General features: G+C 47.8%; 174 protein-coding genes (1 of these 174 running past the window's edge). 87 read left to right on the top strand and 87 right to left on the bottom strand.

The window, feature by feature from the left end; all coding sequences use genetic code 11:
• Positions 1 to 847 carry the 3' portion of a lysylphosphatidylglycerol synthase transmembrane domain-containing protein gene (locus LZG74_RS22520; RefSeq protein WP_233798744.1) on the top strand. The gene continues 137 nt to the left of window position 1, outside the view, so 847 of the gene's 984 nt are visible here — the last part of the coding sequence; its start codon lies beyond the left edge, outside the window; it ends in the stop codon at positions 845 to 847.
• 50 nt (positions 848 to 897) lie between these two features.
• Positions 898 to 2,004, top strand: coding sequence for a glycosyltransferase family 4 protein (locus LZG74_RS22515; protein WP_233798743.1), 1,107 nt, complete (start codon positions 898 to 900; stop codon positions 2,002 to 2,004).
• Here the strand turns inward: LZG74_RS22515 and LZG74_RS22510 are convergent.
• A complete protein-coding gene (locus LZG74_RS22510) occupies positions 1,983 to 2,984 on the bottom strand; it encodes an endonuclease (protein ID WP_233798742.1) in 1,002 nt (333 codons plus the stop codon). The genes LZG74_RS22515 and LZG74_RS22510 overlap by 22 nt on opposite strands.
• 203 nt (positions 2,985 to 3,187) lie before the next feature.
• Between LZG74_RS22510 and LZG74_RS22505 the strand changes: the two genes are divergently transcribed.
• From LZG74_RS22505 to LZG74_RS22490, 4 genes are all read left to right on the top strand, one after another.
• On the top strand, positions 3,188 to 4,831 hold the full coding sequence (locus LZG74_RS22505; RefSeq protein WP_233798741.1) for a tetratricopeptide repeat protein: 1,644 nt from the start codon (positions 3,188 to 3,190) through the stop codon (positions 4,829 to 4,831).
• A 259-nt stretch (positions 4,832 to 5,090) separates the two neighbouring features.
• The gene (locus tag LZG74_RS22500) at positions 5,091 to 7,850 is read left to right on the top strand and encodes a TonB-dependent receptor (protein ID WP_233798740.1); all 2,760 of its coding nucleotides are present in this window, start codon (positions 5,091 to 5,093) and stop codon (positions 7,848 to 7,850) included.
• Between the two features lie 39 nt (positions 7,851 to 7,889).
• Positions 7,890 to 9,149, top strand: a complete 1,260-nt coding sequence (locus LZG74_RS22495; RefSeq protein ID WP_233798739.1) for a right-handed parallel beta-helix repeat-containing protein — start codon at positions 7,890 to 7,892, stop codon at positions 9,147 to 9,149.
• Positions 9,150 to 9,220: 71 nt separating this feature from the next.
• Complete coding sequence (locus LZG74_RS22490) at positions 9,221 to 10,315, top strand: phytase (protein ID WP_233798738.1); 1,095 nt, start codon at positions 9,221 to 9,223, stop codon at positions 10,313 to 10,315.
• Between the two features lie 130 nt (positions 10,316 to 10,445).
• Here LZG74_RS22490 and LZG74_RS22485 read toward each other — a convergent pair whose 3' ends face one another.
• The 8 genes from LZG74_RS22485 to LZG74_RS22450 form a co-directional block, all read right to left on the bottom strand.
• On the bottom strand, positions 10,446 to 11,984 hold the full coding sequence (locus LZG74_RS22485) for a RagB/SusD family nutrient uptake outer membrane protein (RefSeq protein WP_233798737.1): 1,539 nt from the start codon (positions 11,982 to 11,984) through the stop codon (positions 10,446 to 10,448).
• A 10-nt stretch (positions 11,985 to 11,994) separates the two neighbouring features.
• Positions 11,995 to 15,354 carry a TonB-dependent receptor gene (locus tag LZG74_RS22480; RefSeq protein WP_233798736.1) on the bottom strand — a complete coding sequence of 1,120 codons (3,360 nt, stop codon included), beginning with the start codon at positions 15,352 to 15,354 and terminating at the stop codon, positions 11,995 to 11,997.
• A gap of 153 nt (positions 15,355 to 15,507) precedes the next feature.
• Entirely contained in the window at positions 15,508 to 16,902 is a 1,395-nt protein-coding gene (locus tag LZG74_RS22475; protein ID WP_233798735.1) for an alkaline phosphatase, read from the bottom strand.
• 98 nt (positions 16,903 to 17,000) lie between these two features.
• Positions 17,001 to 18,557, bottom strand: coding sequence for an alkaline phosphatase family protein (locus LZG74_RS22470; RefSeq protein WP_233798734.1), 1,557 nt, complete (start codon positions 18,555 to 18,557; stop codon positions 17,001 to 17,003).
• A 30-nt stretch (positions 18,558 to 18,587) separates the two neighbouring features.
• Positions 18,588 to 20,066, bottom strand: coding sequence for a SusD/RagB family nutrient-binding outer membrane lipoprotein (locus LZG74_RS22465; protein ID WP_233798733.1), 1,479 nt, complete (start codon positions 20,064 to 20,066; stop codon positions 18,588 to 18,590).
• A gap of 12 nt (positions 20,067 to 20,078) precedes the next feature.
• Positions 20,079 to 23,234 (bottom strand): SusC/RagA family TonB-linked outer membrane protein, encoded by a 3,156-nt coding sequence (locus LZG74_RS22460; RefSeq protein ID WP_233798732.1) that lies wholly within the window; start codon positions 23,232 to 23,234, stop codon positions 20,079 to 20,081.
• Between the two features lie 190 nt (positions 23,235 to 23,424).
• Positions 23,425 to 24,498 (bottom strand): hypothetical protein, encoded by a 1,074-nt coding sequence (locus LZG74_RS22455; RefSeq protein WP_233798731.1) that lies wholly within the window; start codon positions 24,496 to 24,498, stop codon positions 23,425 to 23,427.
• Positions 24,495 to 25,133 (bottom strand): ATP-binding cassette domain-containing protein, encoded by a 639-nt coding sequence (locus LZG74_RS22450; protein ID WP_233798730.1) that lies wholly within the window; start codon positions 25,131 to 25,133, stop codon positions 24,495 to 24,497. The genes LZG74_RS22455 and LZG74_RS22450 overlap by 4 nt, the downstream gene beginning before the upstream one ends.
• Positions 25,134 to 25,271: 138 nt before the next feature.
• Between LZG74_RS22450 and LZG74_RS22445 the strand changes: the two genes are divergently transcribed.
• From LZG74_RS22445 to kdpB, 4 genes are all read left to right on the top strand, one after another.
• Entirely contained in the window at positions 25,272 to 26,621 is a 1,350-nt protein-coding gene (locus LZG74_RS22445; RefSeq protein WP_233798729.1) for a sigma-54 dependent transcriptional regulator, read from the top strand.
• Between the two features lie 304 nt (positions 26,622 to 26,925).
• Positions 26,926 to 27,003: a K(+)-transporting ATPase subunit F gene (gene kdpF, locus LZG74_RS26610; protein WP_084439444.1), complete on the top strand. Its 78-nt coding sequence runs from the start codon at positions 26,926 to 26,928 to the stop codon at positions 27,001 to 27,003.
• A gap of 27 nt (positions 27,004 to 27,030) precedes the next feature.
• Positions 27,031 to 28,716, top strand: a complete 1,686-nt coding sequence (gene kdpA, locus LZG74_RS22440) for a potassium-transporting ATPase subunit KdpA (protein WP_233798728.1) — start codon at positions 27,031 to 27,033, stop codon at positions 28,714 to 28,716.
• A 68-nt stretch (positions 28,717 to 28,784) separates the two neighbouring features.
• A complete protein-coding gene (gene kdpB / locus LZG74_RS22435; protein WP_233798727.1) occupies positions 28,785 to 30,824 on the top strand; it encodes a potassium-transporting ATPase subunit KdpB in 2,040 nt (679 codons plus the stop codon).
• Between the two features lies 1 nt (position 30,825).
• Here kdpB and LZG74_RS22430 read toward each other — a convergent pair whose 3' ends face one another.
• Together LZG74_RS22430 and LZG74_RS22425 are read right to left on the bottom strand one after the other, a co-directional pair.
• Positions 30,826 to 31,092, bottom strand: a complete 267-nt coding sequence (locus LZG74_RS22430) for a Txe/YoeB family addiction module toxin (protein ID WP_233798726.1) — start codon at positions 31,090 to 31,092, stop codon at positions 30,826 to 30,828.
• On the bottom strand, positions 31,089 to 31,352 hold the full coding sequence (locus LZG74_RS22425) for a hypothetical protein (protein ID WP_233798725.1): 264 nt from the start codon (positions 31,350 to 31,352) through the stop codon (positions 31,089 to 31,091). Before LZG74_RS22425 ends, LZG74_RS22430 begins: the two co-directional genes overlap by 4 nt.
• Positions 31,353 to 31,389: 37 nt before the next feature.
• Here LZG74_RS22425 and LZG74_RS22420 point away from each other — a divergent pair, with 37 nt between their 5' ends.
• The 4 genes from LZG74_RS22420 to LZG74_RS22405 all read left to right on the top strand — a co-directional run bounded on the left by LZG74_RS22420 (position 31,390) and on the right by LZG74_RS22405 (position 36,221).
• Positions 31,390 to 31,947 carry a K(+)-transporting ATPase subunit C gene (locus LZG74_RS22420; protein WP_233798724.1) on the top strand — a complete coding sequence of 186 codons (558 nt, stop codon included), beginning with the start codon at positions 31,390 to 31,392 and terminating at the stop codon, positions 31,945 to 31,947.
• Between the two features lie 84 nt (positions 31,948 to 32,031).
• A complete protein-coding gene (locus LZG74_RS22415) occupies positions 32,032 to 33,132 on the top strand; it encodes a porin (RefSeq protein ID WP_233798723.1) in 1,101 nt (366 codons plus the stop codon).
• A gap of 208 nt (positions 33,133 to 33,340) precedes the next feature.
• Positions 33,341 to 34,465 carry a universal stress protein gene (locus LZG74_RS22410; protein WP_233798722.1) on the top strand — a complete coding sequence of 375 codons (1,125 nt, stop codon included), beginning with the start codon at positions 33,341 to 33,343 and terminating at the stop codon, positions 34,463 to 34,465.
• Between the two features lie 22 nt (positions 34,466 to 34,487).
• Positions 34,488 to 36,221: an ATP-binding protein gene (locus tag LZG74_RS22405; protein ID WP_233798721.1), complete on the top strand. Its 1,734-nt coding sequence runs from the start codon at positions 34,488 to 34,490 to the stop codon at positions 36,219 to 36,221.
• Between the two features lie 18 nt (positions 36,222 to 36,239).
• Here the strand turns inward: LZG74_RS22405 and LZG74_RS22400 are convergent, their stop codons facing one another.
• Both LZG74_RS22400 and LZG74_RS22395 read right to left on the bottom strand, forming a co-directional pair.
• Positions 36,240 to 36,920 carry a VTT domain-containing protein gene (locus LZG74_RS22400; protein WP_233798720.1) on the bottom strand — a complete coding sequence of 227 codons (681 nt, stop codon included), beginning with the start codon at positions 36,918 to 36,920 and terminating at the stop codon, positions 36,240 to 36,242.
• A 158-nt stretch (positions 36,921 to 37,078) separates the two neighbouring features.
• Positions 37,079 to 37,813 carry a FadR/GntR family transcriptional regulator gene (locus LZG74_RS22395; RefSeq protein ID WP_233798719.1) on the bottom strand — a complete coding sequence of 245 codons (735 nt, stop codon included), beginning with the start codon at positions 37,811 to 37,813 and terminating at the stop codon, positions 37,079 to 37,081.
• A gap of 153 nt (positions 37,814 to 37,966) precedes the next feature.
• Here LZG74_RS22395 and LZG74_RS22390 point away from each other — a divergent pair, with 153 nt between their 5' ends.
• The 7 genes from LZG74_RS22390 to LZG74_RS22360 are packed head-to-tail and all read left to right on the top strand — an operon-like array spanning position 37,967 to position 50,477.
• Positions 37,967 to 41,353, top strand: a complete 3,387-nt coding sequence (locus LZG74_RS22390) for a SusC/RagA family TonB-linked outer membrane protein (RefSeq protein WP_233798718.1) — start codon at positions 37,967 to 37,969, stop codon at positions 41,351 to 41,353.
• A gap of 1 nt (position 41,354) precedes the next feature.
• On the top strand, positions 41,355 to 42,935 hold the full coding sequence (locus LZG74_RS22385) for a RagB/SusD family nutrient uptake outer membrane protein (protein WP_233798717.1): 1,581 nt from the start codon (positions 41,355 to 41,357) through the stop codon (positions 42,933 to 42,935).
• Positions 42,936 to 42,959: 24 nt separating this feature from the next.
• Positions 42,960 to 43,901 (top strand): dihydrodipicolinate synthase family protein, encoded by a 942-nt coding sequence (locus LZG74_RS22380; RefSeq protein ID WP_233798716.1) that lies wholly within the window; start codon positions 42,960 to 42,962, stop codon positions 43,899 to 43,901.
• Between the two features lie 47 nt (positions 43,902 to 43,948).
• Positions 43,949 to 46,552 (top strand): sodium:solute symporter family transporter, encoded by a 2,604-nt coding sequence (locus tag LZG74_RS22375; protein WP_233798715.1) that lies wholly within the window; start codon positions 43,949 to 43,951, stop codon positions 46,550 to 46,552.
• Positions 46,549 to 48,081, top strand: a complete 1,533-nt coding sequence (locus tag LZG74_RS22370) for a sialate O-acetylesterase (RefSeq protein WP_233798714.1) — start codon at positions 46,549 to 46,551, stop codon at positions 48,079 to 48,081. The genes LZG74_RS22375 and LZG74_RS22370 overlap by 4 nt, the downstream gene beginning before the upstream one ends.
• 6 nt (positions 48,082 to 48,087) lie before the next feature.
• The gene (locus tag LZG74_RS22365; RefSeq protein ID WP_233798713.1) at positions 48,088 to 49,314 is read left to right on the top strand and encodes an AGE family epimerase/isomerase; all 1,227 of its coding nucleotides are present in this window, start codon (positions 48,088 to 48,090) and stop codon (positions 49,312 to 49,314) included.
• Between the two features lie 2 nt (positions 49,315 to 49,316).
• Positions 49,317 to 50,477 carry an exo-alpha-sialidase gene (locus LZG74_RS22360; RefSeq protein WP_233798712.1) on the top strand — a complete coding sequence of 387 codons (1,161 nt, stop codon included), beginning with the start codon at positions 49,317 to 49,319 and terminating at the stop codon, positions 50,475 to 50,477.
• A 125-nt stretch (positions 50,478 to 50,602) separates the two neighbouring features.
• Here LZG74_RS22360 and LZG74_RS22355 read toward each other — a convergent pair whose 3' ends face one another.
• Entirely contained in the window at positions 50,603 to 51,121 is a 519-nt protein-coding gene (locus LZG74_RS22355; RefSeq protein WP_233798711.1) for a DUF4142 domain-containing protein, read from the bottom strand.
• A 265-nt stretch (positions 51,122 to 51,386) separates the two neighbouring features.
• Between LZG74_RS22355 and LZG74_RS22350 the strand changes: the two genes are divergently transcribed.
• The 6 genes from LZG74_RS22350 (at position 51,387) to LZG74_RS22325 (ending at position 62,688) form a co-directional block, all read left to right on the top strand.
• Positions 51,387 to 52,064, top strand: coding sequence for a response regulator transcription factor (locus LZG74_RS22350; protein WP_233798710.1), 678 nt, complete (start codon positions 51,387 to 51,389; stop codon positions 52,062 to 52,064).
• Entirely contained in the window at positions 52,064 to 53,416 is a 1,353-nt protein-coding gene (locus LZG74_RS22345) for a HAMP domain-containing sensor histidine kinase (protein ID WP_233798709.1), read from the top strand. Before LZG74_RS22350 ends, LZG74_RS22345 begins: the two co-directional genes overlap by 1 nt.
• Before the next feature lie 109 nt (positions 53,417 to 53,525).
• Positions 53,526 to 54,824: a TolC family protein gene (locus LZG74_RS22340; RefSeq protein ID WP_233798708.1), complete on the top strand. Its 1,299-nt coding sequence runs from the start codon at positions 53,526 to 53,528 to the stop codon at positions 54,822 to 54,824.
• A 38-nt stretch (positions 54,825 to 54,862) separates the two neighbouring features.
• Positions 54,863 to 55,963: an efflux RND transporter periplasmic adaptor subunit gene (locus tag LZG74_RS22335; RefSeq protein ID WP_233798707.1), complete on the top strand. Its 1,101-nt coding sequence runs from the start codon at positions 54,863 to 54,865 to the stop codon at positions 55,961 to 55,963.
• A gap of 9 nt (positions 55,964 to 55,972) precedes the next feature.
• A complete protein-coding gene (locus LZG74_RS22330; protein ID WP_233798706.1) occupies positions 55,973 to 59,065 on the top strand; it encodes an efflux RND transporter permease subunit in 3,093 nt (1,030 codons plus the stop codon).
• 77 nt (positions 59,066 to 59,142) lie between these two features.
• A complete protein-coding gene (locus tag LZG74_RS22325) occupies positions 59,143 to 62,688 on the top strand; it encodes a carboxypeptidase-like regulatory domain-containing protein (RefSeq protein ID WP_233798705.1) in 3,546 nt (1,181 codons plus the stop codon).
• Positions 62,689 to 62,726: 38 nt separating this feature from the next.
• Here the strand turns inward: LZG74_RS22325 and LZG74_RS22320 are convergent, their stop codons facing one another.
• The 10 genes from LZG74_RS22320 to LZG74_RS22275 form a co-directional block, all read right to left on the bottom strand.
• Positions 62,727 to 65,075: a protein kinase domain-containing protein gene (locus LZG74_RS22320; RefSeq protein WP_233798704.1), complete on the bottom strand. Its 2,349-nt coding sequence runs from the start codon at positions 65,073 to 65,075 to the stop codon at positions 62,727 to 62,729.
• A 12-nt stretch (positions 65,076 to 65,087) separates the two neighbouring features.
• On the bottom strand, positions 65,088 to 66,245 hold the full coding sequence (locus tag LZG74_RS22315) for a hypothetical protein (protein WP_233798703.1): 1,158 nt from the start codon (positions 66,243 to 66,245) through the stop codon (positions 65,088 to 65,090).
• Positions 66,246 to 66,257: 12 nt separating this feature from the next.
• A complete protein-coding gene (locus tag LZG74_RS22310) occupies positions 66,258 to 66,689 on the bottom strand; it encodes a hypothetical protein (RefSeq protein ID WP_233798702.1) in 432 nt (143 codons plus the stop codon).
• Positions 66,690 to 67,126: 437 nt separating this feature from the next.
• A complete protein-coding gene (locus LZG74_RS22305) occupies positions 67,127 to 67,438 on the bottom strand; it encodes a helix-turn-helix domain-containing protein (RefSeq protein WP_233798701.1) in 312 nt (103 codons plus the stop codon).
• On the bottom strand, positions 67,416 to 67,772 hold the full coding sequence (locus LZG74_RS22300) for a type II toxin-antitoxin system RelE/ParE family toxin (protein ID WP_233798700.1): 357 nt from the start codon (positions 67,770 to 67,772) through the stop codon (positions 67,416 to 67,418). The genes LZG74_RS22305 and LZG74_RS22300 overlap by 23 nt, the downstream gene beginning before the upstream one ends.
• Positions 67,773 to 67,928: 156 nt before the next feature.
• On the bottom strand, positions 67,929 to 68,318 hold the full coding sequence (locus LZG74_RS22295) for a RidA family protein (RefSeq protein ID WP_233798699.1): 390 nt from the start codon (positions 68,316 to 68,318) through the stop codon (positions 67,929 to 67,931).
• 93 nt (positions 68,319 to 68,411) lie between these two features.
• Positions 68,412 to 68,981, bottom strand: a complete 570-nt coding sequence (locus LZG74_RS22290) for a Crp/Fnr family transcriptional regulator (protein ID WP_233798698.1) — start codon at positions 68,979 to 68,981, stop codon at positions 68,412 to 68,414.
• Positions 68,982 to 69,014: 33 nt separating this feature from the next.
• A complete protein-coding gene (locus LZG74_RS22285) occupies positions 69,015 to 69,932 on the bottom strand; it encodes an AraC family transcriptional regulator (RefSeq protein WP_233798697.1) in 918 nt (305 codons plus the stop codon).
• Positions 69,933 to 70,904: an aldo/keto reductase gene (locus LZG74_RS22280; RefSeq protein ID WP_233798696.1), complete on the bottom strand. Its 972-nt coding sequence runs from the start codon at positions 70,902 to 70,904 to the stop codon at positions 69,933 to 69,935.
• Positions 70,905 to 71,061: 157 nt separating this feature from the next.
• Positions 71,062 to 72,552 (bottom strand): choice-of-anchor I family protein, encoded by a 1,491-nt coding sequence (locus LZG74_RS22275; RefSeq protein WP_233798695.1) that lies wholly within the window; start codon positions 72,550 to 72,552, stop codon positions 71,062 to 71,064.
• Between the two features lie 207 nt (positions 72,553 to 72,759).
• On the opposite strand from LZG74_RS22275, the gene LZG74_RS22270 reads away from it, so the two are divergent.
• From LZG74_RS22270 to LZG74_RS22245, 6 genes are all read left to right on the top strand, one after another.
• Positions 72,760 to 72,939 carry a hypothetical protein gene (locus LZG74_RS22270; protein ID WP_233798694.1) on the top strand — a complete coding sequence of 60 codons (180 nt, stop codon included), beginning with the start codon at positions 72,760 to 72,762 and terminating at the stop codon, positions 72,937 to 72,939.
• 28 nt (positions 72,940 to 72,967) lie between these two features.
• Complete coding sequence (locus LZG74_RS22265) at positions 72,968 to 73,117, top strand: hypothetical protein (RefSeq protein WP_233798693.1); 150 nt, start codon at positions 72,968 to 72,970, stop codon at positions 73,115 to 73,117.
• Positions 73,118 to 73,287: 170 nt separating this feature from the next.
• Positions 73,288 to 73,872, top strand: coding sequence for a DUF4142 domain-containing protein (locus tag LZG74_RS22260; RefSeq protein ID WP_233798692.1), 585 nt, complete (start codon positions 73,288 to 73,290; stop codon positions 73,870 to 73,872).
• A gap of 129 nt (positions 73,873 to 74,001) precedes the next feature.
• Positions 74,002 to 74,379 carry an SPW repeat protein gene (locus tag LZG74_RS22255; RefSeq protein ID WP_233798691.1) on the top strand — a complete coding sequence of 126 codons (378 nt, stop codon included), beginning with the start codon at positions 74,002 to 74,004 and terminating at the stop codon, positions 74,377 to 74,379.
• 18 nt (positions 74,380 to 74,397) lie between these two features.
• Positions 74,398 to 74,805 carry a DUF4345 domain-containing protein gene (locus tag LZG74_RS22250; RefSeq protein ID WP_233798690.1) on the top strand — a complete coding sequence of 136 codons (408 nt, stop codon included), beginning with the start codon at positions 74,398 to 74,400 and terminating at the stop codon, positions 74,803 to 74,805.
• A gap of 34 nt (positions 74,806 to 74,839) precedes the next feature.
• Positions 74,840 to 75,589 (top strand): OBAP family protein, encoded by a 750-nt coding sequence (locus LZG74_RS22245; RefSeq protein ID WP_233798689.1) that lies wholly within the window; start codon positions 74,840 to 74,842, stop codon positions 75,587 to 75,589.
• A gap of 86 nt (positions 75,590 to 75,675) precedes the next feature.
• Here LZG74_RS22245 and LZG74_RS22240 read toward each other — a convergent pair whose 3' ends face one another.
• From LZG74_RS22240 to LZG74_RS22195, 10 genes are all read right to left on the bottom strand, one after another.
• Complete coding sequence (locus LZG74_RS22240; protein WP_233798688.1) at positions 75,676 to 76,032, bottom strand: hypothetical protein; 357 nt, start codon at positions 76,030 to 76,032, stop codon at positions 75,676 to 75,678.
• Positions 76,033 to 76,311: 279 nt separating this feature from the next.
• On the bottom strand, positions 76,312 to 81,264 hold the full coding sequence (locus LZG74_RS22235; protein WP_233798687.1) for an Ig-like domain-containing protein: 4,953 nt from the start codon (positions 81,262 to 81,264) through the stop codon (positions 76,312 to 76,314).
• 58 nt (positions 81,265 to 81,322) lie between these two features.
• Positions 81,323 to 81,631, bottom strand: a complete 309-nt coding sequence (locus LZG74_RS22230) for a DUF6916 family protein (protein ID WP_233798686.1) — start codon at positions 81,629 to 81,631, stop codon at positions 81,323 to 81,325.
• A complete protein-coding gene (locus LZG74_RS22225) occupies positions 81,613 to 82,116 on the bottom strand; it encodes a GNAT family N-acetyltransferase (RefSeq protein WP_233798685.1) in 504 nt (167 codons plus the stop codon). The genes LZG74_RS22230 and LZG74_RS22225 overlap by 19 nt, the downstream gene beginning before the upstream one ends.
• Positions 82,117 to 82,164: 48 nt before the next feature.
• Positions 82,165 to 82,683, bottom strand: coding sequence for a phage tail protein (locus LZG74_RS22220; RefSeq protein WP_233798684.1), 519 nt, complete (start codon positions 82,681 to 82,683; stop codon positions 82,165 to 82,167).
• A gap of 43 nt (positions 82,684 to 82,726) precedes the next feature.
• On the bottom strand, positions 82,727 to 83,233 hold the full coding sequence (locus tag LZG74_RS22215) for a phage tail protein (protein ID WP_233798683.1): 507 nt from the start codon (positions 83,231 to 83,233) through the stop codon (positions 82,727 to 82,729).
• Between the two features lie 43 nt (positions 83,234 to 83,276).
• Positions 83,277 to 83,792, bottom strand: coding sequence for a phage tail protein (locus LZG74_RS22210; RefSeq protein WP_233798682.1), 516 nt, complete (start codon positions 83,790 to 83,792; stop codon positions 83,277 to 83,279).
• A 213-nt stretch (positions 83,793 to 84,005) separates the two neighbouring features.
• On the bottom strand, positions 84,006 to 84,761 hold the full coding sequence (locus LZG74_RS22205) for a class I SAM-dependent methyltransferase (RefSeq protein WP_233798681.1): 756 nt from the start codon (positions 84,759 to 84,761) through the stop codon (positions 84,006 to 84,008).
• A 233-nt stretch (positions 84,762 to 84,994) separates the two neighbouring features.
• Positions 84,995 to 85,897, bottom strand: a complete 903-nt coding sequence (locus LZG74_RS22200) for an AraC family transcriptional regulator (protein ID WP_233798680.1) — start codon at positions 85,895 to 85,897, stop codon at positions 84,995 to 84,997.
• An 11-nt stretch (positions 85,898 to 85,908) separates the two neighbouring features.
• Complete coding sequence (locus tag LZG74_RS22195) at positions 85,909 to 86,604, bottom strand: siderophore-interacting protein (RefSeq protein WP_233798679.1); 696 nt, start codon at positions 86,602 to 86,604, stop codon at positions 85,909 to 85,911.
• A 273-nt stretch (positions 86,605 to 86,877) separates the two neighbouring features.
• Between LZG74_RS22195 and LZG74_RS22190 the strand changes: the two genes are divergently transcribed.
• The gene (locus LZG74_RS22190; protein WP_233798678.1) at positions 86,878 to 89,382 is read left to right on the top strand and encodes a phosphocholine-specific phospholipase C; all 2,505 of its coding nucleotides are present in this window, start codon (positions 86,878 to 86,880) and stop codon (positions 89,380 to 89,382) included.
• Positions 89,383 to 89,413: 31 nt separating this feature from the next.
• Here LZG74_RS22190 and LZG74_RS22185 read toward each other — a convergent pair whose 3' ends face one another.
• Entirely contained in the window at positions 89,414 to 90,643 is a 1,230-nt protein-coding gene (locus LZG74_RS22185; RefSeq protein ID WP_233798677.1) for an exo-beta-N-acetylmuramidase NamZ domain-containing protein, read from the bottom strand.
• A 183-nt stretch (positions 90,644 to 90,826) separates the two neighbouring features.
• On the opposite strand from LZG74_RS22185, the gene LZG74_RS22180 reads away from it, so the two are divergent.
• The 4 genes from LZG74_RS22180 (at position 90,827) to LZG74_RS22165 (ending at position 93,795) form a co-directional block, all read left to right on the top strand.
• On the top strand, positions 90,827 to 91,186 hold the full coding sequence (locus tag LZG74_RS22180; protein WP_233798676.1) for a DUF4174 domain-containing protein: 360 nt from the start codon (positions 90,827 to 90,829) through the stop codon (positions 91,184 to 91,186).
• 119 nt (positions 91,187 to 91,305) lie between these two features.
• Positions 91,306 to 91,740: an antitoxin Xre-like helix-turn-helix domain-containing protein gene (locus tag LZG74_RS22175; protein ID WP_035360399.1), complete on the top strand. Its 435-nt coding sequence runs from the start codon at positions 91,306 to 91,308 to the stop codon at positions 91,738 to 91,740.
• A 2-nt stretch (positions 91,741 to 91,742) separates the two neighbouring features.
• Complete coding sequence (locus tag LZG74_RS22170; protein ID WP_233798675.1) at positions 91,743 to 92,210, top strand: RES family NAD+ phosphorylase; 468 nt, start codon at positions 91,743 to 91,745, stop codon at positions 92,208 to 92,210.
• A gap of 13 nt (positions 92,211 to 92,223) precedes the next feature.
• A complete protein-coding gene (locus LZG74_RS22165) occupies positions 92,224 to 93,795 on the top strand; it encodes a hypothetical protein (protein WP_233798674.1) in 1,572 nt (523 codons plus the stop codon).
• Between the two features lie 29 nt (positions 93,796 to 93,824).
• Here LZG74_RS22165 and LZG74_RS22160 read toward each other — a convergent pair whose 3' ends face one another.
• The 3 genes from LZG74_RS22160 to LZG74_RS22150 all read right to left on the bottom strand — a co-directional run bounded on the left by LZG74_RS22160 (position 93,825) and on the right by LZG74_RS22150 (position 97,115).
• Complete coding sequence (locus tag LZG74_RS22160) at positions 93,825 to 94,673, bottom strand: helix-turn-helix domain-containing protein (RefSeq protein ID WP_233798673.1); 849 nt, start codon at positions 94,671 to 94,673, stop codon at positions 93,825 to 93,827.
• A gap of 97 nt (positions 94,674 to 94,770) precedes the next feature.
• Positions 94,771 to 95,676, bottom strand: coding sequence for an alpha/beta fold hydrolase (locus tag LZG74_RS22155; RefSeq protein ID WP_233798672.1), 906 nt, complete (start codon positions 95,674 to 95,676; stop codon positions 94,771 to 94,773).
• Between the two features lie 194 nt (positions 95,677 to 95,870).
• A complete protein-coding gene (locus LZG74_RS22150; protein WP_233798671.1) occupies positions 95,871 to 97,115 on the bottom strand; it encodes a phthiocerol/phthiodiolone dimycocerosyl transferase family protein in 1,245 nt (414 codons plus the stop codon).
• Between the two features lie 265 nt (positions 97,116 to 97,380).
• Here LZG74_RS22150 and LZG74_RS22145 point away from each other — a divergent pair, with 265 nt between their 5' ends.
• Positions 97,381 to 98,313: a D-2-hydroxyacid dehydrogenase gene (locus tag LZG74_RS22145; RefSeq protein WP_233798670.1), complete on the top strand. Its 933-nt coding sequence runs from the start codon at positions 97,381 to 97,383 to the stop codon at positions 98,311 to 98,313.
• A gap of 110 nt (positions 98,314 to 98,423) precedes the next feature.
• Positions 98,424 to 102,158: a DUF4347 domain-containing protein gene (locus LZG74_RS22140; RefSeq protein ID WP_233798669.1), complete on the top strand. Its 3,735-nt coding sequence runs from the start codon at positions 98,424 to 98,426 to the stop codon at positions 102,156 to 102,158.
• A gap of 88 nt (positions 102,159 to 102,246) precedes the next feature.
• Here LZG74_RS22140 and LZG74_RS22135 read toward each other — a convergent pair whose 3' ends face one another.
• Genes LZG74_RS22135 through LZG74_RS22125 form a run of 3 tightly spaced genes read right to left on the bottom strand, consistent with a single transcriptional unit; the run spans position 102,247 to position 110,051 of the window.
• On the bottom strand, positions 102,247 to 105,276 hold the full coding sequence (locus LZG74_RS22135) for a PA14 domain-containing protein (protein ID WP_233798668.1): 3,030 nt from the start codon (positions 105,274 to 105,276) through the stop codon (positions 102,247 to 102,249).
• 11 nt (positions 105,277 to 105,287) lie between these two features.
• Positions 105,288 to 107,015 (bottom strand): RagB/SusD family nutrient uptake outer membrane protein, encoded by a 1,728-nt coding sequence (locus LZG74_RS22130; RefSeq protein ID WP_035360396.1) that lies wholly within the window; start codon positions 107,013 to 107,015, stop codon positions 105,288 to 105,290.
• Between the two features lie 21 nt (positions 107,016 to 107,036).
• Positions 107,037 to 110,051, bottom strand: a complete 3,015-nt coding sequence (locus LZG74_RS22125; RefSeq protein WP_233798667.1) for a SusC/RagA family TonB-linked outer membrane protein — start codon at positions 110,049 to 110,051, stop codon at positions 107,037 to 107,039.
• A 251-nt stretch (positions 110,052 to 110,302) separates the two neighbouring features.
• Between LZG74_RS22125 and LZG74_RS22120 the strand changes: the two genes are divergently transcribed.
• Positions 110,303 to 114,274 (top strand): two-component regulator propeller domain-containing protein, encoded by a 3,972-nt coding sequence (locus LZG74_RS22120; protein ID WP_233798666.1) that lies wholly within the window; start codon positions 110,303 to 110,305, stop codon positions 114,272 to 114,274.
• Positions 114,275 to 114,302: 28 nt separating this feature from the next.
• On the opposite strand, the gene LZG74_RS22115 is transcribed toward LZG74_RS22120, so the two are convergent.
• Genes LZG74_RS22115 through LZG74_RS22105 form a run of 3 tightly spaced genes read right to left on the bottom strand, consistent with a single transcriptional unit; the run spans position 114,303 to position 117,537 of the window.
• Positions 114,303 to 114,893 carry an HD family hydrolase gene (locus tag LZG74_RS22115; protein ID WP_233798665.1) on the bottom strand — a complete coding sequence of 197 codons (591 nt, stop codon included), beginning with the start codon at positions 114,891 to 114,893 and terminating at the stop codon, positions 114,303 to 114,305.
• 41 nt (positions 114,894 to 114,934) lie between these two features.
• Complete coding sequence (locus LZG74_RS22110; protein WP_233798664.1) at positions 114,935 to 116,176, bottom strand: dipeptidase; 1,242 nt, start codon at positions 116,174 to 116,176, stop codon at positions 114,935 to 114,937.
• 56 nt (positions 116,177 to 116,232) lie between these two features.
• Positions 116,233 to 117,537 carry a hypothetical protein gene (locus tag LZG74_RS22105; RefSeq protein WP_233798663.1) on the bottom strand — a complete coding sequence of 435 codons (1,305 nt, stop codon included), beginning with the start codon at positions 117,535 to 117,537 and terminating at the stop codon, positions 116,233 to 116,235.
• Positions 117,538 to 118,034: 497 nt separating this feature from the next.
• On the opposite strand from LZG74_RS22105, the gene LZG74_RS22100 reads away from it, so the two are divergent.
• The 6 genes from LZG74_RS22100 to soxC are packed head-to-tail and all read left to right on the top strand — an operon-like array spanning position 118,035 to position 127,296.
• Complete coding sequence (locus tag LZG74_RS22100; protein ID WP_409014522.1) at positions 118,035 to 121,013, top strand: SusC/RagA family TonB-linked outer membrane protein; 2,979 nt, start codon at positions 118,035 to 118,037, stop codon at positions 121,011 to 121,013.
• Between the two features lie 11 nt (positions 121,014 to 121,024).
• Entirely contained in the window at positions 121,025 to 122,359 is a 1,335-nt protein-coding gene (locus LZG74_RS22095; RefSeq protein ID WP_233798661.1) for a RagB/SusD family nutrient uptake outer membrane protein, read from the top strand.
• A 17-nt stretch (positions 122,360 to 122,376) separates the two neighbouring features.
• Complete coding sequence (locus LZG74_RS22090) at positions 122,377 to 123,753, top strand: DoxX family protein (RefSeq protein WP_233798660.1); 1,377 nt, start codon at positions 122,377 to 122,379, stop codon at positions 123,751 to 123,753.
• A 24-nt stretch (positions 123,754 to 123,777) separates the two neighbouring features.
• Entirely contained in the window at positions 123,778 to 125,430 is a 1,653-nt protein-coding gene (locus tag LZG74_RS22085; protein WP_233798659.1) for a hypothetical protein, read from the top strand.
• Positions 125,411 to 126,049, top strand: coding sequence for a c-type cytochrome (locus tag LZG74_RS22080; protein ID WP_233798658.1), 639 nt, complete (start codon positions 125,411 to 125,413; stop codon positions 126,047 to 126,049). Before LZG74_RS22085 ends, LZG74_RS22080 begins: the two co-directional genes overlap by 20 nt.
• Positions 126,050 to 126,051: 2 nt before the next feature.
• A complete protein-coding gene (gene soxC, locus LZG74_RS22075) occupies positions 126,052 to 127,296 on the top strand; it encodes a sulfite dehydrogenase (protein ID WP_233798657.1) in 1,245 nt (414 codons plus the stop codon).
• A 47-nt stretch (positions 127,297 to 127,343) separates the two neighbouring features.
• On the opposite strand, the gene LZG74_RS22070 is transcribed toward soxC, so the two are convergent.
• The 3 genes from LZG74_RS22070 to nhaA form a co-directional block, all read right to left on the bottom strand.
• On the bottom strand, positions 127,344 to 128,813 hold the full coding sequence (locus tag LZG74_RS22070; protein ID WP_233798656.1) for a serine hydrolase: 1,470 nt from the start codon (positions 128,811 to 128,813) through the stop codon (positions 127,344 to 127,346).
• Between the two features lie 126 nt (positions 128,814 to 128,939).
• Positions 128,940 to 129,332, bottom strand: coding sequence for a response regulator (locus tag LZG74_RS22065; RefSeq protein ID WP_026629030.1), 393 nt, complete (start codon positions 129,330 to 129,332; stop codon positions 128,940 to 128,942).
• 75 nt (positions 129,333 to 129,407) lie between these two features.
• On the bottom strand, positions 129,408 to 130,613 hold the full coding sequence (nhaA, locus tag LZG74_RS22060; protein WP_233798655.1) for a Na+/H+ antiporter NhaA: 1,206 nt from the start codon (positions 130,611 to 130,613) through the stop codon (positions 129,408 to 129,410).
• A gap of 267 nt (positions 130,614 to 130,880) precedes the next feature.
• Here nhaA and gdhA point away from each other — a divergent pair, with 267 nt between their 5' ends.
• Positions 130,881 to 132,218, top strand: coding sequence for an NADP-specific glutamate dehydrogenase (gdhA, locus tag LZG74_RS22055; RefSeq protein ID WP_409014521.1), 1,338 nt, complete (start codon positions 130,881 to 130,883; stop codon positions 132,216 to 132,218).
• Between the two features lie 81 nt (positions 132,219 to 132,299).
• On the opposite strand, the gene LZG74_RS22050 is transcribed toward gdhA, so the two are convergent.
• Positions 132,300 to 132,746 (bottom strand): SRPBCC domain-containing protein, encoded by a 447-nt coding sequence (locus LZG74_RS22050; RefSeq protein ID WP_233798654.1) that lies wholly within the window; start codon positions 132,744 to 132,746, stop codon positions 132,300 to 132,302.
• Between the two features lie 150 nt (positions 132,747 to 132,896).
• On the opposite strand from LZG74_RS22050, the gene LZG74_RS22045 reads away from it, so the two are divergent.
• The 3 genes from LZG74_RS22045 to LZG74_RS22035 all read left to right on the top strand — a co-directional run bounded on the left by LZG74_RS22045 (position 132,897) and on the right by LZG74_RS22035 (position 137,008).
• The gene (locus tag LZG74_RS22045) at positions 132,897 to 133,904 is read left to right on the top strand and encodes a GlxA family transcriptional regulator (protein ID WP_233798653.1); all 1,008 of its coding nucleotides are present in this window, start codon (positions 132,897 to 132,899) and stop codon (positions 133,902 to 133,904) included.
• Positions 133,901 to 135,019, top strand: coding sequence for a helix-turn-helix domain-containing protein (locus LZG74_RS22040; RefSeq protein WP_233798652.1), 1,119 nt, complete (start codon positions 133,901 to 133,903; stop codon positions 135,017 to 135,019). The genes LZG74_RS22045 and LZG74_RS22040 overlap by 4 nt, the downstream gene beginning before the upstream one ends.
• 120 nt (positions 135,020 to 135,139) lie before the next feature.
• The gene (locus LZG74_RS22035) at positions 135,140 to 137,008 is read left to right on the top strand and encodes a serine hydrolase (RefSeq protein WP_233798651.1); all 1,869 of its coding nucleotides are present in this window, start codon (positions 135,140 to 135,142) and stop codon (positions 137,006 to 137,008) included.
• Between the two features lie 83 nt (positions 137,009 to 137,091).
• On the opposite strand, the gene LZG74_RS22030 is transcribed toward LZG74_RS22035, so the two are convergent.
• A complete protein-coding gene (locus LZG74_RS22030) occupies positions 137,092 to 137,781 on the bottom strand; it encodes a hypothetical protein (protein WP_233798650.1) in 690 nt (229 codons plus the stop codon).
• 217 nt (positions 137,782 to 137,998) lie between these two features.
• Here LZG74_RS22030 and LZG74_RS22025 point away from each other — a divergent pair, with 217 nt between their 5' ends.
• The 3 genes from LZG74_RS22025 to LZG74_RS22015 all read left to right on the top strand — a co-directional run bounded on the left by LZG74_RS22025 (position 137,999) and on the right by LZG74_RS22015 (position 140,934).
• A complete protein-coding gene (locus tag LZG74_RS22025) occupies positions 137,999 to 138,811 on the top strand; it encodes a class I SAM-dependent methyltransferase (protein WP_233798649.1) in 813 nt (270 codons plus the stop codon).
• A 100-nt stretch (positions 138,812 to 138,911) separates the two neighbouring features.
• Positions 138,912 to 139,706 (top strand): alpha/beta fold hydrolase, encoded by a 795-nt coding sequence (locus LZG74_RS22020; RefSeq protein WP_233798648.1) that lies wholly within the window; start codon positions 138,912 to 138,914, stop codon positions 139,704 to 139,706.
• Between the two features lie 10 nt (positions 139,707 to 139,716).
• Entirely contained in the window at positions 139,717 to 140,934 is a 1,218-nt protein-coding gene (locus LZG74_RS22015) for an ATP-binding protein (RefSeq protein ID WP_233798647.1), read from the top strand.
• An 81-nt stretch (positions 140,935 to 141,015) separates the two neighbouring features.
• Here LZG74_RS22015 and LZG74_RS22010 read toward each other — a convergent pair whose 3' ends face one another.
• The 6 genes from LZG74_RS22010 to LZG74_RS21985 all read right to left on the bottom strand — a co-directional run bounded on the left by LZG74_RS22010 (position 141,016) and on the right by LZG74_RS21985 (position 150,812).
• A complete protein-coding gene (locus LZG74_RS22010; protein ID WP_233798646.1) occupies positions 141,016 to 142,524 on the bottom strand; it encodes a PQQ-dependent sugar dehydrogenase in 1,509 nt (502 codons plus the stop codon).
• A 4-nt stretch (positions 142,525 to 142,528) separates the two neighbouring features.
• Complete coding sequence (locus tag LZG74_RS22005; RefSeq protein WP_233798645.1) at positions 142,529 to 143,764, bottom strand: M14-type cytosolic carboxypeptidase; 1,236 nt, start codon at positions 143,762 to 143,764, stop codon at positions 142,529 to 142,531.
• Positions 143,765 to 143,775: 11 nt separating this feature from the next.
• Positions 143,776 to 145,218: a RagB/SusD family nutrient uptake outer membrane protein gene (locus LZG74_RS22000; protein WP_233798644.1), complete on the bottom strand. Its 1,443-nt coding sequence runs from the start codon at positions 145,216 to 145,218 to the stop codon at positions 143,776 to 143,778.
• Between the two features lie 26 nt (positions 145,219 to 145,244).
• Positions 145,245 to 148,781: a TonB-dependent receptor gene (locus LZG74_RS21995; RefSeq protein WP_233798643.1), complete on the bottom strand. Its 3,537-nt coding sequence runs from the start codon at positions 148,779 to 148,781 to the stop codon at positions 145,245 to 145,247.
• A gap of 198 nt (positions 148,782 to 148,979) precedes the next feature.
• Complete coding sequence (locus tag LZG74_RS21990; protein WP_233798642.1) at positions 148,980 to 150,164, bottom strand: FecR family protein; 1,185 nt, start codon at positions 150,162 to 150,164, stop codon at positions 148,980 to 148,982.
• Between the two features lie 78 nt (positions 150,165 to 150,242).
• Complete coding sequence (locus LZG74_RS21985; RefSeq protein WP_233798641.1) at positions 150,243 to 150,812, bottom strand: RNA polymerase sigma factor; 570 nt, start codon at positions 150,810 to 150,812, stop codon at positions 150,243 to 150,245.
• A 285-nt stretch (positions 150,813 to 151,097) separates the two neighbouring features.
• On the opposite strand from LZG74_RS21985, the gene LZG74_RS21980 reads away from it, so the two are divergent.
• The 7 genes from LZG74_RS21980 to LZG74_RS21950 all read left to right on the top strand — a co-directional run bounded on the left by LZG74_RS21980 (position 151,098) and on the right by LZG74_RS21950 (position 159,439).
• A complete protein-coding gene (locus LZG74_RS21980; protein ID WP_233798640.1) occupies positions 151,098 to 152,120 on the top strand; it encodes a hypothetical protein in 1,023 nt (340 codons plus the stop codon).
• On the top strand, positions 152,120 to 153,070 hold the full coding sequence (locus LZG74_RS21975) for a hypothetical protein (protein WP_233798639.1): 951 nt from the start codon (positions 152,120 to 152,122) through the stop codon (positions 153,068 to 153,070). The genes LZG74_RS21980 and LZG74_RS21975 overlap by 1 nt, the downstream gene beginning before the upstream one ends.
• A gap of 27 nt (positions 153,071 to 153,097) precedes the next feature.
• The gene (locus LZG74_RS21970) at positions 153,098 to 154,561 is read left to right on the top strand and encodes an MBOAT family protein (RefSeq protein ID WP_233798638.1); all 1,464 of its coding nucleotides are present in this window, start codon (positions 153,098 to 153,100) and stop codon (positions 154,559 to 154,561) included.
• A gap of 10 nt (positions 154,562 to 154,571) precedes the next feature.
• A complete protein-coding gene (locus tag LZG74_RS21965) occupies positions 154,572 to 156,227 on the top strand; it encodes a hypothetical protein (protein ID WP_233798637.1) in 1,656 nt (551 codons plus the stop codon).
• 55 nt (positions 156,228 to 156,282) lie between these two features.
• Positions 156,283 to 158,052 carry a TrkH family potassium uptake protein gene (locus LZG74_RS21960; protein WP_233798636.1) on the top strand — a complete coding sequence of 590 codons (1,770 nt, stop codon included), beginning with the start codon at positions 156,283 to 156,285 and terminating at the stop codon, positions 158,050 to 158,052.
• Positions 158,053 to 158,063: 11 nt separating this feature from the next.
• A complete protein-coding gene (locus tag LZG74_RS21955) occupies positions 158,064 to 158,741 on the top strand; it encodes a TrkA family potassium uptake protein (RefSeq protein WP_233798635.1) in 678 nt (225 codons plus the stop codon).
• Between the two features lie 143 nt (positions 158,742 to 158,884).
• Complete coding sequence (locus LZG74_RS21950) at positions 158,885 to 159,439, top strand: YceI family protein (protein WP_233798634.1); 555 nt, start codon at positions 158,885 to 158,887, stop codon at positions 159,437 to 159,439.
• Positions 159,440 to 159,614: 175 nt separating this feature from the next.
• Here LZG74_RS21950 and LZG74_RS21945 read toward each other — a convergent pair whose 3' ends face one another.
• Positions 159,615 to 159,926 (bottom strand): hypothetical protein, encoded by a 312-nt coding sequence (locus LZG74_RS21945; protein ID WP_233798633.1) that lies wholly within the window; start codon positions 159,924 to 159,926, stop codon positions 159,615 to 159,617.
• Between the two features lie 128 nt (positions 159,927 to 160,054).
• On the opposite strand from LZG74_RS21945, the gene LZG74_RS21940 reads away from it, so the two are divergent.
• Positions 160,055 to 160,579 (top strand): DUF4142 domain-containing protein, encoded by a 525-nt coding sequence (locus tag LZG74_RS21940; protein ID WP_233798632.1) that lies wholly within the window; start codon positions 160,055 to 160,057, stop codon positions 160,577 to 160,579.
• A gap of 73 nt (positions 160,580 to 160,652) precedes the next feature.
• On the opposite strand, the gene LZG74_RS21935 is transcribed toward LZG74_RS21940, so the two are convergent.
• Entirely contained in the window at positions 160,653 to 161,441 is a 789-nt protein-coding gene (locus LZG74_RS21935; protein WP_233798631.1) for a hypothetical protein, read from the bottom strand.
• A gap of 150 nt (positions 161,442 to 161,591) precedes the next feature.
• On the opposite strand from LZG74_RS21935, the gene LZG74_RS21930 reads away from it, so the two are divergent.
• The gene (locus LZG74_RS21930; RefSeq protein ID WP_233798630.1) at positions 161,592 to 163,100 is read left to right on the top strand and encodes a hypothetical protein; all 1,509 of its coding nucleotides are present in this window, start codon (positions 161,592 to 161,594) and stop codon (positions 163,098 to 163,100) included.
• Positions 163,097 to 164,479 carry a bifunctional class I SAM-dependent methyltransferase/glycosyltransferase family 2 protein gene (locus LZG74_RS21925; RefSeq protein ID WP_233798629.1) on the top strand — a complete coding sequence of 461 codons (1,383 nt, stop codon included), beginning with the start codon at positions 163,097 to 163,099 and terminating at the stop codon, positions 164,477 to 164,479. Before LZG74_RS21930 ends, LZG74_RS21925 begins: the two co-directional genes overlap by 4 nt.
• A 14-nt stretch (positions 164,480 to 164,493) precedes the next feature.
• On the opposite strand, the gene LZG74_RS21920 is transcribed toward LZG74_RS21925, so the two are convergent.
• A complete protein-coding gene (locus LZG74_RS21920) occupies positions 164,494 to 165,330 on the bottom strand; it encodes an AraC family transcriptional regulator (RefSeq protein WP_233798628.1) in 837 nt (278 codons plus the stop codon).
• Positions 165,331 to 165,449: 119 nt separating this feature from the next.
• Here LZG74_RS21920 and LZG74_RS21915 point away from each other — a divergent pair, with 119 nt between their 5' ends.
• On the top strand, positions 165,450 to 166,319 hold the full coding sequence (locus LZG74_RS21915) for a DUF1080 domain-containing protein (RefSeq protein WP_233798627.1): 870 nt from the start codon (positions 165,450 to 165,452) through the stop codon (positions 166,317 to 166,319).
• 72 nt (positions 166,320 to 166,391) lie between these two features.
• Here LZG74_RS21915 and LZG74_RS21910 read toward each other — a convergent pair whose 3' ends face one another.
• Genes LZG74_RS21910 through LZG74_RS21900 form a run of 3 tightly spaced genes read right to left on the bottom strand, consistent with a single transcriptional unit; the run spans position 166,392 to position 169,953 of the window.
• Positions 166,392 to 166,592, bottom strand: a complete 201-nt coding sequence (locus tag LZG74_RS21910; RefSeq protein WP_233798626.1) for a hypothetical protein — start codon at positions 166,590 to 166,592, stop codon at positions 166,392 to 166,394.
• A gap of 18 nt (positions 166,593 to 166,610) precedes the next feature.
• Positions 166,611 to 167,786: a PepSY domain-containing protein gene (locus tag LZG74_RS21905; RefSeq protein WP_233798625.1), complete on the bottom strand. Its 1,176-nt coding sequence runs from the start codon at positions 167,784 to 167,786 to the stop codon at positions 166,611 to 166,613.
• A gap of 28 nt (positions 167,787 to 167,814) precedes the next feature.
• A complete protein-coding gene (locus LZG74_RS21900; RefSeq protein ID WP_233798624.1) occupies positions 167,815 to 169,953 on the bottom strand; it encodes a carboxypeptidase-like regulatory domain-containing protein in 2,139 nt (712 codons plus the stop codon).
• Positions 169,954 to 170,121: 168 nt separating this feature from the next.
• Between LZG74_RS21900 and LZG74_RS21895 the strand changes: the two genes are divergently transcribed.
• Together LZG74_RS21895 and LZG74_RS26300 are read left to right on the top strand one after the other, a co-directional pair.
• Positions 170,122 to 170,883 (top strand): AraC family transcriptional regulator, encoded by a 762-nt coding sequence (locus LZG74_RS21895; protein WP_233798623.1) that lies wholly within the window; start codon positions 170,122 to 170,124, stop codon positions 170,881 to 170,883.
• Positions 170,884 to 170,997: 114 nt separating this feature from the next.
• Positions 170,998 to 171,132: a hypothetical protein gene (locus LZG74_RS26300; RefSeq protein ID WP_255699512.1), complete on the top strand. Its 135-nt coding sequence runs from the start codon at positions 170,998 to 171,000 to the stop codon at positions 171,130 to 171,132.
• A 32-nt stretch (positions 171,133 to 171,164) separates the two neighbouring features.
• On the opposite strand, the gene LZG74_RS21890 is transcribed toward LZG74_RS26300, so the two are convergent.
• From LZG74_RS21890 to LZG74_RS21880, 3 genes are all read right to left on the bottom strand, one after another.
• Positions 171,165 to 171,626, bottom strand: a complete 462-nt coding sequence (locus tag LZG74_RS21890) for a hypothetical protein (protein ID WP_233798622.1) — start codon at positions 171,624 to 171,626, stop codon at positions 171,165 to 171,167.
• 84 nt (positions 171,627 to 171,710) lie between these two features.
• Positions 171,711 to 172,133, bottom strand: a complete 423-nt coding sequence (locus LZG74_RS21885) for an SRPBCC family protein (protein WP_233798621.1) — start codon at positions 172,131 to 172,133, stop codon at positions 171,711 to 171,713.
• Between the two features lie 128 nt (positions 172,134 to 172,261).
• Positions 172,262 to 173,092, bottom strand: a complete 831-nt coding sequence (locus LZG74_RS21880) for a carcinine hydrolase/isopenicillin-N N-acyltransferase family protein (RefSeq protein WP_233798620.1) — start codon at positions 173,090 to 173,092, stop codon at positions 172,262 to 172,264.
• A gap of 37 nt (positions 173,093 to 173,129) precedes the next feature.
• On the opposite strand from LZG74_RS21880, the gene LZG74_RS21875 reads away from it, so the two are divergent.
• The 6 genes from LZG74_RS21875 (at position 173,130) to LZG74_RS21850 (ending at position 179,897) form a co-directional block, all read left to right on the top strand.
• Complete coding sequence (locus tag LZG74_RS21875; protein WP_233798619.1) at positions 173,130 to 174,098, top strand: sensor histidine kinase; 969 nt, start codon at positions 173,130 to 173,132, stop codon at positions 174,096 to 174,098.
• 27 nt (positions 174,099 to 174,125) lie between these two features.
• A complete protein-coding gene (locus LZG74_RS26450) occupies positions 174,126 to 174,857 on the top strand; it encodes a LytTR family DNA-binding domain-containing protein (protein WP_233798618.1) in 732 nt (243 codons plus the stop codon).
• Positions 174,858 to 175,033: 176 nt separating this feature from the next.
• Positions 175,034 to 175,372, top strand: coding sequence for a PadR family transcriptional regulator (locus tag LZG74_RS21865; RefSeq protein WP_233798617.1), 339 nt, complete (start codon positions 175,034 to 175,036; stop codon positions 175,370 to 175,372).
• Positions 175,369 to 177,987: an ABC transporter permease gene (locus LZG74_RS21860; RefSeq protein ID WP_233798616.1), complete on the top strand. Its 2,619-nt coding sequence runs from the start codon at positions 175,369 to 175,371 to the stop codon at positions 177,985 to 177,987. The genes LZG74_RS21865 and LZG74_RS21860 overlap by 4 nt, the downstream gene beginning before the upstream one ends.
• A gap of 127 nt (positions 177,988 to 178,114) precedes the next feature.
• Positions 178,115 to 179,353 (top strand): sorbosone dehydrogenase family protein, encoded by a 1,239-nt coding sequence (locus tag LZG74_RS21855; RefSeq protein WP_233798615.1) that lies wholly within the window; start codon positions 178,115 to 178,117, stop codon positions 179,351 to 179,353.
• A 70-nt stretch (positions 179,354 to 179,423) separates the two neighbouring features.
• Positions 179,424 to 179,897 carry a hypothetical protein gene (locus LZG74_RS21850; protein WP_233798614.1) on the top strand — a complete coding sequence of 158 codons (474 nt, stop codon included), beginning with the start codon at positions 179,424 to 179,426 and terminating at the stop codon, positions 179,895 to 179,897.
• A gap of 79 nt (positions 179,898 to 179,976) precedes the next feature.
• On the opposite strand, the gene msrA is transcribed toward LZG74_RS21850, so the two are convergent.
• The 3 genes from msrA to LZG74_RS21835 form a co-directional block, all read right to left on the bottom strand.
• Positions 179,977 to 180,468: a peptide-methionine (S)-S-oxide reductase MsrA gene (msrA, locus tag LZG74_RS21845; RefSeq protein WP_233798613.1), complete on the bottom strand. Its 492-nt coding sequence runs from the start codon at positions 180,466 to 180,468 to the stop codon at positions 179,977 to 179,979.
• Positions 180,469 to 180,548: 80 nt separating this feature from the next.
• Positions 180,549 to 181,166, bottom strand: coding sequence for an SRPBCC domain-containing protein (locus LZG74_RS21840; protein ID WP_233798612.1), 618 nt, complete (start codon positions 181,164 to 181,166; stop codon positions 180,549 to 180,551).
• An 89-nt stretch (positions 181,167 to 181,255) separates the two neighbouring features.
• A complete protein-coding gene (locus LZG74_RS21835; protein ID WP_233798611.1) occupies positions 181,256 to 183,703 on the bottom strand; it encodes a PAS domain S-box protein in 2,448 nt (815 codons plus the stop codon).
• Positions 183,704 to 183,935: 232 nt separating this feature from the next.
• Here LZG74_RS21835 and LZG74_RS21830 point away from each other — a divergent pair, with 232 nt between their 5' ends.
• Positions 183,936 to 185,180, top strand: coding sequence for a hypothetical protein (locus LZG74_RS21830; RefSeq protein WP_233798610.1), 1,245 nt, complete (start codon positions 183,936 to 183,938; stop codon positions 185,178 to 185,180).
• A gap of 78 nt (positions 185,181 to 185,258) precedes the next feature.
• Here LZG74_RS21830 and LZG74_RS21825 read toward each other — a convergent pair whose 3' ends face one another.
• Positions 185,259 to 185,873: a pentapeptide repeat-containing protein gene (locus LZG74_RS21825; protein ID WP_233798609.1), complete on the bottom strand. Its 615-nt coding sequence runs from the start codon at positions 185,871 to 185,873 to the stop codon at positions 185,259 to 185,261.
• A 78-nt stretch (positions 185,874 to 185,951) separates the two neighbouring features.
• Positions 185,952 to 187,205, bottom strand: a complete 1,254-nt coding sequence (locus LZG74_RS21820) for a sodium:proton antiporter (RefSeq protein WP_233798608.1) — start codon at positions 187,203 to 187,205, stop codon at positions 185,952 to 185,954.
• 178 nt (positions 187,206 to 187,383) lie between these two features.
• On the opposite strand from LZG74_RS21820, the gene LZG74_RS21815 reads away from it, so the two are divergent.
• Positions 187,384 to 188,868, top strand: a complete 1,485-nt coding sequence (locus tag LZG74_RS21815) for a VCBS repeat-containing protein (protein ID WP_233798607.1) — start codon at positions 187,384 to 187,386, stop codon at positions 188,866 to 188,868.
• Between the two features lie 31 nt (positions 188,869 to 188,899).
• Here LZG74_RS21815 and LZG74_RS21810 read toward each other — a convergent pair whose 3' ends face one another.
• From LZG74_RS21810 to LZG74_RS21800, 3 genes are all read right to left on the bottom strand, one after another.
• Positions 188,900 to 190,276, bottom strand: coding sequence for a sulfatase (locus tag LZG74_RS21810; RefSeq protein ID WP_233798831.1), 1,377 nt, complete (start codon positions 190,274 to 190,276; stop codon positions 188,900 to 188,902).
• A gap of 76 nt (positions 190,277 to 190,352) precedes the next feature.
• Positions 190,353 to 191,945 (bottom strand): RagB/SusD family nutrient uptake outer membrane protein, encoded by a 1,593-nt coding sequence (locus tag LZG74_RS21805; protein WP_233798606.1) that lies wholly within the window; start codon positions 191,943 to 191,945, stop codon positions 190,353 to 190,355.
• Positions 191,946 to 191,965: 20 nt separating this feature from the next.
• The gene (locus tag LZG74_RS21800) at positions 191,966 to 195,073 is read right to left on the bottom strand and encodes a TonB-dependent receptor (protein WP_233798605.1); all 3,108 of its coding nucleotides are present in this window, start codon (positions 195,071 to 195,073) and stop codon (positions 191,966 to 191,968) included.
• A 165-nt stretch (positions 195,074 to 195,238) separates the two neighbouring features.
• Here LZG74_RS21800 and LZG74_RS21795 point away from each other — a divergent pair, with 165 nt between their 5' ends.
• From LZG74_RS21795 to LZG74_RS21775, 5 genes are all read left to right on the top strand, one after another.
• Positions 195,239 to 195,595, top strand: coding sequence for a VOC family protein (locus LZG74_RS21795; protein ID WP_026628982.1), 357 nt, complete (start codon positions 195,239 to 195,241; stop codon positions 195,593 to 195,595).
• 215 nt (positions 195,596 to 195,810) lie between these two features.
• Entirely contained in the window at positions 195,811 to 198,180 is a 2,370-nt protein-coding gene (locus LZG74_RS21790; protein WP_233798604.1) for a TonB-dependent receptor, read from the top strand.
• Positions 198,181 to 198,215: 35 nt separating this feature from the next.
• Positions 198,216 to 199,463 carry a DUF4374 domain-containing protein gene (locus LZG74_RS21785; RefSeq protein ID WP_233798603.1) on the top strand — a complete coding sequence of 416 codons (1,248 nt, stop codon included), beginning with the start codon at positions 198,216 to 198,218 and terminating at the stop codon, positions 199,461 to 199,463.
• A gap of 46 nt (positions 199,464 to 199,509) precedes the next feature.
• Positions 199,510 to 200,772, top strand: coding sequence for a PepSY domain-containing protein (locus LZG74_RS21780; protein WP_233798602.1), 1,263 nt, complete (start codon positions 199,510 to 199,512; stop codon positions 200,770 to 200,772).
• A 33-nt stretch (positions 200,773 to 200,805) separates the two neighbouring features.
• Complete coding sequence (locus tag LZG74_RS21775) at positions 200,806 to 201,522, top strand: DUF4198 domain-containing protein (protein WP_233798601.1); 717 nt, start codon at positions 200,806 to 200,808, stop codon at positions 201,520 to 201,522.
• Positions 201,523 to 202,235: 713 nt separating this feature from the next.
• Here LZG74_RS21775 and LZG74_RS21770 read toward each other — a convergent pair.
• The 5 genes from LZG74_RS21770 to LZG74_RS21750 all read right to left on the bottom strand — a co-directional run bounded on the left by LZG74_RS21770 (position 202,236) and on the right by LZG74_RS21750 (position 210,839).
• On the bottom strand, positions 202,236 to 203,675 hold the full coding sequence (locus LZG74_RS21770) for a TolC family protein (protein ID WP_233798830.1): 1,440 nt from the start codon (positions 203,673 to 203,675) through the stop codon (positions 202,236 to 202,238).
• Complete coding sequence (locus LZG74_RS21765) at positions 203,665 to 206,871, bottom strand: efflux RND transporter permease subunit (RefSeq protein ID WP_233792103.1); 3,207 nt, start codon at positions 206,869 to 206,871, stop codon at positions 203,665 to 203,667. Before LZG74_RS21765 ends, LZG74_RS21770 begins: the two co-directional genes overlap by 11 nt.
• 28 nt (positions 206,872 to 206,899) lie before the next feature.
• Positions 206,900 to 207,982, bottom strand: coding sequence for an efflux RND transporter periplasmic adaptor subunit (locus LZG74_RS21760; protein WP_233798600.1), 1,083 nt, complete (start codon positions 207,980 to 207,982; stop codon positions 206,900 to 206,902).
• Positions 207,983 to 208,299: 317 nt separating this feature from the next.
• The gene (locus tag LZG74_RS21755) at positions 208,300 to 209,427 is read right to left on the bottom strand and encodes an AI-2E family transporter (protein WP_233798599.1); all 1,128 of its coding nucleotides are present in this window, start codon (positions 209,425 to 209,427) and stop codon (positions 208,300 to 208,302) included.
• Between the two features lie 170 nt (positions 209,428 to 209,597).
• Positions 209,598 to 210,839, bottom strand: coding sequence for a PQQ-dependent sugar dehydrogenase (locus LZG74_RS21750; protein ID WP_233798598.1), 1,242 nt, complete (start codon positions 210,837 to 210,839; stop codon positions 209,598 to 209,600).
• 131 nt (positions 210,840 to 210,970) lie between these two features.
• Here LZG74_RS21750 and LZG74_RS21745 point away from each other — a divergent pair, with 131 nt between their 5' ends.
• On the top strand, positions 210,971 to 211,945 hold the full coding sequence (locus LZG74_RS21745; RefSeq protein ID WP_233798597.1) for a tyrosine-protein phosphatase: 975 nt from the start codon (positions 210,971 to 210,973) through the stop codon (positions 211,943 to 211,945).
• Between the two features lie 105 nt (positions 211,946 to 212,050).
• The gene (locus LZG74_RS21740; RefSeq protein WP_233798596.1) at positions 212,051 to 212,674 is read left to right on the top strand and encodes a DUF4468 domain-containing protein; all 624 of its coding nucleotides are present in this window, start codon (positions 212,051 to 212,053) and stop codon (positions 212,672 to 212,674) included.
• A 381-nt stretch (positions 212,675 to 213,055) separates the two neighbouring features.
• Here LZG74_RS21740 and LZG74_RS21735 read toward each other — a convergent pair whose 3' ends face one another.
• A complete protein-coding gene (locus LZG74_RS21735) occupies positions 213,056 to 214,138 on the bottom strand; it encodes a calcium:proton antiporter (protein WP_233798595.1) in 1,083 nt (360 codons plus the stop codon).
• 331 nt (positions 214,139 to 214,469) lie between these two features.
• Between LZG74_RS21735 and LZG74_RS21730 the strand changes: the two genes are divergently transcribed.
• Positions 214,470 to 215,993, top strand: coding sequence for an FAD/NAD(P)-binding protein (locus tag LZG74_RS21730; RefSeq protein WP_233798594.1), 1,524 nt, complete (start codon positions 214,470 to 214,472; stop codon positions 215,991 to 215,993).
• Positions 215,994 to 216,018: 25 nt separating this feature from the next.
• Positions 216,019 to 216,891, top strand: coding sequence for an AEC family transporter (locus tag LZG74_RS21725; RefSeq protein ID WP_233798593.1), 873 nt, complete (start codon positions 216,019 to 216,021; stop codon positions 216,889 to 216,891).
• A gap of 130 nt (positions 216,892 to 217,021) precedes the next feature.
• On the opposite strand, the gene LZG74_RS21720 is transcribed toward LZG74_RS21725, so the two are convergent.
• The 3 genes from LZG74_RS21720 to LZG74_RS21710 all read right to left on the bottom strand — a co-directional run bounded on the left by LZG74_RS21720 (position 217,022) and on the right by LZG74_RS21710 (position 220,004).
• Complete coding sequence (locus LZG74_RS21720; RefSeq protein WP_233798592.1) at positions 217,022 to 218,302, bottom strand: HAMP domain-containing sensor histidine kinase; 1,281 nt, start codon at positions 218,300 to 218,302, stop codon at positions 217,022 to 217,024.
• Positions 218,303 to 218,612: 310 nt separating this feature from the next.
• Positions 218,613 to 218,999, bottom strand: a complete 387-nt coding sequence (locus tag LZG74_RS21715; protein WP_233798591.1) for a GreA/GreB family elongation factor — start codon at positions 218,997 to 218,999, stop codon at positions 218,613 to 218,615.
• 54 nt (positions 219,000 to 219,053) lie between these two features.
• A complete protein-coding gene (locus tag LZG74_RS21710) occupies positions 219,054 to 220,004 on the bottom strand; it encodes a hypothetical protein (RefSeq protein ID WP_233798590.1) in 951 nt (316 codons plus the stop codon).
• Positions 220,005 to 220,288: 284 nt separating this feature from the next.
• Here LZG74_RS21710 and LZG74_RS21705 point away from each other — a divergent pair, with 284 nt between their 5' ends.
• The 3 genes from LZG74_RS21705 (at position 220,289) to LZG74_RS21695 (ending at position 225,194) form a co-directional block, all read left to right on the top strand.
• Positions 220,289 to 221,776 carry an alpha-amylase gene (locus LZG74_RS21705; protein WP_233798589.1) on the top strand — a complete coding sequence of 496 codons (1,488 nt, stop codon included), beginning with the start codon at positions 220,289 to 220,291 and terminating at the stop codon, positions 221,774 to 221,776.
• A gap of 105 nt (positions 221,777 to 221,881) precedes the next feature.
• The gene (locus LZG74_RS21700; RefSeq protein WP_233798588.1) at positions 221,882 to 224,242 is read left to right on the top strand and encodes an ABC transporter permease; all 2,361 of its coding nucleotides are present in this window, start codon (positions 221,882 to 221,884) and stop codon (positions 224,240 to 224,242) included.
• 367 nt (positions 224,243 to 224,609) lie between these two features.
• Complete coding sequence (locus LZG74_RS21695) at positions 224,610 to 225,194, top strand: hypothetical protein (RefSeq protein WP_233798587.1); 585 nt, start codon at positions 224,610 to 224,612, stop codon at positions 225,192 to 225,194.
• A gap of 88 nt (positions 225,195 to 225,282) precedes the next feature.
• Here LZG74_RS21695 and LZG74_RS21690 read toward each other — a convergent pair whose 3' ends face one another.
• The 6 genes from LZG74_RS21690 to LZG74_RS21665 all read right to left on the bottom strand — a co-directional run bounded on the left by LZG74_RS21690 (position 225,283) and on the right by LZG74_RS21665 (position 230,193).
• Positions 225,283 to 225,534 carry a hypothetical protein gene (locus tag LZG74_RS21690; RefSeq protein ID WP_233798586.1) on the bottom strand — a complete coding sequence of 84 codons (252 nt, stop codon included), beginning with the start codon at positions 225,532 to 225,534 and terminating at the stop codon, positions 225,283 to 225,285.
• Positions 225,535 to 225,662: 128 nt separating this feature from the next.
• Positions 225,663 to 225,965: a DUF1330 domain-containing protein gene (locus LZG74_RS21685; protein WP_233798585.1), complete on the bottom strand. Its 303-nt coding sequence runs from the start codon at positions 225,963 to 225,965 to the stop codon at positions 225,663 to 225,665.
• A gap of 26 nt (positions 225,966 to 225,991) precedes the next feature.
• Entirely contained in the window at positions 225,992 to 226,879 is an 888-nt protein-coding gene (locus tag LZG74_RS21680) for a dienelactone hydrolase family protein (protein ID WP_233798584.1), read from the bottom strand.
• Positions 226,880 to 227,032: 153 nt separating this feature from the next.
• A complete protein-coding gene (locus LZG74_RS21675) occupies positions 227,033 to 227,524 on the bottom strand; it encodes an ankyrin repeat domain-containing protein (RefSeq protein WP_233798583.1) in 492 nt (163 codons plus the stop codon).
• Positions 227,525 to 227,716: a hypothetical protein gene (locus tag LZG74_RS21670; protein WP_233798582.1), complete on the bottom strand. Its 192-nt coding sequence runs from the start codon at positions 227,714 to 227,716 to the stop codon at positions 227,525 to 227,527.
• A 71-nt stretch (positions 227,717 to 227,787) separates the two neighbouring features.
• Positions 227,788 to 230,193, bottom strand: a complete 2,406-nt coding sequence (locus LZG74_RS21665; RefSeq protein WP_233798581.1) for an outer membrane beta-barrel family protein — start codon at positions 230,191 to 230,193, stop codon at positions 227,788 to 227,790.
• Positions 230,194 to 230,686 lie beyond the last annotated feature (493 nt).

The raw sequence follows: 230,686 nt of genomic DNA, 5'->3' as shown, positions 1-230,686 counted from the left end.
TGGCTGGGTCTTACTCAGCACCTCAGTGGCTTATGCGCTGGGGACATTGGGCTGGTGGTATTGCCTCGGCAACGCGAAAGGATCCATCCCGAAAACCGATCTTTTCATGATCCGGCACGTTTGTGAAACCGTCGGCCTGTTCAACCCTGCAAGCTTTGCGGGAGGCGATATGCTCAAAATTGTGCTACTAAGGCCTTACCCGGTGAGCGAAACCAAAGTTTTAACATCCGTAGTCATTTCCCGGTTGTTGATGGTTGCAAGCCAGATATGCCTTCTGATTTTAGCATTAGTATGGTTCTCGCTTAAAAACCCATTACCGATGGCCGCGTGGTTACCATATAAATCTGTCCTGCTGGTGCTTATCATCTGCCTGCTGCTGGTTTTTATTTTGTATAAAATTTATGGTTTTAATTTAAATGCTGACAAAAATCCAAAGTTGGCACGCATAAAATCCCGGCTCGCCAACCTACGCGCAGAGCTGGCTGATTTTTATCATTCATATCCCAGGCAACTCGCATTTGCATTTGTCCTGTTCACGCTGCATTGGGTAGTCGGTTCGCTGGAATTTTATATTGTGTTAAAGCTCTTCGGCTACAATGTCACGATCGCCGACAGCCTTTTGCTGGATATGGGCGTTATCTTGGTCAAAGCAGCCGGTGCTTTTGTGCCTGGGCAGGTGGGGGTAGAAGAATTTGGTAATAAGATCATGTTGTCACTATTGGGAATCAGCAGTATTCCGCTTTGGCTGTCCGTTTCGGCTTTGCGCAGGGCTCGTCAGCTGTTCTGGATCCTGGTAGGGGCCATTTTCTATTCGTTTTTTATATACAAAAAGCGCCTCTACTCCTGACTATGGAAATTCTGTTTGTCAGCCACAAATTCCCCCCAGCGGTTGGCGGAATGGAAAAGCAAAGTTTCGAGCTGGTTACCGGGATGGAGCGTTACTGCCGCGTCCACCGCCTTATATACGAAGGAAAAGGGAGCCGGTTTATGTTCTTCCTAACGCTGCGGCGCAATATTCTGCGAATCTGCAAAGCGCACCCCGGGATCACCGTTATCCACTTCAATGATGCCCTTCTGGCAACATGCTGCCTGCATCACAAAGGTTACGAGCATCTGAAACGCACAGTAACATTGCACGGGCTCGATGTCGTATTTCCAAGTGAAATATACAGTAAGCGCGTCCTCCCGAAATTCAACCGGTTCGACCTTTTCATCGCAGTAAGCCGGGCCACCGCAAATCAGGCGATTGCATTGGGAATTGATCCTCGTAGGATCATCGTTATCAATAATGGTGTGGATGAAGAGCGCGGAGAGGGAATTCAGCATTCAAAAACCAGTCAGCAAGTGCTGGAACGATACGCCATTCCCGCAGATCGGCATTTGCTGGTTGCGGTAGGCAGGGCGGTGAAGCGCAAGGGTTTCTCCTGGTTTATCAGGGAAGTCGTTCCCAGGCTGGATCCCCGCTTTTTTGTGTTACTCATCGGTCCATTTGATAACCGTCCGGGCTTTTTTGAACGCATATTATCGCTCGTTCCCGGCAAGCTGCGGGAACGGATCATGCTTTTCCTGGGCTTCGGGTCCGATGCGGCAATGATCAGGTCTTTACTGAACAATCCGGATTTCACGACATCCGTAAGGCATCTGGGCCGCCTGCCTTCCGGGGATAAAAAAGTGATATTACAAGCGTCGGAAGCATTTATTATGCCGAATATCCATATTGATGGTGATATGGAAGGTTTCGGGTTGGTGTGCATTGAAGCAGCCCTGGCGGGAGCACTGGTCTTTGCAGCGGACATGGACGGCATTCCTGATGCCATCCAGCATGGTAAAAATGGCTTTTTGCTTCCAAGTCAGGACGCAAATGCCTGGGCAACAAAGCTCAATGAAATCCTCACGGATAGGGGAAAGTTCGAGGGGAACAGGCAAGCTTTCCGGGAGTTTACAGCCGCAAATTACAGTTGGGATAAAATGGTTAGGGCGTATTATAGCGCTTTTGCCAAATGATCGGAACCATATTTTACACCGGTTTTGACTTGCCAGGAGAATTGTGCGCTTACGGGATGGTGGTCGGATAGGGGCAGGCCTTCTTCATTAATGAAATCATTGTTCAAAAAAGAATAGCTGGTCGCCTGGAGTTCTAACGTTTCGCTGCTGCGGAAAAATATTTTGTCAATGGTTTCACTGCTGTCGCTCAGGTTCAGGATGTTGGCTAAGGGGATTACTTTGGATGCATCCGGCATTTTCCCGCTGTTCTTATGGTTGATCCACGCATCTTGCAGGCCGTTTTCCTTTGTCAGTATCTGAATGTTGTCATAGAAAAAACCATAACGTCCGTTTAAGTCACCCATCAGAACAACCGCATTACCAGCCGAATGTTCGCGGATAAATTTTGAAAGCTGTTTGATATTTTCACGACGTGCCGCAGCGGCAGGCTGCGTATTGTAAGCATTGGAATGAACATTATAAAAATCAATGAAAACATTCAGCGCTACTTGTATACTGGTGTAGGAAAATCCCTTGGGAGTCAGGCAATCGGCCCCGGTGCAGTCATCCCAGTTCACGCGGACAACATTGCTCAAAGGGAATTTCGACAACGTGTTCAGGCCATCGCCAAACGGGACAGCCCCTTTGGTTTCGGTACGGTAGTTGTGGACATCATCGCCGTCATACAATTGGGTATGATAATTAAAATCTTCCTGAACATGCACAATGTCAAAAGCCTGTAATTTCTTGCCAATGGCTTCAATGCTGGAAGCCCTGGGCGTTTTTGCGCTGGAAATGATTGCCGGCAGACCGGCAATGTTGTAGCTGATGGCTGAGAACTGTCCCCTGGTTTCATTTTTCATAAAACTGTTCTTTCCCATCTGCAAGTCAATCACGGTCGACCCGTTGGTGCGTTCGGTGCTGTTGCATGTCAATACAAGCACGAAAAGTCCCCACACGCTCAAAAATCTTTTGTTTCTGCAATTAGCTGGCATCGTCATTGAATTAGTTGATGCCAAATTACACTTGCAGTATGACCTCAATGAAGAGCAGGTGTTATTGAATCGTTAAATCTGTGACAAGCAGAAAAACAAATTGTATTTTTGAAAAAATGTTGATGGCGATCTGTAACGACTGTATGAAGGTCAAGCAAGAATTTAAAGCCGGACTAAGGCATGGATAAGCCCGAAATAGAATCTCTCAAATGAAGGTCTGGTTAGGTTGGGCGTGTTGCCTTTGTTTTATTTTTATATCCGCGTATGGTCACGCGCAATCCCGCAATCCTTTCGCAGATGCGGAAAGCAGCCGTGAAAGGATCATCAGCGAATACACCAGGCCCGACTCACTGCTTGTTGTCACAAAAGAAAAGTATAACCAGGCGATTGCTGAAAATAATGATCTCACAGCGGCGGGTTACCTGCAGCAGATCGGCCGCATTCTTTTTCTCTCCGGTCACTATCCGCAATCGCTGGAATATCTGCTCAAAGCAGATAAAATTTACCGGGCCAAAGGCGAGAAGAAACGGCTCGCAGAAAACCTCGCTATGCTCGGCGAGCTTTACTACCGGAACAGGCAAGCTCCCACTGCCCGAAAGCAATACGACGAAGCGCTTGGCCATTATAAAGAACTGAGAAGTGGGGCAGGCAGGGCGGACATTTTCGGCCGGATAGGGCATTTATATGAAAAGAAGCAGGATTATGACAGTGCTTTTTACTTTCAGAACAAAGCCCTGGAAGCATATCAGCAGGAAAATATGCGGGAGGGAGTCGCCAAGATCTATGAAAACCTGGGAAGCATTTATGAAGATCAGGAACGTTATGATTCGGCTTATGCCAATTTTGACCGGGCTTACAAGATCAACCGGCAGCAGGGACATGAGCAGGCGCAGATTGAAGTGCTGAATAACCTGGGTGATGTTTTGCGCAAAACGGGCCAGTATCGGAAAGGGCTTCATTTCAGCTTTCAGGCGATGGAGCTGGCGCGCAGGAAGGATGATTTTTACCAGCTTTCGGGCGCATACAATGATATCGCAAAGGGATACAACTTCCTGAACAAAAATGACAGCGCCTTTTATTACCTGGCATTAAGCCGTGAGTATTTAACCAAAATCTATTCGCAGGAAAGCAACAAGCAGCTCGCACTGCTGCAAACACTCTACGACATTGAGCAAAAAGATAATGAGATTGAACAACTAACACAGGCCAGAAAAGCCGATCTGATGGTCTCCGTCGCTATTGGTGTTGTGGTGGTGCTGGTTATTCTCATTGCAGGGCTGGTCATCAGCAGGCAGCGGCTCAAATTCAGGAACGAGCAAAAACTCCATGCACAGCATAAGCAATTCCTTGAAGCCCGAAACCAGCTGATGGAAGTGGATTTGCAAAACAAAAAGTTACAGGAAGAAAACCTGACACAGCAACTGGAGATCAGGACAAAGGAACTCAGCAGCTATACATTGCACGTCATCCGCAAAAACCAGCTGCTGGAAGATCTGCAAACAAAACTCGACGAGCTGGGCAAAGAAGACAAGCGCGACCAGAAAAAGCAGATTCGGCAACTCGCCGAACAGATCCGCCTTGGCCTGAGCGACGACCAGCATTGGGAAGAATTCAGGACGATATTCGAGCAGGTGCACCAGTCATTTTTCGACCGCTTGCAACAGCAATCGGACTCGCTCACCTCCAACGACCTGCGCGTGCTCGCATTGATGAAGATGAACCACACTTCCGCCGACATTGCAACACTCCTCGGCGTTTCCCAGGACAGCCTCCGCGTCATGCGGCACCGCCTGCGCAAAAAGTTGAACATCCAGCAGGGCGACAACATTTCAACCTTCATTCAGTCGATTTAGGGACTTCACATTAAGATAACATTGTGGTAACAGAATGTTAATGGTGGAAAATTCATTTGTACTTGCCTTAAAATCAGTGTTTTGTGTATTTTAAATGCGCTGTGTTTCCTTTTTGTAACGCCCGTCAGGGCAGCGTTGCTTTTTTGTAACGCCGTGCATTTGGCCAGCTCTTCATTCTTTTATCACCTTCGCATTGTCATCGCCGGACATTTCATTGGCCGCGCCGACAGGATTTAAAAAGTCGAATGCGAATTGATATATGCTGATAAAGATTTACACATCCCTGTTGCTTGCAATGCTCTCCTCGTCACTCTTGCAGGCAGGAACTGTTAAAGGAAAATTACTGGAAGCCGCAACCGGCGAACCCGCATTGGGCGTGGTGGTGATGATTGAAGGAACAGACTTTCATGATGTTTCCGGCCTGGACGGATCTTTTATAATTCCAAACCTGCAAAGCGGTTCCTACCGGCTCATTGTCCGGCATATTTCCTATGCCTTAACCCAGAAGGAATTTACAATTGATGCCAATGAAGTCGTGCAGCTGAACCTGTTACTGCAAACGGCGAGCGATCACGAGCTGCACGAAATTGAGGTTTATGGAAAGAAAGACGGGACAAGCGATCAGTCGGCCAGGTCGCTGGAACGCAATGCAGGGCAAGTAATGAACATTGTCTCCGGTAAGACGATCGAGATTTCGCCGGATCTGACAGTGGCCAATGTGATCCAGCGGATTTCAGGGGTTACCATTGAGCGCAACAGCAATGGTGACGGCCAGCATGCGATCCTGAGAGGCATGGATAAACGTTACAATTATACACTGGTAAACGGGGTGAAAATCCCGAGCCCGGATAACAAATACCGTTATGTGCCGTTGGACATTTTCCCGTCGGATCTGCTGGACAGACTGGAAGTGTACAAAGCATTGACGCCATCGATGGAGGGTGATGCCGTAGGCGGGGCCATTAATATGGTCATGAAAGATGCGCCCGACCATTTCACTGTTTCCGGCACCATTTCCACGGGTTACAATGAGCTTTTTCTGAGACGTGACTTTATGGGTTACGATTTCAAAAATACTCAATCCAAATCGCCTTACGAGCGGGGTGGAAACCAGTATAATGCCACGCCACAGGATTTTACGAAAGCTCCGGTTGATTATTCTTCTAAATCTCCGCTTCCGAATCTGCTCGGCAGCCTGGCAATCGGAAACCGTTTTTTGAACAATAAGCTGGGGATTTTGCTGGCGGGCAGCTATCAGAATACATTCCGCGGAAGCAACAGCCTTTTCTTTAATTCCGAAAGTGTGGATACGCTTCGTGGCGAAACGCTTACTAATATGAGCGAGCGGCAATATTCGGAGCAGCAAACGCGCTATGGCCTGCATTCCAAGATCGATTACCGCATCAGTGACAAACACAAGATCCAGTTTTACAATGCATGGATGAGCCTTACCAATGTGCAGGTCCGGGATGTGAAATCGACGCAGCTGACCATTGGCGGTTACGATCCTGTGCTGGGCAATGCGACGCTTGGTTACAACACCCGATCGAGGCTGACCAGGCAGCGGATTCTGAACAGTACACTGCAAGGCAAGCATCAGCTCACAGGCCGTTTTGCCGTGCAATGGTCGGCGGTTTATTCCAAGGCAACCAATGAAGTGCCCGATAATGCCAATGTGCCTTTGCTGGGAATTCGTGAGAATTATATTGAAAAACGGACGACAGTAGGAGACGCCACGAGGCGGTGGGAACACAACACGGATCGCGACTGGTCAGGATATCTGAATTTCACTTACGCATGGCCCGTAGGCAATGTCCGGACCGAATGGTCGGCCGGCGGACTATATCGTGATAAAGCCAGAAGCAATTTTTACAACAATTACCAACTGCGCCCATCGCGCCCATTTGACCAGTTCGGAACCGATTTTACGGATTATACGCAGATCGGATGGGTTGTACAAAACCCGAGAGGGTCCGTTGCGTCCGCATTGAACTATGATGCAAGCGAGCAGATCAAGGCGGGTTATCTCCAATTTAAAGCAGGCACGGAGACACTGGAAGTGCTTGGCGGCGTCAGGGTGGAAGCAACGGACCAGGGTTATAAGATGCTTTTCCCGATCGGGGAGGAGCGCCCGGAAGGTAAGCAGGTTTACACCGACGTGTTGCCGAGCATTCATTTTAAATACAAAACCCTGCAAAATGTAAATCTCAGGGCCTCCTATTTCAGGTCGCTCAACCGGCCCGGCTTTTTCGAAATCGTTCCATACCGCATTGTGCAGGAAGAATATCAGGAACGCGGAAATGCAGATCTGAAAAGGGCAATAGCCGACAACATTGACCTGCGATACGAGCTTTTTCCAAAGCCTGCGGAGCAACTGATGGTTGGGTTGTTTTACAAACACATTAAGGACCCGATTGAGTACACCTTACAACGCGATGCAAACAGGGGCCAGGACATTTACTATGCGCCCGGAAACTTTGGAAATGCCACCAATTACGGTCTGGAAGTGGATTATATCAAATATTTCAGGCTCATAGGGATCAAGGCGAACTACACTTATACGCATTCACAGATCACCACCCCGAAATCGAAACGCATCAGGGATGCCAAAGGCGATCTGGCAACGATCAGCGTAGACCAGACCCGCCCGCTCTATGGCCAGTCTGCGCATGTAGGAAACCTCTCGGTGCTTTTAAAGGATGCCGACCGTGGCTTGGATGCGCAACTCGCAGGATCGTATACGGGTGACCGTATCAATACAGTAGCGCAGTTTCTGGACAATGATCTTTGGCAAAAAGGCTTTGTACAATTGGATGCTTCTCTGGAAAAAACCTTTAAAAACGGTTTAGGGATATTTATAAAAGCCAATAATCTGCTGAATACACCCATGGAAGTATACATGAAAACGCGGAGTCCGAAGAATGAAGGTGCGCCGGGCCAGGACCTGGGCGAGGGTACATTAATCAGAAGGGATTTTTACCAAAGATCCTATTTGCTGGGAGCAAGAATCAAATTTTAAACAATTCATACAAAACAAAAAAACATGTACACGTTGAAAATGAAAAACACAATTCTGGCGGCGGGTTTAGCCATTTTCGCGCTGGCCAGCTGCAGTGATGATGATACGGAGCCTACGCCCGTTGTTCCGCCGGTTGTTGAAGAATCGGTTTCGGGTGAAGTTTCCGGTGTCTGGACCAAGGGCGGCACATATAAAATAACCGGGCACATTCAGGTCCCCGCGGGTAAGTCGCTGACCATTGAGGAAGGCGTCACGGTGTTGTTCAGCGACTCGGTTGTGAAACCGGAAGTAGTTGTGCTGGGTAACCTGTATAGCCTGGGTACGGCGGCGGCGCCCGTCAAATTTACGGTTCCCGATGCCTGGAAAACCCCGGGTAATCAATTCGGAAATCTTTGGGGCGGACTGGTTGCCGGACCCAACACGACCGAGCTGGTCCTGAGTAACACAATTCTCGAATACGGCGGTGCGGTAACGACAGAAGAGTCTCCATCCGTAAAAGCAGGACTTTACAAAGCCGAAGCGGGCGAGCACGTTCCGGTGGCTTATTTTATGAATATCAATGGTAAATTCATTGTTGTTAACAGCACGATCCGCAATTTCAACGAGGACGGATTTTACATTGAAGGCGGAAAAGTGATCATTGCCAACAACATGTTCTATACCACGGGCGTATCGGGCGGTGATGCGATCAATATCAAGTCCGGGGTGCAGGCAGATGTTGCTTTCAATGTCGTGTATAGTCCTAATACCAATGCATTGAAACTTTCAAACTCTGGTGAGCGCACGCCGCAGGCTTATGTTGTGGGCTATAACAACACGATTGTGAATGCAGGCTGGAGAAGGCCTACGACCAAAGGCGGGTCGATCTGGGTGGAATCGGGTGTTCGGGCGGATTTGTACAATAACCTGCTTGCCAATGACCGCTACGGCATCAAACGCGACGCGGGCGATCCGGAAGATGCGCGTTCGGTAATTGCCAACACATTCTACTACGGTGCAGACCAGACTACAACCAATCAGTTTCAGCCGTCGGCCGAGATCGTGAAGGGAGCGAATGACCTTATCTCCGCAAAAGCCGGTGAGAATGATCCTAAGTTTGTGAACTATCCACTGACCACAGCCATGAACAACGCGGCGTTCAACACGCAGTGGGACTTTCATTTGCAGGCAGGTTCGCCTGCATTGGGCAAAGGAAAAACGGATTTTACCCGCTTGTACGCAGAGGGGCTGCTTGTGAACGGTGTTACTTACAAATCTCCCGCGCCAGCGAGCTTTGCCGGTGCATTTGGAACAAAATAATTTCAAACCCTCCCGGTGTGCACATGGCAGCATCGGGAGGGCTTTTTTTTGCTTTTTTAACTGGAATTTTTGTGAAAGGATTTATCATTTTACTTTTTGGCTGCGGCTGCGTACTAACTTCCTGCGGTGAAAAAAAACAGCTTCATGCCGATCAGGCAGCAGCTGCGGAGGACACGCTTGCCGTCATCAAGCCGCGCTATATAACAGACACCGTTGCGCATGACACCGACGATCCGGCTGTATGGATCAACCCGGCAGATCCCGCGGCGAGCCTCATCATTGGAACAGATAAAGACCAGAATGGCGGCTTGTATGTGTTTGACCTGAAAGGCAAAATGCTGAAAGACAAGACTGTACACGGCTTGCAGCGCCCCGATAATGTGGACATAGAGTATGGATTGATGCTCAACGGCAAGAAAGCCGACATCGCTGTCACCACCGAACGTTTCACCCATAAGCTCCGGATTTATGCTTTACCAGATATGAAACCCTTGGATGGAGGCGGCATAGCAGTCTTTGAGGGACAGCAGGGTGAAAACCATCGCGACCTGATGGGGATTGCGCTTTACAAGAATGTTTCTGGAAAGATTTATGCAATCGTTGGCCGGAAAACCGGCCCTACGGACGGCACTTATTTGTGGCAATATTTGCTGGAAGACAATGGTAAGGGTAACGTTAAGGCGACATTGGTCCGGAAATTCGGTGCTTACAGCGGGCTGAAAGAAATCGAGGCCATAGCGGTGGATGATAAATTGGGCTATGTATATTATTCCGATGAAGGCAAAGGCGTGCGGAAATACTACGCCGATCCCGAAAAGGGCAATGCAGAGCTGGCGTTGTTTGCAACAACCGGGTTTACTGAAGACCATGAAGGCATATCCATTTATGCGCTTACGGACAGCACCGGCTACATTCTCGTTTCGGACCAGGGAGCCAATAGTTTCCAGATCTTCCCGCGTGAAGGAAATGCCGATGATGCTAACAAGCACAATCTTTTGAAAAAAATCACTGTTCTCGCAAACAAAAGCGATGGTTCTGAAACAGTTTCCGTTCCATTGAATGCCGATTTCCCAAAAGGACTCTTCGTTGCCATGAGCGATGATAAGACCTTCCACCTGTATCGCTGGGAAGATATTGCCGGCAGCACGCTTCTGAAAATAAAATGACTTTTTTCTAAAAGAAGGGGCATAGCGGATTCGGAAATTAAATTGTTCTGTATTAGAAAAAAAGAATAAAGCCGGACATTACTGTCCGGCTTTATTCTTGTGTCTAAAATTGAGATTTCATTTAACAGGATCAATACCCCGGGTTCTGGTACATTTTGGTTGGGTCCAGTTTGTATTCGTCAAATGGGATCGGGTAGTAGCGGTCTTTGGGCCCGAAGTTCGATAGTTTGGCAAGACCAAAATTATCCTGGCTTTTGGCCTTGAAATACGCAACCAGCTCATCGGTTGAGAAGAAACGCAGCAGGTCAAACCAGCGGTGGTTTTCAAATGCCAGCTCCGCACGGCGCTCGTGAAGGATTGCCAGTTTCAATGTCGGGTATTTGGCACGGTAAGCAGTGTTACGGATCGATGCCGCGTACAATGGCAGCCCGGCGCGTTCCCTTACCTGATCCAGAAAGCCGATGGCGGCAGGTTCATTGCCGAGATACATATTGACTTCCGCCAGCATTAAAATCACATCAGCATAACGAATCAAAATCCAGTCATTTCCTCCAAAACCCTGGTTGGTTGCAGCCGGACTGGCATCCCGGAATTTGGTAATGAAATAATCGCGTACGATGGGGTCGTTGGCAAATTTGATGTTGAAATCCTTTCTAACATCCGCTTCCTCATAATCCAACACAAGATCAGGCGTAACATTGCCACCAGCCCCGGTTGAGTTGATCAATGAGTTGATCGTTTCGCCTTTTGCCTGATTATTCCGCGCAATGGCAGAAGAAAAGTTAATGTCGCCCTGCTTGTTAACCACCTGGAAAATGATTTCGGGCACCGTGGATTTTTTGGATACATCGAAAACATCGGCATAAGGGATCTCTTTCAATGTCCCGAATGTGCGCAGCTCATAGCATGCGGTCAGATGGTTTTTTGCTTTGTTCAGGTTCTCGGTCCGGTTTGCCGGGGCCAGTGTGGTCGCCATGGTCAGATAAACCTGTCCGAGTAATGCATTCGCCGCAGCTTTGGTCACTTTTCCTTTGGTAGCAGTTGTCTGGACATTAGGTAATGTGCTGTTGACGGCGTCGGTTAAGTCTGTGACAATCTGTTGGTACACTATATCCTGCTTCTCCCGGAACGTGCTTGCCTGCACTTCGGCAAATGTCAATGGGCGGGTGATCAATGGCACGTCGCCCCATCTCCGCACCAGGTGGAAGTAGATGAGCGCACGCATGAATTTGGCTTCTGCCTTGTATTTTTCTTTCAGGTCATTGTCCGTGAAATTCACTTTTTCAATCCCCTCCAAAACCTGGTTCGAGCGCGTGATGGTCTGGTATAATGCCAGCCAGTGGCTTTTTAGGTAAGTGTTGCTGGGCAAAAGTGAAAAATCATTGAACTGGAACGGCTCACCCGCGTTGGACTGGTTGTCATTCCGGCCTGTGTTGTCCGATCGTTCTTCGCTGTAAAGTGCGCTCGTTTCGCCGATTCCGTTCCCATTGCGCAACGACTGATAAATGCCATTCACGGCCGCTTCCACTTCGCCGGGCGACTGGTAGAATGATGCATTGGAAACCGCATTAGGATTTTCAAGGTCAATAAAATCAGTGGAGCAGGAGGTTAGCACGCAAAGTGCGAGCGCGGTAAGGATATGGGAAAATTTATATTTTGTGTCAAACATAGCTGCTGAATTAAAATGTGATACGGGCACCAATGTTATAGGCGCGGGCAAGTGGATATTTACCATAATCGACACCCGGCGTCAGGTTCGAACCATTATTGTAATCAACTTCCGGGTTATAGCCGAGATATTTGGTCAGGGTAAATGCATTGTCTACTCCAACGTAAATCCGCAGGTTACTGATCGCATTTTTGCTGATCTGGGCAATCTGAGGGAAATTGTAGGCCAATGTCAGGTTTGTACATCTCAGGAAAGAACCGTCCTGCAGGTAGAATGTCGATAACCGCGTGCTGTTGCTTTGCGTGCCTCCGCGTGCAGCGCGATATATTTTTCCATCCCCCGGCTGAGCTTCGGAACGGTAACGGTTCAGCACTTTAGAATACTGGTTACCCGAACCTTCCATATTGAAAATGTAATAATCCTGTCCATCCAGCACCTGGTTGCCGTAGATCCCGTTGAACGACGAGCTGAAATCGAAATTTTTGTAGCTGGCCGAAATAGCAAATCCGTAAGTGAATTTCGGATGCGGTGTGCCGATCACCTGCTTATCCGCATCATTCACAACCCCGTCACCATTGATATCTTCGAAATAAAGATCACCCGGACGCAGCGGGTTTGTAGAAGCCGTTGAACGCGCAGGGCCTTTCAACACATAACCGGCTGGGAATTTCTGGGTGGATGCATTGTAAGCCGCATTATCCGCTTCCAGGTTCTCCATATCCGCTTCGCGAACCATGCCTTTCACTTTGAACCCATAAAACATACCGATGGGTTGTCCCTGCTGTGTAATGTGCGTTATGTACGAACGCTCAGCGCCTGTCGACAGGATCGTATTAGCACCTCCCATATCAAGGACCTTGTTGCGGTTTACCGAAAAGTTACCGCTGATGTTCAGGTTAAAATCACGTTTCGAAATCACGCGTGCGTCGGCCTGGATATCAAACCCGGTGTTCTGCACTTTCGAGTTTTTCAGGTTTGTCAGAATGGTCGACGAGCCCGAAATCGCTGACAGCGGCTGGTTGAAAAGCAGGTTGTAAGAGCGGCTTAGATAGTAGTTGGCAATGATGGAAAGCCTGTCTTCAAACAATCCCAGGTCCAGCCCCACATTGTATTGCGAAGTAGATTCCCAGCCCAGATCCTGGTCCTTGATTCCCTCCGCCCACAATGCAGTATTCACCGATCCGTTCCCGAAAACCACGCCGCCCGGAGCGGCCATTGTTTGCAGGAAGTTATAGTTACCAATGTTGTTATTCCCGCTCAGTCCCCAGCTTGCGCGCAATTTCATAGTGGAGGCTTTGCCCAGCAGATCGTTGTAAAACGGCTCATTCGAAATGTTCCAGCCTGCCGAAACAGATGGGAAGCTTCCCCAGCGGTTATTAGGACCGAAACGCGACGATCCGTCAGTGCGGAATGATGCCGTCAGGTAATATTTGTTGTCAAAATTGTAAACGGCACGGGCCAGATAGGAGAGCAGCGTCCAGTCGGTTTTACCGGTGCCATCGCCTTCGGGGTTACCCGTGTTGAGGCCAAAGTAAATGGCATCTGCGCCTTTCCCGGTAATCTCCTCGATCCGGTCATTCTGGAATCCGCGTGCTGTAACCGAAATCACATCACGGTTGTTCTGCTGCGCAGTATAACCTACCAGTCCGTCGAAGCTGTGCTTGCCCCATGCTTTTTTGTAATTAAGGGTAAATTCGGCAAGCTTATCCATGAAGTTTACCGTGCGCGCCACAGCATTTGCGGCCGCAATGGCCTGTGGCGACCCCGGCGGGTTGGCACCCTCGCTCAGGCTGGTGGGGCGGTAGAATTCGTATTTTTCGCTGTAAGTCTGCAAGCCCAGGTTAACCTTGAAATTCAGGTCCTTTACGATCTCAAACGTTGCAAAACCATTGTACGTCCCACGCTGACCGGTTCTGTTAATGTGCGTTTCGGTGGCCAGTGCCACGGGGTTTTCAATGGATTGCAAACCAAACCCCGAGCTCAGTGACGCCGCCTCGTTCTTAGCCAGAGAGCCGTCTTCATTATAAGCTTTGAAAATCGGCATATAAACCAGCGCGCCCAGGATTGGTCCCTGGTTGAAGCGCCCTTCCTGCACTTCGCGGTTGGTATTATAGGTAAATGCCAGGTTAGCGCCGACTTTCACCTTCTTGTTGACATCGGCATCAATGTTCGCCCGGAAATTGGTACGTTCCTGCTTGGTGCTCAGGATAATGCCTTGCTGGGTAAGGTGCCCGCCGCTAAGCGCATAGCGAAGTCCTTTCTGCCCACCGCTGAAACTGATGTTATGACGGCTTACCGGCGCATTGCGGTAAAGTTCATCCTGCCAGTCGGTGTTATATTTAGGTGTGATCACCCGCTGGTTTGCAAAATCATAAATGTCGTTTGGGATACTTACCGACCCTGCACTGCCGCCCAGGTTCTTGATCCGGGTTGCATTGTCGTCCGAAAACATCCCATCGTTCCATTGCTTGCCTCCGCTCACCATCAGGTCACGGTAAGTGTTGTTACGACCGTCGATCAGCAATTGGGCGAAATCCGACGAATTGAGCATATCCACTTTCTTGGCCAGCTGATGCACCCCGAACTGGTAGTCATATTCCAGCTTCCCTTTGCCTTCTTTCCCGCGCTTGGTTGTGATCAGAACAACGCCGCCTGCTGCACGCGAGCCGTAAATGGCTGCGGACGCAGCATCTTTCAAAATATCAATCGATTCAATGTCATTGGGATTGATAAATACATCATTACCAGCAGGATAGCCATCAACAACATAAAGCGGATCTGAACTCGCATTGATAGAGCCGACGCCCCGTACACGGATTTTAGTGCCGACATAGGGCGCACCGCTCACTTGCGAAATCTGCACACCTGCCACTTTCCCTACCAGGGCCTGGCCTATGGTAGGCGTAGTCAGGTTCAATTCTTTTGCTTTTACACTCGAAACTGCACCTGTGAGATCGCTTTTTCTGAGCGTCTGGTAACCCACCGCCACAACCTCGTCGAGCATCATCGCATCTTGCTTCAATTGAATATTGAGTGGTTTTTCGTCTGATATCACCACTTCATGCGCAAGGAACCCGACGAACGAAAACACCAGGGTAGCACCCGCAGCGGCCTCTATTACAAATTCTCCGTTCACATCCGTAACCGCACCGCGGCTGCTGTTTCCCTTTTCAATCACGGTCACACCCAGCAAAGGATCTCCGTTGTCGTCAAGCACACGGCCAGTCACCCGGATTTTCGGGGCCTGGGTCCCGGCTTCCATGTTGGAGTCATGGCGCTTTGCTCCGGCCGCCCCTGCGGGGCTGAATGCACTGAAAACCAGAGAACCAGCAATTACCACATGGACAATGGGTAAAAGTAGTTTTTTCATAAAATGATTATAAATTTAATTTTAACAAGAAGACACTTTTGTTTCTTTGCTGTTTGAAACAAAAAAAGCGCCCTATAAGGGCGCAAAAGTAACTTTCCCGTGTTAAGCCACGAGGCGATAAATGTTAAGGTAATGTGAATTTTACAAGACAACCTAAGCCCTGGCGACTCCGGTCATATCAAGCATAAAATGGTGCAGCTCGGTGTTTTTGACAAAAGGTTTAAGGGTTTCGCTTCCCGGTCCGAACATCGCCAGTTCCACGTAATCCGCAGAATGATCCATTCCGGCCCAGCCTATTCCGGTATAATGTGTCTGGATTCCAGCCAACTCCCGGAAGAGCGGTTTGTTGGCAATGTAAAGGCCCGACTCATTTTTGTTTCCGAACCGCGCCAGGATCTTTTCGGCTTCGGATTGCTTGATGGCATAACCCTGTGCAAATTCGATTCGCTCGATGAGCTGCGCCGCGGTGGGCACTTTATCGAGCTCACCCAGGATCCAGTTGTTGGTATGCTTAAACTTTTGCAGCAGATCAAACTGCTTGTCGCTGCCGAAAAGACCCGGGTTTGCATTGCCATGATCCGTCGTAATAATCACAAGCGTCTCTTTGTCCTTTGTGGCAAAATCCAATGCAACCTGGACCGCCTGGTCAAAGGCGATCTGGTCATACAGCAAACCGCCCGCATCATTCGAATGTGCCGCCCAGTCCACTTTTCCTCCTTCGATCTGGACCGCAAATCCCTTTGGGTTTTTTGATAAAAGATCAAGCGTTTTTTGCGTCATTTCGGCCAATGTCGGAACAGCTTTTTGCAGCCGTTCATCCTGGAATGTATCCAGCGAGTAGGGAAGCGCACCTTCGCAGTACACACCCATGATCGGTTTTTGTGTATTGTTGAGGCCTAGCATTGCATCGCGGCTGCGCGCTACCGTGTAACCGGCTTGTTCGTAGGCCGCAAAAAGGTCCGTTTTATCCTTGCGTTTTTCAGCAGAAAAAAACTCCGCGCCGCCACCCATCATCACGTCGAATTTCAGGTCCAGATATTGATCTGCAATTTCCGACTCATCACCGCGGGACTTATTATTGATGCAAAATCCGGCAGGGGTGGCATGCGTGATCGTCACCGATGTGACGCAGCCAACAGATTTTCCGGCCTCTTTGAATTTTTGTAAAATTGGTTTGTTAAAACTCCCGTCCGCATTCACGTTCAGGTTTCCGTTCGGGACTTTTCTGCCGCCTCCCCACGCCGAGCTTCCGGCCGCTGAATCGGTAACGAGTGCATTGGAAGAAGAGGTTTCCATGAACGCCCGGCGACCGGTTTGTTCGGCATACAACTTCATCCAGCTGCTCATGCGCCCTTCTTTCCGGTTGAGTAACAGGTCCGCCATATTCAGCGTCCCCGTGCTCATGCCGTCACTGACCATGAAAATGATATTCTTTGCACCCTGCTTTCCCCTGGAAAATGTTTTGGCGTCGCTTCGCTCGCCAAAAAGCGTCATGTGCCCGGCAAGGAGCCCGGCAGAACCGTTTGTAAAAAAGTCCCTTCTGTTCATTTGAGGCTCGGTATATTCAGTTTTAGCTTACCGCAAAACTAGTCGAGCGCGTATTATCGTCAGGTTAAGATGTGGGTCCGGATATGAAGAAAGTGTTATCAGTTGGACTTGTTTCTTTCTGTTTTTGTAAAATCAAAATACTTGTAGTTGCCTAATACGGACATTTCAAGCTGTAACTTGTAAGTGCCCCAATCATACTTCGCCTCGGCTGTTATCACTTGTTTTTTTGCATTGTTGTCAGCTGCTTTCTGGTTTTGCAGAAACTCCGATAATGCGCGGCCGTCCATTTGTGACGGGGCTTTGAGACCATAAAGGGCGAGCACTGTCGGTGCTATGTCAATGTTTGAAGTCGGGAGCTCGCTGGTAAATGCATTTTTGAAGTCCGGGCCATCAGCAAAAAAAGCAATGTTGATCTCATAAGGGCTCGATCCGCCGTGCCCGGCAACGCCTCCCGAAAAGTCGGTTCCGGCAAAGCCTTTGTCATTTTTATCGTCGTTCCAGTTGGGTGCCACGAGGATATCGCCTGAACGCGTCGGGTGATTGTAGTGAATCGCGTCAAAGGACAATGTTCCCTTGACCGAGCCGGCCATATCACCTTTCTTTTTGGGTTTGGTAAAGACCGCGCCGATCCAGTCCGTTTTATGCATTAAGGCTACAATTTTTTCGATCTGGTTTTTATCATGGTTTTTTACATAAATAGCGCCCTCTGCAATCACCACGTCATCAGATTCTTTATCCTTTTTCAAACCCTCCGCAATGAGCAGGTCTGTTATGTCCTGCTTGCCGGTGTGGGTCACAAAACCATGATCGGTTGAGATCAGCAGATTGAACTTCTCCTTTAATTCCCTGCTGGACAGCGAATCCAAGATGCGGCCAAACTGCGCGTCCACATACTTGATCGCCGCCACTGCCTGGTCTGAGCCTATGCCGTAACGGTGCGCAGCGCCATCGGGATCTGAGAACCAGATGGCACTCACGAGCGGGCCGTCATTTTTCAAGCCATAATGCAGCAATGCGTCTGCGATCCATTTGTGTTTGATAAAAACGTCGCCGGTTCCTTTCGGCATAGGGCCAATGTCGGCCATCACCTGCGCCTTAAACGATTCCGGCAGTATCAATTCCTGATTGATAATCGCGCCCTTACCGACTTTATGGTTTTGCAAAAATGCCTGTCCTGTGGTTCCTGAGCTGAAAACCATCATTTTACCGCCAGCCGCTTCCAGCACTTCACCCAGTGAAACAGCCGTTAGCAGACGACCATTCTCCGAATCTTGCGCTCTCATAAGATCAGGGTAAGTCGTGCCGATCGCTTTGTTAGGACTCACTTTCGGAAAGTAAACGGCGTTGCCGAGAAGTCCGTGCGTGCCAGGATAAGACCCTGTTGCGTAGGACGATGAATTCACCCGCGTTACCGTCGGAAATACGCTGTGATGGTTTTTTCCGTAGGAAGCTTTTTGTTTAAATGCATATAAATTGGGCATTTGCTCCTCCGTAATGTAGTCCGGACGAAGCCCATCGAAGAACACAATGAGCGTTTTGTTCTTGCCGTCCAAAGACTTTTCCGCGGCGGGATTTTGCGCTTGCGCGATAGGGGCAGCGAAGGCAGTCCAAATGATCAGGACTGCCCGGGCGGTGGTTATATTTCTGAAAATCATATAGTAATGAAAATAAACGGATTTGAAAAACTACTTATCCCACCACACTTTAATGTTGCTGTCGTCACCACCCATGGAAGCAACGGCTCCGGCCAGGGCCTCGGGGTTAAGCGATTGCAGATAAGTAGGATAGGGGACGCGCGAAGGGAATGTGTTTTCCGCCGGGATGCCCGCTCCACGCGGCAGCACAGGATATCCGGTTCTTCGTTTCTCGAACCACGATTGATAATCCACAAAAAAGAACGCATAATACTTTTGCAGCATAATTTGCTCCAATTGCTTTTCTGCGGAGGCCGCTGCGTTGAAGGCAATGCCAGGCTGATCAGCAAAACCTGCCGGAACGGTCACACCCCACTGCGCCATAGAAGCGGCGATGCCCGATTCATAATGCTGTCTGGCCGTGGAGCCGGTTTTGAAACCTTTCAATGCGAGTTCGGCTTTGATGAATTCAACTTCGGCCCAGGTCATCATTACGCCCAGCTGCGGCAAGGTTTTCAATGCATCCGAATAACTGGAATTGCTTCCCACGGCATATTCCAAAGTGGTAGGATAACCGCTTTCAATGCCCCGAAACACATTGTCACTCGCGGACTTCACCTGGGTTGCCCATGCGGCCCGACGCGGATCGCCGAGGTCGTTCATGCGGTCCATGAAAAATTTGGTATAATAATTCCCGTCACGCCAGTCCACCTGGCGGGCGTTGTAAAATGGATTGAAGAATGGAAATGTGCCTGGATAGCGGAAAATAGCTTCCTCCGAATTGGCCGTAAATACAGGGTTTGCAGCCGGATCAGCCAGAATAGCAGTAAGCTGTTCCTTTACATTCACTTCGCCCTCACGCTTTGAAATGCGGAGCAGTAACCTTAATCTGAGCGAGTTGCAGAACTTCTTCCATTTAAGAATCCCTGGATTTTTTCCGCCCGACAATGCATTGGCATTATAAAGCATATCACCACCGTAAGTAAGCGCTTTCGTGTCGTCCAGCAGCGTGTTGGCCGTTTCCAGGTTCTTTAAAAGCTGAATGTAAATGTCCTTTTGCTTATCAAAGGTCGGCTTAAAATTGCCTTCAATGGCTTTGGTGGCCTGCGAATAAGGCACGTCGCCGTAAAGATCGGTTAGAATGGAATAGGCCCAACTTTTGTAAATCAGCGAAATGGCCTTGTAATTATTTTCATTCAAACGATCCGCGATCAGGTAAATGTCTTCAATATCATTCAGATAGGTGTAAAAGTTGTTCCAAACGCCGCTTCCGGGATTTACAATGTAGCGGTGCAAACCACCTCCTCCGGCACTGGCCCGCGGCGCGTCCACCTGCATGAGCTCATGCGTAAAATTGCGGCTGGCATTCACTGTGCTGTTCACGATCTGGTATTGCAATTGTCCCAGCATCACGCCCGGGGTTATTTCTTTGGGGCGGTTGGGGTCCGTATTGAGCTCTTCGAAATTGTTGGTGCAGGATCCAAGTAGCGTTAGGATTAGCAAAAAGGGAATATATGCTTTTTTAAACATGGTTTCTTTGGATTAGAATTTCAGGGTAAGGTTCATTCCCATGGTCCGGGTGGAAGGGAATTGGGCCAGTTCTACACCCGGCGTCAGGGTGCCGTTGTTCAGGTTTCCGCCCTCCGGATCGAAGCCGGGAAATTTGGTAAAATTGAAAAGGTCCCTCCCGAAAACAGCCAGACTGGTCTGACGTACGCCGATTTTAGAAAGCAATGCCTGCGGCAGATTGAACTCAACCCTTAGCTCGCGGATTTTCAGGAAAGAAGCGTCGAAAATGTTGGTTTCGGCATTTGCGATCTGGTAATAGTTGTCGTAATAGGAGCTGGCGGGCACTTTTACGGTGTTAGGCGTAAAACTTCCGTCCGGCTGTTTCACCACACCCTGGCCAATGATCCCGTCTTCGCGGCCCGGTAATGTGACCTTTGTTTTGCCTAGTGTATTGTTTTTGTGGGAAGTTTGCGAGAACATGTCTCCGCCCATTTGTCCGTCTAGCAGCAGGCTTACACGCACATTGCGGATCGTAAATTCATTGGAAAAACTCGCTTTCCAGTCTGCAAATGCATTCCCCCATTTTTTGGCCGTTGGGTCCAGGGCGGCGGGAAGCCCTACCGAAGAATAAATGATCTGGCCATCCGGTGCGCGCTGAAAGCCGCGGCCATACATATCGCCCATCAAACCGCCCACGCGCGCTTCAATGCTCACATTGGTGTTATGCGCGTAAATGACCTGATTGGTAATGCCCGAAGCAAGCTCTTTTACATAACTTCTGTTTCTTGACCAAAGTAATGTTGTGTTCCAGCTGAAATTCCGGGATGTAACTGGTTTGCCCGTCAGCTTGATCTCCACGCCGCGGCTGTTGATAAGCCCTGCATTGATCAATGCATTGTTATATCCTGAAACCGGGTCCAACGGAATGGCCAGGATCTGGTTGCGGCTGTTGTTATTATAGTAAGCCACATCCAGGCCCACCAGGTTTTTAAGCAGGCGGATATCCAGGCCAAACTCATAACTGGCCGTGATCTCAGGTTTCAGGTCAGCATTGAAAAGGGTGTTGGAATTGGTAAAGCTGTTTCCGTAGATCCGGTCGTAATAGCGGGCCGTCTGATACGGACGCGTATCATTTCCAACCTGTGCCCATGAAGCCCGGAACTTGGCAAAGGAGATCGCACGCGGCAAGGCAAAAAGCTCGTTCAGCAAAAAGCTGGAACTCACGGAAGGATAAAAGAACGAGTTGTTGCCATAAGGCAATGTGCTTGACCAGTCATTGCGGCCAGTTACGTCCAAAAAGATTTTTTCGTCCCACGAAAACTGTGTCGCGGCGTAAATGCTGTTGATGGCTTTTTTGGTTTTCAAAGGATCGGCCACCGCCTGGTCCAAGCTGTTGGATATCTGGTAAATGCCGGGCTGTGCAAGCTGGTCGGCATACATGCCGGCAAAGTCGTACGACTGCCGCATGGCGTTACCTCCCGCCGAAGCCGTAACGTCGATCAGATTGGCTATTTTGTCTTTATAATTTAATAAAAAGTCCGTGTTGGACTCGTAGGTAAATACATTCTGCTCGCGATACATGCCACGCGGGTAGCGCGTCATGCTGAACGGGCGCTGCTGTGAACGGAATTCAAAGGCCATATCCAAGCCCGTGCGCACCATAAGGTCCAGTTTTGGAGAGATCTCGTAATTGGCCGACACATTGCCGATGAACCCGTGTTTGTTCATCTTGTTCAGCATTTCATACATGCCCAGGTAAGGGTTATCAGGCGTAGGGTTGAACGGGCTTCTTTGTTTTACATTTTCCAAACCTGGCTCCCAGTAAGGCTTAAACCATTCGGGCTTAATGTTCGGCGTCGTTCCCAGGATCAGGAAATACATGAGCGACTGGTTGTTATAGCCGGCCATAGGCAGATTGCCGCTTTTCTTGTTGGTGTAGTTTGCCTTCCCGTTAATTTTCAGCCTGTTCGAAACTTTCTGATTGACAGAAAGTGCCGCATTAATCCTCTCAAAGCCTGTGTTGGGGATAATCCATTTATTTTTCAAATGCGTCAAAGACAAGCGCGCAGAGCCGTTTTCTCCACCGCCTTCAACAGAAATACTGTTTGAAAATGTAGTCCCTGTCTGGAAAAATCCGGAAATGTAGTCTTTGTTGGCAACCCACGGCGTGCGGACCGTCGGGCGGCCGTCCGGTGCATCGGGGTTATACTGGTAATACATCTGGCCGTTGAACTTGGGGCCCCAGGCCCGCCCGGCTGCCACTGTGGTTGCGGTGTTAGGGCCGTCTTCGCTGTCGAGATAGGAAAAATAAGCGCCGCTTCTTCCTTCTCCATATTCAAACTGGTAGTCGGGATAGCGATTGATTTGTTCAAAACTGAAATTGGAATTCACCGTTACCCCAATGCCCCTGTCCTGACGAACGCCGGACTTGGTGGTGATAATGATGGCCCCGCCAGCGGCGCGGCTTCCGTACAATGCTGTAGCGCCCGGGCCTTTCAGCACGGTTACTTTTTCGATATCATCAGGATTAATGTCCGACAAGCTCGACCCGTAATCCACCGGACTGTCGGCAGAAAGGTGCGAATTAAAGCCTGTTCCTGTAATGCGGCTGCTGACCGGCACACCATCCACAACGATCAAAGCCTGGTTGTTGTCCAGGTTGAGCGAGGATTCTCCCCGCAATGTTATGCGTGCAGAGCCCATAGGTCCCGCGCCTGCACCCTGAATGTTCAGCCCGGCCACTTTTCCAGACAATGTATTGACCCAGTTGTTGGATTTGGCATCTTTCACTGCATTTTCATTGATAGTCTGCGCGGCAAAACCGAGTGATTTTTCTTCACGTTTGATGCCCAAAGCCGTAACAACCACCTCATTAAGCAGTTTGTTGTCCTCTTTCAATATAATGTTCAGCACGCTCCGGTTGCCGATTGTATGTTCCTCCGAAAGAAAACCAATGGCAGAAAAAATAAAAGTGGCGCTGGTCGAAGGCGCTGAGAGCGTATAGGCACCATTGCCATCAGTTGTCGTTCCCGAATTGCTGCCTTTGATAAGAATGCTTACACCTGGAAGAGCTTCACCCGTAGCGGCGGTTACCTTACCGGTGACGGTTACAGCCTGTGCGGATGTTTGCAGCGACATGCCGCAGCCGACCAGCAATGCAAAGATTGCGTGTAGTAAATGTTGTTTCATTCGTAATAGGGGTTAAGTGAGCGCCGGAAGCGTGGTTTGCGCCGGTCGTTTTTTAAAACCCCAAAGGTATTTCTGTCAGGTGCAGCAGGTTGTTAAGCGCAGGTTATGGATTTGTTATGAAAAAGTTGGCTGGTGATCTCGTTTCCAAACTTTTACATCATGTCTCTGTATAACCCGGCATCGCAGAACATCATATTTTATACCTCTTGCGGAAAGCCAGGAGCGAGAACAGCAAACCGCAGGCGGAGATCAGCAGGAGAGGTATTTTGTATAAAACCAATAAGGTAAGCGCTATAAATCCAAAGAGAAACACCTGGAATGCGTTTTCAGGCAATCCGGATCTTTTGTAAATATATAAATGCGAAACGATGACGATAGCAGCACCCAGCATGTACAACTGCAACACCGCTGAAAAGCCAAGGCCTCCGTGGCGGAGCATGACGATCGTCTCCGGCAAGACCAGCACCAAATGCGGAATGACTATACTGACCCAGCGTTTTGAGAGCGAAGCGGGCAACGATCTTCCCCAAAGCCAGATTTCACTTTCCCATTTATACAATTCCAGCGAAATGCCCAGATTGAGCAGGTAGGCAAGCGACATGCCCACAGCCGGCATTCGGATGTCGTATTCACCCGAGCTGTAATAAAGCATCGTTCCCGCGGCTACCAGCATTGCTCCCAGTTTACCCACCAGGAGGGTGATGCCACGCTCCCGCAAAAGCCACTCCATGGACCAATATAGCGAGGATGCAGGCCTTGGGAAAGGCCATTGTATGATTTGCTTTCCTTTGACCGGCACATATAAAACCGGCTTTCTGATGCGCCACTCCGCTGCGATAACCAGCATGACTATCAGAACAATGAAAAACGGAATTACCGGCCAAAGTCGGGTTGTCAGCTTGTCCTGAATGGCAATGACGAGCAGGTAAACACCGTAGTAAAGAACGGGTTGCAGTAAGCCCAAAGCCTGTATGGTGAACCTGCGCGTGCGAACGAAGGCCGGCCACGTGCGGACGTGATAAATGAACTTGTACTCAGGTAATTTCCAGGTGCTGATCAAAAATTGAATGCATATCAGGCTATAAATGAGCCAGATCGTAAAAAGTGCGAGCATTCCGTATGTGCCGCCGGTCAGGAAGAAAACGGCGAAAGCGTGGTGTTCATTGGCACTCAAAAACCCAAATAGCACGCCTAACAGCACCAGGAACGTTCCGGCGCGCTGCCTGAAAAATACTGAGACCGTGGAGACCAGCAGCATTTTCATAATGCAGTGGTCGCAATGAGTGTTTTGTCTTTTAACCGAAAACTTTGGGAAACATGCAAGCCTTCCTGCTCGAACAGCTGATGCGATGACAGCAGGAAAGTGACGCCGTTGCGATCATATTCCTTAATCAGTTCAAAAAGCACTTTCCGTGCTTCCCGGTCGATGGTGATCAGCGGCTCGTCGAGAATGATAACGGCGGGGTTTCCCAGAAATGCGAGCAGTAAGGACACCTTTTTCGCCATCCCGCTGGAACAGCTCCCGAATGGATTTTGCAGGTAATTAATCCCGAATGCTTCAATGAGCTTTTCACTTTGCCCCCGCGGAGCTCGCTGCGCTTCGGCAACGAAAGCGATCAGGTCTGCGGGTGTAAGAAACGAAGGATAAAGCGGCTCTGCTTCACCGAGATTCAGGCGGAGTCGGTATTCTACGGGATCTTTTTTTTGATCGTAAGTGCCGTCGAGTATGATGCTTCCGTCAAACGGCAACATACCGGCCAGCGTCCTGAAAAGCGTTGACTTTCCTGCGCCGTTCTCACCTTGTATCCAATAAATTCCCTTTTCAATTGAAAATGACGGGATCGAAAGAATTTCGCGCTCGCCATAACGCTGCCTGAGCTGCCTGATTTCTAAAACCATTGTAAAACAAATTTAAGGAATTCTAACTTTGCATTGCTCAAATGGTTGTTTTGGGCAGGCAAATTAAGAAAGGATCCTTTTGTAGTCCATCATCAGCGGAGCATCCGGCTGGAAATAAAGAATATTAAATTGACAAATGTGAAGACGGTACTGATTATTGATGATGAAGAAAAGCTCCGTTCACTGCTGGCCAGGATCATCCGGGCGGAAGGCTTTGAAGTGTTGGAAGCAGGCGATTGTAAATCAGGGCTGGCGAAGATAGATAACCCTTTGATTGATGCCGTGCTCTGCGACGTAAGGCTGCCCGATGGCAATGGCGTTGAACTCGTTCCCATTTTAAAAAGCCGTAACCCGCAGGCCGAGATTATTTTGCTGACCGCCAACGGCAACATTGCCGACGGAGTTCAGGCCATGAAAAACGGGGCGATGGATTACATTGTGAAAGGCGATGATAATGACAAGATCCTGCCGCTGCTGGACAAAGCAATTGAAAAGGCGCAGCTTAAAAAGAAAGTGAAAACGCTGGAAGCGATTGTTTCCAATAAATTTTCATTTGACAAAGTCATAGGAACGTCGCAGCCCATCAATGACGCGATCAGCCTGGCTAAAAAAGTGGCCGCAACCGACACGGCGGTGCTGCTCACCGGGGAGACGGGTACGGGAAAGGAAGTGTTCGCGCAAGCCATCCATTACAACAGCCCGCGTGCCGATAAAAACTTCGTTGCACTCAATTGCAGCGCTTTTGGAAGGGATATGATCGAAAGCGAGCTTTTCGGTTACAGGCAAGGCGCATTTACCGGCGCGCAAAAAGACAAACGCGGACTTTTGGAAGAAGCCCATAACGGGACGTTATTCCTGGATGAGATCGGGGAGCTGCCGCTTGAATTGCAGGCCAAATTATTGCGCGTGCTGGAAACGCACGAGTTCATTAAATTGGGTGATACTAAAACAATTAAATCAAATTTCAGATTGATCGCCGCCACCAACCGTGATTTGAAGACCGAGTCGGAGCAACACAGGTTCAGGGCAGACCTTTATTTCAGATTAAATGTATTTCAGATCCAGCTGCCGCCACTCAGGGACCGGGTAAAGGATATCCCTTTGCTGCTGGATTTTTTTCTTGATTATTTCTGCAAACAGTCCAATAAGCCGAACCTGGGCTATTCGAAAGATTTTCTTAAACACCTGGAAAGCTACGAATGGAATGGCAATATCCGGGAACTGAAAAATGTGGTTGAAAGGGCAGTGATCATCAGCGACGGTGAACTGGAAATTGCCAGCCTGCCATCCAATGTCCAGGAGTCGGTGCCATTGAAGAGTCAGCAGCTCTCCGCTTTTTCGATGGCAAGCATTGAAAAATTACACATTCAGAAAGTACTTAATTACTGCAAAGGCAACAAGGCAGAAACGGCCCGTTTGCTCGAAATTGGAATTGCTACGCTGTATCGCAAAATCGAAGAGTACGGCCTTCAAAGTTCCGGTCAATAGCCGGGCCAGCTGCTAAGGCACCCTATATTTTTGATAGGGTGCCCTATCAAAATGATAAGGTTCCAGAATATTAAAAATTCCCCCAAAAAGCATTAAATGGCTGATATATAGCTATTTAAATACGCAATGAAAAGTTTGGTATGCCTTTGGAATGTTTGGTATCAATGATCGCTCTTTCGGGCATCAGCGAACAGGCATTCACTTAAACATTACATATCATGCTTACAATCCTCTTAGTTGCCGCAGGCTGTTTATGCTTCGCGCTTTTTTACCAATCCGTCCACTTTTTTGAAAAGATCTGATCATGGCAGCATTACTTGTTGTATCCATCGGTGTGTTTGTCTACATGTGCTATGTGCTCATCAAACCAGAGAAATTTTAACGGGCCCGCTATCAATTTTTAAATAAAATGAACTCAGAAATTTTAGGCGTCATTGCCATGTATGGAGTTACTATCCTGATGGCCATCCCATTCGGAAAGTACATTGCCAAAGTCTACGCAGGAGAAAAGACGCTGCTCGATCCCGTATTCAATCCCCTGGAAAATATTTTCTTCCGCATCAGCGGCATCGACCGCAAAGCAGAAATGAACTGGAAACAACACCTCGTGGCCATGCTGACCATCAATTTTGTATGGTTCCTGCTCGGCATGTTTGTTTTGATGAACCAGGGCTGGCTGCCGCTGAACCCGGACGGAAATCCCGGACAAACGGCGGATCTGGCATTCAACACCAGCATATCCTTTGTGGTCAACTGCAACCTGCAGCATTACTCGGGCGAAAGCGGGGTAAGTTATCTTTCGCAGCTCTTTTTAATGTTTTTACAATTTGTAAGTGCAGCCACGGGGATGGCCGCAGCGGTTGTTTTATTTATTGCATTAAAACAAAAAGCGACCGACAAGCTTGGTAACTTTTACAATCTAATGCTGATCTCCTGCACGAGAATTTTATTGCCCGCGTCGATTGTCGTAGCCAGCATCCTCGCATTCAACGGCACGCCGATGACCTTTGAAGGAAAAGACAGCATGATCGGCATGCAGGGCGACACGGTGGCGGTCTCCACAGGCCCGGTGGCGGCTTTTGTGGCAATCAAACATTTGGGAACAAACGGCGGCGGGTTTTACGGGACCAACTCGGCCCATCCGCTCGAAAACCCAAATTACTTCACTAACATGATTGAAATGTTCTCGCAAATGATTATTCCGCTGGCCATGATTTTTGCGCTGGGATTCTTTTTGAAAAGAAAGAAAATGGCCTGGATGATCTTCGGCGTCATGACCATTGGGTTCTTGCTGCTTTGCTTGCCAACGATGATGTGGGAAGCAAAAGGTAACCCGGCCATTGCGCAAATGGGCATAGACATGAGCTCCGGCGCGATGGAAGGTAAGGAATCCAGGATCGGCAGTGCGGCTTCGGGATTTTGGAGTATAGCCACCACCGTTATATCCACAGGCTCGGTGAACTCCATGCACGACAGTGCCATGCCGCTATCCGGGATGATGCAGCTCCTGGCGATGATGACCAATGCATTTTACGGCGGCTGCGGGGTCGGGATCCTGAATTTCTTCATCTTCATCATTCTGGCTGTATTTATCAGCGGACTTATGGTAGGGCGTACGCCTGAGTTTTTAGGTAAAAAAATTGAAGGACGTGAAATGAAGATCGCCATGATCGTAGCCCTTCTGCACCCATTATTGATATTGGCCGGGACGGCGCTGGCAGCAGCATTCCCCGCAATCACCTCCGCCAATCTGAACAATCCCGGTTTTCACGGATTCAGCGAGATGCTGTATGAATACACTTCTTCGGCAGCCAATAATGGGAGCGGGTTTGAAGGGCTGGGCGATAATAATCCGTGGTGGAACATTACAACAGGCTTTATACTGATCCTTTCGCGCTTCATCCCCATCATCGGGCCCGTCGCGATTGCAGGACTTTTAGCCAATAAAAAATATATCCCCGAAAGTGCAGGCACGCTGCGGACGGATTCAGCCACATTCGGGATGATGGTCATGGCCGTCATCGCTATTATCACGGCCCTTTCATTCTTCCCAGCATTAACCCTAGGCCCAATCGCCGAGTATTTCAGCCTGTAATCAGCAAAAGTTAACTGACTAACAACATCAAACGGGCACCGGAATTGAAGCCGCGCTCCTAACATCCAATGAAAAATCAAAATGCATCCTTGTTCCAAAAGGATCTGGTGAATCAGGCTTTAAGACAGTCTTTTACCAAATTGAACCCCAAAATCATGTTTCGTAATCCGGTCATGTTTACCGTTGAAATAGGCACATTCGTCATGTTTGTGGTGTGTTTGTGGATCTTAACGGGAAACACTTCCCAGGGCAGTTTTGGCTATAATTTTGTGATCTTTCTGATCCTGCTGCTCACATTATTGTTTGCCAATTTCGCCGAAGCCATCGCCGAAGCACGGGGAAAGGCACAAGCCGACAGCTTACGTAAGACACGCGAAGAAACACCCGCCAAACTAGTCGTCGACAACAAACCCGGCTTCTCTGTATCGACCCAAAGTGTGATGTCGGCTCAGATGAAAAAAGGGGATATTTTTATCTGTGAAGCCGGCGACAACATTGCCACCGACGGCGAGATCATCGAAGGGCTCGCCACCATCGACGAGAGTGCCATTACAGGTGAATCTGCGCCAGTGATCCGCGAAGCAGGCGGCGACAAAAGCAGCGTCACGGGTGGCACGAAAGTGCTTTCCGACAAGATAAAAGTCATGGTAACGACTGCGCCGGGCGAGAGTTTTCTGGATAAAATGATTGCCTTGGTAGAAGGTGCCAGCCGCCAGAAAACGCCCAACGAAATCGCATTGACTATCCTGCTGGCCGGGTTTACACTGGTGTTTGTGATCGTGTGTGTGACGCTGAAACCCTTCGCCGATTATTCGAATACGCCCATTACTATTGCGGCATTCATCTCCCTTTTCGTATGCCTGATCCCGACTACGATCGGCGGGTTGCTTTCAGCGATCGGCATTGCGGGCATGGACCGTGCGTTGCGTGCCAATGTGATTACTAAGTCGGGTAAAGCCGTGGAAACAGCCGGCGACATAGATGTGCTTTTGCTGGACAAAACGGGAACGATCACCATTGGAAACAGAAAGGCCACGCACTTTCACGCTGCAAAAGGCATTGCCGACAATCACTTCATCAAAGCCGCCGTACTCAGCTCAATCGCCGATGAAACGCCGGAAGGAAAATCCATCCTGGAACTGGCCAATGCTACGCCGACATCTTACCAGATTTTCAATCCCACATTCATCAAGTTTACCGCCGAAACACGCAGCTCCGGCGTCGACTTCGAAGGCACACGAATCCGCAAAGGCGCATTTGACTCGATCCGCAACCTGGTTACCAGCGCTGGAAATGCGTTTCCTGCCGAAATTGAAGAAAGTGTAAAAGCGATTTCCAACAATGGCGGCACACCGCTCGTGGTTTCGGAAAATGAGCGTGTGCTGGGGGTGGTTGAGTTGCAGGACATTATCAAGCCAGGCATCAGCGAACGTTTTGAAAGGCTTCGTAAAATGGGTGTCAAAACGGTGATGGTAACCGGCGATAACCCGCTTACCGCCAAGTTTATTGCCGAAAAAGCGGGTGTGGACGATTTCATCGCCGAAGCCAAGCCCGAGGACAAGATGAACTACATCAAAAAAGAGCAGGAAGGCGGTAAGCTCGTGGCCATGATGGGAGACGGAACCAATGACGCACCCGCCCTCGCACAAGCTGATGTAGGCGTGGCCATGAACAGCGGCACGCAGGCAGCCAAGGAGGCCGGTAACATGGTGGATCTGGACAATGATCCGACAAAACTGATCGAAATCGTCGAAATTGGAAAGCAGCTGTTAATGACGCGCGGAACGCTGACCACATTCTCGATTGCAAATGACGTCGCTAAATATTTCGCCATCATTCCAGCCCTTTTCATCGCCAGCATCCCAGCCTTGCAAGGCCTGAATATCATGCGCCTCAACAGTCCCGAAAGCGCCATCCTGTCCGCCGTAATTTTCAACGCCGTCATCATCCTGTTCCTCATCCCGCTGGCACTAAAAGGCGTGGCCTACAAACCCATAGGCGCCAGCGCCCTGCTAAGAAGAAACCTCTTCATCTACGGCCTGGGAGGCATATTGGTGCCATTCGCAGGCATAAAGGTCATTGACCTGGTAGTAAGTATCTGGATTTAAATTATTGATCGTAATGACCATAAACACTCAAGACAAAAATGTCACCGTCGGAAAGGACCTTATAGATCAGCCGATGTTCATCCGTAATGCGCCTGCTCCAGCATCCCTTATACTGATGTTTAAGACCCTCGGGTTTTCCGATTCCGTCGAAGGGATGCTTTTGAATGTCGGTGATGAGTTCGAAGACTTTTTTTACAAGCCGGGGTTCGCTTTTAGACCATTGGGTCAGGTCTTCAATGGCGTTAATATCAAAGATAATCCGGCTCACGAATTTCCCAGATGTTTCGCAAACTGGTCAAACGCATCTCCGTTAAAGGTGATGACATTGCCCTTCTCGAAATTTTCAAGTGACTTATCCAGCCGTGAGAAATACTCTTCCCGGGTTTCAAGGCGAAGTGTGCCTGATGAAGGCTTCTCCGTAATGCTGATCGTGATTTCAGAGTCTTGAGAACCACTTAATAATGTTCTGATTTTGTCAATCAGTTCGTCCGTGAATTCAGAGGATCGAACGCGCAGCAATGCTTCCATAGATTCCAATTTTTTTTAAAGTTAAAAATTTAAGCAAATGAAAACGAACATATTTCCCGCAATCAGATTAACCATTGTAACGCTGCTGTTTTTCTGTGTGGTTTACCCGGCTGTGGTTTGGGCAATTGCGCAAATGACGCCCGACGGTGGTCGGGGTGAGACGGTTACTGCTGATGGTAAACGTTACTATGCCAACATTGGTCAGAAATTTACAGCAGACCGGTTTTTCAACAGTCGCCCTTCCGCTGTGGAGTATAATGCGGCTGGAAGCGGCGGGAGCAATAAGGGACCTTCCAATCCGGAATATCTCGCTGTGGTGCAGGCCAGGATCGATACATTTTTGATGCATAATCCGGGCGTTGACAAGAAAGATATTCCCGTCGAGCTGGTGACTGCTAGCGGCTCCGGACTTGATCCGGATATTTCGCCTAAGGCTGCGTTGATCCAGGTAAAAAGGGTGGCTGCTGCTCGGAAAGTTTCCGAAGAAAGAGTCGCACAGCTTGTCAGCGAGCACACGGAAAAACCATTATTAGGCATGTTTGGACCTGAAAAAGTGAATGTGCTGAGCCTAAATATAGCTTTGGAAAAATTATAAAAACATGCCCTGATCCTTACCGGCAGCGACGCGGGGAGCGAGGTTTTCAACAGCGCCGCTACATTCATTTACAGTACATTTTCAATGAAAAGTTTATTATTGGCTGCATTCGGTTTAGTAATTCTAAAATCGGCTATGGCGCAGGATTCCACGAAAACTACGAACCCTTTGACAATCAGCGGATATGCAGAGGCTTATTACAATTACGATTTCAACAGGCCGCTCAACAACACGGCTCCGGGCTTTCTTTACAATTTCAACCGCATTGGCGAAGTGAATCTGAACCTCGGCTTTATCAAAGCAAACTACACAACCGACCGCGTGAGAGGTAACCTGGCCCTGGCAGCCGGAACCTACGTGAATGCGAACTATGCGGCCGAGCCGGGCGTACTCAAAAATGTCTTTGAAGCCAACATTGGTCTGAAAATTTCAAAAAATGCGAACCTATGGCTGGATGCCGGGATCATGCCCTCGCACATTGGTTTCGAGAGTGCTGTCGGCAAGGATAACTGGGCATTGACCAGGAGTTTGGTGGCTGAAAATACGCCCTACTTTGAGTCGGGCTTGAAGCTGGGTTTTACAACACAAGATGAAAAGCTTTATGTGTCCGCCATGTATCTCAATGGTTGGCAACGCATTCAGCGCGTGGATGGAAACACTACGCCCGCCTTCGGGACGCAGGCTACCTATAAGCCGGCCGCTAATGTCACATTGAATTACAGCACACTCATAGGATCAGACAAGCCGGATAGTGCCAGGCTCATGCGTTATTATCACAACTTTTATGGTGTTTTTCAGCTTGCCAAAAAGTTCGGGATCTCGGCCGGTTTCGACTACGGAACGGAGCAAAAAGCAAAGGGAAGCAGCGAATACAACAACTGGGTGGTGCCCACATTAATCGTACGCTATTCCCCATCTTCAAAGGTCAACATAGCAGCGAGAGGTGAATATTTTCAGGATCAAAACGGCGTTATCATTGCGACGGGCACGGAGAATGGTTTCAAAACTTTCGGCCTGTCCGCCAACATTGACTATGCCATTTTCCCGGCCGTGCTCTGGCGCGTGGAAGCCAGAAACCTGAGCAGCAAAGACCGGATATTCCTTGAAAGAAATCAGGCAGGAGCGGAAGCAATGTCCAGAAAGAATAACTTTTTTCTGACCACTTCAATTTCAGTTGCTTTTTAATATTTAGTCAAGTCAGTTAGATAACATATTTATTGATATTGTCTCTCATAAGGACAGTTGTCAGCCTGAGCGGAGTCGAAGGCACGTTACCAAGAAGTAGCGCGCCTTCGACTGCCCGGCGGACCGGTCCGCTCAGGCTGACAATAACACTGGCATCATTCACTGAATATTCAATTTCAAAACAAAATCAACCCTACACCTAAACCCAATGTCCGAAACCAACCCCAGCGCGCAGCATTTTCTCGATCTGATCAAAAAATCGAGGCGTGGAAAATTCAAGATTTACATTGGCATGAGTGCTGGTGTTGGCAAGACATTCAGGATGTTGCAGGAAGCGCACGCCCTGCTGCGCAATGGCATCGATGTCAAAATCGGCTATATTGAAACGCATAACCGGAAAGAAACGCACGATCTGCTCGACGGACTGCCGGTGATCCCGCGCCGCAAACTTTTTTACAAAGGAAAAGAACTCGACGAGCTCGATGTGCAAGCCGTGATTGGCCTCAGGCCGGAGGTTGTGGTGGTGGACGAGCTGGCGCATACCAACATTGAAGGCAGCAAAAATGACAAGCGCTGGCAGGACGTGCTCGAAATCCTCGAAGCAGGCATCAATGTCATCAGCGCAGTGAACATTCAACACATTGAATCGTTGAATGAAGAAGTAAAAGGCATTACGGGCGTGGAGGTGAAAGAGCGGATTCCGGACAGCGTGCTTGGCGCAGCGGACGAGGTTGTCAACATTGATTTAACCGCCGACGAGCTCATTACGCGACTGAAAGAGGGTAAAATTTACAAGCCTGAAAAAATCCAGACAGCACTTAATAACTTTTTCAAACCCGACCATATCCTGCAACTCCGCGAGCTTGCATTGAAAGAAGTGGCGAGCCAGGTGGAGCGTAAGGTGGAAACGGAAATTCCCAAGCTGGTTGCCTCGAAAAGGGAGAAATTTCTGGCCTGTATCAGCAGCAACGAAAGCACGGCCCGGCATGTGATCCGCAAAACGGCGCGGCTGGCCAGCTATTATAACAGCAAATGGTTTGTCCTTTACGTGCAGACCCCGAACGAAAGCCAGGACAAGATTGCATTGGACAAGCAGCGGCATTTGATCAATAATTTCAAACTGGCCACCGAAATGGGCGCGGAGATCATCCGGGTCCAGGATACCAATGTGTCTGAGGCAATTATACAGGTTGCCGAGCAGCGTGAAATTACTACGATTTGTCTGGGTAAGCCGCATATAAACCTGCTGCGGGTGATCCTGGCAACCAACGTTTTTAATAATCTTTTGAAAAAACTTTCATCTTCTGATATCGACCTGGTTATCTTGTCTTAGCGTAACCACTTCGCCTTTTTCTATGAAAATAAAAACCAAACTGCGACTCGGACTGGGCGTGCTGTTTCTGATGATCCTGGCATTGTCCGTGATTGCCGCGGGCTACATTTATACGCTCAAAGAAGACACTGAAAACATCTTGCAGGACAACTATAAGACGCTGGATTACAGTCGCAGCATGTTCCTGGCCCTCGATCAGATCCACCAGGGCCCCGAAGCAGGAGCCAGATTTGAGCAAAACCTGAAAGAACAGCGGTCGAATGTGACCGAGCCGGGAGAAGGGGAGGTGACCAATAAAATTGCGGGTCATTATGATTCTCTGAAAAAAGATTTGAATAACCCACAAATGCCGGTCCTGATCAGAAATGATCTGGCTGAGCTGACGCGCATTAACATGGAAGCGATCCGGGCGAAGAGTGACAAGGCGCTGGATACGGTGCATTCGGCGTTTATCTGGATCGCGCTGACGGGAACCGTTTGCTTTCTGATCGCTTTGACCCTGCTGGTCAATTTGCCGGGTAATGTTGGCAACCCGATCCGCGAGCTGACGGAAAGTATCCGCGCAATTGCGGCGAAGAATTATGCCGAGCGGCTGCATTTTTCGGGTAAGGATGAGTTTGGAGAGCTGGCGAGTTCATTTAATACGATGGCCGAGAAACTCGAAGAATATGATAACAGCAATCTTTCGCAGATCCTGGTGGAAAAGAAGCGCATTGAAGCCCTTATCAACAATATGCACGAGCCGGTTATCGGTCTGGATGAAAACAAAAAGGTGCTGTTTGCCAATGAAGAAGCCGTCAAGATTACCGGCATTGCCGTGAGTGATTTATTGGGAAAATCGGCCATTGAGCTGGCAGAGCAGAATGATCTGATCCGTGCGTTGATCGAGGAAAAAGAAGGGCTGCATGCCAATAGCGCGAACGCCGCAATGCCGTCGCTGAAAATTTATGCAGACAACAAAGAAAGTTATTTTGAAAAAGAAATCGTCGATATCACGATTGTTCCGACGGGTGAGCGACTGAAAAAATTCATCGGTCAGGTGATCCTATTGAAGAACATTACGCCTTTCAAAGAGCTTGATTTTGCCAAAACCAATTTCATCGCCACCGTTTCCCACGAACTGAAAACACCCATCGCTTCCATCAAAATGAGCCTGCAACTGCTGGAAAGCCAGCATACCGGGGATCTGAACGAGGAGCAAAAACAATTGATGTCCAGCATTAAAGAAGACAGCAACCGGCTGCTGAAAATCACCGGCGAGCTGCTGAATATGTCGCAGGTTGAAACGGGGAATATTCAGTTGAACATCCAGTCGAGCAGCCCGTATGCAATCCTGAAATACGCCATGGATGCTGTCAAAACACCGATTGAGCAAAAACGCATCGAGCTCGTGGTGCAGGCAGAACATCAGCTCGCCGACGTAAAGGCGGATATGGAAAAAACGGCCTGGGTACTAATCAATTTCTTGACTAACGCAGTCCGTTATTCACAGGAAGACAGCAAAATTCACATCCAACTCACACCCACACAGCAAGGCGTCAAATTCCTGGTTCGGGATGAGGGTAAAGGCATCGACAGCCGTTACCGGACCAAAATTTTCGACCGCTATTTTCAAGTTCCCGGCAGCTCAAAAAGCGGCAGCGGCCTCGGGCTGGCGATCAGTAAAGAGTTCATCGAGGCGCAGGGCGGCAGCATTGGCGTAACAAGCGAAATCGGGATGGGCAGCAGTTTTTACTTTGAGCTTGCCAGCGCCTGATTGCTTAGATGCGACCTGTTAAATAGATTCAGACGCTTTTGGCACCTCGGAGGAAACGAATTTTGCCTTAACGAACTGCCATACGATCGGCAACACCGATAATGCAATGATGGCTAAAACCACTTTTTCAAAATTGTCTCTCACCATCGGGATATTTCCAAGAAAGTAGCCACCGATCGTTAGACTTACTACCCATAGGATGGCTCCGATAATGTTGAATTTGAAAAACACGCTATAATTCATTGTGGCAATACCCGCTACAAACGGGGCCAGCGTCCTGACTATGGGCACAAACCGGGCAATGATGATCGTTGAAGGGCCATATTTCTCATAAAATCCCTGCGTTCGCGCAAGATGCTCGGGTTTGATCAGCGTGGTTCCCATGAATTTGATTCCCAGTACTTTATGTCCAAAATATCTGCCAAACAGATAATTGCAGGTGTCTCCCAGTATTGCTGCTATCAGGAGCAAAATCACAACCAGCCATATATTCAGGGATTCCGGATACTTGGCCGCCATCATGCCAGCTGCAAAAAGCAACGAGTCACCCGGCAAAAAAGGCATGAAAACAACACCGGTTTCAATAAAAATAATCATAAAAAGAATGACATAGGCCCATGCCCCGTAGTCCTGAATGATTTGTCCGAGATGCTTGTCCAGGTGAACAAACAGGTCGATGAATTGGTCAAAAACCTCCACTGTGAATGTAATTTAAACTTGACTTCAAAAACCAAAATAGATGCTGGCATCATCAAAACGCCGCATTTTTATTTTTGCAGTTGTAAAATTACAGGTATAATGGTGATTAACCTAATGTTGGATCAAATGATTAGCCATGTTCGCATTGTTAATGAGCCTTACTTCATAAAAAGCCGTGCAAAATGATTTTCCAAATGGCTCCGCATGGCGTTGCGCAACTGCTCGGAATTCCCGTTTTCAATGATTTCCACCAATCCTTTGTGCGAGACGAAATTTGCATTCGATGAATATTTGCGCAGCAAACCGCTTTTGTGCACATAATCGAACACGGGTAAAAGCAACCGCTGGAATTTTTTCATGGTCTCATTGCGCGTGATCTCATAGAGTTTTCCATGAAATGCGATCTCATGCTCGATCTGGAAAAGCATCCGGTCGGAGGATGAGGGCTCGTTTTCCACTAGAACTTTCAAAGCAGCGATATCATCGGGCGTAACGCGCTCCATAATAAAGTCAGCCATCCCGATTTCCAGCGACAGGCGCATTTCAAAGATCTCTTTCAATGTATTGCCATCCAGGATCTTCGGGTTCATGCTTTTTTCCAAAATCGAAACCAGGTCGGGGCTGGTGATCACAGCGCCGCGGTGCTTTTTGGATTCCACCAATCCCATCAGCCGCAAGCGCAGCATGGCCTCCCGCACCACCGTCCGGCTTACCCCGAGCGACTGCGCCAATTCCAATTCTTTGGGGATGGAGTCGCCCACTTTGAAATTCTTTTCAATAAATAAAGCAATCAGGTTACTCTCAACTTTGTCTACCAGCGAGCTGGTGTCAATGCTCTTGATGTTGTGAAAAATGTCGTCCATTTGAAGCGTAAGGCGTATTATGTATGACAAATGTGCGGGTTTTCTTCCAATCCGCAAGTGGATTTTTTTATTATCAATTTACCATCATAAAAAATAATTTTCACAAGATGCTTGGAATCAACACCGTTAACCCTCTACCTTTATTATGTCATACATAATACAAATCCTAAAACTTAATCTTTTATGAAATTCAACATTACGCGCCTAAAAGTGCTTTTGAGCCTTGCCGGGGTTTGCCTGGCAATGGCTCTGCAAGCGCAGTCGGGAAGGTTACTCACCGGCAAGGTAATTTCCGAGGACGACAAGCAACCGCTTCCGAACGTCACGGTTTTGCTCAAAGGAAAAAGCGTTGCCACAGAAACTTCGGTGGACGGCGACTATTCGATCCAGGTGAGCGGCGGCGATGTGGTGCAGTTCAGAATGGTGGGTTACGTGATCCAGGAAGTGCCCGCTGGCGCGGCTCCAACGCTGGATATAGTTCTTAAACCGGATGTTTCCTCGTTGAATGAAGTCGTGGTAACCGGTTATGGATCAGCCAGTCGGACCAAGATCACTTCGTCCATTGCCAAGCTGGACGCCAAGGTTTTGGAAACGGGTATGCGGTCCAATCCGGCCCAGGCGCTTGCCGGGACCATTGCCGGTGTGCGCGTATCGACGGCAACGGGCCGACCCGGCTCAGTAGCAACCATCACGTTGCGCGGCGGGACCAATTTCGACGGCAGCGGAAGTCCGCTTATCGTAGTGGATGGACAGGTGCGCGGCTCGCTGAGCGACATTAACCCGGATGACATTGAGAGCATGGAAGTGTTGAAAGATGCTTCTGCCACAGCTATTTACGGAGCGCGCGCCAGCAACGGTGTTGTGCTGATCACTTCCAAAAGAGGGAAGGCCGGTTCTTCTTCTATTACATTTAAATCCAAAACCGGGATCAACTTCCTGAATGTGCCTTACGACTATCTCAACGCGGAAGATTACATTAAATGGACGCGGATGGGCGTGGTGGAAGCCATTAAGAACGGCGTTACCACTTCATCACTGCTCAGCGGCGTTGGTCCGCGCGGCACAGGCAACTTATATAAAGATGCAAATGGCAACATTCTGGACGGAAACTACGATTCCCGCGCGATATGGAGCACGATGCGTCTCACCGACCAGAACCGCGAATTGCTGAGTGCAAACGACGGCTGGAAAACGATGAAAGACCCTATTAAAACCAGTGAAGCAGGCGCTTACGATCCCAACGGGACGAATGCGGATCTGATCTATAAAGGCTTCAATTACGGTGATTATGCATTCAAATCGCCCGCTATTTCTCAGGATTATAACGTTGGGATGAATGGAGGAAATGAAAAAGGCGGTTACTATGCCAATTTGGGATATTACAATGAAGACGGACTTTCGCTGGGCACATTCTATCGCCGGTTAACCTTTACATTGAATGGTGATTACAAGATCAAAAGCTGGCTGAAATCGGAGAGTAGTCTGGCATTTGCACGTGCTAACTGGCGGGACCAGTCGCTGCAAAACGGCGAGGCAAACTACTGGGGCAGAATGCTTTCCGCGCCACCTACGATGCGCGGGACGAATGCTAACGGAGAGCTGATCCTCGGTCGCGATGCCAACGACGGCAATCCCAGCCTGAACCTGGACAAGTACAAAAGAAGAAACCAGTCCGACAAATTCACGCTCGGGCAAGCATTTAAAGTTGATTTCAGCGATGACTTGTTTTTGCGTGTGGGCGGGATATTAATGTACGACGAGGCCGAAGCCGAATCCTTCAACCGCGACTTCCGGATCGGGATCATGAGCGCGACTAATCCGAACACAGGCTGGAACAGGGACAGGGCTTCATCCGCAGGCTTCGACCGCACCATCCGTCAGACTTACAATGCCATTTTGAACTATAAGAAATCATTCCTCGGCAAAAGCTACATCGACGCCATGGCCGGATTTGAATATTACGACGAAGCCACGCGAGGTTTCTCTGCAGCAGGCAGACTGGCGCCCACAGACGATTTTCAGGATCTCGGCCTGACGATCAACGACGCCAACACGCGCAGCATCGATTCCTACCATACCCAGGAACGCATTATCTCGGGTTTTGCCAGATTGAATTATGATTACGACGGCAAATATCTGGCTTCGTTTACAGTTAGACGTGATGGTTATTCGAGGCTGATTGGCGATAATCAATTTGGCACGTTCCCGGCATTCTCCGCGGGGTGGCTTGTGCATAAGGAGGAATTTATGGCCTCTACCCAGCAATGGCTTTCTTTCCTGAAACTGCGTGCGAGTTATGGAAAAAATGGCAACATCGGCATTGGTACCAACAACGGAATCGGCGTTTATGAGTTGCAGGGTGCTTATAGTTCGCAAATTCCCTATAATGGCAGCATTGGATTTTTGCAAACCGGCGTAGCCAATCCGAACCTGAAATGGGAGAAGAGCAATACGGTGGAAGCGGGCGTGGAAATGGGATTTTTCAATAACCGCATTACAACCAACCTTGCCGTTTACAACCGCGTGACTACGGACAAAATTGCCAGCGTATTGCTGCCGACATCCGCAGGCGTGACGAGCATTCGTACCAATAACGGAAGCATGCGCAACCGCGGCGTGGAGCTGGAAGGAATTTTCAAGGCGGTCCAAAAACAGGATTTCACTGTGCAGATCGGAGCGAATGCGGCTTATAACAAGAATCTGGTGCTGAAATTGCCTTTCAATGGCAATGCCAATAACCGCCAGGGCGGGCAGCGCATTTACGATCCGCGGTCAGGCAATGTGATCTGGGCGGGCGGCTTGCAGGAAGGGCAGGAGCCGGGTGAAATCTTTGGTTACTTGAGCGACGGCATCATCCGCACGGGCGAAGATCTTGACAAATACAACAAAATAGACATCGCCGCCGGCGAAGTGCAATATGGCGCGTCGGCCGGAAAACGGGTGGCAAGCAATGCATTGATCAATTCTAAAAATCTGAACAGGGCCACTTACATTTCGACGCAATTGGGCGATATGATGTGGAAAGATCTGGATCAGAACGACACGATTGATACGCGGGACATGGTTTCACTGGGCCGGACGATTCCAAGATGGACGGGCGGTTTCAACACGACGATCCGCTGGAAAAACCTCTCGCTTTTCGCGCGGATGGACTTTGCACTGGGACACAAACAAATGGATTTCCAGCAAATGTGGTCGCTGGGCAGCTTCCAGGGCGAATTCAATGCAACCGAAATGGTAAAAGAAACCTGGACGCCCGACAACCCGGATGCAAAATATCCGCGCTACACCTGGGCTGATCAGCTGAATTCCAAGAATTTCGACCGGCCGAGCAGCATGTTCTGGGTGAACTCGTCTTACCTCGCATTCCGCGAAGTTTCCCTGAGCTACACTGTTCCCTCATCGCTGTTGCAGCGGGCTAAAATTGCTGGGTTAACATTCACCGCGACGGGCCAGAACCTGGGCTATGTGACCAACAAAATGCTGAGCCTGCCCGAGCGCACCGGCTCGCAAAACAGCGCTTATACTATTCCTACAACCCTTATTCTCGGAGCCAACTTCACTTTTTGACATGATGAAAAAAATCAGAATTTACATCTGCTGGGCACTGCTTTCGGTGCTGGGCAGCTCCTGCCAGGATGCGCTTGAACTCGTTCCGCAGGATTATTTCGGGGACAGCAACTTTTGGCAGAACGAGTCGCAGGTAAGCAATTTTATGGTGGGTTTGCACAAGCAATTCCGTGATAATCAGTTTCAGTTTCTGCGCCTGGGCGAAATGCGCGGTGGAAATTACAGCACGGTCGACCGCCAGGCGACGTCCCTGAACGAGTTGCCCGTGATCGAACAGCGGCTTGAAGAAACGTCCTCAGGCGTGAACAACTGGGCCGGATTCTACGGGCCTATTTTGCAGCTCAACTTATTTATACAAAAAGTAGAAGCCATCACATTCCTGTCCGAAACGCGCAAAAGTTACCTGTTGGGCCAGGCTTATGCCATGCGCGCTTACTATTACTTCCACTTGCTTAGAACTTACGGCGGCGTGCCGCTTGTGCTGGAAGCGGATGTTTTGAATGGGACCACCGATGCGGTGATTTTACGGAAAGCACGCGCAGCCGAGGCGGATGTGCTGGCGGCGGTGAAGGCGGATGTGAACAAGTCGATCTCGCTTTTTGGCGTGCAGGCTGCGGTTACTGATAAAAGTCAATGGTCGCCCAATGCAGCTTTGATGCTGAAAGGAGAGGTTTTTCTGTGGTCTGCCAAAGTGTATGGCGCAACGGCCGATCTGGCGGAAGCCAAAACAGCATTGAATGCAGTGACCGGCGCGGCATTACTTCCAAATTTTGCCAATGTATTCGCCTATAATCAAAAAAATAACAACGAGATCATCTTCGCGATCCGTTTCCGGGTGGGCGAGGCTGAAATGAGCGGCGTAGCGGCTTACACTTACTCGACTTTCAACTTCAACGGGCTGCATTATAAAGACTCGACGGTGAGCGCAGGCGTAGGAAATTTCCTCGTGGACCCGCTCGTACTCGCCGCGCCTAATTCGCAGCAGGTGATCCAGCGGTATGCTTACACGTTCGAGCTTTTCCAATCTTATGATGTGGCCGACAGCAGGCGCAACGCGACTTTTTACGATTATTACAAAGTAAATACAGACGTGAAACCCAATGTGACCACGATCAAAAATACAGCATTGGTCAAATTCCTGGGAACAATTGATGCCAACAAGCGCTATTTTTCCGACGACTGGCCCGTTTACCGCGAAGCAGATCGTCTCCTAATGCTGGCCGAAATCACGAATGCAGAGGGCGGCGATCCCACACAATTCATTCAGCCCGTGCGTGACCGCGCGTTTGCGCCTGCGAAAGATCCGAAGCCATTTAAGAATGCAGGGAAAGATGCCAACGAGCTGGCAATTTTCGAGGAGCGTACCAAAGAATTTGTACACGAAGGAAAGCGCTGGTACGACCTGCGCCGGATGAAGTATGGCGCTGAACCTCTTATATTTAAGAGCACAAACCAACCTTACGGAGTCTTGGACAAAACCACCCAGGCGTACCGGATTTTGTGGCCTATCGAGGCGGCCATCTGGACCAACGATCCGCTTGTGGCGCAGACGCCGGGTTACACCACTGCAAGACCTAATTAAGCATCAGATTTTCACTAATATATTATGAATTTACATTTGAAAGGCCTCATTGCCGCTCCGTTTACACCCATGCGCGCCGACGGCAGCCTTAACCTGGATTTGATCCAGGCTTATTATCAATTTTTAAAACAAAACGGCATCAAAGGCGCATTCATCTGCGGCTCCACGGGTGAAGGCGTTTCCATGACCGTTTCCGAGAAAAAGCAGGTGGCCGAGGCGTGGGCAGATTGCGCCGGTGACGACAATGATTTCACCATTATGCCGCTGCTGGGCGGAACCTGCCTTGCCGATTGCATTGAGCTGGCCAAACATGCCCAGGAAATTGGATTGGACGCGGTTTCATTCACGAGCCCGTTTTATTTCAAACCCGCCAATGTGGAAATGCTGGCGGAATGCATTATCGCCATTGCCGAGCGCGTGCCGGACATGCCCTTCTACTATTACCACATTCCGGTGCTGACCGGCGTCGGTTTTGCCATGTTCGATTTGCTGAAAGCCATTGACGGGCGAATTCCGAATTTTGCGGGCATCAAGTATACGCATGAAGATTTTATGGATTTTCAATCTTGCCTGAATTTTCAGAACGGCAAATATGATATGCTCTGGGGACGTGATGAAAATATGCTTTCTGCGCTGGCTGTCGGCGCGAAAGGTGCAGTAGGGAGCACATTCAACTATGCCGCGCCACTGTATCATGCGCTGATCGAGGCATTTGAACAAAATGATATGGCCAAAGCGGGCGCGTTGCAGCAGCAGTCGATTGATATGATCCGCCTTTTGGGCAAATACGGTGGGATTTCCGTTGGTAAGGCTTATATGAAGGTTGTTGGGATGGATTGTGGTACATTTCGCCTGCCGGTAAAAAACATGAGCGAGGCGCAGTTTGACGCATTCCAATCGGACGTTGCCGCGCTGGATTTTGATACATTTAAATCAGGCCAGGCGATGGCCAAAACCACTCATTGATGCAGCGCCAGATTCCTTTTCTCTGTTTTCTACTTTGCTTACATTTTATGTGGTCACCAACCCTGCATGCCCAGGATCAAAAGGCGAATGAGATCGTGTGGACGGAATTAACCAACCTGCCGCCCGCATCCGACGGCCAAAAACAGCTGGGCGTAGCCGGTGCATTCACTGGCGTGCACAATGGTGTGCTCATCGTGGGCGGCGGCGCTAATTTTCCCAATGGTATGCCCTGGGAAGGCGGCAAAAAGGTGTACCGTGATGAGATTTATGTCTTGCAGAAAAAGCAGGATGTATACGAATGGATCGCTGCCAACACAGCTCATTTGCCCGTTAAAACGGCTTACGGAGCTAGCGTTTCTGTCGCGGACGGCATTGTTTGTCTCGGCGGAGAGCAGGAGAATGACGTGAGCAACAAGGCATTTTTAATGCAGTGGAATGCTGTAAAAAAAGAAATAATTTCTAAACCCTTACCGGATATGCCGGTTGCGCTGGCCAATGCCGGCGCGACCAGCATTGGTAACGTCATTTATGTGGCAGGCGGGGAAAATAATGGCAAGCCGTCCAGCCAGTTTTTTGCATTAAACCTCTCGGATGCTGCGCCGAAGTGGGAAATCCTGCCTGCATTGCCGGTTGCCATGTCGCATTCGGTGGTGGTGACGCAGCACAATGGCAAGCAGCCGCAAGTGTATGTGCTGGGCGGAAGAAGCGCGACGGCGAGTGGGATCAGTGATTTGCATAGCAGCAATTTTACGTATGATCCGGCCAAAAAAACGTGGCGGAAACTGGCCGATATCAGTGATGGAAAGCAGGTTGCCACCTGGTCGGCGGGGACGGGCGTGGCCAGCGGCGCTTCCTACATCCTGCTCATCGGCGGGGACAAAGGCAATGTGTTTCACCAGATCGAAACATTCAATGCACAGATTGCAAAAGCGGAAACCGCAGCATTGAAACAAAAACTGCAAACTGAAAAAGTAGCGCTGCTGACTTCCCATGCAGGTTTCAGCAAAGACATTTATTTATACAACACCATTACCAACGCCTGGACAACCCTCGACGCGCTGCCCGGCCCGGCGCATGTCACGACCACTGCCGGGAAATGGGACAACGACATTTTCATCCCCAGCGGCGAAATCCGCCCCGGCACGCGCACACCCATCATTACCAAAGGCAGCATTCAGCATAAGCCATTCTTTTCCTGGATCGACTCGGCCGTTTTGGGCATTTGTTTCCTGTTGATGACGGCCGGACGATTCCTTTTTACCGGCAAGACCAGCAACACCGACGACTATTTCAAAGGCGGCGAGCGCATTCCGCAATGGGCTGCGGGCATCAGCATTTTCGGGGCGAAACTCAGTGCGATCACATTCATGGGCATTCCAGCGAAAACGTACGGGACCGACTGGACGTACTTTTTCCTGCTTATGACGATCATTATGGTGATGCCGCTGGTGGCCCGTTATTTCATCCCTTTTTACAGAAGGCTGCACGTGACGTCGGCATATGAATACCTGGGTAAGCGCTTCAATTACGGTTCGCGCGTGATGGCGTCCTCACTTTACGTGCTGCTCCAAATCGGCCGGATGGGCATCGTGGTGCTGCTTCCGAGCATTGCGCTCACGTTGGTAACAGGCATCGACATCAACATCTGCATTATCATGATCGGGGCGATCAGCATTTTCTTTACCGTCAAAGGCGGCATCGAAGCCGTGATATGGGTGGAAGTGATCCAGGTTCTGATCCTGGCGACCGGTGCGTTGTTTTGTCTGTTTTACCTGCCGTTTCACATCACCGACTGGAATGCAGGCTTCAAGGCATTGGACAACGCCGATAAATTAAAGGTCTTCGATTTCCGTTTCGATTTCACCGAACCCACATTCTGGGTGGTGGTTATCGGCGGGCTGGCTATCAACTTACTGACTTACGGGACAGACCAAACCACCGTACAACGTTACCTGACGACCAAATCCGAAAAAGAATCGATCAAAAGTCTGAAACTCGGCGCGTGGCTCACATTGCCTTCGACATTGGTTTTCTTCTCGATCGGGACTTTGCTGTTTTTGTTTTTCCGCGAGCATCCGCAGGAGGTTAATATGGCTTTGAGTGATCAGGACAACATATTTCCGTGGTATATCGTGAGCCAGCTTCCGGCAGGATTGTCGGGGTTGCTCATTGCAGGCATTTTTGCCGCAGCGATGAGCAGCACAGAGGCGAGCATGAACTCCACGGCCACATTGCTGACCACCGATTTTTACCAAAAAGTCAAACCTGAAGTCACACCGAAACAAACGCTGTTCTTTGCCAGAACCACAACATTGTTACTCGGCATTTTCGTAACCTGCATCGCGCTCTACATGGCGCATAAGGGCGTTTCTTCGCTTTGGGATAAGTTTAACACCATTCTTGGCTTGTTCACAGGCTGTATCGGAGGCGCATTTATTCTCGGCATTTTCACCAAAAAAGCCAGTGGAAACGGTGTGATGATCGGTATGGCGATCAGCTGCTTCACGCAGATCCTGATCCAGCATTACACCAGCGTTCATTTGCTGATGTACGCCTTCACAGGCCTGGTAAGCTGCGTCGTTTTCGGTTATTTATTTAGTTTAATGATGCCCGCAGATCGTGATTTAAAGGGGTTAACAATGTACGAATGATGGTCAGATTCCTGTTTTTGCTGCTGCTGAATGTGCTCGCTTTTGATTTTTCCAAAGCCCAAAATGGCGTGAATAGCAAGCTTACATTGGCCCCGGTTTTCTCGGATCACATGGTTTTGCAAAGAAATAAGCCTGTTAAAATCTATGGAAAGGCGGCAAGCGGGAGCAATGTTACAGTTCAGTTTCTGGATCAGACAATGCGGGCAAAAGCAGATCAATCCGGGAAATGGGATGTGGTTTTTCCGGCTGCGAAAGAGGGTGGTCCGTATGTAATTTCCGTTGCGGCTAATGAGCAGAAAATCAATGTTAATGATGTGCTGATCGGGGATGTGTGGCTGTGTTCTGGACAGTCGAACATGGACTTTGCATTGCGGGATGCGCAAACCGGACCCGACGAATTGCAGGCGGGTCCGTTAGATCCGGATATGCGATTGCTGAAAATGGCGCGCGCTGTTTCGACGGGTGACGTAGCCTGGGATTCCGCATCATTGAAGAAGGTAAATAGATATGAATTTTTCTCAGGCAAATGGAAATCGCCCGATAAAGCGTCCGCGGCCTCGTTTTCAGCGATCGCTTATTATTTTGGTAAACAAATAAAAAAGGAAACCAATGTGCCCATCGGCCTCATCCAGGTCGCATTGGGCGGCTCTCCGACGGAATCCTGGATCGACCGCGCACTTTTGGAAAAAGATCCGCAATTCGCCGGCATGTTCGGTGACTGGTCGCATTCCGACCTGGTTATGGACTGGTGCCGCGAACGCGCTGCCAAAAACATTACTAATGCCCGATCCAAAGATCAAAAGCACCCTTACCAGCCCGGTTACAGTTTCCAGGCAGGCATCGCGCCGCTCACCGGTTTCCCGATTACGGGCGTGATCTGGTATCAGGGCGAAAGCAATGTGTTCAATGTGCCGCTGCACGAGCAGCTTTTTACGATGCTGGTGAAAAGCTGGCGCGAAAAGTGGAATGATGCATTTCCATTTTATTATGTCCAATTATCCAGCATAGAACGGCCTGACTGGCCCGAATTCCGGGATTCGCAACGAAGGCTGCTGACTAAAATTCCAAATTCCGGCATGGCGGTCAGCTACGACTTTGGTGACTCATTAAATGTGCATCCGACCCGTAAAAAGGAAGTAGGGGAGCGGCTGGCATTGCTGGCGCTTCGGGATCATTATCAAAAGTCAGTTATGGCCAATGGTCCGGTTCCTGAAAAAGCCAGTTTAAAGAACGGAGCGATCCGGATTCAGTTTTTAATTGAAAAAACAACATTAGATCATAACAAAGCTCTTCCAAGACAGAAGCTTTTATCCAAAAAAAATGCACCGCTGACCGGCTTTGAATTGGTAACCGAGAGCGGCAAACGACTCGTGGCCAATGCCAGAATTGAAGGTGACGAAGTGATCATTCATGTTCCTGCTGGCGAGCGGATCAGGACTGTTTTATACGCCTATCAGCCATTTACACGTGCAAATCTTTATAATGAGGCGGGTTTGCCTGCTTCGACTTTTTCAATAGCAGTAAAATAAAAAGCAATGCATTACACAAAATCAGAACTGGAAAACCTGGGGGATTTTTACAAAAATCAGCTGCTGAACGACACGTTGCCGTTCTGGTTCCCGAGGTCGCTGGATGAGGAGTTTGGCGGATATCTCTTAATGCGTGATCACGACGGAACATTGATCGACGACGACAAGGCCGTCTGGATCCAGGGCCGCACGGCATGGCTGTTGGCGACTCTATATAACACCGTGGAGCCGAGGCAGGAATGGCTGGAAGGTGCGAAATCGGGCATTGATTTTTTAAATAAACATTGTTTTGACACCGACGGACGCATGTTTTTCCACATGACGCGCAACGGTGAGCCCATCCGCAAACGCCGCTATTTCTTCTCCGAAACATTCGCCGTCATTGCCCATGCAGCCTACGCAAAAGCCAGCGGCGACCAGGAAGCTGCTGAAAAAGCGCGCATTCTCTTTGGCAAATGCATTGAATATGCGACCACCCCGGGACTGCTCGAACCGAAGTTCACATCCAGGCGCCCGGCCAAGGGAATCGGTGTGCCGATGATCCTGATGAACACTGCCCAGCAACTCCGCGAAACCATTGGCGATCCGCGTTGTGATGCCTTGATCGACCAGTTTATTGAAGAAATAGAAAGGGATTTTGTCAAAGACGACATTCAATGTGTGATGGAGCAAGTGGCGCCGGATGGCAGCATTATCGACCATATCGATGGCCGCACGCTCAATCCTGGCCACGCGATCGAAGGAGCATGGTTTATTTTACACGAAGCCAAATACCGCAATAATGATCCGCGCCTGATCGCGCTGGGCTGTAAAATGCTCGATTATATGTGGGAGCGGGGATGGGATAAGGAGTTTGGAGGCATCTATTATTTCAGGGATGTGTATGGCAGGCCGGTGCAGGAATACTGGCAGGATATGAAGTTCTGGTGGCCTCATAATGAAGTAATTATCGCCACGCTGCTGGCTTATACGCTTACACAGGATAAAAAATACGCGAAATGGCACACCTTGGTGCACGATTGGGCCTACACCCATTTCCACGACCAGGAGCAAGGCGAATGGTTTGGTTACCTGCACCGCGACGGAAGCGTAGCGCAGACGGCCAAAGGTAATTTGTTCAAAGGCCCGTTCCACCTGCCGCGACAGGAATGGTATTGCGCGCAGCTAACGCAGCAATTGGTTGGACAGAGCGCGGAGACAAACATTTTGGAAACAGAAAAACAGAACTTTTGAAAATGAAAATCATAAAACTTACCCTCATTGCATTATTGATTTGTCAACTTGCCGTTCACGCGCAGACGCCCGTTTTCGTGTCGGGTGCAGAAGGTTACAAGTCATTCAGGATTCCCGCCATTGTTCGTGCGCCGAATGGTGACTTGCTCGCATTTGCCGAAGGCCGCGTGGCCGGAAGTGGCGATTTTGGTGACATCGACATTGTGATGAAACGCAGCAAAGACAAAGGCAAAACCTGGTCACTTTCACAAGTGGTGGCGGGTTATGACAAGCTGCAAGCCGGAAATCCGGCTCCGGTGTTCGATCTGAGCGATCCGGTTTTTCCGAAAGGGCGGCTGTTTTTATTTTTCAATACAGGCAATAACCACGAAGGCGAAGTCCGCAAGGGCAAAGGACTGCGTGAAGTCTGGTATATAACTTCCACAGACGCGGGCGCAACCTGGACCGAACCTGTGAATATTACTACGCAGGTTCACAAACCTAAAATGCCGGATTTGAATGCGGCTTATAATTTCAGTGAAGACTGGAGAAGCTACGCCAACACGCCCGGTCACGGCATGCAACTTACCGAAGGCCCATATAAGGGAAGGATTTACATTGCCGCCAACCATTCAGCGGGCGATCCAAAGCCAAAAAGTGCAGATTATCAGGCGCATGGCTTTTACAGCGATGATCACGGCAAGACATTCAAGCTCAGCGAAACCATTTCTTTTGAAGGCTCCAACGAAGCTACGGCGGCAGAAATTTCGGGTGGAAGGGTGATGTTCAATGCAAGAAATCAGCAGGGCGATGTGCGTGCGCGCATTGTGGCGATCAGCAGCGATGGCGGCGTGAAATGGGATACCACCTATTTTGACCACAAACTGCCCGATCCCGTTTGCGAAGGAAGCATTCTCACCATTGGCAAAAACAAAAAACAAAACATCCTCGCATTCTCCAACGCAGCCGACACCAAAAACCGTGACAATCTCACATTAAGGATCAGTTTTGACGATGGAAAAACCTGGACGAAGCAATATCTGGTAGACAAAAGCAAAAACGGCGAAAGGGATTACACCGCCTATTCGGATCTGGTGCAGACGGGGAAGAAAAGTGTAGGGGTCCTATATGAACTCGATGGCTACAAGTCCATTGTTTTCAAAGACATTAAACTGGAATATTAAAATCCTTGCAGTTCTGATAACCATCATTAATGCTGTTAACCCTGGCAGGAAATACAGCATCAATGATGGTGAATTTTTTATTTTGCAAACAAATGGCTGTCAAGACCTTACATTAGCATTGATTTTTACCAAAGCCAGTCTTTAAGCTTTTCTGCTTTTTCAAGATGGTGGTGAAGCGTGGGCAGCTTGCCGCTCGCGAAGGATTTTGTCTCCTCATCCTGGCCTAAAATAATCTCTGTTTTGAAGAGATCGATTGTTTCTACGTGGGAAACAACCATCATCATCATGTAGGTGGAATCAAAAGCCATTCCGTTCAGGGAAGCCAGGCTATCCAATTTCTTCTGTTTTGCCTCTGAAAGCATCATGGGCAGATCCACCATTTTTTTGGCAGCAAGCGCTTTTAATTCGTCGCTGGCCTTACCGTGGTCCATGACCATATGATGGCCATATTCTCTCACAGAATCGACAACTGCTTTCATTGAAGCCATTTCACCGGCTTTGATTTCAAACATATTCCCATCGGCAGCCTTGATCATGAACTGTCTGTCGGCTTCGGCAACCATACCAACCCCTTCGTGGTCTGTACAAGAAATGACTGCGGACCCAAGAGCCGCCATTAAACAAAAAAGTACGCGCTTTTTCATACGTAGTTTTGATGAATTGATAAATAATAAATGAACGTTAGTTAACATCGCATATGTAGCATTGCGATTTCGCGCCCCGGCTTTAAAAAACTGTTCCAGAAGCGCGTATCCCAGCAAACATGCAGCCATTTATTTTTTCGCAGCGTGTAGTCCGGGCCCTGATTAGAATCTTATTATAATGCGGCGTTTCGCGGTTGAATCAGAACCAAACCTGTTTTCCTGACATTCTTTTGTTGGGAATGCCCGTGGTTTTGAAACAATAGCGATGAAAATACTCATAGTAGAAGACGATGTCAGGATTAGCCACTTCTTGCAAAAAGGTTTGCAGGAAGAAGGAAACCATGTGCAGGTTGCAAGCGATGGTTACGAGGCCCGGGACATGATCCAGGCCGATCCCTGGGATCTGTTTATTTTGGATGTAATGTTGCCCGATATCGATGGATTACAGCTTACCCAGTTCATTCGTTACAAAAAAATTGATACACCGGTTTTGATGCTCAGCGCACTTGGCCAAGCCGAGGATAAGATCAAGGCACTGGATATCGGCGCGGACGACTATCTCGTAAAGCCGCTGCACTTTCCCGAACTCTTATCCCGAATCAAAGCGCTCAGGCGACGTTATGAGCTGCACTATTCCAAAGACAGAGTGATCGAATGCGGTGGTTTGTCCGTCAATGTGGATGCTAACACGATTGAGCGTGGAAAACTGGAAATCGTGCTTTCGGCGAAAGAATTTAAGCTGCTCGTTTTTTTGCTTGAAAACAAAAACCGCATTGTGACGCGCACGCAGATATTGAATGTTGTTTGGAATACGAATACAGACACATTCACAAATGTTGTGGATGTTTACATTTCCTATTTGCGGACCAAAATCGATAATCCGTTTCCTGAAAAGCTCATTAAGACCGTGAAAGGCCGCGGCTACATGATTTCCTGCCATTGATGAAAATACAGCACAAGCTTACCCTCAATTCCTCACTCGTCTTCGGGCTCGTTTTCACGGTTGCCTCGGCGCTCATTTATATTAGTTTTACAAAATCAGCAGAGAATATTTTCTTCGCTGAACTCGCGCGGACGGCGAATCTGACGGCTTCATTTTACCTTGAAGAAGACGAATTAAGCACGCGGGAATATCAGCGGATTGAAGAAAAATTCCTGAATGCAAGCGCCAATCAGGAGATCCGTCTGTATGACAAGACCGGCAAGATCCATTACGGCAAAGCCGATCCCGACACCAACATTACGATTAAAATCCTGAAAACGATCCGATCCAACAGCCGCTACAACTTCAAAGTGGGCGATGCTTTTTACTATGCCATTTACTACAGGGATAATCAGGGTTCATTCAGCATCATTATCAAGGCCCATAATCCCACATTGCAGGCGCAGGAATGGGAACTGATTAACATTCTCGGGATTGCATTGGTGATTGGTCTGGTGGTGATCGTTGCAGTGAGTTATACGCTTTCGAGGCTGGCATATGAGCCTGTTCGGCACATTATAGGACAGGTCAAAACGATTGATATGACCAGAAAACGGCATCAGCTTACCTATCCCGATACAAAAGATGAGCTCGAAGATCTTTTCAAGGAATTCAATTCCATGCTCGAAAAGGTTTACCAAAGTGTGCAGATTCAGAAGAATTTCATCAGCCATGCCTCCCATGAATTGAAAAGTCCGCTCGCTTCCATTGTCGGGAACCTGGAAGTGCTTTTGCATAAGGACAGAAAAATTATAGAGTATAAAGACGTGAACCAGCAAGTGCTGAAAGATGCCGAACGGCTCGAAAAAATCCTTCAAAATCTGCTCGTACTCGCTGGTTTGGAACAATCCGGACCGATGAAAAACAGCCGGGAACGTATGGACGAGATCCTATGGGAAGTCCTCGACCAGCTTGCGAAGGAATATCCATCCACCAGGATTAATCTGCAATGGAACCTTTCCGAGGACAAGCAGGAATTGCTCCTTTTTAACTGTGTCCACACGCAGCTTTACATTGCTTTGTATAACCTGATTGAAAATGCTGCCAAGTTTTCGGATGGCAAGCCGGTTGAGATAACTGTCAGTGAAAGAAATGCAAAGCTGCATTTGCAAATCCGGGATAGGGGCATAGGGATCAGTAAGGAGGACCTTTTGCACATTGCCGAGCCATTTTTCCGGGGTCAGAATGTAAGTAAAACCAGTGGTAGCGGGCTTGGAATGGCCATCTCGAAGAAAATTCTGGACATTCATCACATTGATATGGATATTCGGTCGGAGCGAGAAGAGGGAACGGTTATCAGTCTGCTTTTCTAAGAAATTTTCTCATTTAGATTTAATGTTGGCCTCATGCAGGTTTAATGTTGCTCAAAGAAGCGTCTAATGTTGCGCGGGTAATTTTGTGCTTTTAACAAACCCGTTCGTAGTGAAGGCACACATTGCATTGGTAATCCTCCTTTTTATCACCATTATTTTTCCGAAAGCGTCCTATGCTGCCGAGGACACATTGCGCGTTTCGCAAAAGCAGGCAGAAGCCTTGTTTCTGAACAATAACCTGGATTTGGTTGCGCAAAAGCTTAGCATTCAGCAAGCCGAGGCGCAGATCATCCAGGCGAAACTCTGGCCTAATCCCGAATTCAGTTTGGACGAAGTTAATCTTTGGGCGACGCAGAACCAGCTTTCGTCAGGTGAGACGATCCCGCCGCTGATCGGGAATTTTGGCAAAAATCGCGAGTTCACTGCCGAGCTCAGCCAGCTTATCGAAACGGGTGGAAAACGTAGAAAACGCATTGCATTAGAAACCGTTTCGCGTGACATTTCAATCGAATATTTCAGCGAGCTGCTGCGGGAACTGCGAACGCAGCTGCGCAAAAACTTTTACGAGCTTTCATTCCAACAATCCTATTTATCCGTCCTGAATGGTCAGTTAAGCGCACTGGATCAGCTGCTGGCGTCATTTGAAAGACAATATGCGCAGGGAAATCTGGGCAAGCAGGAGCTGTTCCGGCTCAAAGCATTGCGGCTTGAACTGAACCAGCAAATGCTCGAATCGCAGCGGGAAGTGCATGCCGCGCAAAAGGACCTGGGCATCCTGCTGAACATTCCTGCGAGCAAATATCTGGTCGCCGGTGCGGATCCGAATCAAACATTTGATTCGCTGAACAAATTATCACTCGAACAACTCATCACAACCGCACTTTCCAACCGTCCCGACGGCAAGATCAGCATTCTTGAACAGAAATGGTCTGAAAAAAAATATGATTATGAATACGCCCGGCGCAAGCCTGATCTCACATTGGGCTTGAATTATGACCGTGGCGGCAATTTTCTGCTCAATTTCTTCGGGTTTGGATTAAAAGTCGATGTGCCTGTTTTCAACCGGAACCAGGGAGCCATACTGGATAGCAAGATTGGCATCGACAAAGCCAGGATCGCAGCCGGGCAGAAGAACAAAATAATCGAGGCGGAAGTGACAGGCACATTCCGTGACCTGCAAAAAAGCCTGCAAGCATTCCGCAGCCTGGAAAGCTCCTACGACGCCGATCTCGATCAGGTTTTCCGGACTTATACCCAATATTTCCTCAAAAGACAGATCAATATGGTCGAATATCTCGACTTTTTCGACGCCTACATTGCCAATAAACGCACCATTCTGGTCACCCGCAAGCAGTTGCTCGACAAACGGGAAGAGCTCTCATTCATGACCGCCAGCGACATCGATTAAGCATTCCGCGAACATTCAATTTCAGAACAAACTTCCTCATGCTACACAATTCAAAAATCTTTCTGGTACTCACTATGCTTACCTTAACATTGGCCGGTTGCAACGAAAAGCAGGAAACGGTTTTGGAGAAAAATCCTAAAACCAATGCGGCTCCTGTGAGAGCTGTTGAAACTTACGCCGTGCAAATAGAACCCGTGACGCAATCGATCCGGCTTAATGGGCAGATCGAATACAATCCCAATCAGGTTGTGCACTATGCGAGCCTGGTGAACGGGATTGTGACCAAAACTTATTTTTCGCTGGGCGATAAAGTAGCAAAAGGACAAGTGCTTGCCGAGCTTCGCAGCAACGAACTGACCGGGCTGAGTGCGCAAAACAAAACGTTGAAATCACAACTGAATGTTGCGGAAAGAAAGCTCTCTGTTGTAGAATCCATGTTTTCGGATCGCATAGGTTCGGAAAAGGATTTACTGGAAGCGCAAAGCGAGGTCGCGATTTTAAAAGCGGAGATCGATAAGGTGCAGTCTAGTTTATCATTTTACAATGCGAGCTCTGAAAAAGGGATCTTTCAGATCAAAGCCCCGATCGGCGGTTATGTCGTTGAAAATAACATTTCAGCAGGCACCCAGATCAGCGGTAATGACTCCGATCTGTTCACGATATCTAACTTGTCGGACGTCTGGGTAACGACGAATGTCTATGCCGTCGATCTGCCTTTTGTACAAAAAGGAATGAAAGCCGTTATCAAGTCCAAAGCCTATCCCGACGAAGCTTTCGATGGCGTGGTTTCGGAGATTTCGCAGGTTTTTGATCCCAATGAAAGAGTGCTCAAAGCCCGCATTCTGATGCCTAATAAGGAAATGAAATTTAAGCCGGGACTGACAATAGAAGCCGTCATTAAGAAACACCTCAATGATAAAGCCATCGGCCTGCCCGCCAATGCGCTCATTTTCCATAACAACGAAAATTACCTGCTGATCCAAAAGCCCGACCAGACATTGGAACCGCGTAAAGTGACCGTGGATGTGAAAGATAACGACCGCGTATTTATCAAAAACGGAATTGCCGCCGGTGAAAAAGTGGTCATAGGCAACCAACTTCTCCTCTTTTCCGAAGCGATGAATGCTTCGAGAAAATAATCCGATATCATGCAAAAATTAACACAAAGCATCGTCGCATTTTCGCTGAAAAATACGATGATCATATTCTTTATGACAGCCGTTCTGGCCGTGGTGGGCGTGGTCAGTTACATCCACACGCCCATCGAAGCATTTCCCGACGTCACCAACACGCGGGCTCGGATCATTGTGCAATGGCCCGGACGCAGCGCTGAGGAAATTGAAAAATTCGTAACGCTGCCCGTGATGAAAGAAATGAACACGATCCCGAAAAAAACGGACGTGCGTTCCATTTCGCTCTTCGGATTATCGGTGGTAACCGTGCTTTTTGAGGATAATGTGGAGGATTTTTACGCGCAGCAATATGCCTCTACGCGGCTGAGGAACATTAACTTGCCCACAGGCGCGGAGGCTGAAATTGAGCCGCCCTATGGTGCCACGGGCGAAATTTTCCGCTATGTTTTAAAAAGCGACCGTCCGATTAAGGAGCTTACGGCCTTGCAGGAATGGGTGATCGAGCGTGAAATGGTGGCCGTGCCGGGCGTGGCGACGGTTGCGAGTTTTGGAGGGGAAGAAAAAATCTATGAAGTGCGCGTGAACCCTGCATTGCTGGCGCAATACAATCTGACGCCGCTGGACGTGTACGAGGCCGTCGAAAAAAGCAATATCAATGTAGGCGGCGATGTGATCCAGAAGGGAAACCAGGCTTATGTGGTGCGCGGAATGGGGCTGCTGGAAAGTACACAGGACATTGAGAATATCCTGATCAATGTGAAGGGCTCCACGCCGGTGCTCGTGAAGCAAGTTGCGGAAGTGGAAATCACGGCTAAGCCGCGGCTCGGGCAGGTGGCGATGGGAGAGGATAAAGATCTGGTGGAAGGCATTGTGGTGATGCTGCGGGGCGAAAACCCGAGCGAGGTGATCGGCAAATTGCAGAAAACCATCGACGAGCTGAACAACCGCATTCTGCCATCGGACGTGCAGATCGTGCCCGTTATCGACCGGACCGCACTGGTGGATGCAACTGTAAACACGGTGACGCATAATCTCGCGGAAGGCATTGTGCTGGTGTCGCTGATTGTGTTTGTGTTCTTGTTCAACTGGCGCACCACCGTTACTGTGGCGCTTGTTATCCCGCTTTCTTTCCTTTTTGCGATCACGATGCTGCGCATTCAGGGCTTGCCTGCTAACCTGATCTCACTCGGTGCCATTGACTTTGGATTGCTGCTCGAAGGGACGATGGTGATTGTAGAGAAAATCTATGTGGATCTCGAAAAATCGTCGCTCAGGCTGGGGGTGGAGCGGTTTAATAAAATGTCCAAACTCGGGCTTATCAAGCGCAGCGTGAAGAACGTTGCGTCGCATATTTTCTTTGCCCAGATCATCCTCATCGTCGCATTGCTGCCGATTTTTTCATTCCAGAAAGTGGAAGGTAAAATGTTCACACCGCTCGCATTTACCCTCGGTTATGCCTTGATCGGCTCGCTGATTCTGAGTCTTACATTCGTTCCGGCCATGTGTAAAGTGTTGTTGAAGAGGAATGTGAAGGAAGTGAGCAACCCGGTTGTCAATTTTTTCAGAAACAACATTTTCCGCCTTTACCAATGGAGCGAGCGCAACAAGCGGCTGGTTATGGGCGCATTTGTGATTTTATTTATGGTTTGCGTAGGCCGTTTCATGACTTATGGGACGGAGTTTATTCCAAAATTAAATGAAGGCGCGATCTACGTACGAGCCACATTGCCCAACAGCATTAACCTCAACGAATCCGTCAAAACTGGTCAGACGTTGCGCGACACATTGCGCTCATTTGATGAAGTAAAGTTTGTATTGAGCCAAACCGGCCGGCCCAACGACGGCACCGATCCGACTGGATTTTTTAACAATGAATTTCACATTCAGTTGAAGCCGGAAAGTGAATGGAAACGTGCTGTGAATAAGGAAGATCTGCTGCGTGAAATGAAGGAGGTGCTGGCATCATTCCCGGGCGTATCGCTCGGTTTCAGTCAGCCGATCCAGGATAATGTGGAGGAATATGTGGCGGGTGTTAAAAGCTCGCTGGTTGTCAAAATTTTCGGCGAGGATCTGGGTAACATGGAAAATCTGGCCGATCAGGTGGCTGAAAACCTGAACAAGGTGCAGGGTGTAACCGACGTGCTCGTTTACCGCAACATTGGCATTCCCGAGCTGGCTATCAAACTCGACGAAGCCCGCATGGCGCGTCATGGCGTGTCTATGGCCGACGCCCAGGCCGTGATCGAAATGACGATCGGAGGAAAAGCCGCTTCCGTTTTTTACGAAAGTGACCGCATGTTTGACATCACCATTCGTTACCAGGAAAAATACCGGAATACCGAGGAAGAAATTGGCAACATTCTCATCCCATCGCTCGATGATCATCAGGTTCCGCTCAAAGAAATCGCCAGCATTACAACCAAAACCGGCCCCGCATTCATTTACCGCGAAGGCAGCAGCCGTTACATTGGCATCGGTTTCAGCATCGACGGCCGCGACCTGGGCAGCACCATTGCAGAGGCACAGCAGGTGGTGAAGGAAAATGTGAATTTTGCCAAGAACACAAAGGTCGTCTGGGCGGGTGAATTTGAAAGTAAGGAACGTGCCACGCAGCAGCTCACGGTCATCATCCCGGCCGCTTTGGTGCTGATTATCTTCTTGTTATACATGGATTTTGGCAATGTGAAGGACACCATGATCTCGCTCATTACCATTCCGTTTGCATTCGTAGGAGGTTTTCTGTCACTCTGGATGACCGGGACCATTTTCGGGATTTCGGCGGGCATTGGTTTCATCATTCTCTTCGGCGTCTGCACCATTGACGGCATTATCCTGGTGCACGTCATGAAGGAAAACCTGCTCCACCGGCTGCCATTGAAACAGGCCATTTCCGAAGGCATTTATGGAAGGATTCGCCCCGTGATCATGATCGCCTTAATGGGCTCACTCGGACTTTTGCCAGCAGCGTTATCCAACGGAATGGGCTCCGAAATTCAGAAACCCCTGGCGATTATGATTGTAGGTGGACTGCTGATCTGCATGTTCTTGTCTTTCACCGTTTTACCGCAAGTTTTCTACTGGGCTTATCGAAAAAGTGAGGAGGGTTAGAAGAATCGTTAGCGCAATGCTCATATCATAGGTATGAATGTATCAGCTTGTTCTTTTGAGAGGGTAAATTTATAACTATGCGCTGCTCATTCCTCACTGTCTGGATAACATTCATTTTACTCACAGGCTCCTGCCTGCTGGCTAACGGACAAGCCACAGCCCGACTAACCGGCTATGTGACAGATGCCACGACCGGAAAACCAATGCAGTTTGCCAATGTATATGTCAATGGCAGCACCCAGGGGGCCGTTACCGACGAAAAAGGAGCATATGCGCTTGCCGTAAGCGCACTTGGCACGGTTGAGATTGTGGCATCTTTTGTGGGATATCAATCTGCTGCGCAAAAAATCCGGTTTGAAAATACATCTCCGCAAAAAGCCGATTTCCAGCTCAAAATAAGCGAACAAATGCTGGATGCGATAACAGTAAAAGGCAATACGAAGCGGTCGGAACGAAATTTGCGTCAGTTTAAAAAGCAACTTTTTGGTGAGCCGTTTGGCGGGCAATGCGTGCTTGTAAACAGTGACGTTCTTAATTTTAAAGAGGAAAATAATCACTTATATGCCACAGCCGATGCGCCGCTAATCGTTGATAATCAAGCATTAGGTTATAGGTTGATCTATGATTTGCAGCATTTCGATGCTACGCCTTCCGGGAAGCTATACTCGGCCGGAACGGCGCGGTTCGAAGAGCTGAAACCTGAGAACGAACGTCAGGCTGACCGGTTCCGGCGCAATCGGCTGACCGCATACGGGGGATCTATCCGGCATTTGATGGCCACCCTGGTCGATAGTACTTTTGAGCAAGCGGGCTTTCTTGTTTATCAGGAGGACGCCACCAAGCCAATCTCCGTCGAACGCAAAACCATTACGCTTACTGCTGCCATTGGCGAATACAAGCGTCTGGTGCCGATCCAGCGTTCCAAAGTGATCCGGCCCGGCCGTTTACCGACCGAGCGCCGGTTGGTTTCGCCCATGAAACTGATCGTGTTTTATACCAAAGCGGTCTCCAATTTCTCACCGTATCCCGATGCCCGTTACGCCTACACAGCACTGCAATTACCGACCGGACAGCTGCAAATGACCGTGGATGGGCTCATTACAATGCCCGAGGGCCTGGAAGTGGAAGGCTCCATGGGTGGCGACAGGCTATCCACCATGTTGCCCGCGGACTGGAAGCCCAATGCAAGTGAAATGGAATCCGTTTCAACCGGCGCACTGGCCACCAAGGGGAAATTCGCGCCGTCTGACACCGCCCTGGGAAGTATCCGTGCAAATTTTGACAATCGATATAAGCTGTTGGCACCCAGCTTGTTTGTGCACATAGATAAGCCGTTTTATGTCACCGGCGACCGCCTCTGGATGAGCGCATACTTACTCGACGCAACGAATTACCGTCGGGCCGGTGGTGAAACCGCCATGCACGTCGACCTGCTTACCTCGACAGGTAAACTGGTTGAGCATCAGTGGGTACGCATTGCAGATGGGCGCGGCCAGGGAAATCTCCGACTGTCCGATACGCTCACGACAGGAACGTATCGCCTGCGGGCCTATACCGATGAGGATGATGGCCAGCGGCGCCCTGCATTCGAGCGGTCTGTGTCGGTTTATAATTTGGTGAAAAACGGTCAGCCCGTTAAAAGTGATTCTGTTACTCAGCCATTGGATGTTCAGATTTTGCCGGAAGGCGGGCGCTGGGTTTCCGGTTTACCGGCGCGTTTGGGTATGAAAATCATACAGCCCAACGGTTATGGATTCCAGGCGGAAGGACGCATTGTGGACGATGCAGGCATTGAAGTGGTTCGGTTTAAAACCAATCGCGAGGGGATGACGAGCGTGCTGATGGAACCCAAGCCGCAGCTAACTTACTTCGCAGAAATAACCTATAATAAGGAGTTGCTGCGCATTGCTTTACCCAAACCTGAAAACCAAGGATTATTGCTTTCCGCCGACGCACTGAGTGATTCAACCAGGCTGGCGTTGACCATCATGAGTTCCAATCGGGATGCACCGGACTCGGTGTATGTGCTGATACAGCAACGCGGTGTGATAGTGGATCAGCGAAAAATCATTTTGCAAAATGGGTCAGCCAAAATAAGCCTGCCTATGCTGGAATGGTTGCCAGGCCTTGGGCAGGTTACGCTTTACGATGCCAAAGCCACGCCGCAATGCGAGCGCTTGTTTTTTGTGCCCGAATCCGTGCCGCCCGTTCTGGTAACATTGAAACTAAACAAGACGAACTATCAGCCGCGGGAACAAGTCGCGGTGAGCCTTAACCTGAAAGATAACGGAGCGCCCACGTCAGCAGCCTTGTCGGCATCGATCACCGATGCCAGCAAAGTGCCGGGCGACACCGCCGATGCCCATGTGCAAGCACACTTACTGCTGACCGGAGAACTGCGCGGGCGTGTTGAAAATCCCAATAAATACTTCGCTAATCCATCAGCGGAGATGCGCAAAGAGCTGGATGACATGCTGTTAACACAGGGCTGGCGGCGGGTAAGCGGCACGCCGGAAGCTGATTCACTCGGGGGAGTGTCGTTCAGCGGCCGCATTCTGAATCCGAAACAGCAACCTATTCCCGGCGCACAGGTTACCGTGGCGTCCACAAAGCCCGGGCAATCGTTCGAAAGATCCGCAGGCACCGACGAGCAGGGACGCTTTCGGCTACCTGGATTATCCGTTGCAGATACGGCAACATTGATGGTGCAGATTGCCGGGCGTAATTTCCGGAAAATATCTTCCAAAGAAGCCGTTCTGGTTCAGGAATGGCCTGGTAAAAGTTGGGAATTTGGTAAAATAATTGCTCCGCCAAACTGGTCCGACCTTGAAGCAGAACTGAAAGCTGCCCGCGGCCGTCAGGAAGCAAATACTGAATTATACCGTGATAAAGCAGCTAAACAGCTAGACGAAGTAACAGTTCGTGCGCAAAAATACAGTGAGAGGCCTGACGACATTCAAATGCGTAGTCTGCATAATAATGCGGACGCCACCGTCATTTTTAGTGACAAATCACCAAATTATCCGAATTTGTATGAAATGATCCAAGGGCGCTTTGCGGGCGTGACTGTATTCCGCACGGTCGCAGCAGAAGGTATAACAGCGCCCCCTGGATACCTTGTGTCTGTCCGCAGCGGTGGACAGCCCTTGTTTTTAATAGACGGTTTACCGATCGACGACCCTGACGGAAATGCGCTGATGAACTTCAATCCGAGAGATATTGAACGTGTTGAACTGTTGAAAAATGCTGGCTCGACGGGTATATACGGCGTTAGGGGTGGTAACGGGGTTATTGCATTCTACTCCAAAAGTGCGCGTTCCATGCAGGCAGGCACAAAACCGAAAGAGGGAATGACCCCGATCCAGTTCATCGGCTACCCATCGGTGCAGCGGGAATTTTATGTGCCGCGCTACGATATAGAAACAACCGACACCACCATTTCCGGCCGCGTGGACGACCGGGATGTGCTATATTGGAAACCCATGATTCAAACTGATAGCCAGGGCAACAGCCAGCTGCGCTTTCCCCTGTCAGACACCGTGCGGACATTAAGGATTGTTATACAAGGAATTACGGCAAATGGCCGCCCGGTGTACGGTGTTCAGCTGGTGCGGGTTCAGTAAAGACATTAATCAATCCTGAGTGGAGCATGCAAATCCCGTTATTCAAATAATGGCATGCGGGCGAACTCAGGGTGTTCAAGCTCCTCGAAAAGAACTGCTGCGCCGATGTTGCCTTTATACAGACTATGGTTTCTCATTTGCCCTGAATAAATGTGGGGAAGCATTTGTTTAGCGATGCGCTTGGCCTCAGTCAGGTAAAAATCGTTTTTTGTAGCATTATACACACTCAAAAGTGCATAACATTCGCCTGATCTGCCGCAGCATAAGCTGCCATTCATGCCGGGCTGGGCTGCATTCAAAAAGTGGTTGGCCGTTTTCGTCGCCAGATCCAGGTAATGTTCGTGGGAGGTGAAGTGGAATAAAGCTGTCCATAAAAAGGTGTATCCTGCCGATCCGTGACACCAGCCGGTCCATGAGACGGGTTCGGTATTGGAGATTTCCCAGCGTAAATGCCCGTCTTCTGCAATGCCCAGACTGACCAGTTGCTCAACCCTTTCGAAAAAGCGAACCGGTAAATGTTGCCCGGAAGTTTTACACCATTTCAAAGTAGCATACAAAATTCCCGCCCAGCCGTGCGCAATTCCCCTATAATTAATCGGGTTTTTCTCGCTAATGGCGGCATAGGCATCGATAGCGGACCATATTTCTTCCATCGTATTTTTGCCAAAAGCCAGCAGATCATTTTTTGTGAACCTGTCATAGGAAGGCATATTTTCCAAAATAAGCGAACTGCCAATCAACGCCGCTGACTTACCCAGCGTAAGATCCAGGTTCTCGCACGGCTGCGAGGCGTGCACTAAAAAATTGCGGGCAGCATTATAGTAACTCCCGTAATCCCCTGCGGCCTGACTAATCAGCGCCTGAACGAGATCTACTCCGCTGGGCGTATGGTAAATAGAGGAAAGCCCGACAATGGATGGAGTGAGATCCATATCTTTTGAGTAAAATCCATTCTCGGGATCGTGCGTGTAACCGGCTGCCCGATCGCTCCACACGTCCGCAAGTGCCAGTGTTTCGGCGCCGGAATTGACCAACGCTTTTCGGAAGAGCATGTACGCAATGCCTGCCGCGCCAAAATTGACCGAGCTCTTCGGCGCCAGTTGCAGTCCGGTTTTTACGAGATTTCCAGTAAATCCATAATCTTTCAGAATTGAATCCCGGAAGACCTGCACCGACATTTTCTTGTCTTCGGCAAATCGATCCGGGAAACTTTCCTGCACTTTCATCATGGCTAAATAGAAATCTTCAATGCGTTCATAACGGTCCTTTTTACGCTTGGAAAGTGCTTTGAAGATCGTTTTCTCAATGTTATCGTTTATAATAATGTCCAGGCTGCTGAAAGGAACGGGGGTTTCGCTCACAATTTGCGTAAACAATGTTTTTTTGTCATAGGAAAAATTGAGATACTGCTTGCCCGTAAATATCTGGTATAGCAAGGCCCCCAAAGCATATTGCTCACCGGCAAGTGTCGAAGGTGGGGCAGGTTTGGCGTCAAGAACAGCCTGTGCATATTCGGGTTCAAAAAAGAAACCCAGGCCGCCCCGAGCGGGAACTTGGTCGTTTGCAACCATCCTGGAAAGCCCAAAATCAATAATTTTTAATTCACCCGATGCGGCAACGATAATGTTGGCCGGATGCACATCCGAATGGATAATGCCCTGACTGTGAAGGTTTGTGTAAGCATGGAGAATTCGGCAGCAAATGTCGAGCAATGCAAGCACATTGGATTGGTCATGAAGATTATGATATTTCTCGGCAGCTTGCAAACATGTTTCGCCATCAACCCATTCCATGATCAGATAATGGTCAGTCCCATGTTCTCCGTGTTCCGCCAGAGCCGGATTGATAGCACCGTCAAGTGTGTTCAATATGTCAATTTCATTGTAAAAATTGGCCAGTAACTGGGGTGTTTTCTTACTCGTTTTGAGCAGTTTAAGCGCATAATACTGACCATTTCTTTTGATCTTATAAATTTCAGTATCCGCAACGCCGTCGAGTTTTGATACGATTTCATAGTCTTTAAACCGGTCGTCTGCCTTTAAAAATTGGTTGCCTGCTCCAAACGTATCGTCGTAAGAAACCAAAAAGCCTTCATTGCGGAGTTTCGCCAGGAAAGTATAGGAGCCTTCCAGGATCTTTTGCGCGTCCAGGTTGTTCATCAGCGCATATGTGAGGACACCTTCCGGCAGGGATTTTGGCTTGCGAAATTCCTGCAAAAGAGAGGCAGAAGATGCATCGATGATTTTGCTTGTATTTCTGGCCTGTTTATAGGTGACGATAAAGTCGTCCGCTTCGTATTCGAATTTGGCTAGCGCCTGCTCCGGCAATGCTTCTACGGGCAGCACCTGGACATCCTCCGGTAATATGTATAGTTGATTGGAAGCCATAGTTTTGGATTTTTAAGCTGCCGTCCAGGTCATCGTATCGACTCCTTCCAGCATCATTTTTTTTAGAACAAAATCAACACTTTCAGCGGGGGGCAACCTTTCGGTTTTGGACAAGGTGATGGATGCGGCCAATTTTTCGGTTACTATGGCCCGCCAGCTTCCTCCCTCACGATTCTTGGTAGTTTCGTCCGTAGTGCTGTCCATTCCCCAGGACAACATTCCCGTTTCATCCAGCGAAGCGGTAAAGGGAACGCCCTGGGCTTTGTGTTTTTTCAAAACAGGCGCGAGCATTTCGGCGGCTGCTAACAGTTGGTCCAGTTCCGTGAAGTAGGACACAAATTTGTCAGGCCGGAGCAGTCCCTCGCGGTTCATGCCAATTTTGAAACTGAATGCCTGGGATTTGGTCAGGACAGAAATCGTTTTCTCAAAAACCTCCGGCAGCTCTTCTAAAACGGGACTAATGTAAATTTTATAGATGGAATGTGGCCTCGTATCGCGACGCCTGGAATGCTTGCGGCTCCATGAGATCCAGCGGTAATCCGGATTCGGTTCGTGCTTGTTCCAGTTTCCCAGCAGCTCCGGGTTCATCCGGTTATTTTTTCCAATTCTTAAAAATTCCTCTACTTCTTCCCATGTTCCCAGCGCATTGGCTGGCACAAGGAAGAGAGGCATTGTGTTGTATGCGTAAAGTTTGCTTGCGAGCGAAGCCTGATCCGCTTCTTTCAGCAACACCCCGTACTGGATCGCCGCAGTTGATATTTCCAGCAATGGATGCCAACGATCCATACTTGCTTCCTGAGCTTTATATAGGAATTCGTGCGCTGCAAAACCCGAATAAAAATGCTGACCAGCCTGGATTTCGAAAATGCCTTCCAGCACGAGTTTGGCCATCGTCAGGTTCACATCATCATCATACCCGGATTTAAAATAATGTGGCAATTCACCCGCATGCTGCAAAAAATAGAACAGCAATGCCACTTCTTTATAGGCCAGCTTGGCACTGCCGGCGGCATCGATATGCTTCCGACGGAACAGGCCGAAGAACTCAGGATCTGTGTTTAAATCCGCAAGAGCACGAAGCTCCTGCGGATTTAAATTTCCCTGCTCAACCAATTCAAATGCCGGATTTGACCGGAATGTTGCGTGCAAAAGAAATTTGACTTTGATCATCAGGCTGTTGTTTTATCGGTTTCCCCGCTGCGCACGCACTTCCTCAATGGCTTCCTGCAACTTCTTTTCAAGCATATCCAGCTGGTTCGGCGCATCCTGAATTTTTACATCGACATACCTTTGAAGCTCGGCCAGATTGGTCTTGAATTCATTGAGTTCCGTTTCCTCCAATTCATCAACCACTTGCTGATAAGGTGTTCCGGTTTTCCAGATTGTGAAGTCGGTAGGTATGAATGAAGGCAAATGGCTGCACGCAATAACGCTGCAACCGCCGCAGGTAAATGCAGGACAGATTGTAGGCCAGTGACAAAATGAGTGGCCGGGGCAGTTGAAGACCGTCGGATTCGGACAGAGGAGCGAAGGACTTGTGATCCTGCAAAGGGTTATCTTATTGGGATCAAAATTTACTGTAACGGCAAGGTCTTTGAATTTGAAAGTTTTCATGTCTCTTATTTTTATGTATGGCTAAATAGTCATGGTCCCGACTTTTTATCCGGAAAATATCGGGTGAAAACGTCATCACTAAATCATTAAACTACCCCATAGCGCACCTCCTTTCATCAAAAAAAATGACGTATTTTCAACATTAAGCAGGGCAGGAAGAGGCAAAGCCGCGCGATCCTGATCCGCTGGTAATGTTTATTTTGTTATTTTTTATCTAGCCAAAATTATATTCAAACGCATCCGTTTTTAAGCGTCAGATTACCCTATTTACAAATCAGGTAATCTGGCGCAAGCAGGTAAAAACACGTTTTACGGAATGGGTATTTTGCAGTTGTGTGGGGGGAAAGCTGCGAGGGAGAGGGGTTGGAGGGGAGTAATGGGCAGTGTTGACAAAGGGAAGTCTTGATGGAAAGGAAGTTAGAGCTTTATCGCAGCAACTAACTCGTCACACTCAGTTTCAAGTTGCCCCCTAAACCTTCTCTGACAATCCGCATCAAAGTTGAAAGTCGGATATCACTGGCGTTATTTTCAATGCGGGAAATATATGTTTTCGTTGTACCACACCTGTCAGCAAGTTGTTCCTGGGTTAAACCTTGTTTTTTTCGCAATTCCTGAATCATAGCGCCTAATTTGAAAGCTTCAAATTCCTCTTCATATTCCTCTCTTCCTGCCGTTCCATGCTGTCCGTACTGATCGTCCAGATGCTCGGAGAAAGATGTAAGTTTCTTATCTAGAGTCCCGTTGTTCATCGAAGTATTGTTTTTTTAGTTTTTCTGCCAAAACCAGTTCATTCTTAGGTGTCTTTTGTGACTTTTTTTGAAAGCCGTTGAGCAGTATAATCAGGTTTCCTTTGTCAAAAAAGCTGAAAACACGAAAAATGTCCGACCCCACCTCGACTCTGATTTCATAAATTCCAGTCGAGTTGGACATGTGCTTGAAATACTTGTCAGGCACTTTGTCAATGGTCGCAATGAGCTGCAATGTCCAGTTAAATTTTTTACGAACATCGGGTTTCAGCTCCTCAAAGAAGTCCAGATAATATCTTTCGTAATAGAAGATATCCCTAATAAAGTGTGTGCTCATTCAACAATGTTAAACAGGACACAAAGTTAGCTAATTAGGTAACATTTCTTGAAGTTGCGCTTACCTTTTTTTAATTTAACAATAATTTGCAGGGCATTATAAAATACAAAAAGGCGACTTAACAGCCGCCTTTCTACTTGGTAACCATAAATACCCCTACTTCACAAGTGTAGCTTCAAGTTCCACGCATAGTGTTTCATAGAGGGTCTTTACCTCGACGACTGTTGAAACTTGTTTTATTTCGTTTTTGGTGACCCATTCGGTGAATGTGTCGAAAGCCGCGAAGAATTCGGGGTGGTTGGTTGTATATATGTTCAGGCGCGCGATGTTTTTTAGTTCATATCCTGCCTGACTTACAACTTGTTCGAGATTATGAATGGCCAGCAGCAGCTGGGTGCGCATATCGGCGTCACTTGATGTTCCGTCGGGATGTACAGCTGCCTGGCCGGCGCAGTATAATGTGCTTTCGATATGCTTCACTTCAACGCCCTGATTGTAAGAGCGATCATCCTGCCATTTCCAGGGATTAATGATTTTCTTTTCCATTTTAAGCTGATTTGATTTCCAGTGCAAACCTAATACTCGCATCTGAAATCAGCCTGTGACCTGCGTCACGACTTTGGTGTGCGGTAGGTCACACTACAAGTCGAGCCGGCTGAGCGTTTCGCGGGAAACACCCAGATAAGCAGCGAGTTGTGTCTTGGGAAGCCGTTGCAGCAGCGTCGGGTGCTGGGCAACGAACTGTTTATAGCGCTCCTGGGCGCTGGATGTCATCAGAGATAGGATCCGGCGTTGACCTGCAAGAAAGCCCGCCATTACTTTTTCCAAAAAGAAATGATCGATCTTAGGCAGCCCGGTGCGTAATGCATTGAAATTGTCGAGCGACAAACATAAGGCCTCAGTATCTTCCAGGCATTCCATGGAGAGTGTGGCCTTTGTGCGGGTGTAGTAGGCTTCGAAGTCATTGTCCCACCAGTCTTCCATAGCGAAGGCCAGGATGTGCTGTTTTTCCGTTTCTTCGTCTGTATAGACGAGTTTGGTTAGCCCCGACAACAGGAAATAGTTATAGGGCACGAGCTCTCCGGGTTGCACCATGAACTGGTGTTTTTTGAACTTCCGGCAAACAAAATGCTGCTCAACGAATGCAAATTCTTCGTCCGTTAAGAGCACCAGCTTTTCGATATGTTGCCGTAATTTAGGATACGTCATCTCACTGCATATTTGGAAAGGCAAAGATTGAATTTACTTTGGAGAAAAGCGATAATTCAGTGCGGTTGGTGCTATGCCAAACTTTTTCTTGAAGGAATGGGAGAAATGGGAAAGGCTTTCGAATCCCAGATCCAGGTAAATGGCTGAGGGTTTTTCGTGTTTGGTTTCGATCAAATGTTTGGCTTCGTTCAGCCTTTTGTCTTGCAGCCACTGCCGAGGCGGAGCTCCGAATGTTTTCAGGAAATCGCGCTTGAATGCTGCCAGGCTACGGCCGGTCAGCTGTGCGAACTTTTCAACAGGGACATTGAAATGAAAGTTATTGAGCATGAACCGTTCCAGGTCGATCTTACCCGGGCTTGAAAAGTCAAATAAAAAGTTGCGTAGTGTAGGAACCGCAAGAAGTAGCAATTTGATTCCTTCCTTTATTTTCAGGATACCCATTTCGTCCGTCATAGCCGCTCCCGAGTTTCGGGCGTAGGGAACAATGGATTGAAAATATCCCTGCAGGAATTCATTTAACGGGATGAGCATATTGGGCGGACCCACATATTTGTGATCCGCCTCAATTTTTTCTTCCAGCACAATCCGCCGGAGCAGTTCTTCCTGCAGGGATATTACAATGGTTTCATAATGAGCGCCAGGCACTGAACCTTCGGGTCCGGAATATGCTTGTCCTGGACTTGCCAGTCCGGGACTTGCCAGTCCGGGACTTGCCAGTCCGGGAGTTGCCAGTCGGGGAGTTTTGGTGAGCGTGCCCAGCTGGTTTCTGCCGATCAGTAGCAATTCTCCTCCGGTCATTGAGATCTTCTGGGAAGACGTTTCCAACACGAATTGTCCTGAAACCTGCAATACCAATGTATGGTGGTTCCAGAAACAGACCTTCTCTCTCCGTTCCGTAGAAAGGTAGGAGTAAAAGATAACACCGGGGAGAATTTCTGCTGGACTGGTCATTTAGCGTTGTAAATAGGTGCCGCCAAGGATAGCACCGATTGCAAAAGTAGTGTTTAAGGTGTTCATTTCTTCCGACGAAAACACAATATCCATGGCAGCCATATTCTCCGGCAAACGCGACCTGCGGCTCATGCTTACCAATGGCATCATATGATCACCCTGCCCATTCACCCAGGCAATGGCAAGCTGTGTGGGTGTACAGCCTTTATCAGACGCCAGTTGCTTTAATACTTCGACTTTTTCCAGATTATGGATGAGATTCTCGCCTTGAAAACGGGAAAAATGGTTGCGGTAATCGTCAGCGGCAAGCGGTGCTTTCAGGTCACCAGTCAGTAACCCTTCCGCAGTGCTGGCAAATGCCACAACGCCAATACCCAGCTCTTTTGCAGTCGGGAGCAGCTCAGTCTCGATCTGACGCTCGGCCAGTGAATAGCCAATTTCCAGCGCGCTTATCGGGTGGGTGTTATTGGCTTTACGGAGTTGATCAGCAGAGATCTCCGACACGCCAATGTGACGAACCTTGCCTTCCTTAACCAGATCGGCGACTGTGCCGATAATGTCTTCCACAGGCACGCTGTCGTCCATCCGGCTTGGCTGGTAGAGGTCAATGGTCTCAATGCCCAGGCGGGTCAAAGAGTAATTGATGAAATTCTTGATCGCGATGGGACGCAGATCCATTCCGAGCCACTGGCCATTGTGAAAAATGGCACCGAATTTTACGCTGATAAAAGCGTCGTCCCGCCTTCCTTTGACGGCTTTGCCTATCAGCATTTCATTATGCCCGGCGCCATAGAAGTCTCCGGTGTTCAGAAAGTTAATGCCGCTATCCAAAGCTTCATGGATCGTTGCGATACTTTCTGTTTCGTCAGGTGTAGGTCCGCCCCACACGGAAGACATACGCATACAGCCCAAACCAAGTTTGGACACAAACGGGCCGTTCTGGCCCAACTGAATTTTTTTGATGTTTTTCATGATGCAAAGTTCAGCTTTCACACCACATGACGAGTTGCCTGCACGGCTCAAATGTTTTGTCTGTACGGCTCATTCTAACAGAGCCGTACAGACAAAAACTTAAAGGGAATTTATCCAAAAAAACAGGAGCATTGCGCAGAATAGAACCTTACGCTAATCAGATCTGATAGAACTTCACTGTTCCATCGCCTTCATTGCTTGTTACCAGCACGCCTTTGCCATTCGGGCTCTTTGCCGGTGCAATGTAGAGAACGCCTTCGGGAGCATCCCCGGTTTTGATCATCTGAAGGAATTTGGGAGCCATGGGATTGCTCAGGTCATAGGCCGCAACAGCATCCACACGTTCAAGTGCAATGAAAGCAACGGGCTTATTATCGATCATGCCAATTGTGACACCTTCCGGCTCAACGCCTTTGTCATCCGAGCGGTCATCATCATAAATACCAGCCTGAATTGCCTCCTGTTCCAGCATGCTTCCGGAGTCAAAAACCAATTGACCGCTGGCAGCATTAAAAATACTGAATCCACGACCGCCAAAGCCATATAGCACATCGTAATCACCATCATTGTCGATATCACCACGCGTGCTGGTTACACGCAGACGGCCAAGATTTTCAGGTTTTTGCAGGTTAACTGCGTCCGGGAATGCAGTAGCGTCAAGTTTAAGTGCGCTAACGCGCTTCTGCTCGTCAAAGGCAGTGTACTCGCGGGCATCGCCCTCGTTGGCTGTAATCAGATAGTCCGAGCCGTTCACGCTGAATGGCGCGATCGCATCTGGCAGGTAGAATGATCTTACGGGCCAGGTAGCCAATGCAACTTTGCTGTCCTTATCGCTCGCATCCATTGCGTTCACCAGTTTGCTGATGTCCTTTGTGCCGAGCGGGTGCAGCTTCAAAATTGTTCCGGAAGTCAGATCCAGTTCAGCGATACCATTGTTTTCTTGTAGTGTTACAAAAGCTTTTTTAGAATCACCCGAAATCGCCACGTATTCGGGCTCAATGTCTTGTGCAAAGCTGGCACCCGGACCGAAAACACGGAAGCCGTCAGCAGCCAGCTGGTTGTAAGACGAAGCAAATGAGCCAAACGACAAAGTTTTTACGCTATAATTCTCATTAACATTAATAATAGAAACAGAACCTTCAGGATCAACCGTGTAATCTGCATTTGGCTCACCTTCGTTGGCCGTTACAATGTATTTTCCGTCCGGACTAAAAGTAACCATATCAGGCAACGCGCCAACAGTAACTTGCTTGATCGTTGCCAGCGTAGCCGTATTCATCACAATTACGCTTCCGTTTGCCTGCTTATTGGTTGCTTCCAACGCAATCGCCAGTTTCCCGTCGGACACGGCAACGCTGTTGGCAACGCCACCCAGTGAGGAAATATCGATGGATTGCAACCTGGATACGACCGGAAATGCGGAAAGGTCCATTACATCTACTTTTGCAGCAGACTCATTGTTCACCGTGAAAAGCCGGCGCGAGGCAGGATCATATGCTGAGATTTCGGACGCAGCGGTTCCTCCAAGGTCAATAGAAGCCACTTCTTTAAATGCCACCGGCGTTTGCGGCTCCTGCGGAAAATGATCCGTACAACTATTCAGGGCTACCGACAGCAATGTCAGTGCGAGTAAAGGTTTGTTTTTCATCTTAATGTTTTGAGTGTTGAAAAACAAAAATAGATACCGGCAATCGAGGAGCAGATGGATTTGCAAAGCTTAACAATTTGATAATTAATCAAGTCTGCTGCCACAGTTTGTCCATTTCCTGCGACAAAGTATTTAGAGTTGAAACATTACCCGACGCGCTTTTCGTCTTCCTTCAAACTAATCCTCATTTAAAACCAATCCTTATTTATGAAACACGGTATCTTAATGTTCGCACTTCTTTTATCAACTGCTGCCTTTGCACAAAAGGAGGCCGCATTCTCCGAGCCCGAAAAAGGTGAAATACAGGCTGGGTTGATGCTCGGTGCAGGGGTCGGGAATTCTTTCGGAGCCTATATCCGCGCCACTCCTTACACGCACAAGCATTGAGAGATACACCACCCGCTTGAATTATGGAATGGTTAACGTAGGCTTGGGAGCCGAGTATACCATTAATCGCAGATGGTATATCTACGCTTTGGGAGAAGGAAATATCAGATCAAATTCGAGCAAGGTTGCTACTGACCGCTATAATGTAAATGTCGGCATTGGTTTCCGTATCAAATAAACTGTATCGTTTCTGTTACGCCAAAGTTGGCCATATGTGAACAAAACTTTTAGTCCTTTGCTCTTCCGTTATTGTAATTGATACGGTAGGCATACTTTTTTACATTGGGTTGTGACCTGTGCTGGTAAGTCCCGCACGCAGTTTTATCACCACTTAAACAATCATTACTAATGAAAATTGCATCAACATTTATGGCGCTGGCAACCGTAGCAATGCTATGGGGCTGCGGATCCAAATCTACCGACACCACGGACACTACCGAATTAGCAGACAGCACCAACGAGGCTGTTGCCGACACTGCTGCAAGCGACTCCGCATCGGCCGTTGCCGAAGATGACGCTGAATTTGCCGTAGAGGCAGCGAATGGAGGAATGGCGGAAGTTGCACTGAGCAAAATTGCAGCCGACAAAGCAACCGACCCAAAAGTGAAAGAATTTGCAAAACAAATGATCACAGACCATTCAAAAGCAAATGATGAGCTTAAAACGTTGGCGGGTAACAAGAATATCACGCTGCCTGCTGCGCCAAATGCAGAGAAACAAAAAGCAGCTGCTGACCTTGGCGGCAAAACCGGAAGCGATTTTGACAAAGCTTATATATCGCAAATGAAGAAGGATCACGATGCAACAGTGAAACTTTTCGAAGATGCGCAGAAAGATGTGAAAGACGCAGAGCTGAAAGCTTTTATCGACAAAACTTTGCCGGTGATTAAAGCACATGCCGAGCATGTTAAAACGCTTGATAAGACAAAATAATTTTTGGTAAGCGTTTTTGAGGCTGGCGGTCACGAATGTGGCCGCCAGCTTTTTTTTGCATTTCTGCTGGCATAATTTTTAGTAAAGCACCGATCTATTCGATCTGTCACAAACTAAACACTTCATCTTATGAAAATGATCAGCACCAAATTACACAGCATCATTGATTATTCGACGAGCATTTTGTTCATAGCAATGCCCTGGATAGTTGGTTTCAACGAAGTTCCGGCTGCCACCTGGGTCCTCATTGCGGTAGGAGCAATGTCCATTACGATGTCACTCTTTACTGACTACGAAGGGGGCATGGTCCGCAGCCTACCCATGCATGTACACTTGAATGTGGACGTGGTTACAGGTCTGCTGCTGGCTGCATCGCCCTGGATTCTCGGGTTTGCAGACCAGGTTTACCTGCCACACGTTATTTTGGGCCTGTTTGAAACAACGGCTGGGTTGCTAACGTCTCGCTCGTCGCATGAAACCCAGGAGAGCCCGCTGGAACGCAGTTAACAATCTACAATTTCCCTTATGTTCAAAAGCAAGAAAGCGCTTCAGGCCGTCATTGGAATTCTGGCTGTTGCCCCGTTGGTATCCGGGCTTATAGGGTTGTCGGGGATCCGCAATCCGCTTTTTTCTGAGGCGCTGCCTGCTGACCTAATTTTGGATAGTAACCTTCGCTTCCTGAATGCCATGTCCGTTGCCGTGGCCGTTTCTTTCTATTGCGTTATACCGGTTATAGAAAAAGAGACATTCGCTTTCAGGGTAGTTTGCGGTGCAGTATGGCTGGGCGGGATCGGAAGATTAATATCAATCTACGATCTGGGTGTTCCGCCTCTTTTTATAATTGGCTTTCTGGCTTTGGAGCTCCTGGCGCCAATCCTGATTATTTACTGGCAGAAACAGATTGCCTTGCCGGTAAAACGAGACGTTATATAATGTAGAAAACTCTTTGATTCAAATTGGATAAACCATGAATAAACTCATTCCGTTATGTGCGTTAACACTGGCCCTGCTAAGCTGTGGTGGTAAAAACTCATCATCGAATGTGGAAGCGCCCGGCGATGAAAAGTCTGCGAAAGACAAGACTCTAAATGTAGGGGCGGATTTGATACAGGATAAAACCCCGCTGAAAGGGTTCAATGCTTACCTGGATGGGTTCCATTTTTATAATGGAAATATGAATTCACAAATGGAGGCTCACCATTACGTGAACCAGATTAATGAGGATGTTTACCAGGCCATTATTTTTGATGGCAACGGGAAGGACGCCAAAATCATGGGGGTCGAATATATCATTACCGCGAAAATGTTTGCTCGCCTGAGTCCGGAAGAGAAAAAATTATGGCATAGTCATCACTTTGAAGTCGGTTCTGGATCACTCATTGCACCGGGCATACCGGAAGTTGCAGAACACGAGCTCATGGAAAAACTGGTATCTACCTATGGCAAAACCATCCACACCTGGCATACCGATCTTGAAAAAGAACTGCCTGTTGGTTCCCCAATGATCATGATGGGGTTTACGAAAGAAGGGCAACTCAACGCGGGCATTCTGGCTGATCGCGATAAGCGATTCAATATCTCGTCACAGAAGAAAAAACAGAATAGAAAGGACATCCCCGTTCCTGCGGTTGATCCCGGCGCAAATGCCTGGGAGAAAGGTGAGATCAGGCAACTGGTTATCACAAATAAAAGTGACTCCTTGGCCCATAAACATTGACCGACCCGACCATACGCAATGCAATATTAGTGTATTTAAAATATGGCGGGCCGCAAGAGATCCCTCGCGGCCCGCCGTATTTTACTTTATCTATTTCCCGGCCGTTGACCAGATTTGCTGGAACCTTTGCCCGTTGTGTCCTTGCCACCCTGAACAGTTGATCCCGATTTTTTCCTGTTGGCTGAATTTACACCAGTATTTTGCGGATTACTGGCCGCCGGGACGCTGTTCGTTTTGTCGATGTGCGTGGGCGGGGTGCCGGTGGTTGCCTCACTGGTTACGCTTCCTCCCTTATTCTGCTGTGCCTGCTTACTGGTCTGGCTGCCCGTTGCGGCTTTCTGTTTCGATTCTGTTCCCTGTTTCTGCGTGGCAGTGGATTGTGCCATGAGCGATCCAGCCGAGATCAAAAGTGATAGTGCCAGATACATTGTTTTCGTGTTCATAGTCTTACGGTTTTAGTGAAGATTAATCATTGTTTTTGTACTAAATTTTAAAAGAGCATGGCTACGTTGGCATAATTAATCAGAGGCGATCTTAGATAATTTTCGTGCCAAACAGCACCGACGCGGGACAATTTTTACTATGCAAATGCACAAAAGCAGACATGGAGGGAAGACTGCTAAAAACGAAAACCGCTGCAAGAATCTCCTGCAACGGTTTTTGTTTTTTACATAAAATTTTGGATTGATCTGTACGGCCCAGTGGTCCGTTCCATCCAATGCTTATCTGTTGATCAGCACTTTCTGACGATCTATTTTTCCATTTTGATAATAAATTGACAAAACATAAATGCCAGCAGGCAAATTACCGACCGAAACGGTTTTCGCAGTCCCGATTTGTGACTTGTAAACCTGTACGCCTTTGACATTATGCAGTTCAACTGAGCTGATCTGAATCGTCGAATTGGTTTTGATAGATAACAGATCCGACACCGGGTTAGGGTAAATTTCAAGAAGATGCGCTCCTTCAATACCTACAAAAACGATATGGCTGTATGCAAAAGTCTGATCCGTATCGATCATTTTTAACCGGTAAAAATTATCCCCTGTATTAGGCCTATCATCTTTAAATGTATAATTCAAAGTCACCGAGCTTTCGCCCCCGGATTTTTTGGTTGCAATCGTTTCCCAGCTTTTCCCCGTGATACTTCGCTCAATTTCAAACTTTTCGCTGTTTGTTTCCTCACTTGTCCGCCACTTTAACACCACAGCGTTTTCCTGGCGCGATGCCGAAAAATCGATGAGTGTGACAGGGAGCGTACAGTCACGGAATACGGACAATGTACTGGAACATCCGTCTTTTGTAACAGTAAGAATGGCCGTTTCATTGCTCGGTATATCGATCACGCTATTTCCTGAAATCGTGCCCTTGTCAGTTGTGACTGTTGCGCCTGCCGTAGCCGTGAAAACCACCGAATACGTATTTAGATTAAAGGAACAGCTGTATGCATCCGGACCCAATGTAATGGTTGGTGTTTCATTTACAACAACAGTAGCACTTTGTCCGGAAACAGCTGTCGTTGCGTCACCTGCACCACTGACATTGATCAGCTCATAGGTAAAACTTCCGGCTGCTGCGGTGGAAACTGCAACGCTGGCTGTTGTATTCGCTCCGGTTGTAGTCACTTGCAGGTCGGGACCGGCGTTTATTTTATAGGTAAATGTAAATGGCCCCACACCATCAACAGCCGTGAAGGTAACTTGTGGAGAAACAGCACCAACGCAAGCAGAACTTCCTGCTGATATAGAAGCTGTTAAGCTATTAGCAACTGTGATGACGGCTGTCTGTGCCGACCCAGGTGTCAATGTGCATCCCTGCGCGTCGGTGACGCTGACAAGTTCATAGGTGAACACACCAACGCTTGCAGTAGACTGAGTAACGCCAACCGTCGTTGCCGCACCGGCTGTGGCTATCGTAGTTGCAGTCCCATCATTGATTTTATAAGTAAAAGTATAGGGAAGCGTTCCACCGGTTGCACCAAAGGTCACTACGGGAGCGGACGCACCCTGGTCAACAGTCGCTGTGCCTGAGATTGTAGAAGCGGTAATTTCGTTGACGGTCAATGTAGCTGCTGCTGAGGTGACGCTATTGCACGGATTGGAAACAATGCATTGATATTCCGAATTGTTATCAGTTACCGGCACATTTGTCAACGCCAATGTTGCAGTGTTTGCACTCGGATTTGTGCTTGCATCAATATCAGCGAATGCGCCGCCAAAAGGCTTTTTCTGCCACCGGTAGTTTGTTACTAGGCCCGTTGCGGCCACAGTAAATGAAGCGTCCTGGCCGGCACAAATCAGTCGATCCTGCGGATCCTGCGAGATTACCGGGGCCGGGGTAGGCGTAACTGTCACTGTAAATGAGCAAGTTGCATCCGTTCCGATTCCGTTGGAGGCGTTCACCTCCACGGTGGTCACGCCAGCGGGGAAAATATAGGGGAATGTGATCGGACTTCCCGAAACGCTGTATACAACTGTTGGCGCAGGACATCCTGCAACCGTCGCTGGAAGCGATAGGGTTGCAGTACAGGCGCCAGCGTCCGGGTCTACAACCTGGTTGGTAGGGCAGGCACTGATCACCGGTGCTGAAACGATGGCTGTAATCGTAGGATCGCTCGATCCTGGCGCGCCGGGATCGTCTGTCAGGACGGTGCTAAAATCATTTCCGCTCACAGATCCCTGATTGGTGACCTCGCAGGTTGTTACAGGGATATCATTGTTTACCGTCACCTTGAATTTTACGATCACATTCGCACCGGCAGGCAGTGAAAAGCCACTCCCGGTGCCATTCACAGTAACAGTTTCGCCAGCCGTAGGAGCCGCTGTTCTGGTATTGGACTGAACCTCATTTGCCTGGTCAGGTTCATTTGTATTCGCCTCAGGCTTTGTATCTGAAATTGCTGTTGCTGATTGAATTGAATCTGAAACATTGTCAGCATCCGGCGGCCCTTGTCTTAATGCCGTTTCTTCTGCTGCGATTCTCAGTGCCGAAACATTAGGCACTGCGCAGGTTTGGCCTGTATTGTAACTGGTTGTACCTGAGCCGCCAGAGAGTAGAAATGCATTTTGCGGCGTATTCCCGTTCCCACTCCACACTGCTTGGGGCGTATTGCCCGCACCCTGAAGAATGATCTGATTCCCGGGCGCACCCGGACGCAGGCGCAACGCAACGCCCGTAGCCGCCGCTACATTGTTACTAGCAATGTAAGTGCAGAGTTTGCCCTGGTTATCCGAAAAACTTGAGATAAAATTGACATCAATGTCGTTAAAAGCGTTCGGTCCGGTTGTGATCGTATTTCCGATGATCGACAAGTCACTTTTGGTGTTGCTATTCGTAACGTAGCCCGAAAACCCAATGCCAAAGTCATTCAGGATGCCAGACACCGTGTTGTTGCTGATCTTGACAATCCCTTTTGCAGTAGGGCCTTCCGTATCAAAGTAAATTCCCGATCCACCGCCACCATCACTTACCACGGTATTTCCGTCTACAGTTCCTTCATGCGTGGAATTGTTACTCACCTTGAGGTTGATCCCCGTGCCATTTTTGCAACGGAAATTGTTTCCTATAATGTTGTATTTCAATGATGAGGTGCCCGTACTTTGCAAATCAATGCCAATTGAAGTGAGCCGGGTCACACCGTTGAGCGCCAGGTTATTCACAACTGCGCCCTGAATGTCACCCACCAACTGGGAATTATTATTAGAAATCATTTTTATGCCTTGTGTCTCGCATCTGAGAAACTGGCTGCCGCCTGTGATCTTCAAGTTCATCTGCGAATTCCCGTAACCCTCCATCAGAATTCCGCCGTTGTTGGGGGAATCCGTAAAATCGGAATTATCAACGGTCAGAAGCGATAAGTTGGAGTCTGTATTTCCAAAATACGCAACCCTACCCGAAGGCGCATTAGCAATGGTGCTGTTGGCAAAAGTGGAGTTGGTAATAGAAGCCGTCCCGGTAGTATTTGTCGCGAAAATAGCACCTTCGGTAGCAGCGTTTCCTGCGTTCTGCACAGAACTGTTGCTGATTGTCAGATTGTTGACGCCCCGCAGGTTAATGCCGTGTTGGTTCGTGGTGCCGGTAATAATGATTCTTTCTAATTTAAATCCATTCACAACATTGGCATAAACAGCCGCGTTGCATCCTGAATTATCGGATGTCCCGCATCCCCCGGAATCTGAACCATTGGCATTAATGAGGTTAATGTTGTTCAGCGTAACACCGGCCGCATTGGTGAATTCAATACCCCGTGCGGAAATGTTCTGGATCGTTCCGGCCGAGCCGGCCGTAGCGCCTGACCCTGTGATCTGAAAAGTCCCCGTAGTGCCGGACACCGCTATTCCCTTGGCTGCATTGCTGCATGATACCGCCGCCAATGTAACATCAAGACCCAGCGAGCTTCCTGCGACGTCAATAGCAGCAACATTGGCCGACGAAATTGTTCCGGAGCCGATTTTCAAGTTTCCGCCGACGGATGAAATGTCAATCGGGCTAACCGGTCCTGAACCCACATTTGAAGATAGTTCCGAAAAATCTGCTGCCAGCGTAACATTGGCCAGGTTAAGCGCACTGCCGTTGCCGGTTAAGGCTATCTCGCTGATGGTAAGCAGTCCTGCTGTTGATCCCGCAATTTTCGCTCCTCCCGAGTTGCCGATGTTAAGGCCGCGGATTGTATTTGCAGCGGCAGTAGTAATCACATTGGCGCCGCCGGAACTTGTTAATGCCGGGCGGTTGCCGCCGGTTGCGGGAAGAAGATTGTTTCCACTTGGCGTGCTGTATCCGGAGATCGCCAGCAAGGACGCGCCTGCGCCCTGACCAATTACTTTTTGCTGGTTGAGCAGCGCGACAGGTCCGGTATAATTTCCCTCGTATAGAAAAATGGAATGTCCCGCTTGCGGATGCAGCGCCGCGCCATCATTAATAGCTGCAAACCCTGCCAGAGAAGTGAATGGCTTTGCCAGTGTTCCGTTTTCGCCGCTGGCGCTTGCAGCAGAATTTACGAACCATATCGCGCTGGTGGTTGCAATGGTGACCGTTGCTGTCGAGGTCAATCCCGATCCGTTTTGCAATGTGTAGGTAAATGTGTCGTTACCGGTGACGCCTGCGGCCGGTAAATAAGTGAAAGCACCCGTGCTATAATCGAGGGTAACTGCCCCTCCCTGGCTTGTCGCAATTTCTCCGGATCCCACGATGCTGATGGAAGCACCGTTGGGGCTGCTGTCATTGACAAGCACGCCGCTTCCCGCAGGAATGTCCAGTCCTACATTTCCTATCGCATTGTAAACATCATTTTGAGCAATAGGACTCACTTTAAGGGATCCCGGGACGAGTGTTGTGTTGGCATCGATCTGATCTGTAAAAGTGACGCCGCTTGCGTCCGTGCCGCTATTGGTGATTGTCACTGTGTATTCCAGTTCGTCCCCCACAGAAGCGCCCGGCAAGCCCGTGTCGTTGGTAAGTGCATAGGTATTAGTGGCAGAAATAGTGGGCGCAAAAAGCATTATCTTATTGGCCTTTGTTCTTTTGAACGGAACAATTGACTGTGATTTGCTTACTGGTGTCGAAGTTACCAGAGCAGCCTTTTGAAGTTCTGAAATTGGTGGCTGACCAGAATCGTTGATGAAAAGTCCTGAGACGAGCATAGCAGCCCCAGCTAAAAAGAAGTATAAGTTTTTCATTATTTGATTTTTTGAGTAAAGAACAAGGGCATTGTCGAAAGAGACAATGCCCTGGAAATCAGGAGAAGACAGCCTCGTATTTTACGCCGCCCTTATCCCTTGCGATCGGGACCAGAAACACTTCCAGCGGGCCTGACTGAGGATATAAAAGCTTGTAAATTCCTTGCTGACGGGGATTTTGGTCGCCCGGGGTTTGCAGTACTACCGAAAAAGCGCCTCTTTCCAGCGGAGAGTAGGTTTCAAGTTCGGTTATTTTTTCCACACTGGCCGCAACAGCCTCACCATTCGCAAATTCAATGTTCAGCGTCTGACCCAGATGATCCTTGAAGTCCTGGGCAGTTAGTTTGCTTAAATCGTATGTTTCCATTCCATTAAATGATAGACTCCGTTTGTTTCGCTTATTTTATTGAACCCGAGCCGGTTATAAAGGTTTTTTGCGGGGTTGAAGCTTTCGACATGTATGCTCAGCGGTTTTTCGGATTGGGTCGAAAGCTGCATCAGATCTTTAAGTATACTGCTTCCGATCCCGTAATTCCGAAACGCGGGAAGCAGGGTAATGTCAATGATCCGCATGCCCCGCCCTTGAAAATTTTCATGCACATACAGCCTGCCGGCACTCGATTTATTTTTACAAATCACCCAAAAATCGGCTCCTGAATAGTTTTTCTGATAATGGCTGTGCTGCGCGTCAAACTGGCTTTTGATAAATTCATGCTTCATCGTCTCGCTCCATCCGGGCACTTTACTCATTTCTTCCTCCCGCGTACTCGCATACATGGCAAGCAATGAGGGCATATCTGACTGGTCGATGCGGCGTAGCGTTATCTCCGGGTGGCCTGGCGTAAATTCCATTAATCGGTAAAAATTTTCAGTTGATAAATTTGGGTGATGCGTGCAGCGCTACGGCCGCGGTGGAAACACTCCTTGCAGCGCTATGCAAAAATAGGTGGTCAGATAAGGCTGCATATTGTTGTGCGGCTGACTGCCGCCTGCCTCGCCGATTGAGCTGGCAGACATATAGCCATTCGGACTTCCACCGAGAAACACAGCACCATTAACAGACCTTGCAATCGTATGTCCCGATGGGTCCGAAATTTCTCCCGGCTGCGGTGTAATGTTTACTGTGTGCCCATGCATAGGGATTTCCGATTCCAGGAGCGTGACCGTTTCCGAGCCCCCGCTTTCTCCCAGGTCGTGAAGCGATAGGCCAGGGCCCTGGCCGGGATGCATGGGCGCGCGTCCCTGCAGGTCGGGCAATGCAAAATTGGATTTACCATCACCGCCATACGTCGTACCCAATAGGGAGAATAATGCTGTATTTTGTGAAATGGGAAGATATTGTCCGTCGCACCACGCCCAGCCTTTGGGTGAAAAATTGAAAGGGACCATTCTAATTTCTGCTACAAATGGATCTGCCATTATTAAATATGTTTGAGGTTATAAAAAAGGGATAGGAGTATGCTTAGGTAGGAGAGGGGAATATGCCAAAAAGTGAAATGATAAAGCTCACACACAGATAAGGCTGGAAGTTTGTATGCGGTAATGAGCCTCCGGTAGGACGAATGCTAACCGGGCTCATTGCGGCAGGAGACGGTGGATCGCCCATAAACATCTTCACCGAAGACGAATTTCCGATAACAGCATTGAGAGGTTGAGCAGAATTTGCGCCATCCGCGGAAGCAAACATGGGGTGCTCATGTGCCGGGATTTGGTTGACTATCAGCGTAATTTCTTCCGCGCCCCCGGGTTCGGCCAGCATAAATCCGTTTCCCTGGTGCACCGGCAGGCGTCCACGCAGGTCCGGAAGACAAAATGTAGACTCTCCATCCCCACCATAAGTAGTTCCGATCAACTGAAAAAGGGTCTCGTTTTCGGAGATAGGCAGAAGTTGCCCGTCGCAAAAGGACCATCCGAGAGGGGCAAAATTCCCTGCGAACATCCTGATTTCTCCAATATAAGGCTGCGCCATTATTTTTTTTAATTTAAATGATGGAATAAAAGACCGCTAATGACTAATTCTGGCTTGGAAAAATGCCCTGTAAAGCGATGCAAAAACTGATTGTGAGAAACGGCTGCATGTTTAAATGCGCCTGACTGCCACCGCCGCCGCCAATGGTATTTGGAGCAAGCTGGACCAAATTGCCTGCCGTATTCTGATAGAGGTCGTTGGGTTTGGAGTTGGAAAACAGGTTGTTGAGGGGATTGTTTACATTGTTGTCTACGCTCCCGGTATCCAGTTCGTTCAGCAAATGCGAGTGTTTGGGAAGCTCAGCGACGCTTAGGGTGTGGGCCTGTTCACCGCCCCGTTCTCCCAGATTATGTCCCGCGCCCACGTGAATCGGCGTGCGGCCGCGATAATCAGGCAGTGCAAAACTGACACGGCCATCGCCGCCGAATGTGGTTCCCAGAAGAGCAAAAAGGGCCTGGTTCTGGTTAATGGGCATTAACTGCCCGTTTGCCAGCGCCCAACCCTTGGGAGCAAATGAAAAACTGACCATTCTGATTTCTGATAAAAATGGTTCTGCCATAAGTAAATAGGGGTTAAGGTAAAATTGGAAAAGAAGAAGCCCGATACAATCCGAGCAAAATATTTACGTCAGTAATATTGAAATATTCTGACAAAAAGTATAGAAATTCTTATTTTGCGGTAAATGGCAAAATCCTCCGGTAATCTTATTAACTGACTGACGGAGGATCTAAAAGTCGGGAGGTGATTTCGCCTGTTGGGAGAATTTATCGCGTTATTTACTTGGAACTACTGCGATCACATCCTGCCAGCTATTCCAGCCTTGCTCCGCCCAATATATGACGCGCCCTTTTTTGTTTTTTTGTATAAAATTAAAAAGCCACTTTGGGTTCGTGAGCGAATCTCCATAAACAGTTGTACCATGCTGGTGGCAGTAACCAAATCCGGTTGCGAGATAGCCCGCTTCTATGACATGCCTGCGACGGCTTCCCTTTTGAACATGGCCGTAGCAAAACCGCCCATGCGTTGTAAAAATTAAAACGCCATCTTCCTTCAATAACGATATCAAAAATTCATACAACTCTTTGAATCTGTTGCTGGATAAATGAGTGAAAAGCGAGCCTACCCAAATCACATCGAATTTTTCAGAGACATTAATTTCCGCAAACTTGTCTTTTGACAAAAAGATTTTGGCATCGAAAGTTTTAGCACAAAAATCCAGATGTCGCTGTGTGATCTCACTGCCGTAGAACTCAGCATTTGGAAAGTATGCTTTCGAGAACCGCATGACTCGTCCATAGCCACACGGGAAATCCAAGACATGTTTTACCTGCAATGGATCTTTTCCTGCACTGAGCAATGCTGCTGCAATGTTTTGCAACGCAGAAATTCCCGTTTGGAAATACGCTTCCTCATGACCTTTTACGAACATCTCGTCGTCCGGGTCAATCGTTAAATTAATCTGTGACGCGCCAAGCTGTTTATCAAATACAGACTTGCTCAAAAGTTGTTCTACTAAATTCGATAGCATGATAGGTAAGGTTTGATTATAGTGCCTATTTTGGAAAGTTCGCGTCTGATTTTACTTTGCGTATTTGTCTTAAATGCCGGTCTACGTGTCCCCATTGATAAATGCTTCATTTTCAGTTGAGTTAAAGTTCAACCTAAAACTAGTGCAAATCAAAAAGCGGAAAGAAAGCAATGAGGAAACGGTCGTCTTATTGAGCGAACGGGAAATGACTGCTGATATTGGCAAGTGAACATTTATGCCTTTAAGGCGGCACTTGCGTGCTTTTGTTTTCCGGCACCACGTGTTTTACGGAAGCTGGCGGGCGATGTTCCGATTGTTTTGCTGAATAGCCGGATGAAGTATTTATGATCTTCAAACCCAAGTTGAAATGCAATTTCTTTCACACTCTTTGTAGTATAAAATAGCAGGCGCTGTGCTTCCCGGAGCACTTCCTGTTTGATCAGCCAGGTGGACGAAAACCCGGTTATAGACTTGACCGTATCGTTCAGGTAACTCACCGTAATGTTCATCTGTGCGGCATAATCGGCCGGTTTTTTCAACGTATGAAAATTCGCCTTAACCAGGAGATTGAAATTTTTGACAATATCAACACTCCGGGAGGACACGGCCTGGATACGCTCATTTTCCTGGTATTGAAAAATATTGACAACGCTGTAAAACAGGGAGTTAAGCAGAGACTGGATTAACTGTTGCCGGAACTGCGCTGGTTTCTCTTCATTTACTGCCGCAGATAACAAGTTGAAAATGCGCACAAACCATTCTTTGTCAGCATCATTCAGCAGGATGATAGCAATGTTTGCAATAGAATTTTCGATCACCACGCGGGCGCTTTGATCAATATACTTTGCATCGAAAGCAACGGCCCAGCCAGTGACTTTTTCTGCATGCCGGAAATCATGGACCTGCCCGGGACACGAAAGTAAAAGTGCGGGCTGGTTGATGTCCACGTCCTGGAAATCGATTGATCCGCCCATAGATCCTCCTTCCAGCAGGAAGCAGAAATAGTGATCGTGACGGTGAGGGCCCCGGACTCTATCCGACATAGCATCAAAATAAGCTTCTTCGGAAACCTGGCCAATCTCAATGCCAGTCATGCGGTGTTGCAGGTGACGGATTTCTATTTCTTGATTTGTCATTATATCGGCTGTTAAGACCAAAAACCATAGCATTTGATCCGGGCACGTACATTTGGGTTTGCTTTCAGTTTGACTCTCAGCGTTTTCATTAGGGTAACATTTCCTGCAATATATATTGAATTATAATCCGCCAGGTTTTTACCGAGAAACCATTGCTCCAAACGATCAAAGCCGATTTTTTCTGAACATTCAACAAAATGAAACTCAGGGTTTTCTTCTTTAAAAATCTCTGGAATTTCATAGGCGCTATGCACGAGTACAGCAACGTCCAGCGGATGTTCACAGCGGTCGGTAAGCTGCTTCAATGCCAGGAAATGTCCGATCGCACTGGCATCGGCAAGGCATAATACCGGCCCGTTTTGGGATGGAAGCGATGCGGCGTGGGCGGCCCCAAAGAGAATTTTGTCGCCCGATTTAAGTGTCCGGACCCAGCGACTCCCTGCACCTTTATGTCCGCTATCAATGAACATTGTACAAATATTTGTTTCCGAGTTCCAAAGCGCGGGCGTGTAATCGCGGTATTCGAGCGTGTCCACCTTGCACTTCAAGCGTTTGATCGAGTCCCAGCTATCCAGGTCAATGTCTGGAAGATGCAAATCAATTTCAAATATATCTGCCCCGGGCCAGGTCCTGATCGCCACCACCATGGCCGTATCAAACATTCTTTCCAATAAACCCGATGCCGCTTTTTTAATGATATCAACCATTTTTTTACCTTTCTGTTTTTCAACAAAGATATTTGGGAAGGGGAAGCCATTTGTCCAACAAAAGGCATGAATAGGTGGACTAAAAACGGGTAAGTCAGCATTATATCGAACACTAACAGCCACTGAACGGCATTTGATCAGCAAAAACACAACATAATGTTAATCCAGGGAGCTTTGTTTCAAGTCTGATTGAATCGTTTTTTGCAAAAAAATACATGAGCTGTTGTTCATGGTCACATTTGATTAAAGCTTAAAAGCAGAGGGATAAATTCAATGGATTCCAGAAGAGATTTTCTAAAAAAAGCAACCATACTGACAGGCGCAGGCGCATTGTCGAACATGTTACCGCCTGTTATTCAAAAAGCACTGGCGATCGATCCTGCGCCGGGAAGCACTTTTTATGACGCCGAGCACGTCGTTTTCCTGATGCTCGAAAACCGTTCGTTTGACCATCAGTTAGGCACATTGCAGGGCGTTAGGGGTTATAATGATCCACGCGCGATTGACCTTCCTGATAAAAATAAGGTTTGGTTTCAGTCGAATGAAGCGGGCCAAACTTATGCCCCTTTCCATTTGAATGTCAAGGATACGAAGGTTGCCTGGATGGGTTCCATTCCGCACGGCTGGTCGGATCAGACGGATGCGATGAACGAAGGGAAATACGATAAATGGCTCGACGCCAAAAAGCCAGGCAAGAAGCAATACGCCGACATTCCGCTCACGATGGGTTATTGCAACCGCATCGATTTCCCATTCTATTATTCTATGGCCGATGCGTTCACCGTATGCGACCAGAACTTTTGTTCGAGCATTACGGGAACGCACCCAAACCGCTATTACTGGATGACAGGGACGGTCCGGGAGCAGAACGAACCCGATGCGAAGGCACATCTCTGGAATATCAGCAACTATGTTTATCCCGAACTCGAATGGAAAACATATCCCGAAAGGCTCGAAGAAAATGGCATTCCCTGGAAAATTTATCAGAATGAAATTACCATGGGTTACGGTCTGAAAAGTGAAGAAAGCGGCTGGCTGAGCAACTTTGGGACCAATGTATTGGAGTATTTCAAAGAATACAATGTACGCTTCCACGAAGGCGGGATCGCAAATCTGCAAACAAAAAAAGAAGCGTTACTGGAAACAATTGCGGAGCTGGAAAAACAGCCTGCGGACGAGCAGTCGGGCAAAAAACTTGCAGCTGCCAGGAAGCTGCTTTTCAACATTGAAACGGCTCAGCAGAAGTTTAATCAGGACACATTCAACGCGCTTTCTGCAAAGCATAAGAATTTGAATACCAATGCATTTACCACCAACATTAACGACCCTGACTTTCATACGCTAACACCATTGCAGTACAACGATAACGGAACGGAGCGCACGCTTAATGTCCCGAAAGGCGACGTATTCCATCAGTTCCGGGCCGATGTCGAAAATGGAAAACTGCCTGCCGTTTCCTGGCTGATGCCTCCCGCACGTTTTTCCGATCACCCGGGCGAGCCCTGGTTCGGGCCTTGGTATGTGAGTGAAGTAATGGAGATTTTGCTCAAAAATCCCGAAGTCTGGAAGAAGACGATCTTTGTCCTGACTTACGACGAAAATGATGGTTATTTCGATCACGTTCCTCCTTTTACTGTTCCTAATCCCTACAAAGAAAACTCAGGCAAAGTATCCGCGGGTATCGATCCGAAAATGGATTTTGCAACAAAAAGTCAGCAAACGAATCCGTCGATGAACGAGAGCAAGCTCCGTGAAGGGCCTATCGGACTGGGTTACCGCGTGCCGATGATCGTTGCATCTCCCTGGTCCCGCGGCGGCTTTGTGAATTCGGAGGTTTTTGACCATACATCTTCTTTGCAGTTTCTTGAAAATTTTATTGAGAAAAAATTCAAGAAAAAAGTGAAAGAAGAGAACATTACGCAGTGGCGCCGGACAATTTGCGGCGACCTCACATCCGTTTTCCGGCCTTACCTGGGCGAGAAAATCGAGCAGCCTGCGTTTTTGAATAAGACCGAATTCATAGAAGGCATTCACCAGGCACAATTCCGCCAGGCGCCCGATAATTTCAAATCCCTAAGCGCGAGCGAGATCCGGGAAATGAGCAAAGATCTGCGCAAATCCCAGGATTTTCCAGTGCAGGAAGAAGGTGTTCGCCCGGCCTGTGCATTGCCTTATGAGCTTTACTCAAACCTGCATTTTGACAAAACCAAAAACAGCATCCGGGTGTCCTTCAAGGCTGGTAATGCGGTGTTCGGGACCAGATCAAGCGGCGCGCCTTTCAGGGTTTACGCATTGAATCCTTATCAAAACGAAACGCTGCGTGCCTGGAATTACAGCTCGGCAGCAGGCGACGAACTGCATGACGACTGGAATATCGGCGATTTTGAAAATGGCAACTATCATCTCCGCGTTTACGGCCCGAACGGTTTCTATCGGGAGTTTAAGGGTAACTCCGGCAACCCGCTGCTGAAAGTGACTTGTGATTATGAATCCAAAAACGCAAAATTGACCGGCCATGTAGTAGTCAACATTCAAAATCTCGATGCCAAATCTCACAGCATTACCGTAGCCGATAACAGTTACAAATCGGGCGCGCAAAACAAAACCATTGCAGCCGGCGGAAAGGCCACAATGGTTTTAAATCTGTCTAAAAACTTCAACTGGTACGATTTCAGCGTGAAAGTAGCGGGCAGCGAAACATTCGAAGAGCGCTTCGCGGGACACGTTGAAACCGGCTTAGTAACCAAGACGGACCCATTGATGGGCGGGGTGGTTTAGGTTTATTTCAGGGGAAGCAGTTCTGTGCCGCCTACGGATAAAGCAGGTATTTTGCCCTTATGGCTTTAAATTTTTGCAATCCGGGCTCCCAGCTTTCCCGGATGTCCGCTTCCGACATGCCTGCTATGATCTGCTTCCTTAATGTATCGGTGCCGATGCGTAGGTCGAATGCCGAGATGTCCTGATTTGCCCGGCCAGGGGAGAAAAATCGTGCTTTATCCGGATATGCATTGTATAACTCTATGAGCCAGGCCAGGTTGATCTGGCGACTCGCCCGGAGCTTATTGATATCATAGGTGCGAAGGTCAAGACCATAACACACAGAATCCTTGTGATTCGGGCGCTCGCTCATGCCTGGAATGCTCACCGGCTTGTATGAAAATGCATATTGGCCTTTCAATGCTGGCGCACCCAAAATAGTAAATGGCATGAGCGTCCCCCGGCCTTCGTTGATTGCCGTGCCCTCGAACATACACAAGCTGGGAAACAGCATGACGGCCTGCTGCGTATTCAAATTGGGTGAAGGATTGATCGGAAGCGTATAGGGTTTATCATGATCATAGTTCGCAACCTTTATGATTTTGAGCCTGCATTTTTCGTTCAGATATCCCTCACCATTCAGATATTGGGCAAATTCACCGATCGTCATGCCGTGTGTCATGGGGATATAATGGATTCCTATGGCCGATTTGAATCTATCATCCGTCATCACCGGCCCGTCGACCACATATGCGTTGGGATTGGGCCTGTCGAGGATCAGCAGCTCTTTGTTGTTTTCCGCACAGGCTTCCATCACATATTCAAGCGTGTTAATGTTGGTATAGTAACGGCAGCCCACATCCTGAATGTCGAACACCATCAGGTCAACATCCGCCAGCTGTTCCTTTTTGGGCTTTTCATTTTTTCCGTATAAAGAGATGATCGGAATGCCCGTTTTCACATCCACTTCATTATTTACCACCGCTCCGTTACTCGCATTGCCCCGGAAACCATGCTCCGGCCCAAACACTTTTACAATGTTAACACCCAGGCTCAGCAAACTGTCCACGCTGCTTTTATTGCCGATCAAAGAACTCTGATTGGCAACCAGAGCGATTCGTTTTCCTTTCAGATATTGCAAGTATTTGTCCGTCTGGTCTGCGCCGGTGATAATTCCCCGCTTATCCGGTTTATTTTGTTTTGAAGATGCAGTTTGCGCGTTACATTCTATGCCGCGCGTGGCCAGGAGCAATAAAAAGGATATAAAAACCGATCTGATCATTTGTGCAGGGTTGATTTAAAGTCTTTAAATGTAGAATCTTTTCCTGTTAAATGTGAGATGATAATGATTTTACCTGTTTCAAAACCGGGACAATGATAAAAAACAGACCGTTCTTTTGATTGGTCGGTAAATTGCTATTAAGTTGTTATCAACCTCACCGGCAACTTAATTACACACCTCAGTATGAAAACATTATTTGGATTAATATTCATCGCATCTATGATCACAGACCAGCCCCGCAAGGTTCTGCTTTTTTACAACGAAAGTGGAGAAGCGAAATGGAAGTCACAGGTAGAAACGCTCAATGCTTCCAAAAAAGGGATTCAGGAGCGTGACATCGAAGTTAAGTCCATGGCTTACGCAAAGGAAAATGTCTCGGAATGGAAAAAGTGGAAAATCGACAGCACAGCCGCATTCACATTCCTCCTCATCGGCCGCGACGGCGGTGAAAAGCTGAGATCATCCGAAATCGTAAAACCTGAAAAGTTATTCGGCCAGATCGACGCCATGCCTATGCGTAGGCAGGAGATGAAGGGGGATTGATAAAGAAGGGGGATTGGTAAAGCAGATGAAGGGTAACCAGTACTTGTTTTTGATTGACGAAAATTTTCGTTTTGTATAAAGAAAAATTTCGTATATTCGTATATTAACGATCAGAATCGATGAAAGTATCCGGCAATCAGCCTTATCACAGCTTAAAAGCGAAATTCACTTACCTTGATCTGGGGAGTAACTTTGCGATCGTTATTTCGGCGCGCAAAGGCCTTCAACCCAAGGTATTTTACGATTTTGCCGAAGCCATCAAAATGCCTGAAAAGAACCTGGCAGCATTAATTAATCTTTCTTCCAGGACGATCAGCAACTACAAAGAGTCTCAGAAAAAGCTTGATCCGTTGTATGGAGAGCATTTATTGAAGTTGATTGCTTTGTTTGAAAAGGGCGAACAGATTTTTGGCAATGTGGACGAGTTCAATTACTGGCTTCAGAAACCGTTTTGGAATTCAAATGAAAAGCCGGCGGATTGGCTGGGCACAGGAGGAGGTGTAGACTTTCTGGCCGAAGAACTGGACAAGCTGGCACAAGGATATCCGGTTTAAATATGCTGATTTACAGGATTGTCCATAAAATGTATAGCGGCACTTTGTTTGCATCCGGCATGCAGGGGCGCTGGAACAGTGCCGGGAATAAAGTCTTATATGCTGCAGAATCCATTCCGTTGGCATTTCTTGAAAATATGGTAAGAAGGCAGGGAGTGGGGTTTAATGATGATTTTCAAATCATGTTTATCTCCGTTCCGGATCCCGTTTCAATCGAGGAAATCAGCGTAAATTACCTCGATCCTTCATGGAGAGATCCCAATGACTATACGGCATGCCTGCCAATAGGAGACAAGTGGTTTCATGAGGCAAAGTCCATTGCTTTAAAAGTGCCCTCCGCAGTAATGCCCGAAGCATTCAATTACGTAATCAACACCATGCATCCGGATTATAAGCACGTCACCCTCGCAGGCACTACCAACCTCGTTCCCGATCCCAGGATTGATGACATTTTAAAAAGATATCGCTAGCGGTTGGTTATATATGAAAAAATATCTAGTTGCAATGCTGTTTTCGCTGGTTGCTGTTTACGGGCAGGCTCAGCAGGATATGTCTAAATCCATAGCGAAAAAGGCACTTTTTAAAATGGCTGGCGGCAAGCATCTCAAAACATTCGAACGAACGTTCATCTATGATTTGCCAGGGGAGGTTCCGCAAGAACTCCGAAAAGCAAGTGATATGGACAAGCTCATGGAGTCGATTATGGCTGGCTTGTCTGAATCTGATCGCAAGCTGATGAGCGCTCGCATAGATAGCCTGAAAAAGAAAAGCTTTGCGGATATGGGTAATATGTATGCAGGCTGGCAGGAAACAGTGGTGAGCGATCTGGTCGCCAAGAAGGTGGTAAGGGTAAGAACAAGCCCTAATCATTTGACCGGAGTTCAGGACACGAGCCGATCTGTTCATGAGGAAAGTCTGAATCCCATTTTCGATCTTTTGTACCAGGAGGTTCCTGTCGCCCTCCTGCAATACATGGTCAGCGATTCTGCGGAACTGCATTATACCGGGATGTCAAATTCCGGAGCTGATGAAAATCACATGCTTCAAGTCAGGGTCGGGCAGAAGTGGGTTGATGTTTACATCGGAAAATCCAGCCTGCTGGTCAACCGGGTCGTGGAGCAGCAGGTGGACACAGATCCGCTCATCGGCCGCGGACCAGAACATTTTCAGCAAATCACCATTTTTTCTGATTACCAGAAGGTGGAGGGGTTTATACTGCCGGGCAAACTGGAAGAAGTTTCGTCTCGGGGACAATTCACGACCAGAAAACGGATACAATGGAGCAATATCAACAAGCCGATCCCAAGTTCAACATTCAGGGCGGAGCCAACATTCGAAGAACGGATGCATTTTGACACTGTAAAGTTACAGGATAGTCTTTTTGTCATGCTAAGAAGCGGGAATGGAGTCGAATCGCGTTCGCTCATCCGCTTAACCTCCGACAACCGGATCGATTGCATCATGGAGCCCATTAACCATGATAATGTAGTCAATAGAATGGCATCTGCTTTGCAAAAGGATTTTCCGGGAAAGCTAATCCGGGACATCTATCTAATCGGTAGCGCTCCATTCATATCTGCATTCAATGCTTTTGACAAACAAATAGCAGTCATTTCTGCTCCAAAAGGAAGAGGTGTCTTTTCGGAGGAAAGCCAGCATTCGTATAACAAACAGGAGGATTCAACAAGGAAAGCAAAAAAAGCCGCCAAGTTGCTCACCACATTCGATAAGGATTTTCAAAAAAATGGAGTGCACGCCTTCGTTTTGAATCCCGAGAAAAGTCAAGAAAGCGAACAGCTCAATGTTTGTTATTATTTGCCAAAAAATAAACTCATGTTTTCTAACGGGAACCCGTACACAGCCTACCGAAACAACAGCAATGGTACTATCCACGAGAAATGGCTGTATGATTTTATTAAGGCCAGAAACCTGAATGTAGAGAAGATCATTTTTGCAGAAGCTTACGTTTCCGGATCTCCGCTGGAAATGTCTTTTCAGGAGTTGGAGACAAGGGTTAAAAACACTGATTACTCCGAATACCATAAGCATAAATAGCTTTGTACACCTAATACCAGGACGCCAGCTTACCCCACAAAATTCGCCCGGAAATTGGACGGGGACTCACCGGTTTTGGTCATGAATAACCTGCTGAAATAGGCGGGGTCGTTGTAGCCGAGGTCGTATGCGATTTCTTTGGCAGTGAGGGATGTGTGGACTAGTAATCGCTTTGCTTCGAGGATAATGCGGTTTTTAATCACCTCATTGGGTTGAGGCAGACGCAGACGGTTGAATTTGTGCGTGATGGTTTTTGGCGCCATGCACAGGAAATCCGCATAGTCGGCGACGGTGTGTTTGGATTTATAATGTTCTTCGACCAACCTGGTGAATTTGCGGAAAAATTCCAGGTCGCTTTGCTGATCCGTCACGGCGTTGTCGAGGTGCTGCCTTTTCCAGGAGCGTGTTGCACGGATGAGGAGTTGTTTGAGATACGTCCGGACCATTTCTTCCAGCGAGCTGTCATTCAGGTGAAATTCCTCGATCATGTCCTTGAATAACGATCCTAAAAAAGCAATTTCGTTTGCGGAGGCCTCTACTTTCGGCATGTTCCTGATGTTGTTGAACAGAAGTCCGTCACAGGCAACTTCCTGATCGTGAATCTGAATGCAGTAGAAATCACGGTTGTAAAATATGAAATAGCCGCTTTCGTCACCCGTTACTTCCATTTCAAGATATTGGTTTGGACTTATGAAGAAAAGCGTTGGCTGCTGGGTGTCGTAGCAGGCAAAATCCACTCTCAGCTTATAACCGGCTGGCAAATACAGGATCTTGATATATTGCTTGTAGTCAGGGCCGTTGATGGCGTCCATTTGGCTTTGTGAGACTTGCAGCAGCCCTAATGTCTTTGAATTATTATTGAACACCGTTGTACTCATGGCTATATACGCAGATATCAGTTAATGTTGTATTGTTTAAATGTTACCGGCAAAAGCTGTGAAGCGGTCGTTCCGTTCACAGCTTTTGCCAGGGGCATTATTTTCTTGCGAATTTTTCGAGTTCGGAGTTAAATTTATCCATTTCTTCGAGGAATAAACCGTGTCCGCTTTTCTCAAATCTTACAAGGTAAGAACCTTTGATGCTTTTGTGCAGCTGTTCTGATAAAGAGAAGTCACACAATTTGTCATTTACACCATGGAATAAGGCAACGGGGATTTTAATTTTACCTAGTTCAGGACGTAAATCCAGGTCGCCTAATGCTTTGATAGCCTGCGTTGTAGCGTAAGGAGAGGCGTCCAGGTTAATGCTTTCCAACCATCTTAGCGATTCTTCTGACAAACTTCCTTCCTGTCCGGCGAAGCCTTTGCCAAAACCCGATACCAGTTGCTGACGATTCGTCTTGGTCTGCTTGATCAGGTCAGATGCACCTTGTTCGGTGATGCCGTAAGGATAGCCTTCGCGTTGTTTCCATGATGGGCCTGTTGCTCCGAAAAGGGCCAACTTGCTGATATGCGCTCCGTTATATTTCGTCACAAAGTGGAGTGTTACTGCGCTTCCGAGTGAGAAGCCTCCAAGCGTTGCATTTTCAATTTTCAATTTTTCCAACACCACCTTAATGTCGTCGGAGAATGTGTCGAAGTCATATTTTCCAAAAGGTCTGTCCGATTTACCGAAACCGCGGAGGGAAATGCCGATTACCCTGAACCCTTTTTCAACCAGATATTGGTATTGATACTCATACATCGCATTATTGAGCGGCCATCCGTGAATGAGCACAACCGGCTGGCCTTCGCCGAGGTCGATCACGTGAAGCTTTACATTTTTCTCCACTTCAATGTATTCTTCCCTTCCTGCTGATGCCGGCTTGCGTGTTTGTGCGAATAGAAATTGACTTTGGATGAAAGTGAACAAGAATGCGATGGTCAAGGCAACAGTTTTCATTTGAGTAGTAAGTTTGAATTTGTTTTGATTTAATCAGCTAACCATTAGCTGATTGTCTTTGCGTTTCGACATGACAAAGGTGGCGGATTAAATCCCCTGGAAGAATGGATAAAAGGCAATGTGCCTTGTACATTTTTCCCGGAACAGGAAATCAGCGTTTCTAAAAGGCCGCTAGTTGTGTCGCTTGAGAACACTTATCCGAAAGGACATGCAGTGTGCGATTTCAGCTGAGAAGCTTCCCTAAGCAAGCGCTCTATTTCAGCGAGCAAGCCGGGGATTGGGTTGTCGCTTGTGTTGGTCAGGCAAAGGGCGCCGTTGGTTGTTAATGCGCCGATGGTCTGTTCCATTCCTTTTCCGGAGCGCACCATCGGCCCGTAAAGTGCTTCCAGCTTCAAAGGCCCGAAATCCGTTTGATAACGCACCTTTACCAGGTTGGTCACCATAATGTGGTGGTTGAATGCGGTTTTTAAAACATCAATCATTTGCTGCATATCATTGTGCCCAAATACAATATCGCGGAAAAAGGACAGATAGCCGTTTACATATTCCGGTGAATTGGTCCCGTCAAGCCCGGCTTTTGCAAGTCTGGCCAGGTCCCAGAATGTTAAATCCGGCTGCTTTTCAAAAAACACGGATTGCGTCGTGATATTCAGGCCAAAGTTATCGTCCAGATTCAGCGGCCCTCTTGTGCAAACGGGAGAGACCAGTTCCATTCTGGCATCATCCCATTCTTTGCGCATCTGCCTGGACGCCAATAGCACTGCTGCACAAATGGCACCGTGAACGGTTGTGTTTTCTTGCCTGGCTTTTTCCAGCAGGTTCCGGGTAAGTTTTTCAGAAATACGGATGGATGAAACCAGCGGCTGCACAATGTCCGTTTTTATTTTCAGTTCCAGGACTTCGTCTGCGGTCTGGGAAGGGACGTCTTCCGGGAGGTTAAGCGTCTGGTCGTTGGACACTTGCGGTTGCATGGGTTCTAGCTGTTTTCCGGTGACGGCAAGCAATATATCCCGGGTCAAAAAACTCAATGACGACCCATCGGCGACAGTGTGGTTCGCTACCAGAATCAGGACAGTGCACTCTGGTTTCTGCACCAGAACAACCCTTAATAGCGGAGCTTCTTCCGTATTAAACCGCACAGAAAGCTCCTTCTCAACTTCTTGTTCCCAGCGGTAATCCTGCTCCGCATGCACCACCCTGAGCGGAATAGTAATGCCTTCTACATGCTGCAATACAGGCCTCGACAGCTCATCCAGGGTAACCTTCACAGAAAGGTTCGGGTGGCGCTTTTGTGCCATATCCAGTGCGTTGCGCCATTTTTCAATGGGTAATGTGCCCGAAATGTCTGCGGCGAGCGCGAAGTCCTTGGAATCGATCTGGTCCAGCAGCCAAAAGGCTTTTTCGAATGCACCCAGGGTGCGGTTCTGTTGTCTTTTCATGATGTATTATGAGTTATGATGATGGGCGCGGGACATTCCGCTACCCTTTACTGAATGCAAAATTGGCAGGTTGGGAAGCGGGATAGAATGGACAAAAGTCGAGCAGTCATGCACATTTCGCCATCCGGTTGCATTCGCTGATTTTGTTTTCCAAAGTCCGTTACGAATACGAGTGAAAACAGGCTGCTGGCGCGGTTATTTAAGAGGGCAGCCACAAGCGGATGCCCGGCTCAGGAGGCAATGATTCTTACTTTAACCGAATTTTATGAAGATTGTTATTTATGCAGACCTGCAAGAAAAATATTTGGAAGAACTAAAAAAACAGCTTCCCGATGATGCTGACATCGTAACCAAAGGTGAGCTTTCCGATGAGGAAGTGATGCAGGAGATAGCGTCTGCTGAAATCCTGATTGGTAATCCACCTGCGGATTCTTTCCAGGACATTCCGGAAAGCCTTAAATTCTGGCAACTCGAAAATGTGGGTTTTGAGCAGTATAAGGACTTGCAATTCAAGGGTAAGGCTGCTAATGTAGGTGATATGTCCGCCGCAGCATGTGCCGAGACTATCGTTGCCGGCATCCTTGGCTTTTACAGGGGCGTGCATCTCATGGTCAGAAATCAGATCAACAGAAAATGGGAGGGGGAGGCGGTCGAGAACGGACTTTCCATTTTAGGAGAAAAAGAGGTGATTATCCTGGGATCCGGAGCCATCGGCGAAAATGTTGGCAAAATGCTGGAAGCATTCGGATGCCATGTGCAGATGACTGCGAAAAGCGATCCGGACGCAGACATTCATTCCTTTGATGACCTGCTTGGCCAGCTCCCGGATACTGATTTAGTAGTCAATACATTACCGGGGAATTTGGATAAATATGCGGGCAAAGACTTCTTTGATGCCATGAAAGAAGGTGCGCTTTACGCAAGCATTGGCCGAGGCAACACCACCGATGAATCGGCTTTGATCGACGCTTTGGACAGCGGCAGATTGGCTGGTGCTGTTCTGGACGTAACGGAAAAGGAACCACTTCCGGAAGACTCCGGACTTTGGCCAATGACCAATGTAATACTCACCCAGCACACAGGCGCGGCGCACAAAATGCGGGATCGCGACAAGGTTGCCAAATTTGTGGATAATGTTCAGAAATACCTGAAAAGCGAGGAGATTGCCGATGAGGTCGATCTCTCGAAGGGTTATTAATCAAGCAGGAAGAGGAGAACGTACAATTAAATAAAGTTTACTTCATATATGGGTATGAAAGGTGTTGATTTCAGTTTTACCTTATAATCAACTATTTCTACTCCCTATATATGAAGAAACGAACCTTTACGCTCTCCTTTTTTTTACTTTCCTTGCTCGCTTTTTCGATAGTAACCTATCAAAAATTCAGCCGAAAGACAGTTTCCGACCTGGTCATCATTGACGAGTCGCTGAAAGACTTCCGCTCCCTGGCGGATGGGCTGAGCCCCGGATCAGAAGTGATTTATGTTTCGAATAGCCGGGAAGGTTTCCAAAAATTAACAAAACAGCTTGCTGCGCAGGGCAAGGCCGAACGCGTGCACATCATGACGCATGGTACGGACGGCAATTTTGTGCTTGGTCAGACCCAGCTTAATGATGCCAATATTGCGGAGCACAACAGCTTTTGGCAAAGTTTGGGTAATGTGCTTGAAGTGGGCAGATCAAGTTTGCTTATTTACAGCTGTGAGCTTACTGCGAGCCGCAGCGGAGAGGGTTTCGTACAGCGGATCCACCGTATGCTCGGTGTGCCCGTAGCCGCTTCCAACGACCAAACTGGCTCAGCTCGCCGCGGCGGAGACTGGGACCTCGAATATGTTGTTGGTAAAATAGTTAAAGAACACGTCTTTACGATCTTGAAATTCAATGGCTTACTTGTGCCTGCCTTCTCACAGCTGACTGGCGGGTCAAGCCCGTTCAGTGCCATTACAATTTCTGGTGACGATCAGCTGATCTACGGGGATTTTGATGCGGATGGTGATATTGACATTCATTCCTATCCGGGAGGAACCGTTAACGAATTTTGGCAAAACAACGGCAGCGGATCATTTGCAAAAGTGACCGGTTCTGCGGATCCATTTGAAAAGGTCAATGAGAACGCAGTTTTCTATTCTGCGTCTGGTGCGTTTGTGGCGGACTGGGACAATGATGGCGACGATGATATCTACGTCCCGATGCGTAACTCCAATCAGAACGAAAAGAACTTTTATTACCGCAACGACAATGGAAAATACGAGTTGCTGAGTGGCGCTTCAAGCCCGTTCAGCGGCATTAATGTGAGTGGTAACAACCAGCTGATCTTTGGCGATTTCGATAATGATGGAGATGTCGATTTGCATAACTATCCTGGAAATAATCTTGATAATCAGTTCTGGCGCAATAATGGCAGCGGCGCGTTCAGTAATGTGACGGGCTCGCAAAATCCTTTTGACGGTCTGCCTGGCAAAGCTGCTTTTTCAAGTGCGCAGTATGCCCACGTTGAAGACTGGGATAATGATGGCGACGTGGATATCTTTGTAAGCAGGGTCGGAGGAAATTCGGTGAGAGACTACTACCGCAATGACAATGGCGTATATTCATTAAAGACGGGAGGTGAAAATCCTTTCAACGGCATGACAATAGCCAGTGATAACCAGATTCTTTCCGGGGACTTCGACTCGGACGGTGATATCGATCTGCATACTTCTGATGGCTCGGTAACGCTTGTTTTCTGGCAGAACAATGGCAGCGGCGCTTTTACGCAGGTGACAGGCGCAGGCAACCCTTTCAATTCGCTTCCGAACTCGGGCGCTTTTTATAATAATGCAATGAAATCCTTCGTAGCCGACTGGGATAATGATGGCGATGCGGATGTGTTTACGACCAACTACACCGGCGCAAACCAGAAGTATTTCTTCCAGCAGAACGGCACTCCACCCCGGATCACTGCTACCAGCCCGACCAACGCTGCAACGGGGATATCTGTGAGCAGCAACATTTCGCTGACATTTAGCCAGGCAGTTACCGGTACAGCAGGCAAGTACATTCAAATCCGCCGCCTGTATGACGATGCCGTCTTTGCCACCATTGCCGCGAATAGTGCACAGGTAACCGGCAATGGCTCAAATACAATTACGATCGATCCGACAACAGACCTGGAGGGTGGAACAACTTACTATGTTATCGTTGACAAAGCCGCATTTGCCGACACCGAAGGCCGCATTTTCGAGGGTGTTAGCGGTGCTACCTGGCTGAGATTTACTACTGGTATACCTGCCGTAGCGCCTACTGTTACCACGGCTTCCGCGAGTGAAATTGCGCTGACCACCGCCAAAGTCGGCGGTGAAGTGACGGCCAATGGCGGTGCTGCCGTCACGGATTATGGCATTGTGTGGAGTACATCAGCGGCGCCTACTATCGAGCTGTCCAATAAGGTTGGGATCGGTTCCGGCAATGGTGCTTTCAGTACAACAGTGACAGGGCTGCCCGCAGGAACGCGCATTTACCTGCGTGCTTATGCAACCAATTCAACAGGAACTTCCTATGGCAGCGAAATTGATTTTTATACGCAAACAAGTGTAACCTCAGTTACCCGGCTTTCCTCCAATCCGACGAGTGAGGGCACTGTCAGTTATCAGGTTGTGTTTGCGCAAAGTGTAACGATCGATGACGCTTCTGTTTTTACACTGTCGACCAGCGGTGTTTCCGGCGCATTGGTTTCGGGTATTTCGGGATCGGGGACAACGTATGATGTTTCTATAAATACAGGAAGCGGAAACGGGAGCATTAAGCTGGAGGTCACGGGACTAACCGGTACGATACCCAACCTGAATGCCGCATTCACCTCGGCAGATGCCTATACGATCTATAAGGTTTCAAACGCAGGTGATTCTTACAGGACGGCGGTCACAGATGGCACCTGGAACACTCCGGGCGACTGGCAATCTTCTCAGGACAACAGCTTTTGGATCACGGCATCTTCTTTTCCCAACGCCAGTGCGGCAAGTACAGTCATTACCAGCGGGCATACCATGCGGATGCCGGATAACATTTCCTTTAACGTAAATAACTTTACTGTGAACGGGCTGTTGCAATCGGGCACTGGGGTACATTCCGTTAGCGGCAGTTTCGACAACAATGGCGAGATCCGCGGCAATGCCACATTTTTACACAATTCGTTTACCAATGCAGGTACGCTGGCCCCGGGTGAATCCCCTGGCACGCTGGCGTTTGCGAGCGAGTTTGCGAATACAGGAACGCTGCTGGTAGAAATCGGCGGAACCACCGCTATTACAGGTTATGACCAGTTTCAGTCAGGGCCATTTACCGCAGGAGGGACGATAACAGTATCATTTATCAATGGTTTCACGCCTGCACTGGGTGATGCATTTATTCTTCTGGATGCAGGCATCATTACCGGGACATTCGCAACGGTAAACCTACCGGATATCGCGCCATTGATCTGGGAAACCACCTATACCGACGGCAAATTCACCATCAGGGCCATCATCGATCCTATGCCGGTTACCCTTGTGGATTTCAAGGCTTCAAAAAATGAATCCGCCGTGGAGCTGGCTTGGACAACTTCAAGCGAGGTCAATAGCAGCCATTTCGAAATTCAGCGTAGTGCAGAAGGAAAGGTTTGGGAAAAAGTCGGTTCCGTTGCTACGCGTAACGAAAATTCAGAAATCCAGCGTTACCGCTTTATTGATCCGCTGCCGCTGCATGCCGACAACTTCTACCGGCTTCGTATGGTCGACACCGACAGTACGTTTGCTTTCAGCAAGATAGAACACGTGCGCTTCGCAGATTCCAAGGGGCAGGTGAAGGGTTATCCCAATCCAGTGACAGACAGGGTTTTTCTCGATGCTCCTACTGCCGGGACCATACAGTCGGTGCAGATCTATTCAACATCCGGCTTGCTGCATTATGCGGGAGAATATACAAGTGCAGGCATCGATGTAAAAGCGCTGCCAACAGGTATTTTTATATTGAAAGCGACCGGGGCCGACAACAGGGTTTCAACTTTTCATTTTGCAAAACACTGAACTGACCTGATTTACATTTTGTATAAAACTAAAAACGCCCGGGAAGTAATTTCCGGGCGTTTTTAATGTATTGATCAGCATCTGATTCCTAGTTCAGGTTTTTAGGGACTTCATTCATGTTGTACCAGGCTTCGGTGCTCCATAAATTGTTGCCACTCTGGCTGATGATGGTTTTTCTGTTCAAATGAATATAAACCATATGTTTGCTCTTCATGCCCGTCAGCTGTAATGTTGCCTTCTTGCGATCCGGGGAAACCTTTACCGATTTCACAGCGAGGTCTTCTTCGTCCAGCTTCGGGCCGCCGTAATCGCCGGTAGGTTTGAACCACCATTGGCGGATCTGGTAGTCGGCTGCGGTTTCGCCCACGCCTTCTTTCAATGGTTCGGTGAATTCAATTTCCACACCGTCCGATTTGGCTCTTACGGCCAGCATTTCAAAAGCAACTTTGTTATTGAATGTCAGCTTTTGGAGTCCGTAACCTAGTTTTCCAGCGTGTCCCCAGTTACCTGTGGAACCCACACCGCCAATGTAAAGGGAGCCGTCCGCGCTCCACACTAAGCGGTTAACACCAGCTTCCAAGCCTTGCGTAAACCGGAACACAGCGCCCTGGTAAGCGCCGTTTACTTTTTCAGCAAATACGCGCTTGATCCCGCCGTGCGTAACGTCGCCATGGATCATTTGGTTTTGGTAAGGTCCCACATTCAGTCTGGCAGGCTGGCTGGGCGAGTTGCCGATTTCATCCTGCGTAAGCCACACCACCGGCGGCGTTTCTGTTTTGTTGGCGGTTCCTTCAAAGTCCACCGAGCGCGAGCCGTACCAGGCGCCTTCCTGCAAGTGAATGATCTTGTTGGCAGGCAGCCAGTCGCCCTGGTTATCGGCGATGAAAATTTCGTTGTCAACGCCCAGGCCGATGCCGTTTGGCGTCCTTAAACCAGATGCTGCAAATGTGAATGAGCCGTCTTTTTTAGAAATTTTCACGACTTTCCCCCGATCCGGGATCTGCGGCTTGGTGCTGGCACCGCCGGGATTGATGGCGGTCGCCAATGTTCCATAAAAATAACCATCCTTATAAACCAGCCCGAATGCAAATTCGTGGAAGTTGGCAGAAACTTTCCAGCCATTGCAGATGGTCTGGTATTCATCGATGAGCTCATCATTATTCAGGTCGACCAGCTTGGTCAGTTCCTGTTTTTGCATAATGTAAATCTCGTCATCCACCACTTTCAGACCCAGCGGCTCGGCGAGTCCGTAAGCAATGCGTTTTACTTTAATGTCGTTCGGCGCTGTTGCTTTGCGGCCATCAACAATGTAAACAGATCCTAATGAATCCCAGGTGCTGACCACCATTCTTCCATCAGCCAGAAAATCCATTCCGCCGACTCTTGGCTGGAAATTATCAGGGCGGGCCTGCGCCAATGTAAAGCTTGGGTGCACAGCAACAAGTGGCGATTTGTCACCCGGAATGTCTTCTTTTTTGACGTCTACCGGTGTCTGTCCGGTTCTTTTGATGTCAGCTCCTTTATAGGTAAACACGCTTGGCGGCACCACCACAAATTCCTTGGTCCCATAAGGCCGCCATTGAAGCGAAAGCCCCTTGCCAAATGCGCCCTGGTAATATTCTACTTTAAAAGGATGCTTACCTGGTTTGAGAATAATCTCGCCGTCGGTGGGTTGCAGGGGGTGGTTAACGCCATTGTCGATCACCATTTTATCATCAATAAAAAGCTTTCCACCATCATCACAAACCAAGCGGAAAACAATGTTGGTCGTCTTTTTAATGTTGATATAACCGCTGGCAAAAATGGCAAAGTTGTCTTTGAGATCTCCAAAATCCTGCTCATCCAGATGCAATGCATTGATAGATCCTGATTTCACAGGCAGCATTTCATCATTAATTTCAGGAACAGCTCCTATGCCGCTTGAAAACTGGTAAACATTGACAGCGATGCCTGGATTTTCCGTCGCAGTGGCAACTTTGGCAGGAACGATGGATTTGAGGACGATCGGGTAGGCGGGCCTGGGCATTAGTTTGCTGGCCGCTTGCGCTCTTTCTTTGTCGGCATCCAGTTCAAGAATGTAGGAGACCATTGTTTCTGCATCCTCTTTTTTGAGATCCGGGTGCGGAGACATGGCGATCTGTCCCCAGTTGCCCGCGCCTCCTTTGATCACTTTAGTAACCAGCGCATTTTTGTTGTTATCATTGTTTTCGTAACGTTCTGCAATGGCTTTGTAAGCCGGGCCAACGGTCTTAACTTCCTGATTATGGCAGGTGTTGCAGTCGCTTTTGGCAAAAAGTCCTGCAACCATTTCGGCTTTGCTTTCCTGCTGGGCCGTTTGCGGCTGCGCTGGTTTTTTGGTCAGGCTGACGGACAGCGTTGTTTTGCCATTGTTGTTTAGGATCAACTTTCCATTTATATAAAAGAACGACTTGCCTGCCACAGTTTCCTGGCCAATGACGCCCAGAAATTTCCCGTCCGCCTTATAGTCGGTGTCGCTGGAAAGTGAATTCAAATGCACGTTCAGAAACAATTCGCTTCCAGCAGGAACATTGGCAACTGTAAACACCCGCTCGAAACCTGCTTTTCCATTTCCCGCCTCAAAAAACTCAGGTTTTTCTTCAACTGAAATCTTTTTGCCCTGGTAATCCAGGTCATATTTCAATGTTACCTGGTTGTTCAGAATGGCGTGGCCTTTGTAGCTGATCTCCGGCGTAACTTCTTTGCCATCAATGGTGAGCCGCCAGGGATTTTCATCGGACTCTTCCATATATGTGGTTCCCTGCGACACGGGCTGCGGGCCGTGGGATGAGGTGTAAACCGGGCCGCCGAAGTTGATTTTTCCGGCCCAGGCTTTGTATAAGGAGGCTGTTTTGGTGTTGTAGGCGAGCCAGAGATTGTCGTGCAATGCAATGCTGAGAATCCGTGGTCGGGCGTCCAGAACGGAGCGCAGAACCCACGCTTCGCGCGGGCGTTTTACATCAGAAAAACCAGCAATAGTTGCTGGCTTTGGCGTGAAAGTAGTGGCAGGGCCACGGTAGGCGGAGCCAAGCACTGCAAGAAGAATTGCAGCGCTCAACCCAGCCAGGCGTGGTCCGACCGAAGGCTTTTGAAATTTCATTTAAATTTATTTTAGTAACCAGGATTCTGCTTCAATTGCGGCGAAGAGTTCAACACATTCTGACCAATCGGGAAAATTTCCGTGTGGTTGTCCGCATCAGGTTTTTTGTCCCACCAGCTTCCCGTGTTAAACACGCCCCAGCGAATCAGATCCGTTCTTCTGCGGCCTTCTGCCAGGAACTCGCGCATCCATTCGTCCAGCATTTCCTGGTCGGTAAGCTCGGCGCCGTTGGCTTTGTAAAGGCTTGGTGAGCCGGCTGGATAATTGCGTTTGCGGACTGCATTCAGCAATGTTGCAGCAGCAGCCTTGTTTCCAGCGCGGTATTTACATTCGGCCAGAGAATAATAGATCTCGGCAAAACGGATCTCCGCATAGGCCGAGGAAATCTTGTTCTGGTCGTCGCTGGGGTAGTAAGGATATTTTACCGGATAAAGGCCCGAGTTGTTGTCTCCATTATTCATGTTGGAAACCTTATCGGCGATCTTCGTTCCTGGTTTTGCATCCAAAAATTTACCCACCTGATCACGCAGGAACAGCGGGTAGGGGCCTTTGAAACCTTTCACTGTGTCCGCTTTTCCACTCGCATTTTTGTAAGGCAGGTAACCGTACAGGAACATCCCCTCACGCTTGCTGTTGCCCAGGTTTTTGTATTTTTTTAAACGCAGGTCATCCTTGTATTTCTGGAATTTGATAAATGGTTTTCCCAAAGTAAAGCTGTACTCCACGCTGTCCACATCGCGGCCTGGCTGCATGGCATATTTCGGGTTAGCATTGCCAAAATCGGTGAATCCGAAATAGCTCGGTGCCAGGTTAGGAAGCATCCAGAAATACATGCCGCCGTCATACTGCCAGTGCGTTTGTGCAAAGCTGCCCGGGAAACCGAACATGGTTTCTTTCGAAGTCGGGTTGGTGTAATCAAATGGAGCATCCCAGCGCGTTTCGAGTGCATAATCGCCATATTTGCCATCGATAATTTCCTGCGCCATCGTCTCACAATCTTTGAAACGATCGGTTCCGGTGTAAACTTTGGCATTGAGATACAAACGAACCAGCAATGCAGCCGCGCCGCCTTTGGTCCAGCGTCCCGATACATTGTTACCCAATGTGGTGTTTGTCGAAAGCTTCGGAAGGGCCTCTTTCAATTCCTGCTCTATAAAAGCAAATGCTTCCTGCGGAGGAACCTGCAAGCCTCCTTCGGTCTGGCCTTTAACTTTGGTCACAATAACAATGTTCCGGTAAAAATCCAGCAGGCGAATGTTCAGCCAGGCACGAAGCACTTTCAGCTCGGCAATCATTCCATCCAGCTCTTCACGCGTCATGTCAAATTTCGAGGGGTCCGTAATGCCTTCCAGATCTTCCAGCGAGTTGGTCGCCAGGGTTACACCGCCGTAGAGCGCGTTCCAGGGATCGCTTGTGAAGCCGTCCTGCGCAGTCCAGGTGTGGTAATGTACACGCTGGAACTGACCGCCGTCGAACCAGTCGCCCTGGCGGTTGATGGTCATCATTTCGTCGGAACTGTTTTCCTGCAGCATGAATGTACTGCCGCCCTGGATGCTCCAATAGCTGTGCTCGAAAGCTCTCAGAAAGTCACGGGTAACGTCGTCCCGCGTTTGCAGGAAGTTTTCGGAAGTGATCCGGTCGTATAATTCTTCGTCCAGATTGGTGCAGCCCGCCGTCACAGACAGCAATGCGCAGGCAGCGAACCGGAGGATGTATTTTGATATGTTATGCCTTTTCATTTTTGGAATTTAATCGGCTAATTAAAATGTAAGTTGTAATCCCAGCAGCAACTGCGTGGTGGCAGGATAGTAGTTCAGCGTACCGCCATTATCGCGGTTGGTAGCCACACCCGGGTAAAGTCCGTTCACCTGGATCAGGTCAGGATCGCCGCCCTTGAACTTGGTAAATGTGGCCAGGTTCCTTGTCGTCGCATAAATGCGCGCCGACTTCATGAACTTGGCATTCAAAGGCTGGGTATAGCTCAGCGTAATGTTGTCCACTTTCAGGAATCCACCCGGTTCCAGGAAATAATCGGATAGGGAAGAATAAGTCGATGTGCTGGTCAGCTTGGAGTATTTACCGCCATCGAATGCAGAGGTCAGGAGGTTCACGTTTTGCTGAGCGGCTGGTGTGCCCAGGTAAAATGCATACGTGTTGAACAGCTTGTAACCAAAAGCCCCGCGCAGAAATACAGTCAGGTCGAAGTTTTTATAGCGGAATGAGTTGGTAATCCCGGTTGTGAACTTAGGAAGCCCGTTTCCTACAATTTGCTTGTCATCGTTATTGGCCTCGTTAGCAGGGATAATGTCACCGTTTTTATTGTACACCAACAGTGCACCGGCATCATTTACACCCGCCGATTTGAGCGCGTAGAAATTACCGATCCGCTGATCTTCCTGCAAGCGCTGGATCGTTCCCGGACTGCCCGGCGCAGGCATGCCTACCACATCCACGTAAGTTTGTCCTTTGTACAGGTCATTGGAGAAAGACACAAATTTATTGTCATTGAATGCACCCGTTGCACTGATGTTATAGCTGAAATCCGCTTTGTTCACCACCGCTGCACTCAACTGCAATTCCAGACCGCTGTTCCGCATCGTGCCCACGTTCGCAAAGGTTTGTCCCTGAATGTTGGGCGGGTTAGGCACATTGTAGTTACCCAAAAGATCTTTGTTCTGACGCACATAGTAATTCACGCTACCCGTGATCTTGCTGCTGAAAAGCTCAAAGTCAACGCCCGCATTGAAGTTGATCGCCTTTTCCCAGCGCAGGTTATAGTTGGTGTTCTGGCTTGGTCCCCACACCTGGTAAGAGTTTCCGTTGTAAGGATAGTAACCATAGCCGCCGTAAGTATCCAGCGACAGATAGTTGCCGAAATCCTGGTTACCCGTTTCGCCGTAGTCCGCACGCAGTTTCAGCTCGTTCAGCCACGGAAGGTCTTTCAGGAAGCCTTCCTGCGTGGCGCGCCACGCAAAGGATGCGGCCGGGAAATAACCCCATTTGTTATCATATCCGAACTTTGAAGATCCCTCGCGGCGAAGGCTGGCAGAGAAGTAATATTTCTGGTCAAAATCATAGTTCACACGTCCGAAGAAAGCGATCAGTTTGGAGCTGTTTTTGTATGAACCAACACCATTAACGCCCTTTTCCAGGTTCCATAACCCGGTGCCCAGGCCATTGTAAGTCAATACATTGGATGGGAATTTTTCGTTACCCGCGCTGAATCCGGATTCCATAAAATGCTGGAACGAATAACCTGCAAGGAGTTTCACAGAATGCTTTCCTTTGTCCAGGTAATAATTGCCCAGCCATTCGAAGCTTTTCTGGTCTTTTTCTTCCAGTCCCTGCGAAGCGGTATTGCGGCCGTTTCCGTTAATAACAGGCGTAATGTTGGAAGGCGTAAAGTTCATGATGCGCTGCGACAGGCTCACTTCCCCAAATGTCACGACCGTATTCAGGTTTTCCAAAATGTTCAGTTTCACAGAACCGTTCAGGTCGAGCGACTTATGCTCACGGTCTTGCAGCACGTTTTTAGCCCATTCCACAGGATTGTTGGCAAAAAAGCCAGAGTTAATGTAGCTGTATTTACCGGTGGAATCTCTCACGCCCTGCGTAGGATTGAGTGTCAGTGCATAATTGAATGCGCTGTAATCGGCTTCGCTGATTTTCGCGTAACGCGGCGCCACGCTGAACGTCAGGGCAAGCAGGTTATTGGCAGTGGTGTGGTTAATGTTCACCCGGCCGCCGTATTCTCTCTTTCCGGAACGAAGGTCAATTCCGTTTGCATCGCGGTAATCAACAGATGAAAAGTAGTTGGTTTGCCCGTTACCGCCCGAAAACTGCAATGTATGCTTGTGCGAGAATGAGGGCTGACGGCTTACTTCTTTCAGCCAGTTGGTGTTTCCGCCAAAATCGAACCCGCGCTTGTTGGCCAGGAAATCGTCTTTCGAAAGCACCGAAAGCTGGTTGGTCAGGTAATCAAAAGTCGTGTAGCCATCATAGAAAAGGCGCGGTTCGGAAGAGCCTTTTTTGGTGGTGATCACAATCACCCCGTTGCTTCCCCGTGTTCCGTAAATCGCCGAAGCCGCACCGCCTTTCAGTACGTCGATGGATTCGATCTCATTCTGGTTGATGTTGTCGATGTTACCACCCGGAATGCCGTTGATAACGAACAAAGGTCCAAGACCAGCGCTGCGGGACGAAGCACCGCGAAGCTGGATGCTTGGCGACGAGTTCGGATCGGCAGTGGATGTGTTGGTGATCGATAACCCGGCCACTTTGCCCTGGATGGACATCAGCGGGTTGTTACCGCCCACACGCAACAGGTCCTTGTCGGACAAGTGGGTAATGGCGCTGGAAACTTCTTTTTTGTTCAAAGATCCGTAACCGATCACGACCACTTCATTCAGCGTTTTCTGGTCTTCCAGCAATGTGACATTCACAGTCGATTTGTTGGTAACATCCACGTCCTGAGCCAGGTAGCCAACGCTTGATACGGTGATTGCTTTTGCTCCTGCCGAAAGTTGTAAGGTGAATTTTCCCTCAGCGTCCGTCGTAGTCCCGTTGGAAGTTCCTTTCTCAATGACTGAAACACCCGGCAGAGCGCCTTGTTTATCACTGATTTTACCCGAAATTGAGGTGCCGGTCTGAGCCTGTGCTACACCGGACATGGCACAGATAATGCCCATAAGCATCGCCATCGTGGTCCTCACAGACCAGCGCATGAGCGCCTGCTTTTTAGCAACCTGTGCCAGTTTGTACAAATTATTTTTCATTAAAATTGTTGGTTAAATTGGAATTTGAAACTCCCCGACTTGTTACTATCCAACTAAAATATTGGACTTATTTAAAGTGGTGCGAATTTCCTGCTTTGCTGATTAACCGAATGATCTGTGAGTCTCAATTTTAGATCAATTCGTCTCAACATGATGTTTTATTAATTACCAATGATTTTGCAGGGATATATTTATAAAAATGTTTAACAAGTAAGGGTCGGCAGCAAAGCTGACTTTGTACGGATGCCTGGGTGAAAAAGCTGCTCTCTACGTTCTGCTTCGTGTTTTTGTGTCTGGCTTGTCTGGGTCAGGAAGCGCCGTATTATTTCAAAAGCTACAAAGTTTCGGACGGCCTTTCCGGCAATGCCACCGGAGACATTATCCAGGATAAAAAAGGCTTCATCTGGATCGCCAGCCGCAACGGACTGAACCGTTTTGACGGCAATTCTTTTAAGATTTTCAGGAGCAAAGAAGGCGATTCCATCAGCCTGGGCAGCAACTCGGTTTTCTCAATTTCCGAGGATCAGGACGAGAAACTTTGGATCGGGACGCATAAGGGCGTTTATATCTATAATCCTGTTTCGGATCAATTTTCGGTCTTCAAATTAATCCCGACCGGAGAGGTGCGCATGATCCGCAGCGACCATGACGGCGGAGTCTGGATCATTTCCGATAATCAGCTTTACCGGTTCGATTCCAAAACACGAAAAGTAAAAGCACTTCCCGATGCGGCCAACACGGTGGCTATACACGTCTCAGCTGACGGAAAAGTCTGGGCAACATTCAGCAATGGCATTATCCGGCGTTATCACCCTGAACTGGGCACGGTTGCCAAATACGATCTTTCAGGCCGTGTGAATGAGATATTCTCCAACATGCGCGTGCACTCCGTTTCGGACTCCACCTTACTGGTTGGTAATATGAAGCGGTTGTTGCTCTTTAATTACAGGACAGGCAACATTACCGACATTTCGCAGGAGACCGGCCAGAAACAGGACATTTACATTCATACATTCTTCCAGAACGGCAAAGACGAATACTGGCTGGGTTCAGAATCCGGGCTCTTTATTCTTGATTTGAAAAAGAATAAAATGAAGCAGATCGTGAAGGAGAAATACAACCCTTATTCGATCACGGACAACATTATCAATGCTATTTTCAAAGACCGCGAGGGTGGGATCTGGGTGAGCACGCAGTTTGGCGGCGTCAATTATTACTCGTCTGAATTCAACCGTTTTCAAAAATATTTCCCGCAGCCCGGCAACAGCATCAGCGGAAACCTGATCCACGAAATGGTGAAGGACAAATACGGAAAACTATGGATAGGCACTGAGGATGCGGGTTTGAACCAGCTGGATTTGCAAACGGGAACATTCAGATCATTTCTGCCTGACGGCAAGCAGGGAAGCATTGCATACCGTAACCTGCACGGGCTGGTCGCCGACGGCGACGAACTGTGGATCGGCACTTACGAGCACGGCCTGGATGTGATGGATCTGAAAACCAATAAAGTAATCCGCCATTACACCACCAGCATGCCCAACACTTTCGGGAGCAATTTTGTGGTGACACTTTATAAAACGAGGGCAAATGAAATCCTTGTCGGAACGTGGTCGGGCTTATTTAAATACAATCGCAGTACAGATGATTTTGCACCGATGACCTTTGTCAATACGCAGGTGCAGAGCATTCACGAGGATAAAGAGGGAACATTATGGGTGGCCAGCTACGGCGGCGGGATTTTTTATTTTAATCCGAAAACAGGAAAAAAAGGCAGGATTCAGTATGATGCCGGCAAAAAAGGCGGACTGCTCGACAACTACATCAACAGCCTTTATCAAAGCAAAAATGGCGACTTCTGGTTCTGCACCGAACATGGATTATCGCGGTATAATGCTGTTACGCGGCAATTCAAAAACTACCGCATTGAAGATGGCTTGCCCGATAATCAGGTTTTCAGGGTTTTGGAAGATGATATGGGTAATTTCTGGATCTCGACTTCGCGTGGTTTGTCGATGCTGAATGTCAAGACTGGGAAGTTTACCAATTACAATGAGGCGAACGGGCTGCTCAGCGAACAGTTTAACTACAATTCTTCTTTCAAAAATGACGACGGAACGCTGTTTTTCGGCACAGTTGCCGGGTTGATCAGCCTTAAACCGGCTTTATTTAATAAAAATACGTACGTGCCGCCGGTGTACATTACGAGCATCCAGGCCAATAATCAGGAGCTGCACATTGGCGGTAAAAATTCGCCGCTCACCGAATCACCGATTTATACGGGTGGGATCAAGCTGCCTTATGATCGTTCGAGCCTTAGTTTTGATGTAGCAGCGCTCAGTTATGTGATCCCCGAAATGAACCATTACAAATACAAAATGGAGGGGCTTGAACCGCAGTGGATTACATTAAGCAACAGCAAAAAAATCTCGTTTTCAAAACTCCCGCCGGGTCATTATGTGTTAAGGGTAATGGGGTCGAACAACGATCAGGTGTGGAATGGCCGGGAAGCCAGGCTTAACATTGATATTCTGCCGCCGTGGTGGGCTACGGGATGGGCTTACATGTTGTACGGCACCATTGTGGCCGCCATCGGCATCACGGTTTTCCGCTATTATCACCTGGCAATGGGCGAAAAGAACAAGCGCGAGATTGAAGCCATTGAAATTGGCAAAGAACGCGAGATTTATAATGCCAAAATTGACTTTTTTACCAACGTTGCCCACGAAATCAGAACGCCGCTGACGCTCATTAAAATGCCGCTGGACAAGTTGTTGGCCGACGAAAACGCCGGTGCAGAAACATTTGAGAACCTGAACATGATCAATAAAAATACCAATCGCCTCATTGACCTGACCAATCAGCTGCTTGATTTTAGGAAAGCGGAGGCGAATAATTTCAGCCTGAACTTTACCAAAACTGACATTAACGAGCTCCTGAGCGATGTTTTTTCGACGTTCCGCCCAGCAGCCGAACAGAAGAATCTGGCTTACAACATGGAGCTTCCCCGCATTACACTGAATGCCTTCGTTGACATTGAAGCCTGCAAAAAGATCATCAGTAACCTGATTAACAATGCGATAAAGTATGCCGATAACTCGGTTAAGGTAAGGCTTCTGCCATTCAGCAGCGACGACCTGCTTTTCCATATTGAGTTCACAAACGATGGCCTGATCATTGGGGATGACGAGAAAGAGAAGATTTTCGAGCCGTTTTACCGGGTTGAGGCCAGCCAGAAACAGGAGGGGACCGGCATCGGTCTCCCATTGTCGCGCTCGCTTGCCGAGCTCCATAAAGGCAGTCTCGAACTGAAACACCGGGATACGCTTTCGAATACATTCCTGCTTTCGCTGCCGATCCATCAGGATTATGAAATGGACCTGAAAGGGGTGAATGAGGAAATTTCAGCTGATTTTCTACTAACAAACGAGCAAAGCGAAGCCGCCGATCCGGCCCGGCCTGTGGTCCTGATCGTGGAGGACAATGTTGAAATCCTGGGTTATCTGAGCCGGGAGCTGAGCGGTTCCTATCATGTCATGCGCGCGCTGGACGGTCAGCAGGCGATCGAAATTTTGCAGCATGAGAACGTCCACCTGGTGATCAGCGACATTATGATGCCGGTCATGGACGGCATTGAGTTGTGTAAAAAGATCAAAAACGATGTGCAGTTCAGCCACATTCCGATCATTCTCTTAACCGCCAAAAATTCGATCAATTCCAGGATCGAGGGGCTTGAAGTGGGCGCGGATGCCTACATTGAAAAGCCGTTCTCACTGGATCATCTAGCTGCGCAGATCACCAACCTGATCAACAACAGGAACATTATCAAGGAATATTTTGCGCGCTCGCCGCTCACCCATATCCGGGGCATTGCGTTCTCGACGGCTGATAAGCAGTTTTTGGAACAATTAAACACCATTATAGGCAAACGGATCGCGGACACCAACCTGGACGTGGACCTGCTATCATCCCTGATGAACATGAGCAGGCCCACACTATACCGCAAGATCAAAGGCATTTCGGACATGACACCGAATGAGCTGATCAACCTGTCGAGGCTGAAAAGGGCTGCTGAGCTGCTCGCTGAGAACAAATACAAGATCAACGAAGTGGCCGATATGGTCGGATACAGCATTCCTACCAACTTTTCGAGGGACTTTCAGAAACAATTTGGTATTAGTCCGTCTACCTATGTTCACGAGCTGCGTGGTCGTCATGTTTGAGTTTAGCGACTAGGATCAGCTTACTGACCTATTTTTTCAAAATCCCTTTTTCCACGCTGTCATTGATCAGTTGCTCGGCATATTGCCAGATCGATTCGGAACCCTGCTGAATGACCTGCTTTTTGGCATACACCTTTTCATAACTGACGCCGAACTCGGCCCAGGTGCCGCCGTTATTGGAAGTATTTTGAAGCAGGGGTTCCAGGCGGTCCATAGCCCGTGCAAATTTTGCTTCATGGGTTTGCCCTTCCTCAAACTCTTCCCAGATTGCGATCAGCTCCGTCGCCTGCTCCTCAGGCAATAACCCGAAGATCCGGTTTGCAGCCAGTCTTTCTTCGTCGGTGTTGGTGTGGTTTTTCTGCGCATCATAAATAAAAGTATCACCCGCATCTATCTCAACAATGTCGTGGATCAGAAGCATCTTAACAACCCGGAGCAGATCAATGTCGGAGTTGGCATGCCCGGCCAGGATAATGGCCATCAGCGACAGGTGCCAGCTGTGTTCGGCGTCATTCTCATTCCGGTCGCTATTGAAAAGCTTCGTTTTGCGGAGGATGTATTTGAGCTTATCCACTTCCTTAATGAACTCGATTTGCTTTAACAGGCTGCTGGTTTCCATTTATGGACATTAAAAATTAGAGTAAGTGATTGAATGTGTGCTTATTTCCCCTCCGTCACCTGCCGGATGACACGCAGCCAGTTCAGGCCGAGGATCTTTTTGATCCGCTGGTCGGTGTAACCTAGTTTTTGCATAGCCATGGTGATCTGTGGGAAGTCGCTGATGTCTTTGATTTCACGGGGCAACTCGGGGCCGCCGTCCAGATCGGATCCCAATGCTATGTGGTCTTCACCGACCAAATTAACTCCATAATCAATGACCCTGGCGAGCTGGTCAACATGCATCCAGTATTCGTCTGGAATGGTTCCGTTGAAAGTGAACGGCAACTCACGCGCAAATTCCTTGTCGACTTCTTCAATGGTTTGATTCGTATTCCGGACGCTCAGGATGCGTGGTATTTTCGGCTGCGGACTCGGCTGCACTTTGACGGGGTTGTTCGGTTTTTGCCAGGCCCAGTATTTCGGGTTATTAAAAAGGCTGCCGAAATGCACGCCGATGACGCCGCCTTTTGATGCGATTGCTTTTGCAGCTTCGTCTGTAATGCAGCGCGGATGATCAACGATCTTGTGAAAACCGCCGTGGCTGTAAATGACCGGATGCCGACTCGCCGCCGCCGACTGCATAATGGCATCATTGGATGCATGAGCCACATTGATGACCATGCCAAGATCGTTCATTTCCCTGATCACCGCTTTCCCATGTGCATTAATGCCGCCCCAGGTGTACACGTCATTGCAGGCATCAATAAAAGCATTTGTAGTGCTATGCGCAGTCAGCTGCATGGAGCGTAAGCCCAGTTTGTAAAGTGCGCGCAGCAGATCCAGGTCGCCGTGCAGGTCGTAACCACCTTCCAGGTCCAGGAATGCGGCGATTTTACCCTTTTTATTAATACGCTCTATGTCGGACGCATTAAGCGCGAGCTCGATCAATGCATGGTTCTTTTTGATCTGGTCCAGCGCAAGGTTTACGACACGAAAAGTATTTTTGATCTCAAACCTTCCCGGATAATAGTTTTCAGGGGTATAAACCGAAAAAAACATCGCATCCACGCCGCCTTCTTTTGCCCGGGGAAGATCCACCGTCCCATCCTTGTAACGCTGGCCAATGTCGGTTTTCAGGATCAGCTCCCGGCTCATTACATGCGTATGCCCATCCATCACAAACGCATCCCGGTGCAGATCGGGCATTGAAGTATGCTGTGAAGCAACAGCCGGCTGCTTTAATAAAATATCACCTGCCGCGGGTAAAAGGGTCAGGCTTTTGATAACATCTCTACGATTCATTGTTGTGTTGATACGGTCATTCATTCACTCATTCACTCATTCACTCATTCATTCAGTCATTCACTAAACCCCCGCATATAAGGAACATCCGGCGGTCGCTGGCCTGTGCTGAACTGCGCTCCGCGCGTGGAGCGGTATCGCATGTTCATAAATGGCGTCTCAATTCGGCGCCCTACGGCTGAATATTTGCCGTTTTCCCAGTTGGATTCCATATTATAAGCAGTGATGCCGGTTGACAAAAGCAGCCGTTCGGCATTGAATGGTTCTTTTCCGGTCACCATCATTTCGGTAATCCAGTGCGGCTGTGCATTGGACGCATGATATTGAGAAAACGGGCCGGGCCAGTCTAGCATCGACATAATGGCTGGTTCGTTACGACCTTCAATGTCCCCGGCAAAAGTCCAGCCCACACCCTGGCCAGAATACACTGCTGCTTTTGTGCCATCATTGTATTCAATGATGCAGACATTCGGTTTCCCGATTTCCTGAAAGTGTCCCTGTTTCAGGTCAAAGCTTTTACGAACCGCTTCCAGCAATGCGGCCGCCCAGGGGTTCTGTTCGGTCCACTTCCACGTTTCCGGGCCGCGAATGCATTGTACTGACTTTACGCCAGTTTCGCCACCCTTTCGTCGCTCAACAAAAGCCTGCAATACATCCACACAATGAAAAAGGGCACCTTCATCGGGAGCACCGCCGATCACCACCGATGCTTTCAAAGGCGTGTCTATATCAAGTTCTATTTCCGGCTTGCGGAAGTAAACCGGTATGGAAGAGCCGCCGGTGAGCGGGAAGTTCAGTTCACGGGATTTATCGAACATCCATTTGGCTTCGTCCCAACTGTAAGAAAGGTGTTTGTCATTAAAAACCGGCACAGAGCGCTTGCTCTGCTCAAAAACCCGGATCACTTTTTCATAGATCCACCAGCGCGGCAGGAGCCATTGTCCTTTGAGATTGGTAGGATATTCCCCGTGCTCGCCAACGATCACCACGCCATCCACTGCCAGTTCCTTTCCGCCCAGTGTAACCGCTTCGCCGGCTGTTTTGAAAATCGGAATGTTCTTGGCCTTGCATATTTTTTGGCCGAGTAAACTTGTATCAAACTGGTGGATATAAACGGATACAACTTCTACCCGCGAGAGAGTGTGAGCACCTTGCCACCAATAGCCGTCGAGCAGCTTGGTGATGATCCAGTCGGCGTGCGACCTGGTGGCGCCCCAGTATGTAACGAGGCAGGCAATGCGTGGTCGTTTTGGTGCAGCGTGCGTGGCCGCGCCGGCAGGAAAGCCCGTTAATGCGGTCAAGCCGGCCATGCCGGTTATTCCAAGCATTTCACGCCGGGTCATGGATAAGTCTATTTTCATGGGTTTAGTGATTTAAGGATAATATACTTCCAAAGCGGCTTAAAATGCAAATAATGATCGAAAACTTAGGGATACGACCAGTGGGTAAAAATTTTTTTACACTTTATTTCGTCCACATTTGCACGGATAAAATATTTACATAATATTTGTCTATTAAGTTAGTAGAGTAATCTTATTACCACCAGTAAGATCTCGCATTAGATATTCGCTTTTGAAAAAAAGTAAATATTTAAACCTGCATTCATGGAAGCCTCCTCGGCCTAAGTGGATGCTGAAAAGTAATTCCCATAAAAGTTGATAACAAGCTTTGAAGACCCATGCGGTCTGTTCAAAAGACTGCTATATCCGCTTTTATCGATTCTGATAGACTATTTAATCTATATACTAAGGCAAATATTTCATTACTTAAACGACTCGAATGTATGTTTTTTACAAAACAGGAGCCATCGCCCGGTAAACAGGCAGGTCGCCTTATCAAAACTGCGACAACTGTGGCTATGCTGCTTTTTACCCTGGCCGGTTACAGCCAGCAGCAGGGTCAGGGGAAAGTTCAGGGCAATGTGACCGACGCTGGCGGAGAAGGGCTGCCGGGCGTTAATATTCATTTGAAAGGGACCAATATCGGGACCACCACCGATGCGAAAGGCGGATTTAACATTGATGCTGAGGCAGATGCAGTCCTTGTTGTCTCGTACATCGGCTATGCGACGCAGGAAATAAAACCGGGTAACAAAGGCAAATTGTCCATCACCCTGGCATCCGATCAGCGCCAGCTGAATGAGGTTGTGGTGGTGGGATACGGCACGCAGGAACGTAAAAATGTGATTGGTTCCATCACAAAAGTAGATCCTACGGATGTGAAAAACATTCCGGCGGGGAGCTTTGATGCGCAGCTGCAAGGCAAAGTGCCGGGCGTGCAAATCACATCCAACACGGGCGTTCCCGGCGAAGCGGTTACCGTCCGCGTGCGCGGGGCCACTTCCATCAATGGTGATAATGACCCGTTGTATGTGATTGACGGCGTATTTATGAACAGCAACAGCATGCAGACCATAGGAACCGGTGGGAAAGCAACTTCACCGATTGCCGACATTAATCCGAATGACATTGAAAGCCTGGAAGTCCTGCGCGACGCCGAAGCCACGGCACTTTACGGCTCGCGCGGTGCGAACGGTGTAATCCTAATCACCACCAAACGAGGCAAATACAACCAAAAAGCAAAGGTCAGCGTGAATGCTTCCTATGGCCTTGCCAAAGCGGAAAAACTATGGGACCTGACCACCGGCCCGGAGCACGCACAACTCGTGAACGAGTGGTGGGTCAACACCGGAAAAGATACGCCATCCTTAAACCGGACAGAGGCGAACAGACCATTCCGCCCCGCTTCCGAAGGCGGCCGCGGCCTGCCCGAAGAGCAGAAAACGTATGACAGACTAGGCGAAATATTCCAGACGGCGCCCGTCCAGAACTACGATTTGTCCGTTTCGGGCGGGACGGCAACAACGAAATATTACATCGGCGGAGGCTACAACAGCCAGGAATCGATTTTGAAACCGATCAATTTCAACCGCGCCAGTTTCAAGGTTAACCTGGATCAGAAGATTTCGGACAAAGTGCAGATTGGGGTGAGCAACAGTTTTGCCCGCACATTCCGTAACCAGGCACGCGCCGGCGATGGCCCGGCGGGTGGGCTTCTGCAGGCTGCATTGCATACGCCTACTTATTTGTCGCCAACAAATGAAAACGGTGAGCTCGTGGGCCGGGCCGGATTTGACAATGTTAGCCTGCTTTTGCAGCATTACGATGTCAAGTCTGTGAGCCTGCGATACATTGGCAACCTGTATGCGGAGGCTGATATCCTTCCTAACCTCAAATTCCGCACAAGCTGGGGATTGGATTACAACAATTATGACGAAAATGAATACTGGAACACATTCCTCATTTCCGGAAGCCCGAACGGGCTGGCAACGGCAAACAATGGGCAGGCTACGACCTGGATTAACGAGCAAACGCTTACTTACCGACAGAAAATCGGCACCAAACACAGCTTCGGCATCCTGATCGGTAACACCATTCAAAGCGATCTGAACACCGGAACAACCTCAACGGGACGTGGTTTTGCGAGTAATTCTTTCAAACTGATCTCTTCCGCAGCTACAACTACGGGATCCAACAGCTGGTCTAAAAAGAACCTTGCATCCTTCTTTTCACGCATCGACTACAATTACGGCGGCAAATATCTGATCGATTTCAGCATTCGTGCGGATGGTTCTTCCAGTTTTGGTGCCGACAGGCGATGGGGTTATTTTCCTTCGGTGGGTGGAGCATGGCGGGTTAAGCAGGAGAATTTTCTCAAAAATGTGGCCGTGCTAAGCGATTTGAAAATCCGCGCAAGCTATGGCGTTACCGGAAATCAGAATGGTCTGGGCAGTTTTGCAGCATTAGGCCTTTGGGGCAGCGGCTCTCCTTACCAGGGCAATCCAGGCATTGCGCCGCAGCAACTTGCTAATCCGGATCTGCAATGGGAGCGGACCAGCCAGTTTAATGCGGGCGCCGACATTGCCTTCTTTGGCGACAGGCTTGGTATTGAAGTGAATGTTTACAGCAAATACACCAGCAACGGCCTGCTATCACTCACACTGCCTGCCACAACCGGCTTTGCCAATTATCGCAGCAACACGGCCGAGATCAGCAACAAAGGATTTGAGCTGGCGATCCGTTCGGTGAATTTCCAGAACAATACATTTTCCTGGACTACGAGCTTCAATGTTGCCCGAAACATCAACAAGATCGAAAAGCTCGAAAATCCGCTCGAATATGGCAGCCGCAGCCTGATCCTGTTACAACAGGGCCAGCCGCTTTATTCCTTCTGGGTTTACAAACAGCTGTATGTTGATCCGCAGACCGGCAACACGGTTTATGAAGATGTTAATAAGGATGGCAAGATCACCATTGCCGACCGCCAGATCAACGGCAGCATATGGCCTAAATTTTTCGGCGGACTTACCAATAGCATTACTTACAAAGGGTTCGATATCAATGCTTTCCTTGCGTTTCAATATGGGAATAAGGTTTATAACCATAACAAATTTTTCGGCGAGGGCGGCGGTGCGCGCGATGCGGCGCGGATCATTTTTGCCAGTAATAACGACCGCTGGCAAAAGCCCGGCGACATCACGGATGTGCCCCGCCCGGATGGTGTGAATGTCAATAACTATCGTGATGGCGGAAGTCGCTGGCTGGAAGACGGGTCATTTATCAGGCTGCGTTCGCTTGCCATTGGCTACACGATTCCGGTGCGCGGAATTTCTTCACTGCGCCTTTACGTAACCGGAAGCAACCTTTTCACGATCACAAAATACACTGGTCTGGATCCTGAATCGAGCTCTTCCAGTGCGCAAAATGAACAAGGCATCGACCTCGGCACACCGCCGCAGCCCAGAAGCGTTCTGGTTGGCGTTAACCTGACATTCTAAAATTTACCCATATGAAAGCATTTAAACATACCACCGTACTCGCGTTTTTGCTGCTCCTGACATCCTGCGACCAGTTCCTGGATGTGCAACCCAAAGCATCCATTTCCGATCAGCAAACCATTGTCGACAAAGCGTCTTCGGAAACTGCTCTGAACGGAGCATATGACTCATTCAGAAGCTATTATAGCGTAAATCTGCAATCCATCGGTTATTTATCAGGTGATAACATTCAATGGACTGGCTCGCAATCGCAGGTACAAGAGTTTATCAATCACCGGGTTAATGCCGAGAACCCGACTGTTTCTTCGGTTTGGACAGGCATTTACAGCATGCTCAACCGGGCGAACCACGTGTTGGATAAAGTCCCTGCGGTACAAGATCCTTCGTTGAGCGAAGCGCAACGAAACAAGATCATCGGAGAGGCTTATTTCCTCAGGGCGTTTGCCTATTTCGATCTGGCGAGGATATGGGGTGGCGCGCCGATCATTACCAAGCCTACCTTAACGCCACAGGACAACCGGGGCATTGCGCGCAGTTCGCAGGAAGAAGTTTATGCGCAGGCACTGGCTGACCTGAACGCCGCCGAACCGCTTCTTGCGGAAACAACGGACCGTTTCCGGGCCACGCGCAAAACGGTGTGGGCGTTGAAATCGCGGTTTTATTTATACCAAAAGGATTACGTAAAGGCAGCTGAATATGCCGACAAAATTATCGCCGATGCAGGTAACTATCAGCTTGTGAAGCCATACAATGCATTTTTTGCCAATGATGCCAGGGGGACAACCGAATCGGTATTTGAGATTTTTTACAATATCAATGAAACCAACAGCCATCGTGGACAATGGCAGCCTCAGGAAAAAGGAGGAACGCGGCAGTGGGCGCCTAATGATGCTTTTGTAGCATTGGCCAATGATCCGAAAGTCGGTGGAAACCGCAGCGCGCTGGTAGCCAAAGACAACCAGGGAAGATGGTACGGAAACTTGTATTACCGCAGCCCGGCTACGGACCCGACATTCGTGATCCGCATTGCAGAACTATACCTGATCCGCGCTGAGGCAAGGGCGCAGACGGGAAACCTTATCGGCGCTTTGGCCGATTTGAATGCAGTGCGTGAACGCGCCGGGATCGCAAAACTCACCGCCGCAAACAAGGCTGCATTCCTGCTGGCAATCGAAAATGAGCGTCGGATCGAATTTGCCCTGGAACCCGACCGCTGGTTCGACCTTGTGCGCACAGGCAGGGCCACACAGGTGCTGAACATCACCGACGAAAGTAAATTACTGCTTCCGATGCCCGCCGAACAGCTTCTGATTGACAAAGCATTGAAACAAAATCCAGGTTATTAATCCAAAATCAAAACCTTATGTCCAGCGCAGCTATTTATGAAGCCCAGGTCCGCTCCGGCGGGGCCGTGGCTTCTGCTCCCGGTGAATGGAAGCCGTTTGAAAAAGTGTTATTCCGCATTGCATTCATCTATTTTGTCATTCAATGCGTTCCGCTTGACTGGAAATTCTATCGCCAGGTTTTTCAGATAAACTGGCTCAACCTTACTTATGGGGATATTTTCGAGCTTTCGAGATATCAGCCGCGCTTTTTCTCCGGACCGGACACTTGGGCCAACTGGGCGGTGATCTTACTGATCGCGATCTTGGGAGGCATTGTCTGGGGCAACAGGGATAAGGACAAGAAGGAATACAACCAGCTCTATTACTGGCTGCGCGTAATCGTCCGTTACCGGCTCGCGGCGGGGTTGATAGCTTACGGTTTTATCAAATTTTTCCCTTTACAGGCACCGCCGCCTTCCCTGAGTAATCTGAACACGGCTTACGGCGATTTTAGCGCATGGAAATTATTTGCATTAAGCCTGGGCGTAGTGCCTGATTATCAGTCTTTTCTGGGTTTGGTTGAATTGGCCGGCGGTTTGCTCTTACTCCACCGTCGTACAACCACATTGGCCACGCTGATCATCATTCCGTTCACGGGCAATGTGTTTATTTCAAATCTCGCATATGAAGGCGGGGAGTACATTTATAGTTTTTACCTGATTGTATTGGCATTGTTCCTGTTTGCTTTCGATGCCAACCGGCTCAATAATCTGCTTACCCTCGGAAAGCCGACTTTTCCGAACCGTTTCAAACCTGTTTTTACTCAAAATAATATCAAACAGGCCCGCATTGCTTTTAAAGGGGCATTTGTCCTGTTTTTCGTGGTCATTTATGGTTATAAAAGTTATGCAGGATATCACAATTATTCCTATCAATACCCAACCAAGCCAGGGTTAGCCCAAGTCGCCGGACTTTATAATGTTGAGCAGTTTGTGCTCAACGGCGACACGCTTGCTTACTCGCCGCTCGATCCGGTAAGGTGGAAAGATGTTGTTTTTGAAAACTGGGCCACATTAAGCATCCGTTCATCGCCACCGGCATTGATCGATTCGGCTAATGTGGAGCACATTGATTTTGATGACGCCAGGCGGAACTACGAACAGGCAGGATCAGGAGGCAGACATTATTACAGCTACGAGCATGATCCGGCATCAAAAACATTGAAACTGACCAACAAAGTAGATGCTTCGGACCGATTGACATTGCATTACTCCCGGCCCGATTCAACAACGATCCTGCTTTCGGGGGTGGGTAAATCAAACGACTCGCTGTATGTGGCTTTGAAAAAAATTAATAAAAAATACTTGTTCCAGGAAGTTCAGAAAGTGGGACGCCGGGGAGAATTCAAACTTTAATCATTGGTCAAAACCGAATCGAATATGTTGTCAACGATCAAATTAAACACAGCAACAGAATTGCCCGTGGTTGAAGAGTCCACGCCTGCGGACGTGCAACACGACGAGCGTGCCACAGCAGCAAGATGGCCCGAGTGGCAGAAAACGCTGTTCCGCATCGCTTTCGTTTTCTTCATCGCCATGAGCATTCCGAACAGTGCCGAATGGTATACAGCGCTGTTCAATTTTGAATGGACGCGGCTGCATTACCGCGATGTGTACGACATTGCCAGGTTCGGCAGCGGTCTCGATCTCTTCGGCCGCACCCTGTTCGGAAGTCCGCTTAACGGTTATGCCACCTGGATTATCACATTCTTTGCTGCAACAGTCGTGGGCCTGATCTGGACGGGGATAGACCGGTTGCGCAAGCCCCAGCCAGCCAATTACAATCTGCTTTATTACTGGCTCCGGGTGGTGGTGCGTTACCGGGCGGGGATCGGCATTATTGGCTTCGGTTTCACCAAATTGCTGCCTACACAGATGCCATACCCTTCGCTGGGGTTGCTGAATACGAATTTCGGTGATTTCACATTGCAAAAGATTTACTGGCTTTCGGTCGGCATTGTTCCCTGGTACCAGGTGTTTGCGGGCGTTGTAGAACTTGCCGCCGGGATCTTACTATTTTTCAGGGGGACAACCACATTAGGCGCTATACTGCTGCTGGGCGCATTAGGGGATATTGTTTATGTAAACTTCGCATACGACGGCGGCGTGCATGTTTACAGTTCCTACTTCGTGCTGCTAGCCGCGTTTCTGCTAATCAAAGACACCCCAAAACTCTGGAACCTCATCGTCCTAGAACGCTTCACAGCCCCAAACAACATTTACCCGTTATTTTCAAAGAACGGAAAATACTTACGATACGCGTTAAAATTTGGTGTATTCGCCCTATTCCTCGTGCATTTATTTTATTTACAATACGTCAATTTCAAATACGATCCTTATAAGCAGCCATCCACTGCCGGGGTGAAAACATTGCGTGGAAATTACAATGTCACAGAATTCAAAATCAATAATCAAACCATTCCGTATTCACCCACAGACACGCTTCGGTGGCAATGGGCTACTTTCGAGAACTGGACTACGCTGACTTTCAAGGTGAACAAGCCGCAACCGCTGGACCTTTCCAATGGCGGCGGCGCGCCGATGCGCGACATCGGACGCACATTTGAACTTACGGGTACGGCCGGAGGGCAGCGGGTTTATCATTATCTTGCAGATACCATTGCGCATACATTGTATTTAAGAGATAAATATGCGAAAGGCGGCGCCAGGGACGGAGTAGGGCAGGAGCAAAAACCGCAACCAAGCCGTGCTGAAAAGGGCAAAGAGGCGCGGGGCGAAGGCGATCGTGCGGATAAAAACTGGATCAGCAAAGCCGCGCTGGCGCGTATCGGGGATGAGAATAAAATGATCGATCCTATTGCTTACTCGGCCCGGCGCGATAAGGAGTTTGCAGCAAAGCCCCGCCGCGACAAGCGCAACCGAATGATTTTGAATTACACCACACAAGACGGCTCTCGCGTGATTTTAAGCGGGATTAATGAAAATAAAGATTCGATTTACGTAGTTCTGGACAGGGTTAAGAGGCCTTACGTTCTGGCAAAAAGTACATTAAATGCGGGAAAATACGATTAGATATGGCATATGGTCGATCCTGGCCATGCTATTGCTGGTAGCCGCTGTGAAGCGTGAAAATCATTTTGATAACACTAAAGAAAATGCCGGCGACACCCTCGACTGGCCTAAAAGCTTCGGCTTCGGCAGAAAGGCTTCTGCAATACAAATTGCAGCATGGGACATTGACATCTCGCCCGACGGAAAGGGATTGCCTGCGGGCGAGGGCAATGTGTTACAGGGCAGGGAAATCTATGCATTAAAATGTGCAGCCTGCCACGGAGCAACCGGAACCGAAGGTCCTAATGACCGCCTAGTAGCAGCGCCGGATTCTACCGGCAAAAGCACAGGCGCCGCAAGTGATGCCAGGCGGACAGACGTAAGGCGGATCAAAGCGATTGGCACTTACTGGCCATACGCCACAACCGTTTTTGATTACATCCGCCGCGCTATGCCCTTCAACCAACCCGGTTCCCTGACGGATCAGGAAGTGTACAGCCTGACTGCTTTTTTGCTTAATGCCAATGGGTTATGGGATGAAAAAGTGACATTGAATGCTAAGAACCTACCAAAAGTAAAAATGCCGGCAAGAAATAACTTCGTCCCCGACGACCGCACGGACGGGCCGGAAATCAGATAATAATGGATAAAAGAGACGATAAGAACGGTTCCGCAGGAATCAAGATCAGCCGCAGAAATCTCCTTGCCGGGGCGGCTGCGGCCACTATTGTGCTGGTGCAAACTGCGCAGGGGAAGGCGTTTCAGGCAGCGCTTACCCAAGCCGAAAGCATTAGCGACGACCCTGCCAAAGTACCCGGTGTGCCTCCCGGAACATTAGGGACGAGGTCGGCATTTGAAAAGCCGCTCAAGACGCCATCGGACACTTCTTCGCGTACACCTTTACAAGATTTATACGGCACTATAACACCGTCTGACCTGCATTATGAGCGGCATCACGGCGGCGTTCCGGCCATTGATCCGTCCAAATACGAACTCGTCATTCACGGCATGGTCGATAAGCCAATGGTTTTCACCCTGGCTGATCTCAAACGTTTCCCGTCCGTGTCGCGGACTGCCTTCCTGGAATGTTCGGGCAATTATCGCGGCAGTAATGACGGCAAGCTCCGGCCGCAGGAAATTTGCGGTCTGGTAAGCCAGAGCGAATGGACGGGCGTGAAGCTCTCGACCTTGTTTCGGGAAGTGGGTGTGAACCCTAAAGCAAACTGGTTCCTGGCCGAAGGAGGCGATGCCGCAGTGATGACACGCAGCGTTCCCGTCAGGAAAGGATTCGATGACGCCATCATTGCATATGCGCAGAACGGCGAGGCTGTGCGGCCCGAGCAAGGTTATCCGTCAAGGCTTTTCCTTCCGGGATGGGAAGGGAATGCAAGCGTCAAGTGGCTGCGCCGCATAGAGCTTTCGGACGCGCCATTTATGACCCGTGAGGAAACTTCCAAATACACAGAAACGGTTGCCGGCGGAAAAATAAGGCAATTCAGCTTCACCATGGATGCCCGGTCTGTGATCACTTACCCGAGCTATCCGGCAAAAGTAGAGGCAGGCTGGATCGAGATACGCGGCATTGCCTGGAGTGGTCGCGGCAAAATCGTGCGGGTGGAAGTGAGTACGGATGCAGGAAAAAGCTGGAAAACGGCTGCATTACAGGAACCCATTCTCGACAAAGCTATAACGGCATTCAGGCATCTCTGGCAATGGGACGGCAGCCCCACCGAGATCATGAGCCGCGCCGTAGACGAAACGGGCTACGTCCAGCCCTTCCTAAAACAATTATTAGCAGCAAGAGGCGGCAACATGGGTTACCATTTCAATCCCGTAACGGCCTGGTATGTGCAAAAGGACGGGCAGGTCTTGTTTAAAGCGACTTGATTATAGGACTTTTGTTACTTGCAGTTGTTGGTTGGACTTAACTACAATCATTTGAATGCAGGGAGGATGTTGGTTTCCATTTCCTTCCATAAAATACTCCGTCTGCCGTTTCCTTCGGTTGCATTGTGGTGTAAGGTCAAAATCACTAGGTCCAGATCCGGAATGATACATAACACCTGGCCTCCATATCCTGCTGCATATATTGTTTTAAATACCTTATTATCAGCCCGAAGCACGCCACGCCACCATTGATATCCATATCCCCACTCCTTGTTTGCCTTATTTACGGGTAAATTAAATGCCGTGGATTCTTTGATCCAGGATGCTGAAACAATCTGTTTTTCATTCCATTTTCCCTCGTCTAGCACCAGCTGGCCCAACTTCAATATATCCCGTGGCTTCATGAACAGTCCGCCGCCTGTATGGATTTGCCCGTTCATAGCGGTCCAGGTGAATTTGTTTATTCCCAGATCTTTGAAGAGTGTTTGCGTTGCGTATTGATCGGCTGGTTTTCCGGTTGTATTGGCAATAACACCTCCCAGCAAAATAGAGAGTCCGCTGTTGTATTCAAATACTTCGCCTGGTCGAACCTTCGGGTCAGGGTTTTTAGATAAAACATACTGAAACATATCCTTACTCTGGTTCATCAGGACTGCATCGTTTCGCGGATCTGAATAAGGAATATCCTCACGCCAATCCAATGCTGCTGACATGGTTAATGCATTACGCAGTGTAAATGGAGGCATTTTTCGCTTTGTGGAATCCCCGTAAGCCGGAAAAAAGGTGTTTACAGGCGCATCGAGATTCTTGATAAGGCCATCGTCATGCGCAATACCAATTAAAAGGGAGGTCACACTTTTCGTGCACGACTGTATACTGTGAATCCTTTCCCGATCGCCCATATAGAAGTATTCCTCTAATAGCAATTTGCCATTCCGGGCAACCAGGATAGCATCGAGCCCATTAAAATGACCTTTTAGGATATTCTCAAAAAGATCCCTCAAAGGCTTTGAATCCCCGGTTGCTGTGTTGATCGTGCCCACTTTCCATCCGTCATGAATTGCAGGAGGGGCCTGATATGCCCAGGTTTTTACAGGTTGATTATCCTTGTCGCTCCTTGCGGGCCGCTGTGATGACCATTTTTCTATTTTGGTAAAACGCAGTGTCTGCTTCTCGATGCCGGGCACATTGAGTACACCCGTGATTTGCTGCTTATTATTTGCAAGATTGCCTTTGAACATGGCGCCCTGGCCAAGATCAAGGGTTATCTTGGAGCCATCAACTTTTACACTGGATAAGTTTCCTTCGGTCATGGTCTCGGCAATTTCAAACCGCCCGCTCCATTTATCCCCGAAAAAATCGTGATTCAATTCCAAATCAAACGCGCTTTTGAGTTGGGGTATGGCTTCCAGTTCAGTATGCCAGATGCCCATAAGTTTTGACTCGTCTGATGAACAGGACGCAGCCGATAACAGCAAAGCCAGGCTTGTCACATATTTGAAAACCACTTGCCGCATAATGATCGTTATTTGTTTCGGTTCGATGTTGTTGTCCAGCGTAATCTAGTTGCCTCGCGTCATCACGTGACCTCATCACACAGCCAGCATTTTTTTAAACTTTAACAAAAACTGGCCCGGCCGTGTTTAATCCAACGCGGTCAATTGTTTCAGCTCACCAACCAGCTCCGGTATTGAACCGGTCTTCTCGATAAACTGGTCAACACCGATTTGCTTAAAACGTTCCCGCCACTCTTCCGGGATGGGGCCGGAATAAATGATGATGCGGGGGCTGTCGAATTCCTGCAACTTTTGCAGATGCACCAGACATTCGTCCCCAGGTATCCTGGGCAGGTTAAGGTCAATAAACACATATCCAGGCGCAGATGCCGACTGCTGGCTGAAATATGCGACGGCCGACTCGCAATCCTTGAAAAAAAGACATTTTAATGGCTTGACAAGCTCTGATAGCGCCATGCTGAATATTTCATGATCGTCTGTATCATCGTCAATCATGACAAACAGTTTTTTATCTCCCATAATCTCGTTCGTGTGTCCGTAAAGCAGATATCTAGCTTGCGGATGCACATTAATAGCGTGCCAACAAACGGGTGACTATTGATCTTCAGCGGGAGATAAGCCGGTTTTTTTTGTTTTTTTGTCTAGTCTGCTCAGCCAGATGTAACCGAATATTCCGGAAATGATGGAGGCAGTTAAAATGGAAAATTTGGCTTCTGAAAGGATCAGGTCCTTGCCGGAAAAGGAAAGCAGCGCAATGAAAATGGACATAGTAAAGCCAATTCCACCGAGCATCCCCACGCCTATAATATGAAGCCAGGAGGCGTTATTGGGCATTCTGGCAATCCCGAGCTTCACTGCAATCCAGGAGAAAAAGGTAATCCCAACGGGCTTTCCTATGACAAGCCCGGCTATGATTCCGATGCCAAGTACGGTGGTCAATCCTTCCAGCATCCCGGCTTCAAACTGAATATTGGTATTGGCCAGGGCAAAAATGGGCATAATCACAAAGTTGACCGGGTTGACGAGAAAATGTTCGAGTTTTTCCAGCGGAGACTCGGTTGCGTCCGGGGTTGTGGGAATTGCAAATGCGGTCAAAACACCCGCAATAGTGGCGTGTACGCCAGAGTGGTGAATAAAATACCAGATAAAAAGCCCCGGGATGAGATATGCCGCGAGGTTTTTTACCTTCAACTTATTTAGCAACAAAAGGAAAAGGAAGATCCCGAATGCGTATAAAAGGTAAGTGTAATGTATATCCGAAGAATAAAAAATGGCTATAACCAGGATCGCCATCAGGTCGTCGACAATGGCCAGCGCCGAGAGGAAGACTTTGAGGGACGATGGCGCACGCTTTCCGAGCATGGAAATGATCGCAATAGCAAAGGCAATGTCCGTTGCCATGGGTATGCCCCAGCCGCCAGCCGTTTCCGTGCCGGCATTGAATGCATAGTAAATCAGTGCAGGCGCCAGCACGCCGCCCATGGCTGCGAGGATCGGAAGAGAGGCTTTTTTAAATGATGAAAGTTCACCTTCCAGCATCTCGCGCTTGATTTCCAGGCCTACCAACAGGAAGAAAATGGCCATTAACCCGTCATTGATCCATAGCAGAATAGGGTATCGTAAGTGAATGCCGCCCAGATCAGCTCCGATCTCCTTAGCCAGAAATGCTTCAAATCCCGGTCCTGCGCCAGAGTTGGCTATGACGAGTGAAATGATCACGCAAATGATCAGTATGAAACCGCCGATTGAGCTCGACCGGAAAAATTCCTTAAACGAATGGATGTTTATCAATTGTGCCATAGCCGTAAAACTAGTGAGTATGGCTTAGAAATGCATCCAAATTGAACAGTGTTAAATTATTTTGTTTTGTTAAAAGCCATAATAGGCCACATGGTGCGGGTGTCGGTCGGCCTGGTTCATCCAATGATCGTAGACTTGCTCGTCAGCAGCCTGCAAAAAGTTTGTGCAATAATGTTGCAAGTGTTTAATTCAAATCATTCCTGCATTATATTGCCTTGGAATACATCGAAGAAGAAGACATATTTCCATTTACTAACCACTTTAACATTGACTTCCGTACAATCCTTCATGACCCGGATCATCGATCGGAATCCCGGCGAAAATGAATTCCATCAGGCCGTCCACGAGGTTGCCGAAAATATTATCCCTTTTATTCAGGACAAGCCACATTATCAGAAAGCCAAAATTCTTGAACGGATTGCAGAGCCGGAGCGTGTCATTATTTTCAGGGTCCCATGGATGAATGATCAGGGCGAAGTGGAGATCAACCGGGGTTACCGGGTTCAGATGAACAGTGCGATCGGACCTTACAAAGGCGGTCTGCGTTTTCATCCTTCTGTCAACCTGGGTACATTAAAGTTTCTTGCTTTTGAACAAATATTTAAAAATAGCCTGACGCAGCTTCCGATGGGCGGAGGCAAGGGCGGATCGGACTTTGATCCGAAAGGCCGTTCCGACCGGGAAGTTATGTTCTTTTGCCAGAGCTTTATGACGGAGCTTTTCCGTCACATCAGTTCGGACAACGACGTGCCGGCGGGGGATATCGGTGTAGGCGCCAGGGAAATCGGCTTTTTATTTGGCCAATATAAGCGGCTCAAAAATGAGTTTACAGGTGTCCTAACGGGCAAAGGCGCCAGCTATGGCGGAAGCCTGATCCGCCCCGAGGCGACCGGTTATGGTGTGGTTTATTTCGTTGAACAAATGCTAAAGCAGCACCGCGACAGCATTAAAGGCAAACGTGTGGTCATTTCGGGCTCGGGTAATGTGGCGCAGTATACATTGGAAAAGTGTATCGAGCTGGGTGCCAAAGTTTTAACCCTTTCTGATTCGTCGGGATACATTTACGATGAAAAAGGGATCGATGCAGAGAAATTTGCCTATATCATGCATTTGAAAAACGAAACACGCGGAAGGATCAGCGCTTATGCAGACCGGTTTGGGTGTGAATTCATTGCCGGCAAAACACCCTGGGAAGTTCCATGTGACATTGCATTGCCTAATGCGACCCAAAACGAATTGAATGGCGATGACGCCCGCATGCTGATTAAAAACGGCTGTATGTGCGTAGCGGAAGGTGCAAATATGCCGTGCACACCGGAAGCAATCTCTATATTCGAAGATAATGATATCCTGTACGCTCCCGGTAAGGCGGCCAATGCGGGTGGAGTGGCCGTTTCGGGCCTGGAAATGTCCCAGAATTCGCTACGTTTGTCGTGGTCGCGCGAGGAAGTGGATAAAAAGTTGCAGGACATTATGTTCAATATCCATTCAACTTGCCTGCGTTACGGACACAAGCCCGACGGGCGCATAAGCTATATGCAAGGCGCTAATATCGGTGGCTTTGTGCGTGTAGCCGATGCTATGCTGGCGCAAGGGCTAGTGTAGGAAACCATTATTTATCATGGGCTCTGCATTGCAGTCGGTTACCCGGCACAAGGCAAAGCCCATGATTTTATTGAGGCCATATTAATTCCAGTTGTCGATTTTGATGTCCCTCGGATCCGGCTTGCCTTCACCTTCTTCGATCAGGGATTTTAAACTCAACAGAAAAACAGCCCATTTTGTACTGCAATGATGCATGAATTCAACCGGTTCACGCCAGTTGGCATGTGTGAAAAGCAGGATAGCATAATCATTTTCTTGCCTTATGTCGAAGCTGATGCTTGTGCCCACCCATTCGGCAGGGCCGTCCACGACTTCCCATGAAACATGCGTAGGCTCTTCCAGCGCGGTAACTTTCATATCAAAGCCTCCTGCTCCGAACCGGAATGCAATGATGTTGCCCACCTGATTGCCCTGTCCCTGCGTATTGCTGGTCCACCAGCCCGCCAGGCCAGCCTCTGTTGTCAATGCATCATAAATGTCCTGTAAAGACTGCGATCTGATCCCGACCCTGTGCAAGATATCTGCCATAAGTGAAAGTTTTTGGTTTGAAGTAAAATGTTTGACCTGCTAAGTTTTTCCCAAAAGTATAGGCTTAGCAGGAAATTCGTGGCGTGTGAAATGGACATTATAACGGGTTGATTTGGACAAAGCCAGTTTATAACTTGCGGTTAAAAACAAATGAAAATTATCACGATCCTTGTTCCCGACGGAGAGAACAATCTCAGCAGCATTGTGGGCGCTTACAAGATTTTAAAGCGGGCGAATTCGTATTGGGAAGAAAAATATAAAAAAACATTATATCATATTCAGCTGGCCGGGCTGTCCGGGCAGGTGGACTTTCATGAAGGGTTGTTTTCGGTAAAGCCTCATGTCCATATTTCTGCTGTTTCGAAAACGAACCTGATTGTCATACCATCCTTAAATCACCAATATGAACAGGCCATAGCAAAAAACCAACCCTTGATTGAATGGATCAGCGCCCAATATCGTGGCGGGGCAGAAGTGGCGAGCATCTGCACCGGTGCCTTTTTGTTGGCGTCTTCGGGCCTGATCAACGGAAAAACCTGTTCTACGCACTGGGCATTCGCGGATCGGTTTAAGACAATGTTCCCGGAAATCGATGTGCAGAAAGACAAATTGATTACGGATGAGAACGGCATCTACACCAATGGGGGCGCCTATTCATTTCTAAACCTGATTATTTACCTTGTTGAAAAATATTTTGACCGGCAAACGGCCATTTTCTGCTCCAAGGTTTTTCAGATCGATATAGACCGGGAAACGCAGTCGCCTTTTATCATTTTTGCCGGACAGAAATCACATGAGGACGAGGTCATCAGGCAAGCGCAGGCTTATATCGAAGAAAATGTGGAGAACAAGATATCCATCGTCGAACTGGCGTCTAAATTTGCCGTAGGAAGGAGAAACTTTGACCGGAGATTTATCAAGGCAACCGGTAACACGCCAACCGAATATGCACAGCGCGTGAAAATGGAAGCAGCCAAAAAATCCTTTGAAACCAATTCCAAAAACATCAAGGAGGTTATGTATGAAACCGGATATTCCGACATGAAGGCCTTCCGGGAAGTGTTCAGGAAAATCACCGGGATCTCTCCGCTCGAATACCGTTCAAAATACAACAGCCATGCGTATCAGGATAACCGGAAGCAACTCAATCTCGAATGAATAACACTATAATCATTGGTCTGTCTGCCGGGGGATCATTTCTGCTGTCTTTTTTACTCGCTAACCATCCGAAACATAACAACATTTATGCAAACCGCTGGCTGGGCGTTTTCATGCTGGCATTTGCCATGTCCTTGCTGGAAATCTTTATTTATGATCTCGGATTGCAGAATCAATATCCGCTGACGATAAGCTTCCTGGAGTTAAGCCGCTTTGTAGCAGCACCGGCTCTATACCTGAGTGTCCGTTATTTTACTGCCCCGACGAAAACATTTACCTGGCGAACATTTGCACACTTTTTACTTTTTCTCGTTTTATTCCTTTTCCAATTGCCGCGCATGCTTACGGGCAACAATCTGGAGATCGCGGATAAAACGCTTGAAAGCATCATATTTACTTTTTTTGCAGCTGCTTTCCCGATCCAGATCATTATATACTGGACACTCAGTTATCGAAAGTTATACAGGCACAGACAAAACATCCGCCAGCTGGCTTCTTCCACCGAGTCTATCGACCTGTCCTGGCTCACCAATCTGCTCTATGTGGTTATTGTGATTGTCATAACCTGGCTTCATCTTGCCTTTTTCAATCCTTCGGGCGGGGCCAGCTATGCTTCCGTACTCTATTTTCTGAGTGTCTATTTTTTGTCCTATTATTCATTAAAACAAAAAGAAGTTTACGCTTACCCTGAGCAAACGCTGAAAGAACTGGATATAATCCTGAATAAGGATCCCGATAATAAGGCAGAGAAGCAAAAACGTCTCTCCGATACTCAGATAAATTATTTAAAAGTGAAGCTTGAAAATTTGATGGAAGAAGAGAAGGTCTATCTGAACAATGAGCTGAGCCTGCCTCTTTTGTCTCATAAAATGGGCATATCCATTCACGAATTATCGTTCCTGATCAATGACGAGTATGGCGAAAATTTCTTCTCGTTTGTGAACCGGTATCGTGTTGAAAAAGCGAAGTCCTTGCTACTGAACAATGCCGCCCGGCTTACGATGCTTGACATTGCCTTTCAAGCCGGCTTCAATTCGAAAACTTCATTTAATACTTCCTTCAAAAAACTGACCGGCTTATCACCGACGGAATTCCAAAGATCAGCACAGGCATAGTTGCCAGCGGCCTTTACCGATTAGGAGCCCAAAAACGTTCTTTTGGATAAATCCGAACGCGGAATAAATACAAAACGCCAACATTGGGTCAGAAATGATCACCAAAAAACCCAATGTAAAATGACCCGTTTTCTTCTGCCGTCCCTTTGGCTATTGGCCTCGCTTTCACTTGCCCGGATCCCTGCCCGCGCACAGCAACCAGCTGCTCCTGCTAACATTGAAGAGCTTAAAAACATACTCCGTACTGAGATGGAAAAGCAGCATGTTGCAGGCATGATGCTGACCCTCGTCAAGCGCGATACCGTGCTACTGGCTTCCGGCCTGGGAATGGCGGACTACGAAAAGAAGAGGGCGGTAACCGAAAATGTTCTTTTTCGCGGCTCTTCCATCACCAAATTATTCGTCGCCGCCGCTGTCCTGAATCTGGTAAAACAAGGAAAGCTCCGGCTCGATTCCAGGCTCAAAGACATTGCCCCGGACATTCGTTTTCAAAATAAGTGGGAAGAAGTCAGTCCGGTTACAATCGACAAATTATTGGAGCATTCCACGGGTTTCAGCGATAAATCGCCCTTTGAAGAATACAATTTTTCTTCCAGGCAGTACACCGGTTTGGAAGCCTTGGCCGTATTTGAAAAATACATGTCGTCAAAATGGAGACCAGGTGAGCGGCATGCCTATTCCGGCGTTAATTATGCTGTTCTTGATTATGTGATCGAACGCGTTTCCGGCAAAACCACAAATGACTATGTAAAACAAGAGGTTTTTGCCAAACTGGGGATGGCCCACACGAATCTGAATCTGACAGATGACGACGCAGGGTTATATAGCAGAGGATATATATGGGACGGTCGTGGTTTTTCTCTTGTGCCGCATCAGTCTGCTTTCAGCAGTGGTTACAGTTCGCTGAACATCAATGCTGCGGATGCAGCCCGAGGTCTGAAAATGTTTTTGAATGGATGGGAGCAACCTTATGGGAACTTTTTGAGCAGGGAGGTTCTCGAAGATTCGGAAACGCCCCATACTTATCTGTCTGCAAAGGCTGGTCTCAGGAATACATATGCGTATGGCAATGAGAGTCACGAATTGGACGGGACATTATTCAGAGGTCACCGGGGCGCAATCGGCGGGTTCCTCTCGGCATTTTTATACAATCGCCAGCTGGGGGTCGGCTATGCATTTGCGCTTAACACGCATAATGAGGAGTTTTACAGGTTTGCAGATAGGCTGATCAGCCGATATTTGCTGGACAATGCTCCCAAGCCACTGCCCGCGGAAGCCTATCCATTGCATCAGAAGGTCGTTGATAGGCATGCAGGATATTATCGTTACACTAATCCCAGCCAGTTATATAGTGGTTTTTTTGAGCGTCTGACCAACACCATTCACGTCAGGAGGATGGGACAATTTTTGGACGTAAGCATTATCGGCCGTGGACAAATGCGGTGGCAGGCAACGGATAGGGAAGGCAGGTTTTATAAGCATATGAATGCAATCCACCCCCACATTGTTTTTCTGAACGACGGTGCCGGGAATCCCGCGATTTCGGACGGCACGATGTATTTCGAGAAAATTTCCCTCTGGCAGGCATGGATACCCATTATCTTGTTTATTGTCTGCGCCGTGCTAATGATTTCTGCCATCGGCTTTGGCGTGGTGAATGCCATTGTTTTGATATTGAAAAAAGCGGGAAGAGAGCAATGGGTTGTTCGATTGATGCCAGGGCTTGCCGCACTCTCGCTATCGCTGTCTTTGTATTCACTTTCTCAGCTTTTCGAACACATGAAAGAAGCCTTGCCGATGGACGGCCTTCACACTGCGTGGACGATCGGAAATTATGGTTTTGCTCTTTTCATGATGTTCACCTGCATTCAGCTTGGACTGAAATGGGAATATTTACGAAGCTGGCCGCTCAAAATTTACTTATGCTGCGCTTCCGGTGCCGGAGTATACTTCATATGGCTTCTGGCAAGTAATCACTGGTTTTTCTGATTTGTAAAACCCGCACGGGTGCGCCCAATGATCAGGCAAATTGTTGAGAATCTGGAATGTGGGTTATTCATATTTTAAATTGCTTACTCAGCTGATTTCGTGACAATTTTCACATATGCTTCTGCCACATTGCCAATGGCGCTTGGACGTCCGTCGAGTTCTTCTGCTGTGGCGTCGTTGTAGATCAGGAATGCGGTTAACCCGCTGAAAGTGACAGGTTTGATGCCGGGGCCGGAATTGTTAAGTCTGTAAAGATAGGATAGCTCAAATGGCTGTTCGATGGTTCCGCCGACCGGGACTGTAAGCGGGACCGACATACCGATCTGATAACTTTCGCCCGGCGTGGTCAGGGCCAGCACGCCTGAGGTATGCTGCGTGTAACGCAGCTGATATCCGGCAACAACCGGAAATGATGGCGTCGCAATCCGCCTGATGGTGGCCTTCACGTCATATTTTAATGAACCGATCTGATCCACAGCCACGGCCGAGGGATTGGAATCTTCCTTGGCAGCCGACCGGGGTAAAATGATTTCACTCGCAGCAGGCGTAACCTCACCGAGAACAGTGCCGTCTTTGGCATAAAATGTGAGTTTTTCAATCTTGAATTCGCACGGGTAGGCGCGTGGCACCGTCATGTTGGTTGCGAGCATGCATTCTGATTCCGGCATGTTCGGAATTTCCGGTAATTCATGGTCGGTACAGGCTAATACCAAGCCGAACACGCAGATGGTGCCCATAGAGATCGCCTTGCGAATGGTGGAATTGGTTTTCATAACATAATCTGTTTTGGTTTTTATTGAGATACGTTATGATAATGATAATCAAGTCTTTACATTTATTCAAGTGAATCGCGTTGGTATCATTGACATTCTTATTTTACGGCCTCCGCTGCGTTGCCGATAACTAAGTCAGGCATCCGATCCGGTGGTCAACAGTCGTTTATCGGGACAGAGAAAATTAAAAGTATCTATTAACCAAAACGAAAAGAAAATGAATGCAAACAAAGCACTTTGGGAAAAAGGGGATTTCACCCGCCTGGCAGCAACGATGCGTGAAAGCGGTTCGGCACTGGTAGCGAAGTTGGGAATCAAAGCCGGCGCCGATGTTCTGGATCTGGGCTGTGGCGACGGCACTACTGCCATACCCGCAGCACGGTTAGGCGCCAATGTTCAGGGCGTGGACATTGCTAGAAACCTCGTGGAAGCCGGCAATGCCCGGGCAAGGGCAGAGGGCCTGACCAACATTACGTTTCGGGAAGGCGATGCCATTGATCTGAACGAGATTGCGGATGAATCGTTTGATCTGGTGGTAAGCGTTTTCGGGGCGATGTTCGCGCCCAAGCCATTTGAAGTGGCAAGAGAAATGTTCCGGGTTACGCGTCCCGGCGGGAAAATAGTCATGGGAAACTGGATACCCGGCGATCCGACGCTGGTTGCGCAGATCCTGAAAGTGAGCTCCGCTTACACGCCGGCGCCGCCGGAGGGGTTCGTCAGCCCGATGCTCTGGGGTGTAGAAAGCAATGTTACCGAGCGTTTCGTTGCAGCAGGCGCATTGCCGGAGAACATTTCATTTGAAAGGGAAACATTTACATTTCAAGCGCCTTATTCACCAGCAGTTTTTCTTGAAACATTCAGAAAATACTACGGCCCGACGATGAACGCCTTCGAAGCTGCGGAAAAAAACGGACAGGAAGAAAATTTGCAGCAGGAGCTGGAAAGCTTGTTCGAAAGCCAGAACCAGAGCCCGGACCGCAACCAGACTTCTATTCCCGCTACTTTCCTGAAAGTCACAGTTCTGCGCTGATATTTTTTTCTTGGGTCTGCTTTACATCTTGTTTCGGCAATTTGGTAAGCAGACCTAATATTTTGAGCCTTAAAGCCTATATTTGGGTTTTAGGCTCAAAATGAATGTAAGAAAGAGGAATAACGTCAGGATATTTGGCCAGGGTAACCAAGCGATGGTGTTTGCACATGGCTTCGGATGTGGGCAGAACATGTGGCGCTACATCTGGCCCGCATTCGAAAGGGATTACAAAATTGTGCTGTTTGACTACGTTGGAAGCGGTAATTCGGATGTGACCGCGTATAACTACGAGCGTTATAGTAACCTGAACGGCTATGCCCAGGATATCATCGATATTTGCCGGGAGCTTGGTTTGATCGACTGCATTTTTGTTGGCCATTCGGTGAGCAGTATGATCGGGGTGCTGGCCTCGATAAAAAAACCTGAATATTTTGAGCGTTTGATTTTGATCGGCCCATCCGCCCGGTATATTGACGATCAGGAATATGCCGGTGGTTTTCAGCAGCAAGACATTGAGGAGCTTCTGGAAACGATGGAAAAAAATTACATTGGCTGGGCTAATTTCCTGGGGCCTGCCATCATGCAAAACGAGGGCCGTCCTGAACTAGGTGCCGAGCTAACCGAAAGCTTCTGCTCGACTGACCCGGTTATCGCAAAGCAATTTGCACAAGTCACTTTCTTATCCGACAACAGAAGAGATTTGCCCAATGTGACACACCCGACGCTGATTATGCAGTGTTCAGAAGATATTATTGCGCCTGTGGGGGTAGGAGAGTTTGTGCACTCGCAAATGGGTAACAGTGCTTACCGGCTCATGCAGGCAACAGGACATTGCCCGCACCTGAGCGCGCCGGAAGAGACCGTGAAGCTGATGGAGGAATTTCTGGATTTATAAACTATTTCTGTTGGGAGAGGCTGAGCACATTTTACAAGACCTACCCTGCGGCTGCGTCGTTTTCGATGGAGCCGGGACGATCACATTTGCTAACCGCACGCTGTGCTCAGTGCTCAATTACCAGCCTGATGCGATTCTGGGGCACAGCATTGAGAAAATACTAACCATATCAAGCCGGATCTTTCACCAAACCCATTTTTTTCCATTACTTAAATTAAATGGCACGGTCAGTGAAATATTCCTTACGCTGAAACCAATGACTGGCAGCCCTATCCCAGTGATGGTCAATGCTAAAATACAGAATGAAAGCGATCCGATTTGTTACGTGTGCGTATTTGTGCCCGTATGGGAGCGGCGGAAGTATGAAGAGCAGCTTCTTGAAACCAACCGGGTGCAACAGAAAGCACTGGATGAAAATGCAATGTTGAACAGGCTCAAAGATGAGCTGGAATCGAACCAGTTTGCGCTTGACAGGAAAATTTCCATTTTGAGCGAGCGCAGTCAGGAGTATTTGCAAATGGGGAAGATATTCATGCATGATATGCAGGAGCCCGTGCGTAAAATAAGCCTCTTTTTCGACACCTTCATGCGCAATGCGCACATTGCCCCGAATACCGACGACGCCCGACATTTATCTGTCATTAAGAAATCAATCCTACGGCTGCGGTCCATGATGGGCTCGATGCTGGACTTCGTGCAGGTCAGTAACGCTTCCGATCCGATGACTTTGCTCAATCCGGCAGACCTCATCATGGAGGCGCGCAACCAGTTGATGAGGGAAAAAGATGCTATTGATTTTAACATTAAAATTGGGGAACTGCCTGAATTTGATGGAAGGCAGACGCAGATCAAACGCGTTTTTTATGAGTTACTGAAAAATGCCGTCGAGAACAAAGCTCCTGACCGTGCGTTGAGCATTGAGGTTACTGCGGTCATTTCCGAAGAAAATATTTATCGAAACCATTCCTCGAAATACAAATACACCGACCATATCAAGATCGAATTTGCTGACAACGGAGTTGGATTTGACAGTCAGTTTAATGATTATGTGTTTCGTTTGCTGAATAAGCTCAATACGGATTCACCGGGCCTGGGGGTGGGTCTTGCTTTGTGCAAACAGGTTATTTCAAGCCATTACGGAACAATGAAAGTCAAGTCCAGGGTAGGAGAAGGGACGACTTTTATTATTACTTTACCTCTTCGGCAAATCGCTGACTACACCAATTAACATTCGTGCGCCTCATTGTGCGGCATCAGAGGCTGTTGAAATCGCCAGAACAGAAACGAGCTTGCCGGCTGTGACGGAATGTTATTTATTTGCACGTACGCGGCTGATTTCGTCGGGTTTAACCGTGTTTTTGTTGGTTGAAAAATTTGACCGGGCATAGGATAACAAGGTCGCCAGCTGGTCGTCGCTCAGGAATCCGAATGCCGGCATTGCTTCTCCGGAGGCTGATTGTGAGCCTTTGAGTAATAACGCGATTAGTGCTTCATTGTCGCCGGATAGCCGGGCAGATGTTACAAGCGAAGGAAATGATCCCAGAACCCCGCGGCCATCGGCTTTATGGCACGACTGGCAAAAGTTCTGATACAATTCAGAAGCGCCTGCATGGCTTGTTTCCTGCCTGGTTTTAACGGTACGCCTGCTTTTCGGAATAACGCCGCTTTTGCTGATCCGAATGATCCGGTCATCGGTTTTGAGCGGGAAATTCGCTGGTGGGTTCCAGTCGCGGTTGCTGGTGGAGATGTAAATGTCGCCCGATGGAGAAACGCATACATCGCGGAGCCTGCCGAATTGCTTGCTGAATGCAATGTCTTCCGCAACCACTTCTTCCTGGTCCGCATCCAGTTTCAGGATGCGCAGACTCTGGTCCTTTAATGTACTGAGCAGCAATGCATTTCTCCATTCGGGAATGTTACCATCATAATATTCCATTCCGGCCGGCGCAATGGTCGGCGTCCAGGCTTTCACAGGAAATGTGCTTTTATGGGTTTTTGCATGTTCCTTTTCCTCCGGCAGATCACTGAATCCGGCCATGTAGGGCCAGCCATAATCGCCATTTTTAACTACGAGGTTAACCTCGTCATCCGTTGCGTCGCCATGCTCGGCGATGAAAAGGTTGCCGTTTTTGGTAAACGTCAATCCCTGCGGAACGCGAAAGCCCATGGCCCAGGACGCACTTCCGGGATGTGGGTTATCATTGGGAATTGTGCCATCCAGATTGAGCCGGAGCACTTTGCCATTCGCGAATGCCGGATCGTGAATCGTTTCTTTTTGTTTTAAATCACCGGTTGCCCAAAGTAATTTCCTGTCCTTTGAGATCACTAGCCTGGAACCATTATGGCCCAGGTAGCCTGGAATTTGCTTCAATAAAACCGGATCAATCAGCGCCTTACCATTATAAGTATACCTGACGAGTTTTGATACAATGACAGAATCGGGCTGGATATGGGAATAGTTGATAAAAACCTGCGGATGCGTTTTCCAGTCCGGATGCAGGACCATGCTCATCAGTCCAAGGCGTTTTCTGTAATAATCTTTGATCTGCAAAAGCTCCGTGACCTGGCCGGTTTTAGGATTGAGCTTGCTGACCTTCCCGTCGTGGTCGGTAAACCAGATCATGTTATCCGGTCCCCATAACATTTCCCACGGCACATTCAGGTTTTCAGCAATCGTTGTAACATCCAGAATGGTTGAATCCAATTCTAATTTTTCTGTCTTAAAGTCTGGCTCCGGTTTTGGCCTGTAACCAAACGAGGCCATTGCAAATGCAGCCACGCCCGAAAGCGCGGCTATCATATATATCGGTTTTCTCATCCGGTTACTTCTCAAAATAATGGTAAAAAACTTCCGGCAATTTGCCTCCCAGGGAAAGCCAGTCTGCGGCTAGCGGAGCCTTTTTGAGGCCTTCCACCCATTCGTAATTGAGCTCGTAAACGAGTGCTTCAATACCAAATCTTTCCATAAAACCCTCGCCTAATGTTCCCGGATTACGAAACCCCGGCTTGGTGGAGCCTTCGGTATACCAGGTGTATTTTCTTAACAGACTGTCCAGTCTAGCCATATTGGCCCGGTAGGTGGTGATATCTCCATCGGGGCGGCTAATGTGCAGGTTACCACCCGCATCGTTATGGACGTCAATTCCCAGGTCTGGTTTTTTGCCTGCGGCACCCATTTTGGTTAGCCATTTTTCCAGATAATAATTTTCCGGGGCAATCAGGGAATCGGCTGCCTTGTCCCATTTTCGGTTCAGGTCGTAACCATTCACATTGAAACGCGTTTTCCCGCGCGCAACGCCATCCTTATTCGTCATAGGCAAAATGTACACACAGTAACGCTTGAGATAAAGCTTCATATCGGCATCATCTTTCAACAATCGGTCGATGAGGCCTTCCAGCGTCCAGTTGCCACCGGCTTCAAATGCATGCGCGCGGCCGCGGAGGAATATCCTTCTGGGTGCCTTCTCGTTGCCAATTTTAATGATTTCCAGCGAACGGCCTTCGGCTGTCTTGCCAATAGGCGTGATCGTTACCAGTTTGTGGTTTTTGATTCTGGCCAAGAGTTTGTCCAGGTCGCTGATCCGGTATGGTTCAATGCTGGCAATGTAGGCGCTAGGCGCGGTCATTTTAAGTCTGATCAGCATCCGGTTTCCTTCGATGTATTCGGTAGGGCGGCTTTCCCAGGTTTTACCATCAAAGGAGATGACGGCCGGCGACTGTTTGGATATGGGGCTGGCGTGGATGTTGTTCCAGATGTTGTCAAAGTTTTGCAGGATCAGAGTCACCTCTTTTCCAACCGGGGCCTCCACCTTGAAATGCCAGTGGTTGTTGGCCCGGTTGAGTGAAAACCGCTCATGGTCATAAACAAGACTGATAATGATCCTGCCTGCGGAATCGGCTTCCCAATTGAGCGGTGAGGCGTTTTCGAAACCCGTATGGATGAAAACGTCAGGCGCAGGTTTGTTGTCCTGGGGTGTTTGCCCGATGGCAGCGCTAACGATTTTGAATAAACAAAAAATGAAAACGGCCAGCGACTTGAAAGCATTTTTTAAAAACATATCAGATCTTTTTAGAAAGTATAACCAGGATTTTGCTTGATCCCCTGCGGGTTCACATCGATCTGCGTCTGAGGAATGGGGAAGACCGCATTGAATTCGGCCACGACGGGCGCTTTGAAATGCTGGTTCATGACCGCAACCTCGCGGCCCGTACGCACCAGGTCAAACCAGCGGTGGCCTTCGAAAGCCAGCTCCACCTGCCGCTCATGCTCAATGGCGAGCGCAAACGCGGCTTTCGACAAGCCTGCCGCCAGCGGTGCCAGCTTCGCCCGCTTCCTCACTGCATTAATGGCTTCGTAAGCTTCGGGAGTAGGGCCGCTGCCTGCCTGGCTGATCGCCTCCGCGTACATGAGCAGCACATCCGCATAGCGCAGCACGGTCCAGTTATTATCGGCATCGCCTTCGGAAAAAGGTGTATCCTGGTATTTCAATGTGTAGGGATCGGCTACGAACTTTCCGGTCGCAGCGTCGGTATAGCCGGTGGCCAGCGATGCGGCTTTTCGGGCATCTCCTGGTTCATACGCGGCCACCAGATCGGCCGTAGGGTTGTTTCTGCCTCCTGCAAAACCGACTTTGATGATATTCGTTCCCGAGTTACGCGGCATAAAATTGTTATAAAAACTGCTTCCGGTCCCCGTTCCGCCTTTTTTAAACTGAACTTCAAAAATGGATTCCTGGTGGTTGGCGTTGGCGACGGGCCAGAGTGCAGCGTAGTCGTCCAGCAACTTGTAATTTCCCTGGTCGATCACTTCTTTCAGCTTGTCTTTGGCTTTGGCAAATTCACCTATGGTCAGGTAAACTTTGCCTAACAGTGCTTTTGCAGCTCCTTTTGTTGCTTTACCAATGTCAGCTCCGGTGTAAGCGACGGGAAGTTTTTGTTCCGCTTCCGTCAGATCGGCGATAATCTGATTGTAAGCCTCCGCCTTGGCTACTCTCGACTGACTGTAACCCTCAGAAACGGACTTTGTTTCGGACAAAACCAACGGAACGTCCCCGAATGTGCGCACGAGGTTGAAATATTTCAAAGCCCGCAAAAATTTCACTTCCCCGATAAAGCGCTCGCGCAGCGCCTGGTCCATTGTGGCACCATTGATGTGATCCAGAACCGTGTTGCAAGCCAGGATCCCGCGGTAAGTGTCGATCCACATGAGCCGGATGATTTCATTCGTCGACGCCATTTTGAACTGGTCCAGCTCAGCGTCGGGCAGGTTGCCGCCCACTTCGAAGTTCATTGTGTTGTCAGACCTTACTTCGGAAACATTATAATAGGCATAGCCATATTCTCCCGCCGAAGAGAGCATTCCATACGCCGCATTCACGGCAGCCTGCATGTCGGACGCGTTTCTGTAAAAATTGCTCACGTTGGTGGCATCCCTGGGTGCGAGTTCAAGGAAATCCGAACAGCCGGTGCCAAGCATGCTCAGCGCGCAAAGGATATATGCATTTAATTTCATGTTCGTGTCAGTTTAAGGGCTGGTGATTAAAAGGTCAGGTTTAATCCAAGTGTGAATGTCCGGGCGAGCGGATAACCGTTGAAATCCACGCCAGGCGTCAGCGAACTGCTGCCGTTCAGGCTTTGTTCGGGGTTGTACCCCAGATATCTGGTAAATGTAAATGCGTTTTGAACAGACAGATTAATGCTAGCAGCACGTGCATAAGCCACTTTTCCTATCTTTTCCGGCAGCGCATAACGCAGATTAATGTTCCGTATCCTGAAAAACGAGGCGTCCTCCACCAGCAGGCTTGATACATAGCTCACATTACCGCCGGTAGCCACCGTGTTGGCGCGCGGCGTGCGTCCGTCACCGGGTTTGTCGGCAGATTGCCATCTGCCCAACACATCCCTGCGGCTGTAACTGCCATTCACAAGCCCCAGGTTTCTCCTCGAACCGTTCAAGAGTTCAAGTCCCTGTACACCGTCTGCAAGAATGCTCAGGTTTAGCCTTCCGAAGCTGAAATTGTTGGTAATGCCGTAAAAGAAGTCGGGATGGTTGTTTCCGATGATGGTAACGTCGTTGGGTGTAATGGTGCCGTCACCGTCCACGTCCTTATATTTCAAATCCCCCGGCCGAGAGCTGCCTTTTACCGACGGCAGGTTATCCACTTCTTCCAGGGACTGGTAAACGCCAATCGCCTCATATCCCCAGTAACTGCCAATCGGCTGGCCGATCTTTGTAATGTGCGTATTGGGACTAAATGAAGGGCTTTTTGAAATGATCGGGTTGCCCTCGGGCCCTAGCGCAACGACTTTGTTCCGGTTGAACGAAATGTTGAAATTGGTCGACCATTTAAATGCTTTCACAAAGTTTTTCGTGCTCACACTGAATTCCCAGCCCTTGTTATTGAGCTTGCCGATATTTTGCAGAGCCGTTTCGTAACCCGTAGAGGCGGGGACGGGCACATTCAGCAGCAGGTCGGTGGTATTTTTATTGTAGTAATCAATGGTGAACATTAATCGGTTGCGGAGTATACCAAAATCGATTCCAATGTCCATTTGATGCATGACTTCCCAGCCCAGCTGCTCGTTTGTGATTGAAGAGGGGTAAAGACCGTACACGACGCTGCCGGTCCCCGCGCCAAAGCTGTATCGCCGGTTGGACAAAAGGCCTATCTGGCTGTAATTTCCAATAGTGTTATTGCCGGCGAGTCCGTAACTGGCGCGCAGTTTAAGGTCGGTAACAACGTGCTGGCTGCTCAAAAAAGGTTCTTCTGATAAATACCAGCCCAACGAAGCGGAAGGGAATGTTCCCCATTTGTTTTTGGACCCGAAGCGTGACGATCCGTCCCGACGGACCGTGGCCGATAGCAGATATTTGCTCGCGAAAGTATAGTTAACCCTTCCCAGATAAGAGAGCAGCGACCATTCCGACATGCCTGTTCCTCCGCTTGTCACCTGTCCTGCATTCAATGTAGGCACCAGGTCCGTTGGGAAATTCGTGGCAGCAAGCGATGTATACTCGTATTTCGCTTTTTGGGAAGTAAAACCGGCGAGCACATCCAATTCGTGTTTGCCGTTAAATGTCTTTTTGTAACTCAGCACGTTTTCGTTCAGCCAGTTGATGTCCCTGCCGTTGCTGGCGGATGCTCTGGCTTGCACCGGTGCGGGAACGCCGTTGCTTCCGAGGTCAGAAGGATAAAAGGTGTTCTGGCGTGCGTCGGAGTAATCGATCCCGAAAGATGTCCTGAATTTCAGGTTTTCGAGAATGTTGATTTCTGCATAAATGTTTCCTAATGTTCTGAAAACGGTCTTTTTATCTTTGATCTTACTTGCAATCGCAACCGGGTTATCGATCACGCCCAGGTTGTAAGGGGATGTTCCCAACAATGTGGTGAAAGTGCCGTCGGGGTTGTAAACGGGGACGGTTGGCGGCATGGAAAGCGCTGATGCCAGGATGCCGCTTGTAAAAACCTGGTCTTCGACGGGTAGTAATTTGTTGGACGAAAATGAAGGCGCAATGTTAACACCCACTTTTACGGCTTTTGAAACCGAATGATCGAGGTTAATGCGCGCGGAATATCGGTCAAACCCAGTGTTCATGACCACACCGTCCTGTTTGAAATATGCCCCGGAAAGAAACAGCTGCGTTTTTTCGCTTCCCGCGGATACGGAGAGCTGGTGGTTCTGGATGGGTGCAGTTCTGAAAACTTCATCCTGCCAGTCTGTTCCTTTCCCGAGCGATTCCGGGTTTTTGAACATTTCCGGAATTTGGAGTGTGGCTGGTCGTAAGTCGTTGGGGTCGGTGGCTTTGCCGCCTCGGTCTACCCATGCATTGTTCCTGGCCTCGGTGTTGAATTCGGCATATTCCCTGGCATTAAGCATATCGATTTTGTTGGCAACCTGCTGCACGCCGTAATACGTGTCGAGCTGAATCGTCGACTTGCCCATCTTGCCGTGTTTGGTTGTGACGAGCACCACACCATTGCTTCCGCGCGAGCCGTAAATGGCTGCTGCGGAGGCATCTTTCAGTATTTCAATGGACTCAATGTCATTGGGATTTATCGTCGAAAGGGGATTAAAGCTGCTGTTGAAATCCCCTGAAACCGGAAATCCGTCGATCACATACAAGGGCTCGTTGCCCGCGCCAATGGAACCTGTTCCGCGGACACGGACTGAAACGCCGCCACCCGGCGCACCCTTGGATTGAGAAACGCTCACGCCCGCAATCTGCCCGGCCATGGCTTGGTCCAGACTTGTTAATGGTTGATTTTCAATGCTTTTCATGGGAACAGACGCCACAGAGCCGGTGATGCTGCTTTTGTTTTGGGTTCCATAACCCACCACCACCACATCATTCAGCGACTTGGTATCGACCGTCATGCCGAAATTGATCTCCGTCCGGCTGCCTGCAATAACCTCCTGACTTTTGTAACCCACAAAACTGACGATCAATGTCACGTCACCGGCTTGCGTGGCCCCGTCGGGAATAATGAGCTGATATTCACCATTGCCGTCCGAAGTGGTGCCCATTTGTGAATTTTTAACCAAAACACTTACCCCCGGAAACGCATTGCCGTTTTCATCGGTGATCTTTCCTCTGATCCGCCGGTCGATGGGCTGGGGCACAGGTTCGATGCTTTTTAAATTAAGGTTGATATCCTGCCTGATACCCGGAATTTTCAGCGGCTGCACGTTATCTCTGGCTGCGTTTTTTACCGCTCTTTTTACGACAATGTTCTGGTTGAAAATCTTGTAAGTCAGCGGCAGGTCCCTGAAAAGGGTCGTAAGCGCCTGGTCGATGCTGGCGTTTTTTACCCGGAGTGATACTTTCTGTGATTCCGGCAAATCGAGTTTGTCGTACAAAAACAGGTAACCGCTCTGTTTTTCAATGGTTTTTAAGACATTTTCAACAGGCAGGTTTCGGGCATGAAACGATATTTTCTGACTGTATCCGTCCGCAGTGACCTGGGTAAGGGTGACAATGAGCAAAAGGAAAATTCGAGTCATAATGGTTACTATTTTTGCAGGAAGGCTCGCCTGCTCGTACCCGCATAGGACGGACAACAAGTTTATTTTCATAAATTTGTAAAGTTTAGGAATAGCAAATTGACTTTTGAAGAGAAGCTCGGTGGTGCGCCTGAACATCCGGGGAAAATGTTAGCGCATTTTCCCTTTTTGTTTAAACGGCATTACGCTCACGGCGAATAATTTGGAATGCGTGTCATGATGAGAAAAGGTTTGGGTTTATAAAATGTAAAACGTTTAACTATATACGCGTCAGGGTTCAATGATCATTCTGGAACCTTCGATGCGGCAGTTCACACCTGCATACCGAAGCATTCCCGACACTTCCGACAAGTTCACATGGCGGGATACGCGTCCGGTAAACTGGCGAACCGGGATCTTTCCGGCATACAAAACCTCTACGTCATACCACCGAGAAAGTTGCCGCATGACCTCTTCAACACTCGCATCTTTGAAATAAAACATGCCATTTTTCCAGGCAACTGCCTCATCGAGTGCAATGTACCGGGTCTTGATCTTTCCTGTTGAAAGCACCGCTGCCTGCTGTCCGGGTTTGAGTTTTGTATTTTGGTTCACATTTTTGATAAATACCGAACCTTCCACCAGCGTCGTTTTGGACGGCCCTTCTTCCGGGTAAGCCATAATGTTGAAACTCGTTCCCAAAACCTGCACCTCAGATTTATTAAATTTCACCCGGAATGGCCGGGTCTTGTCCTTGGCAACCTCAAAGTAAGCTTCGCCGGTGATCTCCACTTTTCGTTCCGAGGAAGGAAAAGTAGATGGGAAGCGAATGGATGATGACGCATTGAGCCAGACCTTACTTCCGTCGGGCAGGAGCACTTCGTACTGTCCGCCCTTGGGTGTGGAAAGGGTGTTTATACTGACCTTCTCCGTTGCATTACCTGGTTTTGCATTATAAACCAATATTCCCTCCTGTGATTTGCTTACTTCCGCATCGCCCTGTCGTGTCAGGAAGCCGCTTTTTGCGCTGGCTAGTTCTATCGCTGAGCCGTCCGAGAGTGTCAGTAAGGCCTTGGCGCCGCCTGGTTTGACATCGCTGGTCTTAGGTTGAGCCATGTGAGCGATTTTTGTTGCCGGATCAGGAGCTAATTTCCACCAGGCTCCCAGACCAATCAAAACAAAAACAGCGGCGGCAGCGGCGTACCGAAGCCAGCCTATGCGGATCACCTTTGTTTGTTTTTCCTCTTTTGGCGTTGCATCGAGGATGGAACTCAGCATGGCATTGCTTGTCTCATTGGTAAGAATGCCATCGCTGAGTTTCAGTTCCTCCCAACCCTTTTTAAGAAATTTTTCCAGAACTGCATCGTCTTTGGATGAACGTATAAACGCCATTAATTCCTCTTTTTCCGAAGCTGTTGCCAACCCGTTGTAGTAACGGTTAAACAATTCCTCCAAACGCATCTCGGGATTCTCCATCAGCAGCAACATTACTTGTGGTATGTGCTTAGAGGACAATCACCCCGACCGAAAAGGGGGTATGCTTTTTAGTAAAATTTAAAGATTATTTTGAATAAAAAATAAAATACTGATAATGAGCTTTTTAGTAATGTATCCCGAAATGAATTCCGTAGCGATTTGCAGATATTTTTTGACAGTCTCCTTCGAAAGTCCCATTCTCATGGCCACTTCGGTGTACGTAAGCCGCTCGTGGCGGGCTAGGAGATAGGCCTGACGCTGCTGGGGCGGCAGCCGGTCAATCGCTTCATCTATCAGGATATAACGGTAATCTTCCTCGCTCGTCTCAGCTAACGGCAGCTGGTCCAGGGCCGGGTCGAGGTCGGTTGTCAGCGCTTTTTCGCGCGCCGTTCTTTTCAGACAATTTAATGCGGCGTTCCTTGAAATGACGTAGAGATACACCGGGAAGTTTCCGATCCCGGTGAGGGTTTCGCGGTTGAGCCATATTTTCAGGAACACATCATGCACGACTTCTTCGGCCAGCTCGGTGGATTTGGTGATCCGGTAAATGTGGACAGCGAGTCTTTGATGGTAACGATTGTATAATGCTGTGAAAGCCCTTTCATCTCCCTGAGCAACTGCCAGTAAAAGCGCAATGTCCTGATCCAAAGGAGGTAGATTGGGTTTTTGTAATACAAAATGACAGTCTCCGCTTCTTGCAAAAGCGCTTCAAGGTAAGCAAAGAATCCAATTTATAAATTCTAATTGAAACAGGGCATGGAATCGCAAATGCGCACCATAACATCCGCTTTTGCCTCTGCCAACCGATCCCGATAAGTCACTCGCTGTGGACAGGCATGAAGGCGGTAGCGTTTTTTTTTCTATTTTCGCTCAAAATTTGAGCTGTCCTTCAACGTGGCAACTCTTACTTACTACATTTCCAAAAACAGATTTATGAGACCCCAAGTTGATGTTGGCATTGCTTTCTACGGCAAACCCTATCAAACCATTGTGACAATTAAGTCGCTCATTCAGCATAGTGGACAATACATCGACAAGATCTATATTTCCCGTGAACGCAAGCAGCCGCACGAAGATTATGTCGGGATTTTCAAAGTAATTGATTACTTCCGGAATGACCCTGATGTGCGCCTCGTTATCCAATATCCCCACCACCATCTGGGCCTGGGTGTGATGGACCTGGAACGTGCAAAAACCGATGCGCGGTGGAGACAAAGCATTATGTACCAGTATGCGCTGGAAACGACCGATAAGAAATTTATGTGCATCATGCACAATGATATGCTCTTCCACGACGACATGATCGGCGTGATGCTGGAACAAATGATGAACGGGCCTGAGAATCTGATCGGTATGGGGTCGATCGGCCAATGCTGGAGTTGCCCGGCTGGACGGGATTGGGGGAATAAATGCAACCCGTTTATATTCCAGGAATATGTGCCATCTTACGAGGAGGCGATGGAACTTACCGAGGCTTATGCCACGCCACGCCAGCAGATACAGAAGAACGTGATTAAAGGCGGCCGGGTGCATATTTTGCCGGAATGCCGGTTGAACGAATACTGTGCGATGATTAATGTGGAAAGTTACCAGAAGGAAACGGTTCCGAATGGTAACATTGGCTGCTATGGAGGCAACTGGGGCGGGACTGATACGGCAACGCTGTGGTCACACGATGTTTACCAGAAAGGATACCGTTTCAAGCATATCACTTTGGAAGATTATACAAAGCATGCTCCGTTTGACAGCACAAGCAGCGGCACCCAGGCAAACAACAACCGGAACCTGTACCATCAGTCGGAGGAAGGAGCTAAGGAATATATTGAGAAAAATTACGGGCCGATCCGGTTTTCCAGCTATGTATCCCGGGCCAATTTCGTGGATTCCGTAAAAAGAAAAGCATGGCTGTCTGTTATCCATACATACGGCTATTTCAAAAACTTAGTTAAAAAATAATGCAGAGCACCTTGAACCGTGGCTTGAAATTGCTGTTCAGATCCGTCATACTAGCCCTGATTGTTCTCAGTGTTATTGAATTAACCTACCGTGTGATCACGGCCTATTATGCCAAAAATGCATTTACAGCTGCGCTGATAGACAAACATGCTTATGCAAAGTCAATTTCTTCTCCCAAAATAATCCTGGTAGGAGGCTCAAACCTGGCTTTTGGCATCAATTCCGCCAAGCTGAGCAAAATGACCGGAATGCCGGTGGTCAATATGGCCCTGCTGGCGCCGCTCGGCATCGACTTTATTTTGTCCGACGCGCTGGGCTACATCAACAAGGGAGACATTGTGATTATGTCGTTTGAATATGATGTTTTTCCCAAAGGGGATGTGGAGTCGCAACTGTCTGTTGTAGATTTTGTGCCGGAGGACAAGCATTTTGTTACTTACAAGGATGGCTTGGCAGAGAAATGGAAAGCGCAGTTTTTGCATCGTTTGCAGGCACCGTTAAGTATCGAGATTATTCTGCAGAATCCCACGGTCGCAGATCCTTACGCTATTTATTTCCGCAAAGCATTTACCCCGCAGGGCGATATCGTCAGCCATCTCAACAACATTACCCGCACAGTGGATGCGGGCCCGAACACGACGAGCCTTTTCCCGTACGAAGGGCAGGCTGAGACAATGAATGCCTTTACGGAGCGGTTCAGACAGAAAGGGGCTAAGGCCTATTTTCTGTATCCCACGATAGCCGAAAGCTTTTATAAAAACTCAGCCGTGGCGGTGGGGAAGCTTAATGAGCGTTATAAAAAGCATTTGAAAGCACCTATCTTATCCGAACCCGGGCAGTCGGTATATGCGGACAGCCTGTGTTTTGACACGGTGTATCATTTGAAAGGGAAAGCGAGGGACGAGCATACGGAAAAGGTCGCGGGTGCTTTGCTCCGTCTCGGCAAGTAATTAATTCAAGTCAATTAAAAGAATATAATGCTATTCAATTCTATTGAATTTTTAATTTTTTTTCCTGTCGTAACGATCCTTTATTTCCTGTTGGAACATCGGTATCGCTGGATGTTGCTGCTCGCGGCAAGCTGCTATTTTTACATGGCATTCAGGCCCATCTACATCCTCATCCTGGCCTTTACCATTGTAATCGATTACTATGCAGGCATCTTAATAGAGGAATCGACGGCGGAAAAAAAGAAGCGGTATCTGATTTTAAGCATTTTTGCAAACGTTGGTGTACTTGCTGTTTTTAAGTATTATAATTTCTTCGCCGCCGAACTTAACACAACATTCAATACTGACACCCCATTACTGAACATACTGCTGCCCGTAGGCTTGTCTTTTCACACTTTTCAGGCCATGAGTTATACGTTTGAAGTATACCGCGGGAACCAGAAAGCGGAACGACATTTCGGGATTTACTCACTTTATGTGATGTTTTATCCGCAATTGGTAGCAGGGCCTATCGAGCGTCCCCAGAACATTCTGCACCAGTTTTATATCAAGCACAAGTTTGACTATGAGCAGGTAAGAAGCGGATTGCTGCTGATGGCATGGGGGATGTTCAAGAAAGTCGTTATTGCGGATCGTCTGGCTATTTTCGTCAACCAGGTCTTTGATTATCCGACGCAGTATTCCGGCCCTTCGCTGGTGGTGGCAGCTGTCTTCTTTTCATTCCAGATCTTTTGCGATTTTTCGGGCTACTCCGACATTGCCATAGGATCCGCGCAGGTGATGGGCTTTACGCTGATGAAGAATTTTGACCGTCCTTATTCTTCCAAAAGCATTTCGGAATTCTGGCGCAGATGGCACATATCCCTGTCGACCTGGTTCCGTGATTATCTCTATATCCCTTTGGGCGGCAATCGTGTGGGAAGAAACCGGGCTTTACTCAATCTGTTTATCGTTTTCCTCGTAAGCGGGCTCTGGCATGGGGCAAACTGGAATTATATCATCTGGGGCGCGCTGCACGGCTTTTATCTCGTTTTTGCACTGGTTACCCAAAAGCCGAGAACCTACATCCAGTCGCTGGTAGGAATGGACCGGGTTCCCTGGCTTCATAACGGCATCCAGGTCCTGACCACCTTTGTGCTGGTTACATTCGCCTGGATCTTTTTCCGCGCCGACTATTATAATACGGATATAATGTGGAATCTTGTAAAAAGTTTAGGAAAGGGTTGGCCATCGGTTCAGGAGTTTTTCAGCACACAATATTTTATGGAAAACATTTGTCTGGGGCAAAAGCGCAGAACGTTCTTTACAGCCATTGCTCTCATTGTCTTTATGGAAATGGTCCATCATTTTCAGAAGAAGAACAGTCTCAGGCTTTCGCTTTCCTATCAGCCTCTGTGGGTGCGGTGGAGCTTCTATTCCATCTTCGTGCTAGCCATTTTATATCTGGGTGTTTTTGATAACACACCTCAATTTATATATTTCCAATTCTAGATCTTAGACCGTGATCCGGGTAAAACAGAAGCAATTCCTCATTTATCTGCTAATGGCTGCTCCGGTCATTGCGTTTGCTGTTTTTATCTTCAAACATGCGATTAATGTGCCTTTCATGGACGACATGGAACTTGTTGATTCCATTAATGTCCTGAAAAACGGAACGGCGGATGTCTTTACCACGCTTGTCAGGCAGCAGAACGACCACCGGTCTACGTTTCCGCGGTTGGGTATAATTCTCAGTTACTTGCTGAGCGGCACGCTGGATTTCAGGCTCACGATCCTGCTGGGTTACTTCAACCTGATGCTTTTGGGTTATGCTTTTTACCTGATTTACAGATCTGCCAATAAGGAGATTACGCTGTTTCTGCCCGTAACGCTGTTGCTGTTTTCGCCCCTGGTGTATTATGTTCACCTTTGGAGCCTAACGGCTTTCCAGCACACGCTTTCGATTGCGTTTTCCATTTTGTGCCTTTATTTTTTGCAGCCGGAGAAAAAACCCTCCTGGCTTTTTGCATTTCCAATCGCCGTTGCAGCCACGCTCACCAACCTCGACGGCATCAGCGTTATGCCGGTTTGTATATTCTGGCTGCTCACACAAAAGCGCTGGAAAGACAGCTTGATTTTCACAGGCCTGACGGTCGTATATCTCATCCTTTATTTTACCGATTTCAAACTTTCTTCTGCCAGCCAGATAGGCTTTACAATGAACAGCCTGCCGCTTATGGCGCACGCTTTCATTGTTGTTACGGGGTCGTTCGCAAGATTTATTTCGGACACATATGGCATATTGTTGTCTACGATCCTGGGTTCCGGCATTCTGCTAACCTTTCTTGTATTCAAATTTTTCCCCCGCTCGGAAGCGGGCTATCGCTTCTCATTCCCTGAGATATGGAAGCTCGACCTGACGGATATCTGCTTTTTGAGAATGCTGGGCAGTATGGGGATGATCATGATCGGCCGCTATGCCGAAGGCGTGGGAACGATGATTGCGCCCAGGTTCCAGATTTACGCTGTCAGTGTTCTTATTCTCTTTTATTTGTTTCTGGTTAAAAGCGCACCCTTCCGTAAAGCCACTTTTTTCAAGATTGCCGCCATAAGCATTGCATTGGTTTTAAGCGTTTACAGTTACAGAAAATACGACAAGGCTGTTAATTTTAACGACGCCGGACTGAAAGCGGATAGTTACAATTATACAAGGAACAAGTTCTTTCTGCACCAGTATTATAACCTGCCCGACCCGGAGCCCTCATTTTATGAAAACTATATCTTTCCTGAGTATTTCGGCAAAAAGGTGATCGATACATGGAAAACCACTTCCGGGGCCAAAAGTGATCTGGGCATACAGGTGACCGAATATCCGGATCTGCCGCGATATAAAACTTACCTCTATCGGGTGAAAGCGATCAAAGTTTCCAATGTTGGGAGTGAAGTTCCTGGTAAAGATGTATATCTGGGCCTGACAGAAAATGCTGATCCCAACCGGTTCTACCTGGTGGCGCTAAAAGACGACCGGCCGTCGTGGAAGAGTGGAAAAGCAGGGGCAGGGGAATTTAATGTAGAAATTCCTGTCAAAATCAAGCCAGGAACTTATACTGCTACATTGTGCTGGCTGGACGATGATCAGCCCCGGTTCAAGATGATTTCCAAAAATGTTTCGCTTTGAGCTGCTTTAAACATGCGCTAAATAGCTTTATGTTTGTGCAAATCGGGCGCATTGGATGAATGAAAAAATAAGATATTTCCGGAAAACGCTGGACCACATATTGATAGCGATGAGTGTCGTTTGTGCAATGGTGGTCGTTTTTCATTTGGGCTACAACAGAGACCCGAAAATTGAGCAGCTAACCAATCGGATTTTGGAATGGTGCTTCTTATTTTTCACACTGGCGCTGGCTGCCAAGACTTTCACAGCGTTCAAAAGTAAATCTTCAATCATTTCCCGGGTAGGAGAGGCGCTGCTGCTCTTTTATTTTCTCGCGGTGATCATTGCCGATAGTTACCATTTTTCCGGAACGGACGGAACAGAACTTGTGAAACCGGAATGGATGTACGTAGGCATTTTCGCGATACTCATCATTGAAGTTTCCAAGCAGACGCTGTTCTTTGATAAGTTTTATTTCAATCCCACGCTGCTTTTCGTACTGAGCTTTCTGACATTGATCCTGATCGGCACGGCGCTGTTGCTGCTGCCCAAAACCACACACCATCAACAGCTTACATTTGTAGATGCGCTTTTTATTGCAACGAGTGCGGTTTGCATTACCGGACTTTCTGTTGTGGACATTGCCTCGGAGTTCACGCGCTTCGGCCAGACCATTCTGCTCGTGCTCGTACAGATCGGCGGGCTGGGTATCATGACATTTACGGGGTTTTTCGGCTACTTTTTTTCAGGCGGATTTTCCTATAAAAACCAACTGATGTTTACCGAGCTGATCGGTGAGAATAAGGTGAGTTCCGTGATTTCTACTTTATATAAAATCATCCTGGTCACTTTCTTTTTCGAAATTGTAGGGGGTGTGCTCATCTATCTCAGCCTGGAACCGGACGATTTTGAAAGCCGCGCAGAGCAGCTTTATTTTACTGTTTTTCACGCCATAAGCGCCTTTTGTAATGCGGGATTTTCTACTGTTCCGGATGGCATGAACAATGCTGCGCTCCGGTTTAATTATGAGCTGCATCTTTCGCTCATTCTGCTGTATGTGATGGGAGGATTGGGCTTCGGGATCATTTTCAATTCATATGAATTTATCCGGCGCTGGGCCTACAACCTTTACCACCGGGTACGGCATGGGCGTCATTTCATTTACAGGGCGCGCGTCATTGCTTTCAACTCCAAAATCATCGCTTATACCAGCTTTTTTCTCATATTATTCGGGTTTACAGTGGTTTTCATTTTAGAGTATAACCACACGCTTCTGGCGCATGACACTTACTACGGCAAGATTGTGACGGCCTTGTTTATCGGCACCAGCCCGCGGTCGGCAGGATTCAATACAGTTGTAATGAGTCAGTTGGCTTTTCCGACCGTGATGCTCATTTTTCTGTTAATGTGGATTGGTGCTGCGCCTGGTTCTACCGGCGGGGGGATTAAGGTTACTACATTTGCATTGGCGATCCTCAACATTGCGACGTTATCAAGAGGAAAAGGAACGATTGAAGTATTTGGGAGAAAAGTTTTGCAGGAGTCGATCTCTAAGGCGCTGGGAATTATCTCGTTATCGCTGATCTTTCTTGGCATTGCCATCTTTCTATTGTCGGTCACCGATCCCGATAAACATCTCATTTCACTCGCATTTGAAACTTTCTCGGCATACAGCACCACCGGGCTCAGCCTGGGAGTGACGCCGGAACTGAGCAGCGCCGGCCGCCTGGTGATCATCGCAACCATGTTCATCGGCAGGGTAGGTTCGCTGACATTGCTTGTGGCCATTGTCCGGAATGCAAGACCAACAAATTATCAGCTCCCGGGCGAGCAGATGAACTTTTAAACCAGTAAAAAATGAAATACATCATATTTGGATTGGGAAGTTTCGGCAAATCCCTGGCAACCCGCCTCACAGAACTGGGGCACGAGACCATCGGCGTGGACAATAACATGCAAAAGGTGGAACAGCTGAAAGAGCGCATTACGCATACGGTGTGCATGGATTGTACGGATAAGAATGCAGTGAGTTCGCTGCCGCTCAAAGATGCAGATGCGGTAATTGTGGCCATCGGTGAGGACGAAGGCGCATCGCTGCTGGCGACGGCATTGCTCAAACAACTAGGCGTGAAAAAGATCATCGGGCGGGTCGTGTCGGACCTTCAAAAGACTGTCCTGGAAGCGATGCAGATAGAAGAATACATTCTGCCGGAAGAGGAATCCGCGGAACGGCTCGCGATGCGGCTGGATAATTCGGGAATTGTCGATTCGTTTAAGGTATCTGAAAAATACAGCATCATTGAAACCCGCGTCCCACCGCGTTATGTGGGTAAAACGCTCGCAGAAGCTGATCTCACAAACCGTTACAATGTAATTGTATTGACGGTGCTGACCTTGTCGAAAGGATCTGAAAACGGGCTGGCGAAAATATTCAAAAGGGCCTCGGGCATTGCTACGCCCGGAACCATTATGCATGAGGACGAAGTGCTGGTCCTTTTTGGGGAATTGAAAGACATTGAAAAGCTCATGCACTGACGTCATCCGGAACAACACAACTCTTTCTACTATCCCAAAGGTTACTGCTAACCTTTGGGATAGTACTATACTTTCCATAGCATAAGTAGCTAAGTTTGTACTGTCATATCAATCATGGATAGTATCAATTTAACTTTTATGCAATGTCAAAAATAACCTGGAATGTCGACCCGATGCACTCGGAAGTGCAGTTTAAAGTAAAACACCTTGTGATTTCAACCGTAACCGGATCATTCAAATCATTCAACGGCAGAGCTGTTACGGAAGGGGAGCAATTTGAAAATGCAGCCATTGATTTTACGATCGATGTAGACAGCGTGGACACCGGTCAGCCGGGACGTGACGAACATTTACGAAATACAGACTTTTTCGAAACAGCAACTTATCCGCAGTTTCATTTCAAATCGACAACCTTTACAAAAATCAAAGGAGATTTATATAAGCTGACAGGTAACCTGACCATTAAAGGGATTACCAAAGAGGTGGAGCTGGAAGCAGAATATGGCGGAACGGAAAGGGATCCGTGGGGCAACACCAAGGTGGGATTCGAGGTGACAGGAACTATTGACCGGAAGGATTTCAATGTCACTTTTAATTCGCTGACGGAAACTGGTGGTCTGGCCTTGGGTGAGAATATTAAAATTATTGCGAATATTCAACTTGCGAAAGAAGTTGTGAATGAAGCGGTTGCAGCTTAATACATTACACTAGCATACCGATCAGCAGAAGTATAAAAATCAGCAGAAGTTTAAAACGCGCGACTTACTTGCTTCAACGGCTTAAATGTTGGAGCAAGTAACTCGGCGCGAATTTTTTTATTAATGGTCAGCGATTCCGTACTGCGTTGTCAGAGCAGTGTAAGGCTGGAAACTGCTAGTCAATTCTGCCCAGTTCTTTTCTCATGTCATACCACGCCTGAATGTCATTGTCTGCTGCATCAGTGTGATTGGCTTTCAGGTATTCCAGGAAGGTGAATTTTGCATCGTCTGATTGCAAATGCAAGTTATCTTCTACTCCCTCTGCATGAACGAGATATTCATAACCGTCGTTCGTGACTTCTTTTGACGTGTAGAATTTTCCGGATTTTTCAAAGTTGTTTACCGAACTATACAAATCATATACATCTTGATCGCCCCTCAAATCCACACTGGACAGCCAGGTTTCATAATCTGTCGTTTTTGCCATTTCAATTATAAGTTGTTTGCCATTCAAACGATAAAAATTGTACCAATGCTAAAAAGCGTTTGTATGTGCTGTTACTGGCATGGTTTTTAAATCCGCTGCTGATTTTCAAACTTGAACCAGATTTTCAGATGAAAGCGATTTTATTATTAGTGACTTGCGTATTGCTAAGCGCCGTGCTGGCATTTTCAGACCGCTTTGAAACAGACTCACCGGACGCGAAGTTCGTGCTGGCGGCCGCTGATGGCGGGATGCTTGAAGTGAAACTAGGTGAACTTGCTGTAAAGAAGGCCACTGCTGCGAAGTGCAAGGACTTTGGCAAGTCGATGATTAAAGACCATACGAAGGTTAATAGTGAGCTGAAAGCGCTCGCAGGCAAAAAGCAAGTGAGCATTCCAACGCAGCTCAGCACTGCCAAGCAGCAAATGTACGACAGCCTGAATGCGCAATCCGGCGAGCAGTTTGATATGCTTTACATGAATATGATGATTGCTTCTCACGAAGAAACGATCGGCTTGTTTCAATCAGAATCCAACGAAGGAAAAGATCCCGATTTTAAAAAGTGGGCGGATTCCAAAATCCCTGCCTTGAAGCACCATTTAGAAATGGCCAAAGCGCTTTTCCCGCAAAACCAGAAAGAATCATCTGTTAAGTAAAATGATAATCCAAGCAAAAAGCCGCCAGGTCCACAGATCTGACGGCTTTTTGCTTTCAATTATCGGTTTTCGGTTACTGCGCCAAGGGCTCGCTGTAAAAGAAATCGTCCATGATCACCAGGTCATTTTCAACATTGTCGGCATATTTGTTGCTGATCGCCGCTGAGCCGGTGGTAATGGTCACTCTTGTGATCTTGCTGTCGGGGAAAACGACGCCAAGGAACGAAAATCCGTTGGCATCCTTGCGGATAGGCGCTTTGAATTTGCCCAGACTTTTGTCTCCTTCAAAGAATTCAAGCGTAGTCGAATTGGCCTGGTCTACATCCGATAATACGACGCCGAAACCCTTCACAAACGCGTTGGTAGCTGTGCCCGGAACTTTGAAAGTCACGTCCATTTTGTTGCTTCCTACCGCTGCGAATGTGCGGGCAGGACTGAATGAGCTGAACTGCTCGCCATAACTGGAAACCAGGTCGCTAAAATCCTTGTCGCTGATCCTTAATCCTTTGCCCGGAGTAGAGAAAATAGCGCCGCGCTTTCTGCCGGCAGCAACGGCGGGATCTGTGCTATTAAAAAAATCGCCAGGGAAATTGTCTGTATTGGTTTGATTGTCAGGCACAGCATCCCAGTTAATCTCCCTGCGTCCGGCGTTCTGGTTTGGTGTGGTGTTCAGTTGGTCTCCGAGTAATGTCCTGAAAGCCGCAATCTGCGAGGTAATGTCCCCGCTGCCTTTCACTTCCGTAAAGTTGAGCGATGGCGAAGGTGTTTCCGGTTCGTCACTGTCGTTGCATGCGGACATGAGTGCGATGCAGGCAAATATGGCTGCATTTCTGATCTTTGTTTTCAATTGATAAGGTTTCATAACTAAATTGGTTGAACTTGTTTTAATTTTCTGTTGACAAAGGTATCGGGCACCCGGACGCTCAACTTGAAAGAAATGCTAAAAACTATTAAAAAGTATAAAAAGGATTGGGAGTATTAGTGCTTGATAATCGACCTTTTAAGCATACCTATGAGCCGATATACCAATGCGTTCCTCATTATGCTTCCCATTGCGGGCTGTATTTTGTGGTATTTACTCAAAGTGTTCCAATTTCAAACAAGCCCTGAGCAGTATCCCGACGGCATGGTGATCCTGCAATTGAGCCGGGGCTGGTTGGAGGGCCGGCCATTGCTGTTTGATACGATCTACGGAAACCATGCGCTGCAGCATAACTATTATCTCATTCCCCTGGCAGGCATTTTTACCAAACCGATGGGCGTTTATGGGCTTTTTATGGCCTATGTATGTCTGGTTGGCTTCTTTTTCTGGAAATATTATCGAAGTCTCCCGGACTTTAATGCGTTGGAAAGCCGTGCCTCCTGGCTCACGGCCGTGTGCTTCGTTTTTGGGCCTATGGCGTATTTCATGTATCTGGATTATTTCGGCTGGCATCCCGAGCAATACCTGATTCCGCTGCTCGCGTTGCTCGCATTAAGTCTGGGACAACGGAAGTGGGGGATGAGCCTGGTGTGGCTGTCACTTGCATTTTTGGTCAAAGAGTCTGCTATTGTGCTCATTTGCTGTTTGTTATTGTTTTGCTCGGTGGTGGATCTGGTCCTTCGCAATCCGGGCAAACCGGTTTTGAGCTATCTATTAAACAGGAGAAATGTGACTATCACCGGCATCTCTCTTACATTGTTTGCTCTTGGATTATGGTGGCTTTCGCATTTAAACGGACCACAAACGAGCCGTCTTGCCCAGGCGTTTGCAAAGGTTGAATTTAACATGACGTTCGTTTATTATGTTCTGTTTTCGGGCATGGTCGGGTTATTGACTTTTGGTTTGGGACTGATTCCTTTTATCCCTTGGCTTCGTACATTTGCGCGTAAGCGTCTCATTTTCGGGTTGTTGGCAGGTTGCTATTTGGTTTTGTTTGTGATGTTTGCTGTGGAGTCGCTATATTACTTTCCAACCATTTATCCGGGGATCTCGTACCCGCCGAGGATAAGCGGTCTGTGGGCTTTCATGTTTGGGGCTTTCCTGTTTCTGAGTCACCGGTTCACGCTGTCAGGCATGTTAAGAGGTCAAAATGCAATGTCCTGGACGCTGGCGGGCTGCGTTTTGCAGTTTGTTATGGCGCCGTTTTTGGTTGCGCATCATTTCACATTCGAGTCCAGGCCTTCCCGGTTAAGTGCCCATGTATCTTATTTGATCAAAACGTGCCTCGGACTGGATCCTTACCCGGAAGGCATTGCCAATGAACTGCATGATCTGGCAGGAAAGCTGCCGCCCGGCTCGGAGGTGATCGTTCCGTTTCAGCACATACGCTATTTCGAAAATGTTTATCCAAGCTTCTGGGATTACGGCGGAAAATACCCGCTGCATGTGCTTGGCAAACCCCTTCTTTATGTCTACGAAAGGGATTTGGTCAAAAGCGGCTTTTACCGCACATTCCCTGGCAGTGATTACCGAATTATTCCCAATGAGCATCTTTTGATTCTGGCCGATCCCGGCTGGTATAAACTGCACTTCAAATGACAGGGGAGACAAGAGAAAAATGGATCAGGAAAAACGCGTATTACCATCGGACTTTGGTAAAGCAATTAAAATTCATTGTGCCGGAAGGATCCTCCGTGCTGGAAATTGGTTGCGGCACAGGCTATCTGCTGGAACAACTGCGGCCGGCAAGGGGCGTCGGCATTGACATCTCGGGCGAAATGATCCGTTTTGCCAGAATCCATCGCCCGGGCAACACCTATCTGGAAATGGGTGCGGAACATTTATCGTTGGACGAAACCTTCGATTACGTGATCATCAGTGATACAATAGGAAGTTTCAGGGACGTTCAGATGGTGTTTGAAGCAGTTCACAAAGTATTCACTCCGCAAACCCGCCTGGTGATCACCTCCACCAATTTCATATGGAGGCCATTGCTGAACCTTGCAGAAAAGCTTGGTCTGAAAATGCCCCAGAAACGTCAGAACTGGCTAGATATCAGTGACATTATCTCGCTCCTCAATCTCTCGGATTTCGATCTGATCAGCCACGACAAGAAGATGATCTTTCCCAAATACATTCCCTTTCTATCCGATTTCCTGAACCGGTATGTAGCAAATCTGCCCATCATTAATGCCCTGGGACTGATTACTTGCCTGGTGGCCAGGAGCAAGCGCGTGCCCGTAAAGCCTGCCGGGGAGATGAGCGTAAGCGTTATTATTCCTGCCCGCAACGAAAAAGGCAACATTGAAGCCCTCATGCAGCGCACACCCGAGATGGGGCGTCATACAGAACTGATTTTTATAGAAGGCAATTCCACGGACCAAACCTGGCCTGAAATCGAGCGGTTGGGCGCTCATTATAGCGGATTCAGGGACATTAAATGGGCGCAGCAAACGGGCAAAGGCAAGGGAGACGCAGTCAGGAAGGGTTATAGCGTGGCGAGCGGGGATATTCTGATGATCCTGGATGCCGATATGACCGTGGCGCCCGAGGAACTTCCCAAGTTTTTCAATGCCATTGCATCGGGGAAAGGGGAATATATCAATGGTTCACGGCTGGTGTATCCTATGGAAAAGGAGGCAATGCGTTTCCTGAACCTCCTGGGTAACAAGTTTTTCAGCCTTGCATTTTCATGGCTTTTGGGCCAGAACTTGAAGGATACATTGTGTGGTACCAAAGTGATTTCAAGGGAAAATTATTTGAAACTAGCCGCTAACAGGGCTTATTTCGGGGATTTTGATCCGTTCGGCGATTTCGACCTGATTTTCGGTGCTGCCAAGTTAAACCTAAAATTTGTCGAGATCCCGATCCGTTACCGCGCCCGCACATATGGTGAGACGAATATCTCCCGCTTCAAGCATGGCTGGCTTTTGCTGCGCATGACTGCATTTGCCGTGAAAAAAATCAAATTCACCTGAACGGCAGCATTATTTCACATCCGCATCCGGAAAGCAGTCGGCGTAGCGCCGGTGTATTTTCGGAACTGTTTACAAAGATGGCTTTCGTCCGTATAGCTGAACTCGTCAGCAATTTCACTCAGGGTAAGCTGGCTGTACAGCAGGCGCGCTTCTATGAGTTTGATCCTGTGCTTGATAATGTATTGTTTTAAAGATTCGCCGGTTTGCTTCTTGAAAAAGAGGCTGATATAGGCAGGTGCATAATGGAAAGTTTCGGCCAGATGTTCAATAGTGAGTTCTTCGGGACGGTAAATGTGCTGCCGGATATACATTAAAATCGCTTCTATCGAATCCTTCGTAACGGGCTTTCCGGGCGTCTGACTGAACAGGTTGCGTGCCAGGATAACGAGCATGCTGCGCATGAGACTATCGCGGATGATCTCAAAATACTGCGACTGGTCATTGGCTGATTCTGTTTCCAGGACCGCCAGTAAATGGTGCAGCTTCTGTTTCTCCTGCTTATCCGTAACAATTGATCCGCGGCTTTGCGATGAGGTGTTCAGCAAATTCCGGATCACCGGCTGCCAGGGGCGCTCCTTATCGCCAGGCAGCTGCTTCTGAATAGATTCATTGAAACGGACAAAGCTGAATTCCGTCGGTTCCTGAATATCGAAATGATGAAAATCCTCCGGGCCAAGCAGAAAAACATCTCCTTCGGCATATTGGAACGCATTGCCATTGATATGGTGAACACCATTTCCTTTCAATATAAAAATAATTTCAAAATACGTATGCTTATGTACCGAGTGCGTCCAGGTTTCGGCCTCGAAATGATAAATGCTGAATGGTGAATGAAGGACGTAGCGTTTCATGGGGTTTTAAGAATACCATAAACATACCAATTAACAATGGATTTTTACAATAGGATCGGCGGGGTCGTTTTTAAATTTGTGTCTATAAAACCAATCAACCGCTCAGACGACATCAAATTATGAGACCTTTACTACTCACATTAACAGCGATAATCGCGATATGCACTCTGTTTTCCATGCGTAATGCAGACGAGTGGACCCCGATGCTCGATAAAGACCTTTCTCAGTGGGAAAATTATCTGAGCTACAATCACAAGCCCGGTTATAATGGAAAAGTACCAACTGATGCGAGCGGAAAACCCATTGCGCCCATTGGCTATAACAAAGATAACGGGAGGGTTTTCTCAGTAGATAATACGTCCGGATCCCCGGTATTACACGTAAGCGGCGAGACTTACGGCTGTTTGTTTACCAAAAAATCCTACAAAAATTATCATCTCAAACTGCAAATGAAGTGGGGCGAGAAAAAATATGAGCCGCGAAAAGACAAGCTCCGCGACTCGGGTATTTTATATCATTCCAATGGCGAAGCAGGTGCTGAATACTGGCGCTCATGGATGCTTTCCCAGGAATTCCAGATTATGGAAGGGCATATGGGAGATTTTTGGTGCCAGGCCAATTCGGCCATCGATATTCGATCTTTTCCCTCGGAAGGCGTAATGAACCGGGTTGCGGATCATAAACAACCCTTTGGTACATTCAAAACAGGAAGCGATTACTATTGCATGCGCTCTGAAAACCACGAAAGTCCCGCTGGCGAATGGACGACGCTTGAACTGATTTGCTTTGAAGGAAAAAGTTTGCATATCGTTAACGGCCACGTGGTTATGGTGCTCAATAATTCGCGTTACATTACACCGGACGGTAAGAATGTGCCGATGACCAGCGGGAAAATCCAGCTGCAAAGTGAGGCCGCAGAAGTATTCTATCGCGACATCCTGATCAAAGAACTTACGGCAATGCCCAAAGATTACGCAAGCTTATTTTAACACCATATAAAGCAAATAGACCCCGCAAGAATATAGCGGAGTCTATTCGACTAATTTCAGCCAGAACAACATTTATTTAGCCCGGCCTATGGTTGGGTTTTTCTTTGGTTTTACCAAATACCAAACTGCCAGAACCACCGGAATGCCCAGAGTAAGCCAGGAAAGCAAATCGTACAAACCGTCTCCGGTAAGCGCCGATAAAAGTCCTATTGCAGATAAAATTCCGATAATGATGGGAAGTCCCCAGACTTTCCAGAAAACACTTTTTACCATAATCCGGTACGTTTGAAGTTAAACATTTTCACTATGCGCCTGAACTGTCAGGATTTCAGTATCATTTTTGTCCAGCCTTTTGATGTGCGCTTTAGTGGCTATATTTCGTGCAAACCATAAGTACAAGCCGCTGCCCAGGATCACAATGGTGGCGATATCAAACAACGCCCAGATGATTTTAAGCGGCAGTCCGCCATAATCCCCAAAATGCAGTGGCTGGGAAATGAACAGGGCATTTACAAACCATGGCATATCGCGCAGGTCCGTCAGCACTCCCTTTTTAGCATCGATCAGTGCTGGCTTAATAATGCGCTTCGTCAATGGTGTATTTCCTTTCACAAAAACTGCATAATGGTGTTTGCTTGAAAACGGAGTTCCGGGATAAGCGATCAGGGACGGTTCCATGCCGGGGGCTGCCTGTTTGGTTAATGTAACAGCCTGATCAACAGAACTTAATTTTCCTGACAAGGGTGATGCATTGATGTAAGGCGCCGTCATTTCTGCAAGCTGACCCTGCTGCCAAAGGCCCAGGACGATTTCCGAGGCAGTGTTAATAACACCCGTAAAGCCTACAACAACTCCCCATACGATGGTCACAACGCCGAGTAAGTTATGCAGGTCAAGCCATTTGAGCCGGGTAGAGCGCGCCGTCCGGATCATACCGAAATCAAACCGTTTCATGATCGGGCCGTATAGCATGATGCCGGAGACAATGGCTGCTATAAATAACAACCCCATTACGCCGAGGAATAATTTGCCGCCGATTCCCATAAACATATCCACGTGCAGCTGGAACATGATATACATGAAACCTTCCTGGTAATTGGGTGTTTCCAAAACCTCAGCCGTATGGTCATCCACGATCACCGTTGTGTAATTATCTGGCGCCGCGTTGATGGAATCCGAAAGACTGAATGCCGTGGTGTTTGGCTCATGTTCATCCCAGTAGACGTAACGGATCACCTTTTTCGGATAAGTGGCCAATGCCGTTTCTACCAGTTTGTCCAGGCTGGCCTTGGGCGTTCCTGCGGGCACTTGTTTCGCCATGTGCGGCTTGCCTTCCAGCTCTTCGATTTCTTCATGGAAGATCAGCGGAAGACCGGTAAGGCAAAGCATAAGCAAAAATGCCGTGCATATCAGGCTCGTCCATTTGTGGATCTGGAACCAGGTCTGGATTTTTTTGACAGAGCTCATATTGTTGAATGCTGTTTTGGTTGATTAATTATTCACTCAGTTTTGCAAATCCTTGAATGGATCCGTCATGAGCAACTTTGAACACAGAGGTTGCTTTGTTGCCGTCTACAACATAATATCCATCCTCATTCACGGTGGTTACGGTGGTGGTGCCGCTGGTTGTTACCGTGCCGTTCCGGACCCACAGGTAAACTTTGCCATCAATTTCAGTGATGGCCTGTTCATTGGCATATGCATAATCATGCAGCGGCATTCCTTCAATTTTGGTAATCTGTTTTGAAGTCATATCGTAAGTATAGTATTCAAAAATACTTGCGGTAAGATTGGAATAGTCTGTTTTAAGCGGCACCGTAGCCATTTCAAAATATAATTTTCCACCTTTTACCAATGCTGTTGCAATGGAGTTTCCCGCTTTCAGCGCTTTTGTAGAATATACCCAGGTTTTGTCAAAATCGGTTTCGCCCTTTTTGATACGGATGATGGACGGATTCGAAAACGCAGAATTTCCCAGTCCCGTGCTATAAAGATATAAAGCACCATCATCTCCGATTGACCACATTTTGTTTCCCGATGATCCCCAGCCGATGCTCTTCAAACCATCATATTTGATCGTTTTCTCATATTTATCTGTCGCCAGATCCACCACCGCAAATTCGACTGCATTGAAAACGTCATCGCCATAACCGCCATCCTTCTTGGTGCCGTACGTGATCCCAACGAATAATTTCCCTTCTTTCGCAGCGATGGTATGCTGGCCTACTGCCTGATATTCAACACCGTCTTTCTTCACCACAGACAAATCCACTTCACCCGTCCCAGGCAATGTTAACCCCATCGGGTCGGTCCCGGTGCGACCAATGTTCGTAGAAACCACATTAAATTCCACAAGATGATTTTCCGCAGCCTGATAGCTCAAATGGGTCCGTGAGGTGAAATAGGAGAATTTTATGTCGGACAAACTTCCCTGCATGGAAATTTCTCCCAGGCGGGAAGGACTGGGAATAAACCTGCCATACCAGTCGTAAGTGCCTCTTGCTGTGTCGACTTGCGCAGTATGAATGTTGCTGGCGGTGAGGAACTGATCAATCCCGAGCCGGCCAAACTTCTTGCGATAGCGAAGCGTGGGAATCACCGAATGCTGCCTGCTAACCGACGCGCCAAATGGCTGCGACATGCTTGCGCCATATTGATTCTGCCTGTTAATGTGAAACCACGTCACACCAACACGAAGCTCATCGACCCAGCGCAGATTGGTCAATCCTGCGTAACCTTCTGTATAATAGTTGGTAAACTGATTGTGGAACAAACGCACTGTGGCCGGCGTACGTGCAGCTGTTTCCTGGTCTGTAACAGTGACATCCACTTTATAATTGTTATCGGAGCGGTTTAGAAATGCGTCTGCACCCACGAAAAAGTGGCGGGTCGTGTCGCTGTATAATGCGTTTAATGATGCCCGGTGGGTGTTAAAGGAGGCAATTTCATAAGATGCTTCCGCATAACGGTAAAGCGACTTTTTGGTAACCATATTCACCGCCCCGCCCAACGCGTCTGCGCCTAACGCAGTCGGTAGTACGCCTTTATACACTTCCACGCGTTCGAGCATATTCACCGGCACGAGCGAAATGTTGTATCCTGCGCCCAGATAATCGAGCGGAATGCCGTCACGGAAATTTTTAATAGCGCGGTCCTGAAAACCATTCATCATGATTCCGGAATTGGAACCTAGTCCGCCCGTCTGCCGAATGCGGATCCCCGCCGAGCGGTTCATGAGTTCAACCAATGATGAAGGTTGCTGCTGAACTGCTTTGGTATTGATCACCTCGGCTTTGATCGGTTGCAGTTTTGCTTGCTGCGTTTCGGATTGCCCCATCACCTGCACCTCCGAAAGCTGGGTTTGGTCGTCGAGCAATGTGAAAGTAATACTGCCTTTTCTGATGTCTTTCCGGGCAATAGTGCGCGTTAGTTTTTTAAAGCCAATGTGTTGTATGTCAAGTTTATACGACTCCATAGCAGGCGCTGTAATCCGGAATGCGCCAAGGCTGTCGGTTAGCGTGCCGTTAACTGTATTCATCACAGTTACAGAGGCGCCGGGTAAAGGATTTCCCTGGCCGTCCTGCACAATTCCGGAAATGATAGTGGTTCCCTGACCAGCCGCTGGCAACCGCATAAAAAGCAGCATTATAAATAAAAGTGGAAGGACTGGGAGAGATTTTGTCAACTGTGTATAAATTTGTTAATTAAGACTGTTTAAAAATAAGTGCAAAGCTACGGGTGGGTTGACTCGGGCGGTTAACGCCATCTGCACTTTTAATGACGCTAAAAGCAGGAGTTTCGGATGAAAATTTTTTTAGAAAATGATCTTACACACACATCGGAAAGCGATTTCCCTTATCTGCGAATGCATTTCGAAAGCTGCGGCTCACATTCCCTGCTATTTTATCCCGGATCACACAGCAAGGCGAATCTTCTGAAACAGTCTGGTCCGGACAGCATTGAGATTGAGCTTTCGCTCGATTTCCTGAAACGCGTTCTTCATAATGATCTTGAAATCCTACGCGATTTTGGCAAAAACATTGAAATAAATCTGCCTGCGATCATGGGTAACCGGAGCTTTCCGATTACACGTCCTATGAAGCAAATCCTGGCACAAATCGAGGAATGCAGCCTCTCAGGCACATTGCGAAGACTGTTTATTGAAGCAAAAGTCGTTGAGCTGCTCACCTTGCAGATCAGTCAGATCAACGCGTTGCCGGCGGAAAAGAAGGTCTTAAAGAAAATGGACATTGATAAATTGAACGAGGTAAGGGCGCTTTTGCTTGCAAATATTCATAATCCTCATTCCATTGAAGAGCTTTCCAAAACCGCTGGCATTAACCGCACCAAATTGCAGGAAGGTTTTAAAGAATTATTTGGAACGACCATTTTTGGGTTTATTACAGATATCCGTCTCGAAGAAGCCCGGCAAAGAATCCAGGACAGAAGTGATGCAGCTTCTATTGCTGAAATAGCCGCATTGGCAGGATATAAAAATCCGCAACATTTCACAGCCGCATTCAAGCGTAAATTCGGATTTTTGCCAAAAGACTTAAAAGGATAGCCGGCCCGATGCGGAAAACGAATTCAGACTTACCTTTACAAGCCAGCTATTCAAAGAAAATTAGCCTAAATCCATATTGTAATCGAAGTGAAATGGCGTACAAGCAACGGGAAAATGATTACCATTAAAAAGCCGGGCAGTGGCCGGGCGATCACGGCTATTAGTGTTAACGGAAAGGAAAATAAAGGCTATTTTATTCCCCACGACCTGTTCAAAAACGGGGGAGAGGTTGAGATCGTTACAAAATAGAAAGGTGTATAAATGGAAAAGACCATGCTGCTTTAAAGCAACATGGTCTCTTCTCCTGCCGGCGCACCATTCGACTGGGCTTCTATTTCATCGATCATAAAAGCCATCTGCTTCCGGTGCTGCTTCAATGGTGACGTATTAAGGTCTGAATTTTCTGCCAGTTCCAGCAGGACATCGTACTCGGCTATGATTTTATGATGCACGGCAATGATCTCGGCCAATGCCAGATCAAAGTTACCGTGCCGGTTGTCGATCGTGATCGGTTTGCTGTCTGAATCCAGGATACAGGCATCCCGCATGTGGCATTTGAGCGCATCGTAGAAGTTGGCCATTTCCTTTTTGAACAAGGAACAAACCATATAATCCTGGCTTAGCAACTTTCTTAGCGAAAACGGAATTTCCTGCCCCATGGTCACGGTCAACATTTTCTGCTGCGTTTTGTAAAGACGCCAGATTTTGATCACCTGCTTAACAATCGCTTTCACGTTTTCCATAATGAGTGAATGTTTTGCAGAAGTCTACAATAATTGTTCCAAAATCTTTGATTCTGAATACATTATTGTGCGGGCAAAATAAATTCAATTCGCTTCCACGTGTTTCTTGAAATTATTGAGGATCGCCTGCCAGCCATCCCGCTGCATATCTGCCGGGTTGGTTTGTTCAGCATCAAAAATTTCCGTTACTGTGGTGCTGTCGCCATGTTCTGTGAAGGTTACCTGCACCGTTCTACCATCTTCCATACCATATTCGATCACCTTTTCCGGAACTACATTGGAATAAATTCCCCCAAAATCGAAACTGAAACTGCCGTCTTTTGCAGCCATGGTGGTCCTGAATTTGCCGCCGGTGCGGACATCATTTTCTGCCGACGGCGCATGCCAGTCGTCCGATGCAAAACACCATTGCGTAATGTGTTCAGGTGCATTAAAATGTTCCCAGACTTTCGCAACAGGCGCATTAATAGTTGTTTCGACGGTGATTTTTTGAGCTGCGGTTTCCATAATCGTTTTTGGTTTTTTTTAGTGAATTAGTATGTTGCAAAGTTGAAAGAAATCCGGGAAACAAGCAGGTGCCGATTATGACAAATATGCGGGTGCGTTGCGTCAATTGGCAAAAGTGTTTTAAAAAGTCAGGACCGGGTGCCGGAGATTTTCCTGTCAGCCTTGAAGAGCTTTTTGATCTCCGTTTGATGCTTCCCTTTTTTTAGCTCATACGCCAGGGAAATGACGAGTTCTTCTTCGAAATTGTGATGCTGATAAAGATAAAACCGACCATTTTTTAAATCGGCAATTTGCGAATAGATCGTTGCATTGTCAATCGCACGTTGCGCAGTCTTGGACAAGATTTCTTTAAAAAGCGGAACCGAAACCAAATTTTTCCCTAGCAACATTTCGGCCGTATTGTAACGTTGGCAGGGCTCCTGGTTGGCTGTTCCATACTGTAAACTGAAATTGGTAACGGCCTGGTAATTCCTGCGCTGGTCCGATTTGCGAATGATGTAGTTAGCGTGAATCAGGGCGTAATCGCCACTTGCATCTGCCACCAAAACCTGTGCGCGCTCCTGCCAAACCAGGTTAAACCGCTTCACCAGACGGATTACTTCGTCCACTGTGGCACATTCTGCCAGTGCTTTATTGACAAAATATCCTTCAAAATCGGGCTTAGCAGCATCACGCTTGATCGGGATTTCCTGCATAAGCGCGGCTGCATCCCAAAATAACCCTTTGTCATTCATGCCGCCTTCCGGGAGCTTTTCCTTTACACCCCAGGTTACAAACCCGTTCTTTTGCTTTTTGCCAGGGTAAAACCATAAAAATGTTTTCAGGGAAGGACTGGAATCTTCATTGTTACCGACCAGTGTGGTTCTGCCATCGGATGCTGTGAATACTGTGCAGGCAAATGTTGGGGTACAAAGGGAAAAGGCAAGGGCTAGCAGCCTGAGTAATTTGAAATTATACATATGATTAGCTTTTTTGTTTACACAAAAGTGATGTCGTTTGTGGGATGCGGCAGAAGGAAATCTGCGAATGCCGCTTTTCCTGGCAGATCTTACCGATCCTTTCACGCCGGTAGGTTATGGACGAACCATTCTGATGTGCTATTTCAGCCTCTGGGTTTTTGATCGTCTTTTCCAGCACCATCAATATGGCTTGGCCGTGTTGGCGCTCATGATACTTATTGCAATGGATGTGATGGTCCGCTACATCGTTGAGCAGCTTTTTCTCGGACCTTTTTTCGATATCTGGCAATATCCCAGAGGGATTGGAATCTGGGATTATTTTGGAGAGAATGTATTTTTCAGTGCGTTGGGGATCTTTTTGTGTTTTTTGCTTAAAACCGTCAATGATTATTTTCGCCACGAATCCATGCGGCGTGAGAAACTGGTTATGGAGCTGGCTTATCTAAAATCGCAGCTTAACCCGCATTTTCTTTTCAACACGATGAACAATCTGTACGGTTTGTCGCTCTCCGAACCAGAGCGGACACCGGATGTTATTCTGCGGCTAGGCGAGATGATGCGTTATATGCTGTATGAATCGAATGAAACTCTTGTTCCGGTCGATCGCGAGATCGAATATCTTACTGGCTTTATTGAACTGGAAAAATTACGTTATCCCGCTGAAACGTACGTTCACTTTACGTTGGAAGGAAATGTAAACGGCATTATGATAGCGCCCTTGCTCTTTATAACCTTTGTAGAAAACGCTTTTAAGCAAGGCCAGTTACGAGACCCGGCATTTCCGGTGCATATCAGCCTGTCAATATCAGGCTCAACGTTACGTTTCGAAACAAGTAATCAGATCACGTTTCAGAATCGAGATACAGCTGGCGGAATAGGATTAAAAAATGTGGAAAGGAGGTTGGCATTGCTCTATCCCGGCAAACATATGCTGCGGGTCTGGCAGGAAGCAGATCAATTTCATACTTTGCTGGAAATCAATGTAAACGCGGTAAAGGCAGATTAAATTTAACCCGGGTTAACGCTCAGAACAGTGAACGGACAGGTAATAAGAGCCATAGCGATTGATGACGAACCCATGGCATTGCGGGTGATCGAAAGCCATGCGCATAAGATGAAGCAACTGGATCTTGTCATGACCACAACAAATGCTGTGGAAGGGCTTATTGTCGCTCAAAATCAACATATTAACCTTATTTTCCTGGATATTCAAATGCCCGATTTGACCGGGATGCAGTTTTTGAAACAATTGGCGGGCCAATCAAAAGTGGTTTTAACCACGGCCTACACGCAATATGCGTTGGAAGGATACGACTATGACGTGATCGATTATCTGCTGAAACCCATATCGTTTGACCGTTTCCTGCGCTCGGTTCAGAAAATGCAAAGGTTATTTATAACAAATGAAGCAGCCGGTGTTTCCAACATTGCATTGGAAAATCCTACGAAAACTGATTTTGGAGTCATTTTTATAAAAACTGAGCATAAGCTTGTCAAGGTGGATCATCAGGATCTGCTTTACCTGCAAGGCGGTAAAGATTACACGACCGTCGTCACGCGTTCCGAAAAATTACTCACGCTGACGACCCTGGCTAAATTTGAAGAGAGCCTCCCCGAAGCCTATTTCATGCGCGTACACAAATCCTACCTCGTGGCCCTCACCAAGATTCATTTTATCGAACGCCAGCGGATTTTTATTGATCATGCTGTCATTCCAATAGGAGATTTTTATAAGGAACATGTAATGAAGAAGATAGGAGGCTAGATTGCCACTGGCAAACCCCCGCGCTTTCCACTGTTCATAATCGGACACGATCCGTTCTTCTGCGGACAAAAAAATGATTTGGAATAATTAAAAAAGGCTCGCTACGAAGTGCTAAGCACGTTTTTGGTCACTGGCACGTATTTGTACTATAAAATGTAAACTAATGATGCGGGTGTATGCGCCGAACATATTTGGGAGAGTTTGAAGAACTGGTGTTGCTTATGATCGTGATTCTGGATGGCCAGGCTTATGGCGTGACGGTCAGCCAGGAAATTGAAGAGCATACCGGCCGCGTCGTTACATTCGGCGCGGTCCACAATACACTGATCCGGCTGGAAGAAAAGGGGTTCGTAACCTCCGAACTGGGTGGAGCAACTACGGAGCGGGGCGGGAGGAGGAAACGGCTGTTCAAAGTTACAGCCTTGGGAAGCCGCGCGCTGCAGGACATTCAGCAGCTGCGCAACAAGCTCTGGCATCTGATGCCGGACGGCGCGTTAAAAACAATCGGCTTATGAATGCACCACAGCCTCCACATTGGGCGAAAGTTTTGCTTCGCTGGCTGCACCCGCACAACACGCTCGAAGAAGTGGAAGGAGATCTCGACGAGCTTTACGCTTACTCGGTCCGTCGCAGCGGAAAAACGCAGGCGATACTGCGCTATGTCCTGAATGTAGTTTCCGTCCTGCCGCCATTTGTTCGCCGGCGCCAAAGTAAAACCAACTATGAACAACCATTTATACTGAACCCTGCCATGTTAAAAAATTACTTTAAAATCGCCTGGCGCAACATTATTCGCCAAAAAGCTTACTCCATCCTGAACATTGCCGGACTTTCCATCGGAATGGCATGCAGCATTCTCATCCTGCTTTGGGTACAAAATGAGCTTAGCTATGATCGTTTTCATGCACACGCCAACCGTCTCGTCAGGCTTACCTGCGCGGCAGGTGATTTCAAAGCGGCGGTTAGTCCTGCCGGAATGGCGGGAGGGTTGCGGGCGCAAATGCCTCAGATTGAGACTGCTGTAAGGGTCAGCAAGCCGGTTACCAACCTGATGGAAGCAGGTGACAAGAAATTTCAGGAAAAACGTGTCTTTTTCGCGGATTCTAATTTCCTGCAAGTATTTTCTTTCCCCTTGTTAAAAGGAAATGCCGCAACTGCATTGAAAGACCCAGGTGCACTGCTGATCACGGAGGAGATGGCTAAAAAATATTACGGAAACGGGGAGGCCTTGGGTCAGATCATCCGCATCAACAATAAGGAAAATTTTACCATTGCAGGCATTCTGGCCAATGCACCTGCCAATTCACATTTGCAATTCGACTTCATTATCCCAATGGCAACCCTGGCCAAAACCGACTGGGATTTGCAGAACGACGTTTGGGGGAATTTTAACTTTTATACCTATTTCAAACTGACTGAAAACACCGACATTACGCCTTCCGGTTTGCAAAAATTAGGTGTACAGATCAGCAAGATCCATTTTGCGCACGGTAAGGACAGCGGCCAAACCTTGAAAGTTGATTTCCAGTTGCAGCCATTACAGGATATCCATTTATACTCCAATTTGCAGATTGATTTGCCCGGACATGGTAATGTGCAGTATGTCAATATATTTTTCGTTGTCGCCCTATTCATTTTGGCTGTGGCCTGCATCAACTTCATGAATCTGGCAACGGCACGTTCCGAACGCAGATCGAAGGAAGTTGGATTGCGGAAGGTTGTAGGCGCAGGTCGTTATCAGCTCATTATTCAGTTTTTGGGAGAGTCTCTGATCTTCTCGTTTCTCTCTCTTTTTATCGCCATCGGCATTGTTTTCATTATTCTACCGGTTTTCAAAAATCTTACCGGAAAGGAATTGGGCATTCATTTAACGGATGGGAAATTGTTGGTGAGCCTGGCGGGTATCGCCATTCTTACCGGTCTGATTGCCGGAAGTTATCCTGCGCTTTTCCTGTCAGGGTTTGCGCCTGTAAAAGTGCTGAAAGGGAAAATGAGGGTCGCCGGGGGGAATTTGCTGTTCAGGAATGGGCTTGTCGTGACACAGTTCGTCGTGGCGATTGTGCTGCTGGTCGGCACCGCTGTGGTTTACAAACAATTGAATTTTATCAAAAACCGTAATCTTGGTTTTGACAAATCAAGTCTCCTTTACATGCCGATGACGGGCGACATCTGGGCAAAGCAACAAGCATTAAAAACCACATTAGCCCAGAATCCCATGACAGAAAATTTTTCAATTATTTCGGACCTCCCGACGGCGCTTATTTCCGGCTCGACAGATGTTGTGTGGGATGGGCAGACTGCGAACAACCAGATCGTCATTCCATCATTGAATGTTGATGAAAATTTTACATCGGTTTTTAAAACCAAAATCCTGGCAGGACGTAGTTTTTCCAGCGAATTCAAAAGTGACAGTGCCAATTATGTGATCAATGAAAAAGCCATGCAGATCATGGGCATGAACATTCAGAACGCTGTCGGGAAGAATCTTGCGATGTCAGACGAGAAGGGAACGATTATCGGGGTTGTGAAAGACTTTCATTTCAAATCGCTTCAATACGCGATGGAACCGCTGATACTGCGGCTGAATAAATGGGGAGGCGTGGTTGTGGTCCGTACAAAGCCGGGCAGCACGGAAGCGGCCATCAGCGAGCTGGGAAAGATCAGTCAGCAACTCAATCCGGCCTATCCCTTCACCTATGGTTTTCTGGATAAAGACCTCGACAACCTGTATCAGAGCGAGAAGCAAATGGGCAGCATTTTCAATCTTTTTGCCGGACTGGCCATTTTCATCTCGTGTCTTGGACTTTACGGCTTATCTGCATTCATGGCCGAACAGCGGAAAAAAGAAATCGGCGTACGAAAAGTGCTTGGAGCAACTGTAACCGGCGTAGTGGCATTGCTCTCACAGGATTTTCTTAAATTAATACTTATTGCCATCGTTGTGGCGTCTCCCATTGCCTGGTATGCAATGGACAGCTGGTTACAGGATTTTGCTTATCAAACGACCATGGATTGGTGGGTGTTTGTACTAGCCGGGTTAATCGCCGCCTCCATTGCATTGCTGACCGTCAGTTTCCAGAGCATTAAGGCAGCATTGATGAACCCGGTCAAAAGTTTGCGGAGTGAATAAGATGGTGCTGTGATATTCTTTTTTTCAGGATAAAAGTTTTGGATTGATAGCTGGTGCGGTTTCGTCGGGTACGATAATTGTTAACCCCACCGCAGAAAACCGGTCATCAATTCAAAACTAAAAGATCATGAAGAAAGATTATCCATTTTTAAAAGCATTCAGGCTCGGGACAGTCCTGACAATAATGCTGGCATCGCTGGTTGTCAGCTGCAAAGACGGCGATAGCTTATGGGATTCGATCATCCCGGAAACAGACGAAGAACCGACGTCAACACAGATTGAAGGTTACGTATTTTATCCAGCCGTACAAGGCGCGACCGATGCGAACATTGCCCAGCTTCGTGTTCCCGCAGGGTTTAAGATCAACAAATTTGCTGACGGCGTTGGCAAACCAAGGATTTTGGTTGCTGATGCGAACGGGCACATTTATGCATCCGATCGCGAAGCGGGGATTGTGATGTTGCTGACAGATGCCAACAATGACGGTGTTTCGGACGGTGTAAAAACAGTCGCTACCATTAAGCAGGCACACGGACTCTCATTGCACAAGGGCAAAATGTACATTGTGGCAGTTAGAGAAGTATATGTTGCTGATGTGAATGGCGACGGAACACTGGGAGTTCCCAAAATCCTGATTGACGATCTGCCCGACGGAGGCCAGCATCCCAACCGGACGATTGCGTTTGGTCCTGATAACAAAATGTACATTTCAGTCGGCAGCACCTGTAACTCTTGTCCCGAACCAAATCCCGAAAACGCAACCATGTTGAGAGCGGAGGAAGATGGCTCGAACAGAAAAATATTTGCAAAAGGACTTCGTAATACAATCGGTTATGCCTGGCATCCCGAAACCAACGCGCTTTGGGGAATGGACCACGGCATCGACTGGCTTGGAGATGATGAGCAGAAGGAAGAGGTGAACCAGATCGCGCAGGGAGCGGATTACGGCTGGCCGTATATTTACGGTGAAGGCAAATACAACCCCGGCGATCGCCCGAAGGGGGATACGACTTACAAGCAATACCTTCAAAAAACCACGCTTCCCGCACTGACTTATCAGGCACATTCAGCGCCGATGGCCATGGCGTTTTATTCAGGTGCTATGTTCCCGGATGAGTATAAAAATGATGCGTTTGTTGCCATGCGCGGCTCCTGGAACAGAAGTGAGCCAGTAGGGTATAAGATCGTAAGGATGCATTTCGAAAATGGGAAACCCGTAAGATTTGACGACTTCGTGACAGGCTTTATCGTGAACAACAACAAAGCGCATTTCGGTCGCCTGGTGGGAGTTACGGTTCATAAAGATGGCGCGCTGCTATTTTCTGATGATACCAATGGCGTAATCTACCGGGTTTCTTACCAGTAAATAATGGCCTGCTTGACTCGCTGGAACGGTTTTTAGATAAATCATTTATTGATCAACAACGATAAGTAACATGAAACCTGAAATCAAAAGTCTTGCTGGTGGACTGGCCGGTGCCCTGGTCCTCAATATTATTCATGAAGTAGCCAAGAGAATGTCACCAAAAGCACCCAGGATTGATAAGGTAGGGGAAGAAGCGTTAACCAAATCTTTGCATGCGGTGGGAGCACCTGCTCCAACCGGAAAGGCGCTTTTTGGTACGACATTGGCGGCAGACCTGGCGAGCAATGCCATGTATTATGCCATGATTGGAAAAGGATCCAAAGAACATTTGATGCTTCGCGGCGCGGGTTATGGTCTTTTTGCAGGCTTGGGTGCTGTTGGTCTTACACAAAAACTTGGGTTGAGCGACAAGCCTGTTACCAAAACAACTGAAACGAAAGTAATGACGGTTGCCTGGTATTTGCTAGGAGGCCTTGTAGCAGCTTTTGTAATTCAGAAAGTGGGAGAAATGGAAGATTCAAAAGGCGATCTTCTGCCGATTTGAAATACTTTAATACCAAAAAGAATGGCCTTGAATGTTTACATTCAAGGCCATTCTTTTTTGGCTATCATTGGTTTTGAAATTAACTCAGTTTCCAACTGGGTCTTTCAAAATGGCAGGTATATCCTCCCGGATGTTTTTGCAGGTAATCCTGATGTTCTTCTTCTGCATTCCAAAAATCACCCGCAGGAACAACTTCCGTCACGATTTTTCCAGGCCAGATGCCCGATGCCTCCATTTCGGCGATCAACGTTTCGGCAACTTCCCGTTGCGTTTCGTCCAGGTAAAAAATAGCTGATCGATAAGAAGTCCCTATGTCATTGCCCTGCCTATTCTTTGTGGTCGGATCGTGGATCAGGAAAAAATATTCAAGAAGCGCGCGATAACTTAGTTTTTCAGGATCGTATACGATCTCGATTCCTTCCGCATGCGTTCCATGATTCCGGTAAGTCGCATTAGGAACGTCGCCGCCCGTATATCCTACCACTGTTGAAATAACGCCTGGCTGCTGTCTGAAAAGTTCTTCTACTCCCCAGAAGCAACCACCTGCCAAAATGGCTTTTTCAGTACTCATATATTCCGATTTTAATGTTGCAAATACACAGCAACAATTCCGTGCCGTTTATTGCAGAACAGTTTTTTGACAGGATTCGATCACCCACCGCCTACTTTTACTTGGTCGGGATCTTCATTATAGCCGCCGGAACGGTCGGTCATGTTTTCTGCACTTTTAACATTATCCTGGGCAGTTGCATCCTGACCAGCATTATCAGACTGATCATTAACATTCACCTCGCCGGAGTTTTGTGCGTCCGAGTCCGTTTTCCCGGTGTCGGAAGAAAGATACGATTCCAGATCGTTCAGGCCCTTTTCCCAGCCTTCTTCATGGGGTTTCAGAAATTCGGGACCGGAAAATCCTTCCTGCACAACTTTCAATTTGCTGCCTTCACCATCAGGGGAAAATGTGATATCCAGTTTATAACCACTTTCCGATCCTTCATCACTCATATTCCAGACCCATGAATAAGCCAGCTTTTCGTTTGGAACAACTTCACTGTAAGTCCCTGTAATTTCCAAACCTGAATCGCCCACGTAATATTCTACTGCGCCGCCTTCTTTCAGCTCATTTTTGACATCGGTAAGCGAAGCGCCCATCGGGTGCCACCATTGTTTCAAATGTTCCGCCTCAGTCCAGGCTTTGAAAAGTTCTTCCACACTTACATTAAATTGTCGCTCAATTTCAATCACATGTGTTTTTTGCTCCGAATCCATAATCTTTCATTTTTTAGTTTGTTGTAACCGGCAAAAGCGCGGCAAGTAGTCGTAGTTTATAATAACTGTGCCGGTAAGGCAAGCATTTGTCAGGCAGGCAGGAAAATCGTGAATGTTGCTCCCGCGCCTTCTTCGCTGGTAACGGTAATGCTTCCGCCGTGATTGGCTGCCACCCGTTCGCAAATGGCCAGCCCAATCCCCGTGCCTGAATACTGGCTTCTGCCGTGCAGGCGCTGGAATAATTGGAATATCCGGTCTGCATATTGTTGTTCAAAACCGATCCCATTATCCGAAACTTCAATCTGATAATACAAATTAGAGGTGCGTAACACCTTCGCAGAAGCCGGCAACTGAGCATTGTTAAGGATCTTTCCGGTAATCTGGATTACTGGCGGCACATCCGGCTTCCTGAATTTCAGCGCGTTACTGATAAGATTAAGGAACAGCTGGTTCAACTGCATCCGGTCGCCTTCGATCACAGGCAGGTCCTGCACGAAAATTTGTGCGGATGTTTCTGTGATGACCAATTCCAGATCATTCAGCACATCATTGATAACCTTATTAAGGAATACCTTTTCGATGACCTCATTATGAGCTGTAATTCGCGAAAAGGATAGCAAGTCTTCGATGAGATCGGACATGCGTTTAGCAGAACTCTGCATACGCTGCAGGTAAGTCAGGCCATCGCCCAGGTTTTCTGAATATCGCTTTGCCAGCAGATCGGAAAAGGATTGGATCTTGCGGAGCGGTTCCTGTAAATCATGGGAAGCCACATAAGCGAATTGCTGGAGATTCACATTGGATTGCTGCAACAACAGATTCGAGTCCGCAAGCTCATCATTGGTTGCACGGTATTCCTCATTCAGAGATGCAAGCTCTTCGTTCATCACTTCAAGCTGCTGCGTACGCTGTTGCACCTGTGCTTCGAGCGTATTCTTAATTTCCCGCTGGATTGTCACGTCCTGCGCAGTGCCGATCATACTAACCGGCTTTCCGTTCTCGTCATAAAGCACTTTGCCTTGCGCATGAAGAATCCTGGCAAAACCTGTTTGCTCAGCATCCATGGTATATTCCATGTCGAAATGCCCGTCCGATCCCGGAGCGAACGCGTGGTTTACGGCTTCCACAACAGCCGGCAGATCCTCCTTGGAAATGGCAGCGTATACTTTTTCAAATGTAATGGTATCCTCCTTTTCAACACCGAACCAATATTTCAATCGGTCGGAATAGTCAAAAATGCCGGTCGCCAGGTCGATGGAGTACGTGCCCAGCTCAGCCAGTTCAATGGCGCCACGCAAAAATGTTTCGGTTTCTTCAATCTTCTTCCGGCTTAACACCTGTTTCGTCATGTCTGTGGCAACCACGAAAACGCCATTAATGTTACCGGCTTGGTCACGCTGCGGCTGATACGCCAGATCCACATAAATGGTTTGAATCACGCCATCGATGGCAAGATCCACAGGCTGCTCTTTTGAAATATAGGGAACACCGGTGTCGATCACGCCTTGCAGCAGGGCGTCAAACCCTTGTCCCTCAATTTCAGGAATGGCTTCCATCAGCGGTTTGCCGATAATGTCTTCCGGTTTCCGGCCCACCAGCCTTCCGTAGAAAGGGTTAGCCATTGTAAAAGTCAAATTTTCCTTACCTATAATAGCGATGCCAACCGGCGACTGCTCAAACAATTCCAGCAGCTGCATCTGGCTATCTTTAATGCGTTCTTCGAGGTTAACCCGGTTGGTAACGTCAATGGCGATGTCCAGAACTGCGTATACATTGCCATCGCGGTCGTATACCGGGGAGTAGGTAATGTCGTATTTATTATAAGTCATCACGCCTTGCTGAACAATATTGACCTGGGTCCCAAAGCTTTGAAATGTTACACCGGTCGTGTACACATCGTCCAGTATTTTAAGGAAAGCCTGGTTTTCCAATTCCGGCATTACGTCCCGCAGCGGCCGTCCAACAATATCCGGTCCTTTTCCAACTATATCAATAAATGCCTGGTTGGGCATTTCCACAATGAGGTCACGCCCCACAAACAAGCCTATTGCGGCCGGGGCGGATTCAATCACAGTTCTCAGTTTCGCCTCACTTTCTTCATAAGCTTTCTGGGCTTCTGTCTTTGCGGTTGAATCCTCAACATTATTTGTAATGTCGATGAAACTGCCCAGCAGCCGGGTCACACCATTAACGGTAGCATGCGATTGCGCTTTACAAAGCACCCAGCGACGCCCTTGCGAACCAGTCGTGCGAAGTTTTACGGAAAAAGAATGCGGTGCAGGCTGCTGCATCGCATTGGAAATCTCGTTATGAAATGCAACGACGTCTTCCTTATATATTTGATCCAGCAGAAGTTGTAGGTCAATGATATCGCTGCCGGCAAGCTGAAAAAGATTTTTGGTTCGTTGGCATATACGAATATTATTACTCAGGAAATCCAGTTCCCAAGTACCTATGCCAGCGGATTCCAGGGCGAGATTGAGACGTTGTATTTCTAAGTTATTATCAGTATCAAATGAATTAGCCTGGCCTGCCATGTATTACGCGTTTTAGAGCAAGATAGTGAGTGCTCAGTTCCGGGCCTTGCTGCCCGGGAAACAGAGTATGAATGCTGGTGCCAAAAACACTATGCCAAGATTATGTGCCCGTAGTAATCTTAAATTTTTAATCATAAAAAAATCCGCTAACGGTTTGGAAAATATCTTCTTAAATGATTTACTTTGTAATGCAAAGTACTTTTAGGTTATTAAATCAATCCTGCCATTGTTTATGAAAGATCAAATCCTGTTAAATCTCGACAACCCTGGTCAGCTGGAAAGGTTGTACCGGGCAGACAAGCCAACATTCAAGCGCGCATTCAAAACATTGTATCCCGAATTGCAGGAAAACGCCCTGGCTGGTTTCTGGCATGAGCGGCTCAGCTTCGCCAATGATGAAATCTCCTGGGGCAGCCGCAAGGACCTGGTTTTTATCGTTATAGCATCGTTAGTTGCAGGCCTCATTGCAAAAATACCTGCCATATTCGGTGTTAACGAAGAGTTCTTTTATTCAAGAAATATCGGATTTGTGGTGTTTCCGGCATTGATGGTATTTTTTGCCAGGAAAAATAAAATGCACGCTGGAAACATTGCCGTGCTGGCGGGATCAATGGCGGCGGGATTGGTTTATATCAACCTTTTACCAGATGTCAAAACGAGCGATACATTGATCCTTTCCTGCATCCACCTGGTGCTGTTTCAATGGTCTGTTTTGGGCTTTGCATTCGTCGGCGACCGGAGCGATGTGGGCGAAAAGCGGCTTGGATTCCTGAAATATAATGGGGATCTCGTCGTCATGACTGCATTAATCCTCATTTCCGGTGGGATCCTGACAGCCATTACGATCAACCTGTTTGCATTGATCGGGTTTCGTATTGAAGAATTTTACTTTCAGAACATTGGTGTTTTTGGCCTGGCAGCGGCACCGATTGTCGGCACTTATCTTACGCAGACCAATCCTCAGCTGGTAGGCAAAGTCTCGCCGGTGATCGCGAAGATTTTTAGCCCGCTCGTGCTGGTTATGCTGATTGTTTACCTCATTGCCATGGTGTATTCTGGCAAAGATCCGTATAATGACAGGGAATTTCTATTGATTTTCAATGCATTGCTGATTGGTGTGATGGCGATTATTTTCTTTTCTGTTGCTGAAACGACCCGGATATCCAGGAGTAAGGCGGAAGTTTGGGTGCTCTTTGCACTTTCGGTGGTGACGATTATGGTCAATGGCATTGCGTTGTCGGCCATATTATTCCGGATTTCGGAGTGGGGGATTACGCCGAACCGCGCGGCAGTGCTAGGCAGTAACGCGCTGATCCTGATAAATTTACTGTTGGTAACTGGCCAGATATACAAAGTGGTGATCGGCAAAACTGATATAAAAGAAGTAGGAAAAACAATCGGTTACTTTCTGCCCATTTACTTTATATGGACCATAATCGTAACCTTCGTTTTCCCACTGGTGTTTGGGTTTAAATAAAAAAAACCTGCCAGTAAAAAAGGCCATCCCATTTTAATTTTGGGATGGCCTTGAACATTAATTACCAGGGAGGATTTACTAATTATATTCAACATCCAGCTTATATCTCTGTAAAAGTCCTATGAGGTTAGAGCCGGAGAATTTAGATCTTTTTAATCTGTTCAATGTGGGGTCAATGTTGAAATTATGCGCAGTTCGGAAATCCGTTTTTTCTAAAATTGAATCGATAAATCTGGCCCCGTCCAGGTCGCAATTTTCAAAAATTGCTTCGGTTAAGTCTGTTTCTTCAAAATTGGTGCCAATTAATGAGCAATTTTTAAAGCTTGTTTTATTCATATTGGTCTCATGAAAATCAGCATGATCCAATACACATTCAGTGAATGAAAAGGAGAAAATAAATGGATTGCAAACGGAGAAATTGACGTCATCTATTTTGCAATTTGAAAATACAACTTCGCGAAAACCTGTGCCATTTAGCTTGGTTTGAGTGAAATCGCAATCCGTAAAATGACACTCAATAAAGTTGTTGCCGCTCAGGTCACTGCCTTGAAAATTACACCTGATAAATTCGCAGTTAATCCAGGTCCGGTCCTGTAAATCTTCTTCGGCAATAAATACATTTTCAAAATGGTCGTTCTGGCGAGTGGACGGTTCAATGGATAGGTTCATGTTGTAATAATTAAAATATGACATGGCTTTTGAAATCATGACATTTAACTGAGGATTTACCCTAATTTTATCTTTGTTTTAATGTGTATTTTGCCCGGTATATCAGGCAATTTCCTCTTCTTCCGGAAATCTTTTCGCTAATTTTCCAACCGTAAGTCCCTGAACGATAATCGAGAACAAAACGACGAAGTAAGTGATGGCCAGGAAGATATCCTTATTCAGATCCTTATCGATCGATAGCGCCAGGGCGATAGAAACACCTCCGCGCAGGCCACCCCAAACGAGGATTGCAATTGATTTTTTTCCAAACTTATTTCTGAACGGAATAAATTTCACCGGAAGATAAATGGAAATAAAACGTGCGAGCAACACCACCACAATGGCGATCATTCCGGCTGTCATAAACCTTTTCAGATCAGGAATCAGCAATAATTCAAAGCCGATAATAAGGAAAAGAATGGCGTTCAGGATTTCATCAATTAATTCCCAGAACTTATCAATGTAATCGCGTTCCATGTCGGAAACCGCGCCGGGGTTTTTACCATAGTTACCCACAACAAGTCCCGCTGCAACCATCGCAAGCGGACCCGACATATGCAATGCCTGCGCCGCCAAATGTCCGCCCATGACGATTGCCAGCGTGATCAGAACATGTACATTATAGCCATCGACTTTGTAAATCATTTTAGATCCCACAAATCCGAGCGCGAGTCCCAGCGCAATCCCACCCAATGCTTCCTTTACAAAAAGCATCGTAATGCCGCCAAAAGTAGTGTTCACTTCTTCGCCTCTCGCAAGGGCGAGCATCAGGATAAAGATCACAACGGCCATCCCATCATTAAAAAGTGATTCACCCGCAATTTTGGTCTCGATGGATTTGGGTACGCCAGCCTGTTTCAAAATCCCCAAAACTGCGATCGGATCCGTAGGAGAAATCAAGGCACCGAAGACGAGACATTGTATCAGCGGCACGTGCAGGCCGGTCAGTGGCAACAGATAATAGATTAGAAAACCGATGATAAAGGTTGACATCAGCACGCTGAGCGTGGAAAAGATAATGATCGGGAGCCGCTGCTCGCGCAGGTCTTCAAGGTGAATGTGGATTGCACCTGCAAATAGCAGGAAATTCAACATGGCGCCCATGAGAATTTCCGTTAGGTCCACACTGCCGATGAGGGTTGTAATGCGCAGAAACGTTCGCGGGAAAATGGTGTCCGTAGCGATCAGACCAAGCGAAACGAGTAAGGCAATGACCATAACGCCGATGGAAGGCGGCAGTTTGAGAAACCGTGAATTGATGTACGAAAATATGGCCGAGAGGACAATTAAGGCCGAAAATGAATAGTATAACTCCATGCAATAATTTTTAGATCAATCTAAAATAACAAATTCCTGACCGCAAAATCAATCTGAAAACGGCTTTCCGGCAAACTCTAATGGTATTCTAATATCGATGGCGGTGGTTTGCGTAACGACTTTTTGGCCAATGTTTATTAGGTTTACACCCCCGAAACCTGACCTCGTTCATGACCGTATGAGACGATTTTTACCTGTCTTTATTCTGTTGTTTTTTCTCATGGCGTGCCATGCTAGAAAGGAAAATAATGCGGCTGAAATGAAGGAGCCGCCCGTTTCCACGCAGTCGGGCAGGGAATTGGCGGCGACGCATTGCAGCCGTTGCCATGCATTTGTGCCGCCGGAAATATTGGGAAAATCAAACTGGAAGAAAGTGCTTCCCGACATGCACGAGCGCATGGGCCCAAGCCTGGCCAAAGCCGACTGGCAAAAGATCGAGCAATATTTTATCTCTCAGTCGCCGGACTCTGTTGCGCCGCCGATCCGGGCAAGTAAGCTCCAAATGGGTTTGGGCCATTTCAAATACAGGGAAACAACATTTTCCCACCGGCCGGCCATGACTTCCATGGTGAAGATCCTGCCTAACAATCGCGGCGTCGTATATAGTGATGCGAAAGGCAAAAGCAATGTGCTCACTTTCGTGAAACCCGACCTGAGTGAAAATTACAGCATGCGCCTGGAATCGACGCCGATTGACTTTTATGAAAAAGGAGAGGAGCTGTATCTGACCATGATCGGTAACGGGATCTTTCCAACAAATGCCCGCGACGGTGCGGTGCAAAGGCTCGTTAAGAATGGCTCTGAAAAAGGCTTCAAATCAGGCAATGTTGCCATTTCCAATTTACAGCGGCCTGTTTCGATGGCTTATGGTGATCTTAATAAAGACGGTTTTGAAGATGTTGTGGCGTGTGAATTTGGCAATGAGAACGGGCAGCTGGCCTGGTTTGAAAACAATGGCCGCGGCGGTTATGACAAACATGTGCTCCGGGAGAAACCCGGCGCGGTCTCGGTGGTGATGAAAGATGCCAATCTGGATGGCTTAATGGACATTTACGTCCTCATGGCGCAGGCGGATGAAGGCGTTTTCCTTTACATGAATAAGGGTTCAGGGAAGTTTGAGGAAAGGCGGTTGCTGTCCTTCATGCCGCTCAACGGTTCGCAGCATATGGAACTCGCCGATTTTAATAAAGATGGTTTTGACGACATTATCTATGTATGCGGAGACAATGCGGACAAAACACCCATTTTGAAAAACTACCATGGCATTTACATTTTCCTTAACGACGGAAAATCCAATTTCCGCCAGTCCTATTTTTACCAGATGAATGGCGCTTACAAAGCACTGGCGCGGGATTATGACCTCGATGGCGATCTCGACATTGCTGCCATTTCGTTCTTCCCGGATTATGCGCGTTACCCCGAAGAGAGTTTTATTTATCTGAAAAATAAAGGAAACCTGAAATTTGAAGATTACTCATTTCCCGAAGCGATCAAAGGCAGATGGATGACTATGGACGCCGGTGATATGGATGCGGATGGCGATGTGGATCTCGTTTTGGGATCATTCGTCCATTTCCTGCCGCTGGGGGATCAGACAGGTCTGGGGCAAAAATGGTTGCAGGAAGGGCCTTCTGTGATTGTCCTGGAAAACAAAATCCGGTAAGCAATGGCAGCTTACCGGATTGCTTAGTCAGTTATTTTTCAACTTTTCCGAGCGGTCGTGCATGTTTTCCTGCACGTTTTTGTAAGTCATCACCGAGATCCTCCCGCGCAGCTTCGGCGACCTTTTCCAGCTCTGCTACAACTTCCGGATATTGCGAATACACGTCATAGCGCTCAGCCGGGTCACGCGTAAGATCGTAAAGTGCCTGGGGAATGGCGTGATCTTCGGGTGCGGGTCCTGGCTGGCCGTCTTTGCCGGGCAATGATCCTTCATAAGTCCGTCCCGGATGCGCGAAGACCAGTTTCCAGTTGTCCTTCCGAACGGCTTCCAGGTTATTTTTACGATAATAGTAAAGGAAATTTTCGCGTGGCTTTTTGGATTCATCACCTTTCAGCAGATCGGCGAATTCAATGCCGTCGATCTTTTCCTTGGGCAACTTGGCACCGGTTAATTTTACCAAGGTGGGCAGGATATCAATGTTTGACAAAAGCTTGTTGGAAATCCTTCCGGCAGGCACCACGCCCGGCCAGCGGATCATGGCCGCCACACGCTGACCACCTTCGTAGGATGTTCCTTTTCCTTCCCGGAAACCACCGGACGAACCTGCATGGTCGCCATAATTGAGCCAGGGACCATTATCACTTGTAAAAATCACAATGGTGTTATCGTCCAGCCCCAGATCCTTCAATTCCTTCATAATCTGCCCCACCGACCAGTCCAGTTCCGAAAGCACATCGCCAAAAATCCCGCGCTCGCTTTTTCCTTTGAAATTAGCGCTCGCAGCCAGCGGAACGTGAGGCATCGGATGCGGCACATAGAGGAAAAAAGGCTTTTTCTTATTGCGCTTGATGAATGAAACGGCTTTTTCCGTGATCGTCGGCGTCAGCGCGCTTGCATCGTTCAGGTCTTTAATCTCCTTCACTGGCTTGTTTCCGTCGATCCAGTAAAGCGGCGGATATTGTGCCTGCTTTTGCCATGGATGCAGCGGCCACATATCATGCGAGTAGGGGACGCCGTAATATTCGTCAAAACCCTGCTGTTTCGGCAAAAATATCGAATCGCTTCCCAAATGCCATTTGCCAAAAATTCCGGTTGCATAACCATTCGCTTTCAGCAATTCGGCAATGGTTTCTTCCTGCGGATGCAGTCCCAGACCTTGCTTTGGCCCGAATGCACCGTAAACACCAACCCGGTTTGGATAGCAGCCTGTAAGCAAAGCGGCGCGGGAAGCACTGCAAACGGCCTGTGCCGCCATAAAATTGGTGAAGCGCGTTCCTTCTGCTGCGAGCTTGTCAATGTTCGGTGTTTTATAACCCAATGCGCCTGTGACGGTTAGGTCGCCATAACCGAGATCGTCGATGAAGAACAGGACAATGTTTGGCGTTTTGGCCGCCGGTTTCGGAGCCATTGCCGCAAGGAATGCGGCAGCGCATAAGGCAACCGCAGGGAAAACGATAAACTTTAAACTTTTACTAAAACGCATATTACCAGCCAGGGTTTTGGGTTAATGTTGGATTTAAATCTCGCTCTTTTTGCGGAATCGGCCACAAATAATGACGGCTTGCATCAAATGTTTTGTTGACAGCAACGACTTCGACCGTTTTCAAAGCACCGCTGGCATCCTTATAAGTGATTCCGTAAACCGGCCCTGGCATTACTTTCTCAGCGGTTTTCCAGCGGCGTATATCAAACAAATGTTGTCCTTCAAATGCCAGTTCAACCGTTCTTTCGCGGCGCACAATGTTCCTCATTTCGGCCTGCGAAGCTGCTTTAACAGCAGGCTGTTTAACATCGCTTCTGCCGTTTCTCACCAGATTGATCGCTGCCAGAACGCTCGCATCAATTTGTCCCAATTCAATTTTAGCCTCTGCATAGGTCAGCAAAACTTCTGCATAACGGAGCAGGATAATGTTGATGCCGCTGTTCACAGGATTCGCAAAGTCATCGGCCAGAACGTATTTTTTAATGTTAAATCCAGTCGTGGAAGCAATGTATGTACTGCCGATCGCATCGGCCGTTCCACTGTTAGGAGCTGGTTTGAAAGCAATGCCGCTTGGTAAAATATCGCCTTCAAGGAAAATGGAGAATTTCAAACGCGGATCGCGGTTCACATAAGGCGTTGCGGGATTATAGCCGCTCGCATTGTCGGTAATGAGCTTTCCGGCAGTGGTTTCATATGTGTCCACAAGTGCTTTGGTAGGCACATACGTGCTCTGGCTGTTTTTCTGACTGTAAGGTGCGAGCAGCGGGAACACATTAATCGGATAGTTGTCTTTGATAAATTGCCTGTCAAATAAAACCTCCTTATTGTTCTCAGCCGCGTAAGTGAAAAGCTTTTCATAAGAACTATACAATTCATAAACGCCCGACTTAATGACCAGATCCGCTTCGGCAGCCGCTTTTTCATATCGACCTGCATATAAACTGGCCCGCGCCGCAAGCCCCAGCGCCGCTCCTTTCGTAACCCTGCCGTTATCCGAAGCCGGGTAACTCGCTGGCAATAATGCAGCCGCTTCGTTGAGTTCTTTGTCAATAAAATCCCAGATTTCAGCAACGGGTTTGTTTTGTAAAGTCCTGGATTCGTCGATGGTTATGGACGTTGTTACAAGGGGAACACTGCCGTATAAGCCAGCCAGTTTAATGTATTGGTAAGCGCGCAAAACCTTCGCTTCGCCTTTCAGCTGATTGATCAGTGCCGTGTTGCCGGAAGGCACTTTGTCCACGTTTTCGAGGAAGTAGGAGGTGGCGCGGATGCCCCGGTAAGTGCGTTTCCACTCATTATAGATCTTTGAGCTCGTTCCATCGTAAGTGCCGAGCTCTACATAAGCCTGCACATCGAAGTTCTGGTTCGTATGCGCGATCTCAGTAAGTGCGTCCCAGCTGATGATGTTGGTGCTGTCGAGGTCTGTGTATAAAGCATTAACAGCAAGTTTTGCATCCGTTTCGGTGGTCCAGAAAACGTCTACGGAAAGCCGGTCATTCGGGAATGTTTCGAGCAGATTATTGTCGCACGACATCAGCAGGCCAGAGGAGACAGCAATGCCGGTAATGATATGTTTTAATGTAATTGATTTCATGATTTTCAGGTCAATATGGATCAGAATTGCAGATTTAAACCGGCTGTATACAAGGCAGTTTGCGGGAAGTAAACCGCACGTCCGGAAGGCGCTTCCGGATCCAGGTTCCACTCATTGAGTTTGGAAATGGTAAACACATTGGTCGCCGAAACATACACGCGCACTTTGTTCAAATGTATTCTTTGGGACAAAACAGAAGGCACATTGTAGGCCAGCTGCACGTTTTTCAAACGCAGGTAAGAACCATTCAGCACCAGCCGGTCGGAAGTGGCCACATTGCGCAGGTCAAACTTTACCGGGCGGGGGAAACGGGCGTCGGTGCGCTCGGGCGTCCAGTAATTGTCGGTGTAAATTTCATGCGTAAAACCTTCCTGGTTGCCCATTTCGGCCAGCGCACCCGCCAAGCGTGAATCCACTTTTGCGGCGCCTTGGAAGAGAATGTTCAGGTCGAAATTCTTGTAAGAAAAGTCCGCATTCAATCCAAAAGTGTATTTTGGAAATGAGTTGCCTATGGCCGTCATATCATTCGCATCAATTTTCCCGTCGCCGTTCAAATCTACGTATTTGACATCTCCTGGCTTGGTATTAGCTGCATAAGTGGCTTTATACTCAGTGATTTCCTGCTGTGTCTGGAACAGGCCGTCTGTTTTATATCCCCAGAGCGTGTTGATAGGAAGGCCTTTTTTAATGATATAGCGCGGGTCAATGTCCGAGCCGGTGAGATAGGGGCCGGTTCCTTTCAAATCCGTCACCAGATTTTCATTAATGCTCAGATTTCCTCCAACATTATAACGGAAACCACTTGCCGTAGGCGTTCCGCGGTAATTCAAGCTGAACTCCCAGCCCTTGTTCTGCACCGAACCTGCATTTTGAGGCGGCGCCGTCAACCCAATGGTCGCCGGAATGTCGAGATTAAGCAGGATGTCGTCCGTTTGCTTGTTGTAATAATCAACCGTCAGGTTTAGCTTGTTTTGGACAAAAGCGGCGTCCAGCCCCAGGTCCAGCTGCGTCGTCGATTCCCATCCCAGGTTAGTATTGGCCAATGTATTCTGGCGATAACCCTGCACGGGCAACCCGCCAAAACTGTAACCATTGGCAGTCAGCGCAGCATAATAGCTGTATAAATCCACCGACTGATTGCCCGTAATCCCCCAGGATCCTCTGAATTTGAGATCATTCACTGCGCTTTCCAGTAGTTGCCAGAACTTCTCCTTTGAAATCCGCCATCCCGCCGAGAACGAAGGGAAAAAGCTGTATTGTTTGGCACCGGTAAACTTCGAAGATCCGTCGTAACGACCATTTACTTCCAGCAAATATTTGCCTTCATAATCGTAGTTAACCCGGCCAAAGAAGGAGCGTAAGCCATATTCTGCGTCGCGTCCGGTGTTTGTTTTTGTCCCGTCATTCGCACCCTGGCCGATGGAACCGATGCCATTGTTATAAAAGCGCTCGCGGTAAGCCGAAAGAAATGTCTGCGTGTTGCCGATCTGCGAATAACCCACCAGCGCTTTCAGGTTGTGGTTCCCGAAACCTTTCTCGTAGGTCAGCAAATTGTTGATCGTGTATTCACGCAGCGTGTTGCGGATCTCGTACAGGCTGTTGTTGGCAATCGTCTTGGTAATGTTGGTGTTTTTATCCGTGTTAACGTACGAATTCGTGTAGTTTTTCTGCTGTGTATAAAGCCCGCGACCGGCAATCTGTGTGGAGAAAACAAGTCCTTCCGCAATCTCGAAATCACCTTTGATATATCCCGCCAGATAATCTGTTTTCTGCCTGGATTGTCCGCCTATCTCGATGAACATCAGTGGGTTATTCCCCTGCGTGCTGAGCCCGTAAGTGCCATCGGGATATTTGGGAACTGCCCAGAGCGAGCCGTGAAAGAAGTTGTTAAGAGGCGCAGTCACCTGGCCGGTTGAGGCGTCTGTGTTTGTAGTCGGGTTTTCGGTGCTTGTCGAGCGATAGTTAATGTCCGCACTCACCCGGATCCTTTTGGAAACATCATAATCCGTATTCAGCCTGAATTCGCCGATCTTGTTACCGAAATTTTTGATAACACCCTGCTGATCCTGGTAACGAACGCTCAGGCGCGTACGCAATGCCTCGGTTCCCCCCGCAATGGACAAAGCATGATTATGCTGCGGCGCTGTGCGCAGCAATGTCTCAAACCACGTGTTGGGAAGCGGATATTTTTTACGGTCCGTCGCATTCACATAAGCCTGTATCGATTCTTCCGTGAATCGGGCCGGAACTGCTGAGCCCGCATTGGTGTAAGCGGCCACCTGCTCGCGCATGTAAGCCTCCAAACCCATCATTTTAGGCACATTATTTGATTTTTGAAGGGCATAGTAGCCATGATAATCCACCTGCACTTTGCTGCCTTTCGCCCGTTTTGTCGTGATCAAGACAACGCCATTGGTGGCACGTGAACCGTAAATCGCCGTTGAAGCCGCATCTTTCAGGATAGAAACCGATTCAATGTCGTCCGGGCTGATATCGCTCAGTTGCTGTTCAATGCCGTCCACAATGACAAGCGCATCGTTTTTTCCCAGATCATAACCGCTGGTGCTGCTGCCGTTAATATTGAATGTGGTGATCCCACGCACGCGGATGGTCGCGTTGGATTTGCCAGGCGAGCCGCCCAGGTCCGTGACGGCCACGCCGGGCATCAACCCCTGAAACGATTGCTGAATGTTGGAAACCGGCCTGCGCGCCACGTCTTCGCCCTTAATAGTGGAAACGGAATTAGTCAGGCTGTTCCTTTTCTGCGTGCCGTAACCCACGACCACAAGTTCGTCGAGCTGCTTCGTATCGGCCGCAAGTTGCAGGTCAATGACCGCCCGGCCGTTCACCACCGACTCCTGAGTAACGTACCCGATGCCTGAGAAAACAAGGATTGCATCCGACGGAGCGCTAAGCTCATACTTTCCTTCCGCATCGGTGGTGGTTCCGGTAACGGTATTTTTTACAACAATGTTGACGCCCGGCAAACCCGTTTTGTCAGCGCTGGATGTAACGGTCCCTTTCACAGTAACATTCTGGGCAAAAGTCTGTAAGCCTATCAGAATGAATGAAGAAAAGAAAACCCATCCTCGAGTATTCAGGACAGACTTTGATAAATTTTTTAACATTTTAAAATAGTGGATTTAATGAAAAGGAAGTTGGTGGTTGTAAAATTCTATTTTTACAAGGGCAAATGTAATGGACAGAATATTTAATCTATAAGTTTAATAGACAAAAATAATTGGCTGTTCAGCCTTTTACCATAAAATCACATTATAAATTAAAATAGAACAATGGGACAAACAGAAAGCCGCGAGCGGCATGAGCAAATTCAGTACATTGAATTCCTTTCAAAGGATCTGGAAAAGGTGAAACAGTTCTACTCCGAAAGTTTTGACTGGACATTCACTGACTATGGTCCGGAATACACGGCTTTTTCGGGAGATTATGTGGATGGCGGCTTCACCATCGGCACGCCGGTCCGGGGAAGCATCCTGGTGATTCTTTATTCAGATGATATCGAATCCACGAAAAAGAAGGTGCTGAAAGCGGGCGGTGTCCTCACTCAGGATATCTTCGAATTCCCTGGCGGAAAGCGTTTTCAGTTCACAGATCCGGACGATAACGAGCTGGCGGTTTGGTCTGAGTAAGGCAATGATGCAAAAATATTTTGTCTGAACGATTGCTTTTACGCGATTCACGGTTACTTTTGAGGCATAAATTATAATTAGTCTAAATAGTTATATGCATAAACATTTCCCATAACCTAGCCGAGTAACCACAAAAAAAGGCCGTACGGCGCCAACCGTACGGCCAAAACATGCCGAAGCATGTTCACTTTTAAAGTCGTCAAAAATTAAAAGTAATGCAAGTTATAAAAATCTTGTTGACAGGCATATTATGCGCCTGTTCCTGCGCATCTTTTGCGCAAACGGCCAGTCTTAGAGGGACGGTCCGGTCGGATGACGGCGAGCTGCTGCCCGGCGCATCCATCACCATTTCCGGTGTAACCAAGGGAACATTTTCAGATGCGAAAGCGAGATATGCATTGGAAAATTTACCCGCCGGGCCATGCACACTCGTGATTTCTTTCCTTGGTTTTGAGCCTGAAACCAAACAAATGAACCTGAAAGACGGAGAAAATGCGCAGGCAAACTTCCGCCTCAAAGCCATTTCCCAGGAACTTGAATCGGTTTCGGTGATCGGCCGTTCGGAGGCAAAGGAGGTTAACAGGCAGGCCTACAATGTTACAGCCATTGATGCCAAAAAACTCCAGAACTCAACGCTCGACCTGTCCCATGCGCTCGACCGTGTTTCGGGCGTCCGCGTTCGGGAAAGTGGTGGGGTAGGGTCGAATATGAATTTTTCGCTCAATGGTTTCACAGGCCGTCAGGTGAAATTTTTTCTGGACGGCGTTCCTATGGATAATTTCGGCTCGTCATTCCAGCTCAACAACATTCCCATTAACCTAGCCGAAAGGGTGGAGGTTTATAAAGGCGTGGTGCCGATCTGGCTGGGCTCGGATGCACTCGGCGGCGCGGTGAACATTGTCACGGGCTCGCGGCAGAACACTTATCTCGATGCATCTTATTCCTATGGATCATTCAACACGCACCGCACGGGCATTAATGCGGGTTTTACGGGGAAATCGGGTTTTACATTTCAGCTGAATGCTTTCCAGAATTATTCGGACAACAATTACTGGATCAATGTAGATGTGGCTGATGTGAACACGGGCGAATACTTCAAGAACCAGCGTTTGCGCCGTTTTCATGATAATTACCATAATGAAACAATCATCGCAAATGTGGGTGTGGTCGGGAAAAAGTTTGCAGACAAACTGCTTTTCGGCATAACGCTGGGCCAGAACCGTGCTGAAATTCAGACCGGCGCACGCATGGTGAGTGTCTTCGGCGCCTGGCACCGCAAGGGCAACATTGTTATGCCGAGTTTGAAATATCAAAAAAAGGATCTTTTTGTTAAGGGGTTGAATGTGAGTCTTTCCGCTAATTATAACCTGGGGCAGGAACAGAATGTGGATACGGTTTACCGCCGGTATAACTGGTTTCAGCAATTCAAACAATACGAAGGACTGGGCAGCGAGCGCGAGCGTTCCCTTTACAAATTCCGCAACAACAATGGTCTGGTCACCGCAAATGCCACTTACCAGCTCAGTGACAAGCATTCCATCACGATCAACAACGTTTATAACACTTTTAACAGGAAGGGCCGCGACGAACTTTACCCGGATGCCGACCGTTACGAGCAGCCTCGCTTTAACACCAAGAATGTGCTGGGGCTAGGCTACAAGTTCGATTACAGTGAGCGCTGGAACACATCACTTTTCTTCAAACAGTTTTCACAATTCAACAAATTCTCGGTTACGTATAATCCTACCGGTGTATATGGTGACGTGGCGTATAAAATCCAGAAAAATCGTTTTGATAAGTTCGGTTACGGCATCGCGTCGACATTCTTTTTACTGAAAAATTTGCAGTTGAAAGGTTCGTATGAAAAAAGCTATCGCCTCCCCGAAACCGATGAGCTTTACGGTGATTTACTCAACCTGGAAGGCAACATTGACCTCGATCCCGAAAGCAGCGACAACTATAACCTGGGTTTCAGTTACCAGACGCAGTTCAACAAAATTCACCGTGTGAATGTGGATGCAAATGTGCTTTACCGCAACGCACAAGGCTTTATCCGCTCCAAACTGAATGCCAACCAGACCAAGCAGGTGATGGACAACCTGGCCGATGTGACCAACTTTGGCGTCGATGGCGAAGTGCGCTATTCGTTCAAACAACTTTTCACGGCAGGCGTGAACCTCACTTACCAGGACCTGCGCAACAACACGCGTTTTGAGGATGGCTACACCACCGAAAGCCCGCTTTACCGCGACCGGATTCCCAATATGCCGTTCCTTTTCGGCAATGCGGATGCTTCTGTTTTTCTCAAAGATTTTGGTGCAAAAGGGAACACACTGACTTTCGGCTACAACCTGCTTTACGTGCATGCTTACTATCTCTACTGGCCGAGCCTGGGCAGTGACAAGCTCGACATTCCTCGCCAGCTGAGCCATGATGTGAACATTGTATATGCCATGGCAAACGGGAAATACAATGTTTCACTGGAATGCAAAAACCTGCTCGATGCCAGGCTTTACGACAATTTCAGCTTGCAAAAACCGAGTCGCGGCTTCTATGCGAAGCTCCGGTACTTTATCAGTAAATAATTTTCTACTACATATATTTTATTCTAATCCAAAAAATGAAAAGCGCAATCAAAAGCATTACGCTGGGCCTTGGCCTCGGCATATTCCTGGCAGCCTGCACCAGCGACGACAACAAGGTTAATCCTACACCAGGCGGTGGTGAAGGAGGCAAAACCAAATACGTGATCTCGGCACTTCCAGTGGGCTCGACGGGCATCGCCGACTATTTGCTGACAGCCGAAAGCCTGACTTCGGGCACTGTGTCCACAGTTGGAAATGGCAAAGAACAGGACGGCACTTACCGCTATTATGTCACGCACAAAAACCGCTTTTTTAGTCTGCTTTACGGACAGGGAAACCCCGGCGCAGTGACCACTTACAACCTTGACGGCAAGGGAGAACTTAACAAAGTTTCTGATTTTCAGGCCGAGACTGTTCAGGTTTTTGCACCGGTTGCAGATGACGTGCTAACCATTAAAGTGCCGCGTTCAGGCAATGAAAGCGCTTCTTTTTACCGCATTGATGCAGCACAGTCCAAAATCGTAGGCGAGGCGCAGGTTAACATTGTAAAACTGGCTGGTAATGGCGAACGCGCACATTTTACGTGGGCTACGCAGGTCGGCGACAAGGTTTATGCGCCCTATATGAGCATCAAAGGCGTGGCTCCAGACGCTTTCGGGACGGCTTACCCGGACAGCGCATGGATCGCGGTGCTTTCCTATCCCGCACTGACCGTTGAAAAAGTGATCAAAGACAACCGCATCGGTTTTATCGGCCGCTATTTCAATAATGGACTGGCTGTGGATGAGCAGGGCGATGTGTATGCTTATTCGGCTTCGGTTGGGACAAACGCTGGCAAGATCACCTCTACGAAACCGTCTGCGATCGTGCGTATCAAGGCCGGAACGACTGAGTTTGACAAGAGTTATTTATTCAATGTGGAGCAGGCAGCAGGTGGTTACAATATTAGCTCGCAGCTTTATGTAGGCAAAGGGAATTTCATTCTAACCATGACAAGCCCGGCTGAAAAAGGCGCGTATGCCATTGGAAAACGCTTTGCAGCGGTGAATGTTTACGACCAAACATTCAAATGGATCGAAGGCATGCCGGATGCGGCAAACATTGCCAACGTTACCACAACCAATTATACACCGAAAGACGGAAAGGCTGGTTACATCGGCATCACGCAAACGGACGGCGCGAGCTATGTATATGAAGTTGACGCAGTGGCAGCAAAAGGCACGCGCGGCCTGAAAGTAGAAGGCGGCGTGATCACGGCGATCAATGTGCTGAACTACGAATAGCCGCTCGGCAACCCACAATCCTATCACATTCAAACCAGGGCTTTTCATGTCTACCTTCAAAAAAATCAACAACTGGCTGCATCTCTGGCTCGGCCTTATCTCGGGGATCATTGTTTTCATTGTTTGTATAACCGGCTGCGTGTGGGTTTTCAACGACGAAATCACGGGATTCTTGGAGCCCGAAACCCGGATCGAGAAGCTGGATAAGGCCGTGCTCATGCCTTCGCAGCTGATGAAGATCGGGGCAGAGAAATACCCTGGTTTGAAAATGAGTTATGCCACTTATCAGCAGGGCAGGGCAATTTACCTGGGACTGGGCGAGCGTCGCGGACCTAATGTAACCTTGCGCGTGGATCCCTACACAGGAAAAGTGATCAGTGAGCAGGTGCACAAAAAAGGGGAGGCCGATTTCTTCCGCTGGGTGCTGAATGGCCACCGTTTTTTATGGCTACCTTTTGAGATCGGCCGCCCGGTTGTGAATTACGGCACATTGGTTTTTGTCATTTTGCTGATCACGGGTCTCATTTGGTGGTATCCCAAAAAATGGACGAAAAGTACGACCGACAAGAGTTTTAAGATCAAATGGAACGGCACCTGGAAGCGCATCAACCTGGACCTGCACAATGTGCTGGGATTTTATTCACTCCTTTTCCTGCTGGCCATCGCGCTTACCGGAATGGTTTATGGCATTGAATGGTATAGCAAAGGGCTTTACTGGGTTACGTCCGGCGGACAGGCGCTTGAAGGCCGCGACCGCACAAAATCCGACTCAACGAATGCACACAAATTCTTTACGCCAGAGCAGGCGATTGATAAAGCGTGGCAAACCACAATCGCCAGACATCCCGAATCGAACGGCTTCTATTACAGCTTTCCGGACACCGCAAAAGCGTCATCTGCGATATTTGTAACCGTTTATCCGAGCACAGGCCAGTTTTATAACGCGCTCAGCTACACATTTGACCAGCACACGGCCAAACAATTGCCCCCGAATGCGATATATGGAAAGCCATTTGAAGAGGCTGCTTTCGGAGCGAAACTACGGCGTATGAATTACGACATTCACGTAGGAAGCATCCTTGGTTTTCCAGGCAAAGTGCTTGCATTCCTGGCTTCGCTCATCGGCGCGTCCTTGCCGGTAACAGGATTTATCGTTTGGTGGAACCGTAAAGGATTTGGCAGCAAAAAGGGCAAAAAACCCAAAGCCAAAGACCTCAAAATGGCCGAAAGCACATTGGTAACCGAAGTGATTTCGGAAAAAAGAACATTCAAGCCCAGGATCCAAAAGCCCGCTGACAGGGTTTCCTGACCGATTTATTTATCTATTTCAAAATCAATGATCATGTTACAAAAAATCATATTCTTCGCCGCGATCATGCTTTGCAGTGCTGCCAACTTGTTTGCGCACGCACTCTGGATCGAAACGAGCACAACGGGTAAAGCAGGACAAAAGCAAAGTGTAAAAATCGTTTACGCCGAGCCGGACGACAAGCCCGAAAAGCTCGCCGACTGGTATTCTGACGTAAAGGAATTCGAACTATGGCTCACCACACCAGACAAGCAAAAAGTGAAACTTCCGGTCACAGCCGGTGAAGATCATTTTATGTCAGAATTTACGCCGGAAAAAGACGGCGTATACACGTTATCCATCAGCAAAGCAGCCAAAGACCTGGGCGGATCGACCATTTACCAGTTCAACGCCGGTGCTATTGTGAAAGTAGGAAAGTCGCTGGCAGGCAACGAAGCGGCCGCAAATGGTAATGAAATCAGCGTTTTTGCGGATGCCGGAAAAACATTCAAAGTAAATCAGCCGGCCCAGCTAGCCACGATTTTGAAAGGAAAACCCGCTGAAAAATTACATGTAAGCGTTTCCTCACCCAGCGGCTGGAACCGCAATGTAAACTCAGGCGCCAATGGTGTCGCAGAATTCACCCCCGTCTGGCCCGGCATTTACAAATTGGAAGCATCAACCACAGAAAAAACCGAAGGAGACCATTTCGGCAAGCCCTATAAAGCAATCTGGCGCTGCGCTACTTTGTTGGTAGGGGTGGAGAAGTAAGGGTTTAGGAGGGAAAAGGGCGATTGGACTGGCGAGTTTTTGCTGCGGGTTGAAACCCGCAGTTAGGATATGGTTCGAGCCTCTGGCTCTTGTTTGGGCTGAGATAAGGGCCATCGGCCCGGCGGGTTTTTTGCTGCGGGTTTCAACCCGCAGTTAGGATATGGTTCGAGCCTCTGGCTCTTGTTTTGGCAGAGAAAAGGGCCATCGGCCCGGTGGGTTTCTTGCTGCGGGTTTCAACCCGCAGTTAGAATATGGGTCGAGCCTCTGGCTCTTGTTGGGCAGAGAAAAGGGCCATCGGCCCGGTGGGTTTCTTGCTGCGGGTTGAAACCCGCAGTTAGAATATGGGTCGAGCCTCTGGCTCTTGTTTGGGCAGAGAAAAGGGCCATCGGCCCGGTGGGTTTCTTGCTGCGGGTTTCAACCCGCAGTTAGATATGGTTCGAGCCTCTGGCTCTTGTTGGGCAGAGATAAAGGGCCATCGGCCCGGCGGATTTCTTGCTGCGGGTTTAAACCCGCAGTTAGGATATGGTTCGAGCCTTTGGCTCTTGTTGTGCAGAGAAAAGGGCCATCGGCCCGGTGGATTTCTTGCTGCGGGTTTCAACCCGCAGGTAGGATATAGGTCGAGCCTCTGGCTCTTTCAGGACAAAAAAAAGGGCCTGAGGCCCGATTAATCTTTACCGGCGGATTTAATCCGCCGGTATCCGATAAGCACTAAATCAATTCCACCCCCCACCAAGCGCGCGGTAAATATTCACTGTCGCATTGATCTGCTGCATCTTGGTTTCAATCAGGTCGAACCTGGATTCCAATGCCTCGCGTTGGGTTAACAGCACTTCAACATAATCCGCTCTTGCTGAGGTGAAAAGTCGGTTGGCAATGTTGGTTGACTCCGTCAAAGCCGCTACTTCCTGGGATTTGGTTGCGTAGCTTTGTTCCAGATTGCTGATGTTGGAAAGCTGGTTCACCACTTCAATGTAAGCATTCAAAACTGTTCGCTCGTAATTGTAAATCGCCTGAATCTGACGTGCGTTGGCGCTTTTATACGTAGCTTGGATCGCGTTTTTATTGATCAGCGGGCCAGCCAGATCCGCTACCAATGTCGACATCAGTGATTTGGGAACATTACCAAGATAAATTGGATTGAATGCCTGTAAACCAACCGCTGCATTCAGGCCTAGTGAAGGATAAAAGTTCGCCCGGGCAACCAATACATCCAGTTTTGAAGCTTCCAGATCCTGTTCCGCTTGTCTGACATCGGGACGGTTTTCCATCAGCTGGGAAGGGATTCCGGCGTGGATGACAGCTGGCAGGCTGTTTTCAAAATTCTGAGCATTTCTCAAAACAGGCTGCGGATATCGTCCTAAAAGAAAATTGATCCGGTTTTCTGTTTCAACAATGCGCTGACGAATGGCATACTGACGATTTTGCGTGTTCAGCACTTGTGCCTCAAATCTGCGTACAGCCAGCTCCGTAACCCGCGTTGCTTCTTTCTGCATTTTTACAATCCGCAATGCATTGGTTTGAATCTCAATGTTCTGCGTGACAATGTTCAGCTGCGTGTCCAGTGCCAGAAGCTCGTAATAGGAGTTTGCGATCTCTGAGACAATGTTGGTCATCATGAAATTTTTACCTTCCACCGAAGACAAATAGCGGTTCACAGCAGCCTTTTTCGCATTACGCAATTTGTGCCAGATATCCACTTCCCAGCGCGCATAAGCAGCCACAACGAAGTCGGGCAATGGCTCGGGCGTTTCTCTGCCCGGCTTGATTTCTGTAGTTGCTTCGCTGGAACCCACTTGCGTGTAACGACCAGCTTTTTCAATGCCGGCTCCGCCTCTCAAACCTACGAAAGGCAGATATTCCCCTTTCCGGGCGCGGATCTCGTTTCGTGAGATCTCGATTTCTTGCAATGTAATGTTCAGCTCCTGGTTGTTGTTTAACGCCGTGTCAATCAGGGCAGCAAGTTGTGGATCGGTGAAATAATCCTTCCATTTCATTTTGCCCACATTGTTTGTGGAATCAGCTGCCTGACCATTGTAGGCAGCTGATAATGTTTTGTTAGGAGATCGCTGGACCTGAGAAGGGGCGTTGCAGGCGGTGTAGGTGAGGGCACTTAAAGTGATCCCCACCCACGTCAATATTCTTTTATTGCTCATCATTTTGAGTTTCTTGAGTGTGAGGGAAAATGTCGACTGCGTGAACGAATTGTTCGGTAAGCGAGCCGTCTTCCTCGTCTTTAATCATTTTTCTGCCGTCGGCAAGGGTGCCAAAGATGTAGTACAATCCAGGGATAATGATCACCCCGAAGATGGTCCCGAAAAGCATCCCGCCCATCGCTGACGCACCGATTGTACGGTTACCGATCGCACCGGCACCTGTGGCAATGATCAACGGGATCAAACCGGCAACGAACGCGAACGAAGTCATCAAAATAGGACGGAAACGAACCCGGGCACCTTCGATAGCAGCATTCAGGATTGTTTCCCCCTGCGACCGCTTCTGAACGGCAAACTCGACGATCAGTACGGCGTTTTTACCAAGCAACCCGACGAGCATGATCAAACCGATCTGCGCATAAATGTTGTTTTCCAAGCCCATTAATTTGAGCAAAAGGAAAGAACCAAAAACTCCAACCGGCAATGACAACACAACTGCAAAAGGAATAATAAAGCTCTCATACTGCGCTGCCAACACGAAATAAACGAAGGCTAATACGATCGCAAACACAACCAGCGACTCATTTCCACGGATCGATTCGTCATAAGAAAGACCTTCAAATGCAATGTCATAACCCTGCGGCAAAGTTTTAGCAGCCACTTCGCGGATCGCCTGAATGGCATCAGCCGTGGTGTAACCTTTGGCCGGAAGACCTTGGATCGCAGCTGAATTATAGAGGTTGAAACGCGTGATCTCGTTAGGTCCCTGACCTTTTTTCAATGTCATGAAGGAAGAGTAAGGCACCATTTCGCCTGCGTCGTTTTTCACAAACAATTTCAAAAGATCGGAAGGAAGCCTTCTGAAACTTGGGTCAGACTGCACGTACACTTTAAAGAACTGGTTGAACCTGGTGAAACCCTGCTCATATGTACTACCGATCATAATGTTCAGGTTGTCCATCGCTTTTCCAATCGACACGCCTTTTTGCATCGCAAGCTGGTTATCGATCTGCAATTCATACTGCGGATAGTTCGCTGCGAAGAATGTGAACAAGCCCGTAAGCTCAGGACGTTTCGCAAGGTCATCCATGAATTTCTTGTTGATCTTGTCAAATTCTGCGTAATCGGTGTCAGAAGTTTTATCCAAAAGACGCATCGAGAAACCGCCGGATGTACCAAAACCCGGGATCGCTGGTGGTTCGAAGAATTCGACTACGGCACCAAGACCGCGCGTTTCTTTTTCCAGTTCTTCCATAATCTCTTTCACATTCTGCTTGCGGTCGTGCCAAGGTTTCAAGTTGATCAAACACGTTCCCGCATTGGAACCGCGGCCTTCTGTCATGATCTCATAACCTGCCAGTGACGAAACCGATTCGATTCCTTCCACTTCTTCGCATATCTTTTGAAGACGGCGGGAAACTTCATTCGTTTTTTCCAAAGTGGATCCCGGAGGCGTCTGAATGATCGCGTAGATCGTGCTTTGATCTTCATTTGGAATAAAACCTGCGGGCAAAATTTTGTTTACAAAAACAATCCCTGCGCAGAAGCCCAGTAAAACAACCCAGGTTACAACCCTGCGGCTCACAATGCGTTTCAGCAGGCTCACATATCTTCCTGTCAGCTTATCAAATGTTCTGTTAAAAGCATCAAGCCCTTTGGTAAGGAAGTTCTTCTTCTTCTGGTGACCGTGGTGATTTTGAAGCAACATTGCACATAAAACCGGCGTCAACGTCAAGGCGATAAGTGCAGAAATAACGATAGAGCTGGCCATGGTAATAGAGAACTGCCGGTAGAATGTGCCGACCGGACCGGACATGAACGAGATCGGAAGGAATACCGAAACCATAACGGCCGTGATCGCGATAATGGCACCGCTGATCTCACCAAGCACTTTTTTCACCGCATTAAAAGGGGAAATCCCCGGCTCTTCCTCAAACTTCGCATGGACGGCCTCGACGACGACAATCGCATCATCGACCACAATACCAATCGCAAGTACAAGCGCAAAAAGCGTAATCAGGTTGATCGAAAGCCCGAAAGCCTGTATCACAAAGAATGCCCCGATCAGCGAAACCGGCACAGCCAGGATCGGGATCAATGTGGAACGCCAGTCGCCAAGAAATATGAATACGACAAGCGCAACAAGGATAAATGCATCCCTTAATGTATCAATAACCTGCTCTATAGACGCGTCCAGGAATTGAGAAACGTCATAACTGATCTTGTAATCCACGCCCGGAGGGAAGGATTCTTTCATCACATCCAGCTTCTTTTTCACCTCTTCAATTACGTCGCTCGCGTTACTTCCGTAGTTTTGGCGCAACACGATCGCTGCCGAAGGATGGCCGTCTAGGTTGGAGTAAATGTCAAAGAATTCAGAACCGAGTTCCACTTTCGCAATGTCACGCAAATGAACGCTTTCACCCTGCGCATTGGCGCGTACAATGATGTTTTCGTATTCTTCGGGCTTGTCGTAGCGACCTTTGTAAGTAAGCACATATTCCAGCGACTGGGCCGCGATACCGGAGCTTTGCCCGATACGACCCGGACGACCAACGATACTTTGTTCGCCCACCGCCTTCATTACTTCCTCCGTAGAAATATTGTAAGCACGCATACGCTCCGGATTCAGCCAGAGACGCATTGCATATCTCCTTGAACCTAAGATTTGCGCTCTTGCAATCCCTTTGGTCCGTTGGATTTCGGGGATCATTTTTACCGTTGCGTAGTTGAACAGGAATTTTTCGTCAATGCTCTTATCTTTTGAATAAAGATTGACATACATCAGCATACTAGGCTGAACGGGTGAGATAATAACCCCTTCACGCTGAACTAGTTCCGGCAAAAGCGGCATAACCTGGTCAACCCTGGTTTTTACCCGGATAACGGCCACGTTCGGGTCGGTGCCGGGCTCGAAGATGATCCTGAGCGTCGCCTCCCCCGCACTCGTTGCATCAGTAGCAATGTACCGCATATCCTGAACTCCGTTAATGGCCTGTTCAAGGGTGATCAAAGTTGATTTTACCAACACATCGGCACTCGCGCCAGGGTAGGCGATAAAGATATTGACGGTTGTAGGGGCAATGTCCGGGAACTGGGAAATGGGTAATTTCTCAATTGCCAGGATGCCTATAAATACGATCATGATCGAGATCACGATTGCAAATACAGGTCTTCTTATGAATTGATTAAACATGTCGTTTTGTGCTTGTTAAGATAGCGGACTATTCGGCGTACAGACTCAGATTGGAAATCACAGAATCAGGTTTTACGAAAGTAGAGTGGATCTTTTCGTTCTCTTTCACCTGGCGCAAACCTTCCAGCAGGATTTTCTCATCGGCTTTCAGACCGGATTTCACTACGAAAATGTGAGGAAGCTCAGCTTCGATTTCTATTTCCCTCGAACGGATCTTGTTGTCTTTATCCACCACATACACGTATTTCTTTTCCAGAACCTCGAAAGTGGCTTTTTGCGGGATCAGCAAGGCATTTTTCATCGGCACGGTTACTAACACATTTCCAGTTTCACCGTGTCTCAGCAGTCGTTTCGGATTAGGGAATGTAGCCCTGAAAGCGATGTTACCAGTCTCGTTGTTGAAATCAGCCTCAATCGTTTTTACAGATCCGGAGTGCGGGAACATTTGGTTGTTGGCCATGCGCAGGTTCACATTGAGCATGCCGGCTGTGGCTTCGTTGGCTTTGTAATCCAGATATTCAGCTTCCGGGACATTGAAATAAACCCACATTTCGCTGTTGTCAGACAATGTTGTCAGCAAATCCCCTTCGTCCAACAAGCTTCCCAATCTCACTTGAAAATGGTCCATGATGCCGTTGAATGGCGCGCGGATTTCGGTGAAGCCCAGGTGCGTTGTGGCTAATCCCAGTTCTGCTTTGGCTTTGTCCAATTTGGCTTTGGCAAGTGCCAGCTCGTTTTTGGAAACCACATTGCTGTCGGCCAGCGACTTGGTGTTTTTAAATTCGATCTCTGCAAAATTGGCTTCCGCCTGTGCTTTTTGTTGTTCAGCCTGATAAAGCATCGGCATGATCTTGAACATCAGCTGGCCTTTTTTAACGGTCTGACCTTCGTCCACATAGATGTTTTGTAAATAACCTCTTTCCAAAGCACGCAGCTCAATGTGGCTGATCGCCCGGATCTGGCTTACATATTCCTTGGTAACCAATGTGTCTCTTTGCAAGGGGCTTGTCACCAGGAACTTAACTTCTTCTTCTTTTTCTTCTTTTTTGGATTCACAACTTGTGTGGAACAGGGTTGCACACAAACTGAGGACCATGAGAATTCTCTTCATGATGTAATTTGCTATTTGATAAAATGTGGTTTACTACGCATGGTTTTGTCTGATATTGAATCAAATCGTAACCCCTGAATTATAAAATTTCTGTGAGACAAGATGTAAACCATCGCTAATAGGATCACGTTGTTCATTGAAATGAGGGTTTCTCTTTTTGCAGAATTGGATTTAACTAATACCGATACAAAAACCGCACATTACCGTTAATAGCAAGTTAAAAGCAAGTTAAAAAGGCATTAAAATAAAAAATGCCGCAGGTTAGTGCGGCATTTTTTAATGTATAGGATTTTAACTCTGACCCGGATCAGGATCATCTATTCCTGGTTCGGGACCTGGTTGATTTTCCAGCGCTTCATGATGATCTTGTTGGAAAAGCGCTTGAGGTGATATTTTTCGGGTTCTCCGATGAGGAATCCGTAGGCTTTCATAGATGGAATGGCATCAAAAACCACTTTCAAAACAGCGGTGATCGGGATAGCGAGGATCAAACCGGCCAGACCGAAAAGCATACCGCCTAAAAGCAATCCTACAAGCGCCATTAGCGGGTTAATGCTTACTTTTCCACCTACAATGTTGGGCGTAAGGAAGTTGCCTTCCAAAAACTGCACAACCTGAAACCAGGCAACCACACCCACTGCATACCATGCGCTATCTTTGGTAGCCAGAGCAAACAAAGCCGGAAGCACCGAGCCGATCGCAATGCCAATATAGGGAAGCAACATCAACAGCGAAGCCAGGATACCGAAGAACCATGCATAGGGAATGCCCAAAACCAGCAGACCAACCGTATTCAGGATCGCGACGATGCCCATAACCGTTACAAGTCCAACCAGGTAACTTTGTACAACATAATAAATCTTGTCAAGCACGTCACTGACCACTTCTTTGGATGCGGACGCAAATGCGTGAAAGAAAAACTCACGGAAGAAATCGCGGTAGTACAGAAGGAAAAAGGTGAACAACGGCACAATGATCACCCCCGCCAGAATGCCGCCTACCGAGCCAAAAGCAGTGCTGAGAATGGTCCCGGCATTGCTCACAACCCGATTGGAGAATCCTGTGATCTGCTTCGTGATTTCACCCTCTTCAATGCCAAAACGCATGGTTACCCATTTCTGGATCGTTTCCAGGATGTGCATAAAACGCAGTTGCAGGTCGTTCCCGTTAGCACCGATCACGATCACCTGATGCACTATAAACCAGATCAGGAATGAAATGAGCACAATGGCCACCAGTACGGAAAGGATGGAAGCCGTTGCTCGGCTTAATTTATATTTTTCAAAAAAGCGGGTGATAGGAAATAGTGAAATGGCTAGCAGAATGGAAAATAAAAGCGGGATTAAAACGCTTTGCAACACATATAGGAGGGCAATAATTAAAACAAGGCTCAATAAAGATGCAGCCAGACTTACGCTTTTGAGGTGATTGGAAAATCGGATCATGATGGTGTATGAGTACTTCGGAAATTTATTCAAAACCAAAAGATATAAATACCATGCCCGACGACGTGCCGCCTAATGCGCTCAGAATGTAACCACTGAGCACTTTAATTATAAAAAAACGGCGCCGGATGATTGCTCACCGGCGCCGTGTAATTTTTACGAATGCTTTGTTATTTTTTGAAAATGCGATACAGTTTCCCCTGATCGGTCACGGCGTATAATGCGCCGTCTTTCCCTTCGGTAATGTCACGGAAACGCTGTCCTTCGGAAGCTAGCAACCTTTCTTCACCTACAACTTTGTTATTTTCGATTACCAGTCTCACAATGTGCATGCTGCTCAATCCGCCGATGAAAAGGTTATTTTTCCATTCCGGAATGCTGTCGCTGCTGTAAAATGTGATGCCGCTCGGCGAAACCACGGGATCCCAGTAGTAAACCGGTTGCTCCATGCCTTCTTTCACCTGGATCGAATCACCGATTTTCTTGCCGCTGTATTCGATTCCGTAAGTAATGGTCGGCCAGCCGTAGTTTTTTCCAGCTTCAACGCGGTTCAGCTCGTCACCGCCTCTTGGGCCAAACTCAACTTCCCAAAGATCACCCGAAACAGGGTGGAACGCCAATCCCTGGACATTGCGGTGGCCATAAGAATACAGCTCTGGTTTCGCGCCCGCTTTGCCTTCAAACGGATTGCCTTTCACCGGTTTGCCATCCTTGGTAATGCGGATCACTTTGCCCAGGCTGGAATTTAAATGCTGCGCCTGCGGTCTCGAAACAGTGTCTGAGCGCTCGCCTGTGCTGATGACAAGGTCGCCTTGTTTGTCAAATAAAATCCTTCCGCCGTAGTGCAGGTTGCTTGGAAATGCGGGTGTAGCGCGGTAAATAACCGTTGCGCCTTCGATTTTTTTCTCGTCTGCTGACAGTTTTCCTTTCGCTACGGAAGTCAGGTTACCGCCGGGTTGTTTTTCTGCAAAGACCCAGTAAACCATTCTGTTTTTATCAAATTCAGGGTCAACACGGATGCCCAGCAAACCGCCTTGTCCTTCTGCATTCACAGCGGGAATGCCTGTAATTGGTGCGCTTACCTTTCCATCGGTGGTGGCGATGCGCATTGTTCCTGCTTTTTCTGTAATGATCAAACGTCCGTCCGGCAAGGTGGTAACACCCCAAGGATTTTTTAGGTCGCTGGTGAGAACTTTACCTTCATATGCCGTTGTTGATTTTACACTTCCAATTCTTGTCTGTCCCTCGAAAGAAGGTTTGTAATCTGAATTGGCTTTTTGGGTTTCGACGGGAGCGCCGGCCGTAGCCGTGGTATCTTTTTCAGCAGCATCCGAATTTTCGGACGATTTGTTTTGGCATGAAGCGATAACAAAAGCTGCTCCCGCCAGGGTTAACAGAATACTTTTAGACATTTGTTCTAAGTTAGAGGTTTATAAATGAGATTTTAGACCGACGGATTTGACACATCCATTTCAAAGCATAACGGCAAATATCGATTTTAGGATCAAAATAAAAGAATATCTTTCAAAAAAACAGGATGCCAATGGCAAATGAAGCAGGCGGGAAAAGTGGTTTCATTTTTCCAAAATTGTTATTTCTCAGCGCAAGGGGAACATTGTATATTTTTCTGGCCGGGATTGCGCTTACAGCTTGCAAAGTCAGTGTTTCGGAGAATCATGACGGGAAATCGGCTTATCGTCAGGTTGTTCACGGGGAAGATTCGTTACTGTTAGCTAAACGATACATTCCTTTCGGAAACACACTGAATTTCAGAGACATAGGCGGTCTTAAAACCAAAGATGGAAGGATAGTCCGCTTAGGCAAGATCTACCGCTCGGGAAATCTGGCCAGCCTGGATGAAGGCGAATTTGACAAGTTGAATTCACTGCACATTGCCAGCGTATACGACCTGCGCACCGATCATGAGATTAAAGGTAAAGAGGATCGCTTGCCACCGAATGTCAAATATTTCCATACGCCAACGGTCGAAGACAAAGAGGGGGAAATTGCGCAGTTAAAAACAAAAGTGATCAACGGCCAGATTTCGGAACAGCAGGCATTTGACAAAACAATCCAGTTTTATGAAGATGCTGTATCCTTGAATGTGAATGCATTGCGGGAAATTATGCAGGATATTCTGGATTCTGATGCGCCGGTCGTATATCATTGTTCGGCAGGAAAAGACCGTACAGGCATTATTTCCGCATTGATATTATCTATCCTGAAAGTCGACCGGGAGACAATAGTGAATGAATATTTACTGTCCAATTATTATCGCCAGGAGCACACAGAAAGCACATTGCGGAAAGCTAAATTGGGGAAAATCATCAAACGCAAAATGGATCTGAAAGCGGTAGAAGTGTTTATCACCGTAGACGAGCGATTTATCAATGCTACTTTCGAGACTATTGATAAAAAGTATGGCGGGATAGAGCAGTTTATCAAAAATCAGCTAGGTATCGACCAAAAACGCAGAGAACTGCTCATTGAAAGGCTTACTTATCAGGAAAAGATGTAAAAAGTGCCTTCCGGTAACAAAAACATCCAAGTTTATCTACATAAATTTTGAAAGATTTTCTATAATTCTTATCATTACCGATAAATATATACTCTCTAGTCTGTAATGAAATACCCTCTACTCTCAACGCTCTTCATTGTTGCCCTGAATCTGTTCACGCCAAGCTTCGCACAGAAGTCAGGCTTGCCCTACGACCGGTTCACCGGCGAAATCACCCAGACCAAATCAGTTCAAACCGGCCAGTCACGCGATAAGGCTTTTAGCGCTGCGAGGGCCTGGATACGAAGGACCTATCCCAATTATCGTGAGGTGATAAGGGTTGAGGATGCGGGTTTAGGCAGGATCGTTTTCCAGGACCAGGAACCGATCGTTTCCGAAAGTTTCAAATCATTCAGTTACCGCGTCCAGGTTGATATTAAGGATGGATTTTACAACTGCACCATTAACAATGTAAAGACGCGCAATGCCGTTTCGGCTGACTACACATCGGCAGATGCAGATTTTTCAAACATCGGCATGTACGGTAAACATATCGACGACATTGGTCGCGAGATTTCCATTACTAAAAGCAAAAAGGCCAAGGCTAAGCTGTACCAGCAGCGCCGCAACATCAAGTCCGTCCTGCAAGACTATCACAAATCCCACTACCTGATGGACCTCCAATTCACCATGATCCAAAACGGCCTCCGCGAAGCAGTGCTGGGTCCCGGCTCGCTGGCTGCGAAGTGAGGTTGAGTAAAATTCTTTCCTTTTGATAAATGCTTTTCCGAAGAATAAATAGAATTCATTTTGTTTAAAAGGTTCGTTAACCTTACCTGCTGGAAAGCTTGTAATAAGCTTTGCTAGTTACCTTGTTGTAGATTAAAAGCAGGACGGCGTTAATGAAGAACATTTTACTCATTTGATAACTTTACTTATTGGTCAATCAAACATTAATACATTGCTTTAAAGTTTTTGTTGAACTAACCACATAATACTATGACTACATCGCACAAAGACATTATTGTTGAATAATCGATTAGGTTAATCAAAACAAAAAGGGAAGCTTGCTTCCCTTTTTGTTTTATATGGTGATCAATGTGAGATCGCCGCTCTACGGGCGAGCCCTTTTCAAGGCACAATCGTAGTGAACAGATACACTGCGAAAATGACCAGGAGGACTACGCCTTGCATGACGGTGGTTTTTCCGGTCCCAAAGGATAGGGCTACGGTGAAAAGGGACAGAATGAGCAGGAGCGTGGATTTCGTGTCGATGCCCAGGGTGATAGTCAGGCCGGTGAATATGGATACTACTGCTACAACGGGAATGGTAAGGCCGATACTCGCGAGTGCAGACCCCAGTGCGAGGTTCAAACTGATCTGCAGCCGGTTTTTCTTTGCAGCCCTTAACGCCGCTAAACCTTCCGGCAACAGAATCACAGCAGCAACAATGACCCCCACAAGCGACTTGGGAGCACCCATGTCTACAACGAAACTTTCAATAGTAGGTGCCAGCATTTTCGCCAGCAGCACCACCGCAACGAGGCATACCAGCAGCAAAACAGTGCTGATTAACGTCACCTGATTCGAGGGCGGATCGGCAGGTGTTTCTATTTTTGCGTCGACGATTTCCGGGAGAAAGTAGGCGCGGTGACGGACGGTCTGCACCATGACAAATGTGCCGTAAAGCACCAGCGAGATGATCGCTACGAAAATAAGCTGGCTATTGTTGTAAACAGGCCCGATAACGCTGGTCGTGTAATTGGGTAAAACCAATGTGAGTACGGAAATCGCGGTAAGCGTCACCAAGGCAGCACTTACGCCGAACTTCCCAAATTGCTGCTCCTGATACCGATAACCGCCCACAAGCAGGCATAGCCCGATAATCCCAGTAAGAATAATCATAATCGCAGCAAAAACCGTGTCCCTGGCAAGCGCAGCCGTTTCGGCGCCGCCTGCGAGCATCAGCGAAACAATTAAAGCCACTTCAATAATTGTAATAGCAATGGCAAGAACGAGTGTTCCGGCTGGTTCGCCCACGCGGTGCGCAATTACTTCGGCATGGTGCACTGCTGCCAGCACTACACCTATTAGTCCAAAGGCGAGGAACACGTCGTATACACTACCGAACTCGAAAGATTTACCATAGTAAAGAAGCCACGCCAGAATAGGGGTTATGATAGACCAGCGTGGCAGCGAGAGTTTAGACTTCATGAAACCAAATTTTAGTGAAGACAAGCCTTAGGACTTGTTGTAAAGTCGTACTGAAGGCAATAAAGACGTTAGTTTGTCTGGAATCGGCACAACCGAGAAACTGAAAGATAAAAAAAGTAATCCGCAAGGAAGGCGTCTGGCTGTGAAAAATTATGGGATTTTTTAAATTTTATTAGTCATTCTGAATGCAAGGAAACGCTGGTTCGAAGGGCTACGCGGAGAAGAGAAACTGTTTTTCAGCCAGTTCCGGATGTGTAATTAGCATGATTCTTTTAAGTGTCCGGTTCGTCCTGCTTCAAATGGGAGCGGATAGCAAACAGGATCCTTAAAAATGAGTTTAACAAATATTACGATTATCGGTGGCGGTGCTTGCGGAATATCAGCATTCATAGAGCTTTTTCTTCAATTACGCATCGCAAAAAGCCACCGGGAAGTTAGCATTACCATCATTGAAGAGAACAAAGAAGTCGGCAAGGGACTTGCTTTTGGGACCAAACAACCGGGTCATATTCTCAACACCCAAGCCGATCTGATGGGAATCCATTTTACAGAGCCACAGCATTTCAGCGATTGGCTGATCGAGCATGATGCGCGGATTGGCAGCGAAGTCGTTGATAATCAAGGAGAGAACAGAGCTTTTACCACCCGCAGGCTGTATGGTGATTATCTGAAAGAACAATTCGAGCATTACTTTGCCCTGGCCAAGAACGAAGGCATGGATGTACAGGTAATCCATGCGAGCGCAAAAAGCGTTGCCCGTGAAGAACCTCGTTTCACCATCCATTTGTCCGGAAACACGCAGCATTCGTGCGATTTTCTGGTGCTTTCCCCTGGCACACCGGTTGCTGATAACTATCCGGATTTGAATGATAAAGAGAATTATTTCGGCTCTCCCTGGCCATCAGAGCCTATTTTGGAGAAAATTCCAAAGGATGCGGATGTAGCGATCTTAGGGTCGAGCCTTAGTGCTGTGGACGCATTGATGACGCTTACGGATAATGATTATAAAGGAAAAATTACTTGTTACTCGCCGGACGGGCTGATGCCCAGGGTGCAACCCGCGGATCAAGCTGCAATGATCGATTGCAAGTTTTTAACCCTCAAAAATCTTCACGAAATTCAGCGCAAGGAACTGAGAAACCCCACAGTGAAAGAAATATTCAGGCTTTTTAAAAAGGAAGCAGAGGCATATGCAGGCGGAAAAATTGATTGGAAAGCCACTGCCAGAACAGATAAGCCTGCCGAAAAACTGCTAGCAGAGGACATTGAGATTGCTAAAAACGGTGGTGATGCATTCAGTAACATTCCCTATTCGCTTCGGTATGAGAGTTCTGAAATGTGGAAATGGCTGGATGAATCTGAAAAGCTCAAATTTAAAAAATGGTTTGGCGCTTACTGGGCGGTGAATCGCCACTGCATGCCGCTTGTAAATGCTGAGCGGGTTAACAAGTTGTTCACCTCAAATCAATTACAGGTTGTTCCGGGCTTGAAAGAAGTGGTTTTTGACGACAGTAAAAATAGCTTTGTGCTAACCCACGGCGAAGGAAATGAATCGGTTGAGAAGTTTGTGATCAACGCCACAGGGCCTGCGTCTGCTGTCAAGTTAATGAAATCGGAGCTGATGCAGAATCTTGCGAAGGATGGTTTGATTGAGCCGGAGGATGCGGGCGGGATCAAGATCAATACGGAAACAATGCAGGTCATCACCGGCAAAAGCGCTTATCCCAACTTTTACGCGGTTGGTCACATAACAAATGGCTTGCTGCTGGATGTAAACGCGGTTTGGTTTAACGTCAAAACGATCGGCAATTTATCACGTCACCTTATCAGTCAGATTATTGGAAACCCTTCTTAAACTTTACGGCGAGCTATTTCCTGTTATGGCATTTATCCCCGCCGGATATTTGATCAGCAAGAAATTTGACTTCAATTCAGATTACATCAGCAAGCCGCTGATCAATGTGCTCTTGCCGTTGCTTGTATTTACAAATATGCTTGACGCTGAGGCTTCCAAGCTGATCGTTTTGCCCATTCTGACTTTTTTGCTCGCATTAGGGATGAATTTTGCTGCGAAACTGGCTCAAAACAAGCTAGCTTCTGAAACTGATCCTTTGCTGCTGCGAAGCTCATTTTCATTTTTCAACATTGCCTTTTTCGGCATCCCCACGGTGACCGCGCTATTTGGAGAAGACAAAGTCAGTGTGCTGATCTGCATTTACCTGGGTTCGGCTTTATATGGCGACACAATCGGTTATTACCAGGTAGCGAAGACCAAATATCCCGCCAAGAAAGCCTTCAAGGAAATGCTCAGCATTCCGTTCCTGTATGTGTTTGTTGCGGGAATAATCTCTAAAATAGCCGGGCTGGAAACGCCTGAGTTTGTTAAACCGGCCCTTGGTGTAGTCAGTTTTGCTGTTTCCGCAGCCGGTATGATGATAGTAGGGTTTCAACTGGCAAGTGTTGATTTCAAGAAGATTAAAATTCCTTATTTTTCAAAACTGCTTGGTTTTCGCACGCTTGCCGCGATCATCATCCTTGGCGTTATCGCTTTCGCAGCCTCCTTCATAGCCAAAGACCTGGAAGAGGAGGATTACAAAATGCTTGCCCTGGTTCCGTTGTTTCCTATTGCAGCGAATGTTACGGTATTTGCCGCCTTTTTGAAAGCTGATGAAGAACAATCTTCGATCCTGGTATTTCTATCAATGTTGCTGTCTGTTGTGCTCGTTTCAGCAGCGACATTTTTCATGCAGTAGGAGGGTTCCAGTGTAAGTTTGGAGACGTGTATTTTAAAAAGAGTGCAAGCGATCGATATGGCATATACGACGATGTCTTGCCAACATCAAAACACATCTATGTTGAAATGTAATTCTCAAAACAAGCGCTTTATGGTGCAGCATCAAGCTCTTGTTTTGACTGAAAACGAACCCTTACCAATGTGCCTTTCCCCGGTGCACTTTCAATGTCCATCGTCGCCTTCATCAGTTCGCATATTTTCTTCACAATAAATAAACCAAGTCCTTCACTTTCTTTAAACGACCCATTATCACTTTCATCAGATATCGGGGGAATGCGCTCAGTGGGAGGCACATGATTGTGAATGCCGGTCGTGTGCGTGGCTGGCTTTAATTGATCTGCGAAGACAGCCGCGGGCGAATTTTCCCGGAAACCAGGGCCGGTATCCTGTACGCTAAGCACCCACCGTCTTTCATTTTCATTGGACCAGGTTATATAGACGCCTCCTGATTCTGTATATTTTAATGCATTATAAAGGAGATTTTGTAATACACGCTGAATCTGAACTTTGTCGCTGGATATTTTTAGTGTGTCAGGACCTTCGGCAGTGATTTTCAGTTTGCGTAATTCAGCTACCGGCTGCGCGTTTTCAACAATTTCTTTGATCAAATCAGCCACATTGAAATCTTTGATGTCCAGCGTCTCCTGACCGGCTTCGATACGCGCATAGTCAGTGAGTTGCAGTAACATATCCCGCAACGAGGTCAGATTTTTATTTAAAATGTTCATCAATTCCGCTCGCTCTGTGTCAGAAGATTGCGTTTGTGAAAGTTGGGATGCCATTAATATCACGCTGAAACTCGATCGCAAATCGTGCGAACTGTGTCTCAAATGCTCATTTCTCTTTTTTCCCAGTTGGAGCAGCTGATCCAGTGCCTTTTGCAGACTGGACGCTTGCTCTGCCGCAGCCGTCTGCCCTAAACCATCGTAGGATACGACACTGCCGCGGTTTGCCTCGGCATAAATCCGGCTTAGCTCCCGGTAAACGTAGGATGCGTTAGCTGCATCAAGTTTGGAAAAATCCAAATTATACCGGTCAACCTCATCAATCAGGATCGCGATAAGATGTTCCAGCTCAATGACCAGCTCTTGAAGCGCGTATCCATTTTGCCAGCGGTGAACGCCATGCTCGTTGGCAATTACAATCGGGTCGTGTGAGGGTTCTATTTGTTGCAGGCGCTGATCCAGAACATCGAGTAACAACGGGACCTGGTCATTGAATTCCTCTCTGGAAAAGCTGCTCTTACTGCTTAGCGAAGGATCATCAGCGCATCGTTCGCGCCATCTGTTTAAAATTATTTCCCTGCGTGCACGGAGGTGTACAGCCAAATCCTTCGCTTTATCGAGTTTTCCTGATTCTTTTTTTGCCATAACGGACGTCGTTGATCGGTATTTTTCTTTCAGGAACAACTACAAATATTATACCTTGCTGCAATGGAAAGCGGGCATGAGCCATAATTTGGGGCTATTTGCAAATTCCCAAGACAAAAAAAGCCAGGTTGGTGACCTGGCCTATGCCTTAAAGTTGCTCTATAGAATCCGGTTGACTTCGTAAAGTGGAGCTCACCGGCTGAGGATAAATTGGATTACATATTGAATGTAATCAGACAGAATGCAATGTAAAAAGTCATCAACACAAACGCGCACATCAGGGCATAGATGAGCGGATGTCGGGGCGCCTTCATAGCATTTGCCTTACGTCCAACACCTGGAACTTCTTCATGCCCGCGGGCATTTTCCATTCCACTGTCTCGCCTTTGCAAAGCCCGATCAAAGCGGCGCCCATTGGGGTTAGTACGGAGATTTTCTTTTGTTTAATATCGGCCAAAGCAGGCATTACAATGGAGAATTCCATCTCTTTATTTGTTGTTAATTCCCTCACTTTCACCTCCGAATTCAGTCTGATGCTATCCGGTGGCAACTCGTCGTTTTCCACCACGATCGCGCGGTTGAGTTCATAGGACAGGGACATTTCGTTCGCATTGCTGCTGCTGAAAGTTTCGGCGAATTGTTTTAACATACGAAAATCATCTTCACCCAATATCACATGGTTTCTTTGCGTATTCATAATTATAGAATTAAAGTAAATGTTGTGACACCGAAAGGCGTCACGGGTTTGCCGCTATGCAAACGAGCTGGCAGCAAGCTGATGAAAAACACGCTCATCCAACTTGTAACGGTCGTTTAGCGTGAGGCTGCTGCGCGCGTTGAAAAGCGCATGGTTAACTGCGTTGTACATCAGCCAGTAGGAGGGGCTAGCGTCCAGAATCCGCTCTTCCAGCCGCAGCCGTTCCTGTGCTTGCTTCGCCAGCTGGACCGGGATCGGCAGTTTTCTAAGCAGATCCTCTTCTGCCTTCGACACTTTCCGCTGCTGCAAATGTTCATACACCGTGGCAGTTAATGTTGGCCTCGGCTTTTTGTGCCCCACGAGCATGGCATACAATTGTGCCTGAAAAATCTCCTGCGTAAGACGGCTATGATGGATTTTACGCAAATCCTGTGTGCTTTTGACCGGTTGTTTTTTATCCTTTGTTTTTGGCTTTTCTTCCAGCCAATGCTGATAATCAGTCAGCTTGCCAAACGAGTCGGCCCAGCCCATAAGACCATTCTTGCAGACCTCACGATACATGCTGCTTCCCGGCTTGTTTCCTTCGTTCGTCATGGTCGTAAAGGTCTGACCCTGAATTGTTAAAGGTGTTTTGCCGTTATAACTGTTGGTAAGGATCATACTGCGTTGCAGGCTCTCATTGCCGATGGAGAACCCGTCGGACAGGATAATGCTGATGCTGAATTCTCCCGTGCTTGTATATTTGATCTGGACCTCGTAATTTTTTCCAAACACCTTATCGATCACTTCCCGGATCCAGCTGTTTGGAATAATCGTATAGTCTGCGCTTTGGATCCCAAATATCGTCTTTCTGCCACGCAGCGGTTCACCCACCACAAGCTGCTGACGATCCGTTGCGATAATGTCATAATCCGGCAAAAGATCCGCCAGCCAAACGGGGCTCACAGGAAAACAAATGTCATCCCACTCATTCGTCAGAACTGGTTGCGCACTAATGTAAGTCATTGCTGATTTTTATTTTTACAGTTGTAAATTTACAGGCATATTTCGTTAAAACAAAATCTTTTTAACTATTTTCATATTAAATGTTAATGCTTGATGGACTTTTGTCGGGACGGCCGTAGGCACGTTCCACAGGCTTGGGAACATAGGAAGCGAAAGGGCAATTTGTTTATAGATAAGCCAATGTCTAAACGATAAGATTAGCAAAATAAACTTTCTGGGCCGGTATGGTTATTTAGAGTAATGTATCAGCTGCATCAAACCCCGTAGCGCTTCATTAATGGTTTATGGAAAATTTTACAATGCTTCAATTCTTTGAATGGTACTATCCTGCGGACGGATCGCTTTGGAATCATTTCAAGAATGAAGCTGCCCGTCTCAAAAATCTGGGCATCGACTCAGTATGGCTGCCGCCAGCACAAAAAGGAATGGAAGGAGCGGATTCCTCCGGTTATGATTCTTATGATTTATACGACCTCGGAGAATTTGATCAAAAAGGATCAGTAAGGACCAAATATGGCACAAAACAAGAGTTGATCGACGCAATTGCAGCTGGTCAGGAAGCCGGTTTACAAGTTTATTGTGACATCGTTTTGAACCATATGGGCGGTGCCGATGAAAAAGAAGTGGTGCCCGTTAAGGAAGTTACGCCCGAAAATCGCAATGAATTTGTGAGCGATACTTTCGAAATAGAGGCCTATACCAAGTTTACATTTCCCGGCAGAGCCGGGAAATACTCTCAGTTTGTGTGGGATTACCAATGTTTTTCGGGTGTAGATTATAATGCCTCAACTGAGCAAAATGCAATTTACAGTATTCAAAATCAGTATGGTGATGGCTGGCAGGATGTGCTCGATCTGGAAAACGGTAACTATGATTATCTGATGCTTTCGGATATCGAATTCCGTAATCCGCATGTGCGCCAGGAATTGAAAAACTGGGGAGAATGGTTTGTGGAAACAGTGCATTGCGACGGTTTCAGACTGGATGCGATCAAACACATGGATCCTGCATTTTTTAATGAATGGCTCGACCATTTGCGCGGAAAATATCAGAAAGAATTCTATACTGTCGGCGAATATTGGGCACCGTATGACCTGGGTTCTATGCTTGCTTACATTGAAGCGACGGACAAGCGCGTTTCGCTCTTCGATGCGCCGTTGCAAGCCAACTTTTTCAGGGCTTCAAAAGAAAACGAACATTATGATTTGCGGACCATCCTGAATGAAACGCTGGTAGAAACAATGCCTGAGCTTGCGGTGACATTGGTGGAAAATCATGACACGCAGCCGCTGCAATCCTTGGAGCAGACCGTGGAAGGCTGGTTCAGGCCGATGGCTTATGCGATCATTCTCTTACGTCAGGCCGGTTACCCATGTATTTTTTACAGTGATTTGTATGGCTCCAAATACACGGATACAGGCAACGATGAACAGGAACATGAAATCACACTGGAAAAACTGAATGTGCTGGAAGCATTGCTTTACGTAAGAAAAAAGCTGGCATATGGCACACAAAACGATTATTTCGATGACATTAACTGCATTGGCTGGACGCGCGAAGGTGATGAGCATGAAAACTCAGGTTGTGCAGTTTTGATTTCCAATCACGAAAATGCGGCAAAAACAATGTTCATAGGCCAGCAACATGCCGGAAAAACTTTTGTGGATTACTTGAATTTCGTACAGGAGCCGGTGGTAGTAGGAGAGGACGGGCACGCAGAATTTCGCGTAAACGGGCGTTCTGTGAGTGTCTGGGGAGTTCAGAATGGGTAATTGAAATACAATAAAAACGGAGGGGAGGATTAAATGCCGCTTCCCTGCCACACAACGTCAGCCGATCTGGTAATGGTTTAAAAACCTGTTAACCAGATCGGCTTTATGATTCGTAACCATTTCAAAATTGCATGGCGTAATGTACGCTCGGGCGGTTGGTATTCAGCGCTTAACATTGGCGGTTTGGCTGTCGTGCTGGCTGTGAGTTTGCTGCTTTTTTGGTGGGTCCGGGATGAGCTGAGTTTTGACCGGTTCCACGCCGATGCGGACCGGATTTATCAGGTCAATGCACGTTTTGGCAAAGGAACAGACGAAAATATATTCACCTCAACGCCGGGCCCCGTAGCCGTCGAGGCCACAAAGCAAATTCCGGAAGTGGAAAGTGCAGTGCGGATGGGATATTATCCTTCGGCAACTTTCAAGGCCAATGGAAAAACATTCAACCAAAAGGATAACCTGGCCTTTACGGAAGCAAATTTTCTGACATTTTTCAATGGCTTTAAAATGCTGTATGGCGACCGCAACGCACCGTTTCCGGAACCTAACTCAGTTGTGCTTACAGAAAAGTTGGCTCTGAAATTCTTCGGCACTGCAGATGCAATGGGCAAAACCTTCATGAATGTTGAAACCAATGTTACGCTCATTGTCAGCGGTGTGCTTGCAGATGCGCCCGACAATTCTTCTATTAAGGATCATTTGTATGTCAATTTTGAAGTATTAAAAAATGCCGGTCCTGAAAAAGGCGGCGCCAAACTGGCTGACGAGAATTGGGATGATTTCGGATTTGCAACGTATGTGAAGCTGCGTTCGGAAGCCTCACCGGAAAGTGTAGGAAGGAAACTAACGGCAATACAAGCATCCATACTGAAAGGCAAGCCCAACATTCCGGATTATCTGTTACAACCATTTACCGAGATTCATTTATATCCGGTAAAAGGCGGTGGGTTCGCCATGAAGCAAGTAAGCATCTTAGGAATTGTTGCGGTGCTTTTATTAGGCATCGGTTGTATCAATTATGTAAACCTGACTACCGCACGCGCCACAAGACGGGCCAAGGAAATTGGCGTCCGCAAGGTCGTTGGAGCGGGTTCTGCACAGCTGGCGAGGCAGTTACTGGTAGAATCCTTGCTGACATTGACCCTGGCACTAATCCTTTCTATTGCCTTACTGCAAGCGCTTTTACCGCTTTACAAAAGCCTAACAGGCAAAACGGGTCATTTCTCACTCTTCGATCCAAGGGCTTGGCAAGTGCTGATCGGCAGTCAGACATTCTGTTTCCTGCTGGCGGGAATTTATCCGGCTATAATGGTCGCTAGCTTCAATCCCATTCAGGCACTAAAGGGTCATTCCAGCCAGGAAAGCGGGGCTGGGTTGCGGAAATTTTTGGTTGTCACGCAATTTTCGCTGGCAACGATTCTCATTGTCGGCACTTTTATCATTGGCAGTCAGCTTCGTTTCATTCGCGAGCGCGATCCTGGCTTTAAGCGGGCGCATGTTTTTACTTTCGATGGGCGCAAATTTACACCTCAATTCAAGCAAGCATTAAGCGGACAATCGAGCATACTGGGCATCAGCACATCCACAGATACGCCCGTCAATATTCAGACCGGAACCGCCTCGGTTGATTGGGACGGAAAGGAAAAAGACCGGACGCTGATCATGGTCCAGATGGGCATTGACAAGGATTTTATTGAAAATTTTGGAATAAAAATACTGTCTGGACGCAATTTCAGCGGTTCAAAATCCGATTCAGCCTATTTTATATTAAATGAAACCGCTGTGAAAGAAACGGGTTTGAAAGATCCGGTTGGCAAACGTTTCAAGCACGAGGGCACGGAAGGAACGATCATTGGCATTGTTAAAGATTTCAATATGACCTCTATCCGCGAGCCTGTCTGGCCTTTGGTCCTGTTCAGTAAACCGGAAAGTAATTTCATGGTGAATATCCGCACCACCGGCGAGCTGGCACCAGATGCCTTGGCGGCAGCCGAAAAACTTTGGAAGCAATATTTGCCTGCCTATCCATTTGAATACACATTCTTGGACGCGAATTACAACGATTTGTACCGAACCGAACAACAAACGGGGCAGTTGTTCAATTTTTTTGCAGGCGTAGCCATCGTCATTTCGTGCCTTGGTTTGCTGGGCCTCGCCTCTTTCACCACGGAACAGCGCACCAAAGAAATCGGGATCCGAAAAGTGCTGGGCGCTACTGTTTTGAACATTACAACGTTGTTGTCCAAAGATTTTATGAAACTCATTATTATCGCCATCGTTATCGCAACGCCTGTTGCCTGGTTTTTGATGGAAGAATGGCTGAAAGATTTTGCCTATAAAATAAATATTCAATGGTGGATGTTCCTGCTCGGCGGGTTGCTCGCGATCATTACTGCGCTTATTACAATAAGTTTCCAAAGTGTTAAGGCCGCATTAGCAAACCCGGTAAAGTCCATCAAATCGGAATAATTATCCAAGTTCTTTAGATAAAGAGATCTGACAAACAACCATTCAATTCAAGGTTCGATAATTATTTATCTAAAAAATATCCCGGCTAACATTTAAATGTTGGCCGGGATATTTCTTTTAATAGCGTGACACACCGCTAAATCAAAACGAGTACCGCAAAATAACGATTAGGCGTTTCAGTATAAATCTTCTCAAATTTTCGTGGTTGTTTTGCACCGCGTTAGCAACAAATCATATCTCAAAACTTAAATAGGATCATTTGAAAAAAGTAAAAAACCATGAAAAAAACGGGCCGAAAATTCGGCAATCATTTCGTTAAAATTGAAATTTAATTAAAAATCTTTTAAAAATTATTACACAACAAATCATGAAAAATATCTTAAAAACAATCGCACTATTCGGTCTCTCTTTTACATTATTAAATTGCAATAATAACAACGAGCCAATGCCTTCCAATGCTTCCGAAACGACTCCAATGAATGCTGACGCAAATGCAAAACTTGGCGGTGGAAATCTGGGCGATTCGGAATCAGGTACAATGGGGCAAGGTTCAATAAGCTCGCGTTTCGCTTGGAAAATAGCTAAAACGCTGGATGTTCCAACCAGCAAGGGATTTAATTTAACAGCTCCTTTTGCCATCACATCCGAAACAACCGGCGATATCGCTTGGGACGAATATGGCTGCTACTATGCGTTGAAACCATTGAAAGTCTCTTTTGCCAATCTTAAAATTGTAGATATTTCTACCGTTAATTATGGCACGCTGAAAAATTTACCATTTAACTTTAATCCTATCGCAAATGCTCCTGCGGGATCGGCTTTCTGGACCAACTATATGCCGGTAAAAACGGTAATCGCATGCAAAACTTCCGCTGGTAAATATTACTTACTTGAAGTTGCCGCAGACAATCCACTAAAAGTAAATATTTACCATTGGGCTTTGAACATTTAAGCTTTCAATGTAAGCCTTTCAGATAGTCAGATTTTATGAATGCCCCATGCGTCGCCGGTTTGCTGTTCAGTAAATTGGGCGGCGTTTTTTATTGTTTGGTCAAAGCATCACCATCTTCGTCATCTTCAACTCCTTCAAAATAATTCACTACGGTCATTAAGGGCAGGGTGGTGCGGTCGGCGGCATTTGACATTTGTATAACGGCGCGGTCAATATTTGCTTTATCAAAACCAATAAAATGGCCTTCGATCATTTCACCCGGCCTGACCTGGTATGCAATCGCCTTATCAATGTATTTTGAAGCCCGCTTTTGCAAGCCCGTAAGTTGTAGTTCCGACATTCTCTTCTTGTTGTTTCTCTTATTTTATTCTCCTGCAAATATCATAAACCAATTGGTTTCTATTTCATTCTATTTCATTCCATTTCATCCGCCTTTTTATTCGCAATCCAAATGTCGTTAAACGCTCCTTAAAGTGCGTTGCCCTCAACGAGCATTATGCGTTCCACTGATTCATCTTTTAAATGCATGTGTTTCAAGCGTTGCGGATCATCGCGATATCCCTCGAAGCTTTTCCGGTCCGCAAAAGTGACAAGGTGGATCTCATAAGGATGCCCCAATGTGGTGGTAACGACCGAAGAAATGCTGGGTCTGATGCGATAAACGAGTTCGCCATTATGATGGCTGAGCAAAGGCAAAACCTGGTCTTCAAAAAAATGGAAAGAGCTTTCTTTGCCTGGCTTAATGAAAATAAGCTGGGTGTAATAAATCATGGCTAATGTAGGGGAAAGATGAAAACCTAAATCAACTTCTGCTTAAAGAAGTCAATCGTGCGCGTCCAGGCCAGCTCCGCGGCGGCTTTGTCGTAGCGTGGCGTGCTGTCGTTGTGGAAGCCGTGGTTTGTGTCGGGGTACATATAGGCCGTATATTCTTTGTTATTTTCTTTCAGCGCTTTTTCGTAAGCAGGCCATCCCTCGTTCACGCGCGTGTCCAGGCTCGCATAATGCAAAAGCAACGGCGCCTTTATTTTCGGAACGTCCTCAGCAGCAGGCTGACCGCCGTAAAAAGGCACGGAAGCGGCAAGTTCAGGGACCCTCACGGCCATCATATTCGCCATGGCACCTCCAAAACAAAAGCCTACCACACCAATTTTTCCATTGCAATCTTTATGATTTTTCAGATAATCAAATGCGGCAATAAAGTCTTCCGACATTTCATTTTTGTCTCTTTTGCTTTGCATTTCTCGCCCTTTGTCATCATTTCCGGGATAGCCGCCCAATGGCGTCAACGCATCGGGCGCGATGGAAAGAAATCCGGCAAGGGCCGCTCTCCTGCCCACATCTTCGATATACGGGTTAAGGCCACGGTTTTCATGCACCACAATGACGCCGCCCAGCTTTCCGGTTGCACCTTCGGGCTTTGATAACAACGCCTTAATGGTTTTCCCACCCTTTGGCGAATCGTAGTTGATATAATCCGATTTGAGTCGGGGATCATTGGGATTAACTTGAATGGTGCCTTGATAATCAGGCATCAAGAAACTCATAAGCGACGCCACAGTAACACCGCCAACTGCATATGCCGATAAGTTTTGCATAAAGTTCCGTCGGTCGATACGGTCGTGGGCGTAGTCGTCGTACAGGTCAAATACTTCCTGCTTAATGTCTTCTTTTCTGATCTCGCTCATATTCGGTTGTCGTAAAAGGTGTTTGATAATGCTATTAGGAAAAGCATTTTACCTTTAAAATTTACCATCATTTCACGAAAAGACAAGCAGTCGTTGACATTTGCTGAGGTGCAAGCAGGGAAGGTATACGGGCATTAGGTTTACAAGCGACTTTTATTCAGACTCCAAAAGCGCAACCGCTTCATGGTTACCCTGTTGCAAAGCCAGATCTGTAACAGATAGGCCCCGGGCATCCAGAATAGTTTTGTCCGCACCTCTCGCCAGAAGCAGCTTAACCAGGTCATTTCTGCCAAACATCGCTGCGAACATCAAGGCAGTTCCACCGTTTCCGTGCTGCATGTTCAGATCGGCACCATTGTCAATAAGGAGTTCAGCAATCTCGGGATAACCCTTGAATGAAACGCCCATTAATGCAGTATTTCCGCCATAATCGAAGCCATTGACGTCAGCGCCAGCTTCCAGCAGCAGTTTAGCGGTCTCGTAGCGATTGTTGTAACATGCGATAATCAGCGGCGTATATCCTTTTTCATCCTGGACATTTACATTAATCCCTCTTGACAGGATTTCTTCAACGACAGCATTGTCGCCCACGCGTGCAGCATGAATAAGTACATAATCCAGATTTACATTTTCGATAGTTCCCATTTATGATGCGTTTGCTTCCAGTTTGTTTTCAATTTCCTCTTTTGTGCCTGCTACAAAATGTTTTTCACCATTTTTCAGGACCAGAAGGCTGAACCGAAAATCGGCATCCGGAACAATTTCCTCGATGTCGGTGCTGTTAATCACAATTTCGCTGGAATCTTCTTTTAAAGTAAAACTAGCCTTACCCATCATAATCAGGTTATTTAGAATGTCAAAGTTGGGTAAGGCAGGTCAAAAAAGCATGCCACTAAGGGCGATCCTGGTCAGTTGTTGCCTTCGCCTCCCTTTTTATCATCGTTACTGATCCGCTTTTTCTGACGTGGACCGCTGCTCATTTGTCCGAATTCATATTTCAAATTGATCCGCCAGCCGCGTCTGTACATGGCTACATCCTGAATTTGTACAAAATTTGGCCCCACGAAATCGTTTCTCCATTTGATCTTTCTGTTGAATGGATTGTCGTAACCAAACCCGATTGTGCCCTTCTTTTTAAGGATTTCTTTTTGCAAAACCATATTATAAAAGCCGAATCCGCCATATTTCCCTTGCAGGTTAACCCGCGCAGAATTATAGAATCCAAAAAGCTGCGCCTTAATGCCTTTGCCAAAATCAATGCTCGAATTCAGGTTGATCCGATACATCCAATCCGCATTGCGCGCTTTAAGCTCTTCGCTTTCCAATACATTATAAAATACATTCAATGAGCCGTTTACGCTCCATTGCTTCAATATTTTCGTGTTGGCGCTCAGATTCAAACCGTAAGCTGAGTTTTGAGCCACATTCTGGAAAATTTGGGTTAAAACGCCGCTTGTATCCACCGAGCTGATGTTTTCAATAGCATTGTTAGTCTGGCGCAAAAAGAATGACGCGTTAAAGCTGGTTTGTTTAATGGATATGCTGTAATTAGCTTCAATAGAATGGGTTAGCTCAGGTTTAAGATAAGGGTTTCCTCCATATTGATTTTTAGAATCAGCCTGATTCACATATGGATTGAGATAAAAAAATTGTGGTCGCTGAATGCGTTGCGTATAGCTTAGCCGTAGCTGCTGGTCTTTTCTAACACTGCGAGATAAACTTACGCTGGGAATCAAATTGCCGTAATTGTTTGAAAACGAGGCTGTACCATTTAAAAAGTTGGCTTGGATAAATGTATGTTCATAACGCGCTCCCAGATTTATGCCCCAGCGCTTTTTTGGCGTCCGGGTGTACACAACGTAGGCGGATGTCACCTGCTGGGCATAGTCAAAAATATTCGCGAGTTGCGGCATGTCCCTGAAATCGGTCGAGCCGTCGGATGCGCTGGAAATTCGGTAATCGCTCAGGATTTTGCGGAAAATTGTTTTAGAGCCCAACTCCAAGGTGCTGATGCTATCGATCGGGTTAGTGAAATCCAATTGAACGGTCCCTTCTTTGTTGTTGCTGATGTTATAACTTTTTTCGCGGTAATATACTGTTTGCTCGCGGTTCAGGAGGTTGGAAAAATAGTCGCTGTCTTCACCTTCAAAGGAATACATCATGAGCAGCGTTATTTCCTTTTTAGGTTTTTTGAACAAACGCGTGTAATCGAGGTTCACTGTTGCGCCCGCCCAGTCGTAAGTGCGGCTCATATCCCGCTTAAAATATTGCCTGACCGCGCCCAGGCCGCTCTCCGTAAACTCGATATCAAAATTGTTTGTATTTATACCATTGTAATAATTAAGGCCCGCGCCAATCCTGTTCAGCGAATCCACGTCCCAATCGACATTGACCGTTGCATACGAATTCTTACCTTTTCCCGTGATCCGCTGCGGTTGATTTTGGTCGATAAGTGTGTCGCCATTGGTAAATGAGCGTCGCAGTTGCATGAAGCGCTTGTTTTTCCAATCATTGAAACCACCATTTGTCGAAATATTAACGGCCTTCATGCGGTGATTAATGCTCGCATTCTGCCAGTTGTTCCACTGTCCGAAGTTCGGGCTGATCGAACCGTTCGTGCCGCGCAGCGTATTTTTCTTGGTAATGATATTGATAATCCCCGCCGTGCCTTCCGCATCATACTTGGCTGATGGTGAAGTAATTACTTCCACCTGTTTAATGATATCCGCTGGGATTTGCTTTAATGCGTCCGAAACACTGCGCGCCACAATGCTCGACGGCTTGTTGTTGATCAGCACCTTAATGTTGGAACTGCCGCGCAATTGCACATTGCCTTCAATGTCCACCGCCACCGAAGGGATCTTTTTAAGCACATCCGTCGCATCACCACCTTTGATGCTAATGTCTTTTTCAGCATTGTAAACCATGCGGTCCGCCTTTTCCTCAAAAAGCGCTTTCTGCTCGGTAACAGTCACTTCGCTAAGGTTCTGGACAGTTGGGGTCAGCTTAATGATGCCCATCTCAATGTCCTCGTCTCTCGCGATAATTTTTTCAACCGTTTTTGAAACATAACCCATCAGCGAAGCCTGAACAGCATATTCGCCTTTTTCTACTTTCAGAAAAACAAAGCGTCCTTTCGCATCAGCATTCACGCCCTGGACAATTTTGCCATCTTTAAGGAGCGCAACGGTAGCAAATTCAATGGGTTTAGAAGCAGTTGAATCCAGAAGCAATCCGGAGATCTTAATGTGCTGGGCAAATGTGAAGCAGATGCTGGCTGTAAACGCAGCAATAGTCAATAAAACTTTTCTCATGGCTAAGGTTTGGTCTCGTAGTACCGCAATGACGAGCCAACCCGGGAAACGTTGCAGATGTTTGTTTAAATTTTTGCGAGAGTGAACGCTAAACTATCCTCGGATTACTCGGAAGAATCCAGAAAGGAATTTTTGAAATGGAGCTTGATGGAATAGAGGATTCGATGATTTACTTTCCTAATACTCCAATCCCGGAGGGATGTGATATTGGTAGAAAAGTGATGGTCCAGGTAGTTTCCAAATCCCGGAGGGATGTAACAACCTGCATGACGTTACATCCCTCCGGGATTTACACCAATTACGATCATGTTGTTGCTACCGATATGATATCCCTCTGGGATTTGCTTTGTCTTCGATAATGTTATTGCTGCCGAAATTACATCCCTCGGGGATTTACATTAATTGCAATCATGTTGTTGCTACCGATATGATATCCCTCCGGGATTTCCATTGATTGCGATCATGTTATGGCTACCGATGTTACATCCCTCCG

Source organism: Dyadobacter sp. CY327 (genome assembly GCF_021390415.1).
In the GTDB taxonomy this organism is placed as follows: domain Bacteria; phylum Bacteroidota; class Bacteroidia; order Cytophagales; family Spirosomataceae; genus Dyadobacter; species Dyadobacter chenhuakuii.
Note: the sequence above shows the minus strand (reverse complement) of the source record. Positions and strands in the feature narration are given on the sequence as shown.

Coding starts and splice junctions, on each gene's coding strand:
- LZG74_RS22370 (WP_233798714.1), top strand. CDS start 46,549: ATGATGGTCAGATTCCTGTTTTTGCTGCTGCTGAATGTGCTCGCTTTT.
- LZG74_RS21910 (WP_233798626.1), bottom strand. CDS start 166,592: ATGGTAAAAAGTGTTTTCTGGAAAGTCTGGGGACTTCCCATCATTATC.
- LZG74_RS22165 (WP_233798674.1), top strand. CDS start 92,224: ATGAAAAAATATCTAGTTGCAATGCTGTTTTCGCTGGTTGCTGTTTAC.
- LZG74_RS22510 (WP_233798742.1), bottom strand. CDS start 2,984: ATGACGATGCCAGCTAATTGCAGAAACAAAAGATTTTTGAGCGTGTGG.
- LZG74_RS22450 (WP_233798730.1), bottom strand. CDS start 25,133: ATGGTTTTAGAAATCAGGCAGCTCAGGCAGCGTTATGGCGAGCGCGAA.
- LZG74_RS22495 (WP_233798739.1), top strand. CDS start 7,890: ATGAAAAACACAATTCTGGCGGCGGGTTTAGCCATTTTCGCGCTGGCC.
- LZG74_RS22155 (WP_233798672.1), bottom strand. CDS start 95,676: ATGAAAACTGTTGCCTTGACCATCGCATTCTTGTTCACTTTCATCCAA.
- LZG74_RS22270 (WP_233798694.1), top strand. CDS start 72,760: ATGAAACACGGTATCTTAATGTTCGCACTTCTTTTATCAACTGCTGCC.
- LZG74_RS21795 (WP_026628982.1), top strand. CDS start 195,239: ATGGGACAAACAGAAAGCCGCGAGCGGCATGAGCAAATTCAGTACATT.
- LZG74_RS21785 (WP_233798603.1), top strand. CDS start 198,216: ATGAAAAGCGCAATCAAAAGCATTACGCTGGGCCTTGGCCTCGGCATA.
- LZG74_RS21730 (WP_233798594.1), top strand. CDS start 214,470: ATGAGTTTAACAAATATTACGATTATCGGTGGCGGTGCTTGCGGAATA.
- LZG74_RS22085 (WP_233798659.1), top strand. CDS start 123,778: ATGTTGTCAACGATCAAATTAAACACAGCAACAGAATTGCCCGTGGTT.
- LZG74_RS21980 (WP_233798640.1), top strand. CDS start 151,098: ATGAGACCCCAAGTTGATGTTGGCATTGCTTTCTACGGCAAACCCTAT.
- LZG74_RS22105 (WP_233798663.1), bottom strand. CDS start 117,537: ATGAAAATAGACTTATCCATGACCCGGCGTGAAATGCTTGGAATAACC.
- LZG74_RS22365 (WP_233798713.1), top strand. CDS start 48,088: ATGCATTACACAAAATCAGAACTGGAAAACCTGGGGGATTTTTACAAA.
- LZG74_RS22460 (WP_233798732.1), bottom strand. CDS start 23,234: ATGAAACAACATTTACTACACGCAATCTTTGCATTGCTGGTCGGCTGC.
- LZG74_RS22130 (WP_035360396.1), bottom strand. CDS start 107,015: ATGAAAAGGCATAACATATCAAAATACATCCTCCGGTTCGCTGCCTGC.
- LZG74_RS22480 (WP_233798736.1), bottom strand. CDS start 15,354: ATGAAAAAACTACTTTTACCCATTGTCCATGTGGTAATTGCTGGTTCT.
- LZG74_RS22005 (WP_233798645.1), bottom strand. CDS start 143,764: ATGTTTTTAAAAAATGCTTTCAAGTCGCTGGCCGTTTTCATTTTTTGT.
- LZG74_RS22420 (WP_233798724.1), top strand. CDS start 31,390: ATGAAAACGAACATATTTCCCGCAATCAGATTAACCATTGTAACGCTG.
- LZG74_RS22210 (WP_233798682.1), bottom strand. CDS start 83,792: ATGGCAGAACCATTTTTATCAGAAATCAGAATGGTCAGTTTTTCATTT.
- LZG74_RS21840 (WP_233798612.1), bottom strand. CDS start 181,166: ATGGATTCGGAGCAAAAAACACATGTGATTGAAATTGAGCGACAATTT.
- LZG74_RS22325 (WP_233798705.1), top strand. CDS start 59,143: ATGCGCTGCTCATTCCTCACTGTCTGGATAACATTCATTTTACTCACA.
- LZG74_RS21885 (WP_233798621.1), bottom strand. CDS start 172,133: ATGGAAACCGCAGCTCAAAAAATCACCGTCGAAACAACTATTAATGCG.
- LZG74_RS21775 (WP_233798601.1), top strand. CDS start 200,806: ATGTTACAAAAAATCATATTCTTCGCCGCGATCATGCTTTGCAGTGCT.
- LZG74_RS21945 (WP_233798633.1), bottom strand. CDS start 159,926: ATGGCAAAAACGACAGATTATGAAACCTGGCTGTCCAGTGTGGATTTG.
- LZG74_RS21780 (WP_233798602.1), top strand. CDS start 199,510: ATGTCTACCTTCAAAAAAATCAACAACTGGCTGCATCTCTGGCTCGGC.
- LZG74_RS21720 (WP_233798592.1), bottom strand. CDS start 218,302: ATGGCAAAAAAAGAATCAGGAAAACTCGATAAAGCGAAGGATTTGGCT.
- LZG74_RS22195 (WP_233798679.1), bottom strand. CDS start 86,604: ATGGTTGATATCATTAAAAAAGCGGCATCGGGTTTATTGGAAAGAATG.
- LZG74_RS21805 (WP_233798606.1), bottom strand. CDS start 191,945: ATGAAATCAATTACATTAAAACATATCATTACCGGCATTGCTGTCTCC.
- LZG74_RS22230 (WP_233798686.1), bottom strand. CDS start 81,631: ATGGAAACATACGATTTAAGCAAACTAACTGCCCAGGACTTCAAGGAT.
- LZG74_RS21835 (WP_233798611.1), bottom strand. CDS start 183,703: ATGGCAGGCCAGGCTAATTCATTTGATACTGATAATAACTTAGAAATA.
- LZG74_RS22415 (WP_233798723.1), top strand. CDS start 32,032: ATGAAAAGTTTATTATTGGCTGCATTCGGTTTAGTAATTCTAAAATCG.
- kdpA (WP_233798728.1), top strand. CDS start 27,031: ATGAACTCAGAAATTTTAGGCGTCATTGCCATGTATGGAGTTACTATC.
- LZG74_RS21760 (WP_233798600.1), bottom strand. CDS start 207,982: ATGAAGAGAATTCTCATGGTCCTCAGTTTGTGTGCAACCCTGTTCCAC.
- LZG74_RS22045 (WP_233798653.1), top strand. CDS start 132,897: ATGAAAATTATCACGATCCTTGTTCCCGACGGAGAGAACAATCTCAGC.
- LZG74_RS22425 (WP_233798725.1), bottom strand. CDS start 31,352: ATGGAAGCATTGCTGCGCGTTCGATCCTCTGAATTCACGGACGAACTG.
- LZG74_RS22080 (WP_233798658.1), top strand. CDS start 125,411: ATGCGGGAAAATACGATTAGATATGGCATATGGTCGATCCTGGCCATG.
- LZG74_RS22020 (WP_233798648.1), top strand. CDS start 138,912: ATGAATGTAAGAAAGAGGAATAACGTCAGGATATTTGGCCAGGGTAAC.
- LZG74_RS21790 (WP_233798604.1), top strand. CDS start 195,811: ATGCAAGTTATAAAAATCTTGTTGACAGGCATATTATGCGCCTGTTCC.
- LZG74_RS21725 (WP_233798593.1), top strand. CDS start 216,019: ATGGCATTTATCCCCGCCGGATATTTGATCAGCAAGAAATTTGACTTC.
- LZG74_RS21900 (WP_233798624.1), bottom strand. CDS start 169,953: ATGCGGTTGCCAGCGGCTGGTCAGGGAACCACTATCATTTCCGGAATT.
- LZG74_RS21935 (WP_233798631.1), bottom strand. CDS start 161,441: ATGAAACCTTATCAATTGAAAACAAAGATCAGAAATGCAGCCATATTT.
- LZG74_RS21750 (WP_233798598.1), bottom strand. CDS start 210,839: ATGTCTAAAAGTATTCTGTTAACCCTGGCGGGAGCAGCTTTTGTTATC.
- LZG74_RS22295 (WP_233798699.1), bottom strand. CDS start 68,318: ATGGAAAAGAAAATCATTAATCCCTGGAAATGGCAGGATGATCGCTCT.
- LZG74_RS22310 (WP_233798702.1), bottom strand. CDS start 66,689: ATGAAAACTTTCAAATTCAAAGACCTTGCCGTTACAGTAAATTTTGAT.
- LZG74_RS22375 (WP_233798715.1), top strand. CDS start 43,949: ATGTGGTCACCAACCCTGCATGCCCAGGATCAAAAGGCGAATGAGATC.
- LZG74_RS21675 (WP_233798583.1), bottom strand. CDS start 227,524: ATGGGAACTATCGAAAATGTAAATCTGGATTATGTACTTATTCATGCT.
- LZG74_RS21695 (WP_233798587.1), top strand. CDS start 224,610: ATGAAAAATATCTTAAAAACAATCGCACTATTCGGTCTCTCTTTTACA.
- LZG74_RS22470 (WP_233798734.1), bottom strand. CDS start 18,557: ATGATTTTCAGAAATATAACCACCGCCCGGGCAGTCCTGATCATTTGG.
- LZG74_RS22335 (WP_233798707.1), top strand. CDS start 54,863: ATGCTACACAATTCAAAAATCTTTCTGGTACTCACTATGCTTACCTTA.
- LZG74_RS21950 (WP_233798634.1), top strand. CDS start 158,885: ATGTCAAAAATAACCTGGAATGTCGACCCGATGCACTCGGAAGTGCAG.
- LZG74_RS21820 (WP_233798608.1), bottom strand. CDS start 187,205: ATGGAGTTATACTATTCATTTTCGGCCTTAATTGTCCTCTCGGCCATA.
- LZG74_RS22515 (WP_233798743.1), top strand. CDS start 898: ATGGAAAAGCAAAGTTTCGAGCTGGTTACCGGGATGGAGCGTTACTGC.
- LZG74_RS21855 (WP_233798615.1), top strand. CDS start 178,115: ATGAAGAAAGATTATCCATTTTTAAAAGCATTCAGGCTCGGGACAGTC.
- LZG74_RS21710 (WP_233798590.1), bottom strand. CDS start 220,004: ATGACTTACATTAGTGCGCAACCAGTTCTGACGAATGAGTGGGATGAC.
- LZG74_RS21705 (WP_233798589.1), top strand. CDS start 220,289: ATGGAAAATTTTACAATGCTTCAATTCTTTGAATGGTACTATCCTGCG.
- LZG74_RS22035 (WP_233798651.1), top strand. CDS start 135,140: ATGACCCGTTTTCTTCTGCCGTCCCTTTGGCTATTGGCCTCGCTTTCA.
- LZG74_RS22285 (WP_233798697.1), bottom strand. CDS start 69,932: ATGACCAGTCCAGCAGAAATTCTCCCCGGTGTTATCTTTTACTCCTAC.
- LZG74_RS22390 (WP_233798718.1), top strand. CDS start 37,967: ATGAAATTCAACATTACGCGCCTAAAAGTGCTTTTGAGCCTTGCCGGG.
- LZG74_RS22180 (WP_233798676.1), top strand. CDS start 90,827: ATGAAAACATTATTTGGATTAATATTCATCGCATCTATGATCACAGAC.
- LZG74_RS22355 (WP_233798711.1), bottom strand. CDS start 51,121: ATGAAAAAGCGCGTACTTTTTTGTTTAATGGCGGCTCTTGGGTCCGCA.
- LZG74_RS22455 (WP_233798731.1), bottom strand. CDS start 24,498: ATGAAAATGCTGCTGGTCTCCACGGTCTCAGTATTTTTCAGGCAGCGC.
- LZG74_RS21770 (WP_233798830.1), bottom strand. CDS start 203,675: ATGAGCAATAAAAGAATATTGACGTGGGTGGGGATCACTTTAAGTGCC.
- LZG74_RS22140 (WP_233798669.1), top strand. CDS start 98,424: ATGAAGAAACGAACCTTTACGCTCTCCTTTTTTTTACTTTCCTTGCTC.
- LZG74_RS21955 (WP_233798635.1), top strand. CDS start 158,064: ATGAAATACATCATATTTGGATTGGGAAGTTTCGGCAAATCCCTGGCA.
- LZG74_RS21995 (WP_233798643.1), bottom strand. CDS start 148,781: ATGAAAATAAACTTGTTGTCCGTCCTATGCGGGTACGAGCAGGCGAGC.
- LZG74_RS21940 (WP_233798632.1), top strand. CDS start 160,055: ATGAAAGCGATTTTATTATTAGTGACTTGCGTATTGCTAAGCGCCGTG.
- LZG74_RS22250 (WP_233798690.1), top strand. CDS start 74,398: ATGTTCAAAAGCAAGAAAGCGCTTCAGGCCGTCATTGGAATTCTGGCT.
- LZG74_RS22200 (WP_233798680.1), bottom strand. CDS start 85,897: ATGACAAATCAAGAAATAGAAATCCGTCACCTGCAACACCGCATGACT.
- LZG74_RS22235 (WP_233798687.1), bottom strand. CDS start 81,264: ATGAAAAACTTATACTTCTTTTTAGCTGGGGCTGCTATGCTCGTCTCA.
- LZG74_RS22260 (WP_233798692.1), top strand. CDS start 73,288: ATGAAAATTGCATCAACATTTATGGCGCTGGCAACCGTAGCAATGCTA.
- LZG74_RS21690 (WP_233798586.1), bottom strand. CDS start 225,534: ATGTCGGAACTACAACTTACGGGCTTGCAAAAGCGGGCTTCAAAATAC.
- LZG74_RS21915 (WP_233798627.1), top strand. CDS start 165,450: ATGAGACCTTTACTACTCACATTAACAGCGATAATCGCGATATGCACT.
- LZG74_RS22135 (WP_233798668.1), bottom strand. CDS start 105,276: ATGAAATTTCAAAAGCCTTCGGTCGGACCACGCCTGGCTGGGTTGAGC.
- LZG74_RS22255 (WP_233798691.1), top strand. CDS start 74,002: ATGAAAATGATCAGCACCAAATTACACAGCATCATTGATTATTCGACG.
- LZG74_RS21810 (WP_233798831.1), bottom strand. CDS start 190,276: ATGGCTCCGAAACCGGCGGCCAAAACGCCAAACATTGTCCTGTTCTTC.
- LZG74_RS22000 (WP_233798644.1), bottom strand. CDS start 145,218: ATGAAATTAAATGCATATATCCTTTGCGCGCTGAGCATGCTTGGCACC.
- nhaA (WP_233798655.1), bottom strand. CDS start 130,613: ATGGCACAATTGATAAACATCCATTCGTTTAAGGAATTTTTCCGGTCG.
- LZG74_RS22100 (WP_409014522.1), top strand. CDS start 118,035: ATGCTGCTTTTTACCCTGGCCGGTTACAGCCAGCAGCAGGGTCAGGGG.
- LZG74_RS21740 (WP_233798596.1), top strand. CDS start 212,051: ATGAAATACCCTCTACTCTCAACGCTCTTCATTGTTGCCCTGAATCTG.
- LZG74_RS21960 (WP_233798636.1), top strand. CDS start 156,283: ATGAATGAAAAAATAAGATATTTCCGGAAAACGCTGGACCACATATTG.
- LZG74_RS22280 (WP_233798696.1), bottom strand. CDS start 70,904: ATGAAAAACATCAAAAAAATTCAGTTGGGCCAGAACGGCCCGTTTGTG.
- LZG74_RS22500 (WP_233798740.1), top strand. CDS start 5,091: ATGCTGATAAAGATTTACACATCCCTGTTGCTTGCAATGCTCTCCTCG.
- LZG74_RS21920 (WP_233798628.1), bottom strand. CDS start 165,330: ATGAAACGCTACGTCCTTCATTCACCATTCAGCATTTATCATTTCGAG.
- LZG74_RS22485 (WP_233798737.1), bottom strand. CDS start 11,984: ATGTTTGACACAAAATATAAATTTTCCCATATCCTTACCGCGCTCGCA.
- LZG74_RS22090 (WP_233798660.1), top strand. CDS start 122,377: ATGTCCAGCGCAGCTATTTATGAAGCCCAGGTCCGCTCCGGCGGGGCC.
- LZG74_RS21860 (WP_233798616.1), top strand. CDS start 175,369: ATGAATGCACCACAGCCTCCACATTGGGCGAAAGTTTTGCTTCGCTGG.
- LZG74_RS21970 (WP_233798638.1), top strand. CDS start 153,098: ATGCTATTCAATTCTATTGAATTTTTAATTTTTTTTCCTGTCGTAACG.
- LZG74_RS22465 (WP_233798733.1), bottom strand. CDS start 20,066: ATGTTTAAAAAAGCATATATTCCCTTTTTGCTAATCCTAACGCTACTT.
- LZG74_RS22360 (WP_233798712.1), top strand. CDS start 49,317: ATGAAAATCATAAAACTTACCCTCATTGCATTATTGATTTGTCAACTT.
- LZG74_RS21865 (WP_233798617.1), top strand. CDS start 175,034: ATGCGCCGAACATATTTGGGAGAGTTTGAAGAACTGGTGTTGCTTATG.
- LZG74_RS22160 (WP_233798673.1), bottom strand. CDS start 94,673: ATGAGTACAACGGTGTTCAATAATAATTCAAAGACATTAGGGCTGCTG.
- kdpF (WP_084439444.1), top strand. CDS start 26,926: ATGGCAGCATTACTTGTTGTATCCATCGGTGTGTTTGTCTACATGTGC.
- LZG74_RS21930 (WP_233798630.1), top strand. CDS start 161,592: ATGAGCCGATATACCAATGCGTTCCTCATTATGCTTCCCATTGCGGGC.
- LZG74_RS21880 (WP_233798620.1), bottom strand. CDS start 173,092: ATGTATAATTTCAAATTACTCAGGCTGCTAGCCCTTGCCTTTTCCCTT.
- LZG74_RS21890 (WP_233798622.1), bottom strand. CDS start 171,626: ATGGAAAACGTGAAAGCGATTGTTAAGCAGGTGATCAAAATCTGGCGT.
- LZG74_RS21735 (WP_233798595.1), bottom strand. CDS start 214,138: ATGAAGTCTAAACTCTCGCTGCCACGCTGGTCTATCATAACCCCTATT.
- LZG74_RS22315 (WP_233798703.1), bottom strand. CDS start 66,245: ATGATCAAAGTCAAATTTCTTTTGCACGCAACATTCCGGTCAAATCCG.
- LZG74_RS21680 (WP_233798584.1), bottom strand. CDS start 226,879: ATGAGCGAGATCAGAAAAGAAGACATTAAGCAGGAAGTATTTGACCTG.
- LZG74_RS22040 (WP_233798652.1), top strand. CDS start 133,901: ATGAATAACACTATAATCATTGGTCTGTCTGCCGGGGGATCATTTCTG.
- LZG74_RS22215 (WP_233798683.1), bottom strand. CDS start 83,233: ATGGCGCAGCCTTATATTGGAGAAATCAGGATGTTCGCAGGGAATTTT.
- kdpB (WP_233798727.1), top strand. CDS start 28,785: ATGAAAAATCAAAATGCATCCTTGTTCCAAAAGGATCTGGTGAATCAG.
- LZG74_RS22175 (WP_035360399.1), top strand. CDS start 91,306: ATGAAAGTATCCGGCAATCAGCCTTATCACAGCTTAAAAGCGAAATTC.
- LZG74_RS22095 (WP_233798661.1), top strand. CDS start 121,025: ATGAAAGCATTTAAACATACCACCGTACTCGCGTTTTTGCTGCTCCTG.
- LZG74_RS22300 (WP_233798700.1), bottom strand. CDS start 67,772: ATGAGCACACACTTTATTAGGGATATCTTCTATTACGAAAGATATTAT.
- LZG74_RS22405 (WP_233798721.1), top strand. CDS start 34,488: ATGAAAATAAAAACCAAACTGCGACTCGGACTGGGCGTGCTGTTTCTG.
- LZG74_RS21905 (WP_233798625.1), bottom strand. CDS start 167,786: ATGAGCTCTGTCAAAAAAATCCAGACCTGGTTCCAGATCCACAAATGG.
- msrA (WP_233798613.1), bottom strand. CDS start 180,468: ATGAGTACTGAAAAAGCCATTTTGGCAGGTGGTTGCTTCTGGGGAGTA.
- LZG74_RS21670 (WP_233798582.1), bottom strand. CDS start 227,716: ATGATGGGTAAGGCTAGTTTTACTTTAAAAGAAGATTCCAGCGAAATT.
- LZG74_RS26300 (WP_255699512.1), top strand. CDS start 170,998: ATGATTACCATTAAAAAGCCGGGCAGTGGCCGGGCGATCACGGCTATT.
- LZG74_RS22185 (WP_233798677.1), bottom strand. CDS start 90,643: ATGATCAGATCGGTTTTTATATCCTTTTTATTGCTCCTGGCCACGCGC.
- LZG74_RS21925 (WP_233798629.1), top strand. CDS start 163,097: ATGACAGGGGAGACAAGAGAAAAATGGATCAGGAAAAACGCGTATTAC.
- LZG74_RS21825 (WP_233798609.1), bottom strand. CDS start 185,873: ATGTCATATTTTAATTATTACAACATGAACCTATCCATTGAACCGTCC.
- LZG74_RS22330 (WP_233798706.1), top strand. CDS start 55,973: ATGCAAAAATTAACACAAAGCATCGTCGCATTTTCGCTGAAAAATACG.
- LZG74_RS22205 (WP_233798681.1), bottom strand. CDS start 84,761: ATGCTATCGAATTTAGTAGAACAACTTTTGAGCAAGTCTGTATTTGAT.
- LZG74_RS21975 (WP_233798639.1), top strand. CDS start 152,120: ATGCAGAGCACCTTGAACCGTGGCTTGAAATTGCTGTTCAGATCCGTC.
- LZG74_RS22025 (WP_233798649.1), top strand. CDS start 137,999: ATGAATGCAAACAAAGCACTTTGGGAAAAAGGGGATTTCACCCGCCTG.
- LZG74_RS21830 (WP_233798610.1), top strand. CDS start 183,936: ATGAAAGATCAAATCCTGTTAAATCTCGACAACCCTGGTCAGCTGGAA.
- LZG74_RS22050 (WP_233798654.1), bottom strand. CDS start 132,746: ATGGCAGATATCTTGCACAGGGTCGGGATCAGATCGCAGTCTTTACAG.
- LZG74_RS22115 (WP_233798665.1), bottom strand. CDS start 114,893: ATGGAAACCAGCAGCCTGTTAAAGCAAATCGAGTTCATTAAGGAAGTG.
- LZG74_RS21755 (WP_233798599.1), bottom strand. CDS start 209,427: ATGATCCGATTTTCCAATCACCTCAAAAGCGTAAGTCTGGCTGCATCT.
- LZG74_RS22380 (WP_233798716.1), top strand. CDS start 42,960: ATGAATTTACATTTGAAAGGCCTCATTGCCGCTCCGTTTACACCCATG.
- LZG74_RS21895 (WP_233798623.1), top strand. CDS start 170,122: ATGAAAATTTTTTTAGAAAATGATCTTACACACACATCGGAAAGCGAT.
- LZG74_RS22110 (WP_233798664.1), bottom strand. CDS start 116,176: ATGAATCGTAGAGATGTTATCAAAAGCCTGACCCTTTTACCCGCGGCA.
- LZG74_RS22225 (WP_233798685.1), bottom strand. CDS start 82,116: ATGGAATTTACGCCAGGCCACCCGGAGATAACGCTACGCCGCATCGAC.
- LZG74_RS21800 (WP_233798605.1), bottom strand. CDS start 195,073: ATGTTAAAAAATTTATCAAAGTCTGTCCTGAATACTCGAGGATGGGTT.
- LZG74_RS21850 (WP_233798614.1), top strand. CDS start 179,424: ATGAAACCTGAAATCAAAAGTCTTGCTGGTGGACTGGCCGGTGCCCTG.
- LZG74_RS21685 (WP_233798585.1), bottom strand. CDS start 225,965: ATGATTTATTACACCCAGCTTATTTTCATTAAGCCAGGCAAAGAAAGC.
- LZG74_RS22030 (WP_233798650.1), bottom strand. CDS start 137,781: ATGAAAACCAATTCCACCATTCGCAAGGCGATCTCTATGGGCACCATC.
- LZG74_RS22220 (WP_233798684.1), bottom strand. CDS start 82,683: ATGGCAGATCCATTTGTAGCAGAAATTAGAATGGTCCCTTTCAATTTT.
- LZG74_RS21665 (WP_233798581.1), bottom strand. CDS start 230,193: ATGAGAAAAGTTTTATTGACTATTGCTGCGTTTACAGCCAGCATCTGC.
- LZG74_RS22410 (WP_233798722.1), top strand. CDS start 33,341: ATGTCCGAAACCAACCCCAGCGCGCAGCATTTTCTCGATCTGATCAAA.
- LZG74_RS22170 (WP_233798675.1), top strand. CDS start 91,743: ATGCTGATTTACAGGATTGTCCATAAAATGTATAGCGGCACTTTGTTT.
- LZG74_RS22150 (WP_233798671.1), bottom strand. CDS start 97,115: ATGAAAAGACAACAGAACCGCACCCTGGGTGCATTCGAAAAAGCCTTT.
- LZG74_RS21815 (WP_233798607.1), top strand. CDS start 187,384: ATGAGACGATTTTTACCTGTCTTTATTCTGTTGTTTTTTCTCATGGCG.
- LZG74_RS22290 (WP_233798698.1), bottom strand. CDS start 68,981: ATGACGTATCCTAAATTACGGCAACATATCGAAAAGCTGGTGCTCTTA.
- LZG74_RS22190 (WP_233798678.1), top strand. CDS start 86,878: ATGGATTCCAGAAGAGATTTTCTAAAAAAAGCAACCATACTGACAGGC.
- LZG74_RS22505 (WP_233798741.1), top strand. CDS start 3,188: ATGAAGGTCTGGTTAGGTTGGGCGTGTTGCCTTTGTTTTATTTTTATA.
- LZG74_RS22275 (WP_233798695.1), bottom strand. CDS start 72,552: ATGAAAAACAAACCTTTACTCGCACTGACATTGCTGTCGGTAGCCCTG.
- LZG74_RS21715 (WP_233798591.1), bottom strand. CDS start 218,999: ATGAATACGCAAAGAAACCATGTGATATTGGGTGAAGATGATTTTCGT.
- LZG74_RS22070 (WP_233798656.1), bottom strand. CDS start 128,813: ATGCGGCAAGTGGTTTTCAAATATGTGACAAGCCTGGCTTTGCTGTTA.
- LZG74_RS22065 (WP_026629030.1), bottom strand. CDS start 129,332: ATGGGAGATAAAAAACTGTTTGTCATGATTGACGATGATACAGACGAT.
- LZG74_RS22265 (WP_233798693.1), top strand. CDS start 72,968: ATGGTTAACGTAGGCTTGGGAGCCGAGTATACCATTAATCGCAGATGG.
- soxC (WP_233798657.1), top strand. CDS start 126,052: ATGGATAAAAGAGACGATAAGAACGGTTCCGCAGGAATCAAGATCAGC.
- LZG74_RS21765 (WP_233792103.1), bottom strand. CDS start 206,871: ATGTTTAATCAATTCATAAGAAGACCTGTATTTGCAATCGTGATCTCG.
- LZG74_RS22125 (WP_233798667.1), bottom strand. CDS start 110,051: ATGAAAAATAATTTGTACAAACTGGCACAGGTTGCTAAAAAGCAGGCG.
- LZG74_RS22475 (WP_233798735.1), bottom strand. CDS start 16,902: ATGAACAGAAGGGACTTTTTTACAAACGGTTCTGCCGGGCTCCTTGCC.
- LZG74_RS22240 (WP_233798688.1), bottom strand. CDS start 76,032: ATGAACACGAAAACAATGTATCTGGCACTATCACTTTTGATCTCGGCT.
- LZG74_RS22305 (WP_233798701.1), bottom strand. CDS start 67,438: ATGAACAACGGGACTCTAGATAAGAAACTTACATCTTTCTCCGAGCAT.
- LZG74_RS22320 (WP_233798704.1), bottom strand. CDS start 65,075: ATGGCTTCCAATCAACTATACATATTACCGGAGGATGTCCAGGTGCTG.
- LZG74_RS22010 (WP_233798646.1), bottom strand. CDS start 142,524: ATGAGAAAACCGATATATATGATAGCCGCGCTTTCGGGCGTGGCTGCA.
- LZG74_RS22145 (WP_233798670.1), top strand. CDS start 97,381: ATGAAGATTGTTATTTATGCAGACCTGCAAGAAAAATATTTGGAAGAA.
- LZG74_RS22385 (WP_233798717.1), top strand. CDS start 41,355: ATGATGAAAAAAATCAGAATTTACATCTGCTGGGCACTGCTTTCGGTG.
- LZG74_RS21700 (WP_233798588.1), top strand. CDS start 221,882: ATGATTCGTAACCATTTCAAAATTGCATGGCGTAATGTACGCTCGGGC.
- LZG74_RS22245 (WP_233798689.1), top strand. CDS start 74,840: ATGAATAAACTCATTCCGTTATGTGCGTTAACACTGGCCCTGCTAAGC.
- LZG74_RS22345 (WP_233798709.1), top strand. CDS start 52,064: ATGAAAATACAGCACAAGCTTACCCTCAATTCCTCACTCGTCTTCGGG.
- LZG74_RS21990 (WP_233798642.1), bottom strand. CDS start 150,164: ATGGAGAATCCCGAGATGCGTTTGGAGGAATTGTTTAACCGTTACTAC.
- LZG74_RS21745 (WP_233798597.1), top strand. CDS start 210,971: ATGGCAAATGAAGCAGGCGGGAAAAGTGGTTTCATTTTTCCAAAATTG.
- LZG74_RS22350 (WP_233798710.1), top strand. CDS start 51,387: ATGAAAATACTCATAGTAGAAGACGATGTCAGGATTAGCCACTTCTTG.